The 211,423-nt window shown below is 66.1% G+C and carries 190 protein-coding genes, 5 tRNA genes and 1 pseudogene (1 of these 196 only partly in view); 108 read left to right on the top strand and 88 right to left on the bottom strand.

All coding sequences use genetic code 11. From position 1 onward, the window contains the following. Positions 1-109, bottom strand: the 5' portion of a protein-coding gene (locus tag AC1DZT_RS09910; protein WP_478006460.1) for a sugar ABC transporter permease. It extends 1,220 nt beyond the left edge of the window; 109 of the gene's 1,329 nt are visible here — the first part of the coding sequence; the start codon lies at positions 107-109; its stop codon lies beyond the left edge, outside the window. Positions 110-285: 176 nt separating this feature from the next. Further along, a complete protein-coding gene (locus AC1DZT_RS09915; RefSeq protein ID WP_478006461.1) occupies positions 286-1,311 on the bottom strand; it encodes a substrate-binding domain-containing protein in 1,026 nt (341 codons plus the stop codon). Positions 1,312-1,524: 213 nt separating this feature from the next. Here AC1DZT_RS09915 and AC1DZT_RS09920 point away from each other — a divergent pair, with 213 nt between their 5' ends. After that, positions 1,525-2,802, top strand: coding sequence for an ROK family transcriptional regulator (locus AC1DZT_RS09920; protein ID WP_478006462.1), 1,278 nt, complete (start codon positions 1,525-1,527; stop codon positions 2,800-2,802). An 86-nt stretch (positions 2,803-2,888) separates the two neighbouring features. Here AC1DZT_RS09920 and iolE read toward each other — a convergent pair whose 3' ends face one another. Next, on the bottom strand, positions 2,889-3,788 hold the full coding sequence (gene iolE / locus AC1DZT_RS09925) for a myo-inosose-2 dehydratase (RefSeq protein WP_478006463.1): 900 nt from the start codon (positions 3,786-3,788) through the stop codon (positions 2,889-2,891). Positions 3,789-4,063: 275 nt separating this feature from the next. On the opposite strand from iolE, the gene AC1DZT_RS09930 reads away from it, so the two are divergent. Further along, positions 4,064-6,373 carry a Tex family protein gene (locus AC1DZT_RS09930; protein WP_478006464.1) on the top strand — a complete coding sequence of 770 codons (2,310 nt, stop codon included), beginning with the start codon at positions 4,064-4,066 and terminating at the stop codon, positions 6,371-6,373. Positions 6,374-6,516: 143 nt separating this feature from the next. Here AC1DZT_RS09930 and tldD read toward each other — a convergent pair whose 3' ends face one another. Both tldD and AC1DZT_RS09940 read right to left on the bottom strand, forming a co-directional pair. After that, the gene (gene tldD, locus AC1DZT_RS09935; RefSeq protein ID WP_478006465.1) at positions 6,517-7,938 is read right to left on the bottom strand and encodes a metalloprotease TldD; all 1,422 of its coding nucleotides are present in this window, start codon (positions 7,936-7,938) and stop codon (positions 6,517-6,519) included. Between the two features lie 115 nt (positions 7,939-8,053). Next, positions 8,054-8,878, bottom strand: coding sequence for an alpha/beta hydrolase (locus tag AC1DZT_RS09940; RefSeq protein WP_478006466.1), 825 nt, complete (start codon positions 8,876-8,878; stop codon positions 8,054-8,056). A 197-nt stretch (positions 8,879-9,075) separates the two neighbouring features. Between AC1DZT_RS09940 and coxB the strand changes: the two genes are divergently transcribed. The 12 genes from coxB to AC1DZT_RS10000 all read left to right on the top strand — a co-directional run bounded on the left by coxB (position 9,076) and on the right by AC1DZT_RS10000 (position 19,610). After that, positions 9,076-9,930, top strand: a complete 855-nt coding sequence (gene coxB, locus AC1DZT_RS09945) for a cytochrome c oxidase subunit II (RefSeq protein ID WP_478006467.1) — start codon at positions 9,076-9,078, stop codon at positions 9,928-9,930. Between the two features lie 91 nt (positions 9,931-10,021). Continuing rightward, a complete protein-coding gene (gene cyoE, locus AC1DZT_RS09950) occupies positions 10,022-10,984 on the top strand; it encodes a heme o synthase (RefSeq protein ID WP_478006468.1) in 963 nt (320 codons plus the stop codon). Beyond that, on the top strand, positions 10,984-11,202 hold the full coding sequence (locus AC1DZT_RS09955) for a hypothetical protein (protein ID WP_478006469.1): 219 nt from the start codon (positions 10,984-10,986) through the stop codon (positions 11,200-11,202). Before cyoE ends, AC1DZT_RS09955 begins: the two co-directional genes overlap by 1 nt. Beyond that, positions 11,202-11,780: a cytochrome c oxidase assembly protein gene (locus AC1DZT_RS09960; protein ID WP_478006470.1), complete on the top strand. Its 579-nt coding sequence runs from the start codon at positions 11,202-11,204 to the stop codon at positions 11,778-11,780. Before AC1DZT_RS09955 ends, AC1DZT_RS09960 begins: the two co-directional genes overlap by 1 nt. Positions 11,781-11,807: 27 nt before the next feature. After that, entirely contained in the window at positions 11,808-12,671 is an 864-nt protein-coding gene (locus AC1DZT_RS09965; protein ID WP_478006471.1) for a cytochrome c oxidase subunit 3, read from the top strand. Between the two features lie 135 nt (positions 12,672-12,806). Next, positions 12,807-13,475 carry an SURF1 family protein gene (locus AC1DZT_RS09970; protein ID WP_478006472.1) on the top strand — a complete coding sequence of 223 codons (669 nt, stop codon included), beginning with the start codon at positions 12,807-12,809 and terminating at the stop codon, positions 13,473-13,475. Beyond that, positions 13,475-14,860, top strand: a complete 1,386-nt coding sequence (gene thrC / locus AC1DZT_RS09975; RefSeq protein WP_478006473.1) for a threonine synthase — start codon at positions 13,475-13,477, stop codon at positions 14,858-14,860. Before AC1DZT_RS09970 ends, thrC begins: the two co-directional genes overlap by 1 nt. Then, on the top strand, positions 14,857-16,116 hold the full coding sequence (locus AC1DZT_RS09980; protein ID WP_478006474.1) for a M16 family metallopeptidase: 1,260 nt from the start codon (positions 14,857-14,859) through the stop codon (positions 16,114-16,116). Before thrC ends, AC1DZT_RS09980 begins: the two co-directional genes overlap by 4 nt. After that, positions 16,116-16,700, top strand: coding sequence for a GNAT family N-acetyltransferase (locus AC1DZT_RS09985; protein WP_478006475.1), 585 nt, complete (start codon positions 16,116-16,118; stop codon positions 16,698-16,700). Before AC1DZT_RS09980 ends, AC1DZT_RS09985 begins: the two co-directional genes overlap by 1 nt. Positions 16,701-16,775: 75 nt before the next feature. Continuing rightward, the gene (locus AC1DZT_RS09990) at positions 16,776-17,318 is read left to right on the top strand and encodes a DUF1697 domain-containing protein (RefSeq protein ID WP_478006476.1); all 543 of its coding nucleotides are present in this window, start codon (positions 16,776-16,778) and stop codon (positions 17,316-17,318) included. Positions 17,319-17,354: 36 nt separating this feature from the next. Then, the gene (locus AC1DZT_RS09995) at positions 17,355-18,152 is read left to right on the top strand and encodes an MBL fold metallo-hydrolase (protein WP_478006477.1); all 798 of its coding nucleotides are present in this window, start codon (positions 17,355-17,357) and stop codon (positions 18,150-18,152) included. Between the two features lie 51 nt (positions 18,153-18,203). Continuing rightward, positions 18,204-19,610, top strand: coding sequence for an FAD-binding oxidoreductase (locus tag AC1DZT_RS10000; protein WP_478006478.1), 1,407 nt, complete (start codon positions 18,204-18,206; stop codon positions 19,608-19,610). A 269-nt stretch (positions 19,611-19,879) separates the two neighbouring features. Here the strand turns inward: AC1DZT_RS10000 and AC1DZT_RS10005 are convergent, their stop codons facing one another. From AC1DZT_RS10005 to AC1DZT_RS10025, 5 genes are all read right to left on the bottom strand, one after another. Beyond that, positions 19,880-20,254, bottom strand: coding sequence for a DoxX family protein (locus tag AC1DZT_RS10005; RefSeq protein ID WP_478006479.1), 375 nt, complete (start codon positions 20,252-20,254; stop codon positions 19,880-19,882). Positions 20,255-20,338: 84 nt separating this feature from the next. Next, complete coding sequence (locus AC1DZT_RS10010) at positions 20,339-20,887, bottom strand: adenine phosphoribosyltransferase (protein ID WP_478006480.1); 549 nt, start codon at positions 20,885-20,887, stop codon at positions 20,339-20,341. Positions 20,888-20,896: 9 nt separating this feature from the next. Continuing rightward, a complete protein-coding gene (locus tag AC1DZT_RS10015) occupies positions 20,897-21,367 on the bottom strand; it encodes a DUF2269 family protein (RefSeq protein ID WP_478006481.1) in 471 nt (156 codons plus the stop codon). Then, complete coding sequence (locus tag AC1DZT_RS10020; RefSeq protein WP_478006482.1) at positions 21,367-22,605, bottom strand: DoxX-like family protein; 1,239 nt, start codon at positions 22,603-22,605, stop codon at positions 21,367-21,369. Before AC1DZT_RS10020 ends, AC1DZT_RS10015 begins: the two co-directional genes overlap by 1 nt. Position 22,606: 1 nt before the next feature. After that, positions 22,607-23,485, bottom strand: a complete 879-nt coding sequence (locus AC1DZT_RS10025; RefSeq protein WP_478006483.1) for an S-methyl-5'-thioadenosine phosphorylase — start codon at positions 23,483-23,485, stop codon at positions 22,607-22,609. 395 nt (positions 23,486-23,880) lie between these two features. Here AC1DZT_RS10025 and AC1DZT_RS10030 point away from each other — a divergent pair, with 395 nt between their 5' ends. Beyond that, positions 23,881-24,510 carry a dimethylsulfonioproprionate lyase family protein gene (locus AC1DZT_RS10030; protein WP_478006484.1) on the top strand — a complete coding sequence of 210 codons (630 nt, stop codon included), beginning with the start codon at positions 23,881-23,883 and terminating at the stop codon, positions 24,508-24,510. A gap of 46 nt (positions 24,511-24,556) precedes the next feature. On the opposite strand, the gene AC1DZT_RS10035 is transcribed toward AC1DZT_RS10030, so the two are convergent. Both AC1DZT_RS10035 and AC1DZT_RS10040 read right to left on the bottom strand, forming a co-directional pair. Further along, a complete protein-coding gene (locus tag AC1DZT_RS10035) occupies positions 24,557-25,426 on the bottom strand; it encodes a calcium-binding protein (RefSeq protein WP_478006485.1) in 870 nt (289 codons plus the stop codon). A gap of 107 nt (positions 25,427-25,533) precedes the next feature. Next, on the bottom strand, positions 25,534-26,109 hold the full coding sequence (locus tag AC1DZT_RS10040; RefSeq protein WP_478006486.1) for a flavin reductase family protein: 576 nt from the start codon (positions 26,107-26,109) through the stop codon (positions 25,534-25,536). 220 nt (positions 26,110-26,329) lie between these two features. On the opposite strand from AC1DZT_RS10040, the gene AC1DZT_RS10045 reads away from it, so the two are divergent. The 7 genes from AC1DZT_RS10045 (at position 26,330) to AC1DZT_RS10075 (ending at position 32,936) form a co-directional block, all read left to right on the top strand. After that, the gene (locus tag AC1DZT_RS10045) at positions 26,330-26,818 is read left to right on the top strand and encodes a GNAT family N-acetyltransferase (protein ID WP_478006487.1); all 489 of its coding nucleotides are present in this window, start codon (positions 26,330-26,332) and stop codon (positions 26,816-26,818) included. 298 nt (positions 26,819-27,116) lie between these two features. After that, positions 27,117-27,863, top strand: a complete 747-nt coding sequence (locus AC1DZT_RS10050) for an EcsC family protein (RefSeq protein ID WP_478006488.1) — start codon at positions 27,117-27,119, stop codon at positions 27,861-27,863. Positions 27,864-28,000: 137 nt separating this feature from the next. Then, entirely contained in the window at positions 28,001-28,348 is a 348-nt protein-coding gene (locus tag AC1DZT_RS10055) for an ArsR/SmtB family transcription factor (RefSeq protein WP_478006489.1), read from the top strand. Continuing rightward, positions 28,338-28,814, top strand: coding sequence for an SRPBCC domain-containing protein (locus tag AC1DZT_RS10060; RefSeq protein ID WP_478006490.1), 477 nt, complete (start codon positions 28,338-28,340; stop codon positions 28,812-28,814). Before AC1DZT_RS10055 ends, AC1DZT_RS10060 begins: the two co-directional genes overlap by 11 nt. Before the next feature lie 33 nt (positions 28,815-28,847). Beyond that, positions 28,848-29,744, top strand: coding sequence for an SRPBCC domain-containing protein (locus tag AC1DZT_RS10065; protein ID WP_478006491.1), 897 nt, complete (start codon positions 28,848-28,850; stop codon positions 29,742-29,744). A gap of 54 nt (positions 29,745-29,798) precedes the next feature. Further along, positions 29,799-32,342 carry an aminopeptidase N gene (gene pepN / locus AC1DZT_RS10070; protein WP_478006492.1) on the top strand — a complete coding sequence of 848 codons (2,544 nt, stop codon included), beginning with the start codon at positions 29,799-29,801 and terminating at the stop codon, positions 32,340-32,342. Between the two features lie 63 nt (positions 32,343-32,405). Further along, positions 32,406-32,936: a hypothetical protein gene (locus tag AC1DZT_RS10075; RefSeq protein WP_478006493.1), complete on the top strand. Its 531-nt coding sequence runs from the start codon at positions 32,406-32,408 to the stop codon at positions 32,934-32,936. A 30-nt stretch (positions 32,937-32,966) separates the two neighbouring features. Here AC1DZT_RS10075 and AC1DZT_RS10080 read toward each other — a convergent pair whose 3' ends face one another. Then, positions 32,967-33,557 carry a transglycosylase SLT domain-containing protein gene (locus AC1DZT_RS10080; RefSeq protein WP_478006494.1) on the bottom strand — a complete coding sequence of 197 codons (591 nt, stop codon included), beginning with the start codon at positions 33,555-33,557 and terminating at the stop codon, positions 32,967-32,969. 187 nt (positions 33,558-33,744) lie between these two features. Here AC1DZT_RS10080 and gatB point away from each other — a divergent pair, with 187 nt between their 5' ends. Continuing rightward, on the top strand, positions 33,745-35,256 hold the full coding sequence (gene gatB / locus AC1DZT_RS10085) for an Asp-tRNA(Asn)/Glu-tRNA(Gln) amidotransferase subunit GatB (protein WP_478006495.1): 1,512 nt from the start codon (positions 33,745-33,747) through the stop codon (positions 35,254-35,256). Positions 35,257-35,315: 59 nt separating this feature from the next. Here gatB and rarD read toward each other — a convergent pair whose 3' ends face one another. Beyond that, positions 35,316-36,191 (bottom strand): EamA family transporter RarD, encoded by an 876-nt coding sequence (gene rarD / locus AC1DZT_RS10090; protein ID WP_478006496.1) that lies wholly within the window; start codon positions 36,189-36,191, stop codon positions 35,316-35,318. 64 nt (positions 36,192-36,255) lie between these two features. Continuing rightward, the gene (locus AC1DZT_RS10095; protein WP_478006497.1) at positions 36,256-37,146 is read right to left on the bottom strand and encodes a fatty acid desaturase; all 891 of its coding nucleotides are present in this window, start codon (positions 37,144-37,146) and stop codon (positions 36,256-36,258) included. Positions 37,147-37,304: 158 nt separating this feature from the next. Here AC1DZT_RS10095 and AC1DZT_RS10100 point away from each other — a divergent pair, with 158 nt between their 5' ends. Beyond that, positions 37,305-38,393, top strand: coding sequence for an NAD(P)/FAD-dependent oxidoreductase (locus tag AC1DZT_RS10100; RefSeq protein ID WP_478006498.1), 1,089 nt, complete (start codon positions 37,305-37,307; stop codon positions 38,391-38,393). A 211-nt stretch (positions 38,394-38,604) separates the two neighbouring features. On the opposite strand, the gene eno is transcribed toward AC1DZT_RS10100, so the two are convergent. The 3 genes from eno to AC1DZT_RS10115 all read right to left on the bottom strand — a co-directional run bounded on the left by eno (position 38,605) and on the right by AC1DZT_RS10115 (position 41,289). Further along, positions 38,605-39,882 carry a phosphopyruvate hydratase gene (gene eno, locus AC1DZT_RS10105; protein WP_478006499.1) on the bottom strand — a complete coding sequence of 426 codons (1,278 nt, stop codon included), beginning with the start codon at positions 39,880-39,882 and terminating at the stop codon, positions 38,605-38,607. A 79-nt stretch (positions 39,883-39,961) separates the two neighbouring features. Next, complete coding sequence (locus tag AC1DZT_RS10110) at positions 39,962-40,870, bottom strand: DMT family transporter (protein WP_478006500.1); 909 nt, start codon at positions 40,868-40,870, stop codon at positions 39,962-39,964. Next, a complete protein-coding gene (locus tag AC1DZT_RS10115) occupies positions 40,867-41,289 on the bottom strand; it encodes a Fur family transcriptional regulator (RefSeq protein WP_478006501.1) in 423 nt (140 codons plus the stop codon). Before AC1DZT_RS10115 ends, AC1DZT_RS10110 begins: the two co-directional genes overlap by 4 nt. A gap of 174 nt (positions 41,290-41,463) precedes the next feature. Here AC1DZT_RS10115 and AC1DZT_RS10120 point away from each other — a divergent pair, with 174 nt between their 5' ends. Further along, entirely contained in the window at positions 41,464-42,351 is an 888-nt protein-coding gene (locus AC1DZT_RS10120; protein ID WP_478006502.1) for a DMT family transporter, read from the top strand. Between the two features lie 394 nt (positions 42,352-42,745). Next, positions 42,746-46,438 (top strand): vitamin B12-dependent ribonucleotide reductase, encoded by a 3,693-nt coding sequence (locus tag AC1DZT_RS10125; RefSeq protein ID WP_478006649.1) that lies wholly within the window; start codon positions 42,746-42,748, stop codon positions 46,436-46,438. A 92-nt stretch (positions 46,439-46,530) separates the two neighbouring features. Here AC1DZT_RS10125 and AC1DZT_RS10130 read toward each other — a convergent pair whose 3' ends face one another. The 4 genes from AC1DZT_RS10130 to katG form a co-directional block, all read right to left on the bottom strand. After that, positions 46,531-48,474 carry an HWE histidine kinase domain-containing protein gene (locus AC1DZT_RS10130; protein ID WP_478006650.1) on the bottom strand — a complete coding sequence of 648 codons (1,944 nt, stop codon included), beginning with the start codon at positions 48,472-48,474 and terminating at the stop codon, positions 46,531-46,533. 39 nt (positions 48,475-48,513) lie between these two features. Further along, positions 48,514-49,062, bottom strand: coding sequence for a hypothetical protein (locus AC1DZT_RS10135; RefSeq protein ID WP_478006503.1), 549 nt, complete (start codon positions 49,060-49,062; stop codon positions 48,514-48,516). Next, complete coding sequence (locus AC1DZT_RS10140) at positions 49,043-49,594, bottom strand: biliverdin-producing heme oxygenase (protein ID WP_478006504.1); 552 nt, start codon at positions 49,592-49,594, stop codon at positions 49,043-49,045. Before AC1DZT_RS10140 ends, AC1DZT_RS10135 begins: the two co-directional genes overlap by 20 nt. A 298-nt stretch (positions 49,595-49,892) precedes the next feature. Continuing rightward, positions 49,893-52,112, bottom strand: coding sequence for a catalase/peroxidase HPI (gene katG, locus AC1DZT_RS10145; RefSeq protein ID WP_478006505.1), 2,220 nt, complete (start codon positions 52,110-52,112; stop codon positions 49,893-49,895). A gap of 204 nt (positions 52,113-52,316) precedes the next feature. Here katG and AC1DZT_RS10150 point away from each other — a divergent pair, with 204 nt between their 5' ends. The 8 genes from AC1DZT_RS10150 (at position 52,317) to AC1DZT_RS10185 (ending at position 62,166) form a co-directional block, all read left to right on the top strand. After that, on the top strand, positions 52,317-53,228 hold the full coding sequence (locus tag AC1DZT_RS10150) for a hydrogen peroxide-inducible genes activator (protein ID WP_478006506.1): 912 nt from the start codon (positions 52,317-52,319) through the stop codon (positions 53,226-53,228). A gap of 212 nt (positions 53,229-53,440) precedes the next feature. Further along, the gene (locus tag AC1DZT_RS10155; protein ID WP_478006507.1) at positions 53,441-54,676 is read left to right on the top strand and encodes an efflux RND transporter periplasmic adaptor subunit; all 1,236 of its coding nucleotides are present in this window, start codon (positions 53,441-53,443) and stop codon (positions 54,674-54,676) included. 4 nt (positions 54,677-54,680) lie between these two features. Then, positions 54,681-57,779: an efflux RND transporter permease subunit gene (locus AC1DZT_RS10160; protein WP_478006508.1), complete on the top strand. Its 3,099-nt coding sequence runs from the start codon at positions 54,681-54,683 to the stop codon at positions 57,777-57,779. A 2-nt stretch (positions 57,780-57,781) separates the two neighbouring features. Next, on the top strand, positions 57,782-59,122 hold the full coding sequence (locus tag AC1DZT_RS10165; protein WP_478006509.1) for an efflux transporter outer membrane subunit: 1,341 nt from the start codon (positions 57,782-57,784) through the stop codon (positions 59,120-59,122). A gap of 187 nt (positions 59,123-59,309) precedes the next feature. Then, entirely contained in the window at positions 59,310-59,900 is a 591-nt protein-coding gene (locus tag AC1DZT_RS10170) for a hypothetical protein (protein ID WP_478006510.1), read from the top strand. Further along, on the top strand, positions 59,890-60,855 hold the full coding sequence (locus tag AC1DZT_RS10175) for a ketoacyl-ACP synthase III (protein WP_478006511.1): 966 nt from the start codon (positions 59,890-59,892) through the stop codon (positions 60,853-60,855). The genes AC1DZT_RS10170 and AC1DZT_RS10175 overlap by 11 nt, the downstream gene beginning before the upstream one ends. A 1-nt stretch (position 60,856) precedes the next feature. After that, entirely contained in the window at positions 60,857-61,090 is a 234-nt protein-coding gene (locus AC1DZT_RS10180; RefSeq protein WP_478006512.1) for an acyl carrier protein, read from the top strand. Continuing rightward, positions 61,087-62,166, top strand: a complete 1,080-nt coding sequence (locus AC1DZT_RS10185; RefSeq protein WP_478006513.1) for a hypothetical protein — start codon at positions 61,087-61,089, stop codon at positions 62,164-62,166. The genes AC1DZT_RS10180 and AC1DZT_RS10185 overlap by 4 nt, the downstream gene beginning before the upstream one ends. Positions 62,167-62,209: 43 nt before the next feature. Here AC1DZT_RS10185 and AC1DZT_RS10190 read toward each other — a convergent pair whose 3' ends face one another. The 6 genes from AC1DZT_RS10190 to AC1DZT_RS10215 all read right to left on the bottom strand — a co-directional run bounded on the left by AC1DZT_RS10190 (position 62,210) and on the right by AC1DZT_RS10215 (position 69,789). Continuing rightward, complete coding sequence (locus AC1DZT_RS10190) at positions 62,210-63,052, bottom strand: NAD-dependent epimerase/dehydratase family protein (protein ID WP_478006514.1); 843 nt, start codon at positions 63,050-63,052, stop codon at positions 62,210-62,212. Positions 63,053-63,074: 22 nt separating this feature from the next. After that, positions 63,075-63,839: an HpcH/HpaI aldolase family protein gene (locus AC1DZT_RS10195; RefSeq protein ID WP_478006515.1), complete on the bottom strand. Its 765-nt coding sequence runs from the start codon at positions 63,837-63,839 to the stop codon at positions 63,075-63,077. Beyond that, positions 63,836-65,038 (bottom strand): NAD(P)/FAD-dependent oxidoreductase, encoded by a 1,203-nt coding sequence (locus AC1DZT_RS10200; RefSeq protein ID WP_478006516.1) that lies wholly within the window; start codon positions 65,036-65,038, stop codon positions 63,836-63,838. Before AC1DZT_RS10200 ends, AC1DZT_RS10195 begins: the two co-directional genes overlap by 4 nt. Beyond that, positions 65,039-66,742: a hydantoinase B/oxoprolinase family protein gene (locus tag AC1DZT_RS10205; RefSeq protein WP_478006517.1), complete on the bottom strand. Its 1,704-nt coding sequence runs from the start codon at positions 66,740-66,742 to the stop codon at positions 65,039-65,041. A gap of 1 nt (position 66,743) precedes the next feature. Continuing rightward, the gene (locus AC1DZT_RS10210) at positions 66,744-68,822 is read right to left on the bottom strand and encodes a hydantoinase/oxoprolinase family protein (protein WP_478006518.1); all 2,079 of its coding nucleotides are present in this window, start codon (positions 68,820-68,822) and stop codon (positions 66,744-66,746) included. A gap of 76 nt (positions 68,823-68,898) precedes the next feature. Next, entirely contained in the window at positions 68,899-69,789 is an 891-nt protein-coding gene (locus tag AC1DZT_RS10215; protein WP_478006519.1) for a LysR family transcriptional regulator, read from the bottom strand. 174 nt (positions 69,790-69,963) lie between these two features. On the opposite strand from AC1DZT_RS10215, the gene AC1DZT_RS10220 reads away from it, so the two are divergent. From AC1DZT_RS10220 to AC1DZT_RS10240, 5 genes are all read left to right on the top strand, one after another. After that, a complete protein-coding gene (locus AC1DZT_RS10220) occupies positions 69,964-70,881 on the top strand; it encodes a DMT family transporter (RefSeq protein WP_478006520.1) in 918 nt (305 codons plus the stop codon). Positions 70,882-71,026: 145 nt separating this feature from the next. Then, the gene (locus AC1DZT_RS10225) at positions 71,027-74,365 is read left to right on the top strand and encodes a transglutaminase family protein (RefSeq protein ID WP_478006521.1); all 3,339 of its coding nucleotides are present in this window, start codon (positions 71,027-71,029) and stop codon (positions 74,363-74,365) included. A gap of 3 nt (positions 74,366-74,368) precedes the next feature. Next, complete coding sequence (locus AC1DZT_RS10230; protein ID WP_478006522.1) at positions 74,369-77,047, top strand: circularly permuted type 2 ATP-grasp protein; 2,679 nt, start codon at positions 74,369-74,371, stop codon at positions 77,045-77,047. Beyond that, on the top strand, positions 77,047-77,943 hold the full coding sequence (locus AC1DZT_RS10235; RefSeq protein ID WP_478006523.1) for a transglutaminase family protein: 897 nt from the start codon (positions 77,047-77,049) through the stop codon (positions 77,941-77,943). The genes AC1DZT_RS10230 and AC1DZT_RS10235 overlap by 1 nt, the downstream gene beginning before the upstream one ends. A 153-nt stretch (positions 77,944-78,096) precedes the next feature. After that, on the top strand, positions 78,097-78,501 hold the full coding sequence (locus tag AC1DZT_RS10240) for a DUF4177 domain-containing protein (protein WP_478006524.1): 405 nt from the start codon (positions 78,097-78,099) through the stop codon (positions 78,499-78,501). Positions 78,502-78,514: 13 nt separating this feature from the next. Here AC1DZT_RS10240 and AC1DZT_RS10245 read toward each other — a convergent pair whose 3' ends face one another. The 5 genes from AC1DZT_RS10245 to fabI are packed head-to-tail and all read right to left on the bottom strand — an operon-like array spanning position 78,515 to position 82,137. Further along, positions 78,515-79,618, bottom strand: a complete 1,104-nt coding sequence (locus AC1DZT_RS10245; protein ID WP_478006525.1) for a pyridoxal phosphate-dependent aminotransferase — start codon at positions 79,616-79,618, stop codon at positions 78,515-78,517. 40 nt (positions 79,619-79,658) lie between these two features. Continuing rightward, the gene (locus tag AC1DZT_RS10250; RefSeq protein ID WP_478006526.1) at positions 79,659-80,165 is read right to left on the bottom strand and encodes a DUF2127 domain-containing protein; all 507 of its coding nucleotides are present in this window, start codon (positions 80,163-80,165) and stop codon (positions 79,659-79,661) included. A gap of 7 nt (positions 80,166-80,172) precedes the next feature. After that, positions 80,173-80,691, bottom strand: a complete 519-nt coding sequence (gene gpt, locus AC1DZT_RS10255; RefSeq protein WP_478006527.1) for a xanthine phosphoribosyltransferase — start codon at positions 80,689-80,691, stop codon at positions 80,173-80,175. A gap of 7 nt (positions 80,692-80,698) precedes the next feature. Then, positions 80,699-81,313 (bottom strand): LysE family translocator, encoded by a 615-nt coding sequence (locus AC1DZT_RS10260; protein ID WP_478006528.1) that lies wholly within the window; start codon positions 81,311-81,313, stop codon positions 80,699-80,701. Beyond that, on the bottom strand, positions 81,313-82,137 hold the full coding sequence (fabI, locus tag AC1DZT_RS10265) for an enoyl-ACP reductase FabI (protein WP_478006529.1): 825 nt from the start codon (positions 82,135-82,137) through the stop codon (positions 81,313-81,315). The genes AC1DZT_RS10260 and fabI overlap by 1 nt, the downstream gene beginning before the upstream one ends. 91 nt (positions 82,138-82,228) lie before the next feature. On the opposite strand from fabI, the gene pdxH reads away from it, so the two are divergent. From pdxH to tdh, 8 genes are all read left to right on the top strand, one after another. Beyond that, entirely contained in the window at positions 82,229-82,834 is a 606-nt protein-coding gene (pdxH, locus tag AC1DZT_RS10270; RefSeq protein ID WP_478006530.1) for a pyridoxamine 5'-phosphate oxidase, read from the top strand. Positions 82,835-82,969: 135 nt separating this feature from the next. After that, the gene (locus AC1DZT_RS10275) at positions 82,970-83,497 is read left to right on the top strand and encodes a cold-shock protein (protein WP_478006531.1); all 528 of its coding nucleotides are present in this window, start codon (positions 82,970-82,972) and stop codon (positions 83,495-83,497) included. Beyond that, entirely contained in the window at positions 83,470-83,964 is a 495-nt protein-coding gene (locus AC1DZT_RS10280) for a DUF192 domain-containing protein (protein ID WP_478006532.1), read from the top strand. Before AC1DZT_RS10275 ends, AC1DZT_RS10280 begins: the two co-directional genes overlap by 28 nt. A gap of 63 nt (positions 83,965-84,027) precedes the next feature. Beyond that, a tRNA-Pro gene (locus AC1DZT_RS10285) sits at positions 84,028-84,104 on the top strand. Between the two features lie 201 nt (positions 84,105-84,305). Then, a complete protein-coding gene (locus AC1DZT_RS10290; protein WP_478006533.1) occupies positions 84,306-85,733 on the top strand; it encodes a protein adenylyltransferase SelO in 1,428 nt (475 codons plus the stop codon). Between the two features lie 94 nt (positions 85,734-85,827). Next, on the top strand, positions 85,828-86,388 hold the full coding sequence (locus AC1DZT_RS10295; protein ID WP_478006534.1) for a helix-turn-helix domain-containing protein: 561 nt from the start codon (positions 85,828-85,830) through the stop codon (positions 86,386-86,388). 150 nt (positions 86,389-86,538) lie between these two features. Continuing rightward, a complete protein-coding gene (locus AC1DZT_RS10300; RefSeq protein WP_478006535.1) occupies positions 86,539-87,723 on the top strand; it encodes a glycine C-acetyltransferase in 1,185 nt (394 codons plus the stop codon). Next, positions 87,723-88,748 (top strand): L-threonine 3-dehydrogenase, encoded by a 1,026-nt coding sequence (tdh, locus tag AC1DZT_RS10305; RefSeq protein WP_478006536.1) that lies wholly within the window; start codon positions 87,723-87,725, stop codon positions 88,746-88,748. The genes AC1DZT_RS10300 and tdh overlap by 1 nt, the downstream gene beginning before the upstream one ends. 192 nt (positions 88,749-88,940) lie before the next feature. Here the strand turns inward: tdh and serS are convergent, their stop codons facing one another. Continuing rightward, positions 88,941-90,233 carry a serine--tRNA ligase gene (gene serS / locus AC1DZT_RS10310; protein WP_478006537.1) on the bottom strand — a complete coding sequence of 431 codons (1,293 nt, stop codon included), beginning with the start codon at positions 90,231-90,233 and terminating at the stop codon, positions 88,941-88,943. 253 nt (positions 90,234-90,486) lie between these two features. Between serS and AC1DZT_RS10315 the strand changes: the two genes are divergently transcribed. The 5 genes from AC1DZT_RS10315 (at position 90,487) to AC1DZT_RS10335 (ending at position 94,928) form a co-directional block, all read left to right on the top strand. Beyond that, a complete protein-coding gene (locus AC1DZT_RS10315; protein ID WP_478006538.1) occupies positions 90,487-91,326 on the top strand; it encodes a class I SAM-dependent methyltransferase in 840 nt (279 codons plus the stop codon). Between the two features lie 233 nt (positions 91,327-91,559). Beyond that, positions 91,560-91,889, top strand: a complete 330-nt coding sequence (yajC, locus tag AC1DZT_RS10320; RefSeq protein WP_478006539.1) for a preprotein translocase subunit YajC — start codon at positions 91,560-91,562, stop codon at positions 91,887-91,889. Between the two features lie 7 nt (positions 91,890-91,896). Then, positions 91,897-93,567, top strand: coding sequence for a protein translocase subunit SecD (gene secD / locus AC1DZT_RS10325; protein WP_478006540.1), 1,671 nt, complete (start codon positions 91,897-91,899; stop codon positions 93,565-93,567). Between the two features lie 10 nt (positions 93,568-93,577). Next, positions 93,578-94,558, top strand: coding sequence for a protein translocase subunit SecF (gene secF / locus AC1DZT_RS10330; RefSeq protein ID WP_478006541.1), 981 nt, complete (start codon positions 93,578-93,580; stop codon positions 94,556-94,558). A gap of 16 nt (positions 94,559-94,574) precedes the next feature. Continuing rightward, positions 94,575-94,928 carry an Mth938-like domain-containing protein gene (locus AC1DZT_RS10335; RefSeq protein WP_478006651.1) on the top strand — a complete coding sequence of 118 codons (354 nt, stop codon included), beginning with the start codon at positions 94,575-94,577 and terminating at the stop codon, positions 94,926-94,928. Between the two features lie 234 nt (positions 94,929-95,162). Here the strand turns inward: AC1DZT_RS10335 and AC1DZT_RS10340 are convergent, their stop codons facing one another. The 4 genes from AC1DZT_RS10340 to AC1DZT_RS10355 form a co-directional block, all read right to left on the bottom strand. Continuing rightward, on the bottom strand, positions 95,163-96,440 hold the full coding sequence (locus AC1DZT_RS10340) for an NAD(P)/FAD-dependent oxidoreductase (RefSeq protein WP_478006542.1): 1,278 nt from the start codon (positions 96,438-96,440) through the stop codon (positions 95,163-95,165). After that, on the bottom strand, positions 96,440-97,219 hold the full coding sequence (gene xth / locus AC1DZT_RS10345) for an exodeoxyribonuclease III (RefSeq protein ID WP_478006543.1): 780 nt from the start codon (positions 97,217-97,219) through the stop codon (positions 96,440-96,442). Before xth ends, AC1DZT_RS10340 begins: the two co-directional genes overlap by 1 nt. Before the next feature lie 32 nt (positions 97,220-97,251). After that, positions 97,252-97,962, bottom strand: coding sequence for a hypothetical protein (locus tag AC1DZT_RS10350; RefSeq protein WP_478006544.1), 711 nt, complete (start codon positions 97,960-97,962; stop codon positions 97,252-97,254). A 68-nt stretch (positions 97,963-98,030) separates the two neighbouring features. Beyond that, entirely contained in the window at positions 98,031-98,357 is a 327-nt protein-coding gene (locus tag AC1DZT_RS10355) for a HesB/IscA family protein (RefSeq protein ID WP_478006652.1), read from the bottom strand. A gap of 248 nt (positions 98,358-98,605) precedes the next feature. Here AC1DZT_RS10355 and AC1DZT_RS10360 point away from each other — a divergent pair, with 248 nt between their 5' ends. Continuing rightward, complete coding sequence (locus tag AC1DZT_RS10360; protein WP_478006545.1) at positions 98,606-99,808, top strand: deoxyguanosinetriphosphate triphosphohydrolase; 1,203 nt, start codon at positions 98,606-98,608, stop codon at positions 99,806-99,808. Positions 99,809-99,888: 80 nt separating this feature from the next. Here the strand turns inward: AC1DZT_RS10360 and AC1DZT_RS10365 are convergent, their stop codons facing one another. Both AC1DZT_RS10365 and AC1DZT_RS10370 read right to left on the bottom strand, forming a co-directional pair. Beyond that, a complete protein-coding gene (locus tag AC1DZT_RS10365) occupies positions 99,889-100,359 on the bottom strand; it encodes a disulfide bond formation protein B (protein WP_478006546.1) in 471 nt (156 codons plus the stop codon). A gap of 7 nt (positions 100,360-100,366) precedes the next feature. Beyond that, positions 100,367-101,056: a YqaA family protein gene (locus tag AC1DZT_RS10370; RefSeq protein ID WP_478006547.1), complete on the bottom strand. Its 690-nt coding sequence runs from the start codon at positions 101,054-101,056 to the stop codon at positions 100,367-100,369. Between the two features lie 37 nt (positions 101,057-101,093). On the opposite strand from AC1DZT_RS10370, the gene ypfJ reads away from it, so the two are divergent. From ypfJ to AC1DZT_RS10410, 8 genes are all read left to right on the top strand, one after another. Beyond that, positions 101,094-101,945, top strand: a complete 852-nt coding sequence (gene ypfJ / locus AC1DZT_RS10375) for a KPN_02809 family neutral zinc metallopeptidase (protein ID WP_478006548.1) — start codon at positions 101,094-101,096, stop codon at positions 101,943-101,945. Positions 101,946-102,014: 69 nt separating this feature from the next. Beyond that, positions 102,015-102,098, top strand: a tRNA-Leu gene (locus AC1DZT_RS10380). 257 nt (positions 102,099-102,355) lie between these two features. After that, positions 102,356-103,648 carry a beta-ketoacyl-ACP synthase II gene (gene fabF / locus AC1DZT_RS10385; RefSeq protein ID WP_478006549.1) on the top strand — a complete coding sequence of 431 codons (1,293 nt, stop codon included), beginning with the start codon at positions 102,356-102,358 and terminating at the stop codon, positions 103,646-103,648. 117 nt (positions 103,649-103,765) lie between these two features. Further along, a complete protein-coding gene (locus AC1DZT_RS10390; RefSeq protein WP_478006550.1) occupies positions 103,766-105,172 on the top strand; it encodes an MATE family efflux transporter in 1,407 nt (468 codons plus the stop codon). Between the two features lie 61 nt (positions 105,173-105,233). Beyond that, positions 105,234-106,205, top strand: a complete 972-nt coding sequence (locus tag AC1DZT_RS10395; protein ID WP_478006551.1) for an aldo/keto reductase — start codon at positions 105,234-105,236, stop codon at positions 106,203-106,205. Positions 106,206-106,313: 108 nt separating this feature from the next. After that, positions 106,314-106,892: a TetR/AcrR family transcriptional regulator gene (locus AC1DZT_RS10400; RefSeq protein WP_478006552.1), complete on the top strand. Its 579-nt coding sequence runs from the start codon at positions 106,314-106,316 to the stop codon at positions 106,890-106,892. A gap of 967 nt (positions 106,893-107,859) precedes the next feature. Continuing rightward, complete coding sequence (locus AC1DZT_RS10405; RefSeq protein WP_478006553.1) at positions 107,860-110,130, top strand: Hint domain-containing protein; 2,271 nt, start codon at positions 107,860-107,862, stop codon at positions 110,128-110,130. A 242-nt stretch (positions 110,131-110,372) separates the two neighbouring features. Then, entirely contained in the window at positions 110,373-114,569 is a 4,197-nt protein-coding gene (locus tag AC1DZT_RS10410) for a Hint domain-containing protein (protein ID WP_478006554.1), read from the top strand. Here AC1DZT_RS10410 and AC1DZT_RS10415 read toward each other — a convergent pair. Both AC1DZT_RS10415 and AC1DZT_RS10420 read right to left on the bottom strand, forming a co-directional pair. Beyond that, on the bottom strand, positions 114,539-115,141 hold the full coding sequence (locus AC1DZT_RS10415; protein ID WP_478006555.1) for a nucleotidyltransferase family protein: 603 nt from the start codon (positions 115,139-115,141) through the stop codon (positions 114,539-114,541). The two genes, AC1DZT_RS10410 and AC1DZT_RS10415, sit on opposite strands and share 31 nt — an antisense overlap. Positions 115,142-115,263: 122 nt before the next feature. Further along, entirely contained in the window at positions 115,264-117,684 is a 2,421-nt protein-coding gene (locus AC1DZT_RS10420) for a GcvT family protein (RefSeq protein WP_478006556.1), read from the bottom strand. Between the two features lie 273 nt (positions 117,685-117,957). On the opposite strand from AC1DZT_RS10420, the gene AC1DZT_RS10425 reads away from it, so the two are divergent. Continuing rightward, positions 117,958-119,208, top strand: coding sequence for a calcium-binding protein (locus AC1DZT_RS10425; protein WP_478006557.1), 1,251 nt, complete (start codon positions 117,958-117,960; stop codon positions 119,206-119,208). Between the two features lie 81 nt (positions 119,209-119,289). Here the strand turns inward: AC1DZT_RS10425 and AC1DZT_RS10430 are convergent, their stop codons facing one another. The 5 genes from AC1DZT_RS10430 to AC1DZT_RS10450 all read right to left on the bottom strand — a co-directional run bounded on the left by AC1DZT_RS10430 (position 119,290) and on the right by AC1DZT_RS10450 (position 124,547). Continuing rightward, positions 119,290-120,591: a branched-chain amino acid ABC transporter permease gene (locus AC1DZT_RS10430; RefSeq protein WP_478006558.1), complete on the bottom strand. Its 1,302-nt coding sequence runs from the start codon at positions 120,589-120,591 to the stop codon at positions 119,290-119,292. Position 120,592: 1 nt separating this feature from the next. Continuing rightward, positions 120,593-121,600, bottom strand: coding sequence for a branched-chain amino acid ABC transporter permease (locus AC1DZT_RS10435; RefSeq protein WP_478006559.1), 1,008 nt, complete (start codon positions 121,598-121,600; stop codon positions 120,593-120,595). Between the two features lie 3 nt (positions 121,601-121,603). Then, positions 121,604-122,314, bottom strand: a complete 711-nt coding sequence (locus AC1DZT_RS10440; protein ID WP_478006560.1) for an ABC transporter ATP-binding protein — start codon at positions 122,312-122,314, stop codon at positions 121,604-121,606. A 143-nt stretch (positions 122,315-122,457) separates the two neighbouring features. Continuing rightward, positions 122,458-123,240 carry an ABC transporter ATP-binding protein gene (locus AC1DZT_RS10445; RefSeq protein WP_478006561.1) on the bottom strand — a complete coding sequence of 261 codons (783 nt, stop codon included), beginning with the start codon at positions 123,238-123,240 and terminating at the stop codon, positions 122,458-122,460. Between the two features lie 110 nt (positions 123,241-123,350). Next, positions 123,351-124,547 carry an ABC transporter substrate-binding protein gene (locus AC1DZT_RS10450; RefSeq protein ID WP_478006562.1) on the bottom strand — a complete coding sequence of 399 codons (1,197 nt, stop codon included), beginning with the start codon at positions 124,545-124,547 and terminating at the stop codon, positions 123,351-123,353. Between the two features lie 272 nt (positions 124,548-124,819). Here AC1DZT_RS10450 and AC1DZT_RS10455 point away from each other — a divergent pair, with 272 nt between their 5' ends. Together AC1DZT_RS10455 and AC1DZT_RS10460 are read left to right on the top strand one after the other, a co-directional pair. After that, positions 124,820-125,188 (top strand): DUF4189 domain-containing protein, encoded by a 369-nt coding sequence (locus tag AC1DZT_RS10455; RefSeq protein WP_478006563.1) that lies wholly within the window; start codon positions 124,820-124,822, stop codon positions 125,186-125,188. Between the two features lie 140 nt (positions 125,189-125,328). After that, a complete protein-coding gene (locus AC1DZT_RS10460) occupies positions 125,329-125,763 on the top strand; it encodes a DUF805 domain-containing protein (RefSeq protein WP_478006564.1) in 435 nt (144 codons plus the stop codon). A 1-nt stretch (position 125,764) separates the two neighbouring features. Here the strand turns inward: AC1DZT_RS10460 and AC1DZT_RS10465 are convergent, their stop codons facing one another. Further along, positions 125,765-126,790, bottom strand: coding sequence for a GlxA family transcriptional regulator (locus AC1DZT_RS10465; protein WP_478006565.1), 1,026 nt, complete (start codon positions 126,788-126,790; stop codon positions 125,765-125,767). A gap of 232 nt (positions 126,791-127,022) precedes the next feature. Between AC1DZT_RS10465 and AC1DZT_RS10470 the strand changes: the two genes are divergently transcribed. Next, positions 127,023-128,393: a class II 3-deoxy-7-phosphoheptulonate synthase gene (locus AC1DZT_RS10470; protein ID WP_478006566.1), complete on the top strand. Its 1,371-nt coding sequence runs from the start codon at positions 127,023-127,025 to the stop codon at positions 128,391-128,393. A 106-nt stretch (positions 128,394-128,499) separates the two neighbouring features. Here the strand turns inward: AC1DZT_RS10470 and AC1DZT_RS10475 are convergent, their stop codons facing one another. Further along, entirely contained in the window at positions 128,500-129,246 is a 747-nt protein-coding gene (locus AC1DZT_RS10475) for a PAS domain-containing protein (RefSeq protein WP_478006567.1), read from the bottom strand. Positions 129,247-129,463: 217 nt separating this feature from the next. Between AC1DZT_RS10475 and AC1DZT_RS10480 the strand changes: the two genes are divergently transcribed. The 3 genes from AC1DZT_RS10480 to AC1DZT_RS10490 are packed head-to-tail and all read left to right on the top strand — an operon-like array spanning position 129,464 to position 131,531. Beyond that, positions 129,464-130,363, top strand: coding sequence for a YicC/YloC family endoribonuclease (locus AC1DZT_RS10480; RefSeq protein WP_478006568.1), 900 nt, complete (start codon positions 129,464-129,466; stop codon positions 130,361-130,363). 2 nt (positions 130,364-130,365) lie between these two features. Next, positions 130,366-131,010, top strand: coding sequence for a guanylate kinase (gene gmk / locus AC1DZT_RS10485; protein WP_478006569.1), 645 nt, complete (start codon positions 130,366-130,368; stop codon positions 131,008-131,010). After that, positions 131,007-131,531 (top strand): gamma carbonic anhydrase family protein, encoded by a 525-nt coding sequence (locus AC1DZT_RS10490; protein ID WP_478006570.1) that lies wholly within the window; start codon positions 131,007-131,009, stop codon positions 131,529-131,531. Before gmk ends, AC1DZT_RS10490 begins: the two co-directional genes overlap by 4 nt. Positions 131,532-131,610: 79 nt before the next feature. Here the strand turns inward: AC1DZT_RS10490 and AC1DZT_RS10495 are convergent, their stop codons facing one another. The 4 genes from AC1DZT_RS10495 to AC1DZT_RS10510 all read right to left on the bottom strand — a co-directional run bounded on the left by AC1DZT_RS10495 (position 131,611) and on the right by AC1DZT_RS10510 (position 133,752). Next, positions 131,611-131,772 carry a YjiS-like domain-containing protein gene (locus AC1DZT_RS10495; RefSeq protein ID WP_478006571.1) on the bottom strand — a complete coding sequence of 54 codons (162 nt, stop codon included), beginning with the start codon at positions 131,770-131,772 and terminating at the stop codon, positions 131,611-131,613. Positions 131,773-132,125: 353 nt separating this feature from the next. Then, positions 132,126-132,287, bottom strand: a complete 162-nt coding sequence (locus tag AC1DZT_RS10500; RefSeq protein WP_478006572.1) for a DUF1127 domain-containing protein — start codon at positions 132,285-132,287, stop codon at positions 132,126-132,128. Positions 132,288-132,512: 225 nt separating this feature from the next. After that, positions 132,513-133,517: a type I glyceraldehyde-3-phosphate dehydrogenase gene (gene gap / locus AC1DZT_RS10505; protein ID WP_478006573.1), complete on the bottom strand. Its 1,005-nt coding sequence runs from the start codon at positions 133,515-133,517 to the stop codon at positions 132,513-132,515. 91 nt (positions 133,518-133,608) lie between these two features. After that, positions 133,609-133,752 (bottom strand): hypothetical protein, encoded by a 144-nt coding sequence (locus tag AC1DZT_RS10510; RefSeq protein ID WP_478006574.1) that lies wholly within the window; start codon positions 133,750-133,752, stop codon positions 133,609-133,611. 118 nt (positions 133,753-133,870) lie between these two features. Between AC1DZT_RS10510 and AC1DZT_RS10515 the strand changes: the two genes are divergently transcribed. Then, positions 133,871-134,842, top strand: coding sequence for a DUF808 domain-containing protein (locus tag AC1DZT_RS10515; protein ID WP_478006575.1), 972 nt, complete (start codon positions 133,871-133,873; stop codon positions 134,840-134,842). 109 nt (positions 134,843-134,951) lie between these two features. Here the strand turns inward: AC1DZT_RS10515 and tkt are convergent, their stop codons facing one another. Further along, complete coding sequence (tkt, locus tag AC1DZT_RS10520; RefSeq protein ID WP_478006576.1) at positions 134,952-136,967, bottom strand: transketolase; 2,016 nt, start codon at positions 136,965-136,967, stop codon at positions 134,952-134,954. A 185-nt stretch (positions 136,968-137,152) separates the two neighbouring features. Here tkt and AC1DZT_RS10525 point away from each other — a divergent pair, with 185 nt between their 5' ends. From AC1DZT_RS10525 to AC1DZT_RS10535, 3 genes are read left to right on the top strand one after another with little or no spacing between them, the layout of a single operon-like run. Then, on the top strand, positions 137,153-137,710 hold the full coding sequence (locus AC1DZT_RS10525) for a hypothetical protein (RefSeq protein WP_478006577.1): 558 nt from the start codon (positions 137,153-137,155) through the stop codon (positions 137,708-137,710). After that, a complete protein-coding gene (locus AC1DZT_RS10530) occupies positions 137,697-138,059 on the top strand; it encodes a cell division protein ZapA (protein WP_478006578.1) in 363 nt (120 codons plus the stop codon). Before AC1DZT_RS10525 ends, AC1DZT_RS10530 begins: the two co-directional genes overlap by 14 nt. Beyond that, a complete protein-coding gene (locus tag AC1DZT_RS10535) occupies positions 138,056-138,442 on the top strand; it encodes a hypothetical protein (protein WP_478006579.1) in 387 nt (128 codons plus the stop codon). Before AC1DZT_RS10530 ends, AC1DZT_RS10535 begins: the two co-directional genes overlap by 4 nt. A 92-nt stretch (positions 138,443-138,534) precedes the next feature. On the opposite strand, the gene grxD is transcribed toward AC1DZT_RS10535, so the two are convergent. The 4 genes from grxD to purL all read right to left on the bottom strand — a co-directional run bounded on the left by grxD (position 138,535) and on the right by purL (position 141,700). Further along, positions 138,535-138,900, bottom strand: a complete 366-nt coding sequence (gene grxD / locus AC1DZT_RS10540) for a Grx4 family monothiol glutaredoxin (RefSeq protein ID WP_478006580.1) — start codon at positions 138,898-138,900, stop codon at positions 138,535-138,537. Positions 138,901-138,952: 52 nt separating this feature from the next. Next, entirely contained in the window at positions 138,953-139,237 is a 285-nt protein-coding gene (locus AC1DZT_RS10545; protein ID WP_478006581.1) for a hypothetical protein, read from the bottom strand. After that, the gene (locus AC1DZT_RS10550; protein WP_478006582.1) at positions 139,237-139,479 is read right to left on the bottom strand and encodes a BolA/IbaG family iron-sulfur metabolism protein; all 243 of its coding nucleotides are present in this window, start codon (positions 139,477-139,479) and stop codon (positions 139,237-139,239) included. Before AC1DZT_RS10550 ends, AC1DZT_RS10545 begins: the two co-directional genes overlap by 1 nt. A 61-nt stretch (positions 139,480-139,540) precedes the next feature. After that, a complete protein-coding gene (purL, locus tag AC1DZT_RS10555) occupies positions 139,541-141,700 on the bottom strand; it encodes a phosphoribosylformylglycinamidine synthase subunit PurL (RefSeq protein WP_478006583.1) in 2,160 nt (719 codons plus the stop codon). Positions 141,701-141,907: 207 nt separating this feature from the next. Here purL and AC1DZT_RS10560 point away from each other — a divergent pair, with 207 nt between their 5' ends. Continuing rightward, positions 141,908-142,255, top strand: a complete 348-nt coding sequence (locus tag AC1DZT_RS10560; RefSeq protein ID WP_478006584.1) for a YciI family protein — start codon at positions 141,908-141,910, stop codon at positions 142,253-142,255. 24 nt (positions 142,256-142,279) lie between these two features. Beyond that, positions 142,280-143,554: an RNA polymerase sigma factor gene (locus tag AC1DZT_RS10565; RefSeq protein ID WP_478006586.1), complete on the top strand. Its 1,275-nt coding sequence runs from the start codon at positions 142,280-142,282 to the stop codon at positions 143,552-143,554. A gap of 257 nt (positions 143,555-143,811) precedes the next feature. Here the strand turns inward: AC1DZT_RS10565 and AC1DZT_RS10570 are convergent, their stop codons facing one another. Then, on the bottom strand, positions 143,812-144,717 hold the full coding sequence (locus tag AC1DZT_RS10570; RefSeq protein ID WP_478006587.1) for a LysR family transcriptional regulator: 906 nt from the start codon (positions 144,715-144,717) through the stop codon (positions 143,812-143,814). A 201-nt stretch (positions 144,718-144,918) separates the two neighbouring features. Between AC1DZT_RS10570 and murI the strand changes: the two genes are divergently transcribed. Beyond that, positions 144,919-145,731, top strand: a complete 813-nt coding sequence (murI, locus tag AC1DZT_RS10575; RefSeq protein ID WP_478006588.1) for a glutamate racemase — start codon at positions 144,919-144,921, stop codon at positions 145,729-145,731. A gap of 48 nt (positions 145,732-145,779) precedes the next feature. Beyond that, positions 145,780-147,075 (top strand): alpha/beta fold hydrolase, encoded by a 1,296-nt coding sequence (locus tag AC1DZT_RS10580; RefSeq protein ID WP_478006589.1) that lies wholly within the window; start codon positions 145,780-145,782, stop codon positions 147,073-147,075. An 88-nt stretch (positions 147,076-147,163) separates the two neighbouring features. On the opposite strand, the gene AC1DZT_RS10585 is transcribed toward AC1DZT_RS10580, so the two are convergent. From AC1DZT_RS10585 to AC1DZT_RS10615, 7 genes are all read right to left on the bottom strand, one after another. After that, positions 147,164-147,238, bottom strand: a tRNA-Val gene (locus AC1DZT_RS10585). Positions 147,239-147,250: 12 nt separating this feature from the next. After that, positions 147,251-147,691, bottom strand: a complete 441-nt coding sequence (locus AC1DZT_RS10590; RefSeq protein ID WP_478006590.1) for an HU family DNA-binding protein — start codon at positions 147,689-147,691, stop codon at positions 147,251-147,253. Between the two features lie 197 nt (positions 147,692-147,888). Continuing rightward, a complete protein-coding gene (gene lon, locus AC1DZT_RS10595) occupies positions 147,889-150,300 on the bottom strand; it encodes an endopeptidase La (protein WP_478006591.1) in 2,412 nt (803 codons plus the stop codon). A gap of 233 nt (positions 150,301-150,533) precedes the next feature. Continuing rightward, positions 150,534-151,628, bottom strand: coding sequence for an alkene reductase (locus tag AC1DZT_RS10600; protein WP_478006592.1), 1,095 nt, complete (start codon positions 151,626-151,628; stop codon positions 150,534-150,536). Positions 151,629-151,778: 150 nt separating this feature from the next. Continuing rightward, entirely contained in the window at positions 151,779-152,339 is a 561-nt protein-coding gene (locus AC1DZT_RS10605; RefSeq protein WP_478006593.1) for a hypothetical protein, read from the bottom strand. After that, a complete protein-coding gene (gene tgt / locus AC1DZT_RS10610; RefSeq protein WP_478006594.1) occupies positions 152,336-153,466 on the bottom strand; it encodes a tRNA guanosine(34) transglycosylase Tgt in 1,131 nt (376 codons plus the stop codon). The genes AC1DZT_RS10605 and tgt overlap by 4 nt, the downstream gene beginning before the upstream one ends. Before the next feature lie 88 nt (positions 153,467-153,554). Beyond that, positions 153,555-154,292, bottom strand: coding sequence for a polysaccharide deacetylase family protein (locus tag AC1DZT_RS10615; protein WP_478006595.1), 738 nt, complete (start codon positions 154,290-154,292; stop codon positions 153,555-153,557). 172 nt (positions 154,293-154,464) lie between these two features. Here AC1DZT_RS10615 and AC1DZT_RS10620 point away from each other — a divergent pair, with 172 nt between their 5' ends. The 8 genes from AC1DZT_RS10620 to AC1DZT_RS10655 all read left to right on the top strand — a co-directional run bounded on the left by AC1DZT_RS10620 (position 154,465) and on the right by AC1DZT_RS10655 (position 161,611). Next, entirely contained in the window at positions 154,465-155,397 is a 933-nt protein-coding gene (locus tag AC1DZT_RS10620; protein ID WP_478006596.1) for a pirin family protein, read from the top strand. Positions 155,398-155,519: 122 nt separating this feature from the next. Then, a complete protein-coding gene (locus tag AC1DZT_RS10625) occupies positions 155,520-157,343 on the top strand; it encodes a calcium-binding protein (RefSeq protein WP_478006597.1) in 1,824 nt (607 codons plus the stop codon). Between the two features lie 54 nt (positions 157,344-157,397). Then, the gene (locus AC1DZT_RS10630; protein ID WP_478006598.1) at positions 157,398-158,984 is read left to right on the top strand and encodes a calcium-binding protein; all 1,587 of its coding nucleotides are present in this window, start codon (positions 157,398-157,400) and stop codon (positions 158,982-158,984) included. 114 nt (positions 158,985-159,098) lie between these two features. Continuing rightward, positions 159,099-159,794, top strand: a complete 696-nt coding sequence (locus tag AC1DZT_RS10635) for a calcium-binding protein (protein WP_478006599.1) — start codon at positions 159,099-159,101, stop codon at positions 159,792-159,794. Positions 159,795-160,123: 329 nt separating this feature from the next. Then, a tRNA-Asp gene (locus tag AC1DZT_RS10640) sits at positions 160,124-160,200 on the top strand. 66 nt (positions 160,201-160,266) lie between these two features. Then, positions 160,267-160,343: transfer RNA gene (locus AC1DZT_RS10645), tRNA-Asp, on the top strand. 353 nt (positions 160,344-160,696) lie between these two features. Then, positions 160,697-161,035, top strand: a complete 339-nt coding sequence (locus AC1DZT_RS10650) for a DUF1344 domain-containing protein (protein WP_478006600.1) — start codon at positions 160,697-160,699, stop codon at positions 161,033-161,035. Between the two features lie 306 nt (positions 161,036-161,341). Further along, positions 161,342-161,611, top strand: coding sequence for a DUF1344 domain-containing protein (locus tag AC1DZT_RS10655; RefSeq protein ID WP_478006601.1), 270 nt, complete (start codon positions 161,342-161,344; stop codon positions 161,609-161,611). 160 nt (positions 161,612-161,771) lie between these two features. Here AC1DZT_RS10655 and AC1DZT_RS10660 read toward each other — a convergent pair whose 3' ends face one another. Next, the gene (locus AC1DZT_RS10660; RefSeq protein WP_478006602.1) at positions 161,772-162,221 is read right to left on the bottom strand and encodes an N-acetyltransferase family protein; all 450 of its coding nucleotides are present in this window, start codon (positions 162,219-162,221) and stop codon (positions 161,772-161,774) included. Between the two features lies 1 nt (position 162,222). Then, positions 162,223-163,620 carry a M20/M25/M40 family metallo-hydrolase gene (locus AC1DZT_RS10665; RefSeq protein ID WP_478006603.1) on the bottom strand — a complete coding sequence of 466 codons (1,398 nt, stop codon included), beginning with the start codon at positions 163,618-163,620 and terminating at the stop codon, positions 162,223-162,225. 126 nt (positions 163,621-163,746) lie between these two features. Between AC1DZT_RS10665 and AC1DZT_RS10670 the strand changes: the two genes are divergently transcribed. The 5 genes from AC1DZT_RS10670 to AC1DZT_RS10690 all read left to right on the top strand — a co-directional run bounded on the left by AC1DZT_RS10670 (position 163,747) and on the right by AC1DZT_RS10690 (position 168,629). Then, the gene (locus tag AC1DZT_RS10670) at positions 163,747-164,181 is read left to right on the top strand and encodes a hypothetical protein (RefSeq protein ID WP_478006604.1); all 435 of its coding nucleotides are present in this window, start codon (positions 163,747-163,749) and stop codon (positions 164,179-164,181) included. A gap of 114 nt (positions 164,182-164,295) precedes the next feature. Further along, entirely contained in the window at positions 164,296-165,531 is a 1,236-nt protein-coding gene (gene hemA, locus AC1DZT_RS10675) for a 5-aminolevulinate synthase (RefSeq protein ID WP_478006605.1), read from the top strand. Positions 165,532-165,649: 118 nt separating this feature from the next. After that, on the top strand, positions 165,650-166,861 hold the full coding sequence (locus AC1DZT_RS10680; protein WP_478006606.1) for a helix-turn-helix domain-containing protein: 1,212 nt from the start codon (positions 165,650-165,652) through the stop codon (positions 166,859-166,861). Between the two features lie 134 nt (positions 166,862-166,995). Next, entirely contained in the window at positions 166,996-168,135 is a 1,140-nt protein-coding gene (gene ispG, locus AC1DZT_RS10685; protein WP_478006607.1) for a flavodoxin-dependent (E)-4-hydroxy-3-methylbut-2-enyl-diphosphate synthase, read from the top strand. Then, on the top strand, positions 168,132-168,629 hold the full coding sequence (locus tag AC1DZT_RS10690) for a cupin domain-containing protein (RefSeq protein WP_478006608.1): 498 nt from the start codon (positions 168,132-168,134) through the stop codon (positions 168,627-168,629). The genes ispG and AC1DZT_RS10690 overlap by 4 nt, the downstream gene beginning before the upstream one ends. Positions 168,630-168,884: 255 nt before the next feature. Here the strand turns inward: AC1DZT_RS10690 and AC1DZT_RS10695 are convergent, their stop codons facing one another. Beyond that, entirely contained in the window at positions 168,885-169,628 is a 744-nt protein-coding gene (locus tag AC1DZT_RS10695; RefSeq protein WP_478006609.1) for a DsbA family protein, read from the bottom strand. An 87-nt stretch (positions 169,629-169,715) separates the two neighbouring features. Here AC1DZT_RS10695 and AC1DZT_RS10700 point away from each other — a divergent pair, with 87 nt between their 5' ends. The 5 genes from AC1DZT_RS10700 to AC1DZT_RS10720 all read left to right on the top strand — a co-directional run bounded on the left by AC1DZT_RS10700 (position 169,716) and on the right by AC1DZT_RS10720 (position 176,999). Next, positions 169,716-170,858 (top strand): pyridoxal phosphate-dependent aminotransferase, encoded by a 1,143-nt coding sequence (locus AC1DZT_RS10700; RefSeq protein ID WP_478006610.1) that lies wholly within the window; start codon positions 169,716-169,718, stop codon positions 170,856-170,858. Between the two features lie 58 nt (positions 170,859-170,916). Further along, positions 170,917-172,134 carry an N-acetylmuramoyl-L-alanine amidase gene (locus AC1DZT_RS10705; RefSeq protein WP_478006611.1) on the top strand — a complete coding sequence of 406 codons (1,218 nt, stop codon included), beginning with the start codon at positions 170,917-170,919 and terminating at the stop codon, positions 172,132-172,134. Positions 172,135-172,254: 120 nt separating this feature from the next. Next, complete coding sequence (locus tag AC1DZT_RS10710) at positions 172,255-174,804, top strand: penicillin-binding protein 1A (protein WP_478006612.1); 2,550 nt, start codon at positions 172,255-172,257, stop codon at positions 174,802-174,804. A gap of 105 nt (positions 174,805-174,909) precedes the next feature. After that, positions 174,910-176,037, top strand: coding sequence for a peptide chain release factor 2 (gene prfB / locus AC1DZT_RS10715; RefSeq protein WP_478006613.1), 1,128 nt, complete (start codon positions 174,910-174,912; stop codon positions 176,035-176,037). Positions 176,038-176,231: 194 nt separating this feature from the next. Further along, positions 176,232-176,999, top strand: coding sequence for a DUF2189 domain-containing protein (locus AC1DZT_RS10720; protein ID WP_478006614.1), 768 nt, complete (start codon positions 176,232-176,234; stop codon positions 176,997-176,999). On the opposite strand, the gene AC1DZT_RS10725 is transcribed toward AC1DZT_RS10720, so the two are convergent. The 6 genes from AC1DZT_RS10725 to AC1DZT_RS10750 form a co-directional block, all read right to left on the bottom strand. Continuing rightward, a complete protein-coding gene (locus AC1DZT_RS10725; protein ID WP_478006615.1) occupies positions 176,989-178,413 on the bottom strand; it encodes an MFS transporter in 1,425 nt (474 codons plus the stop codon). The genes AC1DZT_RS10720 and AC1DZT_RS10725 overlap by 11 nt on opposite strands. Positions 178,414-178,444: 31 nt before the next feature. After that, positions 178,445-178,774, bottom strand: coding sequence for a TfoX/Sxy family protein (locus AC1DZT_RS10730; RefSeq protein ID WP_478006616.1), 330 nt, complete (start codon positions 178,772-178,774; stop codon positions 178,445-178,447). Positions 178,775-178,853: 79 nt separating this feature from the next. Beyond that, complete coding sequence (locus tag AC1DZT_RS10735; RefSeq protein WP_478006617.1) at positions 178,854-179,351, bottom strand: bactofilin family protein; 498 nt, start codon at positions 179,349-179,351, stop codon at positions 178,854-178,856. Continuing rightward, the gene (locus AC1DZT_RS10740; protein ID WP_478006618.1) at positions 179,341-180,684 is read right to left on the bottom strand and encodes a DUF5930 domain-containing protein; all 1,344 of its coding nucleotides are present in this window, start codon (positions 180,682-180,684) and stop codon (positions 179,341-179,343) included. Before AC1DZT_RS10740 ends, AC1DZT_RS10735 begins: the two co-directional genes overlap by 11 nt. A 165-nt stretch (positions 180,685-180,849) precedes the next feature. Continuing rightward, positions 180,850-181,674, bottom strand: coding sequence for a ferritin-like domain-containing protein (locus AC1DZT_RS10745; RefSeq protein ID WP_478006653.1), 825 nt, complete (start codon positions 181,672-181,674; stop codon positions 180,850-180,852). Between the two features lie 120 nt (positions 181,675-181,794). After that, positions 181,795-182,262 (bottom strand): peroxiredoxin, encoded by a 468-nt coding sequence (locus AC1DZT_RS10750; RefSeq protein WP_478006619.1) that lies wholly within the window; start codon positions 182,260-182,262, stop codon positions 181,795-181,797. A 231-nt stretch (positions 182,263-182,493) separates the two neighbouring features. On the opposite strand from AC1DZT_RS10750, the gene AC1DZT_RS10755 reads away from it, so the two are divergent. From AC1DZT_RS10755 to lpdA, 5 genes are all read left to right on the top strand, one after another. Beyond that, on the top strand, positions 182,494-186,291 hold the full coding sequence (locus AC1DZT_RS10755; protein ID WP_478006620.1) for an AsmA-like C-terminal region-containing protein: 3,798 nt from the start codon (positions 182,494-182,496) through the stop codon (positions 186,289-186,291). Then, positions 186,288-187,319 (top strand): tRNA preQ1(34) S-adenosylmethionine ribosyltransferase-isomerase QueA, encoded by a 1,032-nt coding sequence (gene queA, locus AC1DZT_RS10760; RefSeq protein WP_478006621.1) that lies wholly within the window; start codon positions 186,288-186,290, stop codon positions 187,317-187,319. The genes AC1DZT_RS10755 and queA overlap by 4 nt, the downstream gene beginning before the upstream one ends. A 120-nt stretch (positions 187,320-187,439) precedes the next feature. Then, the gene (locus AC1DZT_RS10765; protein ID WP_478006622.1) at positions 187,440-188,678 is read left to right on the top strand and encodes an MFS transporter; all 1,239 of its coding nucleotides are present in this window, start codon (positions 187,440-187,442) and stop codon (positions 188,676-188,678) included. Between the two features lie 82 nt (positions 188,679-188,760). Then, positions 188,761-189,348, top strand: a complete 588-nt coding sequence (locus tag AC1DZT_RS10770; RefSeq protein ID WP_478006623.1) for a DUF924 family protein — start codon at positions 188,761-188,763, stop codon at positions 189,346-189,348. 75 nt (positions 189,349-189,423) lie between these two features. Beyond that, positions 189,424-190,818, top strand: coding sequence for a dihydrolipoyl dehydrogenase (gene lpdA / locus AC1DZT_RS10775; protein WP_478006624.1), 1,395 nt, complete (start codon positions 189,424-189,426; stop codon positions 190,816-190,818). Between the two features lie 74 nt (positions 190,819-190,892). Here lpdA and AC1DZT_RS10780 read toward each other — a convergent pair whose 3' ends face one another. Beyond that, a complete protein-coding gene (locus tag AC1DZT_RS10780; RefSeq protein ID WP_478006625.1) occupies positions 190,893-191,396 on the bottom strand; it encodes a YciE/YciF ferroxidase family protein in 504 nt (167 codons plus the stop codon). A gap of 104 nt (positions 191,397-191,500) precedes the next feature. Here AC1DZT_RS10780 and AC1DZT_RS10785 point away from each other — a divergent pair, with 104 nt between their 5' ends. After that, complete coding sequence (locus tag AC1DZT_RS10785; RefSeq protein ID WP_478006626.1) at positions 191,501-192,667, top strand: MFS transporter; 1,167 nt, start codon at positions 191,501-191,503, stop codon at positions 192,665-192,667. Here the strand turns inward: AC1DZT_RS10785 and AC1DZT_RS10790 are convergent. Beyond that, a complete protein-coding gene (locus AC1DZT_RS10790) occupies positions 192,654-193,007 on the bottom strand; it encodes a rhodanese-like domain-containing protein (RefSeq protein WP_478006627.1) in 354 nt (117 codons plus the stop codon). The genes AC1DZT_RS10785 and AC1DZT_RS10790 overlap by 14 nt on opposite strands. 161 nt (positions 193,008-193,168) lie before the next feature. On the opposite strand from AC1DZT_RS10790, the gene uvrA reads away from it, so the two are divergent. Together uvrA and AC1DZT_RS10800 are read left to right on the top strand one after the other, a co-directional pair. Then, positions 193,169-196,030 (top strand): excinuclease ABC subunit UvrA, encoded by a 2,862-nt coding sequence (gene uvrA, locus AC1DZT_RS10795; RefSeq protein WP_478006628.1) that lies wholly within the window; start codon positions 193,169-193,171, stop codon positions 196,028-196,030. 7 nt (positions 196,031-196,037) lie between these two features. Beyond that, positions 196,038-197,027, top strand: coding sequence for an Lnb N-terminal periplasmic domain-containing protein (locus AC1DZT_RS10800; RefSeq protein WP_478006629.1), 990 nt, complete (start codon positions 196,038-196,040; stop codon positions 197,025-197,027). A gap of 18 nt (positions 197,028-197,045) precedes the next feature. On the opposite strand, the gene AC1DZT_RS10805 is transcribed toward AC1DZT_RS10800, so the two are convergent. The 3 genes from AC1DZT_RS10805 to AC1DZT_RS10815 form a co-directional block, all read right to left on the bottom strand. Beyond that, positions 197,046-197,237 carry a YgaP family membrane protein gene (locus AC1DZT_RS10805; protein WP_478006630.1) on the bottom strand — a complete coding sequence of 64 codons (192 nt, stop codon included), beginning with the start codon at positions 197,235-197,237 and terminating at the stop codon, positions 197,046-197,048. 112 nt (positions 197,238-197,349) lie between these two features. Further along, positions 197,350-198,216, bottom strand: coding sequence for a hypothetical protein (locus AC1DZT_RS10810; RefSeq protein ID WP_478006631.1), 867 nt, complete (start codon positions 198,214-198,216; stop codon positions 197,350-197,352). Between the two features lie 101 nt (positions 198,217-198,317). Then, positions 198,318-199,817 carry a CoA-acylating methylmalonate-semialdehyde dehydrogenase gene (locus tag AC1DZT_RS10815; protein WP_478006632.1) on the bottom strand — a complete coding sequence of 500 codons (1,500 nt, stop codon included), beginning with the start codon at positions 199,815-199,817 and terminating at the stop codon, positions 198,318-198,320. Positions 199,818-199,957: 140 nt separating this feature from the next. Between AC1DZT_RS10815 and AC1DZT_RS10820 the strand changes: the two genes are divergently transcribed. After that, positions 199,958-200,857 (top strand): LysR family transcriptional regulator, encoded by a 900-nt coding sequence (locus AC1DZT_RS10820; protein WP_478006654.1) that lies wholly within the window; start codon positions 199,958-199,960, stop codon positions 200,855-200,857. On the opposite strand, the gene AC1DZT_RS10825 is transcribed toward AC1DZT_RS10820, so the two are convergent. Then, on the bottom strand, positions 200,836-201,435 hold the full coding sequence (locus tag AC1DZT_RS10825) for a hypothetical protein (protein WP_478006633.1): 600 nt from the start codon (positions 201,433-201,435) through the stop codon (positions 200,836-200,838). The two genes, AC1DZT_RS10820 and AC1DZT_RS10825, sit on opposite strands and share 22 nt — an antisense overlap. A gap of 144 nt (positions 201,436-201,579) precedes the next feature. Here AC1DZT_RS10825 and AC1DZT_RS10830 point away from each other — a divergent pair, with 144 nt between their 5' ends. The 3 genes from AC1DZT_RS10830 to rnd all read left to right on the top strand — a co-directional run bounded on the left by AC1DZT_RS10830 (position 201,580) and on the right by rnd (position 203,919). After that, positions 201,580-202,014: a CBS domain-containing protein gene (locus AC1DZT_RS10830; RefSeq protein ID WP_478006634.1), complete on the top strand. Its 435-nt coding sequence runs from the start codon at positions 201,580-201,582 to the stop codon at positions 202,012-202,014. 114 nt (positions 202,015-202,128) lie between these two features. After that, on the top strand, positions 202,129-202,626 hold the full coding sequence (gene coaD, locus AC1DZT_RS10835) for a pantetheine-phosphate adenylyltransferase (protein ID WP_478006635.1): 498 nt from the start codon (positions 202,129-202,131) through the stop codon (positions 202,624-202,626). A 135-nt stretch (positions 202,627-202,761) separates the two neighbouring features. Beyond that, the gene (rnd, locus tag AC1DZT_RS10840) at positions 202,762-203,919 is read left to right on the top strand and encodes a ribonuclease D (RefSeq protein WP_478006636.1); all 1,158 of its coding nucleotides are present in this window, start codon (positions 202,762-202,764) and stop codon (positions 203,917-203,919) included. A 78-nt stretch (positions 203,920-203,997) separates the two neighbouring features. On the opposite strand, the gene AC1DZT_RS10845 is transcribed toward rnd, so the two are convergent. Then, positions 203,998-204,444 (bottom strand): hypothetical protein, encoded by a 447-nt coding sequence (locus tag AC1DZT_RS10845; RefSeq protein ID WP_478006637.1) that lies wholly within the window; start codon positions 204,442-204,444, stop codon positions 203,998-204,000. 119 nt (positions 204,445-204,563) lie between these two features. Between AC1DZT_RS10845 and AC1DZT_RS10850 the strand changes: the two genes are divergently transcribed. Beyond that, a complete protein-coding gene (locus AC1DZT_RS10850) occupies positions 204,564-204,980 on the top strand; it encodes a SufE family protein (RefSeq protein WP_478006638.1) in 417 nt (138 codons plus the stop codon). A 46-nt stretch (positions 204,981-205,026) separates the two neighbouring features. Here AC1DZT_RS10850 and AC1DZT_RS10855 read toward each other — a convergent pair whose 3' ends face one another. From AC1DZT_RS10855 to cobT, 3 genes are all read right to left on the bottom strand, one after another. Next, the gene (locus AC1DZT_RS10855) at positions 205,027-205,353 is read right to left on the bottom strand and encodes a DUF427 domain-containing protein (protein WP_478006639.1); all 327 of its coding nucleotides are present in this window, start codon (positions 205,351-205,353) and stop codon (positions 205,027-205,029) included. After that, positions 205,353-207,137: an aminopeptidase P family protein gene (locus AC1DZT_RS10860; RefSeq protein ID WP_478006640.1), complete on the bottom strand. Its 1,785-nt coding sequence runs from the start codon at positions 207,135-207,137 to the stop codon at positions 205,353-205,355. The genes AC1DZT_RS10855 and AC1DZT_RS10860 overlap by 1 nt, the downstream gene beginning before the upstream one ends. Positions 207,138-207,218: 81 nt before the next feature. Further along, entirely contained in the window at positions 207,219-209,087 is a 1,869-nt protein-coding gene (gene cobT / locus AC1DZT_RS10865) for a cobaltochelatase subunit CobT (RefSeq protein WP_478006641.1), read from the bottom strand. A gap of 195 nt (positions 209,088-209,282) precedes the next feature. On the opposite strand from cobT, the gene AC1DZT_RS10870 reads away from it, so the two are divergent. Further along, positions 209,283-209,870 carry an NADPH-dependent FMN reductase gene (locus tag AC1DZT_RS10870; protein WP_478002777.1) on the top strand — a complete coding sequence of 196 codons (588 nt, stop codon included), beginning with the start codon at positions 209,283-209,285 and terminating at the stop codon, positions 209,868-209,870. 49 nt (positions 209,871-209,919) lie between these two features. Here AC1DZT_RS10870 and AC1DZT_RS10875 read toward each other — a convergent pair whose 3' ends face one another. From AC1DZT_RS10875 to AC1DZT_RS10885, 3 genes and pseudogenes are all read right to left on the bottom strand, one after another. Then, positions 209,920-210,300 (bottom strand): hypothetical protein, encoded by a 381-nt coding sequence (locus tag AC1DZT_RS10875; protein ID WP_478006642.1) that lies wholly within the window; start codon positions 210,298-210,300, stop codon positions 209,920-209,922. Between the two features lie 235 nt (positions 210,301-210,535). Next, positions 210,536-211,051: an REP-associated tyrosine transposase gene (locus AC1DZT_RS10880; protein ID WP_478006643.1), complete on the bottom strand. Its 516-nt coding sequence runs from the start codon at positions 211,049-211,051 to the stop codon at positions 210,536-210,538. Between the two features lie 146 nt (positions 211,052-211,197). Continuing rightward, a pseudogene (locus AC1DZT_RS10885) lies at positions 211,198-211,423 on the bottom strand (IS110-like element ISHne4 family transposase); the annotation flags it as partial.

Here is a 211,423-nt window from a genome sequence, read left to right on the forward strand (position 1 = left end):
TGCCCAGAAGGCGGGTGTCGATCTCGGTGGCTTTCAGGAAACGCTGGACGGGGTGGGCATGGGTGTCGCTGGCACCCAGCGGGGTGGTCGGTCGGGTATGATCGCTCATGCGCTCATCCTCCTCTTGGTCGGACCATTGAAACGATGTATTTTCATGTGGCAGGGCATGGCATGGTGCCGCGGCGTCCTGCTTCGGGCTGCTTGTCCGGATCCCAAACCCGGATCAGCCCTGGAAAAGGCAGACCGGCGCCACCCGAAGATGGCGCCGGGGATCAGGCGCAAGCCTTACTTGCAGGCGGCCACGTCGGGCAGGGCGCCTTCGCAGGCCTCGGCCTTGGTGATGTAGCCCGCGTCGATGGCGAGGTTCAGCGTGTCCTTGGTCAGCGCGGTCGGCGTCAGCAGGATCGCGTTCATCTCGACCTTCTTCGGGCCGTCCGAGAACTTGGTCACACCGGCGATCTTGTCCATCGTGGTGCCCTCGCCCAGGGCAGCGGCGATCTCGCCGGCAGCCTTGCCAAGCGCGCGGCTGTCTTTCCAGACCGAAACGGTCTGGGTGCCACGCGCCACGCGGTTGATGGCGGCCTTGTCGCCGTCCTGACCGCCCAACGGAACCGTCAGGCCCTGCGCGGCCAGAGCGGCAGCAGCGCCACCGGCCATGCCGTCGTTCTCAGCCAGAACCGCATCGACCTTGTTGTCGTTGGCGGTGAGGATCTGCTCCATGTTCTTCTGGGCATTCTCCGGCTTCCAGCCGTCCGAGAACGACTCGCCGACGATCTTGATGTCGCCCGACTTCACCGCATCGCCGATGACCGACATCATGCCCTGCAGCAGGAAGCCGGCGTTCGGGTCGCCCGCATCGCCCTTGATGATGGCATAATTGCCCTTGGGCTGGGCCTTCATCACTTCGGTGGCGATGATCTTGCCGACGCCGATGTTGTCGAAGGTCAGATAGAAGGTGCGGTTGTCTTCGATCAGGCGGTCATAGCCGATGACCGGAATGCCTTCGGCAGCGGCCTTCTCGATGGCCGGCCCGATGGCGTCCTTGTCCCAGGCGTTGATGACCAGCACATTGGCGCCCTGCGAAATCAGCGCGTCGACGTCATTGAGCTGCTTTTCCGACGAAGACTGTGCGTCAGCGGAAATATAGGTGTCGCCCGCCGCTTCGATGGCGGCCTTGATGGCGGCTTCGTCAATTTTCCAGCGCTCTTCCTGGAACGAAGCCCAGGACACGCCGATCTTTTTGCCACCCGCGTAAGCAGCGGTGGAAAGGCTCGTTGCGGCCAGAAGTGCGACCAAAAGTACCTTACGCATTTAAATCCTCCCATGGATGCGGCCAGCGTATGGCCGTCCCCGCAGATTCGCCGGGACTGAGCGGAAATTGCCGCTAATAAATTCAGTTGTCAAAATAAAATTGATGCGCCAATCTGTGTGAGGCACGATTTCGGGCGAAATCGTTGCTGCATCGCGGCAATTATGGCAGGAAAGGTGACCGAAGGCGCTTGCTTTCGTTCGGAATGTGAATAAATGCGCAGGCCAGAGTCCGGATCATCTGAGGAGGAGCTGCGGCAGGGCTGCGGCCCGCTGATCGCGGCCTGGTCCGAACAGATGCGCCCGCTGCGCCAGCAGATCTTCGACCGGATTCGCGCCCTGGGGCTGATCGCCCGGGTGCAGCTGGCCAAGGACATCGGTGTCAGCCCCGCCACGGTGACCACGATCACCTCGGAGCTGATCGAGGCCGGCCTGATCGAGGAAGTGGCCGCCCCGCGCGAGACCGAAAGCGGCCGTGGCCGCCCGGCGGTGGCCCTGGGCGTGCGAGGGGCCGCGCATCACGTCGTGGGCATGAAGCTTTCGGACCGCGAACATACCGCCGTTGTGGTGGATTTCGCCGGCAACATGCTGGCCGATGACGTGATTGCGCGCGAGCCGGGCCCGACCACGCTGGCCGAGATGCTGGACGCGATCGAGATCCTTCTGGACCGGGTCTGCGCCAAGGCCGGGATCGGCCGCGCCGCGCTGTCGGGGATCGGCGTCGGCGTGCCCGGCTTCATCGACCATGCCGAGGGGATGGTGCACTGGTCTTCCACCCTGACCGAACGCGCCGTGCCGCTGGCCGCCGCCGCCCAGGCCCGCACCGGCCTGCCGGTCTATATCGACAATGACGCCAATATGGTGGCCCTGGCCGAGCTCTGGTTCGGCGCCGGGCGCAGCCTGCCGGATTTCGCCGTGGTGACGATCGAGCATGGCGTCGGCATGGGCTTCGTGATGAACCACCGGATCTACCGCGGCGCGCAGCGGCTGGGGCTGGAACTGGGGCACACCAAGGTGCAGCTCGACGGCGCGCTCTGCCGCTGCGGCCAGCGGGGCTGTCTCGAGGCCTATGTCGCCGACTATGCCCTGGCGCGCGAGGCGATGACGGCGCTGAACCTCAACCACCAGCAAAGCCCCTCGGTGCCGGTGCTCTTGGAGAGCCTCTACCAGCATGCCAAGGCGGGCAATGCCACGGCCCGCTCGATCTTCCGCCGGGCCGGGCGCTATCTGGCGTTGGGACTTGCCAATGTGGTCAACCTCTTCGACCCGGCGCTGATCATCCTGTCGGGCGAGCGGATGAAATACGACTACCTCTATGCCGCCGAAACCCTGGCCGAGATGCGCGACCTCGTCATCAACTCCGGCCGCCCGCAGCCGCCGATCGAGATCCACGCCTGGGGCGACCTGCTCTGGGCCCATGGCGCCGCCGCCCTGGCCCTGTCGGCGGTCAGCGAACGCGCCCTGACCGGGCAACGCGACATCGCGGCGCAATAGGGGAAGATGGGCAGATTGCCCATCCTACCGTTTACCGCAAGCGCAAGGCCTGCCTGTAGGATGGGCAATGTGCCCATCTTCCAGGGTCAGACGACCTGATAACCGGCCGCCGCCATGACGCGGTGCAGCTCCTTGTTGCCCTTGGTCGACCATTCCAGCGGCGGGGCCTTCTTCGGGTCCTGCTCGGCCTCGACCACGAACCAGCCCTCATAACCATAGGAGGCCAGCCGCTTCACGATCGCCTCGAAATCCAGCGAACCGTCGCCGGGCACGGTGAAGGCGCCCTTCACCACGGCGTCGAGGAAGCTTTCCTTGCTGCGGTCCAGCGCATTGATCACCTCCATCCGCACGTCCTTGGTATGGACATGGGTGATGCGGGCGTGGTGGTTGTCGATGGCGCGCAGGACATCGCCGCCGGCAAAGGCCAGGTGGCCGGCATCGAACAGCAGCGGGATGCCCGCGCCGGAGTGCTTCATGAAGAGGTCAAGCTCCGGTTCCGTCTCGATCACCGCGGCCATGTGGTGGTGATAGGAGAGCGGCATGCCCTGCTCGGCGCACCATTCGCCAAACTTGGTCATGTTGCGGGCATAGGTCCTGATCTGATCCTCGTCCAGCTTCGGCTTGGTCGAGAGCGGTTTGGAGCGGTCGCCCTGAACCGAGCGCGCCACTTCGCCATAGACGATGCAGGGCGCCTTGGCGGCAATGAAGAGATCCATCTGAGCGCGGATGCGGTCCTTGTTCTCCTCGATATCGCCTTCCAGCACGGTGCCAGAGAACCAGCCGCCGCAGACCGAGATGCCATATTTGGCAAGGATCGGCCCCAGCTCGTTGATATTCATCGGAAACCGCCGCCCGGTCTCCATCCCCGTATAGCCGGCGACCGAGGCCTGGCGCAGGCACTCTTCCAGGCTCACATCATCGGAGAGTTCGACCAGATCGTCGTTCCACCAGCAGATCGGGGAAATCCCCAGTTTGGCTTTTAGCATCGCATCACCTTTGGGTTTGGCTTTGGCCCGGGGTAGCGAAAACGGCGATTCTGGGCAAGGGGTTTGGAATAAATATTCCAAAATAGGCGAAAGATGTCTGTTCCATTTCATCGGTGCGCCTGAGCCCGACTGCGGAGGGTCTCACACCCTTCCGCGGCGCCGCAAACCGCTTCACGCCCCTTTGGAGTATTGGCGCAGAGAGCAAGGGGATCGGCGGGGCTTGCATCGGCGGGGGAGCGACCTATGCTCGGCAATCCCACCTTCAGGAGACCGCCATGACCGCACCGCTTCGTCCGATTGCCCAGATCATTGCCAGCGAGATCGGGGCGGCGCCGGGGCAGGTGCAGGCGGCGGTGGAGCTGTTGGACGGCGGGGCCACGGTGCCTTTCATCGCGCGTTATCGCAAGGAAGTGACCGGCGGGCTGGACGACACGCAGCTGCGCAACCTCGCGGAAAGGCTGGTCTATCTGCGCGAATTGCAGGCGCGGCGCGAGGCGATTGCCGCCTCGATCACCGAACAGGGCAAGATGACCGATGCCCTGGCCAAGGCGATTGCCGCTTCGGTGACCAAGGCCGAGCTCGAGGACCTTTACCTGCCCTACAAGCCCAAGCGCCGCACCAAGGCGATGATCGCGCGCGAGCTTGGGCTGCAGGGGCTTTACGAGGCGATCCTGGCGGACCGGGCGGCAGAGCCCGCGGCGCTGGCGGCAGCTTACGTCAAGGAAGGTGTCGCCGATGCCAAGGCCGCGCTGGAAGGCGCGCGGGATATTCTGGCCGAGGGGCTTTCGGAGGATGCGGCCCTGCTGGGCCGCCTGCGCAGCCATATGAAGCAGGTGGCGCGTCTGGTCGCCAAAGGCGTGGCGGGCAAGGAGGTCGAGGGGGCCAAATTCTCGGATTACTTCGCGCATTCCGAGGTCTGGGCCACGGCGCCCTCGCATCGGGTCCTGGCCATGCTGCGCGGTCAGAACGAGGGCTTCCTGTCTTTGGACATCGAGGTCGATCCCGAGGCGCCCAAGGGCGAAAGCCCCTGCGAGCGGGCCTGCGGGGCGGCGGCGGGGGCCTCGGGGCGCGGCCCGGGCGACGCCTGGCTGCGCGAGGCCGCGGCCTGGGCCTGGAGGATCAAGCTGCGCACCAGCCTGACGCTGGACCTGATGGGCGAGATGCGCGAGCGGGCCGAGGCCGAGGCGATCAGGGTTTTTGCGCGGAACCTGAAGGATCTGCTGCTGGCGGCTCCTGCCGGCGGCAAGGCCACGATGGGCCTCGACCCCGGCATTCGGACCGGGGTGAAGGTGGCGGTGGTCGATGCGACGGGCAAGGTTCTGGCGACTGACACGGTCTATCCCTTCCAGCCGAAGAATGAACTCCGCGCCGCCCAGGTCACCCTGGCGCGGCTGATCGGGGCGCATGGGGTCAAGCTGATCTCGATCGGCAATGGCACGGCCAGCCGCGAGACGGAAAAGCTGGTGGCCGACATGCTGGCTGTCCTGCCGGGGGAGAAGCCGGTCAAGGTGATCGTCAGCGAGGCGGGGGCCTCGGTCTATTCGGCCTCCGAGCTGGCGGCCAAGGAGTTCCCCGATCTGGACGTCTCCCTGCGCGGTGCGGTCAGCATCGCGCGGCGCCTGCAGGACCCGCTGGCGGAACTGGTCAAGATCGAGCCCAAGGCGATCGGCGTCGGGCAATATCAGCATGATGTCGACCAGAGCCGCCTTGGCCGCAGCCTGGGCGAGGTGGTCGAAGATGCGGTGAACGCCGTGGGGGTGGATCTCAACACCGCCTCGGCGCCGCTTCTGGCGCGGGTCTCGGGCCTTTCGGCGGGCCTGGCCGGGGCGATCGTGGCGCACCGCGATGCCAACGGGCCGTTCAAAAGCCGCAAGGATCTGCTGAAGGTGGCGCGGCTGGGGCCGAAGGCCTATGAACAGGCGGCGGGGTTCCTGCGCATCCAGGGCGGGGCGGAGCCGCTGGATGCCTCGTCCGTCCACCCGGAAGCCTATGACGTGGCGCGCAAGATCGTGGCGGCCTGCGGGCGCGATATCCGGGCGATCATGGGGGATAGTGCGGCGCTGGCGCGGCTGGAGCCGCGGCAATTCGTCGACGCGCGGTTTGGTCTGCCGACGGTGAAGGACATCCTGGCCGAGTTGGAAAAGCCCGGCCGCGACCCACGGCCCGAGTTCCGCACCGCGACCTTTGCCGAAGGGGTCAACGAGATCAAGGATCTGAAGCCGGGGATGCTGCTGGAAGGCACGGTGACCAATGTGGCTGCCTTCGGCGCTTTCGTCGATATCGGGGTGCATCAGGATGGTCTGGTGCATGTGAGCCAGTTGGCCGACCGCTTCGTGAAGGACCCGCATGAGGTGGTCAAGGCGGGCGATGTCGTGCAGGTCCGCGTGGTCGAGGTCGATGTGGTGAGGAAGCGCATCGCCCTGACCATGAAGAAGGACTCCGGCGAGGCGCGCGAACAGCTGCGCGAACGAGGCGCACCGCCGGCCAAGGGAAAACCGGGGCCGATGCAGGCCGCACCCAAGGCTGCGCCTGCCACCGGCGGAGCCTTCGCCGAAGCCTTGAAGGGGAAGTTCAACCGAAGCTGAGGGCAGGCGGCCGGGCGCTTCGGCTTTTGCCGGGGCGCCACGAATTTTCGACGAAAATTCGAGAGTTGCGAATTTTCTGCGAAAATTCCGGAGAGATTTTCGCAGAAAATCTGAAGCCTAAATCTTCGCAGAAGATTTGTGGCTCAACCGGCAGAGCCGCCCACGGTCAGCCCGCCGATCATCAGCGTCGGCTGACCCACGCCCACCGGCACCCATTGCCCGGCCTTGCCGCAATTGCCGATGCCGGGGTCAAGCTTCAGGTCATTGCCGATGGCGCGGATATGTTTCAGCGCGGTCGCCCCGTCGCCGATCAGCGTGGCCCCCTTCACCGGCGCGCCGATCACCCCGTTCTTCACCCGGTAGGCCTCGGTGCAGGAGAAGACGAACTTCCCGTTGGTGATATCGACCTGACCACCGCCGAAGCCGACGGCATAGATCCCGTCCTTCAAGGATGCCACGATGCTGTCCGGGCTGTCATTTCCGGCCAGCATATAGGTGTTGGTCATCCGCGGCATCGGGATATGGGCATAGCTTTCGCGCCGCCCGTTGCCGGTGGCGGCCACGCCCATCAGCCGGGCGTTCTGGCGGTCCTGCATATAGCCCACCAGCACGCCATCCTCGATCAGGACGTTCTTGCCCGAAGGCGTGCCCTCATCATCGACCGAGATCGAGCCGCGCCGGTCGGGGATCGTGCCATCGTCCAGCACCGTGACGCCCTTGGCGGCGATCTGCTGCCCCATCAGCCCGGCGAAGGCCGAGGTCTGCTTGCGGTTGAAGTCGCCTTCCAGCCCATGGCCGATCGCCTCGTGCAACAGGATGCCCGGCCAGCCTGGCCCTAGGACCACATCCATCATCCCCGCGGGCGCCGGCTCGGCCCGCAGGTTGACCAGCGCGATCCGCAAGGCCTCGCGGATCTGGGCCTGCCAGAAGGCCGGCGCCAGAAGCTGGGCCAGACCATGCCGCCCACCGCCGCCGGTGCCGCCCTGTTCGCGCTTGCCGTTCTCCTCGACCACGACCGAGACATTCATCCGCGCAATCGGCCGGATGTCGGACAGGCGCAAGCCTTCAGGGCGCAGGATCTCAACCTCCTGCAAGCCGGCGGCCAGGGTGGCCGAGACCTGGATCACCCGCGGGTCGAGCGCCCGGGCATAGGCGTCGATCTCTTTCAGGATGTCGATCTTGGCGGCGAAGACCGCATCGGCCATCGGGTCGGCATCGCTGTAAAGCTTCAGATTGGTGCCCTTGGGGGGCGGCGCCAGCACGCCGCCGCCATCGCCCACCGCCAGGCGCGTCGTCTCGGAGGCGCGCTTCATCGCACTTTCCGAGATTTCGGTGGCATGGGCATAGCCTGCGACCTCGCCCCTGACCGCGCGCAGGCCGAAACCTTCCGAGGCATCATAGCTCGCCGTCTTGATCCGGCGGTCGTCCAGCACGATGGCCTCGGACCGGCGGCGTTCAAGGAACAGCTCGCCATCATCGGCGCCCGCCGTCGCATCGCGCAGGATGCGCAGGGCGGCTGCTTCGTCGAGGTGGGTCTCAAACGGGCGGAAGGGGGCATCGGTCATGTCGGGGGGCTTTCGATAGGGTCACCCAAACCTAGGCGCTGCGGGGACAGGCTGCAAGGCGGGGTGTTTCACTTCCCCTTGGGGTCAATTCGGGGGGGGGGGCAGTTCCGGGAGGTTACTTCAGCGTGCGGATGATGAACTGCGCCTCGCGCTGCCAGACATCGCGGGCGGCGATGATCTCGTGGCCGCGGCCGGGCAGGGGGAGGAAGGTCTTGGGCTCCACCGCCGCCGCAAACAACTCCTGCCCCGAGGCATAGGGGACGACCTGATCCGCCGTGCCGTGCTGGATGAAGAGGGGGGCATGGATGGCGGCGATATGGTCGATCGACAGGAACTTGTCCTTCATCAGAAGACCGACCGGCAGATAGGGGAAGCGCCCCTTGGCCACCTCCAGCGTCGAGGCATAGGGCGCGTCGAGCACGACCGCGCCGACCGATCCCGCAGGCAGCCGGGCTGCCAGTTGCACCGCCACCCCGGTGCCGAGGGATTCGCCCACCAGCACGATCCGCCCCGGCGCCGTGCGGGCGGCGAGCCAGTCGTAGGCGGTGCGGGCATCGGAAAGGAGACCCGCCTCGCTGATCTGGCCGCCGCTGCCGCCAAAGCCGCGATAGGACAGGAACGCCGCGCCGAACCCGCGCGACTGGTAATAGGCCAGCCGCGGGGCGCGGTCGGCGATCGTGCCGGCATTGCCTTGAAAGAACAGAAGACTCGGCCGACCCGGGGCAGGGGCCGCATACCACAGGACGAGGTTCACGCCGTCCGGGGCCACCAGCCGCTCCACCGTGACGTGACGCAGGCCGACGCTGGCGGGCGCGGGGTTGTCATGGCCCGGCTGGTACTGGATCTGGCGCTGGCAGGCGTAAAGCCCGGCGAGCGAAAAGACGTAGAACAGCAGGATCATCCGCGCCAGCCGCCGCAGAATGCGCCGCGCAAACCACATCACAAATACCGAGGCCAGGGGAAATTCCTTTCGGGGGGCTTGAAACCGATGCAAAGGCAACACCTTCCGCATCACTTTCTCTTGTCGTAGCCCCTCTAATATGGTTTCAGAGGACGCAGAAACAACGGGATTCTGCCTGTCTCTCGGGCACGTCCTAAAAGGCGGCGGGACAGCCGCGCATGGAACGGGAACTGAACATGAGTCTTCTCACCCCCCTTCGCGGTCTTTCGTCTCTGGCGCTGACCCTGGGCACGGCCTCGGTGACGGCCTTGACCCTGGCCGGCGCGGCCTCGGCCGAGGCTCTGCAGGAAATCGGCGTGCCGCATCCGGCCGGAATCGGCTTCCAGCCGGCTGCGACCCCCATCGCCGTCCAGGCCCAGGGGCTGGAAAGCATGATCATGTGGATCATCGGGGCGATCACGCTCTTCGTCTGCGCGCTTCTGCTCTTCGTCATCCTGCGCTTCAATTCCAAGGCCAACCCGACCCCGGCCAAGTTCACCCACAACACGCCGATCGAAGTGGCATGGACGCTGATCCCGGTCGTGATCCTGGTCTTCATCGGCTCCTTCTCGCTGCCGGCGCTGTTCGACCAGATGGAGATTCCGAAGTCGGACCTGACCATCAAGGTCACCGGCAACCAGTGGTACTGGAACTACGCCTATCCCGAGGCCAATGTCTCCTTCGACTCCGTCAAGCTGGAGAAAGAGGACCTTGCGGCCAATGGCTACAAGGAAAGCGACTATCTTCTGGCCGTCGACAACCCGCTGGTCGTTCCGGTGAACGCCATCGTCAAGGTCGAGATGACCGGCGCCGACGTGATCCACGCCTGGGCCGTGCCGGCCTTCGCCGTGATGCACTCTGCCGTGCCGGGCCGCCTGGGCGAGACCTGGTTCAAGGCGACGCAGGAAGGCATCTACTTCGGCCAGTGCACCACGCTTTGCGGCCAGGGCCATGCCTATATGCCGATCGAAGTGAAGGTCGTCAGCCAAGAGGCCTATGACAAGTGGCTCGAAGGCGCCAAGACCGGAAATTACCAGCTGGCCTCGAACTGAGGCGCTGTACCATAACGCTGGCGAGAGGCCCCCTTCTGACGAGAGATCGTCGTGCGGGGGCCTTCGTTCTTGCAGGCTCTGAGGTGAACGCATGACCGACATCCAGTCTTTTGGCGAGCAGACGGCCGGTGACCGGGTCGAGGCGGGCGCCGCCGAGCCGGGCTTTTCCGACTTCGTGCAGCTGTTGAAGCCGCGCGTCATGTCGCTGGTCGTCTTCACCGCGCTGGTCGGCATGATCGTGGCACCCACGCAGCTGCCGCCGGTCGCGGCCTTCACCGCCATCCTGTTCATCGCCCTCGGCGCCGGCGCCTCGGGCGCTTTGAACATGTGGTGGGATGCCGATATCGACGTGGTGATGAAGCGCACCGCCAGGCGCCCGATCCCCGCGGGCCGCATCCAGCCGGGCGAGGCGCTGGGGCTGGGGGTGACCCTCTCGGTCGCCTCGGTCATCATGCTGTGGCTGGCGACCAACCTCGTCGCGGCGGCTTTGCTGGCCTTCACCATCTTCTTCTATGTCGTGGTCTATTCGATGTGGCTGAAGCGGTCGACGCCGCAGAACATCGTGATCGGCGGTGCTGCGGGGGCTTTCCCGCCGATGATCGGCTGGGCGGCGGCGACGGGTTCGGTCTCGCTCGAGGCGTGCCTGATGTTCATGCTGATCTTCATGTGGACCCCGCCGCACTTCTGGGCGCTGGCCCTCTTCATGAAGGAAGATTACGCCAGCGCCGGCGTGCCGATGCTGACCGTGACCCATGGCCGCAAGGCGACGCGCCGGCACATCATGGTCTACACGATCCTTCTGGCCCCCTTCGCGCTGGCCTTGGGCTTCACCTCGATCGGCGGGCCGGTGTATCTGGCGACAGCCGTCGTCTTGAACCTCGGCTTCCTTTACGGCGCCTGGGCGATCCTGCGCCGCGATGAGGACATGGCTTCGGCCGACAAGTACAAGGTCGAGAAGAAGGTCTTCACCTTCTCGCTCCTCTACCTCTTCCTGCATTTCGTGGCGCTCTTTGCCGAGGCGGTGCTGCATGGCCTTGGACTGGGAGCCTGGTGATGTCCTTCAAACCTGACCACGAACTGCATGGCCGCCGCCTGTCGCGCAATGTCGGCGTCGGCGTGGCGCTGGCGGCTTTCGTCATCCTCTCCTTCTTCCTGACGGTCGAGAAGGTGACCCATGGCGACCCGATGCATGCGATCCAGGGCAAGGGCGCCGTCAACCCCGACGGCACGCCGATCGTGCCCTCGAACACCCCGGTGCAGGATCTGAACTGATGTCCGAGATGACCCCCCAGAAGCGGACGGCAGCCTGGCTGGCGCTGGTGGCGCTGGTCATGGTCAGCCTGTCCTTCGTGGCCGTGCCCTTCTATTCCTGGTTCTGCAAGACCACCGGCTTTGGCGGCACGACTTCGGTCGCCAAACATGCCCCGGCAGAGCCCTTGGACCAGACGGTGAAGGTGCGCTTCGACGCCTCCAAGGACCGCGACATGCCCTGGACCTTCAAGCCCTTGCAGACCTCGATGACGCTGCGGATCGGCGAGACGGGGCTGGCCTTCTACGAGGCCTCCAACCCGACCGATCATGTCGTGGCCGGGCAGGCGAGCTACAATGTCACGCCGGATGCGGCGGGCGGCTATTTCACCAAGATCGCCTGTTTCTGCTTCACCGCGCAGATCCTGAAGCCCGGCGAGACCGTGCAGATGCCGGTGACCTTCTACGTCGACCCTGCCATCGTGAAGGACCGCGAGGGCAAATATGTCAACGAGATCACGCTGTCTTACACTTTCCACCAAATACCGCTGGATGTGGCAGAGGCGGCTCTTGCCCCTGACGCCTCCAAGCCCGTAAACTGAACCAGAAGAAACGAGGGAGCCCAAGCGATGGCAGACCACGCCCACGCCAAGAACCACGACTACCACATTCTGCCACCGTCGATCTGGCCCTTTGCGGGCGCCTTCTCGGCCTTCGTCATGCTGTTCGGCATGGTGATCTGGATGAACCACGGCTCGACGACCCGTGGCACGCCCTTCATCGGGCTGATCGGCCTGCTGGGTGTCTTGTACACCATGTATGGCTGGTGGTCTGCCGTGATCCACGAGGCCAATACCGGCGACCATACCCCGGTCGTCCGCATCGGCCTGCGCTATGGCTTCATCATGTTCATCATGTCGGAAGTCATGTTCTTTGCCGCCTGGTTCTGGACCTTCTTCAAGCACCGCATGTATCCGATGGTCCCGACCGTCGATGCGAGCGGCGCCACCGTCTGGCCGCAGTCGCCCGTCGTCGACGGCGTCTGGCCGCCGGCCGGGATCGAGATGTTCGACCCCTGGCACCTTCCGATCATCAACACGCTGATCCTGCTCTGCTCGGGCGCTGCCGCGACCTGGGCGCACCATGCGCTGGTCCATGACAACAACAACCGCCGCGACATGAAACAGGGCCTGATCCTGGCCGTGATCCTCGGCGTCATGTTCACCTTCTTCCAGGCCTACGAATATGCCCATGCCGGTTTCGGCTTTGCCGGCAACATCTACGGCGCCTCTTTCTTCATGGCGACCGGCTTCCATGGCGCGCATGTGATCATCGGCTCGATCTTCCTGCTGATCTGCCTGATCCGCACCTATCAGGGCGACTTCACCCCCGAGGCCCATATCGGCTTTGAGGCGGCGGCCTGGTACTGGCACTTCGTGGACGTGGTCTGGCTGTTCCTCTTCGCCGCCGTCTATGTCTGGGGCGCTGCCTGATCCAGCGGCGATCTGCCTGGACGCGCCGGGAGGGTTTCACACCCTCCCGGACCCTCCCGTGGGATATTTGGGGACCAATGAAGGGGGGCGCGGTTTCTGGCGCCCCCCTTTCCTTTGGAGAAGATGATGCGGCGGATGATCGGACCTTTGCTGGTGGGTGTGATCGGGGTCTTGATCCTGATCTCGCTGGGTGTCTGGCAGCTGGAGCGGCTGAGTTGGAAAGAGGCCAAGATCGCGGCGATCGAGGCGATGCTGGTGCAGACGCCGGTGACTTTGCCGCAAGTGGTGACGATGGAGGCCGACCGCTACCGCGGGGTCACGCTGACCGGGCGCTATACCGGCGAGGCGGCCTTCAAGCTGGACAGTCTGGCCGACCGCGGCCCGGGCAAGCGGGTGATCGCGGTCTTTGCCACGCCGGAGGGGCGACGCGTGCTGGTCGACCGCGGCATCTGGCTGGACGGCACGATCGCGACGCCCGGCCTGGCGCATGATGCCGTGGTGGCCGGCAACCTCGACTGGCCGCAGGAGGCCGACAGCTACACCCCGCCGCCGGATCAGAAGACCGGCCTCTGGTTTGCGCGGGACGTTGCGGCGATGGCCGCCGCCTTGCGGACCGAGCCCACACTTATTGTCGCGCGTGTGCCGACCGGTGACGGGATCATACCGGTGCCTCTGGACACTTCGGCTATTCCCAACGACCACTGGCAATATGCGATGACGTGGTTTTCCCTCGCGATCGTCTGGTTCGTGATGACAGTCTTTCTGTTGTGGCGTATCAGACAGCAAAGTTCGAAGGCGGCATGATGCGATATATCTCTACCCGGGGGACCGCTCCGGTCCTGAATTTCGGCGAAGCCATGATGACGGGGCTGGCACGGGACGGGGGGCTTTATGTGCCCCAGTCGGTGCCGGTCTTCACCAAGGCGGCCTTTGCGGCCCTGGCCGGGCGGCCCTATGAGGAAATCGCCTTCGCCGTGATGAAGCCCTTCATGGGCAATACCTTCCGCGACGACGAATTCCGCGGCCTGATCGCCAAGGCCTATGCGGGCTTCGGCCATCCGGCCCGCGCGCCGCTGAAGCAGCTGGCGCCGAACCATTTCCTGCTGGAGCTGTTCCACGGCCCGACCCTGGCCTTCAAGGACTTCGCCATGCAGCTCATCGGGCAGATGATGCAAGCGGCGCTGGCCCGCAGCGGCGAGCGGATCACCATCGTGGGTGCGACCTCGGGCGATACCGGCTCGGCCGCGATCGAGGCGTTCCGGGGCCTGGCCAATGTCGATGTCTTCATCCTCTTCCCGCATGGCCGCGTCTCCGAGGTGCAGCGCCGCCAGATGACGACGCCGACCGAATCCAATGTCCATGCCCTGGCGATGGATGGCGATTTCGACGATTGCCAGGCCCGGGTGAAGGACATGTTCAACGACTTCGCCTTCCGCGAGGATGTGCGGCTGGCCGGGGTCAACTCGATCAACTGGGCGCGGGTGCTGGCGCAGGTGGTCTATTACGTCTCCTCGGCGCTGAGCCTTGGCGCGCCGGAGCGGGCGGTCAGCTTCACCGTGCCGACCGGCAATTTCGGCGACATCTTCGCAGGCTATATCGCGCGCGCGATGGGGCTGCCGATCAAGCAGCTGGTGATCGCCACCAACCAGAACGACATCCTCGACCGCGCCCTGCGCAGCGGCATCTACGAGACGAACGGGGTGAAACCCTCGATCTCGCCCTCGATGGACATTCAGGTCTCCTCCAACTTCGAGCGCGCCCTCTTCGACGCCTATGGCCGCGACGGCGCGGCGGTGGCGGCGCTGATGGAAGAGCTGAAGACCGGCGGATTCCGGATCAGCCAGGGCGCCTTGCAGATGCTGCGCAGCACCTTCGCCTCGGGCCGCTGTTCGGAGGCCGAGACCTCGGCCACGATCAAATGGACCCAGGCCGCGACGGGCGAGCTTCTGTGCCCGCACGGTGCCGTGGGGGTGAAGGTGGCCGAGGAGCATCTGGGCGCCGCCCCGATGATCACGCTGGCCACCGCCCATCCGGCCAAGTTCCCCGATGCGGTCGAGGCGGCCTCGGGCATCCGTCCGGCGCTGCCGGCGCGGATGGCCGACCTGTTCCAGAAGCCGGAACGGGTCACAAGAGTGCCCAATGACCTTGGCGCGCTGCAATCTCTGGTCCGCGAAAGGATCGCCCTTTGACTCAACGCCTGACGACGCTCGACAATGGCCTGAGGATCGTGACCGAGGATATGCCGGGGCTGAAATCCGCCTCGGCGGGGATCTGGGTCACGGCGGGTGGAAGGCACGAGCGGCCCGAACAGAACGGCATCGCGCATTTTTTGGAACATATGGCCTTCAAGGGCACCGAGCGGCGGACCTCCTTGCAGATTGCCGAGGAGATCGAGGATGTGGGCGGCTATATCAACGCCTATACCTCGCGCGAGATGACGGCCTATTACGCCCGCGTGCTGCAGAATGACGTCGGGCTGGCGCTGGATGTGATCGGGGATATCGTTCTGAACCCGGTCTTCAACGACAGCGATATCGAGACCGAGCGCCATGTGATCCTGCAGGAAATCGGCCAGGCGCTGGACACGCCCGATGACATCGTCTTCGACTGGCTGCAGGAGGCCTCCTATCCGGGGCAAAGCTTTGGCCGCACCATCCTCGGGCCGGAGGAGCGGGTCTCGGGCTTTGGCCGCAAGGATCTGCAGGGCTTCGTGGCCGAGCGTTATGCGCCGGGCCAGATGATCCTCTCGGCGGCGGGGGCGGTGGACCATGACGCCATCGTGGCCCAGGCCCGCGCCATGTTCGGCGGCATCGCGGCGCGCGGCGAGCTTGGCTATGAGACGGCGCGCTTCGCGGGCACCGAGCGGCGCGAGGTCAAGGATCTGGAGCAGGTCCACTTCGCCCTGGCGCTGGATGCGCCGGGCTATCGCCATCCGGATGTCCATACCGCCCAGGTCTATGCCACCGCGATGGGCGGCGGCATGTCGAGCCGCCTGTTCCAGAAGATCCGCGAGGAGCGGGGCCTCTGCTATTCGATCTTCGCCCAGGCCGGGGCTTACGAAGATGCCGGGCAGATGACGATCTATGCCGGGACTTCGGAGGACGAGATCGGCGATCTGGCGACGCTCACCATCGACGAGATGAAGCGCGCCGCCGAGGACATGTCGGAGGCCGAGGTCGCCCGCGCCCGGGCCCAGATCAAGGCCGGGATGCTGATGGGGCTGGAAAGCCCGTCCTCGCGGGCCGAGCGGATCGCGCGGCTTCTGGCAATCTATGGCCGGGTGCCCGATGTCGACGAGGTCGTGGCACGGATCGATGCGGTGACCACCGCCGATGTCCGCCGCTTTGGCGAGAGCCTGTTGCAGGCCGGGACGGCCCTGGCGCTTTACGGCCCCGTGGCGGCCGCGCCGGGGCTGGAGGCCTTGCAGGAAAGGCTGCGCGCCTGATGTTTGGCCTGCACAAGAAGCCGAGGATCGAGACCGAACGGATGACGCTGCGCCTGCCGGCGCATCAGGATTACCGGCAATGGGCGGCGCTCCGGGCGATCTCGAACGACCATCTGGTGCAATGGGAGCCGGTGCGGGCGCCCGACCATCTGACCCGCAAGGCCTTTACCAACCGAGTCTATTGGGCGGGAAGGGCCGAGGTGCAGGGCACGGCGCTGGCGCTGATGCTGATCCGGCGCGAGGACAATCTGCTGATCGGGGCGATCACGCTGGACAATATCCGACGCGGCCCGGTGCAGGCGGGCACGCTCGGCTACTGGATCGGCGCGCCTTTCGCGCGGCAGGGCTATATGCGCGAGGCGATCCAGTCGGTGGTCCATTACGCCTTCCAGGTGATGGACCTGAGCCGGATCGAAGCCGCCTGCCTGCCGGAAAACGCCCCCTCGCGCGGGGTGCTGGAAAAGACCGGCTTCAAATACGAGGGCGTGGCGCAGAGCTATCTGCAGATCAACGGGCGCTGGCGCAACCATGTGCTCTACTCCAACCTGCGGCACGACCGGCGCGGCAAGACCGAGACGGGCTGAGGCGACAGGTTCTGGTAGCCGGGGGCTTTGCCCCCGGACCCCCAGGATATTTATGGACCAATGAAAGGGGCAGGGGTGGAGCCTTTGATCCTGATGCTGCGCGGGGTGAATGTCGGGGGCCGCAACCGCCTGCCGATGGAGGATTTTCGCGCTCTGCTGAAGGGTCTGGGCCTGTCGCAGGTGCAGAGTTTCATCCAGAGCGGCAATGCCGTGGCTCTCGGCATCCGAACCGGGCTGGAGGCGCGGGTCGGCGCGGCGCTGGCGGCCCATGGCATCGCGACCCCGGTCTTTGTGCTGGGGCTGGAGGAGATGGCCGCGGTCCTGGCCGCCAACCCTTTCGCGGCAGAAGGGGCGGTCGATGGCGCCAAGGTGCATATCCTGTTCCTGAAGCCCGGTGCCGTGCTGTTGCCCGGCCTCGAGGCGCTGGCGACCGCGGGCGAGCGGTTCCATCTGACGGAGGCCGCGCTTTACCTGCACACGCCGCAGGGCTTTGGCACCTCGGTCCTTGCGGCCAAGCTGGCGCGCCACCTCAAGGGCGAGGCGACGGGCCGCAACCAGCGCTCGGCCGAGGCGATCCTGGCTCTGGCCCGCTCCGTGACGCCGATGACGGGAACGTGACCGCCGCGGCGGCGCGCGTCGTGGCAGGGTTTGCCCATGCGGTGGCTTCTGGCGCTTTTCCTTCTGATGCCCTTGATGGCGCGGGCCGAGACCCCGCGCTCGGACTGCGTGGCGCTGGCCGACAGCGGGCAGGTCACCTTCGTGCGTTATGGCGCGCCCCTGCCCGAGGGCGAGGTGCGCATCCGCTACCTTGGCCATGCGATGTTTGCGCTGCAGACCCCGGGCGGGTTGATGGCGATCACCGATTACAACGGCAAGACCGGCAACCGCGACGTGGTGCCGCAGATCGTCACGATGAACAACTACCATGACACGCATTACACCGATCACCCCGACCCGCGCATCCCGGTCGTGATCCGGGGCTGGGGGCCGCCGGGCCAACCCGCCGCCATCGACCTCGACCTGGGCGAGTTGCGCATCCGCAACGTGACCTCTGACCTGCGCGGGCCCTTTGGCGAGGGCGCGCGGCAGGATGGCAATTCGATCTTCATCTTCGAGGTGGCGGGGCTGTGCCTCGTCCATCTGGGGCACCTGCATCAGATCCTCAGCCCGCAGCAGAGGGCGGCGATCGGCCGGGTCGATGTGCTGATGGTGCCGGTGGACGGCGAATATACCATGTCGCAGGCGGCGATTGCCGGGGTGACGCGGTCGCTCCACCCCCGGCTGGTCCTGCCGATGCATTGGTTCACGCCCGAGGTTCTGGCCCAATACCTCGCCGATCTGCAGCCCGATTACCCGGTCCGTAGGCCTGCCAGCGCCGAGATCACCGTCTCGCGCGCCAGTTTGCCGGCGACGCCCGAGGCGGTGGTGCTGACGCCCGCACCTTTCCCGTGATGCTTTCCCCTCCGGCCATCTGCCGTTAAGACGGGGGCAAGGAGACCTGCCATGCTCAACCCCGCCGATCCCGCCTTCCTGAATGACCTCGAGGGCCAGCTGCCGCCCGGCACCCTGCGCCCTGCCGAGCCGCGTTACCTGGAAGAGCCGCGCGGCAAGTGGAAGGGCCAGGCGGCGGCGGCGGCCTGCCCGGCCTCGACCGAGGAGGTCGCCGTGATCCTGCGCGCCTGTGGTGCGGCAAGGGTCGGCGTCGTGCCCTGGGGCGGCGGCACCGGGCTTGTCGGGGCGCAGGTGATGACCGAGGGGCCCCTGCCACTTCTGTTGTCGCTGGAGCGGATGAACCGGGTCCGCGGCGTCTACCCGCAGGAGAATGTGCTGCTGGCCGAGGCCGGGGTGATCCTCGCCGATGTCCACAAGGCGGCCGAGGCGGCGGGCCGGCTCTTCCCCTTGACGCTGGCAAGCCAGGGTTCGGCCCGGATCGGCGGCAATTTGGCCACCAATGCCGGCGGGGTCAACGTGCTGCGCTACGGCAATGCGCGCGAGCTTTGTCTCGGGCTCGAGGCGGTTCTGCCCGATGGCAGCATCTGGCACGGGCTGAAGCGGCTGAGGAAGGACAACACCGGCTATGACCTGCGCGGGTTGCTGATCGGGGCCGAGGGCACCTTGGGCGTCATCACCGCGGCCAGCCTGCGGCTGTTCCCGATCCCCAAGGCCGAGGGTGCGGCCCTGATGGTGGTGCGCGATCCCGCGGCGGCGCTGACGCTGCTGGCGCTTGCGCAGGCGCAGCTTGGCCCGGCGGTTTCGGCTTTCGAGCTGATCTCGGGCATGGGGCTGACCTTCCTGGCCGAGACCCTGCCGCAGATCCGCCAGCCCTTTGCCGAGGTGCCGGAGTGGATGGTGCTGGTCGATGTCGGCCTGTCGGAGGGCGACCCGCAAGAGGCGCTGACAACGCTCTTCGCCGCAGCCCTGGACGAGGGCCTCGTCTCGGACGGGATCATCGCGCAATCGGGCGCACAGCGCGCGAGCCTCTGGGAGCTGCGCGAGACGATCCCGCTGGCCAACCGGGCGGTGGGTTCGGTCTCGAGCCACGACATCTCGCTGCCCCTCGGCGAGATTGCCGCTTTCATCCGCGATGCCGGGCCGGAACTGGCGCGGCTTGGCGATTGGCGGATCAACTGCTTCGGCCATCTCGGCGACGGCAACCTGCATTACAACGTCTTCCCGCCCAAGGGCCTGAAGCCCGCCGCCTTCAAGGCGATGACCGGCCCGGTGCAGGATCTGGTCCATGCCATGGTCGTGGCGCGCGGCGGCTCGTTCAGCGCCGAACATGGCCTTGGCCGCCTCAAGGTGGCGGATCTGGAGCGTTACGGCGACCCCGCCAAACTTGCCGCGATGCGGGCGATCAAGGCAGCGCTCGACCCGCAGGGCATCATGAACCCCGGCGCCGTGCTGCGCTGACCCTTGCCCTTTCATCCAGACGGAAATATCCCCGGGAGGGTCTGGGAGGGCAGGCAGCCCTCCCAGCCTTTGGGAAGCAGGCCATCCTGTCAGACCGCAGCCTTCCCAAAACGCCGCACGCCCTGCCGGAGAAACCGACAGGGCGCTGGGGTGGGGTAGGTGGGTCACGTGTTGCAAGCAGCGCCCATCCGATCGGGTGAACCGGACAAGACTGGTTTATGCCGATTCGGGTTAGCAAATGGTAAACGCCCCTCGACAGGCGCCGGGCCTCAGCGCCGCGTCCAGCTCAGCGCATGGCGCCCGGGGCCGGTGCTGGCGAGGATCAGCAGGCCGCCGGCGATCGACCAGTTCTTCACCATGATCGTCACCTGCCAAGGATCGGCGCGCAGCTGCCAGTGGAAATAGCTGGTGAAGATGCAATAGCCCGCCATCACCAGCGCCCAGATCGGCACGAAAGGCCCGAAGATCAACCCAAGGCCCGCGATCAGGTCGAACACGGCCACCGGCCAGACCAGCGCCTCTGGCAGGCCGATCCCGGCCAGCATCCGCATCACCGGCGCCGGATCGGTGACCTTCTGCACCGCGCCGCCGAAGAACAGGATCGCGATCAGCATCCGGCCGATGAGATTGCCAAGGTCTTTCATGCCCCAAGGCTGACAGAGCGCCCCCCGCCCGGCAAGCCGGGGCCTCATGTCGCGCTTCACTTCCGCGTGTGGGGCGGCACAGCCTCAGATCCCGTCAAAGGCGCAAAGCGCGTGGACCTCCATGCCCATCGCCTCCAGCTTCTTACGGCCACCCAGTTCGGGCAGGTCGACCACGAAGGCGCAGCCGATGACTTGCGCGCCCAGCCGCTCGATCAGGCGGATGCCGGCCTCGGCGGTGCCGCCGGTGGCCAGCAGGTCATCGACCAGCAGGACCTTCTCGCCCGGCAGCATCGCATCGTCATGCACTTCGACCACCGCCTCGCCATATTCCAGCTTGTAAGCCTGAGAGATGGTCTGCCCCGGCAGCTTGCCCTTCTTGCGGATCGGCACGAAGCCGGTCGAAAGCTGATGCGCCACCGCCCCGCCGAGGATGAAGCCCCGCGCCTCCAGTCCCGCCACCTTGTCGATGCGCAAACCGGCATAGGGCGCCAGCAACTGGTCCACGCACATCCGAAAGCCGCGCGGATCGGCGAAAAGCGTTGTGACATCGCGGAAGAGGATGCCCTCATGCGGGAAATCCACGATGGTGCGGATGTAATCTTTCACACTCTTGGCGGCGGCGGGCTTTTGCATCGGAGGTCCTCAGATCAGGTCGGGTTTCGATACCATGAGCCAGAAGATCGCCACAAGCGCCGCAAAGGCGGGAAACCCCAGCGCCACCCAGATCCGGTAAAGGCGGCGCGCAGGCGCGGGCACCGGGCCATCGGCCGGGGCGGCGCGGCAGAGATCGCGGATGCGCAGTTGCAGATGGACGACCGGGGCCCAGGCGGCAAAGGCGATCAGGTACAGCGCATAGGCCGCCAGAAGCCAGGGCGCGGTCGGGGAGAACCCGGTCAGATGGATCAGCCAGAGCCCGGTCAGCGGCTGGATCACGCCCGCCGGCGTGGTGAAGAGCCAATCCGCCATCACCACGCCCGCAGCCGTCTGCGCGACCTGTCCCGCCGTGCCCCGCCGCATCACCCAGACCATCTGGAAGGCCGTGCCGATCCCGGTGCCGAACAGTACGGTCGAGGACAGGATATGCAGCCATTTGGCGGTGGCATAAGCGTCCATCACCGCTCCTCCGCCAGGGAGAGATGGGTCAGGATCAGGGCAAGGATCGGCAGGTTCTTCAAAAGCCCGCCGAAAGGGTCAAGCCAGAGGCCGGGGGCGAGGCGCGTCAGCCCGACCGTATAGCCACCCACCAGCGCCAACTGCGCCAGGGCGACCGCGCGCGGTCTCAGGTCGCGGAGCAGCGCCCAGGCCAGCGCCAGATCCAGCAGGCCAAAGGCGCGGGCGAGCCAGAGCGGGGCATGCACCATCGGAAAGCTCTCGGGCGGCAGCAGCAGCCCCAGAAGCCCCGAGACCAGCCAGAGCAGCGCGAGTGTCAACCGGATGAGCGGCTTGATCAGGTAAAGCCGCGCCTGCCAGAGGTCCTGCGTGCCCGCAGGCCGGGCGAGGGTGAACGCCGTCACCCCCCGCGCCGGATTGCCCGCCGCCGGATTGTCTAGGCCCGGGTGGCTCAGCACGCCCCGCGTCAACTGCGCCACGGCGGTGGCCGAGATCGGCCCGAGGCGGAGCGCATCGCCAAGCCGCCCCGCCGCCCACGCCAGAGGCAGCGGCACCCGCACCACCGGCTGATCGCGCAGCCCCAGCCAGCGGCGCAGCAGCAGGGTCAGGTCCTTCAGCGTGATCACCTCCGGCCCGCCGACCTCGTGCAGGCCGGGGGTGCCCAGAAGGGAAAGGGCGCGCGCTGCCAGATCCGCGGCATGGATCGGGTTGAACAGCTGGCGGCCGTCGCCCACGACCAGGGTGGCTAAGGGCAGGGCGGCAAAGGCGCGCAGGGCGCTCGACCCGCCATAGGAGGTGTCGGCCAGCACGAGGCCGGGGCGCAGGATGGCATGGCCCGCAAACAGCGCCTCGGATTCCCGGCGCCAGCGGGCGAAGGGTGTGTCGGCCTCGATCCCGATGGCCGAGATCAGGAGGGCGCGGGCATCGGGGCCAAGCGCCGCCAGCGCTGCGGCGGGGGCCGCGACATGGACGGCGCGGAACTGCGCCTCGGTCCCGGTCAGCAGGCCCGCGGCGTCGATCAGGTCGGCGCCCATGAGATGCGGGCGCCAGAAGGCGGGATCGTGGGTGGCGGGGTCGGTCAGGTCGGCCTTCAGCGTGGCAAAGCCCATCCGGGCCAGCCGCTCGGGCCTGCGGGCCTGGGCCAGCACCTCCACCCCCCGGGCGCGCAGGTGAAAGGCGATGTGGCGGCCGATGAAGCCATCGGCGCCGAGCAGAAGCACCCGGCTGACCGGGTGCGCCACCTTAAAGCACCCGGCCCGCCACGGCGTCGAGCCGGGCCAGAAGGTCGGGGTCACGCTTGGCCGGCGCGGTCATCAGGGCATGGGTCAGGGCGCGGTCGCAGCCGCAGGGGCAGGGCGTGGGACGCGCGGCCAGATGCTCGGGCAGGCCCGCCACCAGAGCGCGCGCCTTGTCGGCATTGGCGGTCAGGGTCGCGATGACCTGGGCCACATCGACCGCGCCATGGCCCTCGTGCCAGCAGTCGTAATCGGTGACCATGGCGACGGAGGCATAGCAGATCTCGGCCTCCCGCGCGAGTTTGGCCTCGGGCATGCCGGTCATCCCGATCACATCGGCGCCCCATTGCCGGTAAAGCCGGCTCTCGGCGCGGGTGGAAAATTGCGGCCCTTCCATCGCCAGATAGGTCGCCTCGCGGTGCAGGGTGATGCCCGCCCCTTCGGCGGCCTTGGCCACCGCCGCGCCCAGCCTTGCGCAGGTCGGATCGGCCAGCGAGACATGGGCGACGCAGCCCGGGCCGAAGAAGCTCTTCTCCCGCGCGAAGCTGCGGTCGATATATTGGTCGACCAGCACGAAATCCCCCGGCTTGTAGTCGAGCCTGAGGCTCCCCACCGCCGAGACCGCGATGATATCGGTGCAGCCGAGCCGCTTCAGCGCATCGATATTGGCGCGGTAGGGCACGGAGGTGGGCGTGTGGACATGGCCCCGCCCGTGACGCGGCAGGAAGGCCATGGCCTGACCTTTGATCCGCCCGGTCAGAACCTCGTCCGAGGGGGCGCCCCAGGGGGTGGTGACCGAGAGCCATTGCGGCTCCTCGATCTCGCCCAGCTGATAGACCCCCGAGCCGCCGATCACGCCGATCCTGGGGGTGACTTGGGGGGGCATGGCGGTCTCCTTGGGGTTGCTTGGCCCGAGGGTAGGGGAGGGCACGGCGGGAGTCTATCGCCTCTGCCCCGGTGAGGGCGGGATTTTGCGGCGGGGGTGAAGTTTTGGGCGAGGGAGTGTGAAAAGGCACGGGCTTTGCACGCGTGCAAGGTTAGGTAAGTGGTTGGTATGGCGTGGTTTTGTGAATTTTCTTCACGTTTTGTTAACCGTGGCACGGGTCCGGATCATGGTTCTTCACGCAAAGCGGCCATTGCGTTTGGCGCAACGCGCAGGCGTTTCATCTTGGCGACAGGGATGTCCACATGATCAGCGCGGCGGCGGGCGCATCAAAGCTTTGGCGTCGGGGCGGGGCATGGCCTAGGCTGGGCCTTGGCAGGCAGAGGAGGCAAGGCGGAATGGACAGGATGCTGGCTCAGGTGCGGGCGGCTTTTGCCGGGGTGGCGGCGGCGGAGCCCTTTCTGGCCGATTGGCCCGATATCGGGCCGCGGCGGGAGGTTGCGCCGGTCTCGCTGCCGGTCTGCCGCTGGCTGGAGGGGATGACGGGCTCCGGTGTGGCAGAAGGCGATGAGGCGGCGGGCGCAGGCGAAGGGGGCGCGGCCTTCGGTGCGGCGGTGGCGGGGGCGCTGGCCGCGATCCGCCAGGCGGCGCCGGGCCTGCGCTGGCAGCAGACCTATGGCGCCGCGGATTTCGGGGCGGATTTCCTGCAGGCCTATGGCTGGTGCGAGTTCATCGGGCTTCGTGGCCCGCTGGCCAGCGAGAAGATCGCCTGTGGGGTGCTGCTTCTGGGGCCGGGCGTGACCTATCCCGCCCATGCCCATGCCGCCGAAGAGGTCTATCTGCCGATCCATGGCGTGGCGGAATGGCAGCAGGGCGACCGGCCCTTTGCGCCGGTGCCGGTGGGCCAGGCCATCCACCACGCGCCCTGGGTGCCCCATGCGATGCGGGTCGGGGCAGAGCCTCTGGCGGCGCTCTACCTCTGGCGCGGCGGCGATCTGGCGGCGAAATCGGTGATCCTGGGGAAATAGGGCACGCGGGCTGACCCGCGCGCGTCGGGTCTGGATTAAGTCGGGCCTAGATGAAGGTGATCAGGCTGGCATGGGCGGCATCGACCCCCACCAGCAGGATCGTATCCCCGGCGGTCCCGTAATGCACGGTCGTGTCATGGCCCACCGTGGTCACGGTATGGGCGAGGCCGGGGGCGAGGTCGATCTTGTCCTCGGCGGTGTTGAAGCCGGTGACGCGGTCATGCCCGTCGCCCTGCACAAAGACGAAAGTGTCGAGGCCGGACCCACCCGCCATCGTGTCATCGCCGGTGCCGCCGTTCAGCCGGTCTGCATTGTTGCCGCCGGACAGCACATCCGCCCCGCTGCCGCCCAGCAGCGTGTCATTGCCGTTGCCCCCCTCCAGCGTGTCGCGGCCGAGGCCGCCGCTGGCGTAATCCTTGCCATCGCCGAGGAAGACGTGGTCATTGCCGCCCCCGGTCAGGAACCGGTCATTGCCGCTGAGGTTGACTGGAATCCCGTCGCCCGATTTCGAGGTGGAGAGCAGGATGTCCTGCCCGGCATTGCCGTGGTATGTCCAGCCGAGGCCGTAGAACAGGTTCTCCAGCGCGGCGCTGTCGGTATGGGTCAGCTCTGCCTGAATGGCGTTGCTCAGGGTCAAGGCATTCATGTGAAAGCCGGTGAGGGCGGCCACCTGTTGCCCGTTGGAGAAGGCGTCGAGTTCGGTCAGGGTGCCGCCGGTCAGATAGTAATTGCCCGCCGTGCCACCATGGGTGATCCCGGTGCCGCGCACGATGAAGCTGGCCGATCCGCCGGTCGACAGGTCCACCTCGGTCGATGTGACATGGGTGATGGTCGAAAAGAGCGTCGCCCCGTCGATGAAGCCGAAGACCTGGGCAATGCTGCTGGAGAAACCGGCGGAAAAGGTCACGGTGGGCATCAAAAACTCCCTTGGGTTTGCAAATGACTTTGGCCGAGGCTAGCCGGAGATCTGCGGTTTGCCCAGCGAATTTGCCCGGAAAGTGTCCTGCGAAGGTCCGGTCCGCGTCAGCGCGGCCGGTCGAGCGGCAGAAGCTCGGTGATGACGGCATAGTCCTTGTAGCCGAGCCTGGTCATCGGGCGCACCTTGGTCAGGTCGAAGCGGCCGTTGCTGAGGTATTCGTCGCGGATATGGACGCCGGTGACGGTGCCGATGATCAGGAAATCCGCGCCGCCTTCCAGCGCGACGACCTGCTGCAGGCGGCATTCCAGCGTGGCGGGAGAGAGGGCGACGCGCGGGCAGTCGATGGTGGTGCATTCGGCCTTCTCGACCGCGGCATGGGCGAACTCGTCCACCCCGCGCGGCAGATGGGCGGAGGTGGCGTTCATCTGGTGCCAGAGCGGTTCGCTGACCATGTTGGTGGAAAAGACGCCGGTGTCCTCGATGTTGCGCAGGGAATCCTTGCGGTCGCAGGCGAAGATGACCTGGGGCGGGGTATAGGCCACGGCGTTGAAGAAGGAATAGGGGGCGAGGTTGTCGCCGAAGGCGCCGCGGGTCGCGATCCAGCCGATCGGGCGCGGGGCGACGATGGCGTTGAAGGGCGAATGCGGCAGGCCGTGTCCGTCGGAGGGTCGGTAAAACATGGGAGCCTTTCAGGTGTTTGGCCGAAGCTTAGGCGCGGAGGGGGCAAAGCGGAAGGGGGCCTCCGGCCGGACGGGGCGGGCGATAAATCGCCACGCCTTTCCGGGCCGGGCCTTGTGCCGGCCGCGTGGCGGGAATGGGCGGCGCGAACCGATTTGATCCTGACATGTGACCATGTTACCCGCGTTTCCAGATGATTCTGTCGCGAGCCCCGGAGGCGCCTTGTACCAGCTGGAAGAAGAGACCGAGGCCGACTGGTGGGAGGTGGAGGCGCTTTACGACCTGTGCTTTTCGCCGGGGCGGACGGCCCTGTCCTCCTACCGCCTGCGCGACGGGGTGCCGACGGTGGCCGCCCTCTGCCTGATCCTGCGCGAGGATGGCGTGCTGGTGGCGGCGATCCGCTACTGGCCGGCGGAGGTGGGGGGCGAGGATGTCCTGCTCCTCGGCCCGGTCGCGGTGCACCCGACCCATCAGGGCGAGGGTCTGGGCGGGCTCTTGATGAACGAAAGCCTGACCGAGGCGCGGCGCCTTGGCTGGGAACGGGTGATGCTGGTGGGCGATGAACCCTATTACCGCCGCTTCGGCTTCAAGAAGCTGGAAGGCGTGGTGATGCCGCCGCCGACCAATCCCGACCGGGTGCTCGGCCTCGCGCTGAAGGCGGGCGCCTGGGACAAGGTGCGCGGCCAGGTGACCAAGGCCACCGGCGCCTGACCCCGCATCCAGCGGCGCGCGCCAGGGCGCGCAAGCCCTTGAGGTCGCCGGCGCGGCCAGGGCCGCTTCGGCTCCGCAAAGCCTCCGGTGGGGATATTTGCCTCGGGTGAAAGGGGGCGCTGCCGCGCTTTCCCTTGCTCTTTGCCCAAATACTCCCGCCGGAGGCGCCTTCGCCTGAGCCGGTTGGCCGCAGGCCAGAGGCGAGGACCTGGCTTGCGCCGCAGGCGCGCCTTTGGATCGGGAGGGGGCCGCGCGGGTGGGGCTTTGCCTTTGGCGGGAGGCACCCCATATTCAGGACATGACCCAGGACCTTCCCGCCCTTCCGTCGCATGACCTTGACCTTGAAGTCACCGCTCTCGCCTTCGACCAGGCGCGGCTGGAGCGGTCGCTTGTCGCGCGCAGCCGCACGCTGGGTGCCGGGATCGAGGCGCAATGGGCGCGGTTGCCCATGCGCTTGCGCTCCGAGGTCGAGGCGCAGGTCGCCCAGGCCTTGCGGGTGGGTCTCGGCATTGCCGGCAAGGCGCCGCAGCTGGGGCGCCGGGGGCATCGCTGGCTTCTCATCGCCTCGGGCGCGGCCGGGGGTGCGGTCGGGCTCGCGGGCGCCATGGCCGAGATGCCGGTGGCGCTGATCCTTTTCCTGCAGGCGATCCGGCAGGAGGCGCGGGCGGCCGGGCTGGACCCGGACCGCGAGGGCGTGCGCCTCGCCACGCTGGACATCCTGTCGCGCGGCAAGGCGGTCGGGGCCGAGGCGGCGCTGGACCCGGCCTTCATCTCGGGCCGGTTGGCGCTGGCCGGGCCGACCCTCTCGGGCTGGATCGCGCGGGCCGCGCCGCGGCTGGTGCCGGTGCTGGGTCAGCGGCTTGCGGCCTCGGCGGTGCCGGTGGTCGGGGCGCTGGGCGGGGCGGTGATGAATGCGGCCTGGCTTGACCATTACCGCAAGCTTGCCCGCATCCGCTTTCGCCTGATGGTTCTGGCCGAGCATCATGGGGCCGAGGCGGTTCTGGCGGCTTTCGCCCGGGCGCAGGGTCTGCCCAGCACACGGTGATCCGGTCTGCCGCCGGGGCGCCTCGCTGCAAGGCTGGGAGGGCTGGCGGCCCTCCCAGACCCTCCCGCGGATATTTTGTCTGGATGAAGGGGGGCGAAGGGGCTTTGCAGGGGCGGCGGATTGTGATACTTAGCGGTATGGCTAAGTATGAACCTGACCTTTCCCTGATCTTTCAGGCCCTGTCGGACCCGACGCGGCGGGCGATGCTGGCGCGGATCGGCAAAGGCGCGGTGCCGGTCGGCGATCTGGCGCGGCCCACCGGGCTCGCCCTGCCCACCGTGATGCGGCATCTCGGCGTGCTGGAGGCGGCGGCGCTGATCACCAGCGAGAAGTCCGGGCGGGTGCGCTATTGCCGGGCGGTGCCGGAAACCCTCGCCGGGGCGATGGACTGGATGGCCGAGCAGCGCGCCCTCTGGGAGGCGCGGACTGACCGGCTGGAGGATTATGTGGCGCGTCTGATGGTGGAGGGAGAGCATGAGCAATGAGATGGACCTGACCCGCGATCTGCGGGTCGAGCGGGTGATCGCAGCACCGCCGGCGCTGATCTGGCGCTGTCTGGTCGAGGCGCCGCTCCTCCGGCGCTGGTGGGTGCCCGCGCCGGTCGAGGTGGCCGATCTGGTGATCGAGCCTTTCCCCGGCGGGCGGTTCTTCACCCATATGATCCTGCCCGAGGGCGCCGAACACCGGGTCGAGATGATGGTCTTGCGCGCCGATCCGGGCGCGCGGCTGGTCTTCACCGACCTGATGACCCAGGGCTTTCGCCCCGTCGCCGAACCGATGTTCGGCTTTGCCGCCGAGATCACCCTGAACGCCACCGCGGGCGGCACCGCCTATGCCGCCACCGCCCGCCATGCCCGCGCCCCCGATGCGGCGCGCCACCGCGAGATGGGCTTTCACGACGGCTGGGGCACGGTGGCCGATCAGCTTGCCGCCCTCGCCGTCACGCTTTGACCTCGAATTTCAGACCCCAGGACGGATTGCATGATGACCCAACTTGACCCCGACCTTGACCTTGAGATCGTCCGCGACATCAAGGCGCCGCGCGCCCTGCTCTGGACCTGCTGGACCGACCCGAAGCATCTGCCGCACTGGTTTGTCCCGAAACCGCACAAGGTCGTGGCCTGCGATCTGGACCTGCGGCCCGGCGGCGCCTGCAATACGACCTTCGACGTCGACGGCACAATGATGGAGAACAACGGCGTCTATCTGGAGGTGATCCCGGGCGAAAAGCTTGTCTTCACCGACACTTATCAGGCCGGCTGGAAGCCCATGCCAGACCCCTTCATGACCGCCATCATCACCTTCGAGGACCGCGAACCCGGCGTCACCCGCTACCGCGCCGTGGTGCGGCATCGCACGAAGGAGGCCGCGGCCTCGCATGCCAAGATGGGCTTCTTCGACGGTTGGGGCACGGTCGCAGGCCAGCTTGAGGCCTATGCGCAGGAGATCGGGGCGCGGCAGATGACGATTTCGCGGATCATCAAGGCGCCGGCCGCCACGATCCTGCGCTGCTGGACCGATCCCGCGATCCTGCCCAAATGGTTCGGGCCCGAAGGCTATACCTGCACCACCAAGGAGATCGACCTGCGCGAGGGCGGCGTCTGGCGCTTTGACATGGTGGGCGAGGGCAGGACCTGGCCCAACCGCCACCGCTATCAGGTGATGCGCGAGGACCGGATCGAGTTCCTGATGGATGCCGATGCCGAGGGCGCGCCGATGGAGGTGGTCGTTGTGCTGACCCCAGAGGCGGGCGGCACGCGGATCACCCAGACCATCACCTTCCCCGATGCCGCGGGCCGCGAGGCGGCGAAAGGCTACGGGGCCGAGGCAAAGGGGCTGGAGACTTTGGGCAAATTGGCCGCCGTCGCCGAGCGGCTTTGACTTTTCAATCCCGCCTTGCGGGGCTAGCCTTGCGGCCAACAAAGGATGGCCGCGATGAATGCCGAGAACCCCAAGACCGTTTACCTGAAAGACTATCAACCCTTCAGCCATGTCATCCGGGGGGTCAGCCTGACCTTCCGGCTGGCGCCCAAGGCGACCCGGGTGCTGGCGAAGCTCGATATCGCGCCCAACCCGGCGCGGGGGGCGGGGCTTGACCTGCGGCTGGATGGCGAGGGGCTGAAGCTGATCTCGGCCGCCATCGCCGGCCGGGTGCTGGAGGTGGTACCGGACGACACCGGGCTGACCCTGCCTGCAGCATTGCTGCCCGAGGGCGATTTCACGCTGGAAACCGAGGTCGAGATCGCGCCGGAAGGGAATTTCGCGCTGGAAGGCCTTTACATGTCGAACGGCATGTATTGCACCCAATGCGAGGCGCAGGGCTTTCGCCACATCACCTTCTACCCCGACCGCCCCGATGTGATGGCGCCCTTCAAGGTGCGGATCGAGGCCGATCTGCCGGTGCTTCTGTCCAACGGCAACCCGGTCGGCAGTGGTCCGGGCTGGGCGGAATGGGACGATCCCTGGCCGAAACCGGCCTATCTTTTCGCGCTGGTCGCGGGCGATCTGGTGGCGCATCCCGACCGCTTCACCACCATGTCGGGGCGGGATGTGGAGTTGAACATCTATGTCCGCAAGGGCGACGAGACGCGCTGCGCCTATGCGATGGACAGCCTGATCCGCTCGATGAAATGGGATGAAGAGGTTTACGGCCGCGAATACGACTTGGACATTTTCAACATTGTGGCGGTCGATGACTTCAATATGGGGGCTATGGAGAACAAGGGGTTGAATATTTTCAACTCCAAGCTGGTTCTGGCGAGCCCTGAGACGGCCACGGACGACGATTACAACCGCATCGAGGGCGTGATCGCGCATGAGTATTTCCACAACTGGACCGGCAACAGGATCACCTGCCGCGACTGGTTCCAGCTGTGCCTGAAAGAGGGGCTGACGGTCTTTCGTGACCAGCAGTTCACCGGCGACATGCGCAGCCAGCCTGTGAAGCGGATCGAAGACGTGCTGACGCTCCGCGCCCGCCAGTTCCGCGAGGATGGTGGCCCCCTGGCCCATGCCGTCCGCCCGGAAAGCTTTGTCGAGATCAACAATTTCTACACCGCCACGGTCTATGAAAAGGGCGCGGAAGTCATCGGGATGCTGAAGCTGCTGGTGGGGGAAGCGGGCTATGCCAAGGCGCTGGACCTCTACTTCACCCGCCACGACGGCCATGCCGCGACGATCGAGGATTGGCTCAAGGTCTTCGAGGATGCGACGGGCCGCGATCTGACCCAGTTCAAGCGCTGGTATTCCCAGGCCGGAACGCCGCGTGTGGCGGTGGCCGAAGAGTGGCTGGCCGACAGCGGCACCTTCCGCCTGCGGCTCAGCCAGACCAACCCGCCGACGCCCGGCCAGCCGGAAAAGGAGGCCAAGGTCATTCCGGTGGCGGTGGGCCTCCTCAACCCCAATGGCGACGAGGTGGTGCCGACGACGGTGCTGGAACTGACCGAAGCCGTGCAAAGCTTTGAATTCACCGGGCTCGCCAGCCGTCCCACAGCCTCGATCCTGCGCGGCTTCTCGGCGCCGGTGGTGCTGGAACGCGAGGTGCCGGCCGAGGAGCGCGCCTTCCTTCTGGCGCATGACACCGACAGCTTCAACCGCTGGGAGGCGGGGCGTTCGCTGGCCAAGGAGGTGCTGATGGGCAAGGCCGCGCCGGGGCTGTTGCTCGACGGGCTGGCGCGGGTGGCGCTGGACGAGAGCCTCGATCCGGCCTTCCGGGCGCTGACGCTGCGGATGCCGACCGATGACGACATGGCGGCGACGCTGGCGGCGGCGGGTGCGGTGCCCGACCCCGAGGCCATCCGCGCGGCGCGGCGCGGGCTGCACAAGGCCCTGGCCGAGACGCTGGCGCCGAGCCTTGCCGCCCTCGCGGCCCCGGTCGGCGGCGCCTTCAGCCCCGATGCGGGCCAGGCGGGGGCGCGGGCCTTGCGGCTGGCGGCTTTGGGCCTGCAGGCGCGGCTGGATCTGGCGCCGGTGGTGGCGGCCAACCGGGCTTCCACCAACATGACCGAAGAGATCGGCACACTGGCCATCCTGCTCGACAATGGCGCGGGAGAGGCCGAGGTCGCCGGTTTCGAGGCGCGCTGGAAGGCCGAGCGTCTGGTGATGGACAAGTGGTTCGGATTGCAGATCCTCTGCGCCGCCCCCGATCAGGCGGCCGCGGTCACCGAAAGGCTGACCCAGCATCCGCTTTTCGACTGGAAGAACCCCAACCGCTTCCGCTCGGTCATCGGCGCCCTGTCGGGCAATCATGCCGGCTTCCACCACGCCTCGGGCGCGGGCTACCGGCTGCTCGCGGACTGGCTGATCAAACTGGACCCGCTCAACCCGCAGACCGCGGCGCGGATGTCGACGGCCTTCGAGACCTGGCCGCGCTACGACGCGGACCGCCAGGCGCTCATCAAGGCCGAACTGGCCCGGATCGCCGCCACCCCCGGCCTCAGCCGCGATCTGGGCGAGATGGTCGGGCGCATGGCGGGATAAACCTGCGGTTGACCGAATGGCCCGGCCCTGACTAGGCTGGGCCAAAGATCGATGGAGATTTCGGTGCCGTTCATTTTGGGTGTGTTGGCTGCTGCTGCGGCCGTGTATTTCTGGCTCAACCGGGCGCGCAACGCGGCCCATATGGCCGATGATATGGCCAATATGGCGCAGGATGTCATGGGCGCCGCCCGCCGCTTTGGCTTTCGCCGCAGGGCCAATGTGCATCCGGTGGACTCGCTCGACGATGCCAATGTCGCGGTGGCGGCGCTTGCCATCGGCTTTCTGGAACTGGGCGGCCTGCCGCGCGCCGAACAGCTGGACGCGCTGACCATCAGCCTGCAGGCGCGGCTGGGGCAAAGCCATGGCCAGGCCAAAGAGGCGCTGGTTCTGGGCCGCTGGCTGGTGGGCGAATGTGGCGGCCCGCAGCCTGCGATTGACCGTCTGGCGCGGCGCTTGTGGCGGATGAAGGCGATGGATGCCTTCGAGCCTTTGATACTGGTATGGAAGGACGTGATGGCCGGTGGCGACGGCAGCTGGAGCCCGCGTCAGAAAGAAGCGCTTGAGGCCATCAAGCGGGTTTTTCGCGTCACCTGACCGCAGGGCCCATCGCCGGCGTGCCGCGGATCACGGCTGGCAATAGGCCTGGCTGCGGGTCCAGGAGGCGATGGCGGCGCGGTTGCGGGCCGAGGACCAGGGGCCCCAGTCGCGGGCGATGCCGCGGTTGCCTTTGCCGGCGACCATGTTGTCGCGCGCGACATGCGGGGCCACGATATCCACCGCGCAGGAGAGGTTGGCCGAGCCGTCCTTCAGCCCGGCGGCCGAATTGGCATCGCAGCCGTAAAGCCGCGCGGTCGGGACCGAGATCTGCATCAGGCCGACATAGCGGCCCTTGCCGCCCACCGCCGCCTGGTTGAAGCCGCTTTCGTACTTGGCCGTGGCCGAGAGCAAGCCCACCCAGAAGGCGCGGCGTTCGTCCACCGAGGCGCTTTCGTAGCCCGGGCAATAGACCTCGATATCGGCGGGCACGGTGCCGGTCAGTTCGGAATCATGTGCCGCCACCTGAACGAGCGCGTCCTTGGTCCAGTTGGACGCGTGGGGAAGGTGATCCCAGCGCATCGCGGGCAAGGGGGCCGGAATCTTCTTGGCATTCGCCTCGATCGGAGCCGAGAGAAGGGCCAGGGAAAGCGCCAGCAGGGTCAGGGGAATGCGTCTCATTGGTCCGTTGGGCTGCCGTCGCGGTGCGTGCGACCTGAGGCTTTTGCAGGTGCGAATCGGATTCGCCAACCTTGCGGTTCCCGGCCCCCTTGATTCTCGGCAGGTTTCCGCCGCCATTGGCCCTTGAACCGCTGGCCGCCGAACCCTAAAAGGTCCCTTCAACCGCGCCGGATTTCTGGAGGCTTCGATGCTCGACCTGACCTATACCACCCCTGCGCCCAAGGTGATTGCCGGGGCGAAATCGGATTGGGAGCTGGTGATCGGGATGGAAATCCACGCTCAGGTCGCCTCCAATTCCAAGCTGTTTTCCGGCGCCTCGACCCAGGTGGGCGCCGAGCCCAATGCCAATGTCGCCTTCGTGGATGCCGCGATGCCGGGGATGCTGCCGGTGATCAACGAGTTCTGCGTCGAACAGGCGGTGCGGTCCGGCCTGGGCCTGAAGGCGAAGATCAACCTGCGCTCGGCCTTCGACCGCAAGAACTATTTCTACCCCGACCTGCCGCAGGGCTATCAGATTTCCCAGCTGTACCACCCCATCGTGGGCGAGGGCGAAGTGCTGGTCGAAATGGGCCCCGGCGTCGCCCGTCTGGTGCGGATCGAGCGCATCCACCTGGAGCAGGACGCCGGGAAAAGCATCCATGACATGGACCCCGCCATGTCCTTCGTCGATTTCAACCGCACCGGCGTCGCCCTGATGGAGATCGTCAGCCGTCCCGACATCCGCGGGCCGGAGGAGGCTGCGGCCTATGTGTCCAAGCTGCGGCAGATCCTGCGCTACTTGGGCACCTGTGATGGCAATATGCAGAACGGCAATTTGCGCGCCGACGTCAACGTCTCGATCTGCAAGCCCGGCCAGTATGAGAAATACCAGGCGACGCAGGATTTCAGCCACCTCGGCACGCGCTGCGAGATCAAGAACATGAACTCGCTGCGGTTCATCCAGCAGGCCATCGACTACGAGGCCCGCCGTCAGATCGCCATCGTCGAGGATGGCGGCACGGTCCTGCAGGAGACCCGGCTGTACGACCCCGACAAGGGCGAGACGCGCTCGATGCGGTCCAAGGAAGAGGCGCATGATTACCGCTACTTCCCGGACCCCGACCTGCTGCCCTTGGAGATCGAGCAGGCCTGGGTCGACGACATCGCCGCCACCATGCCGGAACTGCCCGATGCCAAGAAGGCCCGCTTCATGGCCGACTTCGGCTTGACCGATTACGACGCCAATGTGCTGACCGCCGAACTGGACTCGGGTGCTTTCTTCGAGGCGGTGGCCAAGGGGCGCGATGGCAAGATCGCGGCCAACTGGGTGATCAACGAGCTGTTCGGGCGGCTCAACAAGGAAGGCAAGAGCATCGCGGAAACCCCGGTTTCGGCAGGACAATTGGGCGGTGTGCTGGATCTGATCGGCTCGGGCGAAATCTCGGGCAAGATGGCCAAGGACCTGTTCGAGATCCTGTGGACCGAAGGCGGCGATCCGGCGGAGCAGGCGGCCAAGCATGGCATGAAGCAGGTCACCGACATGGGCGCCATCGAGGCGGCGCTGGATGCGCTGATCGCGGGCAACCCCGATCAGGTGGCGAAAGCCAAGGTCAATGCCAAGCTGGCGGGCTGGTTCACCGGGCAGGTGTTGAAAGCCACCGGGGGCAAGGCCAATCCGGCGGTGGTCAACGCGCTGGTGGCGCAGAAGCTCGGGCTTTAGGGCCGGCGCTTCAGGGCTGACGTTTCACAGGAAGCCCGGCGCGCTCGCGTCGGGCTTTTTCAGCTGCGCTTGAAGAAGGACGAGGTGTAAAGCGCCAGCGCCGCCCAGATCATCGGGAAGGCGATCATCTGCGCCACACCGAAGCCTTCGTGGAAGACCAGAATGGCGATCAGCAGGATCATCGTGGGTGCGATATACTGCATGATGCCGATGGTCGACAGCCGCAAGCCCTTGGCACCATTGGCGTAAAGCATCAGGGGCACCGCGGTGACAAAGCCGCTGCAGGCCAGAAGCACGGTGTCGGACATGGTGGCGCCAAAGTGGTTCTGCCCATGGGCCGCCAGCCAGATCATGTAGCCGAGCGCGATGGGCGTCAGGATCATGATCTCGAGCAGGAAGCCCTGGTTGGCGCCGATCGGCAGGCGGCGCTTGAGATAGGCGTAAAAGCCCCAGGTCACGGTGAGGGTGAGCGAGATCAAGGGCAGCTTGCCCGCCTCGATGGTCAGAAGTGCGACGGCTGCAGCGGCCAGACCCACGGCAACCCATTGCCGCGGCGTCATCTTCTCGCCCAGCAGGGTGGCGCCGAGGAAGACCGAGAAGAGCGGGTTGATGTAATAGCCAAGGGCGGTGTCGAGCGCGTGGCCGGCGCCGATGGCCCAGACATAGATCCCCCAGTTGACCGAAATCAGCGCCGCGGTGGCAGCTCCCATGGCCAGCATCCGCGGCTGCTTCAGCAGGGCCAGGATGCCGCCCAGCTCGCCGCGGAACAGAAGGACGAGGGCGGCGATCGGCAGGCTCCAGACCACGCGGTGGGCGATGACCTCGGTCGGCAGGATATGGGCCACGGCCTTCATGTAAAACGGCAGGAAACCCCAAAGCAGATAGGCTGAAAGGGCGAAGGCAAAGCCGCGGGGCGTGTCGGAGTTCTGGGTCATGGCGGCGGTTTAGCCGACGGCGCCGGGGCGCACCAATCCAATCTTGTAAGGATACAGGGCGCCGCTACCGCAGGCGGCGCGCCAGATAGCCGCGGGTGAAGCGGGCATAGCCTGCGGCGGTCACCTTCAGGTGGCTGCGGATCTCCTGATGCAGGGCGGGCAGCTGGTGGAAGGGCACGGCGGGGTAGGCGTGATGCTCGACATGGTAGGGCATGTTCCAGGCCACAAAGCGCACGATCCGGTTGGTGAAGGTGGTGCGGGTATTCTCCAGCATATTGGCGACGAAGGGGCAGTCGCCATGTTCGGCCAGAAGGTAGAGCCGCAGGAAGGGCTGGCCGAGGAGGACCGGCAGCACCCAGAGCCACAGGAGCAGCGGCGTGAAGACCAGGCTGAGCGCGGCGAGGGCGTAAAGCGCCAGCATGATGCGCGCCTCGCGCTTGATCCGGGGCATTGCGTTGGCGGGCAGGTAGGGCGCCGCGACGCGGCCAAGGGCCAGGTTGAAGGTCAGCTTCGCTTCGGCGGTCCAGTAGGGCAGGCCCGAGACATGCCAGACCCAGGGCCAGAGGCCCTGCGGCTTTGCGCCCTCCAGCTCGGGGTCCTGGCCGGGCAGGTTGGTGAAGCGGTGATGGGCGAGGTGGAAGTAGCGGAACCACTCGAATGGCAGGATCAGCACCAGCCCGCAGGCGCGGCCCACCCAATCGTTGAGGCGCGCATCGGCAAAGGGCGTGCGGTGGGTCGCCTCATGTTCCAGCGTGAAGAGAAAGACCAGAAGAATGCCCTGCGCCACCAGAGCCAGCGGCCAGAGCGGGGTCCAGAGGATCATGGCGGAGGTGAGGGCAATCGCCGCCAGATGCCCCGCCAGATGCCAGAGCCCGCGCGCGGTGGAGGCGCGGGTCAGGCTCTCGCGCAGGGCGGGCGGCAGGCTGGCGATCAGGGATTTGTGGTCATGCTCCATGGGCGGAGGTTAGCCACGCGCGGACCCCGGCTGCAAGGCCTGTCGCGGCAGAGCGCCGATCCGGGGATTTCCGGCGAAAGCAAAGGATTGCCGGGCGGGGTTGATCTGCTATCTGAGAGGTGCCGCGTGAAGGCGCATCCTTTGGGGGTTTGGGGTTCATGGAACATTGTCTGATCATCGGCGCCGGGCTGACCGGGGCTGCGCTGGCCTATGAGCTGAGCCTTGGCGGGGCACGGGTCACCGTGCTGGAGGCGGGGATGCAGGCGGCGTCGCAGGCCTCGGGGCGGTCCTTCGGCTGGATCAACGCAAGCTTTGCGCTGAACGCCGCGCATCACGCACTGCGGGTGGAGGGGATCGCGGCGCATCACCGGCTGGAGGTGCGGCTGGCCAACCAGATGCCGGAACCCCTGTGGGACTGGCCCGGCTGCCTCTGGTGGGAGAAGGAGGGCGCGGCGCTGGATGCGATGGCCGAGGGGCTGCTGGCGCAGGGCTATGAGACTCAGGTCCTGGACCGCGCGGAGGTGGCGCAGCGCGAGCCGGCGCTGGCCGCACCGCCCGAGCGGGCGCTGTTCTTCCCGCAGGAGGGCGCGGTGGACCCGGCGGGCCTGACGCGGGTCCTGCTCGCGGCCGCGGCGGCGCGCGGGGCAGAGGTCTATTTCGGGCTGGGCGCCAGCGCGCTGGTCGAAACCGGCGGCGTCGTCACCGGCGCCCTGACGGCGGGCGGGGTGATCGCGGCGGATCAGGTGATCGTCGCGGCGGGGACCGGGGCGGCGGCGCTGTTGGCCGGGGTGGGCCGGGTGCTGCCGATGCTGCCGCGACCGGGGATGATCCTGACCACCCAACCGGTGCCGCGCATTCTGCACCATGTGCTGGGCATGCCGGGCCAGGATCTGCGCCAGGACCGGATGGGCCGCCTGATCATGCCGCTCGCCACCAACCACCAAGCCGACCCGACCGAGACCGCGCCGGAAGATCCGCAGGCCCTGGTGGCGGAAAGCCTCGCCCGGTTGAACGGGCTCTTCACCGGCAAGAGCTTTGCCGCCGAGCAGGTGGCCCTGGCCTGGCGCCCGGTGCCGGGCGACGGGCTGCCGGCGGTGGGCCGCGTGGCACCCGGGCTCTGGCTTGCCGTCATGCATTCCGGCATCACCCTGGCCCCGGTCGTGGCCGAGCTTCTGACGTCGGAGATCCTCGGCGGGCAGGCGGCGCCCCTGCTTGCCAGCTTTGCGCCGGGGCGGTTCTGGGCCTGACACCGGGTGCCTCTGCCCGGCGCCGGGGGGCTTCGCGCCCCCCGGACCCCCCGCGGAGTATTTTCAAAGGAGCAAGGGAAAGCGGGGCCCCCCATTTGCTCCTTTGCAAATACTCCCGCCGGAGGCTCTTGGGTTGGGCCGGGGCGGGCGGGTGAAATGAAAAACGGCGCGCTTTGGGGGCGCGCCGTTTGACCTTGGGCAGGGGCTGCGATCAGGCCTTCAGGATCGAGCGGCCGGCATAGGTGCCGATGTCGCCCAGCATTTCGTCGATGCGGATCAGCTGGTTGTACTTGGCCAGACGGTCCGAGCGCGACAGCGAGCCGGTCTTGATCTGGCCGCAGTTGGTGGCGACGGCGAGGTCGGCGATCGTGCTGTCCTCGGTCTCGCCCGAGCGGTGGCTCATCACGTTGGTATAGCCGGCGCGGTGGGCCATATCGACGGCGGAGAGCGTCTCGGTCAGGGAGCCGATCTGGTTGACCTTCACCAGCATCGAATTGGCGCAGCCCTGCTTGATGCCCATTTCCAGGCGCTTGGGGTTGGTCACGAAGAGGTCATCGCCGACCAGCTGGACCTTCTTGCCAAGCGTGTCGGTCAAGAGCTTCCAGCCCGCCCAGTCATCCTCGGAACAGCCGTCCTCGATCGAGATGATCGGGTAGTCGGCGGCGAGGCCAGCGAGGAAGGCCACGTTCTCTTCGATGGTCAGCGACTTGCCTTCGCCCTTCATCTCGTAGCGGCCGCCCTTGAAATACTCGGTCGCGGCGCAGTCGAGGGCGAGGTAGATGTCCTCACCCGGGCGGTAGCCGGCCTTTTCGATGGATTTCAGAATGAAATCAAGCGCCACGCGGGCGGAGCTGAGGTTCGGCGCGAAGCCGCCCTCGTCGCCGATCCCGGTGTTGTGGCCGGCGGCCTGCAGCTCTTTCTTCAGGGTGTGGAAGACTTCCGAGCCCATGCGGATCGCCTCGCGGACATTGTCCGCGCCGACCGGCATGATCATGAATTCCTGGATGTCGATCGGGTTGTCGGCATGTTCGCCGCCGTTGATGATGTTCATCATCGGGACCGGCAGCACACGGGCCGAGGTGCCGCCGATGTAGCGGTACAGCGGCTGGCCGGTGAATTCGGCGGCGGCCTTGGCCACGGCGAGCGAGACGCCGAGGATGGCATTCGCGCCGAGGCGGCCCTTGTTCGGGGTGCCGTCCAGCTCGATCATGGTGAGGTCGATGCCGACCTGTTCGGTCGCATCAAAGCCGATGATGGCTTCGGCCAGCTCGCCATTGACGGCCTCGACCGCCTCCAGCACGCCCTTGCCCATGTAGCGCGACTTGTCGCCGTCGCGGCGCTCCACCGCCTCATGCGCGCCCGTCGAGGCGCCCGAGGGGACGGCAGCGCGGCCCATCGCGCCGCTTTCAAGGATCACATCCACCTCGACGGTGGGGTTGCCGCGGCTGTCAAGGATCTCGCGGGCGTGAATGTCGACGATCGTGCTCATGGATATCTCCGATGGCGGAAGGGTGCTCTCCCGACCTCCTTTAGCTGGGCTTTGCCATCAGGGAAAGTCTTCTGGCGCCTCAGGCCGCATTTCGCCGCTGCTGTGCGGCACGGGCACGTTCGCGGGCGAAGGAGTAGAGGCCGGAGCCGATGATGACGGCGGCGCCGACCAGGGTCAGAAGGTCGGGCACCTCGGCGAAGACGAGGACGCCGATGGCGATGCCGAAGACGAGGCGGGTGTAGCGGAAGGGGGCCACGACCGAAACTTCGCCAGTCCTACTGGCGGCGGTGATCGCCCAGTAACCGGTCGTGCCGAAGACCACGGTGCCGACCAGCATCAGCGCCTGCATCGGTTCGGGCATCACCGGCGTCTCAAACGCCATCATGCCGAGGCCCATCAGCGTGACCGAGGCGACCCCCCAGGCCGAGACCTGGGTGGTTGAAACCTCTGCCGGGATGGCGCGCGAGGCGAGGTCGCGCAGTCCAAGCCCCGCCACCGTGACCAGAACCCACAAAGCCTCGGGGCGAAATCCGTCGAGGCCGGGCTTGATCACCAGAAGCACGCCGGCGAAGCCCACGGAAATCGCCGTCCAGCGCCGCCAGCCGACCTTTTCCCCCATGAAGAGCGCCGCCCCCATCGTCACCGCCAAGGGCATCGCCTGCAGCACCGCCGAGACGGTGGCGAGCGGGATCGCCGCCAGCGCCGAGATGAAGGCGAAGGTGCCCACCATCTCGCCAAGATTGCGCGCCACGACCCAGGGGTGAAAGACGGCGGGGCTGACGGTGCGCTTGCCCTCGGCGCGGGCGAGGCCGCTGAAGAAGACCCAGGAGAAGATGCAGGTCACGAAGAGGATTTCGCCCGTCGGCAGGCCGCGGGCGGCAAGCTTGAGGAACATGTCCTCGGCCGAGAACAGCGCCATCGAGCCGGCCATCAACCCGATGCCGCGCAGGTTATGCCGGGAACCGGCCGAGGAATTGACGGCTTTCATGCAGGATCGGCGTCCTTGCGGACCGGCACGCCCAAAAGCTCCAGCCGGTGGCCGATCAGCCGATAGCCGAGGCGGGCGGCGATCTTTTCCTGCAGGGCCTCGATCTCGGGGTCGACGAATTCGATGACCTGACCGGAGTTCACGTCGATCAGGTGGTCGTGATGGTCGCGCTCGGCGTCTTCATAGCGGGCGCGGCCGTCGCCGAACTCCAGCCGGTCGAGGATGCCGGCCTCTTCGAAGAGCTTCACCGTGCGGTAGACGGTGGCGAGCGAGATGCGCGGGTCGAGTTTCGCGGCGCGCTGGTGCAGCTCTTCGACATCGGGGTGATCCTCGGCCTCGCCCACGACGCGGGCCACGACGCGGCGCTGTTCGGTCATGCGCAGGCCGCGGCTTTCACAACGGGCAATGATGTCGGCCATGACGCTGCCTTTCCGATGGGGCGGGGTTGCGGCGGCTTTAGTGGAAAGCGGCCCTGCCTGCCAGTGGCTTGATGGCGCAGGCGCGCGTTCGGGCAGGTTTTGCCGGATGCGGATTGCCGGTTGACCCTGCTGCGGGGGCCGGAAAGGGTGGCGCCACAGCAAGGGAGAGTCGCGATGCGCAAGGACAGGATGGACGGCATTGGCATTGCGGCGCTTCTGGGTGTGGCCCTGGTGCTGGCCTTCAACCAGATCGTGATCAAGCTGGTCAGCCACGGGCTGCAGCCGGTCTTCATGGCGGGGCTGCGTTCGGCGCTGGCGGTGGTCTTCGTTGGCGGCTGGCTCTGGTATCGCGGGCTGCTCGGGCGGGTGCGGCTTTCCGACCTCGGGCCGGGCCTCTTGATCGGGGTGATCTTCGCGGTGGAGTTCCTGGGGTTGTTCGTGGCGCTGGACCTGACCACGGTCGGGCATGCCTCGCTCATCATGTATTCGATGCCGCTGTGGATGGGAATTCTGGGCCATTTCTTCCTGCCGGGCGAGCGGGCGACGCGGGTCAAGGCGCTGGGCCTGGCGCTGGCCTTCGCGGGCACCGGCTGGGCGATTTCGGCGCGGGGCGGGGCCAATGCGGGGCAGGTAAGCTGGCTGGGGGATTTCTGTGCGCTTCTGGGCGCCTGGGGCTGGGCGGGCACGGCCTTTGTCGCGCGCAAGTCGCGGCTGCGGCTGGCGGGACCGGAGGCGCAGCTGTTCTGGATGGTACTCGTCTCGGCCCCGGTGCTGCTGATCGCTTCGCCCTTCTTCGGCCCGCTGATCCGCGACGTGACGCCCATGGACTGGGTCTGGCTGGTGCTGCAGGCGCTTGTCGTCGTCTCGGGCGGGTTTGTCACATGGCTGTGGCTTTTGTCGGTCTATCCTGCCTCGACCGTGGCCTCGTTTTCCTTCCTGACACCGATCCTTGCGATCCTGCTCGGGCATCTGGTCTTTGGTGAGTCGCTGTCCCTGACGCTTCTTGCCGCGGCGGTGCTGGTCTCTGGGGGCATCATCCTGATCAACCGCAGGGCAGGGTGAGGGCGCAGAATCAAGCCCGACCCGTTGTGGTGCAAACTTGTCCCCGGCGCCAAACGCGGCGCCTGCTTGGGAAATAGGCCCCCTGTCCCCAGAGCCGGGAATTTCATCCACGGGTTTGTCCACAGGAAGAGGCCCTCGTGCAAAAGCGCCACAGTTAGACGGGGTCTTGGCGTCAAGCACAAAATATAGCGCGAATGCGCAATAAATCCGTTGCTGCATCCCAGATCTTGCGGCAGTTTGTGGAGGTCGAGGCCAAGCCGGGAAACAGGCGGCGCCGCGACGGGGACAGGTTCAAAACGAAAAACCTCTGACAGGGGAACGCGCCCGGGACTGGGCGTGATCGGTTCTGTTGTGCCGTCCCCCTGGCGTTGAAAAACAAGGAGTGATGGGGCAGATGAAGATCGAGCGGAAATTTACTTCGGCAGACACCGGCGCCTATGGGGCCATGTCCTTCCAGCTGACCACCTCGGAGATCCGCAATCCCGATGGCAAGATCGTCTTCCGCAACGATGCGGTCGAGGTCCCCGAGGGCTGGAGCCAGGTCGCGGCCGACGTGCTCGCCCAGAAGTATTTCCGCAAGGCCGGCATCCCCGCCGTCACCAAGCGCGTGCCCGAAAAGGGCGTTCCGCGCTTCCTTGAACGCCATGTCCCCGATCAGGAGGCGCTGGAGCAGCTGCCCGCCGAAAAGCGCTATGTCGGCGAGACCTCGGCCAAGCAGGTCTTCGACCGTCTGGTCGGCGCCTGGACCTATTGGGGCTGGAAGGGCGGCTATTTCACCACCGAGGCCGATGCCAAGGCCTATTACGACGAGATGCGCTTCATGCTGGCGCGTCAGATGGGCGCGCCGAACTCGCCCCAGTGGTTCAACACCGGGCTGCACTGGGCCTACGGCATCGACGGCCCGAGCCAGGGCCACTATTACGTCGATTACAAGACCGGCAAGCTGACCAAATCGGACAGCGCCTATGAACATCCCCAGCCGCATGCCTGCTTCATCCAGTCGGTCCGCGATGATCTGGTCGGCGATGGCGGCATCATGGACCTTTGGGTCCGCGAGGCGCGTCTTTTCAAATACGGTTCGGGCACCGGCACCAACTTCTCCTCCCTCCGCGGGGAAGGGGAGAAGCTGTCGGGCGGCGGCAAATCCTCGGGCCTGATGGGATTCCTCAAGATCGGCGACCGGGCGGCGGGGGCGATCAAGTCGGGCGGCACCACGCGGCGCGCGGCCAAGATGGTGATCTGCGACATGGATCACCCCGATGTCGAAGCCTTCATCAACTGGAAGGTGATCGAGGAGCAGAAGGTGGCCTCGCTGGTCGCAGGCTCCAAGGCGCATGAGGCGCGGCTGAACGAGATCTTCGCGGCGATCCGCCAGTGGGATGGTTCGTCCGAGGATTCGGTGGACCCGGTCAAGAACCCGGCCCTGAAGGCGGCGATCAAGGCGGCCAAGAAGGCGATGATCCCCGACACCTATACCTTCCGCATCCTGCAATATGCGAAGCAAGGCTTCACCAGCATCGAATTCCCGACCTACGACACCGACTGGGATTCCGAGGCCTATATGACGGTTTCGGGCCAGAACTCGAACAACTCGGTCCGCGTCACCGATGCCTTCCTGAAGGCGGTCAAGGACGACCAACCCTGGGAGCTGATCCGCCGCACCGATGGCAAGGTCGCCAAGACCGTCTCGGCGCGCGAGCTGTGGGACCAGATCGGCCATGCCGCCTGGGCCTGCGCCGATCCCGGCATCCAGTTCCACGACACGGTCAACGCCTGGCACACCTGCCCGGAAGATGGCCCGATCCGGGGGTCCAACCCCTGCTCGGAATACATGTTCCTTGACGATACGGCCTGCAACCTCGCCTCGATGAACCTCTTGACCTTCCAGAAGAACGCCAAGTTCGATGCGGAAGCCTATATCCATGCCTGCCGTCTCTGGACGATCACGCTGGAAATCTCGGTGATGATGGCGCAGTTCCCGTCCAAGGAAATCGCGCAGCTGTCCTATGACTTCCGCACGCTGGGCCTTGGCTATGCCAATATCGGCGGCCTGTTGATGAACATGGGCCTTGGCTATGACTCCAAGGAAGGCCGCGCACTTTGCGGTGCCTTGACCGCGCTGATGACCGGGATCGCCTATGCCACCTCGGCCGAGATGGCCAAGGAACTGGGCGCCTTCCCCTCCTATGGCCGCAACGCCGCCCATATGCTGCGGGTGATCCGCAACCACCGCGCTGCCGCCCATGGGACTGGCGCTTACGAGGGGCTGAACGTCGATCCGGTCACCCTGGATCACCGCAACTGCCCCGACCAGACCCTGGTCGCCCTGGCGAAATCCGCCTGGGACGAGGCCTTGGCCCTGGGCGAGGTCAACGGCTTCCGCAACGCGCAGACCACGGTCATCGCGCCGACCGGCACCATCGGTCTGGTGATGGACTGCGACACCACCGGGATCGAGCCCGACTTCGCGCTGGTCAAGTTCAAGAAACTGGCCGGGGGCGGTTACTTCAAGATCATCAACCAGTCGGTGCCGGGTGCCTTGGAAACCCTCGGCTACCCCTCGCACCAGATCGCCGAGATGGTGGCCTATGCGGTGGGCCACGGCTCCATCGCGCAGGCGCCGGCGATCAACACCACCTCTCTCATCGGCCATGGCTTTGGTCCGCGCGAGCTGGAGAAGATCGAAGCCGCGCTGCCGACCGCCTTCGACATCCGCTTCGTCTTCAACCAGTGGACGCTGGGCGAGGATTTCTGCAAGGGCACGCTCGGCATCCCCGCCGACAAGCTGCTGGACCCGTCGTTTGACCTGCTGCGCCACCTCGGCTTCACCAAGGCGCAGATCGACGCCTGCAACGACCATGTCTGCGGCACCATGACGCTGGAAGGCGCGCCGTTCCTGAAGCCGCACCATTACAACGTCTTCGACTGCGCCAATCCCTGCGGCAAGAAGGGCAAGCGCTATCTGAGCGTTGACAGCCATATCTACATGATGGCGGCGGCGCAGAGCTTCATCTCGGGCGCGATTTCCAAGACGATCAACATGCCCAATTCGGCTTCCATCGCCGAGACGCTGGCGGCTTACGAGCTGTCGCACAGCCTCGGCATCAAGGCCAACGCGCTTTACCGCGACGGGTCCAAGCTGTCGCAACCGCTCGCCTCGGCGCTGATCGAGGATGACGAAGAGGCCGAGGAAGTGCTCGCCTCCGGTTCGGCGCAGGAAAAGGCCGCGGTTCTGGCCGAGAAGATCGTCGAGAAGATCATCATCAAGGAAGTCATCCGCACCAACCGCGAGAAGCTGCCGGAACGCCGCAAGGGCTATACCCAGAAGGCCATCGTCGGCGGCCACAAGGTTTACCTGCGCACCGGCGAATATGGCGACGGGCGGCTGGGCGAGATCTTCATCGACATGCACAAGGAAGGTGCGGGCTTCCGCGCCATGATGAACAACTTCGCCATCGCGATCTCGGTCGGCCTGCAATACGGCGTGCCGCTGGAGGAATATGTCGAGGCCTTCACCTTCACTCGCTTTGAACCGGCGGGCATGGTGCAGGGCAATGACAGCGTGAAGAACGCCACTTCGATCCTGGATTATATCTTCCGGGAACTGGCGATCTCCTACCTCGACCGCACCGATCTGGCGCATGTCAAACCCACCGGCCACAGCTTCGACGATCTGGGTCGCGGCGATGACGAGGGCAAGCGCAACATTGCGGAAGTGTCCGAGCAGGCCGCCAATCGCGGGCTGGAGGTGATCAAGCAGATCTCCTCGACCGGATACCTTCGCAAGCGCGTGCCGCAGGAACTGGTGGTGCTGCAGGGCGGCATGGGGATGACCGGCTTTTCCGGCATGGGGCTTGGCGATGGCGCCTCGGCGCTGGACCTGCTGATCCCCGAGACGCGGATGGCCTCGGGTGGCGGGTCCAGCACGGCGCTGGCCTCTGGCACGGTGGGCATCGACCAGCGGGTCAAGGCCAAGATGCAGGGCTATGAGGGCGATCCCTGTGGCGAATGCGGCAACTACACGCTGGTGCGCAACGGCACCTGCATGAAGTGCAACACCTGCGGCGGAACCAGCGGCTGTAGCTGAGGCGGGGCCTCTGGCCGCTGCAACAGGCGAAAAAAACCGGCGCGGATCACTCCGCGCCGGTTTTTTACTTGCTGGCCGGGCCCGTACTCGGCTCAGACGCTGATCAACTGGGTCAGGGCGGCTTGCAGGGCCTCGGTGGAATAGGGTTTGCGGACCACGGGCACCTTGCGCAGCGGTTCGGGGATCATCACGCTGTCGCCATAGCCGGTGGCAAAGACGAAGGGCACCTCGCGGCGCAACAGCTCCTGCGCCACCTCGAGCGAGGTCGAGCCGGAACCGAGGTTGAAGTCGAGCACCGCCAGATCCGGCGTCTTGGCCGCGATCCGCTTCATCGCCTCGGCCGCGGTGGCCACCGTGGTCAGATCGCGCGCGCCAAGGCCGCGCAGCATCTCTTCGGCATCCAGCGCGATCACCAGCTGATCTTCGACCAGCAGGATGGATTTGCTTTCAAAGTCGACGGGCGTCTCGGACATGGGGGTCATGTGGGGCGTCACTTTATGCTTGGCGATATGGGTGCTGATGAATTTGGCGGGAATGGTGATATGGGCCTCGGCGCCGCCCGGCGCATAGGTGATCTCGCTGGTGCCCTGCAGGTCGTAAGGCACGCTGCGGGTGAGCAGGATCGAGCCGAAGCCCGAGCGTTCCGGGGTCTTGACCGGCGGGCCATTGCTTTCGCGCCAGCTGAGCGCGCAGTCGCCATTGGCGAGGCGTTCGAAGCTGATATCCAGCCGCCCGGTCCGGGTGGAGAGGCTGCCGTATTTGGCGGCATTGGTCGCCAGTTCATGCACGACCAGCGCCATGACCGAATAGGCCTGGGCATCAAGGCCCAGATCCTCGCCGGTCAGGACGATCTGTTCGCTGCGATAGGGCGACAGCTCTGCCGAAAGCAGCTGCACCAGGCTGCCGCCGCCATCGGCGCGCACGATCTGGTCATGGGCATGCGACAGGGCCTGAATCCGCCCCTTGAGGACCTGGACATAGGCCTCCAGAGTCTCACCCTCGGCGGTGGGATGGCCGATCAGCGACTTGATCAGGGCGAGGATGTTCTTGACGCGGTGGTTCAGCTCGTCATGCAGGACGCGCTGGCGCACCTCGGCCTTCTTGCGTTCGCTGGCCAGCACCTCGTTGTGGCGCAGGATCACCTCGCGCAGGCCCAGCAGGATCGCATCGGCGACGTTGCGTTGATCCTCGCTCCATTCGTCGGACTGGCCCTCGACCGTCTCTTTCCAGATCGCAAAGCTCTTGCGCGGGGTCAGCCGGTCGCCCAGCGGGCCGGTCTCATAGGTCTTGGTCGGATCGCCGCCCCATTCCAGCGTCTGGACCTTTTCCTTGCGGAAGTAGAAGAGAAAATCCTTCGGCACCACCGACAGCGGGATCGAGAGCATGCCGGCCGCCGCGGCCGCGAAGGCGCGGGCCCCGGGCAGTTCGGCGGGCAGGGAATGGGTCGCATGGATGCGGGGCGTGCCGCCGGCCACGGCAAGCGCGGTGAGGTCGGCAAGCGCCTCGGGCGGCGGCGTGGCGCCCTTGCCCGACCAGCTGCCATTGATCCAGAGGCCGATGCCGTCGCAGGGGATCAGCCCGGCCAGATCGTCCAGATGGTCGCGCAGGAAGCTTTCGGCATCGGCCTGGGCGGACATATGCGCCAGAAGGCTGTCCAGCGCGCTGCGGGTGCGCAGCGTCGTTTCGGCCCGGCGGCGGTGGTGCAGCGCGGTGAGGTGCAGCGAGAGGAAATCGGTATATATCTCTGCCGCCACCCTTTGCGCCTGGGTCAGGGTCTTGCGGCTGTAATGGTGGCAGGCGACCATGCCCCAAAGCTCGCCCCCCACGATGACCGACAGCGACATCGAGGCGCCGACCCCCATGTTGCGCAGATATTCCAGATGGATCGGCGAGACCGAGCGCAGATGGGCATAGGACAGGTCCAGCCTTTGGCCTTCGGCGTCCACCTCGGGCAGGATCGGGCTGAAGGGGCCCTGGGCATCGGCGATCACCCGGATCGTGTTGCGCAGGTAGAGCGCGCGGGCCTGCTGGGGGATGTCGGCGGCGGGAAAATGCTGGCCGAGGAAGGATTCAAGCTAGGGCCGCTTGGCCTCGCCGATCACCTTGCCCGAGCCGTCGGGCGCGAACTGGTAGAGCATGACCCGGTCATAGCCGAAAAGCGTCTGCAGATAGAGCGGCATCCGCTTGGCCAGCGTGGGCACCTCGGTCAGCAGCAGGGTCCGCTCGATCAGCGCGCGCACCATGTCGAGCGCCGATCCCGCGTCATCGGGGCCGACCGGTTCGAACTCCATGATCCGGTTGTCCTGATGCATGTGGACGGCCACATCGAAGGCGCCCTTGCCGTTGATGTCGGCGATCCGGACCAGGCCGGGGCGGCGGGCGTTGGTGGATTTCGACACGGCATTCATCAGATCATGCGCCACGGTGCCGCCCAGAAGCCCGTGGACCTCTTGCCCGAGCGGGGCTGCGGACAGGCCCAGCATCGCCGCCGCATTGGCCGAACAGCGCACCACGACGCGGCCATCGCGCCCGGCCACCAGCATGCAGCCATGGTCCTGAATCCGCCCCGGCGTGTGGATCGGCTCGCGGTCGCAGTTGGTCAGATTAACGCTCGAATTCGGCACAGGCGGCCTCCCCGGCAGAAATGGCGATGTCGAAGATCTGGCCCGCACCGGCAATGGCCGCGTTCAGATCAAAGGGTTCTACCCTGTCGAGGAAGCCCAGGAAAGCCGCCCAGCGGTCGGGCGACCCTGTCTGAAGGGACAGGTGCCGCGCGCCAAAGCCCGCGTCAAAGCCAAGCGCCAGCGCGTCCTTGCGCAGCACCGCCGCGCCAAGCGCCGAACCTTCCAGCACATAAAGCGCGCCGATCGTGGCGGAAGGGTTGGTCAGGGCAGGGCGGGGCAGCGGGGCCGGGCAGGCCTCCACCGCCAGATCGCGGCAATCGAGCGTGAGGGGCGCCACGAGGTCGAGCGGCAGAAGGCCTGTGTCCAGATAGGCCGGGGCGGTCAGTGCGGGTTCAACGGCGGTGCGGAAGGACAGCGTGCTTTGCAGATAGGCCAGATAGCTGCGGCGATCGGTGAAACGCCCGATCAGGGCGTCGAGCAGGCGGTGCTTTTCGTTCGTGGCGGCTCGCAGGCCTCGCCGTCTGTCGTTCAAGTTTCACCACCTAATGTCACTGCCAGACCTTGCCCCGCGCTAACCGGGGACAAAAGCAGCCGTCTGTTGTCGTTGTAGTCCAAGCCTGAACCGATGCGCGAAGCCGCATGAGGGAAAAACCAAGAAGCCCGCCTCCGGTTCCATAGCTCATTAAACTTTTATCCGTCTGTCGATTCGCTCCGCTCCGCCTGAAATTCTTTCCGGATGGTAAATGCGTGACCGCGCTGCCGCGGTCCAAAAAGGAACCGGGCGCGGCTGGGGTCAGCCGCGCCCGGTGGAATCAGGGTCGCAAGGGTCCTCAGACGAGGTCGGTGCGCCCGGCGTTCATCACCTTGGTCCAGGCGGCGACGAAGTCACCGACGAAGCGGCCCTCGGCGTCGTCGCAGGCATAGACCTCGGCAATCGCGCGCAGTTGCGAGTTCGAGCCGAAGACGAGGTCGGCGCGGGTGCCGGTCCATTTCACCGCACCGGTGGCGCGGTCGCGGCCCTCGAAGACTTGGGTCGAGCCGTCGACCGGGGTCCAGACCGTGCCCATGTCGACCAGGTTGACGAAGAAGTCATTGGTCAGGCTGCCGGGACGGCTGGTGAAGACGCCATGCTTGGTCTGGCCATGGTTGGTGTCCAGCACGCGCAGGCCACCGACCAGCGCGGTCATCTCGGGCGCGCTCAGCGTCAGAAGCTGGGCACGGTCGATCAGCAGCTCTTCGGCGGAGACCGAGTATTCCTTCTTGAGATAGTTGCGGAAGCCATCGGCCACCGGTTCCATCGCAGCAAATGAATGCGCGTCGGTCTGTTCCTGGGTCGCATCGGTGCGGCCCGGGACGAAGGGCACCGTCACGTCATGGCCGGCGGCCTTGGCTGCGGCCTCGATCGCGGCGGAACCGCCCAGAACGATCAGATCGGCCAACGAGACCTTCTTCGGGCCCGAGCCGTTGTAGCCGGCCTGAATGCCACCCAGAATGGCCAGAACCTTGGTCAGTTGGGCGGGCTGGTTGGCCTCCCAATCCTTTTGCGGGGCCAGACGGATGCGGGCGCCATTGGCCCCGCCGCGCTTGTCCGAACCCCGGAAGGTCGAGGCCGAGGCCCAGGCGGTGGAGACCAGCTCCGAGATCGTGAGGCCCGAGCCGAGGATCGTGGCCTTCAGCGCTTCGATGTCGCCCGCCTCGATCAGGGGCGCGTCGACCGGGGGAACCGGGTCCTGCCAGATCAGATCCTCTGCCGGGACAAGCGGGCCGAGGTACAGGACTTTCGGCCCCATGTCGCGGTGGGTCAGCTTGAACCAGGCGCGGGCGAAGGCATCGGCGAAGGCCGCCGGGTCTTCCAGGAAGCGGCGTGCGATCGGGCCATAGATCGGGTCGAACTTCATCGCCATATCCGCCGTCGTCATCATCGGCGGATGCTTCAGCGAGGGGTCATGCGCATCGACCACCAGATCTTCCGGCTCGCAGTTGACGGGGTGCCATTGCTTGGCGCCCGCCGGGCTGCGGCCCAGAGCCCAGTCGTATTTGAAGAGCACTTTCAGGTAGCCGAGGTCCCAGGTGGTGGGATTGGGCTTCCAGGCGCCTTCGATGCCCGAACCGGTGGTGTGGATGCCGATGCCGGTGCCGAAGGCGTTCTTCCAGCCAAGGCCCATCTGTTCGATGCCCGCCGCTTCCGGCTCGCGCCCGACGAGGGCCGGATCGCCCGCGCCATGCGCCTTGCCGAAGGTATGGCCGCCGGCGGTCAGCGCCACGGTCTCTTCATCGTTCATCGCCATCCGGGCAAAGGTCTCGCGGATGTCGCGGCCCGAGGCGACCGGGTCGGGGTTGCCGTCCGGGCCTTCGGGGTTGACGTAGATCAGGCCCATCTGCACGGCGGCCAGCGGGTCTTCCAGATCGCGGTCGCCGGAATAGCGGCTGTCGGGCTTGTCCGAGGTGGCCAGCCATTCGGTCTCGCCGCCCCAGTAGATGTCCTCCTCCGGTTCCCAGACGTCGGTGCGCCCGCCGCCGAAGCCGAAGGTCTTGAAGCCCATCGATTCCATCGCGGCATTGCCGGCCAGGATGATCAGGTCGGCCCAGGACAGCGCCGCGCCATACTTGCGCTTGATCGGCCAGAGCAGGCGGCGCGCCTTGTCGAGGTTGACGTTATCCGGCCAGGAGTTCAGCGGCGCAAAACGTTGGGTGCCATGACCCGCACCACCGCGGCCGTCGCCGGTCCGGTAGGTCCCGGCCGAGTGCCAGGCCATGCGGACGAACAGCGGGCCGTAATGGCCCCAGTCGGCCGGCCACCAGGGCTGCGACTGGGTCATCAGGGCGTAAAGATCCTGACGGACGGCTTCCAGATCAAGCGCCTTGAAGGCCTCGGCATAGTCGAAAGCCTCGCCCATCGGATTGCCGCGGACATTATTCTGGTGCAAAACCTTGAGGTTAAGCTGGTTCGGCCACCAATCGCGGTTGGAGCGTGCCCCAAAGGTCGCCTGTTTGGCTGTGCCGTGCAGAACCGGGCATTTCGTGCCGCTGGCTGAATCGTTTCCGTCCATCTTGGTCTCCCATCATCTGGTTTTTGCCGGGACCCCGAATCGCGCCGGGGCCGGCTTTTGGGTGTTTGGCCGCGTAAAACAAGCCGGTCCGGTTGGGGGATTCCGGCCTTCGACCTTCCGCCCCGCCCCATGTTGCCAAGACCCTATCAAACCGCGGCGATTGGTATAAGTTGTATTTTCTGATTGTAACGATAAGGTACAGTTATGAGCAACCTGACGCTGAAACAGCTGCGCTACTTCGAGGCACTGGCGGCGCAGGGGCATTTCGGGCGCGCGGCAGAGACCTGCGCCATCTCGCAGCCGGCTTTGTCGATGCAGATCAAGGAGCTTGAAGAGATCCTGCGCACCGAGCTGTTCGAGCGGGGGGCGCGGCAGGTCCGGCTGACCGGCTTTGGCGAGGCCTTCGCGATCCGGGCGCGCGGCATCCTGCGCGCGGTGGACGAGCTGGAGGATCTGGCCCGCGCCGCGCAGGACCAGCTGGTGGGACGCCTACGGATCGGCGTCATCCCGACGATTGCGCCCTATCTTCTGCCGACGATCATCGCCAACCTGACCCGCAGCCATGCCGAACTCGACATCCATGTCCGCGAATCGCTGACCTCGAAGCTTTTGCTGGAACTGGCGGCGGGGCGGCTTGACACCGCCATCGTGGCGCTGCCAGTCTCGGAACCCTCGCTGACCGAGACGGCGCTGTTTTCCGAGGATTTCGTGCTGGTCCGCCCGGCCGAGGATGCCTGCAAGCCGGTGCCCAACCGCGAGATGCTGCGCGAGATGCGGCTTTTGCTTCTGGAGGAGGGGCATTGCTTTCGCGATCAGGCCCTGTCCTTCTGCAGCATGAGCACTGCCCAGCCGCGCGAGATGATGGACGGCTCCTCGCTGACGACGCTGGTGCAGATGGTCGGCGCCGGCATCGGCGTGACGCTGATCCCCGAGATGGCGGTGGCGGTGGAAACCCGTTCGGCGAAGGTCTCGGTCGCGCGGTTCAAGGGCACCCAGCCCTCGCGCAGCATCGGGATGATCTGGCGCAAGTCCAGCCCGCTGGTCAAACAGCTGACCCAGATCGCCGAAGTGGTCCGCCGCTCGGCCGAGGCTTTGCAGCAGACCCAGGCGCTTTAGCCGCCACTGGACGGGGCGGTGCTTTTTTTCGATACTTGCCTCGACTTCCGCGACGGAAATCCCAGATCGTCGCGTAGAATGCTGCAAGTGCACAAGCTTGCCCGCAGAGCCTTTGCGCCCGGCCGCCTTTTGGCTCTGCCATGCGGGGGGGCACGGCAGGCGAGGGCCCGGGTCAGCCGGGGTGAGCTAGAACCGGGAAGGTATGGAAAGTGATGAAGGATCTTTGGCGCGCGGCGCGGGTGGCCAATCTTCTGGCCGGGGTGGTCGCGGTCCTGATGGCCGGGGGGCCGGCGCTGGCGCAGACCCCGCCGGGCGGGGCGGGCGGGCCGGCCACGGTGGGTGTGCTTGCGATGCATCCGCAGAAAGTGCCGCAGGTCTTCACCCTGCCGGGACGGGCGATCGCCTATGAACAGGTCGGCATAAGGCCCCGGGTCGGCGGTGTGATCACCAAGATCCTTTACGAGCCGGGCAAGAAACTCGCCGTCGGCACGCCGCTGTTCCAGCTTGACGATGCCAGCTACCGCGCCGCCGTCCTGTCGGCCGAGGCGGCGCTGGCCAAGGCGCAGGCGGCCTTGCCGGTGGCGCAGGCCGCCAATGACCGGGCGATCAAGCTGCTGGGTTCGGGCTACAGCCAGGCCGAGGTCGAAGGCTATGCTGCCGCCCTGGCCGAGGCGCAGGCCGATGTGCAGGCCGCGCAATCCACCCTCGACTACGCCCGCACCGAACTGTCCTGGACCACGGTGGCCAGCCCGATCGAGGGCGTGGCCGAGGTGGCCAGCGTCTCGGTCGGCGACCTCGTCTCGGCGGGGCAGGCCGATGCGCTGACCACGGTCACACGGCTTGACCCGATCGACGTGGTGATGCTGGAAACCAGCGCCCGGATGCTGACCATCCGCGGCGAGATCCGCGACGGCACGATCAGCCGCAACCAGGAGCTGACCGCCAACCTGACGCTGGAAAACGGCGAGACCTACAAGGGCAAGGGCACGCTCGTGGCCCCCAGCGCCTCGGTCTCGACCACGACGGGCAGCGTCGACATCCGCTTCCGCTTTGAAAACCCCCTGGCTGAGATCCTGCCCGGCATGTTCGTGCGCGGCTCGGTCGAGCTCGGGACGATCGAAGCCTTCCTCGTGCCGCAGCGCGCCGCGACCCGGGCGCCCGATGGCAGCCTGACGGCTTTCGTGGTCGGCGCCGACAACAAGGCCGCGCAGGTGACCCTGACCGGCAATGGCAGCTATCAGAACGCCTGGATCGTGACGTCGGGCCTGAAGGACGGCGATCAGCTGGTGCTGGACGGGCTGAAGACGATGCGCGCGGGCATGGCGCTTAAACCGGTGCCGGCCAGCCTCGATGCCGATGGGCTGGTGAAGGATGATGCGGCGGCGGCCTCTGCCGCCCCCGCCGCCACGCCGCCCGCCGATGCGGCGCCCAAGAAGGCGGCGGATTGAGCCCATGGCGCATTTTTTCATTCACCGCCCGGTCTTTGCCTGGGTTCTGGCCATCGTGGTCATGCTGGGCGGGGCCTTCGGGCTGACCAGCCTGCCCATCTCGCAATATCCCAATATCGCGCCCACCACGGTGCGGGTTTCGGCCACCTATACCGGCGCTTCGGCCGAAACGGTGGAAAACTCGGTCACGACGATCCTGGAAAACGGGCTGACCGGGCTGGACGGGCTGACCTACATGACCTCGACCTCGTCCGAGGGCAGCGCCAGCATCTCCCTGACCTTCGACGACACGGTCAACCCCGATCTGGCGCAGGTCCAGGTGCAGAACAAGCTGCAGCTGGTGCAATCCTCGTTGCCGCAGACGGTGCAGACGGCGGGGATCAGGGTGACGCGCTCGACCTCCTCGATCCTGATGGTCGGGGCGGTGATCGCGGACAATGGCGCCTATAGCTCGGTCCAGCTTGGCGATATCCTGTCCAACACGATCCAGGACCCGGTGACCCGCACCGAGGGCGTCGGCTCGATCAACAGCTTCGGCACGCTTTACGCGATGCGGATCTGGCTCGATCCGGTCAAGCTGATGAAATACCAGCTGACCGCCACCGATGTGACGACCGCGGTGGCAGCGCAGAACACCAATGTGACGGTCGGCGCGCTCGGCTCCTTGCCCGCGACGCAGGGCCAGCAGCTGAACGTGACCCTGAGCGCGCAGTCGCAGCTTTCCAGTGTGGGCGAGTTCGAGAAGATCCTGCTCAAGACCAATGTCGACGGTTCCGCGGTCTTTCTGGGCGACGTGGCAAGGGTCGAGATCGCCGAGCGCGATTTCGGCACCGTGTCGCGCTACAACGGTCAGGCGGCGGCGGGCTTTGGCGTCAACCTTGCCACCGGGGCCAATGCGGTCGACACCGCCGCCGCCGTGCGTGCGACGATTGCCAAGCTGAGCTCCGCCCTGCCGGCCGGGGTCAGCGTGGTCTTCCCCTATGACACCTCGCCCTTCGTCGAGGAATCGATCACCCAAGTCTACCACACCCTGGCCGAGGCGATTGCCCTGGTCTTCCTCGTGCTTCTGGTCTTCCTGCAAAGCTGGCGCGCCACGGTGATCCCGACCATCGCCGTGCCCATCGTGCTTCTGGGCACCTTCGGCATCCTGTCGCTGTTCGGCATGTCGATCAACACGCTGACCATGTTCGCGCTGGTGCTGGCAATCGGCCTTCTGGTCGATGACGCCATCGTCGTCGTCGAAAACGTCGAGCGGGTGATGAAGGAAGAGGGGCTCGGCCCGGTCGAGGCCACCGAGAAGAGCATGAGCGAGATTTCCAGCGCCCTTGTCGGCATCGTGCTGGTCCTTTCGGCGGTGTTCCTGCCGATGGCCTTGATGAGCGGCTCGACCGGGGTGATCTACCGGCAATTCTCGGTCACCATCATCTCGGCCATGGGGCTGTCGCTGCTGGTCGCGCTGATCCTGACCCCGGCGATGTGCGCCTCGCTCTTGCGGCCCGGCGGGCATGAGCCGCGCTTTGCCCCGGCGCGCTGGTTCAACCGCGGCCTCGGCGGGCTGACCACCGGGTACGTCGGCACGGTCGGGCGCTTCGTGCGGCGGCCTTTGCGGATGCTGGTGGTGCTGGCGGCGGTGATCGGCGGGCTGGCGCTGGTCTATGACCGGCTGCCGACCTCCTTCCTGCCGCAGGAGGATCAGGGCGTGCTGATGGCGATGGTCCAGCTGCCCGAGGGCGCGACCCAGGTCCAGACCAAGGAAGCCGTGGCGCAGATCGAGCAGTTCTTCCTCAAGGACGAGGCCAAGACCGTCAAATCGGTCTTCGGGGTCCTGGGCTTCAGCTTTGGCGGCAGCGGGCAGAACAGCGCGATGCTCTTCATCCGGCTGAAGGATTACAGCGAGCGTCCGGGTCTGGATGCCGCGAGCCTGGCCCTGCGCGCCAACATGCATTTTGCCAGCAACCGGATGGGGCAGGTCTTCTTCCTGCAGCCACCGGCTATCCAGGGCATGGGCACCTCCTCGGGCTTCACGATGGAGCTGATCGACCAGTCGGGCAACGGCACCCAGGCCCTGGTCGATGCCGCCAACACGCTGGTCGCCAATGCCAAGGCCGATGGGCGGGTGACCGGCCTGCGCGGCAATGACGACGCGAAGAAGCCCGCGCTGAAGCTGAACATCGACGCCCAGAAGGCCGAGGCTTTCGGGCTGACGCTGTCGGATGTGAATTCGATGCTTTCGACCATCTTTTCCGGGCGTTACGTCAATGACTTCACCCTGAATGGCAAGTTGCGCAACGTGGTCGTCCAGGGCGATGCGCCCTACCGGATGCAGCCGCAGGACGTGGGCGACTGGTATGCCCGCAATGCCAGTGGCGAGATGGTGCCCTTCGATGCCTTCATGACGCAAAGCTGGGAACAGGTCTCGCCGCAGCTGCTGCGCTATGGCGGCACGCGGGCCCTGGAGATTTCCGGCTCTCCGGCGCCGGGGGTCAGTTCGGGCACCGCGATGGAGGCGATGGAGGAGATGGTGGCGGCCCTGCCGGGCGGTTATGGCGCGGCCTGGACGGGGCTGTCCTATCAGGAACGGCTCGCCGGCAACCAGGAGCCTTTGCTCTACAGCCTCTCCGCCATCATCGTCTTCCTCTGCCTTGCGGCGCTGTATGAAAGCTGGGCGGTGCCCTTCGCGGTCATGCTGGCGGTGCCGATCGGGGTTCTGGGGGCGCTGGTCGCGGCCAAGGTCTTCGGCCAGTCCAACGATGTCTATTTCAAGGTCGGGTTGCTGACGACCATCGGCCTTGCCGCGCGCAACGCGATCCTGATCGTCGAATTCGCGCAGGAGCAGCACAAGAAAGGCATGGACCTGGCCGAGGCGATCAAGATCGCCGCCCGCCAGCGTCTGCGGCCGATCCTGATGACCTCGCTGGCCTTCATGCTGGGCATCCTGCCTCTGGCGATTGCTACCGGGGCCGGGGCTGCGGCGCAACGCTCGATCGGGATCGGTATGCTGGGGGGGATCACCTTCTCGGCCCTGTTCGGGCTGCTGATGATCCCGTCGTTCTACGTCGCCGTCCTGCGGTTGACCCAATTCAAGAAAACGAAGAAAGCCTGAACATGCAGCCGATCCTCCTGACAGCCCTCTTCGCGCTGGGCGCCTGTGCCGCGGTCGGACCGAACTTCCAAAGCCCGCAGATCGCCCTGCCGGGGCAGTTTGCCGGGTCCGGTGCGGCAGCCAATCCCCTGCAGCGCCAAAGCCAGTGGTGGCAGTCCTACCACGATGCCACCCTCTCGGCCCTGATCGAGCGGGGCTTGCGGCAGAGCCTGGATGTGCAGCTGGCGATGGAGCGGGTGCGGGCGGCCCAGGCCACCCTGCGCACCACCGGGGTCAATGCCGCGCTGGACGGGACCTATACCGTGACCCCGCAGCGGCAGGGCACCGAGGGCGCCGGCGCGCAAGGCGCCAGCCCCCAGACCCTGAACGCCGGGCTGGTGCTGGACCTCTTCGGCGGGTTGCGCCGGGCGCGCGAGGGCGCCGGCGCCGGGCTCACCGGGGCCGAGGCCGATGTCGGCACGGCGCGGCTGGCCTGGCTTGCCGATCTGATCTCGACCTATGGCAATGCCCGTTTCAACCAGACCGCCCTTGCCCTGACCCGCCAGACCATCGCGACGCGGCAGAAGACGGTCGAGATCACCCGCCACCAGTTCGAGGCCGGATCGGCCACCGATTACCAGATGGCCCAGGCCCAGGCGCTTCTGGACACCGCCCGCGCCGACCTGCCGAATTACGAGGCGCGCTTCAACGCCAATGTCTTTGCCATAGCCACCCTGCTGGACGAGCCTGCCGCCCCCTTGATGGCGCAGATGCAGAAGGGCGCGCGCCAGCTGCGCAGCCCGGGCAGCAGCGCCACCGGGGTTCCTGCCGATCTGGTGCGCAACCGCCCCGACATCCGCAGCGCCGAGGCCGCCCTGCATCAGGCGGTGGCGGCGGTCGGCGTGGCCGAGGCCGACCTTTACCCCTCGGTCACCCTGACCGGGACGCTTGCCCGCACCGGCAGCGCCGCCAGCTGGAGCTTCGGGCCGAAGATTGCCCTGCCGCTGCTGAACCAGGGCCTGTTGTCGGCGACGCGGGACGCCAAGATCTCCGCCGCGCGGCAGGCCGAGCTTTCGTGGCGCAGCGCGGTGATGAATGCGGTGGAACAGGTGCAGGTCGCCAAATCCAACTTCGGCAATTATGGCCGCAGGCAGGCCGCCCTGGCCCAGGCCGCAAGCAATTACGACCGGGCGCTGGCCCTCGCCCAGCAGAACTACGAGGCGGGGGCGATCTCGCTTCTCGATCTGCTGGACACCGACCGCTCCGCGGCGGCGGCCCGGCTTTCGGCGGCCTCGGCGGCCAATGACACGGCGCTGGAATGGGCGGTGCTGCAGATTGCCCTCGGATCGGGCATCCAGCCCTGACCGTGCCATCCCGACACCGGCGGAAATCCGCAAATCTGAACGAAAACTGTCTAAAATACCGCCGCATTTGCAGCAAAAGCGGCGGTCTTTCCTGCCGCAGTTGCAAAATTGGCGGTTGCATCGCAGATTGTGTCCTGAGAAGACGGTGATATAGCTTTAGAAATTGAGCGGGGCGGAGCATCAATCCATGGCCGAACTCTGGTTCCACGATTTCGATTTCCGCGGTGCCCGGCCCTATATCCACAGCGCGAGCATCTGCAACTATCTGCAGGGCCACTTCGGCGCGATCACCGATCTGGACATCACCTTCAAGGTCTGGATGGCGGCACGGGTGCTGTTCTGGACCGGCGGGGCCGCGGATGGCACCTCGCCCGATGGCCGCGCCGCCAAGGGCAATTTCCGCTGCATCGCCCCCGATGGCCATGAGATCGCAGGATTTTTTGCCGATGATCCGGATCATCCGACCCAGACCCGCGTGCCCTATGACGAAGACGGGCTGGTGGCGACCGCCACGGTTGATGCAGGTCTGCTGGACTGCCCGCGGGGCGAGGCGGGGTCCTTCACGGACCGGATGATCGCGGCCAACAAGCTTTTGATCAACCGGATGCTGAACCCCGGCGTAAAGCTGATCGCGGCGCGGCTGAAGCTGGACCGTTTCCCGCCGGATGACAGCGCCTTCCAGCTCAGGCTCGACAGCCATCTCGGCACCCGCATTTTCAAATCCTCGCTCCTGTGCGACGGACAAAAGACCGGAGAGATCGTCTATTATGGCCAATGACCTTGCGCCCGAAGCGGCCAGACTGAACCCGTTCGGCATCACGGCCATCGGGACCTATGTGCCCACCGACCGCATTTCGAACGACACGCGGATCGGGCGTTTCGACTATGACCCCGAGGCGCTGAAATCCAAGATCGGCATCCTGGCCACCGCCCGCAAGGCGGCAGGGGAGGAGACCTCCGACCTCTGCGTCAAGGCGGTCGAGGACCTCGCCGCCCGCATCGGGGCCGAGGCCCTCAGCCTTGCGACCCTCGATCTGGTCGTGGTCGTCACCCAGCATCCCGATGGCTTCGGCCTGCCGCATACCTCCTCGATCGTGCATGGCAAGCTCGGCCTGCCGCTGCAGTGCTTTGCCTTCGACATCTCGCTGGGCTGTTCGGGGTTTGTCGCGGCGCTGGCCTCGGTTTCGGGGCATCTGATGATGACGGGGGGCAAGAGGGCGCTGATCCTGACCGCCGATCCCTATTCGAAATCCATCGACGAAGACGACAAGAACACCGCGATGATCTTCGGCGATGCCGCCGCCGCCGTGCTGATCGAGCCGGGCGGCAGCTGGCGGATCGGCGCCTTCGACCTTGGCACCAAGGCCAGCCTCGCGCTCGAACGTGACGCGGGCGGCATCCTGCGGATGAACGGGCGTTCCGTCTTCGACTTCTGCGCGCTGAACGTGCCGGGCAGCGTGAAGCGGACGCTGGAGCGCAACGGCCTGACGCTGGATCAGGTCGATGCCTTCGCGCTGCATCCCGGTTCGAAATTCATCGTCGATACGGTCGCCAAGCGCATCGGCATCGGCGCCCCGGCCGAGCTGAGCTGCGCGGCCTACGGCAACCCGGTTTCCTCTTCCATCCCGCTCATTCTGGCCGATCTCGACCGCGCCGCGGCCCGCACCGTTCTGGTGTCGGGGTTTGGCGTCGGGCTGGGCTGGGCCACAACCATCCTTCATTCGGAGAAATGACATGTCTGTAGAACAAACCATCCGCGACCTGATCTCGGCCAATGTGGCGCGCTTTGACGGCAACGCGGTCAAGGCCGACGGGCTTTTGATCGATTCCGGGCTGGATTCGCTGGATATCGCCACCGTGCTGCTGGAAGTGCAGGAAGCCTTCGACATCGTCCTGCCCGAGGGCCGCGAGGACGAATATGACACGCTGGCCAAGCTGACCGCCTTCGTGGAGGCTGCCAAGGCATGATCCGACCGCCGGTTTTGCAGGCGCGGCCCGACGAGATCGCGGCGCCGCCGGATTGGCTTGTCGCGATCCAGGAGGCGCAGCGCGCCGTGCAGGAAGACAATGCCGGCCTCTGGCGCGCGGCTTTGGACCGTCTGAACGAGGTCTGGGCCACCCACCGCGGCGCGCTTGGCCGCGGGGCGCGGCACATGTGGCTTTACCGCTCACTTCTGACCTACAAGCTGACCGGCCAGTATGAGCCGGCCTTTCAGCAGCTGCCCGGCGCCCAGGTCCAGATCTGGGAGCTGGAGGCGCAATGGCCCGATCTGTCCTACCAGAAGGCCTTCCTCGCGGCGGCCATCACCCAGTTCGGCCCGCGCCCCGGCTTCAAGATGTTCGAGAACGTCTTCGCGGCTGTCGATCCGGCGGTGAAATCAGATTTCTTCGACGACCCGGATGCCGATTTCCAGATCCACCGCCGCCCCGGCGCCACGCTGACGATCCTCGGGTTTTCCGGCCTCAATCAACGCTTTGCCGGGCTTGGCTGGAATTCCTTCGACCGGACCGTCGCGTTGCCGCTGAACGCCAACCTCATCGTGGTGCGGGATTTCCACCGCAGGCTTTACCTTGCGGGCGTGGAGTCGATGGGCGATTACGCAGCGACGGTGGCGCAGATCAAAGAGGCTCTGGCCGAGTTTCGCGACACCCGCATCGTGGCGGCAGGCGGCTCGGGCGGGGTGTTCGGCGCGATCAACATCTCCTGCGACCTCGACATCCGCCGCATCGTGGCCTTTGGCGGCCCGACCTCACTGGAACTCGGCGAGGGCAACGAAGACCGGCAGGTCTATCGCAAGATCGCCGACGAGGCCGCCGAGGGTCTCTACAGCCGGCCCGACCTGGTCCAGCGGGTCAATGCCTCGCCGATCGAGCGGATCGATTTCTTCGTGGCCGGCGGGCATGAGTTCGACTTTGCCCAGATGCAGAACCTGGCCGCGGCCTGTCCCTGCGTCGTGCCGCATGTCTACGAGAACTGGTCCGAACATGTGGTGACCGATCTGGCGATTGCCGATGGCACCATTCTCGAGGCCTTCGCCGCCTGACGCTTCTGCGGTCCGGGGAGCCCGGGCCGCAGGTTCAGGCCTTTCAGGTCTTTTTCGTGTCATTCACGATGTTCATCTGCGCCAGACCGCTTTCCCCCAGATCCACCGCCGCATAGGCGCCGCCATGGCGCATCTGGGCGAGGTCGGTGGTGTCGGGCCGCGGCGCCTCGGCGAGGATATTTTCGGCAAAAACCTCGGCATTGTCGCGCGGCCGGTAGCCGAGGAAGCTAGCCTTCGCATTGTCCACCGGCACCCGGTCGTTGTTTGACACCCCATAGACCACGCTGAAGCCGGTGGTGGGCGTGTCGATGGCGCGGGTGACCAGCTGGATCAGGTCGTCATAGCTGAGCCAGGTGCCAAGCGCGCGGGCCGAGGTGACCTGGGCGCAGGACAGGATGCGCAGATGCACCGATTCCAGCCCGCGCTTTTCCCAGTACATCCGGCCCAGATCCTCGGCAAAGCACTTGGCCAGACCATAGAAGGTGTCGGGGCGGTGCGGTACATCGGTGCCGATGAACTCGGCCCTTGGATACATGCCGACCGCGTGGATCGAGGAGGCATAGACGACACGGCGCAACCCGTGCTGATGCGCGGCCTCCCAGACGTTATAGGCGCCGATGAAATTGGGGCCGAGCAGGGTCTCGAACGGGGCCTCGTCCGCGATGGCGCCGAAATGCACCACCATCTCGGCCCCTTCCAGAAGCGCGTGGATCGCCGCCTTGTCGGCCAGATCGGCCTGCACATAGCGCTCGCCGGGGTAAAGCGTGCCGATCTCGGGGGCGAGGTCGGAGGAGACCAGCTCCTCGGCCATCGCGGCCAGAGGCTCGCGCAGGTAAGACCCCAGACGGCCCGCGGCCCCGGTCAGCACCAGTCGTTTCAGTTTCATCGCGCGCTCCGGGGTTCAGGGGTCAGGCCTTCATCTCGCCCAGCAGCGCATCCACACCGCGCGACAGGATCGAGGCGTCGATGCCGCAGGCGACGAAGGTGAAGCCCTCGTCCAGCAGGCGGCGGGCCAGTTTGGTGTCGGCGACGAGCGTGCCGACCGGAATGCCCTCGGCCATCAGGCGCTTGGCCACCGGCATGATGAACTCCCAGATGTCGGGATGGGTCGGCTGGCCGAGGATGCCCATATCGGCGCCGATATCGGCCGGGCCGAAGAAGACGCCGTCACAGCCCTGCACCGCAGCGATCTGCGAGGCGAGGCCCACGGCGGCGCGGGTTTCGACCTGCAAAAGCACGGCCAGCTCGCCTTCGGACTTGCTGAAGTAATCCGTCACCCGGCCGAACTTGTTGGCCCGCGTGGAGTAGGACACACCCCTGATGCCGTTCGGCGGATAGCGGGTAGACCGGACCGCCTTTTCCGCCTCTTCCACCGATTGCACCATCGGGAACAGCAAGCCCTGCGCGCCGATATCCAGAAGCCGCTTGACCAGCACCGGGTCGTTCCATTCCGGCCGCACCAGCGCCGTGGTCGGATAGGCGGCGAAGGCCTGCAACTGGCCGAGGACCGAGGTCAGATCGTTGGGCGAATGCTCCATGTCGATCATCGCCCAGTCAAAGCCGGCACCCGCCACGATCTCGGCCGCGAAGGGCGAGGCGAGGCCGACCCAGACGCCCAGTTGAGGTGTGCCGGCGCGGATCGCGGCGAGGAAGGGGTTGGGGGCGACGTTCATATGATGGCACCTTCGATGAGGGGACGGTTTTCCGCGATGCGTTCAAAGCGGAAGGGCGACAGGTCGAGGCTGCGGAACGCGCCATAGGTGATCCATTCCGCCGTGCCGCGCCCCATCGCCGGGGACTGCTGCAGCCCATGGCCGGAAAAGCCGTTGAGGAACAGGAAGTTGGTGACCTCGGGGTGCGGCCCCACGATCGCGTTTTGATCCAGCGTGTTGTAATCGTAATGCCCGGCCCATTCGCGCAGGACCTTGATCGCCTCGAACTGCGGGATGCGGGTGGCGAGGATCGGCCAGACATGATCCTGCCAGAGGCTGTGATCCATGGTGAAATCGTCGAAAGCCACCGCCGGGTCATGGTCGGCATGGGCGCCGACCAGATAGGTCGTGTCGCTGTCGGTGCGGAAATGCACGCCCGAAGGGTCGATGGTCAGGGGCAGGTCTCGGTCCAGCGGCTTTTCCGCCGCGAAGATCCAGGAGTAGCGCTTGCGCGGCTCGATCGGGATCACGATCCCCGCCATCGCCGCCACCTTGGCCCCCCGCGTGCCGGAGGAATTGACCACCTGCCCGCAAGAGACGACCTCGCCCGTCGCAAGGGTCACGCTTTCGATGCGGTCTCCCTTGCGGGTCAGGCCGACCACCTCGTTGGTGATATATTCGACGCCACGCGCCCGGGCCTGCCGGCGGAACCAGTCGAACATCGTGTAGCCGTCGAAATAGCCCTCGTCCTTGGTGTTGATGCTGCCCAGAACCAGATCGCCGACCTCGTAGAAAGGATAGGCTTCCTTGATCTGGTCCGGCGTCAAGATCCGCGTCTCGGCCCCTTCGGCGACCTGCACCTTCTGCTGGGCGCGAAGGACGGCGGCAAAGCCTTCGTCGGCGGCCATGTACATGTAACCGAAATTGCGGATCTTCAGCTTCGGCGCCTCGCCGCCCATGTATTTCGGCAGGTTCTGCGAAAACTCCGCCCCGAATTGCGAGATGCGGACGTTCAGCGCCGTGGAATACTGCTGCCGGATCGAGGAGTTCGACAGCGAGGTTGCGGCAAATTCATAGGACTGGTCGCGTTCGACCACCAGGACCCTGCCGGTGAAGTCGCTGTTTTCGGTCAGAAACCACGCGGTGGACGACCCGGTGATCGCCCCCCCGATGATGATCACATCATAGCTGGCATGTTTGGGCGCATCCTTGGCCGCCATTCAGAAACTCTCCCCTTTGCGCGCGGCGGACAGGACCGCGGCAATCGCGTCTTCGGTCATGGCGTAGGTCTCGCGCGCTGTCTTCTCGGTGATATAGCCCAAGGCCAGATCGCGGCGGATCGACGCCCCGTCACGCTCTGCCACGGCACCGTAACCAGCACCGCCGGGGAATTCCATCAGGACCTTGACGCCGTGGGGCACGAATTGGCGGCCCTTGCCCTGCATCGCCGTGCCATTGTCGCGGGCGATGGTGGTCGGCGCCCCGGCAAGCCCGCCACGGCGGCCGCGCGCCGGGTGATGCACCCGGTCGAACATGGCGGAGATGTCGAATTCGTGGCCCTCGCGCGCGCCGACCTCCATCACCTGACCGAGGCCGCCGCGGTATTTGCCCGGCCCGCCGGAATCGGGGCGCAGCTCCTTGCGCCAGATGATGACCGGGCCGGTCTGTTCGGTGGCCTCGACCGGCATGGTCATCACCCCCGAGGGGAAGGCGGTGGCGCTCATCCCGTCGAGGGTGGGCCGCGCGCCGGAACCGCCGGAGTTGAAGGTCAGGACCTCGGCCCGGACCGCATCGGCCGGGGCGGTTGCATCGGTGCGGGGGCGGAGGGAGACCTGAAAGTTGCAGAGACACCCGGCGCCCTCGGCCGGCACGGTCGCGGGCAGGATCTTGTCCAGGGCGTCATAGATCGTGTCGGGGACCATATGGCCAATCACATGGCGCAGCGCGACCGGGGCGGGGTGGAGGGCGTTGACGATGGAATTGACGGGTGCCGTGATCCGGAACGGCTCCAGCGAGGCCGCGTTATTCGGAATCTCGGGTGCTATCGCGCATTTGAGCGCGTAGCAGGCATAGGCCTTGGTATAGACGAGGGGGACGTTAATACCCTTTTTATCAAGGCCCGAGGTCCCCTCCCAATCGCACATCACATGGTCGCCGTTGAAGGAGACCTTCACCTTCAGATCAATCGGCCGGTCATAGCCGTCGATCGTCATGGCGCCGTCCGCGCAAACCCGGGGCAGGGCTGCGATGCGGGCCAGCGTCGCCGCACGCGAGTTGGTCAGGATGAAATCGGAGATCCCGTCGAGGTCGTCGAGGGCAAATTCCACCATCATGTCGGTCAGCCTGCGGTGGCCGATGCCGTTGCAGGTGGCCAGGGCATAGATGTCGCCGACCAGCTGATCCGGCTCGCGCACGTTGGAGCGGATCAGGCGGATCAGGGTGGCATCGACCTCTCCGCAGTCCATCAGCTTCATTGCCGGGATATGGATGCCCTCTTCATAGACCGAATTCGCATCGGCGCCAAAGCCGCGCCCGCCGACATCGACGACATGGGCGGTGCAGGCGAAGAAGCCGGCGAGACGTCCCTTGTGGAAGGACGGCGTGCAGACGGTGAAGTCGTGCAGGTGCCCGGTGCCCTCCCAGGGGTCGTTGGTGATATAGACATCGCCCTCGTGGATATTGTCGCGCCCGATGCGGCGGATGAAATGGGGGACAGCATCGGCCATCGCGTTGACATGGCCCGGCGTGCCGGTGACGGCCTGGGCCAGCATCTCGCCGCCCGCGTTGTAGACGCCCGCAGAAAGGTCGCCCGCCTCGCGGACCGAGGTGGAAAAGGCGGTGCGGACCAGCGCCTGGGCCTGTTCCTCGACGACCGAGATCAAGCGGTTCCACATGACCTGATGGACGACTTTGGAGCGCTGCATCTCAGGCCTCCTGCAGGGTGATGTCGAGGGTGCGATCCGCCAGCATCCGCGCCTGGCGGGAGGCGGGCAGGATCACGGTGGTCTCCGCCTCGGTCACGATGGCGGGGCCGAGGATGCGATCTCCCGGGGCGAAGGCAGCGCGGTCATGAATGCCCGCGCTGTGAAGGCTCCCCCTTGCGGCATCGAACAGCGGGCGCTGGCCGGTCTCGGCCAGAAGCTGACCTGGGGGCGGCGGCGGCGCCTGCGGGACGGGCGGGGTCTGGGTCGAGGCGTTGACCGACCAGACGGTGATTTCCACCTCCATCCCCGCGACCGTCCGGCCGAAGAGGGCGGCGTAATCGGCCTCGAACCGGGCGAGGAAGGTGGCGGGATCGGCCTTGGCGGCCTCTTCCGGGGTCAGGGGCACGGGGATTTCCCAGCCCTGGCCCTTGTAGCGCATATAGACCTTGTGATCGGCCCTGATCGGCGCCGTGGCATCGCAGGAACGCACGAAGCGGGTGGCCTCTTCCTCCATCTCGGCAAAGAGGGCGCGGACCTGGGCGGGGTCGAAACTGCCCGCCTTCATGAAGACCGAACGGTTGGCTTCAAAGCTGAAGGGGGCGCGCAGGAAGCCTATGGCGGAGCCGACGCCCGCGCCCTCCGGCACCAGGCAGCGGGCGACGCCAAGTTTCTCACAGAGGCGGGCGGCGTGGAGGGGGGCTGCGCCGCCGAAGGCGATCATCGTGTATTCGGCCAGATCCTCGCCATTTTCCACCGCATGGACGCGGGCCGCATTGGCCATGTTCTCGTCCACGACTTCGGCAAGGCCCCAGGCGGCCTCCAGCGTGGGCATCTGCAGGCGCTGGCCCAGATGCGTATCCAGCGCCGCGATGGAAGCCGAAGGGTCAAGCGGGATCGTGCCGCCGGCGAACTGGGCCGGGTCGAGCTTGCCGAGGATCAGGTCGGCATCGGTGACGGCGGGGCTTGTGCCGCCGCGGCCATAGCAGGCGGGGCCGGGCTCGGACCCTGCACTTTCCGGCCCGACGCGGATCTGGTTCATCGCATCGACCCGTGCGAGCGAACCGCCGCCCGCCCCGATCTCCACCATGTCGATCACCGGGATCGAGATCGGCATGCCGGAGCCTTTCTTGAAGCGGTAGGTGCGGGCGACCTCGAAGACCCTTGCGGTCTTGGGCGTCTGGTTGCGGATCAGGCAGATCTTGGCGGTGGTGCCGCCCATGTCGAAGGACAGGACCTTGTCGAGCCCATGCCTTGCCGCGATGTCGGCGGCAAAGACCGCGCCACCCGCCGGGCCGCTTTCCACCAGCCGCACCGGAAACTCCGCCGCACTTTCGAGCGAGATGATCCCGCCGCCCGAATGCATCAGGAACACCGGACATTCCGCCCCCTCGGCCTTCAGGCGCTGGGCGAGGCGGTCGAGATAGCTTTTCATCAAGGGCTTGATATAGGCGTTGGCAATCGTGGTGTTGAAGCGTTCGTATTCCCGCATCTGCGGCGAGACCTGCGAGGAGAGCGAGACCATGACCCCGGGCAGCCTTTCGGCCAGAACCTCGGCCACCAGCCGCTCATGCGCGTCGTTGACGTAGGAATGCAAAAGCCCCACGGCGATGCTGTCATAGGCGGCCTCGCGCAGGGACTCGGCCAGGGTCTCCACCTCGGCGCGGGCGATGGGGATCAGCACGTCGCCCCGCGCGCCGATGCGTTCGGAGACCACATAACGGCGGTTCCTCGGTAGCAGCGGCTCGGGCAGGGTCAGGTTAAGGTCGTATTGTTCAAAGCGGCTTTCGGTCCGCATCTCGATCACGTCGCGGAAACCCTGCGTGGTGATGAGGGCGGTCCTCGCGCCGCGCCGCTCGATCAATGCGTTGGTGGCAAGGGTGGTGCCGTGGATGATCTGGGTGATGAGACCCGGCGCGACCCCGGCCTTGGCGCAGACGCGGTGCATGCCCTCGACAATGGCATCCTCGGGCGCGGCATAGGTGGTCAGGACCTTGGCCGAGTACCTGTCGGCGCCGATTTCCAGCACCACATCGGTGAAAGTGCCGCCGATATCCACGCCAAGCCGGGCCAGATGCGCCATGAGGGGTCTCCTGTTTCCACGGGCAGGCTAGACCAGCGCGGGCATCAGGAAAAATCGTTTCTTTCTATCGCAAGGATCAGGATTTCGTATCCTCGGGCGGGAAGAGCCTCTGCGCCAGAAGGGCGGCCTCGGTGACATAGGGCGGGGCGGGGTCGGCCTCGTGGCGGGCGTAAAAGCGCAGGGCATCGGGGGCCCAGGGGTAGTCGAGCTGCCGCAGCGCGCCCGAGGCGAGCGCCGGCGCCACCAGGACATGCGGCAGGCAGGCGAGGCCGAGCCGGTCCAGCGCCATCTGCAGACAGGCCGCCATGTTCGAGGAGGGCACCAGCCGGGCCTTGGCCAGCGGGCGGAAGTGATCCTCCAACTGGCGGAAGGGCAGCGTGCCGCGGGCATGGATCAGGATCGGATGGCCGGCAAGGTCGTCCGCGGTGAGGGGACCCGCGGGCAGGCCCAGATCCGGCGCCGCGACCCAGACATAGGGCGATTGGCCCAAGGGCAGGCTGGCGCGGGTCTCGCGCTCGAAAGGGCTGTTGTGGAAGGCCAGATCCAACTCGCGGTCAAACAGCGCCTTGGCGAGGTTGGCCGACAGATCCACCGTCAGTTCGACCGTGATATTGGCAAAGCGCGCCTTCATCTCGACGAGGAAGGCCCGCAGCCATGTATGGGCGACGATCTCGGACACGCCAAGGCGGAGCGTGTCGCGAAAGAGGCTGTCATCGCCGGCGGCGGCGACGAGATTGTCGAGTGCGGCCAGAACCTTGCGCGCCTCGGGCAGCAGCGCCTTGCCCTTGGGCGTCAGGCGGACCGAGCCTGCGTCCCGCTCCATCAGGGTGACGCCAAGCTGCGCCTCGAACTGGGCGATCCGGTTGGAGATATTGGGCTGGGTGGTGTGAAGCCGCTCTGCCGCGCGGCGAAAGCTGCCAAGCTCGGCCACCCGCACGAAGGCTTCGACATGTTTGAGGTTGAGCATCGCGCCTCCCTTTGGCCCCTTGCATAGGGCGAAAGGGCGGGGCGGGGAAGGCGGCGCGGCCCGGGTTGCGTCTTGTGCAAGGCGGCTTGCCGGTCTTGTCGGTTTAACCTGCCTGACATTCAGACGATATGACAGGCAAGGGAGCGGATCGCCGCTTCCCGCCAAGGACCTGCCATGCCCCAAGTGACCTATTCCGCCGCCCAGAGCCGTCCGACCCAAGGCGCGCTACTGATGGCGGTTGCCGTGCTGGTCTTTGCCTGCATGGATGCGACGAACAAGCATCTCGGCATGGCCTATAGCGCGGTTCTGGTGGTTTCGGTGCGTTATATCGGCAATCTGCTCTGGATGCTGGCGGTCTTCGGGCCGAAGCAGGGCCGCGCGCTCTGGCGGGTGCAGCGGCGCGGGCTGGTGCTGTTGCGCGGGGCTTGCCTTGCCGCGGCCTCGATCTTCGGCGTCTTGGCTTTCCAGCGCCTGCCGGTGGCCGAGGCGATTGCGGTGATCTTCCTCGCCCCCTTCGCCGTGATGCTGCTGGCCGGGCCGCTGTTGAGCGAAAAGATCGGGCCGGTGCATTGGCTTGCGGCGCTGGCGGGCTTTGTCGGCGTCTTGCTGATCGTGCGGCCGGGCAGCGGGCTGGACCCGGTGGGCGTGCTGTTTGCGATGCTGACGGCGGCGGTGAGCGTCGGTTACAACATGCTGTCACGCTCCTTGGCCCGCAGCGAGACGACGCTGGCCCTGATGTTCTGGACCGCCTTCGTCGGCGCCTTCGCCTTTGGCGCGGCCTTGCCCTTCTTCTGGCCCAAGTCCTTGCCGGGCGGGCTGGATCTGGGGCTGTTCCTCGTGCTTGGGGGCATGTCCACCGTGGGGCATCTTCTGTTCACCCAGGCCTGCCGGATCGCCCCGGCCTCGGTCATCGCCCCGGTGAACTATCTGCAGCTTTTCTGGGGTGCCATCCTCGGCTGGCTGGTCTTCGACCATGTGCCCGATCCGATCGGTCTGGTCGGCATGGCGCTGATCGCGCTCGGCGGGGTTTCGGCGACGATCTGGCCGATGATCGCCCCGCGCCCGCTGGTGCGGCCCGAGGTTCAGGCCTGACCGGCGCCCAATTCGCAGGCGAACCCCCTTCGTCTGCCCAAAATTCGGGCGAAATTGGATTTGCTTCCCGCCAAGCTTAACGCTTCCCCATGCTGCCGTCCGGTGCCATGGTAGGAGGAGGCCGATTGGTTCCGGCGGAGGTTACATGTCGATCAAGGCGTCCATCTATCACCTGACCCATTACAAGTATGACCGACCGGTCATTCTGGGGCCGCAAGTCATCCGCCTGCGGCCCGCGCCGCACAGCCGGACCAAGGTGATCTCGCACAGCCTCAAGGTCTCGCCCGAAAAGCATTTCGTGAACCACCAGCAGGACCCGTTCGGCAACTGGATGGCGCGCTTCGTCTTTCCCGAGCCTGTGACCGAGTTCAAGATCGAGGTCGATCTCGTCGCCGACATGACGGTCTACAACCCCTTCGATTTCTTCGTCGAGGATTACGCCGAATACTGGCCCTTCGAATATGCCAGCGACCTGACCGAGGATCTGGCGATCTACCGCAAGGGCGAGCCGGTGGGTCCGGCGCTGGAAGGGTTCCTCAAAACCGTGCCGCGCGCCAAGATGCGCACCACGGATTTCGTCGTGATGCTGAATGCCGCCGTCTCGGGCAAGGTCGCCTATACGATCCGGATGGAGCCGGGCGTCCAGACCCCGGAGGAGACGCTGACCATCGGCAGCGGCTCCTGCCGCGACAGTTCCTGGCTTCTGGTCCAGGCTTTGCGCCATTTCGGCTTCGCCGCGCGCTTCGTCTCGGGCTATCTGATCCAGCTGAAGCCGGATCTGAAGGCGCTCGACGGCCCCTCGGGGACCGAGGTCGATTTCACCGACCTCCATGCCTGGGTCGAGGTCTATATCCCCGGCGCGGGCTGGATCGGGCTGGACCCGACCTCGGGACTGCTGGCCGGGGAAAGCCATATCCCCTTGGCCGCGACGCCGCATTACCGGTCGGCCGCGCCGATCTCGGGGCTGGCGAGCTTTGCCGAGGTCGATTTCAATTTCGACATGAAGGTGGCCCGCGTCGCCGAACACCCGCGCATCACCAAGCCCTTCTCGGACGAAAGCTGGACCGCGCTGGACGCCCTCGGCAAGAAGGTCGATGCGGCGCTGGCCGCAGCCGATGTGCGGCTGACCATGGGCGGCGAGCCGACCTTCGTGTCGATCGACGATTATCAGGGGGCGGAATGGAACACCGCCGCTGTCGGCCCCACCAAGCGCTCGCTGGCTGACCAGTTGATCCGCCGCCTGCGCACCCGTTTCGCCCCCGGCGGATTCCTGCATTACGGTCAGGGCAAGTGGTATCCGGGCGAGACCCTGCCGCGCTGGACCTTCTCACTCTACTGGCGCAATGACGGCCAGCCGATCTGGCAGAACCCCGACCTGATCGCCGAAGAGGGCGCGAAAACCGGGGTCACGCCGCTGGATGCGCAAGAGCTTCTGCGCGAGATCGCGGCCGAACTGGAGGTCGGCGAAGAGCATATCATCGCCGCCTACGAGGACACCGCCGAATGGCTGGTCAAAGAGGCGAACCTGCCCGCCAACGTGACCCCGGCCAATTCCGAACTGAAGGACCCCGAGGCGCGGCATCGCCTGTCGACCGTCTTCAACCGCGGCCTGTCGGAGCCTTCCGGCTTCGTTCTGCCGATCCAAAGCTGGCAGGGCCGCGCCTTCGGGCGGCGCTGGCGGTCCGAGAAGTGGCGGCTGCGGCGCGGCTACATGTTCCTCGTGCCCGGCGACAGCCCGGTCGGCTACCGCCTGCCGCTCGACAGCCTGCCGTGGATTCCGGCCTCCTCCTACCCCTATATCAACCCGATGGACCCGACGATCGAGCGCGCCCCCCTGCCGCCGGTCGCCCCCTTGGACCCCACCCGCAAGAGTGCTCCCGCCGAAAACCTGGTGGCCAGCTTCGTCGCCAATTCCCCGCAAGGCGAGCGCATCCAGCAGGGCAGCCCGGTGATGGAGGTCGACGGCTATATCCGCACTGCGCTTTCCGTCGAGCCACGCGACGGGCGGCTTTGCGTCTTCATGCCGCCGGTGGTCAGCCTGGAGGATTACCTCGACCTTCTGCAGGCCGCCGAGGCTGCGGCCAAGCGGCTGGGCCTGCCGGTCCATATCGAGGGCTATGCCCCGCCGCAGGACCCGCGCCTGAACGTGATCCGCGTCGCCCCCGATCCGGGTGTGATCGAGGTCAACATCCACCCGGCCAAGACCTGGGAGGATTGCGTTTCGATCACCACCGGGGTCTATGAGGATGCCCGCCAGACCCGTCTGGGCGCCGACAAGTTCATGATCGACGGCAAACATGCCGGCACCGGCGGCGGCAACCATGTGGTGGTGGGCGGCTCGACCACCAATGACAGCCCCTTCCTGCGCAGGCCCGATGTGCTGGCCAGCCTGATCCTGCACTGGAACCGCCACCCCTCGCTGTCCTACCTCTTCTCGGGTCTCTTCATCGGGCCGACCTCCCAGGCCCCGCGGATGGACGAGGCGCGCCATGACGCGCTGTACGAGATGGAGATTGCGCTGAGCCAGATCCCGGCGCCGGGCATGGGCATCCAGCCCTTGCCCTGGCTGGTGGACCGGCTGTTGCGCAACATGCTGACCGACTCGACCGGCAACACCCACCGCTCGGAAATCTGCATCGACAAGCTTTATTCCCCCGATGGCCCGACCGGCCGTCTGGGCCTGGTCGAGTTCCGCGGCTTCGAGATGCCGCCGGATGCGCGGATGAGTCTGGCGCAGCAACTCCTCCTGCGCGCGCTGATCGTGCGGTTCTGGAATGCGCCGATCACTGGCGAGATGACCCGCTGGGGCACCGCGCTGCACGACCGCTTCATGCTGCCGCATTACGTCTGGCAGGATTTCCGCGACGTGCTGGCCGATCTGCGCACCCATGGCTATCCGATGCAGGAAGACTGGTTCGAGGCCCAGGCCGAGTTCCGCTTCCCCTTCTGCGGCGAGGTCACCTACGAGGGCGTCAAGCTGGAGCTGAAACAGGCGCTGGAGCCCTGGCATGTGCTGGGCGAAACCGGGGCCCTGGGCGGCACGGTGCGCTATACCGACAGCTCGACCGAGCGGTTGCAGGTCAAGCTGACCGGCGGCAATCCGGGGCGCTATACCGTCACCTGCAACGGGCGGGCGCTGCCCATGGCCCATGTCGGCGGCGGCGAGGCGGTGGCGGGCCTGCGCTACAAGGCCTGGCAACCGGCGACGGCGATGCATCCGGTCTTGCGCGTCGATGCGCCCCTGACCTTCGACATCTACGACACCTGGACGCAAAGGGCGCTCGGCGGTTGCACCTATCACGTCGCCCATCCGGGCGGGCGCAACTACGACACCTTCCCGGTCAACGGCAACGAGGCCGAAGCACGGCGCCTGTCGCGCTTCCAGCCCTTCGGGCATACGGCGGGTTTCTATACACCACCCACCGAACGCATCTCGCCCGAATTCCCGATGACGCTTGACCTCCGCCGCCCCATCGGGCTCTAACCGATGAGCCCCGAGGAACGCGATCTGCCTTCCAGCTCTGCCGAACCCGCCTTGGGTCCGGCAGAGGCAGAGATCGCACCGGGGCCAGAGGAACAGGCTGGGGACAGGGCTTTGGACGAGGCGAGCGAAGAGGAAGCCCGGGAGGAGGAGGCCGAAGCCGAACTGGCTCAGGCCGAACTGGTGCGGGCAGAACAGGTGCAGGCCGAACAGGGCGGTGGCGGGCGCAGCCCTGACGCCGACCTGGCTGAAGCTCTGGCCTCGCAGCGCAGCCCCACGCCGCAGGAGGCGGGGGCAGAGGCCAAACCCGCCGCTGCCGCGCCCGCAAGGCCCGCGCCCGAACCCTATGCCCCCTTGCCCGCCGTGCCCGACGAGATGGTCGGCCCTGACGGCAAGCTGCGCCCGCTCTGGCGCGATTTCGCCACCGCCTTCGCCGCCCTCTCGCCCGAGGATATCGTCCGCCGCACCACGCGGGCCGAACAATACCTGCGCGACAGTGGCGTGTTCTACCGCCAGTACGGCGGCGGCGAATCGGTCGAACGGCCCTGGCCGCTTTCGCCGATCCCGGTGCTGATCGCCGAGGCCGACTGGGCCGAGCTTGGCCCCGGCCTGATCCAGCGCGCCGAACTGCTCGAGGCGCTGATGGAGGATCTCTACGGCGAGAACCGGATGGTCGAGGGCGGCCATCTGCCCCCCTCGCTGGTCGCCTCCAACCCGGAATGGCTGCGCCCGATGGTCGGCATCCGGCCGCAATCGGGGCATTACCTGCATTTCCTCGCCTTCGAGATCGGGCGCGGCCCGGATGGCAACTGGTGGGTGCTGGCCGACCGCACCCAGGCGCCCTCGGGGGCGGGCTATGCGCTGGAAAACCGCGTCGCCACCTCGCGCGCCTTCAACGAGCTTTATGCCCAGGGCCATGTCCACCGCGTCGCGGGATTCTTCCGCGATTTCCGCGATGCGCTGCTGGGGATGCGGCAGGACCGCGATGCCCGGGCGGCGATCCTGACCCCGGGGCCGCTGAACGAGACCTATTACGAGCACGCCTATATCGCGCGCTACCTCGGCATCACGCTGGTGCAGGGCGAAGATCTGGTGGTCGACGAAGACCGCCTGATGGTGCGCACCGTCTCGGGCCTGAGGCCGGTCGATGTGCTGTGGCGCAGGCTCGATGGCGATTACGCCGACCCGGTGGAGCTGAACGCCGCCTCGCGGCTGGGGACGCCGGGCATGGTCTCGGCGCTGCGGGCGGGCGGGCTGACCATGGTCAACGCGCTCGGCTCGGGCATCCTGGAGACCCGGGCCATGATGGCCTTCCTGCCCAAGCTTGCGCCACGGCTGATCGGGGCGCCGCTGGCCCTGCCCAATATCGCGACCTGGTGGTGCGGCGGGGCGGCAGAGCGGGCCGATGTGCTGGCGTCGCCGCGCCGCATGGTGCTGAGCCCGGCCCTGGCCACCGGGCTGCCCTTCGATCTGCACGAGGATATCACCCGGGCCGCCGACCTCAGCCCCAAGGCGCTCGCTGCCCTGCTGGCGGCGCAGGGCCGCGATCTGGTGGCGCAGGAGGCGGTGACCCTTTCGACCACGCCGACCCTCGTCGATGGCAAGCTTGCGCCGCGCCCGATGACCCTGCGGGTCTTTCTGGCCCGCACGCCCGAGGGCTGGCAGGTCATGCCCGGCGGTTTCGCCCGCATCGGCGCCACCCCCGACCCGACCGCCATCGCGATGCAGCGCGGCGGCTCGGCGGCGGATGTCTGGATCGTCTCGCCCAGCGAGGTGCCCTCCGTCTCGATGGTGCCGACGACGGCCGGGCCGTTCAAGCGGATGGGGCCGGGGGCCTTGCCCTCGCGCGCGGCGGACAACCTCTTCTGGCTGGGCCGCTATATCGAGCGGACCGAGGTCCTGGTCCGCCTGCTGCGCGCCCGCAACATCCGCCTGGCCGAGGTCGGCGCCGGCGCCGCACCGGTGCTGGCCGCGATGGCGCCCCTGTTCAAATCGCGCGGGGTCGATCCGACGCCCGGCATCCCGCCCGGCCTTCTTGACGCGCTGGCCTCGGCCATTGGCAGCGCGGGGCAGGTGCGCGACCGCTTCTCGCCCGATGCCTGGCAGGCGCTGGTCGATATCAACAAGACCGCCCGGCGGATGACCCTGCAGGTCACGGCGGGCGACGATGCGGCGCGGGCGCTGTCGGCGCTGTTGCGCAAGCTCGCCGGGATCACCGGTCTTGTGCATGAAAACATGTACCGCTTCATGGGCTGGCGCTTCCTGACCATCGGCCGCCTGCATGAACGCGCGATGAGCATGACCGAGATCCTCGCCATCCTCGCCGATGAAAAGGCGGTGCCGGGGGCGCTGGATGTCGCGATCGAGCTGGGCGATTCCGTCCTGACCCACCGCCGCCGCTTTACCATGGCGACCAGCCGGGTGACGGTGATCGACCTTCTGGCGCTGGACCCGCAGAACCCGCGCTCGGTCCGCCACCAGATCGAGGCTTTGGGCGAACAGATCCGGATGCTGCCCGATGCGGTCGATAACGGCGTGCTGTCGCCCTTGGCCCGCGCCATCCTGCGCTGCGAGACCGACCTTGCCACCCAGGCGCCCGAGACGATGACGACCTCGGCGCTCTGGTCCTTCCGCGGCCAGGTCGCCACCCTGTCCAACCTGATCACAGAGGCCTATCTGCGCTGATGCAATATGACCTGCGCCTGGTGATCCGCTACGAATTCGACCGGCCGACCGGGGCGGGGCGCCAGCTTCTGCGCATCCAGCCGGCCGAGATGCCGGGCCTGCAGAACCTTCTGGCCTGCGACACGGTGATCAAGCCGGAACCCTCCGAACGGCGCGAGTTCACCGACTTTTTCGGCACCAAGGTGCTGGAAGTGGTGATGGCGCCCGGCCTGCGCACTTGCGAGATCGCGATGAAGGCGCGCGTGGTCCGTCTGCCTCTGGGCGAGGAACTGGACATGTCGCCGCCGCTCGACCGCCTCTGCGAAGAGCTGGAGGAGGTCACCGACCTTGGCCCCGCCTCGCCGCACCATTTCCTGACCACCTCGCCGCGGATCACGCTGGACCCCGGGATTGCCGCTTTCGCCCGCGAGGCGGTCAAGGGCGCCGAAACCGCCCGCGCCGCGATTGCGGCCTTCGGCACCGCGATCCACGACCACATGACCTTCGATTCCAAGGCCACCGAGGTCGACACCCCGCCCGCCGAGGCCTTTGCCCTGAAACGCGGGGTCTGCCAGGATTTCGCGCAGATCATGATCTCGGGCCTGCGCAGCCTCGGGATTCCGGCGGCCTATGTCGGGGGCTTTCTGCGCACCCTGCCGCCGCCGGGCAAGCCGCGGCTCGAAGGCGCCGATGCGATGCATGCCTGGGTCCGCGCCTGGGCCGGGGCCGAGGCGGGCTGGCTTGACCATGATCCGACCAATGATTGCTTTGCCGACACCGATCACATTGCCGTGGGTCACGGCCGCGACTACGGCGATGTGGCCCCGGTCACCGGCGCCTTGCGGATGGATGGCGGCCAGAAGGGCAGCCATGCCGTCGATCTGATCGAACGTCCGGTCACAAGGGCCCGGAAGTAAAGGCTTTTGTCTTTTGCGTCGGGGCTTCGGCGGGCTTTGACGCATTCCCGCCGCACCCCGGCACAGAAGCGCAGGCCCCCACTTGGCCTTGGCCCCGGAATCTCTTAATTATGACGCGATTGCCCGCAAGGCGGGTCTGGTTTCGAGGATTTCATGCAGAGTTACGAATACCGGGTCGTGCCCGCACCGCGGAAGGGCGAAAAGGCCCGAGGCCTCAAGACGGTCGAGGAGCGGTTCGCCCATGTGCTGACCGGGTTGATGAACAAGATGGGGCAGGAGGGCTGGGAGTATCAGCGCTCGGACGCCTTGCCCTGCGAGGAACGGGTCGGGCTGACCGGGTCGAAGACCACGTTCCAGAACGTGCTGGTCTTCCGCCGCCCGCTGCCCGAAACGCTTTGCGAAGAAGTGGCGACCACCGCGCTGAACCAGCAGCAGCGCCTTCTGACGGCAGAGCCTGCGCCGGCGCCGGTCACGGCGCCCGTGCTTGGGGCTGCGGTCCATCCGGTGGGCGCCGCCCCGGCGCTCGGGCCGGCCAATCCCGACATGGTGGCCGACTGATCCTGCGCGGCCCTCAGCCCAGATCGGCGAGGGCCAGCGGCAGGGCGCTTTCCAGGGCGGCAAAGCCCGAAGCATCGCCAAGGCTGATCCGGATGCAGCGGTCCAAGGGCGCGATCCCCGGCATCCGCACGAAGATGTCGCGCGCCAGCAGCGCCTGCATCAGGGCGCGGGCATGGGCGCCGTCGCGACCGCAATCCATCGTGACGAAATTGGTGGCCGAGGGCAGGGGGAGAAGCCCGTTCGCCCTTGCGATCCGCCCCAAGGTCTCGCGCCCGGCCTCGGCCCAGTGCCGCACCGCCGCCAGATGCGCGGGATCGGCCAGCGCCCCCATGCCGCCGGCCTGTGCCAACCGTCCGACGCCGAAATGGTTGCGCACCTTGTCGAAGGCCTGCGCGAGGTCCGGCGCCGCCAGCGCATAGCCCAGCCGCAGCCCCGCCATGCCATGCGCCTTGGAGAAGGTGCGAAAGCGGATCACCCTCGGGTCATCAGCCGCCACCTCCAGCGCGGTACCGGGCGGGGCAAGTTCGACATAGGCCTCGTCCAGCGCCAGAAGGCAGCCCTCGGGCAGGCCCTCGACCATCGCCGCGATGGTGGCGCCGGGGTGGTGGCTGCCCATCGGGTTGTCGGGGTTGGCGAGGTAGATCAGCCGCGCCCCGGTCTGCCGGGCAAGGGCCAGAAGCGCCTCGGGGTGCTCGAAATCGCCCTTGTAGGGCGCGCGGTGCAAGGTGCCGCCAAAGCCTGCGACATGGAAGTTGAAGGTCGGATAGGCCCCGGCGGAGGTCACGACCGCATCGCCCGGCCCGATCATCAGCCGGACCAAGAGGCCCAGAAGCCCGTCGATGCCTTCGCCCACCACGACATGGGCTGGCGTGACGCCATGATGGCGGGCGATGGCGGCCTTGAGGTCATGGCATTCGGGGTCGCCATACATCCAGACCTCGGCCGCCGCGTCGCGCATCGCCTGCACGGCAAGGGGCGAGGGGCCGAAGAGGCTTTCATTGGCGCCGAGCCTTGCGGTGAAGGGGCGGCCGCGCTGACGCTCCTGCGTCTCGGGGCCGACGAAGGGCACGGTGGCGGGCAGGCTTTGCGCCAGTGGGGTCAGGATCGGGGTTTTCATGCGCCCGAATTGACCCGCTTTGGCGGGGCAATTCAAGGCCTCAGCCGGGGTGCGCCTGACTTTTGATCAGCTTCAGCACGCCCCATTCGCGGTAGACCAGCACGATCATGATCGTATCGAGGCAGGAGAGCGCGAGGAAGGCCAGCGAGCCGTGGCTGAGGAACTCGGTCATCTGGTAGACGACGAAGCCCGCCAGCAGCACCATGGCCCCGGGATAGGCCCAGAGGATGCGCCGCGCCAGCATGATCACCATGGCAAACTTGATCGCGCCATGCGCCAGCAGGTAGAAGGCATAGAAATGCTGCACCTGGATCGGAAAGGCCTGGGTCAGATGCTGCACCCATTGCGCCATGTCGGCATCGGGCTGCTGGGTCAGGTTGTGCCGGGTCAGCCAGCCGACGAAGTTGATGATCGTCATGTTCGGCGTCAGCAGAAGCCCGAGGCCGCCGAGGCTTTCGCCCGCGGCGAAAAGACCCTTCAGCACCAGACTGGCCTCGAACAGCCAATGCAGCCACTTGCCCAGCCGACTGGCCGGATTGATCAGCATGTCATCCTCAGTCCTGACCGCGGTAGGGCTGGACATATTGCAAGGCCATGTCCCAGGGAAAGAATATCCAGGTATCCTGTGACACTTCCGTGATATAGCTGTCGACCATCGGCTTGCCCTTGGGCTTGGCATAGACCGTGGCGAAATGCGCCTTGGGGTAAAGCTTGCGGACCAGCTCCAGCGTCTTGCCCGAATCCACCAGGTCGTCGACGATCAGGATGCCGGTGCCGTCGCCCATCAGGTCGGCCTGCGGCGCCTTGGTCACCACCGCCTCGCTGCGCTGATCGGCTGCGCCGCCGCCGGAATGATAGGATTTGACCGAGATCGTATCGACGACGCGGATATCCAGCTCGCGGCTGACGATCATCGCGGGCACGAGGCCGCCGCGGGTGATGCCGACCACGGCGCGCCAAGCCCCGCCGTCCGGCCCCTTGCCATCCAGACGCCAGGCCAGCGCCCGTGCATCGCGGTGGATCTGGTCCCAGCTGACGTGGAAACCCTTTTCATGCGGCAGACGGTCGGTCATGGCATCCTCAGGAAGAAGCGGCGATCTTGAGCCCGAGCAGGGCGAGCAGTCCCCCCAGAACCCGGTCGATCACGGATTTGAGGCTGATATAAGCGTGCCGGGCACGGTTGAAAGAGAAAATCCGCGCGACCGTCACATTCCACAGCGTTTCATTGAGGAATACAACCGCAAGAAGCGCCAGAAAGACCCAGGTCGGCGTGCCCTGCGGCACGGTGCCAAGGAAAATGGCAGAGAAGAGAACGGCCGGCTTGGGGTTCGACAGCTGAGTCCAAAGCCCGAGCCGGAAGGCCGCCAGCGCGCCGCGCGGCGTCACCGCCTCACCGGCCGAGATCGGCTGGTCGGCATCGCGCCAGAGACCCCAGGCCATCCACAGAAGATAGGCCGCCCCGAAAAGCCGCATCGCCCACAACAGGGCAGGGGCCGCCTGAAACACCAGGGCCAGGCCGAACAGCGCGGCCGAGGCCCAGATCACCCCGCCGACCCCGATGCCAAGCGCCACGAAGATGCCGGCGCGCAGCCCCTCGGTCAGGCCGATGCGGGCCGACATCAGCACGGCAGGGCCGGGGCTGATGGCCGCCATCAGGTGCATCAGGGCGACGGACAGAAAGGCCGCAAGGGTCATCAGGCGTCCTTCCGCCCATTGGCCGCGTCAATGTCCGGCGCATCGACCGCCTTCATGCCGACGACATGGTAGCCCGCATCGACATGCAGATTCTCGCCCGTGGTGCCGCTGCCCAGGTCCGACAGCAGGTAGAGCGCGGCCTTGCCGACCTCCTCCTGATCGACGTTGCGGCGGAGCGGCGAGTTCAGCTCGTTCCATTTCATGATATAGCGGAAATCGCCGATGCCCGAGGCCGCGAGGGTCTTGATCGGTCCGGCCGAGATCGCATTGACCCGGATGCCGTCCTTGCCGAGATCCTCGGCCAGGTACTTGACCGAAGCCTCCAGCGCGGCCTTGGCGACACCCATCACATTATAGTGCGGCATGACCTTCTCGGCGCCGTAATAGGTCAGCGTCAGCAGGCTGCCGCCATCCGCCATCATCGCCGCCGCACGCCGCGACACCGAGGTGAAGGAATAGACCGAGATATCCATCGTCATGGCGAAATTCGCCTTGGACGTATCGACATAGCGCCCGCGCAGCTCGTTCTTGTCGGAAAAGCCGATGGCATGGACGAGGAAGTCGAGCTTGCCCCATTTCTCGGCCAGGCGCGCGAAAAGCGCGTCGATCGAGGCCTCGTCCGAGACATCGCATTCCACCATCTCGGACATGCCGATCGAGGCGATCAGGGGATCGACCCGCTTCTTCAAAGCCTCGCCCTGATATGAGAACGCCATCTCCGCGCCGTGATCGGCCAGAGTCTTGGCGATGCCCCAGGCAATGGATTTGTCGTTGGCAAGGCCCATGATGAGGCCCCGCTTACCTGCCATAAGTCCAGTTGACATTCGGTCTTCCCCAGCCACCTATCCGCTTGGGCCCGGTGTAGGCGAAAGGCGCGGCTGCATCAAGGGCGGGGCTTGCGGTCAGGAGGGACGGATGACGGACAGAACGGGCATTTTTGCGGGGGATGACCCCTTTGTCCTGGCGAAAGCCTGGCTGGCCGAGGCGGAAGCCACCGAAGTCAACGACCCGAACGCCATTGCGCTGGCCACGGTCGATGCCTCGGGACTGCCCAATGTGCGCATGGTGCTTTTGAAGGACATCGAGGCGGCGGCCTTCGTCTTCTACACCAATTACGGGTCGAAAAAGGCGCAGGAGATCGAGGCTTCCGGCACGGCGGCTTTCGTGATGCACTGGAAATCGCTGCGCCGCCAGATCCGGGTGAGGGGCACCGTCACCCGCGAAGAGGGCACGCAGGCCGATGCCTATTACGCCTCGCGCAGCCTGAAATCGCGGCTCGGCGCCTGGGCCAGCGACCAGTCGCAGCCCCTGGCCTCGCGCGCCGCGCTGATGGCCGAGGTGGCCAAGGTCACCCTGGCCCAGGGCCCGAACCCCAAACGCCCGCCCTTCTGGGGCGGCTTCCGCATCACCCCGGTCGAGATCGAGTTCTGGGCCGACGGCGCCTTCCGCCTGCACGACCGTTTCCGCTGGACCCGGGCGGACTCAACCGCCGCGTGGACCGTCGAAAGGCTCAACCCGTAATTCGGCGCTTTGATGAGCGGCCAGGTGACGTTAACGTAAGACTTGCCTGTTTTCTCATCTTTGCCTCTTGCATGTTCGTTTTTGTTCGTTGCATGCATTTGCGTGCGAGACTTACACCGGAAAAAACCGTTGCCCATGGAAGACGAAGACAAGACACCCCTGATCCTTCAGGGCCTGGTGAAATGGTTCGATCCCGGCAAGGGATTCGGCTTCATCGTGTCTGGGGAAGGCGGCAGCGACATCCTGTTGCATGCCAATGTACTGCGCAATTTCGGGCAAAGCTCGGTGTCGGACGGCTCGTCGATCAAGGTCCGGGTGCAGAGGACCGCGCGCGGCCAGCAGGCGGTCGAGGTGCTGGAAATCGCGCCGCCGCCGGGGCTGCAGCTGAACCTGACCGAGCAGGAAGGCACCGCCGCCGAGGATTACGCCGACTTGCCGCTTGAACCGGCCCGCGTGAAGTGGTTCGACAAGGACAAGGGATTCGGCTTTGCCAATGTCTTCGGCCGGCCGGAAGATGTCTTTGTCCATGTCGAGGTGCTGCGCGTCTCGGGCTTTGCCGATCTTCAGGCGGGCGAGGCGGTCTGCCTGAGGATCGTCGAGGGCAAGAGGGGCCGGATGGCCGTACAGGTGGTGTCATGGGAAAGCTCTTCGCGGCGCGAGTGAGTTTCGGCCTTCTGGGCCTGGCCGCGGGGTTCTTTGCCGCGCTTCCGGCCTTTGCCGCCTGCGCCCCGGATGTGGTGGAACTGCGCTGGAAGGGCGGCCAGGCGCGCTTCACCGTCGATGTGGCCGATACCGAGGCCGAGCGCGCCAAGGGACTGATGTTTCGCGACCATATGTCGGCCTCGGCCGGGATGCTCTTCGTCTATGCCGTGCCCGAACATGCCTATTTCTGGATGAAGAACACGCTCATTCCGCTCGACATGGTCTTTGCCGATGCGACGGGGCGGGTGATCACGGTGCATTCCAACGCGGTGCCGGGTGACCTCACCCCGATCGACGGCGGCGAGGGTGTGACCTATGTGCTTGAGATCAATGGCGGATTGGCCGCACGGATGGGGATCGTGCCGGGGGCCGAGATGCGGGCCGCCGAGATCGACCAGACCATGGCGGGCTGGACCTGCGCAAACTAGGTGCCACGGGCGCCAGCGAAAGCTTTTCAATCGCGCAAAACCCGGCTAGGAAGCCTGAAGGTACGGAGTGTAGCGCAGTCAGGTAGCGCGCCTGCTTTGGGAGCAGGATGTCGGGGGTTCGAATCCCTTCACTCCGACCATTTCCCTTCTCCTGCAGGTTGCCCGGCGCCAGGGCCGCAATGAATTGCGGTCCTGGCGCCGGGCGGGGGCAGCCGCGATGAATCGCGGCTGGGCGGGCGCGCCTGTGGTCGGCACCGAGGCGAGACCTCTGCCCGGCATCGGCGGGCCGGGCTTGCAGCCATCCCCGCTTGCGCCCATATCTGGACCCCAAGGAGACCGACATGGCCCTGACCTTCGACCATTCCTATGCCCGCGATCTGCCCGGCACCTATCTGCGCGAGGCACCCGCGACCGCCCCCATGCCGGCGATCGTGGTGCTGAACGAAGCGCTGGCCCTAAGCCTCGGTCTCGATCCCTCGGAACTGGCCGCCCATCCGGCCTGGCTCGCCGGGGGCGAGGTGCCGCCGGGTGCCGAGCCGATCACCCAGGCCTATGCCGGCCACCAGTTTGGCGGATTCTCGCCGCAGCTCGGCGATGGCCGGGCCCACCTGCTGGGCGAATTGACCACGCCGCGCGGCCGCTTCGATCTGCAGCTGAAGGGCTCGGGCCGCACCTCGTTTTCGCGCGGTGGCGATGGCAAGGCGGCGCTGGGGCCGATGCTGCGCGAATACCTGATCTCCGAGGCGATGGCGGCGCTTGGCGTGCCCACCACAAGGTCGCTGGCCGTCACCGCCACCGGCGAGCGGATCCGCCGCGACACCGGCCTCGTGCCCGGCGCGGTGCTGGCCCGGATCGCGGCCAGCCATATTCGCGTCGGCACCTTCCAGTTCTTTGCTGCTCGTGACGATCTGCCGAAGTTGAAGGCATTGACCGCCTATACCATCGCCCGCCATTACCCCCATCTCGCCCCCGATGACGCGCTCGGCCTCTTCGATGAGGTCACCGCAAGGCAGGTGGCGCTCATCGCGCAATGGATGGGGCTTGGCTTCATCCATGGCGTGATGAACACCGACAACATGGCGCTTTCGGGCGAGACGATCGACTACGGCCCCTGCGCCTTCATGGAGGCCTATGCCCCGGGCACGGTCTTCTCCTCGATCGACCGGCAGGGGCTTTATGCCTATGCCAACCAGCCGCAGATCATGGCCTGGAACCTCTCCCGCTTGGCCGAGGCGCTGCTGCCCCTCATCGACCCGAACGAAACCCGCGCGGTCGAGATCGCCAATGCGCGCCTCGACGCCATCGCCCCCGCCTATCGCAAGGCCTGGGAGGCGGTGATGCGCGGCAAGCTGGCCTTGAACGGCGAGGACCCCGGCGACGGCGCCCTGGCGGAGGCTTTCCTGCAGGCGATCACCGGCGCCGACTGGACGCTGAGCTTTCGCCGCCTCGCCGATGCTGCCGAGGGGCGGGAAGGCGCGCTCCTCTCCCTCCTCCCCGATCCGGCGCGGATGATTGCCTGGCTGCCGGAGTGGCGCGCCCGTCTGGCCCCCGATGCGCCCAAGGTCCTGCGCGCCGCCAATCCCGTCGTGATCCCGCGCAACCACAAGGTCGAAGAGGCCCTGGCCGCCGCGACCGATGGCGACCTCGGCCCGTTCCACGCGCTTCTGGCGGCCATCCAGAGCCCCTTTGCCCCCGAAACCGGACGCGAGGCTTTCAGCCTTCCCGCGCCCTCGGGCTTCGGACCCTATGTCACCTTCTGCGGCACCTGAGGTTTTCATCCAGACGAAAATATCCCCGCCGGAGGCGGCTTCGCCCGATGCAGGGCGTTGACGGCGGGGCGGGGCTTGGCGTCATATGCCGGCCATGAACCCGCGCTCCGACATCCACGACCGCCTTGCCGCCTCCTTGCGCGAAGCCCGCAAGGCGCGCGGCCTCAGCCTTGATGCGGTGGCGAAGCTTTCCGGCGTCAGCCGCTCCATGGTCAGCCAGATCGAGCGCGGCGAATCCTCGCCCACGGTGGCGACGCTGTGGAACCTGACCCAGGCGCTGCAGGTCGATTTCGCGGGCCTCCTCGAAGGCCGCCCCTCGCCTGGCATCGAAGTGATCCGCGCCGAGGCCGCCCCCGTCATCGGGGGCCGCGGCCGTGACCTCGTGATCCGCATCCTTTCCCCCGCCGAGGCGGTGGGCGAGCATGAGGTCTATGACCTGGCCTTCGGTCCCGGCGGCGATCTGGTCAGCGACCCGCATTCGCCGGGCTGCCGTGAGCATCTGACCGTGATCGAAGGCCATCTGCGGGTGCTGAGCGGCGAGGAGGAAAGCCACCTCGGCCCCGGCGACACCGCCCGTTACCCCGCCGACCGCCCCCATGCGATCCATGCGCTGGGTGGCGCGGCGCGGGCCATTCTGATCGTGCAGGACAGCTGACCCGGCCGGGGGATTTTGCATCCCCCGGACCCCCTGCAGGATATTTGGATCTGGATGAAAAGGGAGTCCGCTTTGGCGGATACGATTCCGTTATATTGACATGCACTGCCCTTTCCGCGATTATTCCGCTAAACCGGAGGAGATTCCGCAATGCCAGACGCCTTCCTGACCCATCTGAAAGCGACCCTCGCGGGGATCGAGGCCGAGGGCCTGATGAAGCGCGAGCGGCTGATCGAGGGGCCGCAAGGCGCCCGCGTGCGCATCGCCGGGCGCGAGATGCTGAACCTTTGTGCCAATAATTACCTTGGGTTGGCCGACGATCCTCGCCTGATTTCTGCGGCCAGGGCGGCGATGGACAGCCACGGCTACGGCATGGCCTCGGTCCGCTTCATCTGTGGCACGCAGGATCTGCACCGGCAGCTGGAAACCCGGCTGGCGGGCTTCCTCGGCACCGAGGATTCGATCCTGTTTGCCGCCTGTTTCGACGCCAATGGTGCGGTCTTCGAGCCCTTGATGGGCGAGGCCGATGCGATCATCTCCGACAGCCTCAACCATGCCTCGATCATCGACGGCATCCGCCTGTCGAAGGCAAAGCGCTTCCGCTTCCAGAACAACGACATGGAGGATCTGGAGCGCCAGCTGAAGGCCGCCCGCGACGGTGGCGCGCGGTTTATCCTGGTGGCGACGGATGGCGTCTTTTCGATGGACGGTACCTTCGCCGATCTGGGGGCTGTGACCAAGCTTGCGGCGCAATATGGCGCGCTGACCATGGTGGATGATTGCCATGCGACCGGCTTTGTCGGTCCGCAGGGCAGGGGCACGCCGGCACGGGCCGGGGTCAAGGTGGATATCCTCACCGGCACCTTTGGCAAGGCTTTGGGCGGCGCGCTTGGCGGCTATATCGCCGGGCCGCAGCCGGTGATCGACCTTCTGCGCCAGCGGGCGCGGCCCTATCTCTTCTCCAACGCTTTGCCGCCTGCCGTGGTGGCGGCAGCGCTGGCGGCGCTGGACATCGTCGAGGGTGCCGATGATCTGCGCGCTCGCCTGACCGAAAACGCGCAATACTGGCGCGCGGGGCTGGAGGCTGCGGGCTTCCGCCTGCTGCCGGGCAGCCATCCGATCGTGCCGGTGATGATCGGCGAGGCACCCCTGGCGCAGGACTTTGCCAAGGCGCTGGATGCGCGCGGGGTCATGGTCTCGGCCTTCTTCTTTCCGGTGGTGCCGCGCGGATTGGCGCGGATCAGGACGCAGATGAATGCCGCGCTGACGCGGGCGGATCTCGACTTCGGACTTGAGGCTTTTGCGGCGGCGGGCCGCGCTGTGGGGGTGCTCTGATGAAGGCGCTGGTCAAATCCAAGGCTGAGATCGGGCTCTGGTCCGAAGAGCGCCCGGTGCCCGAGATCGGGCCGGAGGATGTGCTGATCAAGGTGAAGAAAACCGGGATCTGCGGCACCGATATCCATATCTGGAACTGGGACGAATGGGCGGCCAGGACCGTGCCGGTGGGTCTGGTGACCGGGCACGAGTTCGCGGGCGAGATCGTGGCCAAGGGCGCTTTGGTCGAGGGGCTGGCGATCGGCCAGCGCTGCTCGGGCGAGGGGCATCTGATCGGCAAGCTGTCGCGGCAAAGCCGGGCCGGGCGTTTCCACCTCGACCCCGCGACGCGCGGCATCGGGGTGAACGAGCCGGGCGCCTTCGCCGAATACCTGCGCCTGCCGGCCTTCAACGTGGTGCCCCTGCCGGATGCGATCGACGATGACATCGGTGCGATCCTCGACCCGCTCGGCAACGCGGTCCACACCGCGCTCAGCTTCGATCTGGTGGGCGAGGATGTGCTGATCACCGGTGCCGGGCCGATCGGCATCATGGCGGCGGCGGTGGCGCGGCATGTCGGCGCGCGGCATGTGGTGATCACGGATGTGAACCCGGCGCGGCTGGAACTGGCGGCGCAAGTGGCCGATGTGACGCCGGTCAACGTGGCCAAGGAAGACCTGCGCGAGGTGCAAAGCCGCCTCAAGATGGCGCAGGGCTTTGATATCGGGATGGAGATGTCGGGCAACCAGCAGGCGCTGGACCAGATGATCGAAAGCCTGGTGATGGGGGGCAAGATCGCGATGCTCGGCATCCCGCCCGGCAAATCACCGGTGGACTGGAGCCGGATCGTCTTCAAGGCCATCACCATCAAGGGCGTCTATGGCCGCGAGATTTTCGAGACCTGGTACAAGATGATCGCGATGCTGGAAAACGGCCTCGACGTCCGCAAGGTCATCACCCACCGCTTCAAGGCGGCGGATTTCGTGACCGGTTTCGAGACGATGCGGTCGGGCCTGTCCGGCAAGGTCGTGCTGGACTGGACCTGATCCAAAGGCGCGCCTGCGGCGCAAGTCTTGTCCTCGCCTCTGGCCTGCGGCCAACCGGCTCAGGTGTGCCTCCGGCGGGAGTATTTGGGCAAAGAGCAAGGGGTAAGGCCCGCTCTTTCGCTTCATCCAGAAGCAAATATCCTCGGGGGGTGAAGCCGCAGGCGAGGGGGGCAGACAGCCCCCCTTTCTGGTTCAGGACAGGGCGCCGTCGGCCGTGATCCGGGTCTTGCCGCCGAGGTAGGGGTGCAGAGCCTGGGGCAGGTCGACCGAGCCGTCTTCCTGCTGGCCGTTCTCCAGCACCGCGATCAGGCAGCGGCCGACAGCGAGGCCGGAGCCGTTGAGCGTCGCCAGATACTCCGGCTTGCCGCCTGCGGTGGGGCGGAAGCGGGCGTTCATCCGGCGGGCCTGGAAGGCGCCGCAGGTCGAGACCGAGGAGATCTCGCGGTATTTCTGCTGGCCGGGCAGCCAGACCTCGAGGTCATGGGTCTTCTGCGCGCCAAAGCCCATGTCGCCGGTGCAAAGGACGATGGTGCGGTAGGGCAGGCCGAGCTTTTCGAGGATCGCCTGCGCGCAGGTGGTCATGCGGTCGTGTTCGGCCAGCGCGGTGTCGGGGGTGCAGATCGTCACCATCTCGACCTTTTCGAACTGGTGCTGGCGCAGCATGCCCGTGGTGTCCTTGCCCGAAGACCCCGCCTCGGAGCGGAAGCACTGGGTATGGGCGGTCATCCGGATCGGGAGTTGCGCCTCATCAAGGATCTCGCCCGAGACGGTGTTGGTCAGGGTGACTTCCGAGGTCGGGATCAGCCACCAGCCGTTGGTGGTCTGGTAGCTGTCCTCGGCGAATTTGGGCAGCTGGTTGGTGCCGTACATCGCCTCTTCCTTCACGAGGACCGGGGTCCAGGTTTCCTGCAGGCCGTGCTCTTCGACATGGGTGTCGAGCATCAGCTGGGACAGGGCGCGGTGGACGCGGATGACGGCGCCTTTGAGGACGACGAAGCGGCTGCCGGAAAGTTTGGCGGCGGTTTCGAAATCCATGCCGGGTTTGACACCGGGAATGTCGAAATGCTCCTTCGGGGTGAAGTCGAAGTTGCGCGGGTTGCCCCAGCGGTGGATCTCGACGTTGTCGGCCTCGTCGCGGCCTTCCGGCACCTCGTCGAGGGGGAGGTTCGGGATGCCCATGAGCATGTCGCGCAGGCGGGTGTCTTCGGCGGCGGCCTCTTCGGTCAGGCGCTGGATCTCGGCCTTCTTTTCGGCCACGAGGCCGCGCAGGCGTTCGAATTCGGCGTTGTCGCCGCGGGCCTTGGCGGCGCCGACCTCTTTGGAGGCGCGGTTCTGCTCGGCGGTCGCGGTCTCGGCCGCGAGGATCTTGGCGCGGCGGGCCTCGTCCAGGGCGAGGATCTCGGACGAGAGGCCGGACAGTCCGCGACGCGACAGGGCCGCGTCGAAGGCGGCGGGGTTTTCACGGATGGCGCGGATGTCGTGCATTTTCAGGGCCTCTGGGTTCAGGACGTGGGCGGGGTTATGCCTGATTTGCGCTTTCAGGGAAAGGGTGTGAAATCGCGGGATTTCACGCGTGCAATCTTTGGTAACGCTCGGATAAATAGTGATAATCCAAAATTCGTTAACCTTTGATTAGGTTTTTCCCCCCGGCCCCCGCATCCCGCACCTTGCCGAATTTGCTTGGTCCGCCGGGGGCGCAGGCGCATGATGGCGGCGGATCAGCGGGGAGGGCGTCAGCGTGGAATCTGGGTCGGGTCGGGCGACGGATACGGTCTTTGCCGGGGCGATCCCCGAGCTTTACAACAGGCTGATGGTGCCGATGCTCTTCACCCCCTATGCCGAGGAGGTGGCGCGGCGGGTGGCGGCCCTGCACCCCTCGGCGGTCTTGGAGACGGCGGCGGGCAGCGGTGTGGTGCCGCGGGCGCTGGCCCCGCTTCTGGGGCCGGGGGCGCGTTATCTGGTCACCGACCTCAACCCCGCGATGCTGGAGGTGGCGCGCAGCCTGCAACCTGCCGATGCGCGGCTTGTCTGGCAGGCGGCGGATGCCCTCGCGCTGGCCGAGCCGGATGCCGCCTTCGACGTGGTGATCTGCCAGTTCGGCGCGATGTTCTTTCCCAGCAAGATCAAGGGCTTTGCCGAGGCGCTGCGTGTCCTGCGGCCGGGCGGAAGCCTCGTGATGACGGTCTGGGGCCCGGTTTCGCACAATATCATCACCGAGGGGGTGCTGGAGGCCTTGGCCGCGATCTTCCCCGAAAGCCCGCCGGATTTCATCGCGCGGGTGCCGCATGGCTACCATGACGCGGCTGTGATCGGCGATGATCTGCGGGCGGCGGGCTTCGATGCGATCGAGGTCGAGACGGTGGACCGCATCTCCACCGCGCCGGATGCGATGGCTGCGGCCACGGCGATCTGTCAGGGCACGCCGATGCGCCCCGAGATCGAGGCCCGTGCGCCGGGTCGTCTGGGCCCGGTGACGGCAGAGGTTGCCGAGGCTTTGGAGCGCCGCTTTGGCCCGGGGCCGATCGCGCGGCCGATGCAGGCGCTGATCGTGACGGCGCGGCGGCCTGCGGCGGGCTGAACCGCGCCTTCGCCCGTCAAAAATGGCTGCAACAGCGGGGCAGGGCGATCCTGCCGCTCACCAGACCTTGCCTTGCGCATCCTGATGCCCATCTGTAGGGTGCCGCCAATTTCCGGGGTGGGCCGCTGCCCCGGAGCCATTGGGCTTGCCTGACGCCTGGCCGAGATTTCGGCCCCGGCGCGGGTGGCTTTGACAAGAGACTGGCCCTGATGGCCTGACCGAAAGGACGACCGATGTTCGTGACTGCCGCTTATGCTCAGACTGCGGGTGCCGCTGGCGCCGGCTCTGCGATTTCCTCCTTCCTGCCCCTCATCCTGATCTTCGGGATCATGTATTTCCTGCTGATCCGTCCGCAGCAGAAGAAGATGAAGGACCTCAAGGCGATGATCGAGAGCGTGCGGCGCGGCGATGAAGTGCTGACCGGCGGCGGCATCGTGGGCAAGGTGACCAAGGTGGGCGACGACGGCTTCGTCGAGGTCGAGATTGCGCAAGGCGTCAAGGTCAAGGTGGCCAAGCACACGATCACGCAAGTGATGTCCAAGACCGAACCTGCGGCCTCTTGAGAGCGACATGCAACTGACCACTCCCCTCTGGAAGCGCCTCTTGATCTGGGCGGTCGTTCTGATCGGCCTGATCATGGCGGCACCGAACCTGTTTTACAGCCGGGTTGAAACCCATAACGACGCGCTGACCGCCATTGCGAAAGCGGGCGGGACTGCCACGGCAGAACAGCAGGCGGCGGTGGATCAGTGGCCCTCCTGGGCGCCCTCGGCGCTCGTCAACCTCGGCCTCGATCTGCGCGGCGGCGCGCATTTGCTGGCCGAGGTCAAGCTGGCCGATGTCTATAAACAGCGTCTGGACGCCTTCTGGCCCGATGCCCGCGATGCCCTGAAGGACATCCGCGACGTGACCGGCCCGGTCAAGCGCCAGCCTTCGCCGGATGGCACGCTGCGCATCGCCATCACCAATGCCGATGGCGTGCAGGCGGCGGTGGCCAAGATCCAGGGCCTGACCTCGAACGTGGTCAGCCTGACCGGGGCGGGGCAGAAGGACATGAATGTCACGGCCGATGGCCAGGACATCGTCATCACCCTGTCGGATGCCGAAAAGGCCGCGACCGACAACCGCACCATGCAGCAATCGCTGGAAATCATCCGCCGCCGGGTTGACGCCGCGGGCACGCGCGAACCCTCGATCCAGCGTCAGGGCGCTGACCGCATCCTGATCGAAGTGCCGGGCGTCGGCTCTGCCGAGGAGCTGAAGGCGATCATCGGCACCACGGCGAAGCTGACCTTCAACACGGTGGTGGGCCAGACGGCGGACAAGACCGCCAATCCCGGCCCGGGCAACCTTTTGCTGCCCGCGTCGGACCGGCCGGGGCTTTACTACATCGTCGAGGAACTTCCGGTCGTGACCGGCGACAACCTGGTTGATGCGCAGCCCTCTTTCGACCAGAACGGCCGGCCCGCCGTCAGCTTCCGCTTCGACACCACCGGCGCGCGCAAGTTCGGCGAATATACCGGGGCGCATATCAACGAGCCCTTCGCCATCGTGCTGGACAAGCAGGTGATCTCGGCGCCGACCATCCAGACCGCGATCACCGGCGGTTCGGGTATCATCACAGGAAGCTTCACGGTCGAGAATGCGACGAGCCTTGCGGTTCTGCTGCGCGCCGGGGCCTTGCCCGCCGCGATGACCTTCCTCGAAGAGCGCACCGTGGGCCCGGAACTCGGCCAGGATTCGATCGACGCCGGCAAGATCGCCGCCGTGGTCGGCATGTGCGCCGTCGGTCTCTTCATGCTGGCGAGCTATGGTATCTTCGGCCTGATCGCCAATATCGCGCTGGTGCTGAACATGGGCGTGATCTTCGGCATCCTGTCGATGATCGGCGGCACGCTGACCCTGCCGGGGATCGCGGGCCTCGTGCTGACGATCGGCACCGCGGTCGATGCCAACGTGTTGGTCTATGAGCGCATCCGCGAGGAGCTGCGCCATGCCAAGACCGCCGTCCGCGCCATCGAGATCGGTTATGAGCGCGCCATGTCGGCCATCGTCGATGCCAACGTGACGACACTGATCACCGCCATCGTGCTTTATTTCTTCGGCGCGGGTCCGGTGCGCGGCTTTGCCGTGGCGCTGGGCATCGGCATCGTGACCTCGGTCTTCACCGCGCTCTTCGTGACGCGGCTGATCATCCAGGCCTGGTACAACTGGCGCAAGCCCAAGACCCTGATCGTGTGAGGATATAACCATGGCCTGGCGTCTCAGACTCGCTCCCGAACACACCAATCTCGACTTCTTCAAGCACCAGTGGCTGACCTTTGGCGGCTCGATGTTCCTGATGGTCCTGTCCTTTGTCGCCTGGGGCGTCATGGGGCTGAACTTCGGCATCGACTTCAAGGGCGGCACCACGCTGCGCACGGATTCGACCACGGTGATCGATACCGCGCTCTACCGCTCGACCCTCGACAAGCTGGGGCTGGGCGATGTGGCGATCAACGAGGTCTTCGACCCCTCCTTCCGCGCCGACCAGCATGTCGCCGCGATCCGGCTTTCGGCCCCCAAGGGCCAGGAGCAGATCAGCGACGAGGGGCTGAAATCGGTGCAGGCGGCGCTGACCGCGATGGACCCGAACCTGAAGATCGTCTCGATGGAGACGGTGGGGCCGAAGGTCTCCTCCGAACTGGTCTGGTCCTCGATCAAGGCGCTGGCGGCCACCTCCTTCGGCATCCTGGCCTATATCTGGCTGCGCTTCGAATGGCAGTTCGCGCTGGGTGGCGTGCTGGCGCTGCTGCATGACGTCTTCATCACGGTGGGGATTTTCGCGGTCTTCCAGATCAAGTTCGATCTGACCATCGTGGCGGCGCTGCTGACCATCCTGGGCTATTCGATCAACGACACCGTGGTGGTCTTCGACCGGCTTCGGGAAAACCTGATCAAGTACAAGACGATGCCCCTGAAAGAAGTGATGAACCTTTCGGTCAACGAGACGCTGACCCGGACGCTCGCCACCTCGCTGACCACGCTGCTGGCGGTGGGCTCGATGCTGGCGCTGGGCGGCGACGTGATCCGCGGCTTCTCCTTCGCGATCTTTGTGGGTATTCTGCTCGGCACCTATTCCTCGGTCTTCGTGGCCAAGAACCTGGTGCTGTTCCTCGGGCTCGACCGGTCGGACAAGCCCAAGAACACCGGCAAGGGCGCGGACCACGAATTCGCCAATATCGACGCCTGAGGCTGCCATGGTCGACATCCGCTTCACCGAGATCAGCTATGGCGCGGCGCTGGCCATCGAGGGCTATGGGCCGGGCTTCTTCCGGGTCGGCACCCATCTGATCCGCGGCGCTTGCCTTGTGACGCCCTGGGACACGCGGCCCTGGGACGGATTGTCTGATTGGGCGACGCCCTTGACGCTGAAGGACCGGATCGACGTGCTGATCCTCGGCACCGGGGCCGAGATCGCCCATGCGCCGGCGGATTTCCGTGCCGCGCTGGAGGAGGCGGGGATCGGGGTCGAGGTGATGAACTCGCCTGCCGCGGCGCGGACCTATAACGTGCTTCTGGGCGAAGGGCGTCGGGTGGCGGTCTGTCTGATTCCGGTGTGATATTGGTGTGACGTCGGTCTGGGGCGTCGGGGCTTGCCGGGGGTGGCCCGCTTCTCAGGCTCCCCAGGGGAGCCATCGGCGCGGGCCGGGAGGGGCCAGCCCCTCCTCACCGCCCCGCCGGAAGGGCTGTCTGCCCTTCCGGACCTTCCCGAGGATATTTGTCTCTGGATGAAGCCGCAAAGCGCGGTTGGCCGGTAGGATGGGCAATTTGCCCATCTTTGGGGGCTGCTGGGGTCAGGAGGACCGGCGTTCGCGCCATTTGTCCTGGGCCTGCAGCGACCAATAGGTCAGTTGGGCCACGGCGAGGCCGATCTTGCCGCCCGCCCAGTCGAGGCCCCAGGGCGCGAAATGGCGGATCCGGTCGGTTTCGTCGAGGATCGCCTCGGCCATGACCTTGCCGGCCACGGCGGTGGTGTTCAGCCCGTGGCCGCCGAAGGCGGTGATGTGCCAGACATTCGGTTGCATCTCGCCGATCTGCGGCATCAGGTGGCGGGCATAGGCCATCAGGCCCGACCAGGCGAGTTCGGTCTTCAGGGGTTCCAGCTGCGGATAGACCTCGAGCATCGATGCGCGCAGTTCGCGGGCGACGCCTTCTTCCGAGGCCGGGCTCGTGGTGATCCGGCCGCCCCAGAGGAGCCTGCGGCCGCCGTCGACGAGGCGGTAGTAATCCGAGGCGCGGCGGTCATCGAGCAGCGCGGCCCGGGTCCTGATCGTCGCGGCGAGGAGGTCGGGCGCCGCCTCGGTCAGCATCATATAGGTGGAAATCGGCAGCATCGCCCGTTTGAGGCGCGGGATCAGGCTGCCGGTATAGCCCCCGGTCGCAAAGACGGCGCGGCGGGCGGTGACCGAGCCGGAAGGCGTGCGGATGAACTGGTCCGGCCCGAAGCTGGCACTCATCGCCGGGCTGCGTTCGAAGACCTTGCCGCCGAGGCGCTCGATCTCGCGCGCGAGCGCCCTCAGGTAGTTCAGCGGATGGATGTGGAAGGCGCGCGGGTCTTCCAGCCCGTGCAGGTAGCGTCTGGTCGCCAGACGCTCTTGCAGGGCGCCGCGGTCGAGGTAGGTGAGCGGGTAGTCGTAGTCGCGCGCGAAGGCGGCGGCATGGGCCTTGAGGTCCCCCGCCTGATCGAAGCGGCGCATGTAGAGGAGGCCCGGCACCGGATCGGCCCCGGTGATGCCGAGGCTCGTGATGTTGTGGCGCAGCCGCTCCACCCCTTCGATCGACAAGCGGTGCAATTCACGGGCCTTTTCCGGGCCGACCTTGGCCGCGATCGCCGCCTCGCCACAGGCGAAGGCGGGCGAGACGATGCCGCCATTGCGCCCCGAGGCGCCGAAGCCGATCGATTCGCTTTCCAGCACCGTGACGCTGACCCCGGCCCGCGCCAGCTCCAGCGCGGTGGTCAGGCCGGCGAGGCCGCCACCGATGATCACCGTATCGCTGCTATGGGGTCCGTCGAGCACCGGGCGCTCGCTGCGGTCCTCACGCGTCCGGGCGTACCAGGTTTGCGGATACATCAGGCGTCCAGCTCGATCCAGGCCGGCACATGGTCCGAGGGCTTGTCGCGCCCGCGCACCGCCTTGTCGATGCCGGCTTCCACCAGCAGATCGGCCGCCTGGGGCGACAGGAGGAGGTGGTCGATCCGGATGCCGTTGTTACGCTCCCAGGCGCCGCGCTGGAAATCCCAGAAGGTATAGGTGCCGGGGTTCGGGTTGCGGGCGCGGATCGCATCGGTCAGGCCGAGGTTCAAAAGCCGCTGATAGGCCTCGCGCGTTTTCGGCAGGTAAAGCGCATCCTCCAGCCAGTCCTTGGGATTGGCGGCATCCTCGGCTTGCGGGATCACGTTGTAGTCGCCGCAGAGGACCAGGGGCTCTTCGAGCTTCAGAAGTTCCTGCGTGCGCGCCCGCATCCGGCCCATCCAGGCCAGCTTGTAGTCGTATTTCGGCCCCGGCGCCGGGTTGCCGTTGGGCAGGTAGAGGCCGCAGACCCGGACCGGGCGGCGGCCCATCACGGTGGCCTCGATCCAGCGGGCGTGTTCGTCGGCCTCGTCGCCGGGCAGCCGGCGGGTGACATCCTCGAGCGGCAGTTTCGACAGGATCGCCACGCCGTTGAAGGCCTTCATGCCATGGGTTTCGACCGCATAGCCGAGGCTTTCGAAGGCCTCGCGCGGGAAGGCCTCGTCGACGGACTTGATCTCTTGCAGGCAGACGACATCGGGATTGGCCTCGCGCAGCCAGTCGAGAAGGGCCTCGGTGCGGGCCTTGATGCCGTTGATGTTGAAGGTGGCGATTTTCATGGGGTCTCTCCGGTTGACCCCTTGGTAGCGGGTCAGGCCGGGCTTGTCACCCGGGCGGCGCGGAGCCAAAGCGCATCGAGTGCGTCGATGGCCGCCACATCGAAGCGGGCGGCCTCCTCCCAATAGCGGCCGGAGGGGACGTGGTAGTCAAGTTCGGCCTCGCGGGTGAGGGCTTCTGCGGCAAGGGCCATGTCATAGGCGGGCGGCTTCTGGGGCAGGGCATCGCGGGTGGCGCGCGGGAAGACGAGGCGCGAGGGGCCGGTGGAGAGGTTGACCATGGCGCAGCCCGCCCTGGCGGCAAGGATCATCAGGCGGGCGGATTTCGCCTCGAGGCTGCGCAGGGTGATGTCGGCGCGCAAGGGGTCGGGGGTGCCGGTGCCGTAGAAATGGGTCGGGCCGGTGGCGGGATAGTGCATGTCGCAGCCGAAGACGGCGATCACCCGGGGCTTCAGCGCGGCGAGGATCCAGTAGGCGGTGGTGAAGGCCATGGTGCCGCCGGCATAGACGAAACCGCCGAAGGCATTCTGGGCGGGGACGAAATCCTCCTGCAGGATCAGGCGCTGGTGCGGGCCGGGCAGCGGGCGGCGGTCTTCGGGAAAGTCCCAGGGGCAGACCAGATCATCCCAGTCCTCGCGCAGGCGCCAGGCGTTGTTAATCGCAACAACCCGGTCAAATGGCGGACGCGGCCAGTCGCACGCCAAGGTGGCATTGGGCGCCGAGCCCAGCATCAGGATGATCGACATGGAACCTCCGGTCTATCGGCGCAACCTAGCCCGGCTGGCGCGAAAGACCAGAGCAGAGATGCGCCGGATCAGAGGGAGAACGACGTGCCGCAGCCGCAGGAGGACACCGCGTTGGGGTTCTCGATCACGAAGCGCGCGCCGATCAGTTCGGCGGTGAAGTCGATCGTCGCGTTCGACAGATAGGGCAGGGACACGCTGTCGACCAGAACCCGCTGGCCATCCTTTTCCAGCACGAGGTCATCGGCCGCGGGATCGTCCAGCTTGATGTCGTATTGAAAGCCCGAACAGCCGCCACCCTCGACCGCGACGCGCAAGGCCTTGGCCTCGCCGGTCAGGCTGGCGATTTCGGCCAGGCGGGCAAAGGCACGGTCAGTGACGCGGGGGGGCAGGGTCAGGCTCATGGCGGGTCTCCTTGGTCTTTGAAGATAGGCCTGATGCTGCCGGTGTTCAAGCACCGGACCCGCGCCACCTTCCCCCCACTCATCCTCCCCCCCCGGCCCCCCCCTTCATTGGTCCATAAATATCCCACGGGGGGTGCGGGGGGTGTGAAACCCCCCGCTCTTCTCCCCGGCCGGCCACGGGCGCTTCGGGCTGGCCTCTGGCGCAGGTCCTTGTATGATAGGGAAAAGCTTGATGAGGACCGATGCTCGCGCCATTTGCCTGCCACCCCGACCGCTCCCGTGGGCGGCTGCATGAGGAAAGCCTGTCCTCCTTCCGCTCGCCGTTTCAGCGCGACCGGGACCGGATCATCCATTCCAGCGCCTTTCGCCGGTTGAAGCACAAGACCCAGGTCTTCGTCGAACATGAGGGCGATTACTACCGCACCCGGCTGACCCATACGATCGAGGTGGCGCAGGTGGCGCGGACGATCTCGGGGGTTCTGGGCCTCAACACCGATCTGGCCGAGGCGGTGGCCCTGGCGCATGACCTTGGCCACACGCCCTTTGGCCATACCGGCGAGGATGCGATGGAGCGGTTGATGGCGCCCTATGGCGGCTTTGACCACAATGCCCAGGCCCTGCGCATCGTCACGCGGCTGGAACGGCATTATGCCGATTTCGACGGGCTCAACCTGACCTGGGAAACCCTCGAAGGCATCGCCAAGCACAATGGCCCGGTCACCGGCCCCAATGCCGACAAGAAGCACGGCCATGGCGAAGAGGGCGCTGCCTTGCCCTATGCCCTGGCCGAGGTGAATGCCGCCTGGGATCTGGAACTGGACACCCATGCCAGCGCCGAGGCGCAGGTGGCGGCCATCGCCGATGACGTGGCCTATTCGCACCACGATTTGCACGACGGGCTGCGCTCGGGTCTTTTCACCGAAGAGGATCTGATGGAGCTGCCGGTCACCGGCCCGGCCTTCGAAGAGGTCGACCGGCTGTATCCGGGCCTGGAGAAGATGCGCCGGCGGCACGAGGCTTTGCGCCGGGTCTTCGGCCGCATGGTCGAGGATGTGATCGCCGTGGCGCAGAACCGCCTTGCCGCGGCGCGGCCGCAGTCGGTGGAAGAGATCCGCGCCATGGGCACCACGGTGATCCGCTTCTCCAAGCCGCTCTACCAGGAGCTGAAGGTGATCCGCTCTTTCCTGTTCCACCGGATGTACCGGGCGCCCTCGGTCATGAAGGAGCGGGCGCGGGTCACCAAGGTGGTGGATGGCCTCTTCCCGCTGTTCCTCGCCGAGCCGCAGCTGCTGCCAGACGAGTGGCAGCCCGATGTCGTGGCGGCACAGGGGGAAACCGAGCTGGCCCGCATCGTCTGCGATTATGTCGCGGGGATGACGGACCGATTTGCTCTGCAGGAAGGCGCGCGGTTGCTGGGCGGCGGGTTTTTCGGGAGTCCGCTATAGCGGCTTAGCTCGCTCTGCTTGGCTGACCCCGGGGCGCTGCCCCGGGCCCCGGGATATTTATGGACCAATGAAAACGCGGGTCAGGATTTGCGGAAGGCCATCAGCCAGAGGGCGACGAGGGCGAGGGAGAGGAGCATGTTCCAGCTGGCCATCGAGAGGCCGAACATCTCCCAGGCGACCTGATCGCATTTGACCACGGGCGAGGCCTGGATCTGCGCCAGAAGGTCCTTGGCCGAGATGCCGGAGATCGAGCCCGAAGTGCAGGTCGTGGGGCCTTCCCACCAGTGACGCTCGACCCCGGTGTGATAGGCGCCGATCGCGGCGGTGGTCAGGGCGGCGGCGGCGCCGGCCAGGGGCAGCAGCCGGGCGAGAAGGCGGCCCGGGATCAGCAGGGCCAGCAGGCCGATCACGATGGCCACGCCATGCGGATAGCGCTGTTGCAGGCAAAGGTGGCAGGGCGCTAGACCGCCGATGTACTGGAAGGCGAAAGCGCCGGCGAGGGCTGCGACCGAGCCGCCGGCGGCGATAAGGATCAGAAGGTTACGCGACATCGGGGCCTCACAGGAAGTGCTTCGCCAGATAGACGGCCAGCCCCGCCACGATCACGATCAGCGCCGCCAAGGCAAGCCTTCTGCGGATCACGTCTGCGATAGCTTCGCCATAGCGCGACAGGGCCCAGCCGAGGACGAAGAACTTCACCCCGCGCGCCAGCACGGCGGCCAGAATGAAAAGCCAGAGGTTGAAGCTGATCGCCCCGGCGAGGATCGTCACCACCTTCATCGGCGGCAGATGGGCCGCGCCCGAGGTGATCAGGAGCAACAGGATCGTGCCGGTGCCGGTCTGGGCCTTCAGCGCCTCGAAGGCGGGCATCGAGTGCCAGAAGTTCAGGATCGGCGCCGCGACGAGGTCGAAGAGGAAATGGCCGATCATCCAGCCGAAGACCCCGCCCAGCACCGAAGCCACCGCCGCGATCAGCGCATAGCGCATCGCCCGCTCGGGCCGGGCCAGGCACATCGGCAGGAAGATCACCTCGGCGGGGACGGGAAAGACCGAGCTTTCCACGAAGGCCACGGCGCCCAGCACCGCCTCGGCGCGGGGCGAGCGGGCCTCGGCCAGCAGGCGTTGGGTCAGGCGTTCGAACATCGGCGTCTCCGGGTTGCCCCGGCTTTGGCGGGTTTGCGCCGCAAGGTCAAGGCTTTGGTCGCTGATCACGCGCTGCGTGATGTCAGGGCTTGAGAAGTGGGCCACGCACGCTAGAGTCCTTGGGAAGAAAGCGGAGGTTGGCATGGAATGGCGCGGTCGGCGGCAAAGCGGTAATATCGAGGATCGCCGCGGCCTGGGCGGGGGCGGGATCGGGCGTGGTGGCGTCGGCCTTGGCGGCGGTGTTGGGCTGCTGGCCATCGTCGTGGTCGGCTGGTTCTTCGGCATCGACCTCACGCCCTTGCTGAACGGCACCACCGGGGTGACCACCTCGACCTCGGCGCCGCCCGACCCGAACGCCAGCGAGTTCGTCGGCGTCACCCTCGCCGATACCGAGGAGGTCTGGGCCAAGGTCTTTCAGGAGCAGGTGGGGCAGCCCTACCACCCCTCGACCCTGGTGCTTTACTCCGGCATCACCCAGTCGCCCTGCGGCGATGCCTCGGGATCGACCGGGCCCTTCTATTGCCCCGGCGACAAGAAGATCTACCTCGACACCGATTTCTTCACCACGCTGAGCCAGGACCTTGGCGCCAAGGGCGATTTCGCCATGGCCTATGTGGTGGCGCATGAGGTCGGCCACCATGTGCAGGACGAGCTGGGCATCCTCTCCAAGGCCAACAAGATCCGCGCCCAGGTGGGCCAGGTGCAAAGCAACGACATCTCGGTCCGCATCGAGCTGCAGGCCGATTGCCTGGCCGGGATCTGGGGCCGCGACGCCGAGGCGCAGTTCGGCTCCATCGAGCCGGGCGATTTCCAGGAGGCGGTCAATGCCGCCCGCCAGATCGGCGACGACACCTTGCAGCGCAACGCAGGCCAGGCGCCGATGCCCGACAGTTTCACCCATGGCACCTCGGCGCAGCGCTCCAAATGGTTCCAGATCGGGTTGAAGTCGGGCCAAATCACCGCCTGCGATACATTTTCGCCGCAGAACCCCTGAGATTCCGCGACCCTCCCCCCCGCCGGGGCGTTGACGCGGCGGGGCGGGGGAATTAAACCCCCTGACTGTGCGGGCGTGGCGGAATGGTAGACGCGACAGACTCAAACTCTGTTACTGCAAGGTGTGTCGGTTCGAGTCCGACCGCCCGCACCAGGTAATCTTCAGATCCAGGATGCTGCCGGACCGGATCCCGTTTTGCCGGCGCGCCGCATCGCACCCCTGACCTTTCCCCATCAAAGCTGAACGTCCCACATCGGAATCGTGCCGCGCGGCATCTTGCCTCACGGCAGGCCTGCCGCCCGAAAGCCCATTGAAGTTGCGGCCTGTCGTCCATATAGATTACTATAGTCATCTAAATTGAGGCGAGCCCCCGGCAATCGCGACAGCGGGGCGGGGCGGGAGGAGCGGCGATGCGGCGGATTGTGATCACGGGTATGGGGGCGGTCAGCCCGCTGGCATCGGGGGTCGAGGCCAGTTGGGCGCGGCTTCTGGCCGGGGCCTCGGGCATCCGGCGGCTGGCGGACACGGTGGTGGGCGATCTGCCCTGCAAGGTCGGCGGCGTGGTGCCCTCGCGGGCGGAGGACCCGCTGGCCGGGTTCGACCCGGACGCCGTGGTGCCATCGAACGAGCAGCGCCGGATGGACCGTTTCATCCAGTTCGGCCTTGTCGCCGCCGATGAGGCGATCACCCAGGCCGGCTGGGCCCCTGCCACCCAACGCGAACGCGAACGCACGGCGACCATCGTCGCCTCGGGCATCGGCGGCTTTCCGGCGATCGTGCAGGCGGTACGCACGGTGGACCAGAAGGGCGTGCGGCGGCTGTCGCCCTTCACGGTGCCCTCGTTCTTGGTGAACCTCGCCGCCGGGCAGATTTCGATCCGGCACGGCTTTGAAGGGCCGATCGGCGCGCCTGTCACTGCCTGTGCGGCGGGCGTGCAGGCGATCGGCGATGCGGCCCGGCTGATCCGCGCCGACGAGGCGGATATCGCGCTGTGTGGCGGGGTGGAGGCCTGCATCGATGCCGTCAGCCTCGGCGGCTTTGCGGCGGCGCGGGCGCTGTCCACCGGCTTCAACGACACGCCACACCGCGCCTCGCGGCCCTTCGATGCCGGGCGCGATGGCTTCGTGATGGGTGAGGGCGCCGGGTTGATCGTGATCGAGGCCTTGGACCATGCCCTCGCGCGTGGCGCGGTGCCCTTGGCCGAACTGGTCGGCTATGGCACCACGGCGGATGCCTATCACATCACCTCGGGCCGCGAGGATGGCGGCGGCGCGCGGCGCGCGATGGAAATTGCGATGGCCCAGGCCGGGATCACCCCCGGCGATATCCAGCATCTGAACGCCCATGCCACCTCGACCCCGGTCGGTGACCGGGGCGAGATCGCGGCGATCAAGGCGCTGTTCGGCACGCAAGGCGGTCTTGCCGTCAGTGCGACCAAATCGGCGACCGGGCACCTTCTGGGCGCTGCGGGCGGGCTGGAGGCGATCTTCACCCTTCTGGCGCTGCGCGATCAGATCGCGCCGCCGACGCTCAACCTGGAAAACCCCGATCCGGCGGGGCAGGGCATCGACTTCGTGGCCGGGACGGCAAGGCCGATGGCGATGGAGCATGCCATCTCGAACGGGTTCGGCTTTGGCGGCGTCAATGCCAGCGTCCTGTTCCGGCGCTGGAGCGGGGCTGCCGCCGGGGGGCAGAATAGCTGAGGCGGCGGCGCGGCCCAGCTGACCACCGGGCGCTACACGGTCGTGGGCTCCGGGCAAATCCGGGCCTGAGACAGCAAGGGACATCACATGACGGCGATCACGGGGAGCGGAGGGCGGATGAGCGATATCACGGCGAGGGACATAGATCAGGCAGGGGCCGATCCGGTGCCCGCGCGCGCCACCTTGGACCAGCGGACCCGGCGGATGCTGGAGGAGCCGGTCCTGCCGCTTTTGCTGCGGATGGCCTGGCCCAATGTGCTGATCATGCTGGCCCAGGCCTCGACCGGGCTGATCGAGACCTGGTGGGTGGCCAAGCTTGGCACCGATGCGCTGGCGGGCATGGCCCTGGTCTTTCCGGCGGTGATGCTGATGACGATGATCTCGGCCGGGGCGATCGGCGGGGGCATCTCCTCGGCGGTGGCGCGGGCGCTGGGGGGCGGCAGGCGGCAGGAGGCCGATGCCCTCGTGCTGAACGCGGTGGCGATCAACCTCCTGCTCGGGCTTGGTTTTTCCGCGCTGTTCCTTTTGTTCGGCGCGCCGATCTACCGCGCGCTCGGGGGAGAGGGGGCAGAGCTGCAGGCGGCTTTGAGCTATTCCAACACGGTCTTTGCGGGCTGCGTCTTCATCTGGCTGTCCAACGGATTGGCCAGTGTGATCCGCGGCACGGGCAATATGCTGTTTCCGGCGCTGGTCACCTGCCTTGGCATCCTTTTCCTGATCCCGATCTCGCCGCTTCTGATCTTCGGCTACGGACCGCTGCCCGCCCTGGGCGTTGCCGGCGGCGGCGTGGCGCTTCTGGCCTATTATGTCGCGGCCACGCTGGCGATGGGCTGGCATATCCTTGCCGGGCGCAACGCGGCGCGCTTTGCCTGGGCGCGGCTGGACCGGGGGCTGATCCTTGGCATCCTGCGGGTCGGCGGCATTTCGGCGGTGAACTCGATCCAGACCAATGCCACCATCGCCGGCGCCACGGCGCTGGTCGCCTCGGTCGCCGGGATCGAGGCGGTGGCGGGCTTTGGCACCGGCGCGCGGCTGGAATATCTGCTGATCCCGCTGGTCTTCGGCATCGGCGCGCCGCTGGTGGCGCTGGTGGGCACCAATATCGGCGCCGGTCAGCGCGACCGCGCCTTGCAGATCGCGCTGACCGGGGCGGCGATGGCCTTTGGCGTGACCGAGGTGATCGGCCTCTCCGCCGCCATTTGGCCCGAGGCCTGGCTCGCCCTCTTCAGCGCCGATCCCGCGATGATCGCGGCTGGCAGCGGATATCTGCGGGTGGTCGGGCCCTGTTACGGCTTCTTCGGCCTCAGCATGGCGCTTTACTTCGCGTCGCAAGGCGCGGGGCGGCTGTTCTGGCCGCTGCTGGCGGGGTCCTTGCGGCTGGTCATCGCCCTCGCCGGGGGCTGGCTGGCGCTGTGGCTGACCGGTTCGCTGGCGGCGCTGTTTGCCGCATTGGCGCTGGGGCTGGTGGTGGCGGGGGGGACGGTCTTCCTCGCCGTGCGCGCGGGCGCCTGGTTTCGCGGATGACCCGCGGGTGACCCGCGGACTTGGCACGAACTCTTCTTCTGACGACAGGAAAGGACAGGGCATGAAGCTCAAGACATTCGGAAGGACCGGGCTCAGGATCTCGGAACTGGCGCTGGGCACGGCGAATTTCGGCACCGGCTGGGGCCATGGCGCGGAGGGTGGCGAAAGCGAGGCCATCTTCAACGCCTATGCCGAGGCGGGTGGCAATTTCATCGACACGGCCGACATCTACCAGTTCGGCCAGTCCGAGGAGCAGGTGGGCGCCCTGCTGCAGGGCCGGCGCGAAGACTTCATCCTGTCGAGCAAGTTCACCAATGGCGCAGCCCCGGGCGCGGGCCCCCTGGTCACCGGCAACAGCCGCAAGGCGATGGTCGCCTCGCTGGAGTCGAGCCTGAGGCGGCTCAAGACCGACCGGATCGACATTTACTGGGTGCATCATCCCGATGGCATCACGCCCTCGGAAGAGATCCTGCGCGGGTTCGACGATCTGGCCCGGGCCGGCAAGATCCTTTACGCGGGCCTGTCCAACTTTCCGGCCTGGCGGCTGGCGCGCGCCGCGACCCTGGCCGAGATGTCCCGCAGCCTGCCGATCGCTGCGGCGCAGTTCGAACACAGCCTCGTCCACCGCGAGCCCGAGGCCGACCTCTTCCCCGCCGCCGAGGCGCTGGGTCTGGGCGTGGTGACCTGGTCGCCGCTGGGCGGGGGGATGCTGACCGGCAAATACCGCCAGGGCGAGAAGGGCCGCGCCGAGGCTCTGGGCGGCAGGGTCTTTCAGGCGGAGAACACGGCGCAGCGCAGCGCGGTGCTGGATCTGGTGCTGGAGATCGCGGGCGAGCTGGGTGCCACCCCCGACCAGGTGGCCATCGCCTGGGCCTGCACGCGGATCGCCATCCCGATCATCGGGCCGCGCACCCTGGCCCAGGCGCAAAGCAACATGGCGGCGCTGTCGGTCGGGCTGACGGCCGAACAGATCGCCCGCCTGAACGCGGTGAGCCAGCTGGCCGAACCGGCGAGCGCCGTTTCGGTGGCATGACGAGGGGGGCGGGTCGGGGCCTCTCCCTGACCCGCGCCCGACGCTTGTATCTTGCGGGCGTTCGTCACATGTAAGACCGTCAACTCCATCCATCCGCAGGAGGGACCTGTGCGCGTTTCCAAAGAGCAGGCGGCCCGGAACCGGGAACGTGTCGTCGAGGTCGCAGGGCAGCTGTTTCGCGCCCATGGCTTTGACGGGGTGGGCATCGACGCCGTCATGGCCGAGGCCGGGCTGACGCATGGCGGCTTCTACAAGAGCTTCGGTTCCAAGGACGATCTGATCGCCGAGGCCTGCGCCGATGCCGGTGCCCGCTCGGTCGAGCGCTGGATCGGGATCACCGCCGATGCCGCCGACCCGCTGGCCGAACATGTGACGCGCTATCTTTCGACCTCGCACCTCAAGGACAGCCGGGATGGCTGCGTCTATGCCGCGCTGGCCGCCGATGCCGGGCGGCGCGACGGCAAGGTGCGGGGCGCCTTCACCACGGGCCTGCGCGCCTTTGCCGCCCATGTCGCCAGCCTGATGCCGGGCAGCGCCGAGGCGCGGCGGCGCAAGTCCCTCGCCGCGGTGGCCACGATGATCGGCGCCCTGGCCATGGCGCGGGCGACCGATGACGCGGATTTCGCCGAAGAGATCCTCGCCGCCGCCCGCACCGCGGTCTTGGGGCCGGACCGCGGCAAGGCCTGACAGGCGGCGCGGGGCAGGCGAGCCGGCCTTTTCACATTGCGGCTGAACTGTGGCGCGGGTCCGGACACGGGGCCGGGGCGCCCGGGGTGATTCGGTTAAATCCAGCCGGGCCAATGCGTTAACCTTCAAAAATACGTCATATTTGGCGAAATTGATGCCCATTTGGCAACACAGGCCCGGCGCCCCGGCCTCGGCCGGGTGAATATGGGCAGAAATGCGGCGGCAATCTGCGGTCATGGTTAAGATTGTGTTTTGTTTCCGTTTCGGAAACGCTCGCCGCTCTGGCCGGGAATTTCGGTCGAAAATCGGGCAAAAACTCAGCGAAACTCCCGAAAACCCGGCATCCCTGCCGCGCCAGTGTTTCCAGAGACTCGACAGAGCGCTGGCTTTGGGCGCGGTCCCTGGCGGTCTCTGTGCCAGCATTAGGGTTAAAACTGGGCGCAAGGACCAGATCTTGCCATCTTTTCACTTTTCGTAAGGCCTAACGGCGGGTATTCAGAAAGGGTCCTAGTTTAAAGGACAAAGGCCGTGGGGGCGGTCTGTAAGTGGTGTTGCACGAGGTTGTGCGGGATCAGGGTTAAGGCGTTACACGCATAGGGGTTCTGCGCCCCGGTGCTCGAAAGCGGAACAAGCGCTTTTGACAGGTATGCCGATCCTCTCCGCGCAAGGCCCATCACGACAGTCCGGCGTCTGGCTCGGCCCCTTGGGGCCGTTGAGCCGGATCTGCCGCGTGGCACATCCGGTTCAGCCAGGATCGATGGGATGTCGCGTCGTTGGACGCGCCATTCCGGAACATCGGAACGAGGGGATGGCCCCTCAGGTTGGCGACGGAGTGAGAGATGTTTGAGCACGATCAACTTTGCGACAGGGCGGCGCGCGGTGCTGCCCGGCGGCGTGAGGTCGATGGGGCCAGCATCCCGGTCTTTGTCCCGTCCATCCACGCAACGCGGTTTTGAGGGGATCTGTCATGTCGCTGACCTATTTTTACACCAATTTCTGGGGCCAAACCTGCACGGTCCAGTCCGACTGCGTGACGTTGCACAGCAATGGCTGCTGGTATGACAATGATGGTCACCAGTGCTATCCGCATCCGGATGGCATCGTCGAGGGCACGGCCGGGAACGATCTGATCGACTACAATTACACGGGCGACCCCGAAGGCGACAAGATCGACCACAACGACCAGATCCTGTCCGGCGCGGCCAAGAATGACGACCTCGTCTATGCCTATGGCGGCAACGACACGGTTCTGGCCGGCGAGGGCAATGACAAGGTCTATGGCGGCACCGGCAATGACAGCCTGAACGGCGGCAACGGCAACGACACGCTCTATGGCGACGAGGGCAATGACGTGCTGACCGGTGCGGCGGGCACCAACTTCTCTTACGGCGGGGCGGGCGATGACCGCTTTGTCGGCGGCGCGGGCGCGGATTCCTTCTTCGGCGGCACCGATCAGGACAATATCGACTACAGCAACTCGGCCTCGGGCGTCACGGTCAACCTGACCACCGGCGTCCTGTCGGGCGGCGATGCGGCCAATGACCATGTCGGCGGCGATGTCGATGGCGTCATCGGCTCGGCCTATGGCGACAGCCTGACCGGCTTTGACCAGCAGGGCACCGCGGCGGGTGACATCTACACCAACCAGTTCTACGGCAATGGCGGCAACGACACGATCTCGGGCATGGGCGGCAACGACCAGCTTTATGGCGGCGCGGATCAGGACCTGATCTATGGCGGCACCGGCGATGATACCGTGGACGGCGGCACCGGCAATGACACGCTCTATGGCGATGCCGGCAATGACAAGATCACCGGCGGCGACGGGCGTGACCTGGTCTATGGCGGCGACGGCAATGACGTGATCGACACTTCCTCGGGTCTCGCGGGGGAACGTCCCGACATCGCCTATCCCGGCCTCTACAGCGCCGACAGCGATGTGAACAACGACAAGGACACCGTCTTTGGTGGGGCCGGCGACGACACGATCAAGACCGGCGACGATGCCGACAGCATCCATGGCGACGACGGCAACGACAGCATCGACGGCGGCGTCGACAATGACACGATCTTCGGCGACGCCGGCAATGACACGATCGTCGGCGGCGAAGGCGCTGACCAGATCGATGGCGGCGCGGGCAATGACCTGATCTACGGCGGCTATGGCCCCGGCGTGCCGGATGCGGTCAATATCCCCGATGCGAGTGACCTTGCGCCGAACAACGGCCTCGATCTGATCCACGGCGGCGACGGCAGCGACACCGTCTTCGGCATGGACGACAAGGACACGATCTATGGCGACGCCGGCAATGACGAGCTGCATGGCGGCATCGACGACGACAAGCTTTATGGCGGCGACGGCAATGACCAGGTCTTCGGCGACGAGGGCAATGACACGCTCTACTCCGACGCCGGCAACGACAGCCTTTACGGCGGCGACGACCGCGACAGCTTCTTCGGCGGCAATGCCGGCGACTCGGTCGATGGCGGCGAGGGTGGCGACGACCATGACACGCTGGACCTGACCGGCGCGGGGCCCTTCCACATCGTCTACGACCCGACGAACCCGGAAAACGGCACGGTCAACTTCCTCGACCCGACCGACCACCACATCACCGGCTCGATGACCTTCAAGAACATCGAGAATGTCATCCCCTGCTTCACCCCCGGCACGCTGATCGCGACGCCGCGTGGCGAAGTGCCGGTGGAGAGCCTTCGGATCGGCGACCGGATCATCACCCGCGACAACGGCATGCAGGAAATCCGCTGGATGGGCCGCCGCGATCTGGCCTGGGGCGATCTGACCGCCGCACCGCATCTGAAGCCGGTGCTGGTCCGCCAGGGCAGCCTCGGCAACGGTCTGCCGGAGCGCGACATGATGGTTTCGCCCAACCACCGCCTGCTGGTCGCCAATGACCGCACCGCGCTGTACTTCGACGAGCATGAAGTGCTGGTCGCGGCCAAGCATCTTCTGTCCTCGCAAGGGGTGCATTCGGTGGATGCGGCCGGGGTGTCCTACATCCACTTCATGTGCGACCGCCACGAGGTCGTCCTGTCGAACGGCGCCTGGACCGAGACCTTCCAGCCCGGCGACATGACGCTGAAGGGCATGGGCAATGCCCAACGCTCGGAAATCTTTGACCTTTTCCCGGAACTCAAGACCGAAGTCGGCCTTGAAAGCTACACCTCTGCCCGCAAGACGCTGAAGCGGCACGAGGCGGCGCTTTTGGTGCGGTAACGAGTTAAGCAGTTATGCAGCCGGTCGGGGATTGCCCCGGCCAAGGGGAAGGGGGGCGCAAGCCCCCCTTTTTCATGCCCGCCAAAGGCGCGTCAGAGCGGGCGAATTGTGGCATCCCGCACCGCCCCGCCACCAAAGCGCCACAGCTTTGCCCGATCTCCCGCCAAGTCCTCAACTTTGAAACATAATTTAGGAGAATTCTCCGGTTATGCGGGCGTGAATGACTCGAAAGCGGTGCAGCGATGGCGACTTATGGCGGAACAACGGGCAATGACTCCACGACCGGAGGCAGCGGTTCCGACAACATCAGCGGCGGCACGGGCAATGACAGCCTGTACGGCGCGGGCGGCAACGACAACCTGTTCGGCGGGGCCGACAATGACCAGCTTTTCGGCGGCAGCGGCAACGATTCCCTCGATGGCGGCACCGGCAACGACACGCTGGACGGCGGCACCGGCAATGACACGCTGACCGGCGGCGACGGCGATGACCGCTTTGTCCTGACCGGCACCTTCGGCACGGATACGATGACCGGCGGCGAGGCGGCAGAGACCTCGGGCGATGTGGTGGATGCAAGCGCGCTGACCACGGGCGTGACGGTCAACCTGACCGGGTCGGAAGCCGGCACCATCAGCGATGGCACCTCGACCGCCAGCTTCAGCCAGATCGAGGATTTTGTCCTGACCGGGCAGGCCGACAGCTTCAACGGCACCAATGCCACCCTGGCCGCCAATGTTGATGGCGGCGCGGGCAATGACACGCTGATCGGCGGCGCGGGGGCCGATACGCTGATGGGCGGCGCGGGGTCGGACAGCATCTCCTCCGGCGCGGGCAATGACCTCGTCTATGACGAGGGTGCCACGGCCGGTTCGGGCAGCGGCGCCGATACCGTGGATCTGGGCGCGGGCGATGACACCTATATCGGCACCGGGTCGGGCGCGACCGACAATGACCTGATCTATGGCGGCAGCGGCAATGACGCGATCACCACCGCGGGCGGGATCGACACGGTCTATGGCGGCGACGGCAATGATGTCATCACCGCGGGCAATGACACGCTGGCCAGCAATGGCGATGCGCTTTACGGCGATGCCGGCAACGACCGGCTGATCGGCGGCAATACCAATGACACGCTGGACGGCGGCACCGGGGCGGATTCGCTGTCGGGCAATGGCGGCAATGACGTGATCTATGGCGGCGAGGCCTCTTCGGTCGGCGCGACCTTCATCCTGAACGGCGGCTTCAGCAGCGGCTCGGCCAACTGGTCGGGCAATGACATCGAGATCAACCCCGAAAGCTCTTATTTCGGCGGCGGCTCCTCCGGCAATGCGGTCAGCGAGATCGACGGCAATTCCGGCCAGACCACGGTCCTGCAGCAAAGCTTCTCGGTCGCCGGGGCACAGACCGCCCAGCTGACCTTCCGCGGCTCGGTCCGCACTGCGGGCACCGTCGGCACCGATGGCTTCCGGGTCGATGTGCTGGATTCCACCGGCACGGTCGTCTCGACCATGACGGTCTATCCGCCGTCGAACAGCAGCTGGACGAATTACTCGCTCAACATCGCCTTTCCCGGCGCGGGCACCTATACGCTGCGCTTCACCGAGCTGGGCAACAACGACAGCCTCGGCGCGCTGCTGGACGATGTGCAGATCACCGCGACCTCAGCCGTGGCCGATGCCGGGGCGGATACGCTGTCGGGGGGCGACGGCAATGACACGCTCTATGGCGGCGGCGGCCTCGACAGCCTGAGCGGCGATGCCGGCAATGACCTGCTGTACGGCGGCACCGGCAATGACTCGCTGTATGGCGGGACCGAGAATGACACGCTGTCGGGCGATGCGGGCAATGACCTGCTCTATGGCGGTGACGGCAACGACAGCCTGTCGGGCGGCGCCGACAATGACACGCTTTACGGCGATGCCGGCGACGACAGCCTGAGCGGCGATGCCGGCAACGACGCGCTTTATGGCGGCACCGGCAATGACTCGCTGTACGGCGGGACCGAGAACGACACGCTGTCGGGCGACGCGGGCAACGACCTGCTTTACGGCGGCACCGGCAACGACAGCCTCTCGGGCGGTGCGGACAATGACACGCTCTACGGCGATGCCGGCGATGACACGCTGTCGGGCGATGCGGGCAATGACCTGCTTTACGGCGGCGACGGCAATGACAGCGTCGGCGGCGGTGACGGGGCCGACACGGTCTATGGCGATGCTGGCGACGACAGCCTGACCGGAGATGCCGGGGCGGATTCGCTCTTCGGCGGCACGGGCAATGACGCGCTTTATGGTGGCAGCGAGAACGACACGCTCTCGGGCGATGCCGGAAATGACCTGCTCTACGGCGGAGACGGCAACGACAGCGTCGGCGGTGGGGACAACAACGACACGGTCTATGGCGACGCTGGCGACGACAGTCTGACGGGGGATGCCGGTGCGGACTCGCTGTTCGGCGGCACGGGCAATGACGCGCTTTATGGCGGCAGCGAGAACGACACGCTGTCGGGCGATGCGGGCAATGACTTGCTCTATGGCGGCGATGGCAACGACAGCGTCGGCGGTGGCGACAACAACGACGCGGTCTATGGCGACGCCGGCGACGACAGTCTGACCGGGGATGCCGGGGCGGACTCGCTTTTCGGCGGAACGGGCAACGACGCGCTTTATGGCGGGACCGAGAACGACACCCTGTCGGGCGATGCTGGCAATGACGTCCTCTATGGCGGGGACGGCAATGACAGTGTTGGTGGTGGCGACAACAGCGACACTGTCTACGGCGATGCCGGCGATGACAGCCTGACCGGAGACGCCGGGGCGGATTCGCTGTTCGGCGGCACGGCCAATGACGCGCTTTATGGTGGCAGCGAGAATGACACGCTGTCGGGTGACGCGGGCAATGACCTGCTCTTTGGCGGCGTCGGCAATGACGCGCTTTATGGTGGCAGCGAGAACGACACGCTCTCGGGCGATGCGGGCAATGATCTCCTCTATGGCGGGGATGGCAATGACAGCCTCGGCGGTGGGGACAACAACGACACGGTCTATGGTGATGCTGGCGACGACAGCCTGACGGGGGATGCCGGGGCGGATTCGCTCTTCGGCGGTATCGGCAACGACGCGCTTTACGGCGGCAGCGAGAACGATACGCTCTCAGGCGATGCGGGCAATGACCTGCTCTATGGCGGCGACGGCAATGACAGTCTGGGCGGCGGCGATGGGGCCGACACGGTCTATGGTGACGCCGGGGACGACAGTCTGACGGGGGATGCCGGGGCGGATTCGCTCTTTGGTGGCACCGGCAACGACGCGCTGTATGGCGGCAGCGAGAATGACACGCTCTCGGGCGATGCGGGCAATGACGCGCTTTATGGCGGGCAGGGCAGTGATGTCCTGGCGGGGGGCGACGGCAATGACCAGCTCGACGGCGGTACCGAGGACGATACGCTTTATGGCGGCGCAGGCGATGACACGCTGACCGGCGGCGCTGGCAATGACGCGCTTTACGGGGGCGACGGCAATGACCTGCTTTATGGCGCCTCGGGCTCTGATGGGCTGTTCGGCGGGGCGGGCGACGACACGATCTATGGCAGCAGCGCCGATGAGACCTTTGCGGCCGAGGCGGGCAATGACCATCTTTATGGCGGCGACGGCAACGACACCTTCCTTGGCGCCAGCGGCGACACGGTGGATGGCGGCGCGGGCTTCAACGACCTGCTGGATCTGTCGGCCTATGGCTGGGCCCATACCAACATCATCTACGACCCGCTGAACCATCAGAACGGCACGGTGCAGTTCCTCGATGCCCAGGGCCATGTCACCGGCACGATGAGCTTTTCCAACATCGAGAAGGTCCTGCCCTGCTTCACCCCCGGCACGCTGATCCTGACCGATCGCGGCGAGGTCGCGGTCGAGGCGCTGCAGCCCGGTGACCTTGTGGCGACGCTGGACCACGGGATGCAGCCCTTGCGCTGGGTCGGCAGACGGGTGCTGTCGCTGGCCGATCTGATCGTGCAGCCGCGGCTGCGCCCGGTGCGGATCGGCGCCGGTGCGCTGGGCGCGGGCCTGCCGCGGCAGGACATGATGGTCTCGCCCCAGCACCGGATGCTGGTCGAGGGCGGCCGGGCCGAGATGCTGTTCGGCGAGGCCGAGGTTCTGGTCGCGGCCACCCATCTGACCGCCTTGCCCGGGGTCGAGACGGTCTTCCCCTATGGCGTCACCTATATCCACCTGCTCTTCGAGGCGCATGAACTGGTGCAGGCCGATGGCACTTGGACCGAAAGCTTCCAGCCCGCCGACCGGATGCTGGAAAACATGGATGCCGAACAGCGCGCCGAGGTCGAGGCGCTGTTCCCGGAGATGTCAGCCAATCCGCAAGGTTTCCCCGCCGCGCGGCCGACCTTGAAGGCTCATGAAGTGCGGGTGCTCTTGGCCGAGTGAGCCCAGGCCGCCCAGGCCTCGGGCGTATCAAGGTCGGTCAGGGCGTTTTCGCCGGGCAGGGCGATCAGGCGCAAGCGGTCGCGATGCGCCTGCAGGATCGACCGCGCGCCCTCGTCGCCGGTGAGGGTGGCGAAGGCGGGCAGAAGGTCGGGCGGGAAGATCACCGGATGGCCTTGCGTGCCAGAGGCCGTGGTCGCGCGCAGGATCGCCTCGGGCGACTGTGTGGCGGCATCGATCATCCGGCGCAGGTCCTCAGCGGTCAGGTCCGGCATGTCGGCGGGCAGGACCATCAAGGCGCCCTTGGCCGCCGCAGCCGCGGTGACCAGCGAGGCGGAAAGGCCTGCGCTGGCATTTACCACCTCCAGCACCGTCACCGGCAGATCGGCGATCACCTGCCGCCGCGCCTCATCTTCGGGGCGCAGGGTGATCAGGACATTGCGGTTTGCCGCCAGCGCCATCCGCGCGGTGCGGCGCAAAAGCGGCTCGCCGGCGATGGTCAGAAGGAGCTTGTCCTGCCCCCGCATGCGGGAAGAGGCGCCAGCGGCCGGGATCAGGATCGTCAGGTCTGACATGGCATCGCCCTTTTCCGGGCGGAGGAGCGGGGGGTTTCACACCCCCCGCCACTCCGCGGTTTCTTCGCCCCTGCGGGGCAAACCGCTCCGCACCAGTGGGATATTTATGGACCAATGAAAGATCAGGCGCGCATGCGGCCGCCATCGTCCCAGAGGGGGGCGAGGTGGACGCGGGCGGGGCGGCGTTCTCCCAGGATCTCGACTTCGAGTTCCAGGCCGTCTTGCACGCGGTCGGCGGGGATGAAGCCCTGGGCGACAGATTTGCCGGTCCAGTGGCTGTAGCCGCCCGAGGTGCACCAGCCGACCACGGCGCCGTCCAGCCAGATCGGCTCCCAGGCCACCACATCGGCGTCAGAGACATCGACCACGATCGAGACCAGCTTGCGCGAGGGGCCCTTGGCCTTTTCGGCGAGGGTGGGGGCCTTGCCGATCCATTCCACCGGCTTGTTCCAGGCGATGAAACGGTCGAGGCCGGTTTCCGCCGGGGTATAGTCGGGCGAGAATTCGCGACCCCAGGAGCCGAACCATTTGTCCAGACGCAGGCTCATCATGGCGCGCATCCCGAAGGCGCGGATGCCGAGGTCGGCGCCTGCGGCCATCAGCGTGTCCCACAACTGGCGGACCGACATGTGGTCGCAGAAGATCTCATAGCCGAGATCGGCGGTGTAGCTGACGCGCTGGACGATGCAATTGGCCATGCCGACGGTCATTTTCCGCACGTCCATGAACTTGAAGGCCTCGGCCGAGACATCCGCGCGGGTGACGCGGGCCAGAAGTTCACGCGCTTTCGGGCCGGCGATGGTAAAGCCGGAGCGGCTGTCGGAGATATTGTCGACCCGGACCCCCTCCATCGCGTTCTGCTCGAACCAGCGCGAATGCCAGCCTTGGGCGCCGTAGCTGGCGGTGACCTGGAATTCGGTTTCCGACAGGCAGGAGACGGTGAAATCGCCGATGATCTTGCCGGAATGGGCCAGCATCGGGGTCAGCGACAGGCGGCCCGGCTTCGGGATGCGGCCGGCCATGATCTTGTCAAGCCAGGCGCGGGCATTCGGCCCGGTGACGGAATATTTGCCGAAGTTCTGCAACTCGTTGATGCCCACGCCCTCGCGGACGGCAAAGACCTCTTGCCGTGTCGCCTCCCAGGCATTGGAGCGTTTGAAGGTCGGCTCTTCATAGCGCGGCTCGCCGGGCAGGGCGTAGTAGTTCGGCACTTCCAGCCCGTATTGCTGGCCCCAGACGGCGTTCATCTCGTCGAAGACCTGATACATCGGCGTGGTGCGGAAGGGGCGGGCGGCGGGGCGTTCCTCGTTCGGGTAGCCGACCGAGAAGCGCATCTGGTAGTTCTCGATCACCTTGGGCACGGTATAGCCCGGCGAGGTCCAGTTGCCGAAGCGCGCGACGTCAAAGCCGCGCGGGTCGCGCTCGACCTCGCCCTCTATCATCCATTGCGCGAGCGCGAGACCCATGCCGCCGCCCTGGGAGAAGCCGGCCATGACGGCGCAGGCGCTCCAGTAGTTCTTCAGGCCCGGCACCGGGCCGATCAGCGGGTTGCCATCGGGGGCGAAGGTAAAGGGGCCGTGAATGACGCGCTTGACGCCGGAGCGTTCCAGGACCGGCACGCGGCGATAGGCGAAGTTGACCGAGTCTTCGATCTTGTCGAATTGCTCGTTCAGAAGCTCGTGGCCGAAGTTCCACGGCGTGCCGTCGACGCTCCAGGGCTCGCAGGGCTTTTCATAGAAGCCGATGCACATGCCGCGGCCTTCCTGACGCAGGTAGAATTCGCCGCCCGGGTCCATGACATGGGGGAACTCGCGGCCGGTCTTCAGGATATCCATGATCTCGGGGATATCGTCGGTGACGATATACTGGTGCGCCATCGGCAGAAGCGGCAGGTAGACGCCGGCCATGGCGCCGACCTCGCGGGCCCAGAGGCCGCCGGCATTGACCAGATGTTCACAGGTGATGGTGCCCTTTTCGGTCACGACCTCCCAACCATCCTTGGTCGGGTTGGTTTCCAAGACGCGGTTGTGCAGGATGATCTCGGCCCCGCCCATCCGGGCCGCCTTGGCATAGGCATGGGTGGTGCCCGAAGGGTCGAGGTGGCCATCCAGCGGGTCGTAAAGCCCGCCGAGGATGCCCTTGGTGTTCACGAGGCCATCGGTCAGCTTGTGGATTTCCTCGGGCGTCAGGATCTCGGTATCGAGCCCCATGTAGCGGTGCTTGGCGCGTTCGGCCTTCAGCTGTTCAAAGCGCGCCACATTGTCGGCCAGGGTCACGCCGCCGACATGGTGGAGGCCGCAGGACATGCCGGTGATCGCCTCCAGCTCCTTGTAGAGGCGGATCGTATAGCCCTGCAGCGCCGCCATGTTGGTGTCGCCGTTGATCGTGTGAAAGCCGCCCGCCGCGTGCCAGGTCGAGCCGGAGGTCAGATCCGACCGCTCGATCAGGGTGACATCGGACCAGCCAAGCTTGGTCAGGTGATAGAGGACCGAGCAGCCGACGACGCCACCGCCGATGACCACCACGCGGGTATGGGATTTCATGATCTGTCCTTCAAGACTGGGTTGGCGCCAGAAAACACCTCAAACGGCGGCGCGTCACGTCAAAAGGCGACATTTGACGTCGCAGACAGGATGGAGTGGCCTTGGGCCGCGCCGGGCAGGGCGGAATGCCTCGGGCTGGGGCCTTGCGCGCGGGCAGAGGGCGCCGGGGCCGCGCCGGGCCTGTTAAGCTTATGTTAAGCTTCGGTTTACCTTTCTCCGTCTAAGATCGCCCTAAGGATTGGTTAACCATGTGGTGCAGCAAACGGGGCTTCGATGTCGACAGTCAAATATTACGACGGGAATCTGGGATTTTACGGTTATGACCAATTGGCGAGCTACACGGTGGCCTCGCGCAGCGCGACAAGCACGGTGCTGGACTGGAACACCGGCCTCGGCACTCTGGACCCGACGCATTTTGCGGCCCATGTGACGCTGACCTACAGCGGCTATACCAGTTACGTCGTCGAAGACGGGCCGGATGCCGGGCAGACGCGGGTGACCGGCGGCGCGCTGACCGAGGTGAGCTATACCGATGCCGCGGGCAACATGCTTCTGGACATCGCCAACCTGTCGGTGCGGCTGCCGGTCTTCATGGCCACGCTGGCGCGGGGCGATTCCTTCGGGGCCTGGCAGATGATCGTGCAGAGCGGGGCCACGATCACCGGCTCCAGCTCGGCGGCGGGGCCGGGGCATGCGGGGACCGGCGACGTGATCGACACGATGGTCGGCAATGACACGGTGATGGCGCTGGGCGGTGACGATTTCGTCAAGGACCGCGGCGGCGCCGACAGCTATGCGGGCGGCACCGGTTTCGACACGCTGGCCTATGACGGCTGGAATTTCACGCCCTGGGCGGCCACGGTCGGCCTTTACGTCGATCAGCTGCGCGGCACGGTGCGCGGGCCGGATGGGATGGTCGACACGATCTCGGGCTTCGAGGATATCACCGGCACCTTCCTCAACGACACGATGAAAGGCAATGCGGCGGCCAACAAGTTCGAGGGCGGCGCCGCCAATGACAATTTCGACGGCAGGGGCGGGCGCGATACGGTGTCTTACGCCCGCGATGCAGAATGGGGCGGCACCGATGGCATCCGGGTCAATCTGGCGGCGGGCACGGTGCGCGACGGGTTCGGCACGCTCGACAAGGTGGCGAATGTCGAAAGCATCATCGGCACGGCGGTCCGCGACACCTTCTTCGACAACGGCGCCGACAATTTCTTCGACGGCGGCGGCGGCAATGACACGATGCATTTCGGCAATGGCAACGACACCGGCCATGGCGGCAGCGGGGCCGATACCTTCATCTTCGACGGCAATTTCAGCGACGACGCGATCGACGATTTCGACTCGGGCGAGGGCGACAAGATCCGGATCAGTCTCGCCACCAATTTCCTGCAGTTCAGCATGACCAACATCATCACCGATGACGGGCCGGCCGTGCTGGTCAGCTTCGGCTTCAACAGCATCACCATCCTGGGCCATACGGTGGCCGAGATGCACGCCTCTGACTTCCTGTTCTGAGGTGCGTCCGGGATGGATGAACCGGGGCCGGTGGTTGCATCCCCACCGGCCCCGGATGTCGCTTGGCCGAGGGGACGGCCGCTAGGTCTCGGGCAACAGGCCCCGCGGGCTGAAGCGCAGCACCAGAAGCAGCGCCACCCCCAGCGTCAGAAGGCGCAGCTGCGAGGCGAGGTCGAGGAGATGGCTCTTCACCGCGCCCTCGGCCATGCCCGAGGTGATCAGCCCCATCAGAAGCGGCCCGGCGCTGTCGACGATCAGCCAGAGCCAGCCGACCAGCAGCCCGCCCAGGACCGAGCCCCAGTTGTTGCCCGACCCGCCGAGGATCACCATGATCCAGACGAGGAAGGTAAAGCGCAGCGGGCTGTATTCGCCCGGCACCAGCTGGCCCTGCAGCGAGACATACATCGCCCCCGACAGGCCGACGACCGCCGAGCCGAGGATGAAGATCATCAGATGCTGGCGTTTGACATCCTTGCCCATCGCCTCGGCTGCGACCTCATTGTCGCGGATCGCCCGGATCATCCGGCCCCAGGGCGAGTTCAACGCGCGCTGCAGAAGCCACATCAGCACCGCCAGGATGATCGCGAACATGATGATGTAGATGCCCTTGACCGCAATCGAGGAGGTGGTCACCGGGTTCAGCCCCCATTTGGCGCAGAAGGCCAGAAAGCCAGCGTCGGCCTGCATGTTGACCTCGTAGGGCACCGGCCAGGGGCGCGGCAGGCCGGTGAAGTTCTTCACCCCGCGCGCCATCCAGTCCTCGGACTTGATCGCGGTGACGATGATCTCGGCGATGCCGAGGGTGGCGATGGCGAGGTAATCCTCGCGCAGGCCGAGGGCGATCTTGCCGATGGCCCAGGCCGCCACGGCGGCGAAAAGTGCGCCCACCGGCCAGGCCCAGATCGAGTTCAGGCCGAAGCCGCCGATATTGCCATAGGTCGCAGGGTCATTCGCCTCGATCGCAGAGACGGCGGGGTCGAAGATCGCGCGGTAGAGGAAGAAGCCGCCGATCAGGATCACCGCCACCACGACACCGCGAAGCCGCCCCTTCGGCATCAGCTTCCAGGCCGCCACGGCCGCGGCGATCACCGCCACGCCGACGCCAAGGCCGAAGAGCAGCCGCCCGCCCCCCGCCGCAAAGGCCGCCGGCACCGGCGCGCCCGAGACGAAGACGACCGCCAGCCCTCCCAGCGCGACCGAGCCGACGATGCCGGTCGAAAAGAGCCCGGCATAGCCCCATTGCATGTTCACCCCGAGCGCCATGATCGCCGACAGAAGCCCGAGGATCAGGATGTTCAGGCTGACGTTCCACGACATGCCAAGCCCGGTCAGGATGTAAAGCCCGGCCACGGCGGCAAAGAGAAGGGCGGCACGGTTTGTCATGTCATTTCCCCTTGTTGAACAGCCCGTTGGGCATGAACAACAGCACGATGATGAGGATCGAGAAGCTGACCGCGAATTTGTAATCCGTGGACAGAAGCTGCATCAGGCTGTCGGGCGCGAGGCTGGCGGGCAGAAGATAGGTCAACACCTTCTTCCAGGCATAGGTCACCACGATCTCGGAAAAGGCGACGAGGAAGCCCCCCGCCACGGCACCCTTGGGCGAGCCGAGCCCGCCCACCACGGCCGCCGCAAAGATCGGCAGCAAGAGCTGGAAGTAGATGAAGGGCCGGAAGCTTTTGTCCAGACCGTAGAGCGTGCCCGCGATCACGGCCAGCGCCGCGGCGATCACCCAGGTCACCTGCACCACCCGGTCGGGGTTGATCCCCGAGAGGAGCGCCAGATCCTCGTTGTCGGAAAAGGCCCGCATCGACTTGCCGGTGCGGGTCTTCTGCAGGAACCAGAAGAGCGCCGCCATGGTCAGGAAGGCGGTGATCAGGGTGATCACCGTGGTGCCCTTGATCGACAGGCCCTCGGCCAGCCCCGTCCAGTCCTTGAACTGCGGGGCCGAGACCAGGAACCGGCCGCCATCGGCAAAGTTCTGCTCCTCGGTGCCGATGATCATCCGGACGAGGCCGTTCATCACGAACATGACCCCGGCCGAGACGATGACGAGGATGATCGGCTTGGCCTTCTGCCGGCGGTAGAAGCGATAGACGACGCGGTCGGTGCCCAGAAGGAAGGCCGCGGTGACCAGAATGCCGATCGGCATGGCCAGAAGGGCGGTGGGAAGCGGCGCGATCGAGATGCCGAGGCTCTGGAACAGCCAGGTGAAGAGGATCACCACCATGGTGCCGAAGGCCATCGTGTCGCCCCAGGCAAAGTTCGAGAAGCGCAGGATGCCGAAGATCAGCGTGACGCCAAGCGCCCCCACGGCAAGCTGCGCGCCGTAAGCGGCGGCGGGCAGGATGACATAGTTCAGAAAGACCACGAGCGCGTTGAGGAAATCCATGGCTCAGCCCCCCAGGAACGTGCGGCGGACGTCCGGGTCGGCCAGAAGGGCCTCGCCGGTGTCGGTGTAGCGGTTGGCGCCCTGGACGAGGACATAGCCCTTGTCGGCGATGTTCAGCGCTTGGCGGGCGTTCTGTTCGACCATCAGGATCGAGATGCCAGTGCGGGCGACCTCGATGATGCGGTCGAAAAGTTCGTCCATCACGATGGGCGAGACGCCGGCGGTGGGCTCATCCAGCATCAGGACCTGCGGCTGGGTCATCAGGGCGCGACCGACGGCGACCTGCTGGCGCTGGCCGCCCGAGAGCTCGCCCGCCGGCTGCAGGCGCTTGGTCTTCAGGATCGGGAAGAGGTGATAGACCTGCTCCAGCGTGCCCTTGATGTCGTCGCGGCGGAGGTAAGCGCCCATTTCGAGGTTCTCTTCGACCGTCATCGAGGTGAAGATGTTGTGGGTCTGCGGCACGAAGGCCATGCCCCTGGCGACGCGGTCCTGCGGCGAAAGCTTCGTGATATCCTCGCCGTTGAGCCGGACCTGGCCGCCGCGCAGGGAGAGCATGCCGAAGACCGCCTTCATCGCGGTGGATTTGCCGGCGCCATTGGGGCCGACGATCACCGCGATCTGGCCTTTCTCGACCGCGATGGTGCAGGCGTGCAGGATGTCGGTGGCGCCATAGCCGCCGGTCATCGCATCGCCGATCAGGAAGGGCTCAGCCATGCGACACCTCTGCGGTGGCGGGCCGGGTCACGAATTTTCTGCGAAAATTCCGGTCCCGAATTTTCGTACGAAAATTCGCCTTCCCAATTTTCGCAGAAAATTGGCTTCTTTCAGGATTTTCGCAGAAAATCCGTGCGACGCAGTCAGCCATGGGCCACCACCTTGTTCTTCAATCCGGTGCCCAGATAGGCCTCGATCACCCGCTCGTCGTTCTTGACCTCGTCCACCGTGCCCTTGGCCAGGACCTTGCCCTCGGCCATCACGATCACCGGATCACAAAGCCGGGCGATGAAATCCATGTCATGTTCGATGACGCAGAAGGTATAGCCGCGCTCCTTGTTCAGGCGCACGATGGCATCGCCGATGGTGTTGAGCAGGGTGCGGTTCACCCCGGCGCCGACCTCATCCAGAAACACCACCTTGGCATCGACCATCATGGTGCGGCCCAGTTCCACCAGCTTCTTCTGCCCGCCCGAGATATTGCCCGCCTTCTCATCCGCGATATGCGAGATGGTCAGGAAATCCAGCACCTCGTCGGCCTTCTTGCGCAGCGCGGCCTCTTCCCGGGCGATCAGCCCGCGGCGGAACCAGGTGTTCCACAGCCGCTCTCCGACCTGGTTGGCCGGCACCATCATCAAGTTTTCCCGCACCGTCATCGAGGAAAACTCATGCGCGATCTGGAAGGTGCGCAAGAGGCCCTTGGCGAAAAGCTGATGCGGGGCGAGGCCGGTGATATCCTCGCCATCCATGATCACCCGGCCCGAGGTCGGGGCGAGGCGACCGGCGATGACGTTGAACAGCGTGGTCTTGCCCGCGCCATTCGGCCCGATCAGGCCGGTGATCGACCCTGTGGCAATTTCCAGCGAGGCGCCGTCCACGGCGCGAAAGGCCCCGAAGTGCCTGTGTAGATCCTCGACGACGATCATGTGTTCCCCTGTTCCCAAGCGGCCCTTAGGGGCTCTCTGGGTCGTGCTTTACAGTGGCAACGGCCCGGGGGACAGGCCCCGGGCCGCGCAGGTTCTCGTTCAGCTCTGGCTCAACGGTACTTCACGGTGACGAACTTGCCGTCCTCGATCTTGAACTCCTTGTAGCGCCCAGCGCTTTCGCCCGGCCCGATCAGGGTCACGCCCGAGGCGCCGTCATAGTCGATCGGCTTGCCGGCGGCGATCAGCTCCAGCGCCTTGCCCAGCTCGCCGGGCAGGATCTTGGTGCCCGAACCATCGGCGGGGCCGTTGGCGATTTCCATGATCTTGTCCTTGTAGACCTTGGGATCGGAGGAGCCGGCCGCGTTCATCGCCAGCATGATCAGCGCCGCCGCGTCATAGCTTTCCATCGTATAGGGCGAGGTCGCCTCGTAGGCGGGCGAGTTCTTCGCGCCCATCTCCTTCAGGATCGCCGCACCGGGGCTGTCGGATTCCGGCACCTGGCCATAGGAACCGTCGATCGACTTGCCGAAGTTGTCGGTCAGCGAGGTGGAGACCATGCCGCCCGGCAGTTCGAAGGTCGAGAAGGCCCCGGTGTCGAGCGCCGCCCGGATGATGCCCTTGCCGCCCTGGTCGACATAGCCCGCCACGACGAGGATATCGCCGCCCGCCGCCGCCAGCGAGGCGACCTCGGCCGAGAAGTCGGATTTGGCGTCGTCATGCGGGATGTCGATGGTGACCTTGCCGCCGAGCTTTTCGAAGGAGGCCGCAATGGCTTCGGCCAGGCCCTTGCCATAATCGCTGTTGGAATAGGTCATGGCGATCGACTTCACGCCATGTTCCTGCAGGATGTCGGCGGCCACTTCGCCTTCGCGGGCGTCCGAGGGGGCGGTGCGGAAGAAGAGGCCGTCATCCTCGGCGGTCGAGAGAGCAGGCGAGGTCGCCGAGGGCGAGATCATCACGATGCCGTTCGGACGCGCGACCTTCTGCAGGATGGCGCCGGTCACACCCGAGCAGTCGCCGCCGATGATGCCCTTGACGCCGTCCGAGGTCACCATCTTTTCGGCCGCGGCCACCGCCACGTCAGAGCCGGTGCAGGTCGTATCGCCGGTCACGTCCGAGAAAGCGAATTTCGATTTGCCCGAATCGTTGACCTCTTTGATCGCGGCTTCGGCAGCGTTCTTCATATGGCCGGTCAGCGATTCAATCGGACCGGTGAAGCCGAAGAGCACGCCGAGTTTCACGTCTTCCGCCGAGGCGCCACCGGCGCAAAGCGCAACAGCAGCCGAGGCGAGCAACAGTTTTTTCATTTTTATCTCCCTGATTGGATCTTGATCCTGAGCGGAGCCTAGTGTGGCCCGATTGAAAAGAAAAGCACCTTGGGAGCCGCCTGAAACCGGCAAAGCCCCGGGTTTTGCCCCGCCGGATCCAAGGCTTTTGCCGTGGCGCGCGGACCTGCGTTGCAAAGCGGCGTCACCTTGGGGGGCGAATTTCGGGGCAGGCCTTGACGATGCGGGGGGACACCGCCACCTTCATGTGTACGAACCCGCGCCCAATGGCCGGGGGGCTTGAGAGGACTGACATGTCTTACCGCTATGCTGTTGCGTTGATCACCGCTCTGGCTTTGCCTGCGATGGCCACTTCCGCCGCAGCCGGAAGCCTGTTCGGCGCGATCGCCTTTTCGCCCTCCACCGGCAAGGTCGGCGGCGGCTGGAATTTCGCGACGAAGGGCGAGGCCTCGAGCGAGGCCAACAGCCAGTGTGGCGTGGGCGACTGCGAGGCGGTCGTGGTGTTTCCCAATTGCGGGGCTGTGGCGGTCGGTGACGGCTATGGCATGGGCTTTTCGGCCGACAAGTCGGTGGCCAAGGCGGAAGAAACCGCGCTGGCCAATTGCTCGGGCTATACCTCCAACTGCAATATCGTGCAGTCCTTCTGCAACGAAGGCTCGTAATAGGCGCGCAGGCCTCTGGAAAGATGGGCAATATTGCCCATCCTACCGGATAAGTTGCGCGGGGGGCTGATCGGAATTGGACGCGGACCGGGGCGCCGCACTAGGCTTTGCGCGTGACATTGCCATGCGAGGGGCCGCCCATGACGTTCGCCGAAGCCATCAAATCCGTTTATACCGCACAGATTTTTCCCGGCCGCGCGACACGGTCGGAATTCTGGTATTGGATGCTCTATCAATTCGTCACGATCGGGGTGGCGCAAAGCATCATCGGCATCTGGGCCGTTGGTTTGGGGCCCAGCGTGGGAGCGCAGACGACGTCAGCGCTGACCGTCCTATTGCAGATGGGACCGCTCCTGATCCTCGCCTTGCTGGTCAACGTCTTCATGGTGATCAATATGATCCCGGGTCTTGCCGTGATCGTGCGCCGCCTGCACGATCTGGACCGGTCGGGCTGGTGGCTTCTGATCGGTTGCGTCCCCGCGATGGGCGCCATCATCCTGATCATCTGGTTCGCCAGCGAGGGCACGCCGGGCGCCAATCGGTTCGGCCCGGCGCCGGTCGCCGCGGCGGGGTAAGTCAGATCGACAACCGCCCCGCCATCGGCAGGGGCGGGGTGCCTTGCGTTCCACGCTCGCGGTAGGGCGTGGTGTTGTAATGGCTGCGGTAGCATTTGGAGAAATGCGAGGGGCTGGCAAAGCCGCAGGCGAGCGCCACGTTGATCACCGACATATCGGTCTGCATCAGAAGGTTGCGCGCCTTCTGCAGGCGCAGTTCCATGTAGTAGCGCTTGGGTGAGCGGTTGAGGTAACGGCGGAACAGGCGTTCGAGCTGGCGGGTCGACATGCCGACTTCCTCGGCCAGATCGGCGGGCGACATCGGGTCTTCGATATTGCCTTCCATCATCTGGATGACTTGGGAAAGCTTCGGATGCCGGACGCCGATCCGCGTCGGGATCGACAGGCGCTGGGTGTCCTGGTCGGTGCGCGGCGTCGAATAGATCAGTTGGTCGGCCACGGTATTGGCGACATCCTCGCCATGATCGCCCGCGATCACCTTCAGCATCAGGTCGAGCGAGGAGGTGCCGCCCGCCGTGCTCCAGCGGTTGCCATCCATCACGAAGACCGATTTCGTCAGGTTCACATCCTCGAACTCTTCCAGAAAGCCGTCCTGGTTTTCCCAGTGGATCGTCGCTTTCTTGCCGTCGAGCAGCCCGGCCTTGGCCAGCGCATAGGCCCCGGTGCAGAGGCCGCCGATCGTGGCACCGCGCCGCGCCTCGCGCCGCAGCCAGTTCAGCACGGCCTTGGTCGTGCCCTTCTGCACGTCGATCCCGCCGCAAACCAGCAGCAGATCCTCGCGGTCGATATCCTCCAGCCCCATGTCCAGCTTGAAGGCGGTGCCGTTGGAGCAGGTGGCGATCTCGCCGCCCTCACCGGCCAGCGCCCAGGTATAGACCTTGTCGCCCACCACGCGGTTGGCAATCCGCAAAGGCTCGATCGCCGAAGCGAAGGCGAGCATGGTGAATTTGTCGAGAAGCAGGAACACAAAGCGGCGGGGCGCCTCGGATTTCGAGGTTTGCGTGGCTTTGCGCGGCGGCGTGGACATGTTGCGACCTGATGTGTCGTTATTGGCGCAAGGAAACAGGAAAGTGTTCCGTCCGCAAGGGGGGATCGGGGAAATCCGCCCGGAATCCTGTGTCGATACAAGGCCTCCGAGAAGGCCCCCGAAGTGGCCCCTTACTGGCCCTCTGCCGCGCCGGTGAAAAGACGCCTTTCGCCCTTTGCTTTCCGTGCCGATTTCCTTATATCGCGGGGGAATTGTGACGGAGGAACAAGCCATGACCAAAGGCTGGACAAAATCGGACTGGCGCGCGAAGCCGCGGGTGCAGATGCCTGACTATCCCGACCAGGCGGGATTGAAGAGCGTCGAGGCGCAGCTGGCCAAGTATCCGCCTCTGGTTTTTGCAGGCGAGGCCCGCAAGCTGAAGAAGCAGCTGGCGCTGGCCGCCGAGGGCAAGGCCTTCCTTCTGCAGGGCGGTGACTGCGCCGAGAGCTTCTCGGAATTCGCGGCCGACAACATCCGCGACACCTTCCGCGTCATGCTGCAGATGGCCGTGGTCCTGACCTATGGCGCCAAGGTGCCGGTGGTGAAGGTGGGCCGGATGGCCGGCCAGTTCGCCAAGCCGCGCTCGGCGGGGACGGAAGTCGTGGGCGGGGTGGAGCTGCCCTCCTACCGCGGCGACATCATCAACGGGTTTGACTTCGACGCAGCCTCCCGCGTGCCCGATGCCAACCGGATGCTGCAGGCCTATACCCAGTCGGCGGCGACGCTGAACCTTCTGCGCGCCTTCTCGACCGGCGGTTTCGCCGATATCCACCGCGTCCATGCCTGGACCCTGGGCTTTGCCGAACATGACAAGGCCGAGCGTTACCGGACCCTGTCGAACCACATCTCGGACGCTTTGGACTTCATGAACGCCGCCGGGATCGACTCGGATTCGGCGCCGTCGCTGGCGACCGTGGATTTCTACACCAGCCACGAGGCGCTGCTTCTGGAATATGAAGAGGCTTTGTGCCGGATCGATTCCATCACCGGCCAGCCGGTGGCAGGCTCGGGTCACATGATCTGGATCGGCGACCGCACCCGTCAGCCCGACGGCGCGCATGTCGAATTCTGCCGTGGCGTGCTGAACCCGATCGGGCTGAAGTGCGGCCCCTCGACCACGGCCGAGGATCTGAAGGTGCTGATGGCCAAGCTGAACCCGGGCAACGAGCCGGGCCGCCTGACCCTGATCGCGCGCTTTGGCGCCGGCAAGGTCGGCGATCACCTGCCGCGCCTGATCAAGGCGGTGCAGCAGGAAGGCGCCAATGTGCTGTGGTCCTGCGACCCGATGCATGGCAACACGATCAAGGCGGCTTCGGGCTACAAGACCCGGCCCTTCGAATCGGTGCTGCGCGAAGTGCGCGAGTTCTTCGACATCCACAAGGCCGAGGGCACGATCCCCGGCGGCGTGCATTTCGAGATGACCGGCCAGGACGTGACCGAATGCACCGGCGGGTTGCGCGCCGTGTCGGACGAGGATCTGTCGAGCCGCTACCACACCGCCTGCGACCCGCGTCTGAACGCGAGCCAGGCGCTGGAACTGGCCTTCCTCGTCTCCGAGGAGCTGTCCTCGCGCCGCGACGTGCAGCGCCGGATCGCCCTGTAAGGTCTGCGCCATCGCTTCAAGATCAAAAGGCCCCGCGTTTTGCGGGGCCTTTTCATTCATCCCCGTTCTGGGGAAGCTTCCCGGGCCATCGGGGGGCCAATGGCGCTCAGTCGCGGGAATAGACCAGGCGGAGGTTCGGCTTGCCGCGCGGCGGGCGCGGGGCGAATTCGGCCGGCGCTTCGGAGAATCCAGTCTTCTGCGCGACCTCGGCCAGGGCCGGGGGGATTTCGCGCAAGGGCGGCAGGTCGGGCAGGCGGCGCTCCAGATCGGGGCGGGTGGTGGCGCGGCGCTGCGGGGCGGTGCGCCGTTCGATCACCTCGCTCATCAGGCCGGCGATCGCAAAGCGGCGCGGGGCGCGGCCGAGGGCGCCGTCCATCGCAAGGCAGCCAAGGGCCAGGTCCGTCTCGCCGCGCATCCCCGTCAGGGGCAGCACGATCATCCGCCCTTCCAGCGAGGGCCGGCCGATGCCACGCTCGGCCTCGAGCCAAAGCTCCAGCACGGCGGGGCCGGAGAAGACGCCTTCCAGCCCATCGGCCAGCCGGTTGCGGGCGGTGGGTTCAAAGAGGGCCGACATCGGCATGCCGCGCACATCCATCCCCATCAGGTCATGGAGCTGCATCCCCGCGATGCGGAAGCGCCCGATGCCCGGGGCCACGCGTTCCAGAAGGAAGGTGTTTTCCAGCGCCCCGGCAATGCCGCGCGGGTCGATCCGGTCGCGCTCGGGCAGGGCGCCGCCTTCGCGCAGACCCTCCCAATAGGCGCGCACCTCGGCCAGCATCGCGAAGGGCGTGCCACCCCGGCCGCCATTGGAAGCCCCGGATTTGCCGCCACGTCCGAGAAAAGACAATGCCATCTGATCCTCACCGCGGTTTCCCGTCCGGCGCCCTGTCTGTTGCCTCCGCATCCGGACTTGCGCCCCTTGACCGAAGGTGGGTTAATCTTGCAGCAACTTGGGTTACTGATGTCTTAACATACACCGTTCGATTGGGATTTGGCGGATAATCTCGACAAATGGTAAACATCTGCACGCCTGGGTTGCGAGATCCGGCGGGCGGAAACGGGAGAGCAGAATGACCATCTCGATGACAGGCTTTGCGGCGCGCAAGGGGCAGGGCATGGGCTACAGCTGGTCATGGGACCTGCGTTCGGTCAATGGCAAGGGGCTGGATCTGCGCCTGCGGGTGCCGGATTGGGTCGAGGGGCTGGAGCTGGCCCTCAGGGGTGAACTGGCCAAGGCGCTTGGCCGCGGCAATGTGGCGCTGGCCTTGAAGGTGCAGCGCGAGGGCGCGGGCGAGGGGGCCGACGGGCTGCGCCTGAACCATCCGGCGCTGCAGGCGGCGCTGGCCGCGCTGCGCGAGGTCGAGGATCAGGCGATGCAGATCGGCGTCACGCTGGGCCAGGCCACCGCCTCGGATGTGCTGGCGCTGCGCGGCGTGCTGGATGCCACGGCGGTCGAGGTCGACACGGCGGCGCTGCGCGGCGCGATCCTGGCCGACCTGCCGGCGTTGATCGCCGATTTCAACACGATGCGTGCGGCGGAAGGCGCGGCGCTGAACGGTGTGATCTCGGCCCAGATCGACCGGATCGACGCGCTGGTCAGTGATGCGAAGGAGGCCGCCGCCGCCCGGCAGGGCGAAGCCTCCGCCGCGCTGGCCGAGGGCGTGGCCCGCATCCTCGCCCAGACCGATGCCGTCGACCCCGCCCGCCTCGCGCAGGAAATGGCGATCCTCGCGATGAAGAACGACATCACCGAAGAGATCGACCGCCTGACCGCCCATGTCGCCGCCGCCCGCAGCCTTCTGGCCGAGGCGGGGCCGGTCGGCCGCAAGTTCGACTTTCTGGTGCAGGAGTTCCTGCGGGAGGCCAACACCCTGTGTTCCAAGGCGCAGTCCATCGCCCTGACCCGCATCGGGCTTGACCTCAAGACCGTGATAGACCAGATGCGCGAGCAGGTGCAAAACGTGGAATGATGATGGCCAAGACCTTTCTCCGCCGGGGGCTTCTGCTGATCCTGTCCTCGCCCTCGGGGGCCGGAAAATCGACCCTGTCGCGCCGCCTGATGGCCTGGGACGAGACGCTGCGCTTCTCGGTCTCGGCCACCACGCGCAGCCCGCGCCCGGGCGAGGTGGATGGCCGCGAATATTACTTCAAATCCCGCCCCGAGTTCGAAGCGATGGTACAGGACGGCCAGATGCTGGAACATGCCGAGGTCTTCGGCAATTTCTACGGCAGCCCGCGCGGTCCGGTCGAACAGGCGATGAAAGAGGGGCGCGACACGCTCTTCGACATCGACTGGCAGGGCGGCCAGCAGATCAAGCAGGCGATGCGCGACGATGTCGTCTCGGTCTTCATCCTGCCGCCCTCGATCGCCGAGCTGGAAAGCCGGTTGCGCGGCCGCGGTCAGGACAGCGAAGAGGTGATCACCGCCCGCATGGCGAAAAGCCAGTCCGAGATCAGCCACTGGGCCGAATACGACTATGTGATCGTAAATTCGGATCTGGACCAGGCTTTCAATGACTTGGTAACCGTTCTCAAGGCAGAACGTCTGAGACGGGATCGGCAGCCGCAACTCGCCGATTTCGTGCGCGACCTCAACCAGGAGTTTTCGGCGCGATGAAATACAGTCTGGACGGCGTGGCCCCCGAGGTCGGGATGAATGCCTGGATCGCCCCTTCGGCGGATGTGATCGGCAAGGTGGTGCTGGAGGATGAGGCCAGCATCTGGTTCGGGGCGGTGCTGCGCGGCGACAACGAGATGATCTGGGTCGGCCAGGGCTCCAACATCCAGGAAAACGCGGTGCTGCACACCGACATGGGCTATCCCCTGCTGATCGGCGCCAATTGCACCATCGGCCACAAGGCGATGCTGCATGGCTGCACGATCGGCGAGGGCAGCCTGATCGGCATGGGGGCGACGGTGCTGAACGGCGCCAAGATCGGCAAGGGCTGCCTGATCGGCGCCTGCGCCCTGATCACCGAAGGAAAAGAGATCCCGGACGGCTCGCTTGTCATGGGGGCGCCGGGCAAGGTGGTCCGCACACTGGACGCCGAGGCGCAGGAGAGGCTCCTCGCCTCTGCCGAGCGCTACCGCGAGAATGCCAAGCGCTTCCGCGAGGGTCTGAAGTCGATCCGCAAGTAGGCGGACATGAAAAAGGGGCCGCGGGGCCCCTTTGGTCGGTCAAGGTCTGTGCGGGCCCTCGGGCGTTGCGCTGGGGCTGTCAGCCCCAGACGGCCTCACGCGCGATGCGGGCGGCGTCGCCCGGGTAGATGCCCAGATCCAGCGCCTCGGCGGGCGACAGGCGGGCGATCTCGTCGCGGGTCCGGCGGTACAGCGCATGTTGGGCGGCATAGGCGCGGTAGTTGGCATAAAGCTTTTTCATCATCGTTCTCCTGATGGTCGGGACGATCCCGACCGCTGGGGCATTCGGCCCCGGTGTCATCTTGGTCATCTCGGGGGCGGGCGACCTTTCCGGCCGCGGACTTTTTCCCCTTTGCGCGGGAGGACCCTTTGGCCTTCCCTTTGCATGGATCAGATATGGGATGCGCGTTAGCGCAAACAACTGTCCCTGCTGCGATGCGGCAATGCGTTTGGTGCATAGGTCGCGCGCTGGTGCCGTATCTTTTACGCTGTGGCACCCTTGCGGCGCGGCTCCGGCAAAAGGGGCCAAAGGGCCCCCGTGCCTGTCATGGCAAACCGCTGCGGGCCGAGGTCTTCTGCCTCAGGCCCCGGATATCAGCCCCAGACGGCCTTGCGGGCGATCTTTTCGGCGTCGCAGGGGAAAATCCCCAGATCAATCGCCTCGGCTTTCGACAGGCCAGCGATCTCGTCGCGGGTCTGGCGATAGCGGGCGTGTTGTTCGGCATAGGCGCGGTAATTGGCGAGAAGCTTTTTCATCTTGGTCAGTCCTTGTCTTGCGGTGGTGGGCCCGGTTGGCTTTCCCCTGCCGCTTCCTCCCCAATATGGAGGAAATGATTGCGCAAACAACGGCCATTGCTGCGGTGCGGCATTGCGCCTGCCGCATAGCTAGGGCGAATTAAGCATAACTAAATCAATCTGAATGAAATAAAGGGCGCCCGAAGGCGCCCCCACTTCCGCATGCAAACCTTTGACAGAAAGGGCTTAAATCAGCTTGCCCATCGCCACGGCGGTATCCGACATCCGGTTGGAGAAGCCCCACTCGTTGTCGTACCAGCTGAGGATCCGCACCATCGTGCCATCCAGAACCTTGGTCTGGTCCATGTGGAAGATCGAGGAATGCGGGTCATGGTTGAAGTCGACCGAGACATTGGGCTGCTCGGTGAAGCCGAGGATACCTTTCAGCGGGCCGGTGGTTGCTGCGGCGCGGATCGCCTCGTTGACCTCGGCGACACTGGTGGATTTCTTGGCCTCGAAGACGAAATCGACGACCGAGACATTCGGCGTCGGCACGCGGATCGCCACGCCATCCAGCTTGCCCTTCAGCTCCGGCAGGACCAGGCCCACGGCCTTGGCAGCCCCGGTCGAGGTCGGGATCATGCTTAGCGCCGCGGCGCGGGCGCGGTAGAGGTCCTTGTGCATCGTGTCCAGCGTCGGCTGGTCGCCGGTGTAGGAGTGGATCGTGGTCATGAAGCCCTTCACGATGCCGATGGAATCGTTCAGCACCTTGGCGACGGGCGACAGGCAGTTGGTGGTGCAGGAGGCGTTGGAGACGACGAGGTCTTCCTTGGTCAGCGTGCCGTGGTTCACACCGAAGACGATGGTCTTGTCGGCACCATCGCCGGGGGCCGAGATCAGCACGCGCTTGGCGCCGGTCGACAGATGCGCCTGGACCTTGTCTTTCGAGGTGAAGATGCCGGTGCATTCCATGATGATGTCGACATCACCCCAGGGCAGCTCGGCCGGGTTACGGATCGCGGTGACCTTCATCGGGCCACGGCCCACGTCGATCGTGTCGGCGGTGGTGGTGACGGGATGGGGGAAGCGGCCATGGACCGAATCGAAGCGCAACAGGTGGGCATTGGTTTCCACCGGGCCGAGGTCATTGATGGCGACGACTTCGATATCGGTGCGGCCCGATTCCAGAATGGCACGCAGCACATTGCGCCCGATGCGGCCGAAACCATTGATGGCGACTTTGACGGTCATGACGAACTCCTGAGCAGAGGATGAAAGCGAAAGATGGGCCTAGGCGGTAAATTCGCCAGAATTGATCTGGATTCAACCGCTGATTTCGACGTTAGCGCCAGAACTGCAGGTATTCTTGCAGGCGGATGATCTCCTCGATCAAAAACAGCGTGATGCGCGACTGGTTCAGGGTCACGTCGGCGAGGATCGCAAGCACGATCAGCCCTGCCGTGATCAGATAGCCATGGTCCTTCACCGCGATCTCCTGTTTTGCGGGCAAGGCCTACGCGATTGGGCAAACAAGTCAAGTCAGGTGCTTTGCAAGGCCGCCTTCCACCCCTAGATAGGCGTCAGGGACATGAAGGGCAGGGCGGATGAGCGGACTTCTGGCGTTGTTGGACGATGTGGCAGCGATTGCCAAGGTGGCGGCGGCCTCGGTGGATGATATCGCCGGGGCGGCGGCCAAGGCGGGGGCCAAGGCCGCCGGCGTGGTGATCGACGACACGGCCGTGACGCCGACCTATGCGACGGGCTTTGCCGCCGAGCGCGAATTGCCGATCATCTGGCGCATCGCCAAGGGCTCGCTGAAGAACAAGCTGATCATCCTTCTGCCAGTGGCGCTGTTGCTGTCGGCCTTCCTGCCCGGCGCGGTGGTGCCACTTTTGACGATCGGTGGCGCCTATCTGTGCTTTGAGGGCGCCGAGAAGGTCTTTCACCACCTCTCGCCCCATGCCGATGCCGAGGTCGAAGAAGATTTCGCCGATCCCGACCCTTCCCATCTGGAGGAGGTCAAGGTCGCCGGTGCCGTGAAGACCGATTTCATCCTCTCGGCCGAGATCATGACGATCGCCCTCGGCGCCATCCCCGAGGGCAGTTTCTGGATGGAGGCCGTCACCCTCGCCATCGTCGGCATCGGCATCACGGCGCTGGTCTATGGCTCGGTCGGGCTGATCGTGAAGATGGATGACATCGGGCTTTACCTCGCGCGCAAGGGCCGCCTTGCCGTGACCCGTGCCCTGGGGCGCGGTCTGGTGGCGGGGATGCCGCCCTTCCTGACCTTCCTTGCCAGCCTCGGCACGGCGGCGATGCTCTGGGTCGGCGGTTCGATGGTGGTGCATGGCGCCGAGGTCTTCGGCTTTGCCGCCCCCGCCCATGCCTTCGAGGACTGGTCGGAAGCGGTGGCCCATGCCGCCCCCATGGCGCAGGGCTTCGTCGGCTGGGCGGTCAAGGCGGTGCTGGATGGCATCGTCGGCCTCGCCCTCGGGCTGGCGCTGATCCCGCTGGCGACGCGGGTCATCGAACCCCTCGCCGCCCGCTTCACCAAAAAGCAGAACGCCGCGGCCTGAGCCCCGGCGTTCCTTTTCATTCAGACCCAAATATCCTTGGGGTGCGGAGCAGTTTGCTGCGCAGCAGCGAAGAAACTGCGGAGCGGGGGGGCGAGCCCCCCCGCTTTCCTCAGAGCAGGGTTTTCACCAGGGCCACGGTATCTTCGGCCGTGATGCCGAATTCCTTGTAAAGCCGGTCGATCGGGGCCGAAGCGCCAAAGCTCTTCATGCCGATGAAGCCCGACTTGGCCTCGCGGCCCCGCTCGCCCAGAAGCCAGCGGTCCCAGCTTTGGCGCACGCCCGCCTCGATGGCCACGCGCACGGTGCCCGGGGGCAGAACGCGCTTGCGGTAGGCCTCGTCCTGGGCCGCGAAGAGCTCCATGCAGGGCATCGAGACAACGCGGGTGCCGATGCCCTCGGCCTCCAGCGCGTCGCGTGCCTTCAGGGCGATCTCGACCTCGGAGCCGGTCGCCATCAGGATGACCTGACGTTTGGCCGTAGCCTCGGCCAGCACATAGGCGCCCTTGGCGGTCAGGTTGGCATTGCTGTGGGTCAGGCGCACGGTCGGCAGGTTCTGCCGGCTCAGCGCCAGAACCGAGGGCGTGGACTTGGACGACAGCGCGAGTTCCCAGGCTTCCGCGGTTTCCACGAGGTCGGCGGGGCGGAAGACATGGGTGTTCGGCGTGGCGCGCGAAATCGCCAGATGTTCCACCGGCTGGTGGGTCGGGCCGTCTTCGCCAAGGCCGATCGAGTCATGCGTCATCACATAGACCACCGGCACGCCCATCAGCGCCGACAGGCGCATCGAGGGGCGGGCATAATCGGTGAAGCACATGAAGGTGCCGCCGTAAGGCCGCACGCCGCCATGCAGCACCATGCCGTTCATCGCGGCGGCCATGCCATGTTCGCGGATGCCGTAATAGACATAGCGGCCCTTGCGGTCCTCGGGCGAGAAGACGCCCAGATCCGGGGTCTTGGTGTTGTTCGACCCGGTCAGGTCGGCCGAGCCGCCGATGGTTTCGAACATCACCGGGTTGACCGCGGTCAGCACCTTTTCGCTGGCCGCCCGGGTGGCCAGCTTCGGCTTGGCCTCGACGGCGGCCTTCTTGACCTCGTTGATCGCCTTGCGCAGGCCCTTCGGGGCGTCGAGCGCGAAGATCCGCTCCAGCAGGTCACGGCGGCCTTGCGGCAGGCCGGCCACCACGCCCTGCCAGGCGGCATGGGCCTCGGCGCCGCGGGTGCCGAAGGCCTCCCACTGGGCCTTGATATCCGCCGGGATGACGAAGGGGGCGGCGGTCCAGCCATAGGCGGCCTTGGTGTCGGCCATGAGTTTGGGATCGGTCAGCGCCCCGTGGCCCTTGGAGGTGTCCTGCGCCGAAGAGCCAAGCGCGATATGGGTCTTGCAGGCGATGAAGGACGGCCCGCCCGAAGTCTTGGCCGCGGTCATCGCGCGGTCGATGTCGACCGGGTCATGGCCGTCACATTCGAAGACATTCCAGCCCGAGGCGGCAAAGCGCGCCTTCTGGTCGGTCACATCGGCGATGGACACCTTGCCGTCGATGGTGATGCCGTTGTTGTCCCAGAGGACGATCAGGTTTTCCAGCTTCTGCTTGCCGGCCAGCGCCAGGGCTTCCTGGCTGACACCTTCCATCAGGCAGCCGTCGCCGGCGATCACCCAGGTGCGGTGGTTCATCACGCGGGCGCCCAGACGGGCGCGCAGATTGGCCTCGGCAATGGCGAACCCGACCGAATTGGCGATGCCCTGACCCAGAGGGCCCGTGGTCGTCTCGATCCCGGCCGCATGGCCATATTCCGGGTGGCCCGCGGTGCGCATGCCCCACTGGCGGAAACCCTTGATCTGCTCGATCGTGATGTCTTCATAGCCGGTCAGGTACATCAGCGCGTAAAGCAGCATCGAGCCGTGGCCCGCCGAGAGGATGAACCGGTCACGGTCCGGCCAGCGCGGCGCCTTGGGGTCGAATTTCAGATGCTTTTCAAACAGCACCGTCGCCACATCGGCCATGCCCATCGGCATGCCGGAATGGCCGGAATTGGCGGCAGCCACCGCATCCAGCGTCAGGGTCCGGATGGCGGCAGCGCGCATCCAATGCTCGGGGTGGCGGGCGCGCAGGGTTTCGATATCCACTTGAGTGTCCTGTAACTGTGAAAGGGGCAGGCCGGGGAATGGGCCGTCAATAACACCTAGGATGGCAAGATCAAGCACCGGCTGCGCAGGGAGCGGGGCATTTGCGCCAAGATCGGCCTTGACGGCGGGGCGTCCGGCTCCGAAAGCTAGGGCATAGCAGCCGAATGGGGAAACCAGGGGCAAAAATGGTTGAATTCGCCGAACTGGAACAACGCATCATCGCCGCACTTGCGCGGATCGGGGCAGGGGTGGAAGGGCTGGCCAAGGCTTCCGCCACACTCCAGAGCGCGCCTGAAACGGCGCCGGACATGGCCGCGCACCCCGCATTGGACGCCGGTCTAAGCGACGAAATCATCCATCTGCAGGCCGCGCTCGAGGCCGAACGCGAGGCCCGCCGCAGCGCCGAGGCGGCGCGGGATGACGCCGAAGCAGCCCTTGCCGCAGGCCCGGGGCCGGATCTTGGCGCCGAAGTCGCCCGCCTGACCCGCCAGCTCGATGCCCAGGGGCTCGACACCCAGCGCCTGCGCTCCTCGGTCGCACAGCTGCGCGAGGAGCTGCGCCGCCTGCGCGAGGCCTCCGAGGCCGGGGTCACCGACGCTCCCCTGATCAACCGGGCCCTGCAGGCCGAACTGGAAGCCCTGCGCGCCGTGCGCGCCTCGGAGACGACCGAGATGGCCGATATCCTGGCCGCCCTCGGCCCGCTGATCGACGCAGAGGAGGCCCGGACCCATGCCGGACATTGAAATCACCATCGGCGCGCGCAAGTTCTTCGTGACCTGCCGCGCGGGCGAGGAGCATTTCCTCACCACCGCCGCCAAGATGCTGGACGACGAGGCGACCCCGCTGCAGGCCCAGATGGGCCGCCTGCCCGAGGCGCGGATGCTGCTGATGGCGGGTCTGATGCTGGCCGACCGCACCGCCAGCGTCGAGGACGAATTGCGCCAGGCCCGGTTGAAGATTGCGGAACTTGAACAGCAGCCGCGCGTTGCGGCAGAGGCGGGAGCGCTCCCGCAGTCTATCACCGACGCCATGGCCAATCTGGCCGCCCAGGCCGAAAGCCTGGCCGCTTCGATCGAGGAACGCATGACATGACTCAAGCCAATTCATTGAGCCGCAAGGCGAAATTCGGCACCGGCGCCGCGGCGCTTTTGGCGCTGAGCTTTGTTGCGGGCTGCGTGACCCCGCCGCCGCCCCCCACGCCCGCCGCCGACATGCCCGGACGGGTGGTCAATTACAGCTGCAGCACGGGCGGCGCCTTGAGCGTGACCTACGGCAATGGCACGGCCATGCTGCCGGGGCCGGAAAACCTGCTTCTGGAAGAGGGCGGCGCGGGTCAGCGCTACTCCTGGCCCTCGGACGGCACGCACCACGTCTGGGTGCTGGACGCGAACGGCACCGGCACGCTCTTGTTGAAGGACGGCGCCAAGGGCGGTGCGGAGTCCGTGGTCAAGTCGGGCTGCAAGGCCAAGGCCTGAAAAAAGAAAGGGCGGGGGGGCTCGCCCCCCCGCACCCCCGAGGATATTTGTGTCTGAATGAAGAGGGCCGTGGCTCCGGCGCTTTCTTTCGATCAGGCTTCCTGATTGGCTTCGCGGATCTTGGCGGCGGCTTCCTTGTTGAAGGCCACGCCATTCGCCTCGAAGAGCTGGTCCAGCTCGCCCGAGAGGGTCATCTCGGTGACGATGTCGCAGCCGCCGACGAATTCGCCCTTGACGTAAAGCTGCGGGATCGTCGGCCAGTCGGAGAAGTCCTTGATCCCCTGACGGATTTCCGGGTCTGCCAGAACGTTCACATCGGCGAATTCGACGCCCATGTAGTTCAGGACGCCGGCGACGCGGGAAGAGAACCCGCATTGCGGCATCATCTTGGTGCCCTTCATGAACAGAACGACGTCGTTCTTTTCCACGGTGTCTTTGATCGTATCGAGTGCGCTCATCTCTGTCTTCCTTTCACGGGTCGAACCCGTTGCTGCGCCTGGCGCTTCTAACCTATTCCCGACCTGACTGCTCAGGTGTCTTGTTCTCAGGTTCCAACGACCTGCTGACCCAACCCGCGATGCCCCGATGATAGCCGAGCCCAGCTGTCCGGACGGCGAAGCGCTGGGGATCAATTGCTTCCGTGCCCAATAAGGGTTTGCCGTTGCGATCAATCAACCCCTTGCCATCGCGGATGTTGTTCACATCCCGGTTCACCCAATTCGTCAGCATGACCACCGCGAAGCAGAGGCCCATTATGCCGAAGAGGGCAAAGGTCCCGTGCAGCATCCACTCCATCACTCGGGTGCCTTGGTCGTCAGGGCCAGCGCGTGAAGCTCGCCATGCGCGCCGTCCATCTTGCCCTTCAGGCTGGCATAGACCGCGCGCTGTTGCTGGACGCGGTTCATGCCCTTGAAGCTGTCGTCGATCACCTCGGCCGCCCAGTGGTTGCCGTCGCCCGCAAGGTCGGTGATCGTGATCCTGGCCGCCGGAAAGGTGGCGCGGATCAGGGCTTCGATATCCTCGGCCTGCATCGGCATATGTCGTCTCCTTGGCTTTCCCCTACAGATTTAGGCCGCATGGCCCACCTCTGCAAGAAGATCACGCCACGGCTTTTGCAAAGGCACTGCGATAGAGCGCAGAAAGCTCGGCCAGGGGCGCGCTGTCTGCCCCGAATTTCACCACGGTGCCGCCAAAGCTGCCGACCTTGGCCGTGGGCACGCCGGCTTCGGCGGCGCGGGCCAGAAGTTTCGACGCCTTGCCGGCGGGCAGGGCGACCAGATAGCGCGCCTGATCCTCGCCAAAGAGGCTCGCCACGTCGGAGGTGTCCAGCGCCACGCCCAGACCCGCCGCATCGGCCATCTCGAAGGCCGCCAGCGCCAGGCCACCGTCCGACAGGTCGGTGCAGGCGTGGAAGGCGCGGCCATTGGCGCGGATGAAGCTGCCATGGGCCTTTTCGGCCACCAGATCGACCGGCGGCGCATCGCCCTCTTCCAGACCGAAGGCCTCGGCCAGCAGGGCCGATTGACCCAGGTGGCCCGCGGTGGTGCCGATCAGCACCGCCACGTCGCCCTCTTGCGCCAGACCGCCGATCAGGTTGGCGGCGTCGGCGAGGATGCCCACAGCACCAATGGTCGGGGTCGGCAGGATGCCCTTGCCGTCGGTCTCGTTATAAAGCGAGACGTTGCCCGAGACGATCGGCATGTCCAAGGCGATGCAGGCCTCGCCGATGCCTTTGAGGGAGCCTACCAGCTGGCCCATGATCTCGGGCTTTTCCGGGTTGCCGAAATTCAGGTTGTCGGTCGTGGCGAGCGGCAGGGCCCCCACGGCGGAAAGGTTGCGGTAAGCCTCGGCCACGGCCTGCTTGCCGCCCTCCTTCGGGTTGGCCTTCACATAGCGCGGGGTCACGTCCGAGGTGAAGGCGAGGGCCTTCTTCGTGCCATGCACGCGGACGACGCCCGCACCCATGCCGGGGCGGCGGATCGTGTCGGCCAGAACCTGGCTGTCGTACTGCTCCCAGACCCAGGCCTTGTGGGCATAGGAAGGCGCGCCGATCAGCGCCTTCAGCCCGGCAATCGCACCAATCGCGGGATGGGCGGGGGTGGCGCCGGCGGCGGGGGTTTCCACCCAGGGCCGGTCGTATTCGGGGGCCGAGGAGGAGAGTTTCGACAGCGGCAGATCGGCTTTCACCTCATTGCCATGCAGGATCAGGAAGCGGTCCTCGGCAATCGTCTCGCCGACGATGGCGAAATCGAGGTCCCATTTAACGAAGATCGCCCGCGCCACGGCCTCAAGCTCGGGCTTGAGCACCATGAGCATCCGCTCCTGGCTTTCCGACAGCATCATCTCGTAGGCGGTCATGTTGGTTTCGCGCTGCGGCACGTCATCCAGTTGCAGCTTGATGCCGAGGCCGCCCTTATCGCCCATCTCCACCGCCGAACAGGTCAGGCCCGCGGCCCCCATGTCCTGAATGGAGATCACCGCGCCCGAGGCCATCAGTTCAAGGCAGGCCTCCAGCAGGCGCTTTTCGGTGAAGGGGTCGCCGACCTGCACGGTCGGGCGCTTTTCCTCGATCGAGGCGTCAAATTCGGAGGAGGCCATCGTGGCGCCGCCGACGCCGTCACGCCCGGTCTTGGCACCGAGGTAGACCACCGGCATGCCGACACCCGAGGCGACCGAGTAGAAGATCTTGTCGGAATCGGCCAGGCCCGCCGCAAAGGCGTTCACCAGGCAGTTGCCGTTGTAGGACTTGTGGAAGCGCACTTCGCCGCCGACCGTCGGCACGCCGAAGGCATTGCCATAGCCGCCGACACCCTCGACCACGCCCTTGACGATATGCGAGGTCTTGGGATGCGAGGGCAGGCCGAAGCTGAGAGAGTTCATCGCCGCGATCGGCCGCGCGCCCATCGTGAAGACATCGCGCAGGATGCCGCCGACGCCGGTGGCAGCGCCCTGATAGGGCTCGATGTAGGACGGGTGGTTGTGGCTTTCCATCTTGAAGATGACGGCCTGGCCATCGCCGATGTCGACCACGCCGGCATTCTCGCCCGGCCCGCAGATCACCTGGGGCCCGGTGGTCGGCAGCGTGCGCAGCCATTTCTTCGACGATTTGTAAGAGCAATGCTCGTTCCACATCGCCGAGAAGATGCCAAGCTCGGTGAAGCTCGGCTCGCGGCCGATGATGCCCAGCAGGCGTTCGTATTCGTCGGGCTTCAACCCGTGGCTGGCAATCAGTTCCGGTGTGATCATCGGCTCGGCCATGGCGGTCTCCTGAAGCGGGGTTGGGGCCTCTTAGAACAAGCGGGGGGGCAGGAAAAGGGGGGGTGGACCGCGCGCCGGACCGGGGCAAAGTTTTTTTGCCCATGCATGTCGAATCCGGGGCAGGATTGGCGTCCTTGAGGGGCGAGACGGAAGAAGGCCCTTTCCGCCGGACCGCGCCTGCCCAAACCCTCAGCAAAGGACATGACGATGAAATACCTTGCCCTGATCTACGCCGACCCCGCCAAATCTCCGTCGCGCGACACGCCGGAGTTCGCCAAGATGCTGGCCGATTACACGGCGCTCACCACGCAGATGAAGGCCGATGGCGTCTTCGTCGCGGGGGACGGGCTGAAGCCGGTCGAAACCGCCACCTCGGTCCGCCTGCGCGGCGGCAAGGTCGAAACCATGGACGGCCCCTTTGCCGAAACGAAGGAGCATCTGGGCGGCTATTACCTGATCGACGTGCCCGATCTGGACCGCGCGCTGGCCTATGCGGCAAAGATCCCAAGCGCCGCCTTCGGCACCATCGAGGTGCGCCCGCTGATGACCTATTGAGGGCCCCTTGACCCGGACGCCGCGATGATCCCCCCCGATCCCGCCCTTTCGGCCCTTCTGGCGCAGACCCTGCGGCTGGACCGGGGGCGGATCATCGCAGCCCTTATCGCGCGCCTCGGCGATTTCCAACTGGCCGAGGATGCCTTGCAGGAGGCGAGTGCGGCGGCGCTTCTCCATTGGGGGCGCAGCGGGCCGCCGGAGCGGCCTCTCGCCTGGTTGATCCGCGTGGCCTTCCGCAAGGCGATCGACCGACTGCGGCGGGCGCGGCGCGACGAGGCCCAGGCCGCGGCCCACGCCCTTCTGGCGCGGGACGAGGCGGAAGAGGAGGAGGAGATGATGCAAGGCCTGTCCGACGACCGCCTGCGCCTGATCTTCACCTGTTGCCACCCGGCGCTGGCGCCCAAATCCCGCGTCGCCCTGACCCTGCGCACCATCGCAGGGCTGCCCACCGCCGAAATCGCCCGCGCCTTTCTGGACAGCGAACCCGCGATGGCGCAGCGCCTGACCCGCGCCAAGACCAAGCTGCGCGAGGCCGGGGTGCGCTTTGCCGTGCCGGGGCCGGAGGATTGGCCGGCGCGGCTGGAGTCGGTGCTGACCGTGATCTACCTGATCTTCAACGCCGGTTATACGGCGGGGCCGGCCACCGAAGGCCCCGATTCCGCCCGCGATCTTTGTGCCGAGGCGATCTTTCTGGCCCGGCTGGTGACCGGCATGCAGCCCGATCTGGCCCCCGATCTGGCTGAAGCGGAAGGCTGTCTGGCCCTGATGCTGCTGACCCATGCCCGCAGCCCGGCGCGCCGGGCAGGGGGGGTGACGGTGCCGCTGGCCGATCAGGACCGCCGTCTGTGGGACCGGCAAGCGCAGGACGAGGGGCTGGCGCTTCTCTCTCGGGCGATGGCGCGGGCGCGTCCCGGACCCTATCAGATCAAGGCTGCGATCAGCGCCTGCCATCTGGGCGAGGCGCCCGACTGGCCGCAGATCGCGGCGCTTTATGCCGCCCTGGAAAGCCATGAGCCGACCCCGGTGGTGCAGCTCAACCATGCCGTGGCGCTGGCCGAAACCGGGGCGCTCGCTGCCGCGCTGGAGAGGCTGTTCCGCCTTGGACCGGCCTTGCAGGACTATCAACCCTATCACGCGGCACTCGCGGCGCTGCTGACGCGGGCAGAATCGTTCGCCGCCGCCCGCCGCGCCTTTGACCGCGCCATCGCGCTTTCGGCCTCTTCCTCGGACGCCGCATATTTGGCCAAACGCCGGGATTCCCTGCCCTCTGGCGGGCAAATACCGGAAAAATCACGATAAACCAAAAAAAAGGCCGAGCTTTCGCTCGGCCAAGTCCAACAGGGAGGTATGAGGTGGTAAGAGCGAACTCGATTACCGCCTCGTGGACTTACTTAGGTCTCCGGTGGGCGAGCGGCAATGTCAAAGATGCTGCTGTTGCAGCAATCCCGCCATGCATTTTTTGCATGGCTGTTTTTGTGCTTATCTTCAGGAAATCAGAGCGGGAGTTCCGGTCGCCGGCGCGCTGCCGCGCGCAGCCCTGAACCCGCTCGGCGCGGTCAGGCCGTGGGCGCTTCCTGCTGGCGCTGGCGATAGGCCATGATCTCTTCGATCACGAAATCGCGGAAGGCCGCGACGCGCTTGGAGTGGCGCAGCTCTTCGGGATAGGCCAGGAACACCGGCACTTCATCGCTTTCCACATCGGGCAGCACGCGGACGAGGTGGGGGAATTCCTCGGTGATGTAATCGGGCAGCACGCCGATGCCGAGGTGATTGAGCACGCCCTGCAGCACGCCGAAGTAGTTGTTCACCGTCAAGGTCGAGGGGATGTCATGGCTCATCAGCTCGGCCACCAGCAGGGCGCCCGCGGCCACCTGGGCGGTGCCGGCATGCTGGCTGATCAGGCGGTGCGAGGTCATCTCGTCGACCGAGGTCGGGGTGCCGTGTTTTTCGAGGTATTCCGGCGAGGCGTAAAGCCGCATCCGGATCTGCATCAGCCGCTTGCGGATCAGGTCGGCCTGGGTCGGCTCCTTCATCCGGATCGCGACATCGGCCTCGCGCATCGGCAGGTCGAGGACGCGCTCTTCCAGCATCAGGTCGATCTTCAGGGCCGGGTATTTGGCGTAAAGCTTGGCCAGGCGCGGCGCCAGCCACATCGTGCCGAAGCCGGTGGTCGTGGTCACGCGCAATTCGCCGAAAACCTCGTCCTCGCTGTCGCGGATGCGGGCGGCGGCGGCTTCGAGGCGGCGGACCATCTGGCTGGTGGCGTCAAACAGCAGCTCGCCTTGTTCGGTCAGGATCAGGCCGCGGGCGTGGCGGTGGAACAGGGTGACGGACAGCGATTCCTCCAGCGCGCGGATCTGGCGGCTGACGGCGGATTGGCTGAGGTGCAAGACGTCGCCCGCATGGGTCAGGGAGCCCTTGTCGGCCACCGCGTGAAATATGCGCAGCTTGTCCCAGTCCATCACAATCGGTCTCTCCCCAAATCAGACGCTAGCATGGCCGCTTCTCTGGCCCAAGAAGTTCCGGCTGTAAACCGCCTTGGCCGCGCGATGTGTGCTTTCCCGGTGCCGCTTCAGCCCCGCGCTTCCCTCTGGCTGCGGCACGGGCTATTCTTTGCCCAAGCGTCGGCGCAAAGGCGCAAGAACCGGGCAAAGGGGCAAAAGATGGCAGTGGGCATATTCGATTCCGGTCTGGGCGGTTTGACGGTCCTCGATGCGGTCAGCCGCAGGTTGCCCGAGGTGCCCTTCGTCTATTTCGGCGACAATGCCCATGCGCCTTACGGCGTGCGCAGCCATGACGACATCTACAACCTGACCGTCGCCGCGACCGAGCGGCTGTGGGCCGAGGGCTGCGACCTCGTCATCCTCGCCTGCAACACCGCCTCGGCCGCAGCGCTGAAGCGTATGCAGGAAACCTGGGTGCCCTCGGACAAGCGCGTGCTGGGGGTCTTCGTCCCCCTGATCGAGGCTTTGACCGAACGGCAATGGGGCGACAACTCGCCCCCGCGCGAGGTGGCGGTCAAGCATGTGGCGCTTTTCGCCACCCCCGCCACCGTCGCCAGCCGCGCCTTCCAGCGCGAACTGGCCTTCCGCGCCATCGGCGTCGATGTCGAGGCGCAGCCCTGCGGCGGCGTGGTCGATGCGATCGAGCAGGGCGACGAGATCCTGGCCGAGGCGCTGGTCCGCTCTCATGTCGAGGCGCTCAAGCGCCGGATGCCGCAGCCCGAGGCGGCGGTGCTGGGCTGCACCCATTACCCCCTGATGGCCGCGGCCTTCCAGGAGGCGCTGGGGCCCGAGGTCAAGGTCTATTCCCAGGCCAATCTGGTCGCCGAAAGCCTGGCCGATTACCTGCAGCGCCGGCCGGAGTTTCTGGGCGCGGGGCGGGAATCGAAATTCCTCACCACGGGCGATCCGAAGAACGTCTCCAGCAAGGCCACGCAATTCCTGCGCCGCAAGATCACCTTCGAAGCGGCCTGAGGCCTGCGATCCGCCAGGCCTCCCCCCTCCAAACTCAGCCGAGGCCCGATGTCCACCATAGCCCTGTCCGAATACACCATCCCCGGCATGCATATCCGCGAGCACAGCCTGCCGGTGCCGCTCGACTGGGACCGGCCCGGGGGCGAGGTCCTGCAGGTCTTCGCCCGCGAGGTCGTCGATCCGGCGCGCCGCGGTGAGGATCTGCCGGTTCTGGCCTATCTGCAGGGCGGGCCGGGCGGCAAATCGCCCCGGCCCCAGGGCGGAGGTCCGGCCTGGCTGCAGCAGGCGCTGCTGACCCACCGGGTGCTTCTGATCGACCAGCGCGGCACCGGGCGCTCTTCGCGGATCGAGGGGGCGCAGATGGCGCGGTTCGCCTCGGGGCGGGAGGGGGCGGATTATCTCAGCCATTTCCGCGCCGACAGCATCGTGCGTGACTGCGAACATCTGCGCAAAACCCTCTACGGCGGCGCGGAATGGGAGACGCTGGGCCAAAGCTATGGCGGGTTTTTGACCCTGACCTATCTGTCGCTGGCGCCCGAGGGGTTGAAGGCATGCTATGTCACCGGCGGTTTGGCGGGGCTGGAGGCCGGGGCGGAGGAGATCTACCAGCGCACCTATCCAAGGGTCGCCGCCAAGACCCGCGCCTATTATGCCCGCTTTCCCCATGATGCCGCCACCGTCGCCCGCATCGCCGATCTTCTGGACTCAGAGGACATCCGCCTGCCCGATGGCGACCGTCTGACCCTGCAACGCTTTCAAAGCCTCGGGCTGGATCTGGGCATGTCGACCGGGGCGGAAAGCCTGCACTGGCTGGTGGACGAGGCCTTCGCCGCCGGGCCGGAGCGGTTGAGCGACAGCTTCCTTGCCGCCGTGATGGCGCGCACGAATTATGCCGAGAATCCGCTCTTCATGGTGCTGCAGGAAAGCATCTATGGCCAGAACGGCGCCGCCACCGCCTGGGCGGCGGAGCGGGTGCGCGCCAGTTTCCCCGATTTCGCCCCGACCCACCGCCCGCTGCTTTTCACCGGCGAGATGATGTACCCCTGGATGCTGTCGGAAATCCGCGCCCTGCGCCCCTTTGCCGAGGCGTCCGAGGCGCTGGCCGCGCGGCCCTTCGCGGGGCGGCTCTATGATCCCGAACGTCTGGTGCAAAACCAGGTGCCGGTCGCGGCGGCGGTCTATTTCGATGACATGTATGTCGATGCCGGCCTGTCGCTGGCGACGGCCGACAAAGTGGGCAATTTGCGCGCCTGGGTGACCAATGAGTACGAACACGACGGGCTGCGCAAGGATGCGGGCGTGCTGAAACGCCTGATGGAGATGGTCGCCCGCGACATCGCCTGACCCCTGCCAGGCAGGGAGCATGCAAGCCCCTGAAAAACCAATGACTTCGGCGACCCCGCAGGGCCACCGAAGTCATTGGTGAGGATAATGGTGGGCGATAACGGATTTGAACCGCTGACATCTTCGATGTGAACGAAGCGCTCTACCGCTGAGCTAATCGCCCGATGGCGGCTACTTAGCCTTGATCGGAACCCTCTGCAAGAGTGTCTTTTTCATCCATCGCATCGGAATCTTCATCGGCGGCCTTGGCCTTGCCGCCCGGCTCGCCCTGACGCAGCTTCAGGGTCATGACCGGGCTCGCCTCGGTGGCCTTGCGCGCGACGCGCAGATGGCCAAGACCGGGCAGGCTCAAGGGCTCGCCACGGGCGAGAACGGCGCCCATTTCGACCAGCGCGGCCTCGACGATGGTTTTGACATCCTTGCGCTTGCCGCCCGAGGCTTCGGTCACCCGGTCGATCAGAGCCTTCAGCCGCAGGCCGACGGTCGCCTTGGCGGCGCCGGCTTCGGCGCCGGCCTCTGCCGAGACCGCGGGCTTGGGTTTGGCTGCGGCTGCGGCTTTCGCGCCGGTCTTGCCGGCGGCTTTGGGCGTCTTTGCAGGGGTCGCTTTGGTGGCCATGATCTGGGGTCCGGTGCTGCAGGTGAATTTGACGCGAACCTAGCCCCTTATTCCGCGCTTGCAAACAGCGCAGTGCAAAGAAACCGGGGGCGCGGGCCCGCGATGCCGCATCCTTGAACGGTTTGCGGACCGGCGGGGCAGGGCAAGAAAAAAGGCGCCCCGAAGGGCGCCTTTCACTGGGGTCAGGGACGTGCGGCTCAGTGCGCCGTGGTCGCCTGGGGCGCCTCGTCGCGCAGGGCCTGGCGGGCGGCTGCGGCGGCCTCTTCGGCCGCCTCATCCCATTCCACCGGAACCGGTTCGCGCACGAGGGCGATCTTCAGCACATCGCGCACATGGGTCACGGGGATGATCGTCAGCCCCTTCTTCACATTCTCCGGAATATCCACCAGGTCCTTGGCGTTTTCTTCCGGGATCAGCACGGTCGTCATGCCGGCCCTGAGGGCGGCCAGCAGCTTCTCCTTCAAGCCGCCGATCGGCAGCGCGTTGCCGCGCAGCGTCACCTCACCCGTCATCGCCACGTCCTTGCGGACCGGGATGCCGGTGATCACCGAGACGATCGAGGTCACCATGGCCAGGCCGGCCGAGGGACCATCCTTTGGCGTCGCCCCTTCCGGGACGTGGACGTGGATGTCCATCGTCTCGAACTTCGGCGGCTTCACGCCCAGCTGCGGGCTGACCGAGCGGACATAGGAACTTGCCGCCTCGATCGATTCCTTCATGACGTCGCCCAGTTTCCCGGTCGTCTTCATGCGGCCCTTGCCGGGCAGTTTCAGCGCTTCGATCTGCAGGATTTCCCCGCCGACCGAGGTCCAGGCCAGACCCGTCACCACGCCGACCTGATCTTCCTTCTCGGCCAGGCCGTGGCGGAAGCGTTGGACGCCGAGATATTCCTCGACCTTGGCCTCATCGACATGGACCGAGGTGGTCTTGCCCTTGAGGATGTCGGTGATCGCCTTGCGGCTCAGCTTGGCGATCTCACGCTCCAGGTTCCGCACGCCGGCTTCCCGGGTGTAGTAGCGGATCGTGTGGGTCAGGGCTTCGTCGGTGACGTCGAACTCGGTTTTCTTCAGACCATTGGCCTTGATCTGCTTGGGCAGAAGGTGGCCCTTCGCGATTTCCAGCTTTTCATCCTCGGTATAGCCCGAGAGGGAGATGATCTCCATCCGGTCCAGCAGAGGTCCGGGCATGTTGTACGAGTTGGCCGTGGTGATGAACATCACGTTGGACAGATCGTATTCCACTTCCAGATAGTGGTCGGTGAAGGTGGCGTTTTGTTCCGGGTCCAGCACCTCCAGCATCGCCGAGGCGGGGTCGCCACGGAAATCCTGGCCCATCTTGTCGATTTCGTCGAGCAGGATCAGCGGGTTGGTCGTCTTCGCCTTCTTCAGCGCCTGAATGATCTTGCCGGGCATCGAGCCGATATAGGTCCGGCGGTGGCCGCGGATCTCGGATTCGTCGCGCACCCCACCCAGAGAGATCCGGATGAACTCACGCCCCGTCGCCTTGGCCACGGACCGCCCCAGCGAGGTCTTGCCCACGCCCGGAGGACCGACGAGGCACAGGATCGGCCCCTTCAGCTTGGTCGAACGCGCCTGCACGGCGAGGTATTCGACGATCCGCTCCTTGACCTTTTCCAGACCGTAGTGATCCAGATCCAGCACTTTCTGGGCCTCGATCAGGTCTTTCTTGACGCGGCTCTTGGTGCCCCACGGAACCGACAACAGCCAGTCGAGGTAGTTGCGCACCACCGTCGCCTCTGCGCTCATCGGCGACATCGACTTCAGCTTCTTCAACTCGGCCTCGGCCTTCTCGCGGGCTTCCTTGGAGAACTTGGTGTTGGCCACCCGTTCTTCCAGCTCGCCCAGCTCGTTCTGGCCGTCTTCGCCATCGCCGAGTTCCTTCTGAATGGCCTTCATCTGCTCATTCAGGTAGTACTCGCGCTGGGTCTTCTCCATCTGGGTCTTCACCCGGGACTTGATCTTCTTCTCGACCTGCAGGACCGACATTTCGCCCTGCATGTGACCGAAGATCTTCTCCAGCCGCTCGGCCACGTCGAGCGTCTCCAGGATCTCCTGCTTGAGGCTGACTTCCGCGCCGAGGTGACCGGCCACGAGGTCGGCCAGACGGGCCGGTTCATGGGTGTCGGCCACGGCTTGCAGGGCCTCTTCGGGGATGTTCTTCTTGATCTTGGCGTAGCGCTCGAACTCGTCCGTCACCGAACGCAGCATGGCTTCGGCAGCGGTCTTGTCGCCGGGCACTTCGGTCAGCCGTTCGGCGCGGGCCTCGAAGAAATTCGGGTTCTCGACGAATTCGGTGATCTTGACGCGGCCCTTGCCTTCGACCAGCACCTTGACGGTGCCATCGGGAAGCTTGAGCAATTGCAACACGTTGGCGAGCACGCCGACGCGGTAGATGCCATCCGTGCCCGGGTCGTCGACCGAAGGGTCGATCTGGCTGGACAAAAGGATCTGCTTGTCATCCGCCATGACTTCTTCCAGCGCGCGGACCGATTTTTCGCGGCCGACGAACAGCGGGACGATCATGTGCGGGAACACCACGATGTCGCGCAGCGGCAACACGGGGTAGCTTTGTGACAACTTGTCCGTCATCTTGTTTCCTTTCTGGCAGGAAGGCCGGGGTCCCGTGCTTCGGCAACCATAGGGGCCTCCCCCTCTTCGAACTCTATATCTGGTGGTCGTCCTTACGGCTTTCAACCACGCGAACAACACATTCTGAGAGCCTGCGCCTTGCCGCAAAAATCTTCAAGCGGCCTTTGCAGAAAAGCTGAGAGATGTGACTTCCTCCCGCGCAAGGCGCACGCGGGAGGGTTTGGGGGTCCGGCTCAGGCCGCGACTTGGGCCAGGGTCGGGTAGTCGGTATAGCCCTCGGCGCCGCCGCCGTAGAGGTTGGCGGTGGGCAGCGGGTTCAGGGGCGCATCCAGGGCCAGACGCTCGGCCAGGTCCGGGTTGGAGATGTAGAGCTTGCCGAAGGCCACGAGGTCGACCTTGCCACCGGCCACCGCCGCAACCGCCGCGGCGCGGTCATAGCCGTTGTTGGCCATGTAGACGCCGTTGAAGCGGTCGCGCAGGGTTTCCAGCGCGCCCGCGGGCCAGTCGCGCGCCCCGCCGGTCTGGCCTTCGACCATGTGGAGGAAGGCCACGCCCGCCGCATTCAGCACGTCGATAGCGGCCGAGAAGGTCGCCACCGTGTCGCTGTCCAGGCCAACATTGTTGGCGTTGGAGAAGGGGCTGAGCCGCACGCCCACCCGGTCCGCGCCCAGAACGCCCGCCACGGCGGAAACCACCTCGGCGAGGAAGCGCACCCGGTTGGAGATCGAGCCGCCGTATGCGTCGGTCCGCTTGTTGGAGGTGTCGCGCAGGAACTGGTCGATCAGATAGCCATTGGCGGCATGGATCTCGACCCCGTCAAAGCCCGCGTCCCGGGCATTCTCGGCGGCCTTGCGGTAGTCATCGACCACGCGGGCGATCTCTTCGGTGTCCAGTGCGCGGGGCACCGAGGTTTCGACAAAGCCCTTGCCGTCGAAGGTCTTGGAGAAGGCGCCGATGGCGGATGGTGCCACCGGGGCCACGCCGCCCTTTTGCAGCGAGGTATGGCTGACCCGGCCGACATGCCAGATCTGGGCGACGATCTTGCCGCCCTTGTCATGCACGGCCTTGGTGACCTTCTTCCAGCCCTCGACCTGAGCGGCGCTGTAGATCCCCGGGGTCCAGGCATAGCCCTTGCCCTCGGGCGAAATCTGGGTGCCTTCGGTGATCAACAGGCCGGCGCCGGCGCGTTGCGCGTAATATTCGGCATGCAGCTCGTAGGGGGTGTCATCCTCGGGCTTGGCGCGGTTGCGCGTCAGCGGGGCCATGACGACACGGTTCTTCAGCGACAGCGCGCCGACCGTGAGGGGGGTGAAGAGGGTCTCGGTCATCGGTAGCATCCTTTTCGGGGAAGTCAGGGGCGGCAACAGCGCGCCCGAAAGGCGATGGATGACACCTAGGGACGATCCGCGCCGGTGCAAGGCGCGGCTGCGACTTACAGCACAGGGCTGACCTGCGATATTTGCATGGCTCGGGGGCCGTCAGGGCGCGCGGCTGAGGTCGAAAACCGCCCGCGCCGCCTGACCGCCACCCGCGCCCTGAACGACAAGGGCCATCCTGTCCTTCGACAGGGCAAAGACCCACAGCGTCGCACTCGCGCCGCCGTCCATCGGCACCTTGGCAAGGAATTGCGGCAAGCTCGCAGGGTCACAGGGCAGGCCCGTCGCCTCGACCTCGGGGGCAAGCAGTTCGGCCGCCATCAGCGGCGATTCCCCCGGCAGGGCGAAATCCGGCCGCGTCTGCAGCGAGACCACGCTGTAGGGCATGAGGGTCACGGCAGGAAACAGCGTATCCTCGGCCAGAGTCAGGCTCCGCCCGTCCGAGGTGAAGATGGCCGTCTCCGGCTCCTCCTGCGCGGGCAGGGGCTGCACCTTGCCGTCCTCCATCTCGATCAGCCCGCTGCGGAACACCGCCTGCCAGCTGCCCGCCAGATCCTCGGCCACGGCCGTCCGCGCAGCACCGGTCAGGCCGCAGTAATCGGCGGGGGTGGCCGGGGTGGTCAGAAGCACCGTGGCGAACAAGGCAGCGAGGCTTGTCCTCATAGCGGCTCGATATCCCCCTTGGCGCGGTTCTCGTGGAACTCGGCGACGAAGGCCGACAGCCGCCCCGCCGCGATGGCATCGCGCAGGCCCTGCATCAGCTCCTGGTAGTAATGCAGGTTGTGCCAGGTCATCAGCATCGAGGCGATGATCTCTTCCGCCTTGAAGACATGGTGCAGATAAGCGCGGGAGTAGTTGCGGCAGCAGGGGCAGGTGCAGTCGGCATCCACCGGGCGCGGGTCGTCCTGGTGGCGGGCGTTCTTGATGGTGACAGGCCCGCGCCGCGTCCACAGCTGACCGGTGCGGCCGGAGCGGCTGGGCAAAACGCAGTCCATCATGTCGACGCCGCGTTCGACAGCACCCACGATGTCATCGGGCTTGCCGACCCCCATCAGATAGCGCGGCTTGTCCTCTGGCAGCATGCCGGGCGCGTAGTCGAGGACGCCGAACATCGCTTCCTGCCCCTCGCCGACCGCAAGGCCGCCGATCGCATAGCCGTCAAAGCCGATGCCGCGCAGCGCCTCGGCGCTTTCGCCGCGCAGGTCCTTGTTGACGCCGCCCTGCTGGATGCCGAACAGGGCATGGCCCGGCCGGTCGCCAAAGGCATCGCGCGAGCGTTTCGCCCAGCGCATCGACATCCGCATCGATTTCGCCACCACCTCATCCGTCGCGGGCAGGGCGGGACATTCGTCAAAGCACATCACGATGTCGGAGCCGAGAAGCTTCTGGATCTCCATGCTGCGCTCGGGGCTGAGCATGTGTTTCGAGCCGTCGATGTGGGAGGAGAATTTCACCCCCTCCTCGGTCAGCTTGCGCAGGGCGGCGAGGCTCATCACCTGGAACCCGCCCGAGTCGGTCAGGATCGGGCGGTTCCAGTTCATGAACTTGTGCAAGCCGCCAAGCCGGGCGATCCGCTCGGCGGTTGGGCGCAGCATCAGATGATAGGTGTTGCCCAGGAGGATATCCGCCCCGGTCGCGCGCACGCTTTCGGGCAGCATCGCCTTGACCGTGGCCGCGGTTCCGACCGGCATGAAGGCGGGGGTGCGGATCTCGCCCCGCGGGGTCTGGATCACCCCGGTGCGGGCGCGGCCATCTCTGGCGTTGATCTGGAATGCGAAACGTTCGGCCATGGGGACCCTCCATCAGCCTGCCCTTCTGCGTCAGAAGGGGCAAAAAGCCAAGAGGGGCCAAAAGCCGGGAGCCTTTTGCGGCAGGGGCTCAGCGCCGAGTGGTCTCGGCCAGGGGGGCGGGGATGGCGTCCTCGAGCCTTACGAAGACCACGCCCTTGGCCTGCAAGGCCGCGATGCCCGCCGCCACGCCGGCCCCTGCCGCTCGGGTCGGCTGGTTGATATGGGCGATGATCACATCGCCGTCCCGGGCTTGGCCAAAGCGCCGTGTCGCCTCGGCGGCGGAGACGCTGGCCCCGCTGTCGCCGTTGAGCGAATAGCCCGCGACCTGAAGCCCGAGGCCGCGGATCTCGGCCATGGCCGAGCTGTCGTATTTCGCCGTCGCACCGCGGAACCACGCGGGCGCCGGGCCACCTGCCGCGGTGATCTGATCCGCGCCGCCCTTCACCTCGGCCAGAACGGCCGCGGGCGAGCCTGCGGCCTTCAGGCCATAGACCCGGGTCGGGTAATCGACGGCGGGGATATGGCGGGCGCCGTGATCCTCGATCTCGAAAAGGTCGGGGTGGGCCTTCATTTCGGCAAAGGCCTCCGCATTGCGCGCCAGCCACTTGCCCGAGACGAAGACCGTGGCGGGGATGGATTTCTGCTCCAGAAGGTCGAGGATGCGGTGATCGACCCTACCGTCGCAGGCGTCGAAGGTCAGGGCGACGCGGGTCTCTCCCCCGGCGCTGGCGGGCAGGTGCAGGCTCGGCTCCACCAGCCGGGGCAGATCTGCCGCCGCGGCGGGCCAGGCCAATCCCATCATCACCGCCAGAACTGAAAGTCGCATCGCATGTCTCCTGCTTTGGCGCCGTCTTACGACCGCTGGCGCAGGCTTTCCAATCAACTGGCCGTGCGGGTGGATGGCCCCCAAGCGCAGGCGCAAACAGACAATGTGCGAAATCCGTGACGCGCATCCGGCGGCAGGACACTATATAAGATGCGCAAAGAAGGAGATTGAGATGAGCTGGAACCCCGCCCTTGACCATGTTCTTCCGCTTGGCGATGCGGTCGATGCAATCGAAACCGTGATCATCCCCCGCGTCCATGACCTCGGCGGGTTCGAGGTGCGCCGCGCCTTGCCCTCCAAGGCGCGCCAGATGGTCGGCCCCTTCATCTTCTTCGACCAGATGGGCCCGGCCGAGTTTCTGACCGGCAAGGGCGTCGATGTCCGCCCGCATCCCCATATCGGGCTGGCCACCGTGACCTATCTGCTGAAGGGCGCGATGCACCACCGCGATTCGCTGGGCACCGACGCCTGGATCACCCCGGGGGCGGTCAACCTGATGACGGCGGGCAAGGGGATCACCCATTCCGAACGGATGGACGGGCCGGGTCGCCAGGCGCCGCAAAGCCTGTTCGGGTTGCAGACCTGGCTTGCCCTGCCCAAGGACCGCGAGGATGATCCGGCCTCCTTCCTGCACGCCCCCGCCGAGGAGCTTCCGGTGCTGGAGGGCGAGGGCAAGCTGGTGCGCCTGATCCTGGGCGAGGCCTGGGGCGCCAAGGCCGCCGTCGCCACCCCGTCCGAGACGCTTTACGCCGATGTGACCCTTGCCGCCGGGGCGACGCTGCCCTTGCCCGACAACCACGAGGACCGCGGCATCTATATCCTGCAAGGCGAGGTGACGGTGGGCGGCGTGACCCATCAGGCGGGCGAGATGCTGATCTTCCGCCCCGGCGACCGGATCGGCATTACGGCAGGCGCGCTCGGCGCCCATGTCATGCTGCTGGGCGGCGCGACGATGGACGGGCCGCGCCACATCTGGTGGAACTTCGTCGCCTCCTCGCAGGAACGGATCGAGGCCGCCAAACAGGCCTGGCGCGAGGGCGACTGGGAACACGGCCGCTTCCAGCTGCCGCCCAGCGACAATGCCGAGTTCATCCCGGCGCCATAAGGCCAACGCCTTGAGGCGAAAGCCTTGAGGCCAACGCCGCAATTCATCTTTGACTGGTTGCCGCCGCACCTGTAGCCTTTGCCTTCATGTACAAATCCCGCGTAACCGGTGTGGAGTGAAACATGAACATCACGGGCGACGAGAACGGACCAACCGCCGACCGGCTGTCCGGGGGCAGCGCCGCGGATGTGATCGCCGGTCTGGACATGGCGGACTCGCTGTTCGGGGGTGGCGGTGCGGACACCCTCTACGGCGATGACGGCTCGGACGATCTTTATGGCGGACTTGGCGTCGATCTGCTGCTGGGCGGGAATGACAGTGACATGCTGTTTGGCGGCGGCGGTATCGATGCGCTTTATGGTGGCTTGGCCAACGACAAGCTGACCGGTGGCGACGGCAATGACGCGCTGGAGGGCGACGAGGGCGATGACAGCCTTTATGGCGGCGCTGGCGCCGACGGGTTGGTCGGTGGTGATGGCAATGACCAGATCTTCGGTGGCCTTGGCCGCGATGTGATCGGCGGCGGCCTGGGCGCCGACGTGATTTTTGGCGGTGCCGCAAACGACGTGATCGGCGGGGACGATGGCGACGACAGCTGCGACGGCGGCACCGGCGATGACAGCATCGTCGGCGGTCGGGGCAATGACACGCTGCTCGGGCAGGACGGCCGCGACGAACTGACCGCGCAGGCCGGCAATGACAGCCTCGATGGCGGGGCGGGCGATGACGGGCTTTTCGGCGATGCCGGCAACGACAAGGTTTCGGGCGGTGAGGGCAACGATCAGGTCTATGGCAACCTTGGCCGTGACTCGCTTTATGGCAATGCGGGCGACGATTTGATCTTCGGTCACGAGATGATCGAGAACCCGCTCTTCAAGGACGACCGCGCCAAGGATTTCCTGTTCGGCGGCTTGGGCAACGATTCGATGGCGGGGGATCTGGGGGCGGATATCCTCGCGGGCGGCGATGGCAACGACCTCTTGTTCGGCCATTATGTGAACTGGGTGCCCGGCGCGCTTGTGCCCACCGACGATGGCGGTTCTGACACGCTTTATGGCGGCGACGGCAATGATACGCTGACGGCCGATTACGGCGACGACCTGATGAACGGCGGCGCGGGCGACGACATGGCCGACTATTCCAAGGCCACGGAAATCCTTGTGATCGATCTGCGGCTCAGCACGGCGCAAGAGGTCCGCCCGGGCGAGCTGGATACCCTGATCAGCATCGAAGATGTTCTGGGCGGCAAGGCCGACGATCTGATTATGGGCAATGCTTCGGGCAACGGGATCGACGGAAAGGGCGGCGACGACAGGCTGTATGGCTATGAGGGCAATGACGCCCTGATCGGCAGCGCGGGCAATGACCGGCTCGAGGGCGGGCTGGACGATGACTTCCTCAGCGGTGGCGATGGGCGCGACTGGGCCAGCTACAAGGAAAGTACGGCGGCCGTCGCCGTGAACCTTGCCCTGACGTCACGACAGGACACCAAGGGCGCTGGCCTTGACCAGATCATCGGCTGCGAGAATCTCGAGGGTGGGTCCGGCAATGACACCCTCCTGGGCGACAGCGCCGCCAACGAGATCACCGGCCGTGGTGGCAGAAATCAGATCGTCGGGGGCCATGGCGCAGATACGCTGCGGGTGAACGGCGGCGAGGATGACTTCATCTATACCGAGGTTGCGGATTCTACTCTGGGTGCAACCGACGTGATCTATGGGTTCAAACATGTCATCTCAAAAATCGACCTGTCCTTCATCGACGCCAATGTACTGGTCGATGGCGATCAGGAGTTCACCTTTGTCGGCAATGGCGCGCTGGGACTGGGGAAACTCAGCTATTCGGCCGGATTGCTGCTGGGGGATGTGAATGGCGATGGGGCGGCGGATATCGCGATCAAGCTGAACGCGGTTCTGTCCATGACGGATGCTGACTTCGTGCTTTGACCGGTCAAATTTTCCTGCATATCCTGTCGCCATATTTGTGGCGTGGAGATTGCAATGATCATTTACGGCGACAAGGACGGCAAGAAGAACGATCTTTTGAACGGCGGCAGTGCCGGCGACTATATCTACGGCGGATTTCTCAACGACACGATCTATGGCGGCGGCGGCGCGGACACGATCCTCGGCGGGCCGGGCGATGACCGGGCCGAGGGCGGCGCGGGCCTCGACGACATCTCGGGCGGCGACGGGGCGGACAAGCTTTACGGCGGCGATGGCTTTGACGCCCTGCGCGGCGATGCCGGCAACGACAGCCTGGAAGGCGGCAACGGCGGCGGCGACCTCAGCGGCGGCGATGGCGACGACCGGATCGCGGGCGGCGACGGGGTGGATGGCATCTCGGGCGACGCCGGCAACGATTTTCTCGTCGGCCTCGGCGGCATGGACATCATCGGCGGCGGCACGGGCGACGACAGCATCTATGGCGGCGAGGGTGATGACGTCCTGACCGGCGACGAGGGGATGAACCAGCTTTACGGCGGCACCGGCAACGACCAGATGATCGGCGGCGACGCGACCGACACGCTGGAGGGCGGCGCGGGCAACGATTCGATCTCGGCGCTGGCCGGCGATGACCGCGTGCTGGGCGGCGACGGCAATGACATGATCCTGCTTTTCGAGGGCAACGACACCGCGCATGGCGATGCCGGCTATGACAATATCTACGGCGATGCCGGGATGGATGTGCTGTACGGCGGCGACGGCAATGACCTGCTGTCGGGCCATGCCTATATCGAGAATCCCGACGCGCCCGACGACCTGGCCAAGGACATGGTCTTCGGCGACCATGGCGACGACACGATCCAGGGCAATGGCGGGGCCGATTTCCTTTCGGGCGGGCAGGGGCGCGACGTGCTCTGGGGCCATTACATCGCCGGTCTGCCGGGCAGGTTCGTACCAGCCGACGACAATGCCGCCGACACGCTTTATGGCGGCTATGGCGCTGACACGCTGCATGGCGGCGGCGGGGCGGACAAGCTTTACGGCGGCAGCGGCAATGACCTGCTCTACGGCGGCAAGGGCGATGACCTGATCCAGGGCGGTCAGGGCAAGAACACCGTGAGCTACGCCGATATCTCTGCCGCCGTGCGGGTCGATCTGTCCTTCATCGGCTCGCAGGACACCAAGGGCGCCGGCACCGACACGATCTTCAACTGCATCAACCTGATCGGCGGCCGCGGCAATGACACGCTCTTTGGCGATGACCTCGGCAATGCGATCAGCGGCGGTTCCGGCAAGGACCGCATCTTCGGCGACCGCGGGGCCGACCGGCTGACCGGCGGGCTGGGGGCCGATATCTTCGTCTTCGGCAATATCGACCAGTCCAATGCCACCACGACCGACACGATCACCGATTTCAACCAGAGCCAGGGCGACAAGATCGACCTGCGCAGCTTTGACGCCGACAGCACGACCGACGGCTTCCAGCACTTCACCTTCGCCGCCGACGGGGTTCTGGGCCTCGGCAAGATCGCTGTGGCGGGGGACGAGATCCTCGGCGATGTCACCGGCGACGGCGTGGCCGATTTCGTGGTGAAGCTCTTGAACGGTGCCACGCTGGGTGCCGGGGATTTCCTGCTCTGACAGGCGTGAAATCCCCTGCAAGACTGGCCTTTCAGCGCGCTTGACAGGCTTGCCGACCCCGTGAACTCTGCCCGTTAACGACCGTCCGGTCGTTTTCAAAGGGAGGGGATTGTCATGGCACAGGTCACTTGGGGCGCAGCCCTGGGATTTAGAGGCAAAGTTACGGATTTCATTGATTTCAGCGCGCTGTCGCCGGTCTCGGCCGGAAGCACGTCCTTCACGCTGGTCGACAACAGCGGTGGCGACGGTCTGACGGTTTTCGGCACCGATTTCACCTATTCCTTCTCCGGGGTCACCGGCGGCACGGTCTCCGGGGTCACGCTGTTCAACGGGGCGCACGCGCCGCTGATCACGGTCACCGGCCTGTCGCTGACCGCCACCAGCATCTACGACGCCTTCAACACCTCGGGCGGGCTGGCCGTGGAATCGCTTCTGATGGCGGGGGCGGACAGCGTCACCGGCAGCACCAAGGGCGACTATATCTTCTCGGGGGCGGGCGCCGACACGATCAAGGGCGGCGCCGGGTCGGATTATATCCTGGGCGAGAAGGGCAATGACGTGCTCTGGGGCGGGCTTGGTGCGGATACCTTCCGCTTCCGTGCCGGCGATGGCACCGACCGCATCAAGGACTTCCACGACGACAACCTGGCCAGCGACGACCGTATCGCGATCTCTCAGGCGCTTTACAGCCATATGGTCGCCACCGACACCGCGACCGGGGTGAAGCTCGATTTCGGCACGGCGGGCAAGATTCTCGTCGACAACTGGCATGTGGCCGACCTCGACATCGGGGATTTCACCCTGCTTTGAGCGCTTCGGGCGGGCTGTGCGGCGGCTTTGAGGGCCGATGCCGCACAGCCCGTGCCCGGGATTGTAACAATCCGCCGGCCGATTGTTACGAAGACCCGGCCCGAGCGCCGGAAAAAGCCCGCCCGATCGGGCCTTCCGCGCCGGTTTCGTGATCGACAGCCGGGCCCCTGGCCGCAAATCCCGCCCCCGCCCGCAAGGCGCATCCGCGCCCCCGCCGCCCGCCCGCAAAACTTGCGCCGGCTTTTGGCGAAAATCGTGGCGAGGCCGCTTGACGCCGCCCACGGGCTTCCGTAATACCCCGACACGTTCGGGCGGGCCCGGATGGCTAAGCGGTGGTAGCTCAGTTGGTTAGAGTACCGGCCTGTCACGCCGGGGGTCGCGGGTTCGAGCCCCGTCCACCGCGCCAGCCTTCCCCGCCCGCCCCGAACGTGAAGCGTTCAATCGCAAGTGCGAACGTGAGTGTGACAAAAGCGCGGTGGTAGCTCAGTTGGTTAGAGTACCGGCCTGTCACGCCGGGGGTCGCGGGTTCGAGCCCCGTCCACCGCGCCACACATTCCCAGCCAAGAGGCCCTCCCTGACCGGAGGGCTTTTTGCTTTTCAGCCCCCCCGATCCGCTTCGAACCGCCCCGGATCGCCTGCGCGGGCAGGGCGCGGATCACGCGGGCCAGACCCCGATCACCGACCGGTAACGCCTTGGTGAAACACCGCTTTTCACGCCGCCTCACCAGATGGTGAGCCCGGCTTACCCGATGTAACACGGCGCGGTAGACCAGTTCTCGCAAGGCCGGAAGCTGCTGGGCGATCGCAAGACAGGATCGTGGACACAGCAGGTTCAGAGCGTCTTGTGCGAAATTTGGCGAGGTGCTGCAGAGTGCAGGCCTCCAGCCAGCGGAGAAACTGAAATGCGTTCGAAATTCCTTCCCCTCGTCGTTATTGCTGGCATGACCTTCGGCGGCGCTGCCTTTGCGGGAACGACCGCGACCACGGCCACCGCTCCGGCCGCCACCGCTGCGACCACCACCAAGGCGACCAAGGCTTCGATGCCGATGACCGTCAAGGACGTCTCCGGCACGATCAAGAAGATCAACACCAAGGCCGGCTATGTCGTCCTGTCGAACGGCATCAAATACCACCTGCCCAAGGGCTTCTCGCTGACCGAGTTCAAGGTCGGCCAGAAGGTCTCGGTCTCTTACGAGATGAAGGGCAAGCTGCACGAAGCCACCGCGATGAAAGCGGCCTGATTTCGCGTCAGACCCAGGGTTGAAGACGGGGGCCGCAACGGCCCCCGTTTGCATTTTCCACGTCCGGTTTCACATGAGCCTTGATTCGTAACGCATTGGTGAAGCACAACTATTCAACACCATTCACCAGACGGTGAGACCCCCTTCGCAAGTCCGAAATCCCCGGTTATGCCTTTCCTCACAAGACCAGAGTCAGCCGGGCGACCCGCAAGGGTTGCCGACCCGACCGACCCGGAGCGTCTTGCACAATCCTGTGGGAGCAAGCCCCGCAACCGGGCGCTCTCCCCCCCGAATGGAGTATCTGACATGCGTTCGAATGTCCTCGTCCCGGTCCTGTCCGCCGCCATCGCCGCCAGCCTGGCACTGGGCGGCGCCGCCTTTGCCGCCGCCACCACGACCTCGGGCACGATCAAGTCGATCGACACCAAGGCGATGACCGTGACCCTGTCCAATGGCATGACCTATCACCTGCCCGCAGGGTTCAAGCTGGCCGGGTTCAAGGCCGGCGAAAAGGTCAGCGTGACCTCGGAAACCAAGAACGGCCTGCACGAGGCCACCATCCTGAAGGCCGAATGAGCCCTGTCTCCTGAAGCCGAAACGGGGGCCCCACCGCGGGCCCCCGTTTTCGTCTGCCGTCCAAGGACTGTCGCCTTGGGGAGGTCCGGGAGGGGCTGCAAAAGCCCCTCCGGCAGGGTGGTTCGGAGGGGCTGGCCCCTCCGATCTCCCCCGCCCAAGGCTAAAGCGTCAGCCGGTAGCGGATATGCCCGTCGCTCGGCACGATGCTGTCATAAAGCCTGCGCGCCGTCGCATTGCCCTCGTTGGTGTTCCAGTAAAGCCGGTGCCACCCCCGCGCCCGGGCGAGTTCCATCAGATCCTCGATCAGCGCCCGCCCCAGCCCCTGGCCCCGCGCCAGCGGCGAGACGAAGAGATCCTCCAGATAGCAGTCATCCCCCATCACCCAGGTCGAGGGGTGATGCTGGTGGATGGCAAAGCCCAGAACCTCACCGCCGACCTCGGCCAGCCGCATCTTCATCGGGCTTGTCGCATCCATCAGCCGTGCCCAGGTGCTGGCTGTGATCGCGGGGTCAAGTGCCGTCTCGTAATAGTCGAGAAAGCCCTGCCACAGCCCGCGCCAGGCCGCCTCATCCCCGGGGCCAGCGTCCCGGATCACCAGATCCTGCGCCATCTCAGGCCAGCTTCGCCAGGACACGCGCCCAGGAGCGGATGCCCTTGTGGAAGCTTTCCAGGTCATATTTCTCGTTCGGCGAATGGATCTGGTCGTCGTCCTTGCCAAAGCCCATCAGGATCGCATCCATCCCGAGATAGGTCTTGAAATAGCCCGCCACCGGGATCGACCCGCCCGAGCCGATGAAGGCTGCGGGCATGTTCCATTCCTCGGTCAGGGCGGTGCGCGCGGCGGCAAAGGCCGGGTGGCCGATCTCCATCACCGAAGCCGGGGAATTGCCGTGGCCCTTCCACTCGATCCGGCAATCGGCCGGCAATTGCGCCTCGGCCCAGGCGCGGAAAGCTTCACGCAGCTTGTCGGGGTTCTGCTGGCCGACGAGCCGGAACGAGACCTTGGCATGCGCCTCGCCCGGCAGCACGGTCTTGAACCCGTCGCCGGTATAGCCGCCCCAGATGCCGTTGATCTCGGCCGTGGGCCGCGACCAGAGCTTTTCCAGGGGCGTGCGGTCCTGTTCGCCCGCAGGCACCGAAAGCCCCACATCGCCCAGAAAGCGGGTGTGGTCGAAGGACAGGTTCTGCCACTGGCTGCGCAATTCGTCCGACAGTTCCGGCACGCCGTCATAAAAGCCCGGCACCTGCACCCGGCCTTCGCTGTCATGCAGCCCGGCGAGGATCTTCGTCAGCACGGTGATCGGGTTCTGCGCCAGACCGCCATACATGCCGGAATGCAGGTCACGGTTGGCGGCATGAAGCGTCAACTCCTCGCCAAGAAGGCCGCGCAGCATGGTGGTGATCGCCGGCGCCCGGCTTTCAAAGAGGCCGGTGTCGCAGATCAGCGCCACATCGGCCTTCAGCTCCGCCGCATTCTCTTTCAGGAAAGGGATCAGCGAGGGCGAGCCGGATTCCTCCTCCCCCTCCAGGAAGATCGTCAGCTTGCCGGGCAGGGTGCCATGCACGGCCTTCCAGGCGCGGCAGGCCTCGATGAAGGTCATCAGCTGCCCCTTGTCATCCGACGAGCCGCGACCGCGCAGGACGCGCCCCTTGGGCGTCTCCTCGATCGCCGGGTCGAAGGGGTCGCGGGTCCAGAGCGACAGGGGGTCGACCGGCTGCACGTCATAGTGGCCGTAGAACAGAAGATGCGTGCTGTCTGCCGTGCCGGCGCTTTCGCCGCCATGCGCCACCACCATCGGATGGCCGGGCGTCGGGCGCGAGGAGGCCGTGAAGCCCAGCCCCTCCAGATCGCGCACCAGCCAGTCGGCGGCGCGGGCGCAATCGGGCTTGAAGGCCGGGTCGGTCGAGATCGAGGGGATTCGCAAAAGATCCATCAACCGGTCCAGCGCCTCGGGCAAGGTCGCGTCGATAAGGTCCAGAACGGGGGCCAGATTCGGGGTGGCGGTCATCGCAATCTCCATCAATTGATCGGCGGGGCGGAGCCTAGCAGGCGTGAGGGGACTGTCCAGACCGGGATTTTCACGTTAAGGCACGGCAAAGTTCTGCGGATGCATAGTGCTGCAAAGGAGTGTCAGATGGTGAAAGTATTTGGACGTGGCCTGATCGGGGCCGTCGTGGCCGGCGCAACGCTGGCCAGCGCAACCCTGGCCAGCGCGGTCTGGGCGGGCGATGTGCCGACCGAGGTCAACACCCTGCAAGGCGCCAAGGTCACCCTGCATGTCTATCCCTTCCTGAAACCCGATGAATTGAAGACCCTGCGTCTGGTGGCGACCAATTCCCAGGCGCTGGCGCTTTTCGTGCCGGGCGACAAGTCGCATTACTCGGCCATGGCGCTGGCACCCGATGACGGCTTCATGAAGGATGGCGCCCCGGTCAATACCGCGATTGCCCTCAGCGATTTCACCGATCCGGCCAGCGCCTCGGCGGCTGCCAAGAAGGCCTGTGATGACAAACGCGGCAAAAAAGGCAAAGCTTGCGTCATCGTGCTGGAGGTCGGCCCGGCCTCCTGAGCCGAATTTCCGGGCGGCGAGGCAAAATGCCACCTGTAAAATCCGGTTCCTTTGAGGCAAATCAAGGGAACCGTAAGGATTTCGCCGCAGAGTACCGGCGAATTGGAGACCGACATGACCGCCCAGAACACCTATGATGCCGCGCTGGATGCTGCCCTGAACCGTTTGCACGATGAGGGCCGCTACCGCACCTTCATCGACATCGAACGTGACAAGGGCCGTTTCCCCCATGCCACCTGGCACCGCCCCGATGGCTCGACGCGCGATATCACGGTCTGGTGCGGCAATGATTACCTCGGCATGGGCCAGCATCCCGAAGTGCTGGCCGCGATGCACGAGGCGCTGGATGTCTCGGGCGCAGGCTCGGGCGGGACGCGCAACATCTCTGGCACCACGGTCTGGCACAAGCGGCTCGAGGCGGAACTGGCCGATCTGCATGGCAAGGAAGCGGCCCTGGTCTTCACCTCGGCCTATGTCGCCAATGATGCGACGCTGTCTACCCTGCGGGCGATCTTTCCCGGCCTGATCATCTATTCCGACGCGCTGAACCACAACTCGATGATCGAGGGCATCCGGCGTGGCGGTGGCGAAAAGCGGATCTTCCGCCACAACGACATGGCCCACCTGCGCAGCCTTCTGGCGGCGGATGATCGCAAGGCGCCCAAGCTGATCGCCTTCGAATCGATCTACTCGATGGACGGCGATTTCGGCCCGATCAAGGAGATCTGCGATCTGGCCGAAGAGTTCGGCGCGCTGACCTATATCGACGAGGTCCATGCCGTCGGCATGTATGGTCCGCGCGGGGCCGGCGTGGCCGAACGCGATGGCCAGATGCAGCGGATCGACATCATCAATGCGACCCTTGCGAAGGCCTACGGCGTCTTCGGCGGCTACATTGCTGCAAGCGCGAAAATGGTCGATGCGGTGCGCTCCTATGCGCCCGGATTCATCTTCACCACCTCGCTGCCGCCCGCCGTTGCGGCCGGTGCCGCGACCTCGGTCCGCATCCTGAAAACTGCCCAATATTTGCGCGACAGCCAGCAGCTGAATGCAAGAATCCTCAAGATGCGGCTGAAGGGTCTGGGCCTGCCGATCATCGACTGCGGTACGCATATTGTGCCCGTCCATGTCGGCAACCCCATCCATTGCAAGATGCTGTCGGACATGCTGTTGGAAGACCACGGCATCTATGTGCAGCCGATCAACTACCCCACCGTGCCGCGCGGCACGGAAAGACTGCGTTTTACCCCCTCTCCGGTGCATGACGCGGCCCAGATCGACCATCTGGTGCAGGCGATGGACAGGCTCTGGGGCCACTGTGCGCTGAATCGCGCGCAGGCCTCGGCCTGAGGACTCTCGCATATGCAAAAGGGCTTGCCCTGTGCTAGCCTTTACGGAATACGAACCGCCATGAGTCGAACCTTAATGCGACTCAGGAATGATACGGGGCAGTGATGGGACAGGGCGCATGATCGGGCGGAAATTCCGCACACCGACGCCGGAGTCGGAAGGTCCAAAGGGCTTTGACGACTTCGAGTTGCGGCTTGGCGACCTCATGCGGGGCGAGCGCGCCACGCTGGGCAAGTCGCTTCTGGACGTGCAGCGCGAGCTGAAGATCAAGGCGTCCTATATCGCCGCGATCGAGAATGCCGATGTCTCCGCCTTTGAAACGCCGGGCTTTGTGGCCGGTCATGTCCGCTCCTATGCCCGCTATCTGGGGATGGAGCCGGACGAGGCTTTTGCCCGTTTCTGCCGCGAGGCGAATTTCGAAGTCGCGCATGGCATGTCGGCTGCGGCCTCGGGCCAGATGATCAAGGCCGCCCGCAACCGCGTGGCGCCGGAAAATCGCGATCCCTTCGTGCATGCCAGCTTCGTCCCGCAGGGCGAAAGCGTGTTTTCCCGGGTCGAGCCCGGCGCCATCGGCTCTTTCGCTGTGCTGATCGCGCTGATCGGCGCGTTGGGCTATGGCGGCTGGTCGGTCCTGCAAGAGGTGCAACGCGTCCAGCTGGCCCCGGTGAACGAGGCGCCCTCCGTGGTGGCCGAGATCGACCCCCTGGGCAATGTCAAAGGCGTGGCTCCGCTGGTGCGTTCGGCCCCGGCGCAGGTGGCGGATGCCTCCTCCGGTGCTGCGGCCGATCTTCTGTCGCGCCCCGAGGCCTTGAATGTGCCGGTCATGACACCGCGCGATGGCCCGATCGCCGCGATCAACCCCAATGTCGCCGCCGAAGTGCCGGCCCAGTCCACCGTGGATCAGGCGGTGGCGCAGGCCGTGGCCGCGGAATCGCCGGTCCAGGTCGTGGCGGCTTCGGCCCCTGGGGTCGAGATCCTTGCTGTCCGCCCCTCGTGGGTGCGGGTCTCGGCGGTGGATGGCACCGTGCTGTTCGAGAAGATCCTCGATGCGGGTGAGCGCTATACCGTGCCGCAACTGGCCAAGGCGCCGGTGCTGCGGGCGGGCAACTCGGGCTCGGTCTATTTCTCGGTCAACGGCAAGACCTATGGTCCGGCCTCGCCCGGCTCGAATGTGATCAAGAACCTGGCGCTGGATGCGGCCTCCCTGACCTCGAATTTCCAAGTGGCGGACCAGACGGGCGATTCCGATCTGGCGCATTTCGTCAATGTGGCCGAGGCGACGCAGGTCACCCCGGTGGCCGACAGCACGGGCCAGGCCCCGCAAAACTGACCGCAAGCGAGTGGCAGGTCTGGTCGGGCGACAGGCCCGGCCGCATCGCAGGTCTGTGATCGGCCGGGCTTCTGCCGTTGCAGGCCCCGCGCGCCCGGCCTATCACTGCGGGCACGCGAACCTGAGGACAAGCCATGACCCACAATCCGATCCGCCCCTGGCGCAACATCGAACGCCGTGTCAGCCGCCAGATCCGGGTCGGCAAGGTGCTGGTCGGCGGCGACGCGCCGATCTCGGTGCAGACCATGACCAACACGATCACCTCGGACGTCAAGGCGACGCTGGAACAGGTGCAGCGCTGTGCCGTGGCCGGGGCCGACATCGTCCGCATCTCGACCCCGGATGAGGAATCGACCGCCGCGCTGAAGCATATTGTCGCCGAAAGCCCGGTGCCGATCGTGGCGGACATCCATTTCCACTACAAACGCGCGATCGAGGCCGCCGAGGCCGGCGCCGCCTGCCTGCGCATCAACCCCGGCAACATCGGCGATGCCAGGCGCGTGGCCGAGGTGGTCAAGGCCGCCAAGGACCACGGCTGCTCGATCCGGATCGGGGTGAATGCCGGCTCGCTGGAGCGGCACCTCCTGGAGAAATATGGCGAACCTTGCCCGGATGCGATGGTGGAATCGGGCCTCGACCATATCAAGTTGTTGCAGGACAACGATTTTCACGAATTCAAGATCTCGGTGAAAGCCTCCGATGTCTTCATGGCGGCGGCGGCTTATCAGCAGCTGGCCACGGTGACCGATGCGCCGATCCACCTTGGCATCACCGAGGCGGGCGGGCTGGTCTCGGGCACGGTGAAATCGGCGATCGGTCTGGGCAACCTGCTCTGGTCCGGCATCGGCGACACGATCCGCGTCAGCCTCTCGGCCGATCCGGTGGAAGAGGTGAAGGTCGGGTTCGAGATCCTCAAGAGCCTCGGTCTGCGGCACCGGGGTGTCACGATCATCTCCTGCCCCTCCTGCGCGAGGCAGGGCTTCGACGTGATCAAGACGGTCTCGGCGCTGGAAGAGCGGCTGGCGCATATCACCACGTCGATGAGCCTGTCGATCATCGGCTGCGTGGTGAACGGCCCGGGCGAGGCCTTGATGACCGACATCGGCTTTACCGGCGGCGGGGCGGGCAAGGGCATGGTCTACCTTGCGGGCAAGCAGGACCACACGATGGGCAATGACCGAATGGTCGATCACATCGTTGATCTGGTTGAGAAAAAGGCCGCCGAACTGGAGGCCGTCGCGGCACTTGAAAACAGCGCCGAGCCCGTGGCATGACCGACCGCCCGAAAGAGATCGTCCATTGGACCGAGATCGAAAATCCCTTGGCCTTCCAGCACCGCGACCGCGATGAGCCGATGAGCCACGGCGCCGCCTTCGGCCAGCATTTCGGCCTGCAACGCCTTGGCATCCATCACGAACGCCTGCTGCCGGGCCGCCGCACCTCGCTCCCCCACGCCGAAAGCGCCGAGGAGGAATTCGTCTATGTCATCTCCGGCACGCCCGATGTCTGGCTTGACGGTCATCTGCACCGGCTTGCGCCGGGCGACGGCGTGGGCTTCCCGGCCGGCACCGGCCTTGCCCATACCTTTATCAACAACACCGAAGCGGATGTGGAACTTCTTGTGGTGGGCGAGGCTTCCAAGCCGGAAAACCGCATCGTCTATCCCCTGAACCGCGAGCGCAGGCCGCTGCTGGCCGACTGGTGGGAAGATGCACCTGCCCGGCCCCTCGGCCCGCACGACGGCCAAAGCGACAAACAGCGCGGTTGAAGCGGGGCCACGTCCGGCGGTGGGGCGCAGAGCCCCCCGATTCCCGCCCGTCCTGCAGATTGGTTAACGCCCCCAAAATCTTCCGCGCGTAGAGACGCAAGGAAGACAGAAGGAAGACGAAAGGAAGACAGCGCCTTTTGCGGTCAGTTCCCCGGTAAATCCAGCGCCCGCAACAGCTTGCGCGCCTTTCCTGATCTGCCGCATGACGGGACCGTTCAAGACCGCCCCGCCCGAATTTCAGATCAAACTCGCGCCTCAGCCGGCGCGTTCCTGATCGACGATCTCTTTCATGCCCGCCTCCGGCAAATAGCCGCGCAGCATCTTGGTGTCGATGACGAAGGTCGGCGTCCCCGTGATGTTCAGCTTCTGCGCCAGGGCGTGGTTCTCTTCGATCACGCCGGTGACCTCGCTGCTGTCCATCTTGGCCAGGATGGGCGCGGGGTCATAGCCCAGCGTCTTGGCGAGCCGGCCCAGCGTTTCCGAGTCCGGCGTGCCGCGCAGGCTGATCAGCGCGTCATGCACCGATTTGTAGGCCTGGTCGCCATGCAAGAGCTTCACCGCGATGGCGAATTTCGACGAGGTCAGCGAATCCTCGCCGAGGATCGGGAACTCCTTGACGACAAAGCGGATATTGCCGTCGTTCTTCACCAGATCCTCGACCTCGGAATAGGCCTTGCGGCAATAGGTGCAGCGGTAGTCCATGAATTCGACGACGGTGACATTGCCCTCCGGATTGCCGCCAACCCAGCTCGCCGTGTCCTTGAAGATGGCGTCGGCATTGTCCGACAGCATCTTGCTATCGGCCTGCGCCGCCGCCTGATCCTGCCGGTTTTGCAGGACCTGCATCGCCTCCATGATCACTTCGGGATTGTCGATCAGATATTGCCGCACCTCGGCCCGGAAGGCATCGCGTTCGGCTGGGGTCATCTCGCCCAGGCCGCCGGCCAGAGCGGGCAGGGCGGCAAGCGACAGGCAAAGGGCAAGGGCAATACGGCGCATGACGGACCTTTGAAGGGCGCGGATCGGAAGGCTGCTTGACGCCAGCCGCCCGCGCGGGAACATGGGGCGTCAGAATGGGGCAGGTGGATGAAGAGATCAAGTCGCGGGCAGGTGGATGCCTTCATTGTGATGGATGTGGTCGAAGCCGCCCGCAAGGCCGAGGAGGCCGGCCGCCATATCATCCATATGGAGGTGGGCCAGCCCGGCACCGGCGCGCCGCAAGGGGCCAATGCCGCCGTGGCCCGCGCCCTGGAACAGCCGCTCGGCTATACCGTCACGCTCGGCCTGCCTGACCTGCGCGCCGGGATCGCCCGGCTTTACCAGCGCTGGTATGGCGTCGATCTCGACCCGGCGCGGGTTGTGGTCACCTCGGGCTCTTCGGGGGCCTTCCTTCTGGCCTTCACCGCGCTTTTCGATGGGGGCGACCGGGTGGGTCTGGGCGAGCCGGGATATCCCTCCTACCGCCAGATCCTGCGCGCGCTGGACCTGGTGCCGGTGGGCATCCAATCCCGGGCCGAGAACCGCCTGCAGCCGGTGCCGGAGGATCTGGCGGGGCTGGACCTGCAGGGCCTGATCATCGCCTCGCCCGGCAATCCTTCGGGCACCATGCTCGACAAGGCGGCGCTGTCCGCCCTGATGCAGGTCTGTGCGGCGCGCGGCATCAGCTTTGTCTCGGACGAAATCTACCACGGGCTGCATTACGGCGACCGGGCCGTCTCGGTGCTGGAAATCAGCGACGCGGCCTATGTGATCAACTCCTTCTCGAAATATTTCGCGATGACCGGCTGGCGGATCGGCTGGATGGTGGTGCCCGAGGATCACATCCGCACCGTCGAGCGCCTGGCGCAGAACCTCTTCATCTGCGCGCCGCATGTGGCGCAGGTGGCGGCACTCGCGGCGCTCGACTGCGTGGACGAGATGGAGACCAACCGCGCCATCTATGCCGAGAACCGCCGCCTGATGCTGGAGGGCCTGCCCAAGGCCGGCTTCACCAGCTTTGCACCGCCGGATGGGGCCTTCTACATCTATGCTGATGTGAGCCGGCATACGCAGGATTCGCTGGCCTTCTCGGCCGAGCTTCTGCGCGAGGCGGGGGTGGCGGTGACGCCCGGCCTCGATTTCGACCCGCGGCGCGGCGGGCAGACCTTGCGGTTTTCCTATGCGCGGGCCACGGCGGATATCGTGGAGGGCCTGGCGCGCCTGCAGGCCTATATGGCGCAGCGGCGGTGAATGTGGCGGAGGCCGGGGGTTTCACACCCCCGGACCCCCGTGGGATATTTTCGTCTGGATGAAAGGGTTAAGGGTGGGGTTCTGGGTTCGGCTTGCGGTTCTGGTGACCGGGTTGCTTCTGGGCGTCGGTCTGTCTGGTCTTCAGGCGCAGCAATTGTCGGCGCTGGCGCGGCTGGATCCCAAGGCCAGCCACCTTGCCGATGCGGCGGGCGGGGTGGAACTGGTCCTGGGCCTGAGCCAGCCTGTGCCCTGGCGGGTGCGGGTGCTGGACGGGCCGCCGCGGCTGATCATGGATTTCCGCGAGGTCGACTGGTCGGGGCTGGATGCCATGCCGCAGAAATCCGCGCTGATCGCCGGTTTGCGCGCCGGAGAGTTCCGGCCCGGCTGGTCGCGGCTGGTGCTGGACCTCAAGCGCCCGATGCTGGTGGCCGAGGCGGGCATGGAGACCAAGGCGGCGACCGCCATTCACCTGAAGCTCACCCCGGCGAGCGAGGCCGCCTTTGCCGCCAAGGCGGCGGAGCCCGAGCCCGAGGGTTGGGCTTTGCCCAAGCCCGCGCCGCTGGTGCCGGTGCCCAAGCGCGGCTCGGGGCCGCTGATCGTGGTCCTCGACCCCGGCCATGGCGGCATCGACCCCGGGGCAGAGCGCGATGGCCAGACCGAGGCCAAGTTGATGATGGTCTTTGCCCGCGAACTGAAGGAGGTGCTTCTGCGCGACGGCGGCTTCAAGGTGATCCTGACCCGCGAGGATGACAGTTTCGTCCCCCTCGAACAGCGGATCTCGATCGCGCATATGGCCGGGGCGCAGGTGTTTCTGGCCCTCCACGCCGATGCCCTGGCCGAGGGCGAGGCGGTGGGGGCCACGGTCTATACCCTGGCCGATGAGGCGACCGACAAGGCCTCGGCCACGCTGGCCGAGCGGCACAACCGTGACGACCTTCTGGCGGGCATCGACCTCAGCCAGCAGGATGACGTGGTGGCGACCGTCCTAATGGACATGGCCCGGGCCGAGACTCAGCCGCGCACCGCCCGGCTGGCCGATGCGCTGGTGGAGGCGATCAGCGCCGCCAAGATCCGGATGCACCGCCATCCGCATCAGGAGGCCTCTTTCGCGGTGCTGAAATCGGCCGATATCCCTTCGGTCCTGCTCGAGGTCGGCTTCCTTTCGTCGGAAAGCGATCTGGAGCATCTTCTGGACCCGCAATGGCGCCAGACCATGGCGCGGGCGATCCGCGACGGGTTGAAGGCCTGGGCCGCGGCGGATGCGGCCTCTCCCTAGGGCCGCACCAACGCCCATAGGCGGCTTTGTTCCGGCAATCTGCGCCGGGCCTTGGCATTCTTTTGACCTTGCTGGCGCTAAGCCTATATAGGGACGGCCAGCTAAGAGAGGGCATCGCGCGTGCTTCGGTTTATCGTGTCATTCTTCGGGGCCATCTTTTCGATGGTCACGCTGGGTCTATTGTTCGCAGCCCTCACGGTTGGCGGCATTTTCTACATGTATTCCCGCGACTTGCCGAGCCACGAGAGCCTCGCGCAATATGCGCCGCCGACGATCAGCCGGATTTACTCGGCCGAAGGCCAGCTGATGGACGAATTCGCGACCGAGCGGCGACTCTTCGTGCCGATCGCCGATATTCCCGATCTTGTGAAGCAGGCCTTCATCTCGGCCGAGGACAAGCACTTCTACACCCATGCCGGCTATGACGTGCAGGGGATGCTCGCGGCGGGTCTGGAGGCGATCCGCTCGCGCGGGCAGAACGCGCGCGGCGCTTCGACCATCACGCAGCAGGTGACCAAGAACTTCCTACTGTCGGGCGACCGCACCGTGGCACGCAAGATCAAGGAAATCATCCTGGCCACGCGGCTGGAACAGACCCTGTCCAAGGACCGCATCCTGGAGCTTTACCTCAACGAGATCTTCCTCGGGCAGAACTCCTACGGGGTGGCCGCGGCGGCGCAGACCTATTTCAACAAAACCCTGAACGAGCTGACCCCGGCCGAGGCCGCGACCCTTGGCGCCATGCCGAAAGAGCCGAGCAAGTTCCACCCGGTGCGCGACCATGACAAGCTGGTCGCCCGGCGGAACTATGTGCTGAACGAGATGGAGCAGAACGGCTATCTCGACCAGGCCACCGCCGAGGCCGCCAAGGCCGAACCCCTGCGCACCGTGCAGGGCGGCGAGATCCCGGCCTACCGCGATGTGCTGCCGCCGCGCGACTATTTCACCGACGAGATCCGCCGCCAGCTTTCGGGCACCTTCGGCGAGGATGAGTTCTTCTCCGGTGGCCTCTCGATCCGCGCCACCGAAGACCCCGAGATGCAGAAGCTGGCCGCCAAGGCCCTGCGCGACGGGCTGGAAAGCTATGACCGCAACCAGGGCGTCTGGCGCGGCACCGGCAAGGTCCTGCCGCCGGAAAGCCTGACCGCAGAGACCTGGCGCAGCGCGCTGGCTGGCGTCGGCGGGCTGCCGCGCGATGTCGAGGGCTGGCATGCCGCCGTGGTGCTGGATGTCGGCGACAAGACCGCCACCGTCGGCATCGAGGGCGTCGATGGCTCGGGCGAGATCCCGGCCAAGGACGTGACCTGGGCCCGCAAGCGCCTGCCGGATGGCACGCTGGCGCCCAAGGCCAAGGTGCCCGGCGATCTGGTCAAGGTCGGTGATGTCGTCATGGTGCGCGCCGTGATGGCCAAGGACGGCACCTTCGACCGCTGGTCGCTGCGCCAGGTGCCCGAGGTGCAGGGCGGCTTCATGGCGATGGATGTGAACACCGGCCGCGTCATGGCGATGCAGGGCGGCTTCTCTTACGAAGACTCGGTCTTCAACCGCGCGACGCAGGCTGCGCGTCAGCCGGGGTCGAGCTTCAAGCCCTTCGTCTATGCCGCAGCGCTCGATTCCGGCTTCACCCCGGCGACGATGGTGGTGGACGCTCCGATCACGGTGGACACGCCGCAGGGCCTCTGGACGCCGAAGAACAGCCACGACAAGTTCTATGGCCCGACGCCCCTGCGCACCGGGATCGAGCAGAGCCGCAACCTGATGACGGTGCGGATCGCCCAGGACATCGGCATGGACACGGTCGCAAGCTATGCCGAACGCTTCGGCGCCTATGACCACCTGCAACCCCTGCTGGCCAATGCCTTGGGCAGCCAGGAGACCACGCTTTTCAAGATGACCGCCGCCTATGCGATGTTCGCCAATGGTGGTGAGCGGGTGGAGCCGACCCTCGTCGACCGGGTGCAGGACCGCTACGGCAAGACGATCTACCGCCACGATGCCCGCACCTGCACCGACTGCAGCGCCGATGATCTGCCCTCCGGCATGGGGCTGGACATCACCTCCAACCGCGAGCGGGTGATGAATGCGATCACCGCCTATCAGCTGACCTCGATGATGCAGGGCGTGATCCAGCGCGGCACGGCGACCGGCGTGAAGCTGCCGGTGCCGGTGGCGGGCAAGACCGGGACCACCAACGACGCCAAGGATGTCTGGTTCATCGGCTTCACCTCCAATGTCGTGGCGGGCTGCTACATGGGCTTTGACAACCCGCGCAGCATGGGGCCGCGCGCCTTTGGCGGCACGCTTTGTGTGCCGATCTTCCAGGCCTTCATGAAGGAGGCCGTCAAACGCTTTGGCGGCACCGCGTTCAAAGTGCCGCCGGGCGGCCATTTCCTCAACATCGACCGCTATACCGGCGCCCAGCTGCCCGATGGCGCCTCTGGCCCCAATGTGCAGGCGGAATATTTCCGCGATGGCGAAGAGCCGGTCTTCGGCATGGGCGCCTTGGTCGATGGCGGCTTCGGCATGGGGCAGGATCTGCCGCTCTTTGCCGCGGGCGAGACGGACCAGTCGGATTCCACCGCCACCACCGTCACCAACGGCAAGGGCGAGACGACGACGGTTCAGAAGAAGGCCACCTTCGGCAGCGTCAGCTCCGGCGGGCTTTATTGACCCGGCAAGATGGGCAAATTGCCCATCCTACCTTGTCCCGCCCGCCTTCTGCGGCTAAATCCCGCCCTCAGGCTGAAGAGCCCCATCTGATAAGGGAAATCCTCCATGCGCGCCGAAACCCAGAACCATGTTGAAGCGATCAAGAAGTCGCTGACGCTTTTGGGCCAGCGGATGGATGTGGAGACCGCGCCGCATCGCCTGGAAGAATTCAACGCGATGATCGAGGCGCCGGATCTGTGGAACGATCCCGCCAAGGCGCAGAAGCTGATGCGCGAGCGTCAGGCGCTGATCGATGCGCAATCGACCTTCGACATGATCACTAACGGTCTGCGCGACAATGTCGAGCTGATCGAACTGGGCGAGATGGAGGGCGATGCCGAGATCGTCACCGAGGCCGAGGCCGCCCTGAAGGATCTGGTCGAACTTTCCGCCCAGAAAGAGCTGGAGGCCCTGCTGGATGGCGAGGCCGATGGCAATGACACTTTCCTCGAAATCAACGCCGGGGCAGGTGGGACGGAAAGCTGCGACTGGGCCTCGATGCTGTCGCGGATGTATGTCCGCTGGGCCGAGAAGAAGGGCTACACGGTCGAGATGCAGTCCGAGACCCCGGGCGAAGAGGCCGGCATCCGTTCGGTCAGCTACAAGATCAGCGGCAAGAATGCCTATGGCTGGCTGAAGTCCGAGGCGGGGGTGCATCGTCTGGTCCGCATCAGCCCCTACGATTCGGCGGCGCGGCGGCATACCTCGTTCAGCTCGGTCTGGGTCTATCCGGTGGTCGATGACAATATCGAGATCGAGGTGCAGGACAAGGATATCCGCATCGACACCTACCGCTCCTCGGGCGCTGGTGGCCAGCACGTCAACAAGACCGACTCGGCGGTGCGGATCACGCACTTTCCTTCCGGCATCGTGGTGACCTCGAGCCTGAAATCGCAGCACCAGAACCGCGATATCGCGATGCAGGCGCTGAAGTCGCGGCTGTACCAGCAGGAGCTGGACAAGCGGAACGCGGCGATTCTGGAGGCGCATGAATCGAAGGGCGAGGCGGGGTGGGGCAACCAGATCCGGTCTTACGTTCTGCAGCCCTATCAGATGGTCAAGGATCTGCGGACCGGGGTCGAGACCTCGGACACCCAAGGTGTGCTTGACGGCGATCTGGACCGCTTCATGGCGGCGACCCTCGCGATGGACGTCTCGGGCAAGAGCCGGGCGGATGCCAACGCCGAGGATTGAGGCTGACCTGCCGGGGATTGCACGCGTGCAATCTTTGGCAAGGGCTTGAAAAATTAGGGTTTTCCAAATTTTGTTAGGCTTTCGTTAACCCCAATGCCGGGCCTGCAAGCCTCTTGCCCAAAATGCCGCCTTTGCCGATGATCCCTTCAGCCGCGCCAGCAGGGGCGGCTAAGGGGTTGGGAGGCCCTGGGAGGATGGCGGAGGATGTGGCGGCGGCTTCGGTGCGCGTGCTGGAGGCGGATGTCTCCGATCTGCGGGCGGCGCTGGCGGCGGGGTGGGGGGATTTCCGGCGGGCGCCGCTTTACGGGCTGGCCTTCGCGGCGGTCTATGTGCTGGGCGGCTGGGTGATCTGGGGCGCGCTGACCCTGAAGGGGCAGCTTTGGTGGACCATCCCGGCCTCGGCGGGGTTTCCGATCCTTGGGCCCTTCGTGGCCTGCGGGCTTTACGAGGTCTCGCGCCGGATCGAGGCGGGCGAGGCGCTCAGCCCCGGCGCGGTCTTCGGCGTGATCCTGCGGCAGAAGGACCGGCAGATCCCCTCGATGGCGGCGGTGATCGTGATCTTCTTCCTGTTCTGGAATTTCCTCAGCCACATGATCTTTGCGCTGTTCCTTGGCACGGCGACGATGACGGATGTCACAAGCTCACTGGCGATCTTTGCCACGCCGGCGGGGATGGCGATGCTGGCGGTGGGCACGGTGATCGGCGCCGGGTTTTCGCTGCTGCTGTTCGCGATCTCGGTCGTCAGCCTGCCGCTGCTTCTGGACCGCGAGGTGGATTTCGTCACCGCGATGATCACCTCGGTGCAGACCGTCGCCGCAAGCCCGCTGGTCATGCTCGCCTGGGGCGGGCTGATCGCGGTGGCGCTGTTTGCCGCCATGCTGCCGGGGTTTCTGGGGCTGTGTCTGGTGCTGCCGCTCTTCGGCCATGCCTCCTGGCATCTTTACCGCCGGCTTATCGCCTGAGCACGCCCCAGGCCGAGACCGCCGCCGCCGCCAGCGCCATCAGGCAGGAGACCAGCGCCACATGGCCGAAGGCCAGCCCGGTCGCCGCGTGGTGCAAGGCGCTGCCGCCGGTGACGCCGAAGCCGGGCATCTCGGCACGCACGGGGCCATAGGACAGGGCCGCGACCTTGCCCATCAGCGCCACGGCGATCAGCCCGCCAGCCCGTGCCGTGGCATTGTTGATCCCCGAGGCGGTGCCCTGTTCGGTTTCCGGCGCATGGGCCATGATGGCGGCGGTCAGGGGCGCCACGACCAGCGCGATGCCGATCCCGGTGATGCCGCTGAAGGGCATGATATGGCGCCAGAAATCACCCTCCGGCGCGAAATGCGCCATCAGCCCATAGGCCAGCGCCACCAGAAGGCAGCCCACCGTCATCGGCCAGCCCGGCCCGATCCGGTCTGACAGGCGCCCGGCGCGGGCGGAAAACAGCGCCACACAGACCGAGACGGGCAGGAAGGCCGCCGTCACGCCGATGGGTTCGATGCCCCAGGCGGAAATCGCCGTCATCGGCAGGTAGAAATTCACCCCGTTCAGGCCGAGGTAGAGCAGAAGCGTCGCGAGGTTGGCCGCGGCAAAGCTGCGGTTGCGAAAGAGGCTCAGCCGGATCATCGGGGCGGGGCTGGTCGCCTCCACCCAGAGGAAGGCGATTGCGGCCAGAACGCCGATCGCGGCGGCGGGCAGGGCGAGCGACGCCCCCTCGGTCAGCGCGGCGGAAAAGGCGCCAAGGCACAGCGTCGCCAAGGCCGCCCCCGGCACATCGACCCGCGTGCCCGGTCGCCCGGCATCCGGCCGTGCATGGCGCGCCAGCAGCCAGAGCGCGGCCAGCCCGAGCGGCAGGTTCAGCGCGAAGATCATCCGCCACGATTCGCCCCCCGCCATGGTCAGCAACAGCCCGCCGAGGATCGGCCCCCCCGCCGTGGTGGCGGTCGAGGCTGCGGCCCAGAGCCCGAGCGCGCGGCCCCGGTCCTCCTTGGCATAGGCGCGCGATACCAGGGTCATCGACCCCGGCACCATGAAGGCAGCACCGATCCCCTGCAGGACCCGGGCCGCGATCATCAGCTCCATCGACGGGGCCAGCGCGCAGAGAAGCGAGCTTGCGACGAAGGCGATGATCCCGCCCTGGAACACCCGCACCACGCCGAAGCGGTCCGACATGGCGCCGCCGACGAGGATCAGCGACGAAAGCGCCAGAAGATAGCCGCCCTGCACCCATTGCGCCGCGACAAGCGAGCCGCCGAGGCTCGCCCGGATCGAGGGCAGGGCGATGGCGGTCACCGACGAATCGATGAAGCCCATGGCCGAGGCGAGGACGGCGGCGGCCAGAAGAAAGCCGGGTTTGCTGCGGGCGATGGGAAGCGGCATGGGAGGCGACATGCCTCACCCTCGGCCAGCGCGGAGGACGCGTCTAAGCTTTCCGCGACCTCTTTTTGGCGGCTTCAGGCGGCAGCGTGCGATTGAAGGCGAGGGCGAGGTCGATCCAGGCGGGCAGATCGGCGGCAGGCGTGTCCTCGGTCAGGACCCAGCCCTTCATCTCGCGCGCGCCCATGACCATCGGCGTGGCGCCGAGCGCCAGCGCCTGTGGCATGGCATCGGGGCCGACACGGACGATGAGGCCGGTGGCGCGGTGGGTGCCGATCAGAAGGTTGCCGTTCAGCATGAAACAGGTGCCCGCGAACATGCGCCGCGGCTCGGCGCCGAGCGGGGTGAGCAGGCGGGTCAGCTCTTCCAGCAGCATGGCGTCCTCTCCCGGTGAAAACGGCCCCCAATGCAAACGGGCACCCAAAGGGGTGCCCGTCCGGTCGGTTTGAAAGGTCTCAGACCCCTTCGGCGGCGCTGGCCACCGGCGGCGGCAGGGCGGTGCGGCCCGTGGCCAGGGGGTCCTCCTGGCGCTGGACCGAGCCTTCGAAATGGGCACCCGATTCGATGGCGATGGTCTTGTGGATGATGTCGCCCTCGACCCGGGCGGAAGAGGTCAGGCGGACCTTCAGGCCGCGCACCCGGCCGATGACGCGGCCATTGACCACGATATCGTCAGCGACGATCTCGCCGCGGATCGTGGCGCTTTCGCCGACGGTCAGCAGGTGGGCGCGGATATCGCCCTCGACCGTGCCTTCGACCTGGATATCGCCCGAGGTCTTGAGGTTGCCCACCACCGTCAGATCGGCAGAGAGAATCGAGGGGCCGGATTTGCCCTTGGGCGCGGAAGGCGCGTAGTCCATCGTCGGTTTTGTCACAGGGGCCTCCGGGGCCTTGGGTTTGTCGCTCTCGCCAGCCTTGGGACCGGGTTCGTTGATGCGGCTCTTAGAAAACATCTTTCGCTGCCCTTATGAAGGTCATCGGATTTACGGCGGTGCCGCTAAGTCGGACCTCGTAGTGAAGGTGAGTGCCGGTGGACCGGCCTGAATTGCCCATATCACCGATCTTTTCGCCGCGCGATACCTTTTGACCGACATTCACGCCGATCTGCGACAAGTGGCCGTAGCGGGTCTCGATGCCGAAGGCGTGCTGGATCTTGATCAGGCGGCCATAGCCGTTTTCCCAGCCGGCATAGGTGACGGTGCCATCGGCGGTGGCATAGATCGGCGTGCCATAGTCACCGGCCAGATCCTGGCCCTCGTGCATCCGGGCCGATCCGTTGATCGGATCGTTGCGCCCGCCAAAGCCCGAGGTGAAGCGCACCGCATTGTGGACCGGCATGCCCAGAGGCACCCGGAAGGCCGCGATCCGGTACATGTTGAGCGTATCGAGCCCTTCCAGAATCGCATTGGCCCGCGTTTCGTCCGGGCTGCCGTTCAGGCCCATGGTCGAGAGCGAGATCGGCGACAGCGGCCCGCCCTGGCCGGAATAGCCCGACTTGACCGCGGAGATCAGATCGTCGGGGTTCAGACCCGCCGCCTTGAACATCTTGTCCAAAGGCTCGACCGAGACGGTCAGCGCCTCTTCCAGCTTGCCGAAGATCACGGCATTGCGCGCCTCGAGCTGGGATTTCTGCTTGGCCACGGCGGCGGTGCGGGCCTGTTCGGCCAGGACATCGGCGGCCTCGGCGTCACGGTCCTTGGCGGTATCGGTCAGGGCCGAGGACATGATGTCCAGCGTGGCCGCGATGTCCTGCGCCTGGCCGAGGTCGGTATGCGCGGTCTCGCCCGCCTGCTGGTCCAGCGCGACCTTGGCCTGCCGCGCCTCGCTGCGCGCCTCGTCCCTTTCGCGGATCGTGCGGCGCAGGGTGTTCTGGATCACGTCGATCCCGGTCTCCAGCTCGCGCAGCCGGGTTTCCGAGCCGAGGAGCCGCTCCTGCATCGCCGAAACCTCGGCCAGCGCCACGTTGAAGCGCTGCTGCGCCCCCGCCGCCTCGGAAACCCGCAGGTCGCGGTCATCCGACAAGCTGTTCAGCCGCTGTTCGAAGAGCGCGGTCTGGCGTTGCACCTGGTCGCGCGTCGAGCCGGCGCTGAGGACATCCATCAAGAGGATCGTCGTGGCCACCAGCATCCAGCCGAGGGCCAGGACCCCGACCGTCACGCTGACCGCCTGGGTGATCGGGCGCAGCCGGACAAAGCGCGTGGTCGTGTCGGATTTCAGAAAAAGCCGCTGTTCCGGGAACCAGGGTTCCAGCCAGAGGTTGATGCGGTAGGAAAGCCGGGTCAGCACATGCGGTCTTTCTGGAAAATGACAGGAAACCCGCCCTGAACGCAGGCCTTGGCCCTGCATCCGGAACGGGTGTCGCAGTTGATTAGCCAGCGCTCCGGCGCCTCGCAATCTCTTTGCCGCAAAGGGTGCGGGGCTTCGCGGGAATCCGCCGTTTGCCCAGTGGTTTCAGGCGGGCGGCGTCTCCGCGTCGGCGTCCCCCGGCAGATCCTCGGTCAGCGGCCAGTAGAAGTCGGGCGGAATCCCGGCCTCGGCCCGCTTCTCCTCGTTGAAGGGTGGCTTCAAGAGTCCGTGGAAATAGCGGCGGACGAGGTCGTGGAAGGCCTCTTTCGGGTCCAGCCCGTCGCGGCCGCACAGCCAGTTGAACCATTTGGAGCCATAAGCGACATGGGCGACCTCCTCGGCATAGATCACCTCCAGCGCCGCCAGCGCCTGCGCCTCGCCCGCCTTGGCAAAGAGCGCGATCATCCCGGGCGAGACATCGAGGCCGCGCGCCTCCAGCACCATGGGCACCACGGCAAGGCGGCCCATGAAGTCTTCCGCCGTGTCCTCGGCGGCGCGCCACATGCCGGCATGGGCGGGCAGGGCGCCGTAATGGCTGCCAAGCGCCTCCAGACAATCGCAGATCAGGTTGAAATGCTTGGCCTCGTCATCGGCGGCCTTCACCCAGTCGTCGTAAAAGCCCAGGGGCATCGGCAGATGGCCAAAGCGCGCGATCATGTCCCAGTGCAGATCGACGGCGTTCAGCTCGATATGGGCCAGCGAATGCAGCATGGCGATCCGCCCCGCAGGGCTGCCCGGCCGGCGCCGCGGCACATCGCGCGGCGACAGAAGTTCGGGCCTTTCCGGCCGCGAAGGCTGCAGGGGCGGCTCCGCCCGGCCGATGGGCAGGGGAGAGCCCGCCGCCCGCGCCGCAAACCAGCGCGCCGCATGGACCCGCCCAAGCGCCGCCTTGGCCCGCCCCTCGCCCGTGGTCAAAACCTCTACCGCCATCTCCGCCAAAGTCAGCTGACTCACCTGCCACCCCCTTTCTCCGTTTTCATTGGTCCATAAATATCCCACGGGGGGTCCGGGGGGTGTGAAACCCCCCGGCTCCGCAGGTGCAGGACTGCGCTAACCCTTCACGAAGTCCAGCACCTCAGCCGCATGGCCCTTGACCTTGTCCACCTTCCAGATCTTGCCGATCCTGCCGTCGCCCTCGATCAGGAAGGTCTTGCGCAGCACGCCCTGCACCAGCTTGCCGAAGAAGAGCTTCTCGCCAAAGGCGTCCCAATCCTCCATCATGCGGCCATCCTTGTCGGACAGAAGCGGCAGGGTCAGGCCCATCTTGGCTGCGAATTTCTCGTGTTTGGCGACGGAATCCTTGCTCACGCCCAGAACCACCACGCCGGCTGCGGCAAATTCGGCGGCGAGGCTGTTGAAATCCATCACCTCGTTGGTGCAGGTCGGCGTACCATCGGCGCCATAGGCGAAGAGGACCACGCGGCTGGGCCGCAGAGCAGAGAGGGTGACGGATTGGCCGCCATCGCGGCTCAGGGTGAAATCGGGGGCCATCTGGCCCTCGGCAACGTCGGGTTTCATGCGCGGCTCCTTGCCTTTTGATCGACCGGTCCTTGGCGATCTAGTTGCCTTCCGGCAAAGATAAAGGCAACCGCTGACAAGACCCGGATCTTGCGGACCAACCCGGCCTTCGGGCAGGAGTGTTCTGGCAACATCCGGCAGAGGGCCCCGCGCCGGGGCCGGAACAGGCAAGAGGCAGGCATGGCAGGGGCAAGGCAGGGCGGGAGGGGAGGAGAGCGCTCCAGGACTGCCGTGGTCGAACCCGTGGTCGCCCCCTTGGAGGGCGCCCGCGCCCTGACATCGGCAGAGCCCTCGCCCGGCCTTCTGACCCTGCGCGCCGAGGACCGCCTGCCGCATGCCCTGAACCCCGCGCCGGGTGGCGGAGCGGCGGGGCAGGCGGCGGCTGACGGCGCGGCCGAGGCCGGCGTCAAGACGGCTGCCGGAGACGCCCGGACCTCGCGGGCCGATCGGCGCCGGGGCTGGCGCGGGAGCCGCGCCGGGCAGCGGCGGCGCTTTTCGGGCCTCGGCGGGCGGCTCTTCCTTCTGGTCTTCCTCTTCGGCCTCGCGGCGCTGGCGCTGGAATATGTCGGCAAGCCGGTCAAGATGCCGGTCTGGGTCGTGGCCGAGGTCGAGGCGCGGCTGAACCGGGCGCTGGCGGGCGCCCTGCCGGATGGCGCGCTGTCGGTCGGCGGGATCGAGATGACGCTGGGCGACGACTGGGTGCCGCGCTTCCTGATGGATGACCTGCGCCTGTTGCAGCCCGGTGGCCGCACCCTCCTGGCCCTGCCCGAGACCTATCTGAGCCTTGACCCCGCCGGCCTCTTGCAGGGGCAGCTGCGCGCCCGCAGCCTGCGCATCGTCGGCGCCCGCATTGCGATCCACCGCGACCGCGACGGACATTTCGACATCGCACTCGGCGGCGGGCAGGGGCCGCGGATCGACACGCTGGCCGCGCTGTTCGCGACCTTCGACCGCGCTTTCGCCCTGCCGGCCCTGACCCATCTGCGCGGCGTCGAGGTCGAGGCGCTGTCGCTCTCGCTCACCGACCAGCGCGCCGGCAAGACCTGGGAGGTCGGCGACGGCCACCTCTCGATCGAGAACCGCCCGGCGGAGCTTGCGGCGCAGCTGAGCATGTCGCTGGTCGCCGGCGGCAGCGCGCCGGCCCATGCGGTCTTCACGGCGGTGGCGGCCAAGGGCACCGGCTCGGCTCGGATCTCGGCCCAGGTCGACCGGGTGGCGGCGGTGGATCTGGCTGCGCAGACCCCGCTTCTCAGCTGGCTCGGCGTGCTCGATGCGCCGATCTCGGGGCGGATCGCGGCCACGATCGACACCAAGGGCATCGAGGCGCTGGACGGCAGCCTCGACATCGCGGCGGGGGCGCTGAAACCCTCGGCCAAGACCACGCCCATCGCCTTCGACAAGGCAAGCCTCAGCCTCGGCTACGATTCCGCCGCGGGCCGGATCATCCTGAACGAGCTGACGGTGCAGAGCCGCACCCTGCGCCTGACCAGCAAGGGCCAGTCCTACCTGGTGGACGAGCAGGGCAAGACCATCACCGGCGCGCTGTCGGGCCGGCGCCCGGCGGCCTTTCTGGGCCAGATCCAGGTGGCGGGCCTGTCGATCGACCCGGCGGGGCTTTTCGCCGCACCGGTGCAGTTCAGCCAGGGCTCCGCCGATCTGCGGCTGCGGCTTGACCCTTTCGCCATCGACATCGGCCAGGTTTCCCTCACCGACGGGGGCGAGCATCTGGCGGCCTCGGGCCAGGTCGCGGCGGACGAGGGCGGCTGGCGCGTCGGGGTCGATCTGACGCTGAACCAGATCTCGCGCGACCGGCTTCTGTCGCTCTGGCCGCTGCAACTGGTGCCGGGCACGCGGTCCTGGGTCGCCAACAACATCCGCAACGCCGATCTCTCGGACCTGCATGCCGCCCTGCGCATCGCCCCGGGGACCGAGCCGCGCACCGAATTGTCCTATGATTTCAAGGATGCCGATCTGAGCTTCATGGCCAAGATGCCGCCGGTCAAGGGTGCGGATGGCTATGCGACGATCCAGGGCAAGACCTATACGCAGGTCGTCTCGCATGGCGAGGTGACGCCGCCCGAAGGCGGGCCGATCGACGTGTCGGGCACGGTCTTTGCGGTGCCCGACATCACCGCCATGCCGGCGGTGGCCCATATCGACCTGCATATGAGCGGGGCGCTGACCGCGACCCTGTCGCTGCTGGATCAGCCGCCCTTCTTCTATCTGCAGAAGGCCGGGCAGCCGGTCGATCTGGGCAGCGGTCCGACCGTGGTGTCGGCGCAGATCACCCTGCCGCTGATCCCGCGGGTCATGCCCTGGGATGTCGATTTCAAGGTGGCGGCGCAGGTCAGCGATTTCACCTCGGAGAAGGTCGTGAAGGGCCATGTCGTCACGGCCCCAATCCTGCGCGTCGCGGCGAGCCCGAAGGGCATGACCATCGCGGGGCAGGGGCTTCTGGGCAAGGTGCCTTTCGATGTGACCCTGCAGCAGGATTTCCCCGTCCAGCTGCCCCCGGCAGAGGGCGAGCCGGATCATCTGACCCCGGCCTCGGCCACCGCAGAGCCGCCCGGGCCGCGCCTGCCGGAGGCCTTGAATGACCCCACCGCCAATACCCCGGTGCCTGCCCCCGGTGCCTTGCCTTTGCCCGGCACGCTGGCCCTGGCAGCACCCCTGGTGGTGCCCAAGGTCGCCGACCTGCCCCCAGCTGCCGCGGCCTCTGCCGCCGTGCCGCCGGCGCGGATGACGGGCAGGGTGACGCTGTCGCAGGATGCGGTGTCCGAGTTCGGGCTTGGCCTGCCGGCGGGCATGGTCACGGGGCAGGCCCAGGCCGAGGTCAGCCTGCAGCTGGCCAAGGGCGTGCCGGGGCAGCTGCGCCTCAGCTCCGATCTGGCGGGCATGACGCTGGCCATTCCCGACCTTGGCTGGCGCAAGGCGCCCGAGGCGACCGGGCGGCTGGAGACCGAGATCCGCCTTGGCACCCCGCCGCAGATCACGCGGCTGGATCTGACCGGCGCGGGGCTTGCCGCGCAGGGCCGCGTCACGCTCAACGCCAAGGGCGGGCTGGATGTGGCGCAGTTCGACAAGGTCACGATGGGCGGCTGGCTGAATGGCGCGGTCTCGATCACCGGGCGCGGACCTGCGAGCCCGGTGGCCCTCGCCGTGACCTCGGGCAGCATCGATCTGCGCAAGTTCCCGCAGAACCGGTCGAGCGGGGGCAGCTCCTCGGGCAGCCCGCTGTCGATCTCCTTGCAGTCCCTGCGGGTGACGGAGGGCATCCGGATCACCGGCTTTGCGGGGGATTTCTCGTTGAAGGGCGGCTTCAACGGCACCTTCTCCGGCGCGGTCAATGGTTCGGCCCCGGTCACCGGAACGGCGGTGCCGACGCGCTATGGCACGGCGGTGCGCATCCTCTCCCCTGATGCCGGGCTGACCATGCAGGCGGCGGGGATGTTCTCCTCGGCGCATGGCGGCGATCTGGACATGACGCTGGTGCCGCGCCCGAAGAGCGGGGAATATGACGGCCAGGCCACGATCCGGCGCTTTCGGGTGAAATACGGTTCGGTCATGGCGGATCTTCTGTCGGCGATCTCTGTCATCGGCCTTCTGGACCAGCTGGCCGGCGATGGCATCGTCTTCGAACATGCCGAGGCGCAATTCCTGATCACGCCCACTGCGATCGACATCCAGAAAGGCTCGGCCATCGGCGCCTCGATGGGGGTTTCGGTCGAGGGGCTGTACCATTCCGACAGCGGCCTGCTGGACCTGCGCGGCGTGGTCTCGCCGATCTACATGCTCAACGGCATCGGCTCGATCCTGACCCGCAAGGGCGAGGGGCTGTTCGGCTTTGCCTACCGGCTGACCGGCGATGCCGACAAGCCGGATGTGTCGGTCAACCCCCTGTCGATCCTGACGCCGGGCATGTTCCGCGACCTGTTCCGCGCCCCGGCCTCGACCCTGACGCCCCCGGTGCCGCCGCCGCCGGGCACCCAAACGGCGGCGCCTGCCGCCCCGAACCGAGGCGACAAATGAAGCTGTCCGATTTCGATTTCGACCTGCCCGAAGAGCTGATCGCCACCCGCCCGGCCAAACCGCGCAGCGCCGCCCGCCTGCTTCTGGCCGAGGGCGATGCCCTGCGCGATCTGCATGTGCGCGATCTGGTGGAGGTCTTTCGCCCCGGCGACCGGCTGATCCTGAACAACACCCGCGTCATCCCCGCCCGCCTCTTCGGCACCCGCCAGCGTGGCGCGGCCGTGGCCAAGGTCGAGATCACCCTGCTGGAGCCCCTGGCCAAGGGCTGGCGCGCGCTGGCCAAGCCTTTGCGCAAGGTCCAGGTCGGCGAGGTGATCCGCTTTTCCGAGACGCTCTCGGCCGAGGTTCTGGCCAAAGGCGAGACCGACCTCGTGCTGGGATTCAACCTGACCGGCCCCGATTTCGACGCGGCCCTGGCCGAGGCCGGGCAGATGCCGCTGCCGCCCTATATTGCGGCGAAACGCCCGGCGGATGCGCAGGACATGACCGATTACCAGACCGTCTTCGCCCGCCATCTGGGCGCCGTGGCCGCCCCGACCGCCAGCCTGCATTTCGAGCCCTGGCTGCTGGAAGCCCTCGCCGCCAGGGGCGTCGCTTTCACCGAAGTCACCCTGCATGTCGGCGCAGGCACCTTCCTGCCGGTCAAGGTCGAGGATGTGACCACCCACAAGATGCATGCCGAATGGGGCGAGGTGACGCCGGAAGCCGCCGCCGAGATCAATGCGACCAAGGCGGCGGGCGGGCGGGTGATCCCGGTCGGCACCACGGCGCTGCGCCTGATCGAAAGCGCCGCAGCCTCCGGCCGGGTCGAACCCTGGCGCGGGGCGACCGATATCTTCATCTATCCGGGCTACAAGTTCCGGGTGACCGATGCCCTGATGACCAATTTCCACCTGCCGAAGTCGACGCTGCTGATGCTGGTCTCGGCCCTGATGGGGGTCGAGCGGATGCGCGCGGTCTATGCCCATGCGGTGGGGGAGGGCTACCGCTTCTTCTCTTACGGCGATTCGTCCCTGCTGATCCCCTGAGCCGCCGATGGCGGGCAGCGCCGCCATCCTGTCGGAAATTCTTACCTCATTAACCAAGCCTCTGCTAAGGTCCGCGGACTTGTATCCGCCGGTAGCCACCGCGCCCTGAGGGAGAGCTTGATGCTGAGAGTCCTTGCCCAATCCTGGCCCCTGTTGCTGGGCGTCATGTTCCTGATGGTGGGCAATGGTGTGCAGGGCACCCTTCTGGGGGTGCGCGGCGCGATGGAGAAATTCTCCACCTTCGAACTGTCGATCGTGATGTCGGCCTATTTCGTGGGCTTCCTCGGCGGCTCGCGTCTCGCGCCGACGATGATCCGGCGGGTCGGCCATGTGCGGGTCTTCTCGGCGCTCGGCTCGCTGATCTCGGCGGTGCTGATTCTCTACCCCCTGGTGCTGGACTGGACGGCCTGGGCGGTGCTGCGCGTTCTGATCGGCTTCTGCTTTTCGGGGATCTATGTCACCTCGGAAAGCTGGCTGAACAACACGGCCACGAACGAGACGCGGGGCCAGGCGCTGTCGGCCTATATGATCGTGCAGATGCTGGGCATCATCGCAAGCCAGGGCCTGCTGGCGATGGGCGATCCGGCGGGCTTCGGGTTGTTCATCATCCCCTCGGTCCTCGTCTCGCTGGCCTTCACGCCGCTGCTTCTGGCCGCGACCCCGGCGCCGACCTTCAACGATGCCAAGAGGATGAGCTTCCGGCGGCTTTTCGCGATCTCGCCGCTCGGCTGCGTGGGGATGCTGCTGACCGGGGGGATCTATGCCGGCATGTTCGGCATGGCCTCGGTCTGGGGGGCGATGGCGGGGCTGAGCTTTGGTCAGATCGCGGCCTTCGGCGCGGCGCTTTATGTCGGCGGGCTGGTGCTGCAATATCCGATCGGCTGGGCCTCGGACCATATCGACCGGCGGGCGCTGATCCTGTGGCTGTCGGTGGTGGGGGCGCTGGTGATGGCGGTGGCCACCGCGATGACCTTGCCCTTCGTGCTGATCCTGGTGGTCGCGGTCCTCCTCGGCGGGATCATCAACCCGCTTTATTCGCTGCTGATCGCCCATACCAACGACTTCCTGTCGAAAGAGGACATGCCCGGCGCCTCAGCCGGGATGATCTTCCTCAACGGGTTCGGCGCGATCTTCGGGCCGCTGGTGACCGGCTGGTTCATGTCCAAGATCGGCGGGGCGGGGTATTTCCTGTTCCTCGCCCTCCTTTTCGTGGCGCTGGCCGTCTATGCCGGCTGGCGGATGAGCCGGCGCGCCGGCCCCTCGGAAGTCGGCGGCTATGCCGGGCTTTCGCCCTCGGCCGGGTCTGTCGCCGTTCATGCCGTGATGGAAAACGACCCGCGGCGCAGCCGGGCGGGGTGACGGCCCTGCGCCCGCCGATGGTAGCCTTCTGATTGCACAGCCGGGGTGAACCTGTCAGGTTGGCGGTAACAGGAGGACGCAGATGGATAATCCGGTGGACGTTCTGGACTTCTGGCTTGGCCGGGTCGGGCCCGAGGGCTGGTATGCCGGGGGCGAGGCTCTGGATGGTCTGTGCCGCGACGGCTTTGTCGAGCTGTGGCAGGCGGCGCGCGACGGCGGGCTGGACCATTGGGTCGAAGGCACCGTGGCGACGCTGGCCTTCCTGATCCTGACCGACCAGCTGCCGCGCAACATGTTCCGCGGCACGGCCGACGCCTTTGCCACCGATCCCCTCGCCCTTGCCGCCGCCCGCCGCGCGCTGGAGGAGGGTTGGGACCTTGGCGCCCCCGAACCCGAGCGGCAGTTCTTCTACATGCCCTTCGAACATGCCGAGGATGCGGCGGATCAGGCTCTGTCGGTCGAACTGATGGCGGAACGGATGCCCTCGGACCCCGAGATGCTGCTCCACGCCCGCGCCCATCAGGAGATCATCGCCCGCTTCGGCCGCTTTCCCACGCGCAACATAGCCCTCGGCCGCGAGACGACACCGCAAGAGGCCGCCTTTATGGCCGAGGGCGGCTATGGTGCCATGGTCAATGCCCTGCGTGCCAGTCATGCAAAACCTGCATAGGGCTACGGCAAGGCAAGTATTGCTGGCCTTTGCCAGATAGTTTAATGCCAAACTACTTTTTCACGGGAGGAAAAGATGGCTGCCCAAACCTTCGACGTCGTTGTAATCGGGTCCGGTCCTGGAGGCTATGTGGCGGCGATCCGTGCCGCCCAGCTGGGCCAGAAGGTCGCGATTGTGGAGCGCGAGAACCTCGGGGGCATCTGCCTCAACTGGGGCTGCATCCCGACCAAGGCGCTGTTGCGCTCGGCCGAGGTGTTCCACCTGATGCACCGGGCCAAGGAATTCGGCCTGGCAGTGACCGGGGCGAGCTATGACCTCGACGCCGTGGTCGCCCGCTCGCGCGGGGTGGCCAAGCAATTGTCGGGCGGCATCGGCCACCTGATGAAGAAGAACAAGATCACCGTGGTCATGGGCACGGCGACGCTGGGCAAGGCGGGGCTTGTGACGGTGAAGACCGACAAGGGCAGCGAGGAGCTGACCGGCAAGGCGATCATCCTCGCCACCGGCGCCCGCGCCCGCGAGCTTCCGGGGCTGGAGGCGGATGGCGATCTGGTCTGGACCTATCGCCACGCGCTGCAACCAAAACGGATGCCGAAAAAGCTGCTGGTCATCGGCTCTGGCGCCATCGGCATCGAATTTGCCAGCTTCTTCAACACGCTGGGCGCCGATACCACCGTGGTCGAGGTGATGGACCGCGTTCTGCCGGTGGAAGACGCGGAAATCTCCGCCTTTGCCAAAAAGGCCTTCGTCAAGCAGGGGATGAAGATCCTCGAAAAGACCACGGTCAAGAAGCTGGACCGTTCGCCCGGCAAGGTTGTCGCCCATCTGGAAGATGCCAAGGGCACGACCACGATGGAATTTGACACCGTGATCTCGGCCGTGGGCATCGTCGGCAATGTCGAAAACCTGGGGCTGGAGGCTTTGGGCGTCAAGATCGACCGCACCCATGTGGTGACGGATGAATATTGCCGCACCGGGGTGCCGGGGCTTTATGCCATCGGCGACATCGCCGGCGCGCCCTGGCTTGCCCACAAGGCCAGCCATGAGGGCGTCATGGTGGCCGAGCTGATCGCCGGCGGCCATCCGCATCCGATCAAGCCGGGCTCGATCGCCGGCTGCACCTATTGCTCGCCGCAGGTGGCCTCGGTCGGCATGACCGAAGCCAAGGCCAAGGAGGCCGGCTATACGGTCAAGGTCGGGCATTTCCCCTTCATCGGCAATGGCAAGGCGATTGCGCTGGGCGAGGCCGAGGGCATGGTCAAGACCGTCTTCGATGCCAAGACCGGCGAGCTTCTGGGTGCCCATATGGTCGGCGCCGAAGTGACCGAGCTGATCCAGGGCTATGTGATCGGCCGCACGCTCGAGACGACGGAAGAGGATCTGATGAACACCGTCTTCCCGCATCCGACCCTGTCGGAGATGATGCACGAGGCGGTGCTGGACGCCTATGGCCGCGCGCTGCACTTCTAGGGCAGGGCCAGCGCAGAAATGAAAATGGCGGGGGCCGCAAAGCGCGGCCCCCGCCATTTCTTTGACCCGTAGCCTCAGGCAGCGGCTTTTTGCGCGTGACGGTTGATGCCGGCATCCGCCATCGCGGTCAGCGCGTCATCGGTCTTGTATTCCTCGTCCAGCGTCGTCTGCAGCAGGGCAGCCGCCTCTTTCATGCCCAGCACGGTCGCCCAGCGGTGCAGCGTGCCGTAACGGGTGATCTCGTAATGTTCGACCGCCTGGGCCGAGGAGATCAGGCCCGCGTCCAGCGCCGCGGTGCCGGTGAATTCCGCGATGATGTCTTCGGCCTCGCTCACGATGCCTTCGATGGCATCGCAGGTCTTGCCGCGCGCCGGTTTGCCCATCAGCTCGAAGATCTGCTGAAGGCGCTCGATATGGCCTTCGGTCTCGCCACGGTGCTTTTCGAAGCCCGCGCGCAGATCGTCGGATTGCGCCGCTTTCATCATCCGCGGCAGCGCCTTGTAGATCTTGCGCTCGGCATAGTAGACGTCTTTCAACGTGTCGAGAAACAGGTCTTCCAGGGTTTTCGATTTGGCCATGATATTCCTCATAGGGGTTGGACCATGGTCGCCATCCTTGACGCCACTGGCGAGATAACCGCCGCCGAGGCCAACCAGTTCCCCTTTACGCCAAGGAATGCCCGATGCGCCCGGTTCTGATCATCCTCTCCCTGTGGTGCGCGGGGCTGGGGGCTGCGGCGCAGTTCGGCAAGATCTCGGTCGCCTATGCGGCGCTGGGGGCGGCCTATCCGGCCGAGGCGGGGGTGGCGATCGGGCTGATGGTGTCGATCGTCGGCATGGTCGGGCTGGTCTTCGGCACCACGGCGGGGCTGGTGGTGGCGCGGGTCGGGGCGCGGCGGGCGATCCTTGGGGCGCTGGTGCTCGGGGCCGCCGTCTCGGGCGTCGAGAGCTTTCTGCCGCCCTATCCGGTGATGATGCTGGCCCGCGTGCTGGAGGGGGTCTCGCATCTGGCCATCGTCGTGGTCGGGCCGACGGCGATTGCGGCGGCAGCCCCGCCGGCACGGCAGGGCGCGGCGCTGACCCTGTGGTCCAGCTTTTTCGCGGTGACCTATGCGGTCCTGGCCTGGATCGGGCCGGGGATCCTGGCCGATTGGGGGATTGCGGGGCTGTTCCGCCTTCATGCGCTGTGGCTTCTGGCCTGCGCCCTGGCGCTTTGGACGCTGATGGAGGCCGATGTCCGCTGGACCGTCCCCGAGGTTGGCGCGGGCCTACTGGCGCAGCATGGCGAGATCTACCGCTCTCCCTTCATCGCGGCGCCGGCGACGGGGTTTGTCTGCTACACCATCACCTATGTCGCCGTGCTGACGCTGATGCCGCGGGCGATGGGGGACTGGGGCGGGCTGGTCGCGGTGGCGATGCCCTTGGCCTCGATCGGGGTGAGCCTGACGCTTGGGGTCTGGCTTCTGGCCCATGTCGCGGCGGTGCGACTGGTGGCGGGGGGATTCGCGCTGGCGTCGCTGGCGGGCGTGGCGCTTTGGCTGTTCTGGGGGCAGGGGATTGCGCCGGTGGTGGCGGCGCTGGTGCTGGCGGCGGCGCTTGGCATCGTGCAGGGCGCGAGCTTTGCCTCGCTGCCGCAGCTGAACGCCTCGGCGCGGGACCGGGCGCGCGGGGCGGGGGCGATTGCGCAGCTTGGTAATCTCGGCACCGTCACCGGCACGCCGATGCTGGCCTTTCTGATGCAGAAGGCCGGGATCGGCGGCCTTGCCCTGTTCCTGATCGGGTTCTCCGGGCTTGGCCTGCTGATCGTCGAGCTTCAGGCGCGGCGCAGGGCTGCGGTCAGACCCTTGTGACCTCGGCCCCGGCCTGAACGAGGCCGGCAAACCCGCCGAGGTTCACCGCGTCGTGGCCGAACTGTTCCAGCACCTGCTGCGCCATGGCCGAGCGCCCGCCCGCAGCACAGAAAACCCCGATCGGCTTGCCCGCAAGCCTCGCGTCATAATCCGGCGCCTTGGGATCGGCGCGCAGCGGGACCAGCGCCAACGGGATATGCAAGGCCCCCTGCACCGTGCCGGAGGCCTTCAGCTCGTCGCCTTCGCGAACATCGAGCAGGACAACCTCGCCAGCGGCGGCCTGAGCCAGAACCTCGGGCAGGGACAGGGGCTTTGCGCCGGGCGGTGGAAATGTGGACATGGGGCACCTCTTTTGCTGCGCCTCATATATTCTGAAATATGAATTTGTAAAGCATCGCAATGAGATTTCGCACTTCCGTTATGCGTTCATTATTTGTTCACTTTTTCGGGTTGGAATAGCGCCGATTCCACCCTATCTTCGGCGAGATTGTGAGGTGGGCCATGGCAGAGCAGAAGTTCATCGAGGTGCGCGGCGCGCGCGAGCACAACCTCAAGAATGTCGACGTCGATATTCCGCGCGACCAGTTCGTCGTGATCACCGGCCTGTCAGGCTCGGGGAAGTCTTCGCTGGCCTTCGACACGATCTATGCCGAGGGGCAGCGCCGCTATGTCGAAAGCCTGTCGGCCTATGCGCGGCAGTTCCTCGACATGGCGGGCAAGCCGGATGTCGACCATATCTCGGGGCTTTCCCCGGCGATTTCGATCGAACAGAAGACCACCTCGAAGAACCCGCGCTCCACCGTCGGCACGGTGACCGAGATCTACGACTATCTTCGCCTGCTGTTTGCCCGGGTCGGCGTGCCCTATTCGCCCGCCACCGGCCTGCCGATCACCGCGATGCAGGTGCAGGACATGGTCGATGCCGTGATGGCGATGGAGGAGGGCAGCCGCGCCTATCTGCTGGCGCCGATCATCCGCGACCGGAAGGGTGAATATAAGAAGGAATTTCTGGAGCTTCGCAAGCAGGGCTTCCAGCGCGTCAAGGTCGACGGCACCTTCCACGACCTGGAGGAACCGCCGGTGCTGGACAAGAAGCTGCGCCATGACATCGACGTGGTGGTGGACCGGATCGTCGTGCGTGACGGGCTTCAGACCCGGCTGGCCGACAGTTTCCGCACCGCGCTGAACCTCGCCGATGGCATCGCGGTGATCGAGACAGCCCCGGCTGAGGGCGAGGGCCAGCGCATCACCTATTCCGAGAAATTCGCCTGTCCGGTCAGCGGTTTCACCATCGCCGAGATCGAGCCGCGGCTCTTTTCCTTCAACGCGCCCTTCGGTGCCTGCCCGGTCTGCGACGGCCTCGGGATGGAGCTGTTCTTTGACGAGCGCCTGGTGGTGCCCGACCAGAGCCTGACCCTGACGCAAGGCGCCATCGCGCCCTGGGCCAAGTCGAAAAGCCCCTATTTCACCCAGACCATCGATGCGATGGCCAAGCACTATGGCTTTGACAAGAAAAAGAAATGGAAGGACCTGCCGGAGAATGTGAAGGAGGTCTTCCTGCGCGGCTCGGGCGGCGAGGAGATCGAGTTCCGCTATGACGAGGCGGGGCGGATCTACACGGTCAAGCGGGTCTTCGAAGGCGTCATCCCGAACATGGAGCGGCGGTACAAGGAGACCGACAGCTCCTGGAGCCGCGAGGAGATGGAGCGCTATCAGAACAACCGGCCCTGCGGCACCTGCCACGGTTACCGGCTGCGGCCCGAGGCTCTGGCGGTCAAGATCGACGGGCTGCATGCCGGCCAGGTCGTGCAAATGTCGATCCGCGAGGCGCATGCCTGGATCGGCCAGGTACCGGGGAAGCTGACCAACCAGCAGAATGAAATCGCCCGGGCGATCCTGAAGGAAATCCGCGAACGTCTTGGATTCCTTGTGAATGTCGGCCTCGACTATCTGACGATGAGCCGCAATGCCGGCACGCTTTCGGGCGGCGAAAGCCAGCGCATCCGGCTGGCAAGCCAGATCGGTTCCGGCCTGACCGGCGTGCTTTATGTGCTGGACGAGCCGTCGATCGGCCTCCACCAGCGCGACAATGACCGATTGCTCACCACGCTGAAGAACCTGCGCGATGCGGGCAATACGGTCTTGGTCGTGGAACATGACGAGGATGCGATCCGCGAGGCGGATTATGTCTTCGACATGGGGCCGGGGGCGGGGGTGCATGGCGGGCAGGTGATCTCTCGCGGCACCCCGTCGGAGATTGCCGCCGATCCGGCGAGTGTCACCGGGCAGTATCTGTCGGGGCAAAGGTCGATCCCGGTCTCGAAAACCCGGCGCAAGGGCAATGGCAAGAAGCTGACCGTGGTCGGCGCCACCGGCAACAACCTCAAGGACATGACGGCGGAGTTTCCGCTGGGCATGTTCGTCTGCGTGACCGGGGTGTCGGGTGGCGGCAAGTCGACGCTGACCATCGAGACCCTGTTCAAGACCGCCGCGATGCGGCTGAACGGCGCGCACGAGACCCCGGCGCCTTGCGAGACGATCCGCGGCTTTGAACACCTCGACAAGGTGATCGACATCGACCAGCGCGCCATCGGCCGCACGCCGCGGTCGAACCCCGCGACCTATACCGGCGCCTTCACCCCGATCCGCGACTGGTTCGCGGGACTTCCGGAGGCCAAGGCGCGGGGCTATCAGTCGGGCCGCTTCTCCTTCAACGTCAAGGGCGGGCGCTGCGAGGCGTGCCAGGGTGACGGCGTCATCAAGATCGAGATGCACTTCCTGCCCGATGTCTATGTGACCTGCGAGACCTGCAAGGGCCACCGCTACAATCGCGAGACTTTGGAAATCAAGTTCAAGAACAAGAGTATCGCCGATGTTCTTGACATGACATGTGAAGACGCCGCCCAGTTCTTCCAGGCGGTTCCGGCGATCCGCGAGAAGATGGATGCGCTCTGCGAAGTGGGTCTGGGCTATATCAAGGTCGGCCAGCAGGCGACCACCCTGTCAGGGGGCGAGGCGCAGCGGGTGAAGCTTTCCAAGGAACTCAGCCGCCGCGCCACCGGCAAGACGCTCTATATCCTCGACGAGCCGACCACCGGCCTGCATTTCGAGGATGTGCGCAAATTGCTGGAGGTGCTGCATTCCCTGGTGGATCAGGGCAATACGGTCGTGGTGATCGAGCATAACCTCGATGTCATCAAGACCGCCGACTGGATCATCGACATCGGCCCGGAGGGCGGCGATGGCGGTGGGCAGATCGTGGCCACCGGCACGCCGGAGCAGGTCGCCAAGGTCGAGGCGAGCCATACCGGGCGTTATCTGAAGCCGATGCTCGCCACCGCCAAGCGTCTGGCGGCCGAATGACGGCAGCATGATCTTCTTTATGCGGATCTTGGGCCTCGTCTTCGGGGCCCTGGCGGCGGGTCTGACCCTGTTCTGGTTCTGGCTCGCGATCGGGGTGCATCTGCAGGGGGCGGTGAAGTTCGGTGCCTTGGCGGCACTCGCCCTTGCCGCCTGTGCCGCGCTGGCCTGCCTCGTGCGGCGGCGGGCCCTGCCGATTTGGCTTCTGACGGCCTCTGGTCTGGCCATAGCCTCTGTCTGGTGGGCCTTCTTGCCTGCCACCAATGACCGGCCCTGGGCCGCGGAACTGGCCCATGTCGGCACGGGCGAAATCAGCGGTGCCCAGGTCACCCTGCACAACGTGCGCAACTTCGCCTGGATCACCACCGAAGAGGGCCTCTCTTCGTGGGAGACTCGGGCGGTCGATGCCGATTCCATCACCTCGGTCGATCTTTTGACCTCGGTCTGGAGCAGCCCGCTCATCGCCCATGTGATGATCAGCTTCGGCTTTGCCGATGGGCAGCATGTCGTCTTCTCGAACGAAATCCGCCGCACGCAAGATCAGGTCTACTCGACGCTTGGCGGTTTCGTGCGCGAGTTCACCCTGATCCAGATCATCGCTGACGAAAGGGATGTGATCCACCTGCGCACCGATCTGCGCGGCGAGACGGTCTCGCTCTTCCCGCTTCAGCTGACCCCCGAGGCGCGCAAGGCGCTTTTCCTCGGTTTCGTCAATTTCGGCAATGACCTCGCGGCAAATCCCCGGTGGTACAACACGCTGTTCGCGAATTGCACCACGATGCCCTACCGGATCGTGCAGGGCCTCGGCGGGCACCTGCCGCCGGACTGGCGCATTCTGGCTTCGGGGTATTTGCCGCAGTATCTTTACGATCAGGGCTATATCCGCCCCGACCTGACGGTGGCAGAGGTCGTGAAGCGCGCCCGCCTGCCCAAATCAGGTCCCGTGCCGCCCGACGGCATCGCCTATTCCCGCAACCTCCGGGCGGCTTGGGCGCAGTGAACGGGCCGCATCAGCCGCTCAGGTCTTGAGGCCGAGCACGGTATAGAGCGGGCAGGTCCGCAAGACCGCCGTCATCAGGGGCAGGATGCCGATCAGCTTGGCGTAATGCCAGAAACCGCTGCCCTGATCCAAGAAGAACCACAGCAGAAGCGCTGCACCGATGACGATGCGCAGGATGCGGTCTGCGGTGCCGATATTGGTGGTGAACATCTGTGTCTCTCCAAGCTTAATGCTGAGAGAGACATAGCAGGTCCGGCGTGCAATGCCTTGATCCAGATCAGACCCCGCGGCTGCGGGGCCTGATGGGTCAACGTGGCAGGCCTTACTGGATCAGGCGGCCGACCTCGCCATATTGCTGCTCGACGATGCCGGTGTCGGGGGCGACGCGGTAGAGCATGTCGCCCGAGCGGGCATAGATCGAATTGTCGGGCACGCCCTGGACCGGCGGGCGCAGGATCACATCATAGCCGCTCGGCAGGCGCTGGCCGATCTGGTAGGGGTCGTAGGGGACCCCGTTGCGCACCTGACCGGGCGGGATGCAGGGCGGGTTCTTCTTGGCGAGGCCGGGCGGGCAATTGGCATAGGTCGTGTCGTGCCAGCCCCAGTTCCAGTCGTCCACCGGGCCGACATTCTGCGTCACGTTCCCGGTCAGCAGGTCGATCAGGTAGAGGAAGGAGCCGTAGCGCACCAGGTTCGAGTTCGGCCAGGACGGATAGCGCGTGGGATCGAACATCACCACATAGCCCTCGGGCAGGGTATGGCCGACGCGGTAGGGCTGGTAATAGATATCGTCATCGTCGTGACGCGACCAATGGTTCGGGTCATAGACATAGGTCCAGCCGGGCTTGTGATGCGGACGGCGCGTGTCACCCTCCGCATAGTTCCGGATGTCGTCTTCCTTGTAAGTCTGGTTGCGGAAGGCATCGATCGGACTGGCGTATCTGTTCGACGCGTGGCCATCGTTGTCGTGGTCATCCTTGCCGTGCTTGCTTTGGCCGCGGTTGTCCTTGCCGTGGTTGTCCTGGCCATGGCTGTTGCAGCCGTGGCCTTTCTTGCCGGATCCACAGTTGTCGCCCTGCGAATGCCCGGATTTGCCGTGGTCGTTGCCATGGCCCTTGCCGTCGGCATTGGCCGTTCCTGCGAGCAAGAGCCCGGCAAGCGCCCCGGCCATGAGGGTGAAGTGTTTCATGTTTTGCTCCAATCGAATCGGGAACGTTTCGGACGGCCCCATCACCCGGGCAAACGCGCGGGTGATGGGATAGGTTCCCTTTAGGATCAGATCCAGCGCGATCAGTCCATCTGCTTGAAGTTTAGGCTCGCCCCTTCCTTGATGCCCGAGGGCCAGCGCGAGGTGATGGTCTTGGTCCGCGTGTAGAAGCGGAAAGCGTCCGGCCCGTGCTGGTTCAAATCGCCGAAGGCGGATTTCTTCCAGCCGCCGAAGGTGTGATAGGCCAGCGGCACCGGGATCGGTACGTTGATGCCGATCATGCCGACATTGACCCGGTTGGCGAAGTCGCGCGCCGTGTCGCCGTCACGGGTGTAGATCGCGGTGCCGTTGCCGTATTCGTGGTCCATCGCCATCTTCAGCGCCTCTTCATAGGTCTTGGCGCGGACGGTGGAGAGGACCGGCCCGAAGATCTCCTTCCGGTAGATCTCCATATCGGTGGTGACATGGTCGAAGAGATGCGGGCCGACGAAGAAGCCGTCCTCATAGCCCTGCAGCTTGAAGTCGCGGCCATCGACGACGAGTTTGGCGCCAGCGGCCACGCCAGATTCGATCAGGCGCAGGATATTGGCCTTGGCGGCAGCGGTGACCACGGGGCCGTAATCGACGTCATTGCCGCCGGTGTAGGGGCCGACCTTCAGCTTTTCGATCCGCGGCACCAGCTTGGCGATCAGGCGGTCTGCCGTCTCGTCGCCCACCGGCACCGCGACCGAGATCGCCATGCAGCGTTCGCCTGCAGCCCCGTAACCGGCACCGACCAGCGCATCGGCGGCCTGGTCGAGGTCGGCGTCGGGCATGATGATCATGTGGTTCTTCGCACCGCCGAAGCACTGGACGCGTTTGCCGTTCGCCGTGCCGCGCGCGTAGATATACTCGGCAATCGGGGTCGAGCCCACGAAGCCGATCCCGGCGATCTGCTCGTTGTCGAGGATCGCATCGACCGAGACCTTGTCGCCGTTGATCACCTGCAAGACGCCGTCGGGAAGGCCAGCTTCCTTCATCAGCTCGGCCAGCATCAGGGGGACCGAGGGGTCACGCTCGGAGGGTTTGAGGATGAAGGCATTGCCGCAGGCCAAGGCCGGGCCCATTTTCCACATCGGGATCATGGCGGGGAAGTTGAAGGGCGTGATGCCCGCGGCCACGCCGATCGGCTGGCGCATCGAATACATGTCGATGCCGGGGCCGGCGCTGTCGGTGAACTCACCCTTCAGAAGATGCGGCGCGCCGATGCAGAATTCCATCACTTCCAGCCCGCGCTGGATGTCGCCCTTGGCGTCGGGCACGGTCTTGCCATGTTCGGAGGAGAGGGCGACAGCCAGCTTTTCCATGTCGCGGTTGAGGAGACGGACGAATTCCATCATCACGCGCGCCCGGCGCTGCGGGTTGGTGGCGCCCCATTTGACCTGGGCCTTGGCGGCATCGGCGGTGGCGGCGTCGAGCTCGGCCTTGGTGGCCAGCGCCACGCGGGCCTGCACTTCACCGGTGGCGGGGTTGAAGACATCGGCGAACTTGCCCGAGGTGCCGGGAACATGCTTGCCGTTGATCCAGTGACCGATTTCTTTCATCGCTTCCTCCGCGGATACATTCAGTGTTGGCGTCACTTTAGTCTTGCGGAAATGCGGAGGGAAGAGGCAAGATTTCAAACGGGTTTTGCGAAAATGCAAGGATGATGGGCAGATTGCCCATCCTACCGGGAGAGGTGGCGATGGATTGGGACGATTTGCGCATCTTTCTGGCGGTGGCGCGGACGGAAAGCCTGTCGGCGGCGGGGCGGGGGTTGAAGATCGACCCGGCCACCGTGGGCCGCCGCATCGCGCGGCTGGAGGATGCGATGGGTCTGCGGCTTTTCGCCAAGGGGCCGCAGGGCTATGCGCTGAGCGATGAGGGGGCGCGGCTCCTCAGCCATGCCGAGCGCGCCGAGGCGGCGGTGGAGGGGGCGGCGGAGGCTTTGAAAGGGCCGGAAGGGCTGACCGGGCAGATCCGGATCGGCGCGCCGGATGGCTGTGCGAATTACCTGCTGCCGCAGGTTCTGACCCGGATCTGTGACGCCAATCCGGGGCTGGAGGTGCAGATCGTGGCGCTGCCGCGCGTCTTCAACCTGTCGAAACGCGAGGCCGATATGGCGGTCGGCGTCTCACGGCCCGAGGCGGGACGGCTGACGGTGCAGAAGCTGACCGATTACCGCCTGCATCTGGCCGCCTCGCGCGACTATCTGGCGCGGCATCCGCCGATCCAGAGGCCGCAGGACCTCGCCCGGCACCGTTTCGTCGGCTATATCCCCGATCTGATCTTCGACAAGGAGCTGGATTATCTGGCGGAGATCGGGGTGCAGGCGCCGCCTTTGGCCTCGAACTCCGTCTCGGTGCAGCTGAATTTCCTGCGCCATGGCGCGGGGTTGGGCGTCGTGCATGACTTTGCCCTGCCGGTGGCGCCGGAACTGACGCGGGTTCTGGCCGATCAGATCAGCCTGAAACGCGCCTTCTGGCTGATCCGCCATGCCGATGACGGAAGGGTGGAACGGCTCAACCGCTTTGCCACCCTGCTGACGGCGGAGGTGCGGGCCGAGATGGCCCGGCTCGAGGCCTATTCGGTGCAGGACGGGTAGGGCGCCTTCTCGCCCGGGACCCTGTCGCAGATCCTGACCTTGGCGAGGGCTGCGAGCCTTGGCGACCAGACGGCGCCCTCTGGCGGCAGGGGCGTGGCGCTGGCCGGGCCATGGGCGGCCCATTGCAGGGTGTAAATCTCCTCCGCGCCCTGCAGGACCAGCACGACCATGGATTCGGACTGCCCCTCGTAGCTGCCGCAGCTGAGGTAGCCGGCGAAGACCGCCTTGGCGCCTTTGACGGCGGGCAGGGGCAGGGCCTTGCTGGCGAAGCTTTCGGGGCAGGCGGCCTGATAGCCCTCCGCCAGGTGCCCCGCCACATCCTCTACCCTGGCCCGCGCGGCAAGCCCCCTGGCGCCGGTCAGGGTGATGAGCTGGCTCCACCTCTCGACGCTTTCGCCCTTGGGGGCGAGTTCCAGGATATAGGAGCGGTCCTGGCTGTCTTCGTACCCCGGCTGAAAGGGCGCGGGCACCGGCAGGGCGACGAGCTGGCCGTAGATCGGGCTGACCAGCGTCACCGGTGCGGCCTGCGCGGACGCGGGCAACAGCAGCAGCGGGAGAAGCGCGAAGGAAAGGCGCATGGCATGGCTCCGCAAGGGTTGAAGGGCTTCGGCATCCATGGGTCTTGGCTGGCATATTTGTACTATTATTTCAATATATTCCAGAGAACTTGACAGAATCTTACCCAGCGGGCAGCTTGATAAGGACAGGAAAGGGAGGCGCCTATGCTTGTCAGTCATATCCTCAAATCGAAATCGGACGACGGGGTCGTGACCCTGCAACCCGGCACCACCGTGGCCAAGCTGGCCGAGGTACTGTCGGAGCGGCGGATCGGCGCCATCGTGATCTCGCAGGACGGGCGGGTGGTGCAGGGCATCGTCTCGGAACGCGATGTGGTGCGCGAGCTGGGGCGGCGCGGGCCGGCCTGTCTGACCGATGCGGTCGAAAGCCTGATGACGGCCAAGGTCACGACCTGCGGCCGTTCCGACAGCGCCGACCAGGTTCTGGCGGTGATGACCGAGGGGCGCTTTCGCCATCTGCCGGTGGTGGAGGCGGGCCAGATGGTCGGCCTCATCTCGATCGGCGACGTGGTCAAGGCGCGGCTGGCCGAGCTTGCCATGGAAAACAGCGCCTTGGAGGGGATGATCAAGGGCTTCTGACCCGGCCTGGGACAGGGATCGCTGCGGGCGCCGGCGGGGCGCCCGTGACGCTTTGTCCCTTGCGTCCGGCGTCAAGCTATTGTTGCCTGTGCGGATCAGCTTGGCGGAGGCCCTATGCGCATCGGACTTTATCCCGGCACGTTCGACCCGGTGACCTTGGGTCATCTGGACATCATCCAGCGTGCCATGGCCCTCGTCGACCGTCTGGTGATCGGCGTCGCCATCAACCGCGACAAGGCACCGCTCTTCGGGCTGGAAGAGCGGGTCGCCATGGTCGAGGAGGAGTGCCGCGAAATCTCCTCCCGGATCGGCGGCGAGATCGTCGTGCATCCGTTCGAGAACCTGCTGATCGATTGCGCCCGCGATGTGGGGGCGGGGATCATCATCCGCGGCCTGCGCGCCGTGGCGGATTTTGAGTATGAATTCCAGATGGTTGGCATGAACCGCGCGATGGATTCCTCCATCGAGACGGTCTTCATGATGGCCGATGCGCGCCGACAGGCCATCGCCTCGAAACTGGTGAAGGAGATTTGCCGGCTGGGCGGCGATGTCTCGAAATTCGTCCCCCCCGCGGTGGATGTGGCCCTGACCCGGCGGCTGCGGCGCAAGTAGCCGCGGGGGCGCCGGGCCCTGTATCCGTTGATAAAATCCAGGCCCTCCCCTTTCCATTCGGCGGGGCTTTGCCTATAGCGGAAAGGGCGGGACAAACCCGCAAGCCGGCATGCCGGCCCCAGGGAAAGCCATATCATGCGCACGATTACCACGACCGAAGACCTTGCCGCCTTTTGTGCCGCCGCCAAGACGCAGGACTATGTCACCATCGACACCGAGTTTCTGCGCGAGCGCACCTTCTGGTCCAAGCTGTGCCTGATCCAGATGGCTTTGCCGGGCAAGGACGGCGAAGCGGTGCTGGTCGACCCGATCGAGGGCGCCGACATGTCGCTGGAGCCGCTTTACGACCTCTTCCGCCACACCGCCACCGTGAAGGTCTTCCACGCCGCTAGGCAGGATCTGGAGATTTTCTTCGTCGAGGGCAATGTCTTCCCGGTGCCGCTGTTCGACACCCAGGTCGCGGCGATGGTCTGCGGCTTTGGCGAGCAGGTCGGCTACGAGACGCTGGTCAAGAAGATCGCCAAAGCCGATCTCGACAAGACCTCGCGCTTCACCGACTGGTCGCGCCGCCCGCTGACCCAGGCCCAGGCCGAATATGCGATCGCCGATGTGACGCATCTGCGCCAGATCTACGAATTCCTCGCCGCCCAGATCGCCAAGAACAACCGGCAATCCTGGGTCGCCGAAGAACTTGGCATCCTCCTCGACCCCGAAACCTATACCACGCGGCCGGAAGAGGCCTGGATGCGGGTCAAGACGCGCACCACCTCGGGGCGGTTTCTGGCCGTGGTCAAGGAGCTGGCGCGCTTTCGCGAGACCTATTGCCAGACCCACAACATCCCCCGCGCCCGGGTGATGAAGGATGACGCGCTGCTGGAACTCGCCTCGACCCGGCCCACAAGCCATGAGGAATTGGGCCGCTCGCGCCTGCTGATGCGCGAGGGGCGCAAGCCCGAGATCGCCGATGGCATCATCGCCGCCGTCAAGGCGGGGATGGAGATGAAGCCGGAAGACCTGCCGCGCCCCGATGTCAGCCGCGAGCAGTTGCAGGTCAACCCGGCGCTGGCCGACCTGTTGCGCGTGCTGTTGAAGGCCAAGTCCGAGGGCTTGGGCGTGGCGGCGCGGCTGATCGCCTCCTCCGCCGATCTGGATGCGATTGCGGCGGGACAGCGCGATGTGCCGACCCTGACCGGCTGGCGCGCCGAGGCCTTTGGCGACGATGCCTTGCGGCTGTGCCGGGGCGAGATCGCCCTTTCGGCCAAGGGCAGCGAAGTGCGGGTGGTGCGGCTGTAAGCGCCCTCCGCCGATGGCAAGATCAAAGGAAAAGCCCGGCACGAGGTGCCGGGCTTTTCCTTTGGATCGGGGGCAGGCTCAGCGGCGTGCGGTCAGCGCGTTCCTGGCCCCGCGCACCTCGATCGAGGTGATCGATTGCAGGGTGAAGTCGGTGACATTGCCGGCCACGGTGACCTCGCGCGAGGGCTGGGTGCCGGCGGGATAGGGCTTCGGCGGCGGGGCGATGCGGAATTCGAAGACCAGCTTGCCCTTCTCGTCGACCGGCAGGGCCACGAGCGAGGCGCTCCAGTAGCCTTGGGTCGGCGGCAGGCCGGTGGCGCGGACGATGACGCCGCCGGGATAGGGCTCGACCTTGACGGTCAGGACCTGATCGACCAAGCCCCGGCTGTCCACGACGTTGCCGACCTCGACCACCGGCTGGGCCGCGGGCCTTTTGCCGAACCAGTTGAACGGGTTCAGTTTCGATTGGCCGCAGCCGCCGAGAGCCAGACCGAGTACCGTCATCAAGACCAAAGCGCGTTTCATGGCTGCCCCCTGTTACACCTCCGTTGGGTATCGCAAGCGGCGGGATTTGAAAAGCTGCAGCTTTGCCCCGGCTTTACCTTTCGGCGTCGCGGGGCTAGGTCTGGGCCAAGGAGAACCCGATGGCCACGCAAGCTTTTGAAGACCTCGCAGATACTTTCGAATTCCTCGGGGACTGGGAAGAGCGCTATCGCCATGTGATCGAGCTTGGCAAGGCCATGCCGGCGCTGGACGACACCTTCAAGGTGCCCGCGCTGAAGGTGCAGGGCTGTGCGAGCCAGGTCTGGCTCAGGCCGCAGATCAGCGCTGGCACTTTCGATTTCCAGGGTGATTCTGACGCGATGATCGTGCGCGGCCTGATCGCCGTCCTGCACAATCTTTACGCCGGATTGCCCCTGGCCGAGGTGCTGAAGGTCGATGCCGCGGCCGAACTGGCGCGGCTCGGGCTGAACGACCATCTGTCGGCGCAACGCTCGAACGGCCTCCGCGCGATGGTGGAGCGCATCCGCAAGGTCGCGGGCGAGGCTTTGGCGGCCTGATTTTGGCTGGTTAGATGGGCAGATTGCCCATCCTACGGGTGCCCGATTACAGGCGTTCGACGCGGACCGAGGGGTAGAAGGCCAGATAGCCGGCGATGCTTTCCATCGCCTCGATCGGGCGTTCATAGGTCCAGACCGCATTCTGCAGCCCGGCGACCGAGAAATAGCTCGCCTGTCCCTTCCAGGGGCAGGTGGTGGCATGGTCGGTCGCGGTGAAAAGCGTCATGTCCATATCGGCGCGCGGCAGGTAGAGGACCGGGTCATGGCCCGCCTCATCGAGCAGCAGCGCCGCGGCGGTCTCTCCCAGGACCGTGTCGCCGACGCTGACGCGGTAGCGGCCCGGGGCGGGTGTGACGTGAATTGGCAGTCCCATCAGAGCACCTCACAAGCGGTTTTGGCCCAGGCGAGCGCCTCGGGCGACAGGCGGGGGCCGAGTTTGGCCAGAACCTCGGCGTGGTAAGCGTTGAGCCAGGCGCGTTCGCCCGGGGCCAGGGCTTGCGTCAGGATCAGGCGGCGGTCGAAGGGGACGAAGGTCAGGGTCTCGAAGGCCAGCTGGTCGCGATTGTCGCCGATCTTGGCCGCCTCTTCCACCACGATCAGGTTTTCCAGGCGGATGCCGAAGGCGCCCTCGCGGTAATAGCCCGGTTCGTTGGACAGGATCATGCCCGGCTCGAAAGGCACTTCGTTGATGCGTGACAGGCGCTGCGGACCTTCGTGGACCGAAAGGAAGGCGCCGACGCCGTGGCCGGTGCCATGGTCGAAGTCCTGCCCCGCCATCCAGAGCGGCGCGCGGGCGAGGGGGTCGAGGTCGCGCCCGGCCAGCCCTCGCGGCCAGCGCGCCCGGCTGATCGCGATCATGCCTTGCAGCACGCGGGTGTAACAGGCCCGCGCCTCATCCCCCGGGTCGCCGACGGCGATGGTGCGGGTGATGTCGGTGGTGCCGTCGAGATATTGCGCGCCGGAATCGACCAGCAGCAGCTCGTTCGCGCCGATGCTGCGGTTGCTTTCCTCGGTCACGCGGTAATGCATGATGGCGCCGTTCGGCCCCGCGCCGCTGATCGTGTCGAAGGAGATGTCGTGCAGCGCATTGGTCGCGCGGCGGAAGCCTTCGAGGGCGGTGACCACGTCGATCTCGGTCAGCCCGCCCTTCGGGGCCTGCGCGTCGACCCAGGTGAGGAATTCGACCATGGCGGCGCCGTCGCGCAGGTGGGCGATGCGCATCCCCTCGATCTCGGCGGCGTTCTTGCGGGCCTTGGGCAGGCGGCAGGGGTCGTCGCCCCAGACCACATCCTTGACCAGTTGCGAGATGGCGAGCGGGGCCGTGGTCTTGTCGACCCGCACCTTGCCGGTCAGGCTTTCGAGGGCGGGGATGAAGGCCGCGGGCGGCTGGAGGGTGACATCCGGGCCAAGGTCGGCCAGAACCTCCGGCCCGATCTTGGCAGGATCGGTGAAGAGCGTGACCTTGCCATCGGCCTGCAGGATCGCAAAGCCCTGCAGGATCGGGTTCTTCGGCACATCGGCGCCGCGGATGTTCAAGAGCCAGCAGAGCGAATCCGGCAGGGTCAGGACAGCGGCATCCTGGCCGAGGCTGCGCAGTTCGGCACCGAGGCGCGCGCGTTTGGCGGCCGAGCTTTCGCCGGCAAATTCGACCGGATGGCTGAAGGCCTTGCCGCAGGGCGCCGCGGGCTGGTCGGGCCAGATCGCATCGACGAGGTTCTCGGTCGGGCGCAGGCTGACCTTGCTGCCCGACAGCGCCGCTTCGATCCGCGCGATCTCGTCTGCGGTGTGGAGCCAGGGGTCAAAGCCGAGGACTCCCTCTGCCAGATGCTCGGCGATCCAGGGGCCGGGCTTGACCTCGGGCCAAGGGACGGGGGTGAAATGGGCGAGGTCGACCTGGCCCTTGACCTGGGTGCGGTAGCGCCCGTCGATGAAGACGCCCGCGACATCGGGCAGCACGATGCAGAACCCGGCCGAGCCGGTGAAGCCGGTCAGCCATTGCAGGCGTTCGTCACGGGCCGCGACATATTCACCCTGATGCGCATCGGCGCGGGGGATGATGAAGCCCTTCAGGCCTGCACTTTCGAGTTTGGCGCGCAGGGCGGCGAGGCGCCCGGGGCCCTGGGCGGGCGAGGCATGGCTGTCAAAGGTCTGAAACATATCCGTCTTCCCCGCGCACGATTTTTCTGCGAAAAATCGGTTCTGTCCTGCACCCTGATTTTTCGCAGAAAAATCGTGGCCTTATCCTGCCTTGCGCCCCTTGAAGGCGCGTTCGCGCTTCTTCGCATCCACCTCGAACAGGCTCGCCAGCTGCTCGGTCATCGCCCCCGCCAGCTGTTCGGCATCGGTGATCGTCACGGCGCGCTGGTAGTAGCGGGTCACGTCATGGCCGATGCCGATGGCGATGAGTTCCACCGCCTTGCGCCGTTCCACCATCGCGATCACGTCGCGCAGGTGTTTTTCGAGGAAGTTCGCCGGGTTGACCGAAAGGGTGGAATCATCCACCGGCGCGCCGTCCGAGATCACCATCAGGATCTTGCGCGCCTCGGGCCGGGCCAGCATCCGGCGGTGCGCCCATTCCAGCGCCTCGCCGTCGATGTTTTCCTTGAGGAGCCCCTCTTTCATCATCAGCCCGAGGTTCGGCCTGACCCGCCGCCAGGGCGCATCCGCCCCCTTGTAGATGATGTGGCGCAGATCGTTGAGCCGCCCCGGGCCGGGGGGGCGCCCGCTCGCCAGCCATTTCTCGCGGCTCTGGCCGCCCTTCCAGGCGCGGGTGGTGAAGCCGAGGATCTCGACCTTCACCGCGCTGCGCTCCAGTGTTCGCGCCAGCACATCGGCGCAGATCGCCGCGATCGAGATCGGGCGGCCGCGCATCGAGCCGGAATTGTCCAGAAGCATCGTCACGCAGGTGTCGCGGAACTCGGTGTCCTTTTCCTGCTTGAAGGACAGGGGAGTCGTCGGGTTGGCCACGACCCGCGCCAGACGGCCGGCATCCAGCGTACCCTCTTCCAGATCGAACAGCCAGGACCGGTTCTGCTGCGCCTGCAGGCGGCGCTGCAGCTTGTTGGCCAGGCGCGAGACGGCGCCCTTCAGGGGCTCCAGCTGCTGGTCGAGATAGGCGCGCAGGCGTTCCAGTTCGGCCGGTTCGGCCAGATCCTCGGCCTTGACCTCTTCGTCGAACTCGGTGGTATAGGCATTATAAAGCGGGTCCGCCGCCGAATGCGGGGCAGGGGGTGGCGGCTCCAGCGGGGCCTCGCCATCGGGCAGCTCGGCCTCTTCGCCCTGGTCGAGGTCGGAGGTCTCCTCCATCGTCACCTCGGCCTGGGACTGGTCGGGCTCGTCCTCCTGGCTCTGTTCGGGCGAGGCTTCGGATTCCTCGCTCTCCTCCTGTTCGGCGCCGGCCTCTTCGGGGTTCTCGTCACGCTCTTCGTCGCCGGAATCGTCCTGCGGGTCGTCCTGGTCGGGGTCATCGCCCAGCTGGTCACCATAGCCGAGGTCCGAGATCACCTTGCGCGACAGGCGGGCAAAGGCGGACTGGTCTTCGAGCACCTCGGCGATATTGGTCAGCGTGCCTGCGGCCTGATCCTCGATGAAGCCGCGCCACAGGTCCATGATGTTCTGCGCACCCTTGGGCAGGTCGCGCCCGGTGGCGAGGTGGCGGACGAGGTAGCCCGCCGCCACCGGCAGCGGCGCTTCGGAGGCGGCGGTGATCTGGGAATAACCCTTGCGATCGGCCTCATGTGCGATCTTGGCGTCGATGTTGGTGGCGGTCCCCGGCATGGCGCGGGCGCCCACCGCCTCGCAGCGCGCGGTCTCCATCGCGTCGAAAATCTCTTTGGCGAGCGGCCCGGTCGGCGCGTATTTCGCGGCCACCTTGTCATTGTGATAGCGCCGCTTCAGGGCAAAGGCATCCGCCGTTCCGCGCGCCAGCAGGACCTCGTCCCGCGTCATCCGGCGCGAGACCTGCGGCAGCCGCACGCCTTCCTTGTTCATCCCCGCCGGATCGACCGAGTAGGTCACCGTCATCTCGGGATCATCGGCCATCGTGCGCGTCGCATCGGCGAGCGCCTTCTTGAAGGGATCAGCGGGGTTGTCGAGCGGTTTTGTCATGGCCGCAATCTGGCACCCAATGGCGGCAGGAGCAAGGTGGGGAAGTGCCCGCCAAGGCGGCATCGCGCCGAAATTTCCACCGGCACATACGTGCAATACCGCACAGCATTGGCGCGTTATCAGTGAATTGTGATAGACATGCACCAAGGCCTAACTTGACGCATCGCATAGCAACGCTCTTCAAGGAAGATCACCATGACCAAACCGAAAATCGCCCTCATCATCGGCTCCACCCGCCCGACCCGTTTCGCCGATATCCCGGCGCAATGGATGCTGGCCCAGGCGCAGGCCCGCGAAGACATGACCGTCGAACTGGTCGACCTGCGCGACTTCGACCTGCCCTTGTTCAACGAAATGGCCTCCAACCTCTGGATGCCCTCTTCGGACGCCCGTGCCGTGGCCTGGCAGAAGAAGATCGGTGAATATGACGGCTATATCTTCGTCGTGGCCGAGTACAACCGCTCGATCACCGGCGCGTTGAAGAACGCGATGGACCAGGCTTACGTCGAATGGGGCCACAAGCCGATGACCGCGATCGCCTATGGTTCGGTCGGCGGCACCCGCGCGCTGGAGCATCTGCGCAACATCGCGGTCGAGCTGCAGATGGTCCCGACCCGCAATGCCGTTCACCTCGGCATGGGCGATTTCTTCAAGGTTCACCCGGGTATGGGTGGGTCCGGCAAGATGTCTGATGTCGAAGCCAACCTGCTGCCGGCGGTCAAATCCTCGCTGGACGATCTGGTCTGGTGGGCCAAGGCCACGATGGCTGCCCGCGCTGCCTGATCCGGGTCTGCACATGTTCGGGAAAGGGGGCGGGGTTCCGCCCCCTTTTTCATTGGCTGAGGAGCAGCGCCGTGCAGCGGGCGATCTGGCTTTCAGCCCGCGCCGCGGCCCAGGGGGTCTTGCGGGTGAAATGCGCGGCGGCGAGCAATTCAGCCTCGGCCACCTTGGCCTGCAGGCGCAGATCCATCGAGGCGACTTCGCTGCCCGGAACCTCGGCCGCGGCGAGGAGATCGGCCATCTGGTCGCGCAGATGTTCGGTGGCCTCGGAGGCGGGATCGCCGATCAGCCACTGAAACTCCATCAGCGCCGAAAGCCGCCCGGTGCAGGTGGCGAAAAGCCTGGCCGGGTTTGGGTCGGGCAGGGTCTGGGCACAAACCGGACCTTCCGGCGCAAGCAGCGTCAGTGACAGGCCGAGACAGCTGATCAGCATTTTGCCCATGCGGCAATGATCGCGCCAAATCGGTTTACATATCGTGAGTCTACCGCGCCTCTGCATGGCGCACCACCTGTCTAGATGGTCAGATTGCCCATCCTACTGGTTAGGCGGGTGATGGGGGCTGCGGGGGCCGGAATCGGGACGGGGGGCTTGCGCGGAGGATGCCCTATGGAAGATGGGCAGATTGCCCATCCTACCACCTGGCGCGGCGCCCTGGGTTATTGCCGCGTCAGATCAAGGCGTGGTGCGGGGGATGGGTGGCGCGGATGGGCGGCGGCACGGCGCGGGTCTTGTTGAAGCTGGAATAGGGCCAGAGCTCTGGCGCGCTGACGAGGCCATGTTTGACCGGGTTGAGCCGGCAATGGTCCAGCGCCTGGCGGAAGTCCATCTCGTCCCGGATCGCGTGTTCGTAGAAGCGGCGCTGCCAGATGCCACGCTCGCGCTTGGCTTCGAGGCTGGGGCGGAGCCGATCCCGGTTGGGGATCGCATGGGAGAACAGCGCCTTGATCCGCCGCCAGCGTTCGGAATACCAGACGCCGCCCTCGGGCTCCGTCCAGACCGCGTGGAGGTGATCGGGCAGCACGACCATGGCATGGCAGGTCACCGGGTAATCGCGCAGGGTGCGGGCATAGGCGTAGCGCAGGCTCTCGATATGGTCGGTGAGCAGGGTGGCGCCACGATCCTCCAGCCTGACGGTGAAGAAATAGGTGGCACCCGGGATGAGGAGGCGGCGATACTGGGTCATGCCCGCAGTGTCGGGCAGATTGGTTAAGTATGGGTTTAAGGCGGCGCCCCTTGCCGGCCCCGGAGGGTTTCACACCCTCCGGACCTCCGGTGGAGTAAAGGCGCAGAGGGCAAAGGGCGGCATGGCCGGTTGGTAGCAACTGTCTTTCAGGCTTTGGTTTGGGCGTAGTCTTTGCCTGTTTTGACCATTGCGTTGAGAATTGTCAGGAGTTTTCTTGCGCAGGCGATGATTGCGACCTTTGTCGGTTTTCCGGCAGCGGCGAGTCTTGCTCTGAAGGCCTTGATGTTCGGATCGTGGCGCGAGGCGATGAAGCCGGCCAGGTAGAGGCTGCGTCTGATGGCGGGTCGCCCGCCCCAGATGTGGCGCCTTCCG

The organism is Rhodobacter sp. P1_C2, from assembly GCF_056406375.1.

What these genes read in the sequence shown, in the direction of transcription:
- AC1DZT_RS10260 (WP_478006528.1), bottom strand. Translation starts at nt 81,313, where the DNA reads ATGACCCTTGCGGCCTTTCTGTCCGTCGCCCTGATGCACCTGATGGCG.
- AC1DZT_RS10295 (WP_478006534.1), top strand. Translation starts at nt 85,828, where the DNA reads ATGAACCCGCGCTCCGACATCCACGACCGCCTTGCCGCCTCCTTGCGC.
- rnd (WP_478006636.1), top strand. Translation starts at nt 202,762, where the DNA reads ATGCGCACGATTACCACGACCGAAGACCTTGCCGCCTTTTGTGCCGCC.
- AC1DZT_RS10665 (WP_478006603.1), bottom strand. Translation starts at nt 163,620, where the DNA reads ATGACCGCCACCCCGAATCTGGCCCCCGTTCTGGACCTTATCGACGCG.
- cyoE (WP_478006468.1), top strand. Translation starts at nt 10,022, where the DNA reads ATGACCGACATCCAGTCTTTTGGCGAGCAGACGGCCGGTGACCGGGTC.
- AC1DZT_RS10490 (WP_478006570.1), top strand. Translation starts at nt 131,007, where the DNA reads ATGAAATACAGTCTGGACGGCGTGGCCCCCGAGGTCGGGATGAATGCC.
- AC1DZT_RS10450 (WP_478006562.1), bottom strand. Translation starts at nt 124,547, where the DNA reads ATGAAAAAACTGTTGCTCGCCTCGGCTGCTGTTGCGCTTTGCGCCGGT.
- AC1DZT_RS10360 (WP_478006545.1), top strand. Translation starts at nt 98,606, where the DNA reads ATGCTCGCGCCATTTGCCTGCCACCCCGACCGCTCCCGTGGGCGGCTG.
- AC1DZT_RS10035 (WP_478006485.1), bottom strand. Translation starts at nt 25,426, where the DNA reads ATGCCCACCGTGACCTTTTCCGCCGGTTTCTCCAGCAGCATTGCCCAG.
- hemA (WP_478006605.1), top strand. Translation starts at nt 164,296, where the DNA reads ATGACCGCCCAGAACACCTATGATGCCGCGCTGGATGCTGCCCTGAAC.
- AC1DZT_RS10180 (WP_478006512.1), top strand. Translation starts at nt 60,857, where the DNA reads ATGTCTGTAGAACAAACCATCCGCGACCTGATCTCGGCCAATGTGGCG.
- AC1DZT_RS10175 (WP_478006511.1), top strand. Translation starts at nt 59,890, where the DNA reads ATGGCCAATGACCTTGCGCCCGAAGCGGCCAGACTGAACCCGTTCGGC.
- AC1DZT_RS10210 (WP_478006518.1), bottom strand. Translation starts at nt 68,822, where the DNA reads ATGGCGCATCTGGCCCGGCTTGGCGTGGATATCGGCGGCACTTTCACC.
- AC1DZT_RS10525 (WP_478006577.1), top strand. Translation starts at nt 137,153, where the DNA reads ATGGTTGAATTCGCCGAACTGGAACAACGCATCATCGCCGCACTTGCG.
- tdh (WP_478006536.1), top strand. Translation starts at nt 87,723, where the DNA reads ATGAAGGCGCTGGTCAAATCCAAGGCTGAGATCGGGCTCTGGTCCGAA.
- AC1DZT_RS10280 (WP_478006532.1), top strand. Translation starts at nt 83,470, where the DNA reads ATGGGAAAGCTCTTCGCGGCGCGAGTGAGTTTCGGCCTTCTGGGCCTG.
- secD (WP_478006540.1), top strand. Translation starts at nt 91,897, where the DNA reads ATGCAACTGACCACTCCCCTCTGGAAGCGCCTCTTGATCTGGGCGGTC.
- AC1DZT_RS10190 (WP_478006514.1), bottom strand. Translation starts at nt 63,052, where the DNA reads ATGAAACTGAAACGACTGGTGCTGACCGGGGCCGCGGGCCGTCTGGGG.
- AC1DZT_RS10620 (WP_478006596.1), top strand. Translation starts at nt 154,465, where the DNA reads ATGAGCTGGAACCCCGCCCTTGACCATGTTCTTCCGCTTGGCGATGCG.
- AC1DZT_RS10050 (WP_478006488.1), top strand. Translation starts at nt 27,117, where the DNA reads ATGACCCAGGACCTTCCCGCCCTTCCGTCGCATGACCTTGACCTTGAA.
- AC1DZT_RS10625 (WP_478006597.1), top strand. Translation starts at nt 155,520, where the DNA reads ATGAACATCACGGGCGACGAGAACGGACCAACCGCCGACCGGCTGTCC.
- AC1DZT_RS10780 (WP_478006625.1), bottom strand. Translation starts at nt 191,396, where the DNA reads ATGGCCAAATCGAAAACCCTGGAAGACCTGTTTCTCGACACGTTGAAA.
- purL (WP_478006583.1), bottom strand. Translation starts at nt 141,700, where the DNA reads ATGGCCGAGCCGATGATCACACCGGAACTGATTGCCAGCCACGGGTTG.
- AC1DZT_RS10635 (WP_478006599.1), top strand. Translation starts at nt 159,099, where the DNA reads ATGGCACAGGTCACTTGGGGCGCAGCCCTGGGATTTAGAGGCAAAGTT.
- AC1DZT_RS10000 (WP_478006478.1), top strand. Translation starts at nt 18,204, where the DNA reads ATGCTCAACCCCGCCGATCCCGCCTTCCTGAATGACCTCGAGGGCCAG.
- tgt (WP_478006594.1), bottom strand. Translation starts at nt 153,466, where the DNA reads ATGGCCGAACGTTTCGCATTCCAGATCAACGCCAGAGATGGCCGCGCC.
- pdxH (WP_478006530.1), top strand. Translation starts at nt 82,229, where the DNA reads ATGACGGACAGAACGGGCATTTTTGCGGGGGATGACCCCTTTGTCCTG.
- AC1DZT_RS09940 (WP_478006466.1), bottom strand. Translation starts at nt 8,878, where the DNA reads ATGTGGTTTGCGCGGCGCATTCTGCGGCGGCTGGCGCGGATGATCCTG.
- AC1DZT_RS10205 (WP_478006517.1), bottom strand. Translation starts at nt 66,742, where the DNA reads ATGCAGCGCTCCAAAGTCGTCCATCAGGTCATGTGGAACCGCTTGATC.
- coaD (WP_478006635.1), top strand. Translation starts at nt 202,129, where the DNA reads ATGCGCATCGGACTTTATCCCGGCACGTTCGACCCGGTGACCTTGGGT.
- AC1DZT_RS10415 (WP_478006555.1), bottom strand. Translation starts at nt 115,141, where the DNA reads ATGTCAGACCTGACGATCCTGATCCCGGCCGCTGGCGCCTCTTCCCGC.
- AC1DZT_RS10235 (WP_478006523.1), top strand. Translation starts at nt 77,047, where the DNA reads ATGCAATATGACCTGCGCCTGGTGATCCGCTACGAATTCGACCGGCCG.
- AC1DZT_RS10165 (WP_478006509.1), top strand. Translation starts at nt 57,782, where the DNA reads ATGCAGCCGATCCTCCTGACAGCCCTCTTCGCGCTGGGCGCCTGTGCC.
- AC1DZT_RS10735 (WP_478006617.1), bottom strand. Translation starts at nt 179,351, where the DNA reads ATGTTTTCTAAGAGCCGCATCAACGAACCCGGTCCCAAGGCTGGCGAG.
- AC1DZT_RS10060 (WP_478006490.1), top strand. Translation starts at nt 28,338, where the DNA reads ATGAGCAATGAGATGGACCTGACCCGCGATCTGCGGGTCGAGCGGGTG.
- AC1DZT_RS10615 (WP_478006595.1), bottom strand. Translation starts at nt 154,292, where the DNA reads ATGCGACTTTCAGTTCTGGCGGTGATGATGGGATTGGCCTGGCCCGCC.
- AC1DZT_RS10455 (WP_478006563.1), top strand. Translation starts at nt 124,820, where the DNA reads ATGTCTTACCGCTATGCTGTTGCGTTGATCACCGCTCTGGCTTTGCCT.
- AC1DZT_RS10515 (WP_478006575.1), top strand. Translation starts at nt 133,871, where the DNA reads ATGAGCGGACTTCTGGCGTTGTTGGACGATGTGGCAGCGATTGCCAAG.
- AC1DZT_RS10805 (WP_478006630.1), bottom strand. Translation starts at nt 197,237, where the DNA reads ATGTTCACCACCAATATCGGCACCGCAGACCGCATCCTGCGCATCGTC.
- AC1DZT_RS10545 (WP_478006581.1), bottom strand. Translation starts at nt 139,237, where the DNA reads ATGGAGTGGATGCTGCACGGGACCTTTGCCCTCTTCGGCATAATGGGC.
- lpdA (WP_478006624.1), top strand. Translation starts at nt 189,424, where the DNA reads ATGGCTGCCCAAACCTTCGACGTCGTTGTAATCGGGTCCGGTCCTGGA.
- AC1DZT_RS10015 (WP_478006481.1), bottom strand. Translation starts at nt 21,367, where the DNA reads ATGGACGCTTATGCCACCGCCAAATGGCTGCATATCCTGTCCTCGACC.
- AC1DZT_RS10880 (WP_478006643.1), bottom strand. Translation starts at nt 211,051, where the DNA reads ATGACCCAGTATCGCCGCCTCCTCATCCCGGGTGCCACCTATTTCTTC.
- queA (WP_478006621.1), top strand. Translation starts at nt 186,288, where the DNA reads ATGAAGCTGTCCGATTTCGATTTCGACCTGCCCGAAGAGCTGATCGCC.
- AC1DZT_RS09930 (WP_478006464.1), top strand. Translation starts at nt 4,064, where the DNA reads ATGACCGCACCGCTTCGTCCGATTGCCCAGATCATTGCCAGCGAGATC.
- AC1DZT_RS10195 (WP_478006515.1), bottom strand. Translation starts at nt 63,839, where the DNA reads ATGAACGTCGCCCCCAACCCCTTCCTCGCCGCGATCCGCGCCGGCACA.
- AC1DZT_RS10605 (WP_478006593.1), bottom strand. Translation starts at nt 152,339, where the DNA reads ATGAGGACAAGCCTCGCTGCCTTGTTCGCCACGGTGCTTCTGACCACC.
- AC1DZT_RS10220 (WP_478006520.1), top strand. Translation starts at nt 69,964, where the DNA reads ATGCCCCAAGTGACCTATTCCGCCGCCCAGAGCCGTCCGACCCAAGGC.
- grxD (WP_478006580.1), bottom strand. Translation starts at nt 138,900, where the DNA reads ATGAGCGCACTCGATACGATCAAAGACACCGTGGAAAAGAACGACGTC.
- lon (WP_478006591.1), bottom strand. Translation starts at nt 150,300, where the DNA reads ATGACGGACAAGTTGTCACAAAGCTACCCCGTGTTGCCGCTGCGCGAC.
- iolE (WP_478006463.1), bottom strand. Translation starts at nt 3,788, where the DNA reads ATGCTAAAAGCCAAACTGGGGATTTCCCCGATCTGCTGGTGGAACGAC.
- AC1DZT_RS10845 (WP_478006637.1), bottom strand. Translation starts at nt 204,444, where the DNA reads ATGAAACGCGCTTTGGTCTTGATGACGGTACTCGGTCTGGCTCTCGGC.
- secF (WP_478006541.1), top strand. Translation starts at nt 93,578, where the DNA reads ATGGCCTGGCGTCTCAGACTCGCTCCCGAACACACCAATCTCGACTTC.
- AC1DZT_RS10405 (WP_478006553.1), top strand. Translation starts at nt 107,860, where the DNA reads ATGTCGCTGACCTATTTTTACACCAATTTCTGGGGCCAAACCTGCACG.
- AC1DZT_RS10420 (WP_478006556.1), bottom strand. Translation starts at nt 117,684, where the DNA reads ATGAAATCCCATACCCGCGTGGTGGTCATCGGCGGTGGCGTCGTCGGC.
- AC1DZT_RS10120 (WP_478006502.1), top strand. Translation starts at nt 41,464, where the DNA reads ATGCGCAAGGACAGGATGGACGGCATTGGCATTGCGGCGCTTCTGGGT.
- AC1DZT_RS10240 (WP_478006524.1), top strand. Translation starts at nt 78,097, where the DNA reads ATGCAGAGTTACGAATACCGGGTCGTGCCCGCACCGCGGAAGGGCGAA.
- ypfJ (WP_478006548.1), top strand. Translation starts at nt 101,094, where the DNA reads ATGGAATGGCGCGGTCGGCGGCAAAGCGGTAATATCGAGGATCGCCGC.
- AC1DZT_RS10065 (WP_478006491.1), top strand. Translation starts at nt 28,848, where the DNA reads ATGACCCAACTTGACCCCGACCTTGACCTTGAGATCGTCCGCGACATC.
- AC1DZT_RS10535 (WP_478006579.1), top strand. Translation starts at nt 138,056, where the DNA reads ATGACTCAAGCCAATTCATTGAGCCGCAAGGCGAAATTCGGCACCGGC.
- AC1DZT_RS10110 (WP_478006500.1), bottom strand. Translation starts at nt 40,870, where the DNA reads ATGAAAGCCGTCAATTCCTCGGCCGGTTCCCGGCATAACCTGCGCGGC.
- fabF (WP_478006549.1), top strand. Translation starts at nt 102,356, where the DNA reads ATGCGGCGGATTGTGATCACGGGTATGGGGGCGGTCAGCCCGCTGGCA.
- AC1DZT_RS10725 (WP_478006615.1), bottom strand. Translation starts at nt 178,413, where the DNA reads ATGTCGCCTCCCATGCCGCTTCCCATCGCCCGCAGCAAACCCGGCTTT.
- gap (WP_478006573.1), bottom strand. Translation starts at nt 133,517, where the DNA reads ATGACCGTCAAAGTCGCCATCAATGGTTTCGGCCGCATCGGGCGCAAT.
- AC1DZT_RS09960 (WP_478006470.1), top strand. Translation starts at nt 11,202, where the DNA reads ATGTCCGAGATGACCCCCCAGAAGCGGACGGCAGCCTGGCTGGCGCTG.
- AC1DZT_RS10150 (WP_478006506.1), top strand. Translation starts at nt 52,317, where the DNA reads ATGAGCAACCTGACGCTGAAACAGCTGCGCTACTTCGAGGCACTGGCG.
- uvrA (WP_478006628.1), top strand. Translation starts at nt 193,169, where the DNA reads ATGGCAGAGCAGAAGTTCATCGAGGTGCGCGGCGCGCGCGAGCACAAC.
- AC1DZT_RS10460 (WP_478006564.1), top strand. Translation starts at nt 125,329, where the DNA reads ATGACGTTCGCCGAAGCCATCAAATCCGTTTATACCGCACAGATTTTT.
- AC1DZT_RS10200 (WP_478006516.1), bottom strand. Translation starts at nt 65,038, where the DNA reads ATGGCGGCCAAGGATGCGCCCAAACATGCCAGCTATGATGTGATCATC.
- AC1DZT_RS09955 (WP_478006469.1), top strand. Translation starts at nt 10,984, where the DNA reads ATGTCCTTCAAACCTGACCACGAACTGCATGGCCGCCGCCTGTCGCGC.
- AC1DZT_RS10185 (WP_478006513.1), top strand. Translation starts at nt 61,087, where the DNA reads ATGATCCGACCGCCGGTTTTGCAGGCGCGGCCCGACGAGATCGCGGCG.
- AC1DZT_RS10005 (WP_478006479.1), bottom strand. Translation starts at nt 20,254, where the DNA reads ATGAAAGACCTTGGCAATCTCATCGGCCGGATGCTGATCGCGATCCTG.
- AC1DZT_RS10225 (WP_478006521.1), top strand. Translation starts at nt 71,027, where the DNA reads ATGTCGATCAAGGCGTCCATCTATCACCTGACCCATTACAAGTATGAC.
- AC1DZT_RS10300 (WP_478006535.1), top strand. Translation starts at nt 86,539, where the DNA reads ATGCCAGACGCCTTCCTGACCCATCTGAAAGCGACCCTCGCGGGGATC.
- katG (WP_478006505.1), bottom strand. Translation starts at nt 52,112, where the DNA reads ATGGACGGAAACGATTCAGCCAGCGGCACGAAATGCCCGGTTCTGCAC.
- AC1DZT_RS10115 (WP_478006501.1), bottom strand. Translation starts at nt 41,289, where the DNA reads ATGGCCGACATCATTGCCCGTTGTGAAAGCCGCGGCCTGCGCATGACC.
- AC1DZT_RS10230 (WP_478006522.1), top strand. Translation starts at nt 74,369, where the DNA reads ATGAGCCCCGAGGAACGCGATCTGCCTTCCAGCTCTGCCGAACCCGCC.
- AC1DZT_RS10565 (WP_478006586.1), top strand. Translation starts at nt 142,280, where the DNA reads ATGATCCCCCCCGATCCCGCCCTTTCGGCCCTTCTGGCGCAGACCCTG.
- AC1DZT_RS10830 (WP_478006634.1), top strand. Translation starts at nt 201,580, where the DNA reads ATGCTTGTCAGTCATATCCTCAAATCGAAATCGGACGACGGGGTCGTG.
- AC1DZT_RS10025 (WP_478006483.1), bottom strand. Translation starts at nt 23,485, where the DNA reads ATGCCCCCCCAAGTCACCCCCAGGATCGGCGTGATCGGCGGCTCGGGG.
- AC1DZT_RS10875 (WP_478006642.1), bottom strand. Translation starts at nt 210,300, where the DNA reads ATGCTGATCAGCTGTCTCGGCCTGTCACTGACGCTGCTTGCGCCGGAA.
- AC1DZT_RS10500 (WP_478006572.1), bottom strand. Translation starts at nt 132,287, where the DNA reads ATGAAAAAGCTTCTCGCCAATTACCGCGCCTATGCCGAACAACACGCC.
- AC1DZT_RS09920 (WP_478006462.1), top strand. Translation starts at nt 1,525, where the DNA reads ATGCGCAGGCCAGAGTCCGGATCATCTGAGGAGGAGCTGCGGCAGGGC.
- AC1DZT_RS10040 (WP_478006486.1), bottom strand. Translation starts at nt 26,109, where the DNA reads ATGTTTTACCGACCCTCCGACGGACACGGCCTGCCGCATTCGCCCTTC.
- yajC (WP_478006539.1), top strand. Translation starts at nt 91,560, where the DNA reads ATGTTCGTGACTGCCGCTTATGCTCAGACTGCGGGTGCCGCTGGCGCC.
- AC1DZT_RS10160 (WP_478006508.1), top strand. Translation starts at nt 54,681, where the DNA reads ATGGCGCATTTTTTCATTCACCGCCCGGTCTTTGCCTGGGTTCTGGCC.
- AC1DZT_RS10720 (WP_478006614.1), top strand. Translation starts at nt 176,232, where the DNA reads ATGGCGGAGGATGTGGCGGCGGCTTCGGTGCGCGTGCTGGAGGCGGAT.
- gmk (WP_478006569.1), top strand. Translation starts at nt 130,366, where the DNA reads ATGGCCAAGACCTTTCTCCGCCGGGGGCTTCTGCTGATCCTGTCCTCG.
- AC1DZT_RS10475 (WP_478006567.1), bottom strand. Translation starts at nt 129,246, where the DNA reads ATGGCATTGTCTTTTCTCGGACGTGGCGGCAAATCCGGGGCTTCCAAT.
- AC1DZT_RS10010 (WP_478006480.1), bottom strand. Translation starts at nt 20,887, where the DNA reads ATGCAAAAGCCCGCCGCCGCCAAGAGTGTGAAAGATTACATCCGCACC.
- AC1DZT_RS10825 (WP_478006633.1), bottom strand. Translation starts at nt 201,435, where the DNA reads ATGCGCCTTTCCTTCGCGCTTCTCCCGCTGCTGCTGTTGCCCGCGTCC.
- AC1DZT_RS10810 (WP_478006631.1), bottom strand. Translation starts at nt 198,216, where the DNA reads ATGAAACACTTCACCCTCATGGCCGGGGCGCTTGCCGGGCTCTTGCTC.
- AC1DZT_RS10550 (WP_478006582.1), bottom strand. Translation starts at nt 139,479, where the DNA reads ATGCCGATGCAGGCCGAGGATATCGAAGCCCTGATCCGCGCCACCTTT.
- AC1DZT_RS10690 (WP_478006608.1), top strand. Translation starts at nt 168,132, where the DNA reads ATGACCGACCGCCCGAAAGAGATCGTCCATTGGACCGAGATCGAAAAT.
- AC1DZT_RS10750 (WP_478006619.1), bottom strand. Translation starts at nt 182,262, where the DNA reads ATGAAACCCGACGTTGCCGAGGGCCAGATGGCCCCCGATTTCACCCTG.
- AC1DZT_RS10530 (WP_478006578.1), top strand. Translation starts at nt 137,697, where the DNA reads ATGCCGGACATTGAAATCACCATCGGCGCGCGCAAGTTCTTCGTGACC.
- AC1DZT_RS10395 (WP_478006551.1), top strand. Translation starts at nt 105,234, where the DNA reads ATGAAGCTCAAGACATTCGGAAGGACCGGGCTCAGGATCTCGGAACTG.
- AC1DZT_RS10245 (WP_478006525.1), bottom strand. Translation starts at nt 79,618, where the DNA reads ATGAAAACCCCGATCCTGACCCCACTGGCGCAAAGCCTGCCCGCCACC.
- AC1DZT_RS10155 (WP_478006507.1), top strand. Translation starts at nt 53,441, where the DNA reads ATGAAGGATCTTTGGCGCGCGGCGCGGGTGGCCAATCTTCTGGCCGGG.
- gpt (WP_478006527.1), bottom strand. Translation starts at nt 80,691, where the DNA reads ATGACCGACCGTCTGCCGCATGAAAAGGGTTTCCACGTCAGCTGGGAC.
- AC1DZT_RS10275 (WP_478006531.1), top strand. Translation starts at nt 82,970, where the DNA reads ATGGAAGACGAAGACAAGACACCCCTGATCCTTCAGGGCCTGGTGAAA.
- AC1DZT_RS10870 (WP_478002777.1), top strand. Translation starts at nt 209,283, where the DNA reads ATGACCAAACCGAAAATCGCCCTCATCATCGGCTCCACCCGCCCGACC.
- AC1DZT_RS10680 (WP_478006606.1), top strand. Translation starts at nt 165,650, where the DNA reads ATGATCGGGCGGAAATTCCGCACACCGACGCCGGAGTCGGAAGGTCCA.
- murI (WP_478006588.1), top strand. Translation starts at nt 144,919, where the DNA reads ATGGCAGTGGGCATATTCGATTCCGGTCTGGGCGGTTTGACGGTCCTC.
- AC1DZT_RS10670 (WP_478006604.1), top strand. Translation starts at nt 163,747, where the DNA reads ATGGTGAAAGTATTTGGACGTGGCCTGATCGGGGCCGTCGTGGCCGGC.
- thrC (WP_478006473.1), top strand. Translation starts at nt 13,475, where the DNA reads ATGCGATATATCTCTACCCGGGGGACCGCTCCGGTCCTGAATTTCGGC.
- tldD (WP_478006465.1), bottom strand. Translation starts at nt 7,938, where the DNA reads ATGACCGATGCCCCCTTCCGCCCGTTTGAGACCCACCTCGACGAAGCA.
- AC1DZT_RS09985 (WP_478006475.1), top strand. Translation starts at nt 16,116, where the DNA reads ATGTTTGGCCTGCACAAGAAGCCGAGGATCGAGACCGAACGGATGACG.
- AC1DZT_RS10700 (WP_478006610.1), top strand. Translation starts at nt 169,716, where the DNA reads ATGAAGAGATCAAGTCGCGGGCAGGTGGATGCCTTCATTGTGATGGAT.
- AC1DZT_RS09995 (WP_478006477.1), top strand. Translation starts at nt 17,355, where the DNA reads ATGCGGTGGCTTCTGGCGCTTTTCCTTCTGATGCCCTTGATGGCGCGG.
- AC1DZT_RS10630 (WP_478006598.1), top strand. Translation starts at nt 157,398, where the DNA reads ATGATCATTTACGGCGACAAGGACGGCAAGAAGAACGATCTTTTGAAC.
- AC1DZT_RS10425 (WP_478006557.1), top strand. Translation starts at nt 117,958, where the DNA reads ATGTCGACAGTCAAATATTACGACGGGAATCTGGGATTTTACGGTTAT.
- eno (WP_478006499.1), bottom strand. Translation starts at nt 39,882, where the DNA reads ATGAGCACGATCGTCGACATTCACGCCCGCGAGATCCTTGACAGCCGC.
- coxB (WP_478006467.1), top strand. Translation starts at nt 9,076, where the DNA reads ATGAGTCTTCTCACCCCCCTTCGCGGTCTTTCGTCTCTGGCGCTGACC.
- AC1DZT_RS10745 (WP_478006653.1), bottom strand. Translation starts at nt 181,674, where the DNA reads ATGGCGGTAGAGGTTTTGACCACGGGCGAGGGGCGGGCCAAGGCGGCG.
- AC1DZT_RS10445 (WP_478006561.1), bottom strand. Translation starts at nt 123,240, where the DNA reads ATGATCGTCGTCGAGGATCTACACAGGCACTTCGGGGCCTTTCGCGCC.
- AC1DZT_RS10290 (WP_478006533.1), top strand. Translation starts at nt 84,306, where the DNA reads ATGGCCCTGACCTTCGACCATTCCTATGCCCGCGATCTGCCCGGCACC.
- AC1DZT_RS10695 (WP_478006609.1), bottom strand. Translation starts at nt 169,628, where the DNA reads ATGCGCCGTATTGCCCTTGCCCTTTGCCTGTCGCTTGCCGCCCTGCCC.
- AC1DZT_RS10855 (WP_478006639.1), bottom strand. Translation starts at nt 205,353, where the DNA reads ATGGGACTGCCAATTCACGTCACACCCGCCCCGGGCCGCTACCGCGTC.
- prfB (WP_478006613.1), top strand. Translation starts at nt 174,910, where the DNA reads ATGCGCGCCGAAACCCAGAACCATGTTGAAGCGATCAAGAAGTCGCTG.
- AC1DZT_RS09915 (WP_478006461.1), bottom strand. Translation starts at nt 1,311, where the DNA reads ATGCGTAAGGTACTTTTGGTCGCACTTCTGGCCGCAACGAGCCTTTCC.
- rarD (WP_478006496.1), bottom strand. Translation starts at nt 36,191, where the DNA reads ATGACCCAGAACTCCGACACGCCCCGCGGCTTTGCCTTCGCCCTTTCA.
- AC1DZT_RS10600 (WP_478006592.1), bottom strand. Translation starts at nt 151,628, where the DNA reads ATGACCGAGACCCTCTTCACCCCCCTCACGGTCGGCGCGCTGTCGCTG.
- AC1DZT_RS10055 (WP_478006489.1), top strand. Translation starts at nt 28,001, where the DNA reads ATGGCTAAGTATGAACCTGACCTTTCCCTGATCTTTCAGGCCCTGTCG.
- AC1DZT_RS10480 (WP_478006568.1), top strand. Translation starts at nt 129,464, where the DNA reads ATGACCATCTCGATGACAGGCTTTGCGGCGCGCAAGGGGCAGGGCATG.
- AC1DZT_RS10390 (WP_478006550.1), top strand. Translation starts at nt 103,766, where the DNA reads ATGAGCGATATCACGGCGAGGGACATAGATCAGGCAGGGGCCGATCCG.
- AC1DZT_RS10430 (WP_478006558.1), bottom strand. Translation starts at nt 120,591, where the DNA reads ATGACAAACCGTGCCGCCCTTCTCTTTGCCGCCGTGGCCGGGCTTTAC.
- AC1DZT_RS10095 (WP_478006497.1), bottom strand. Translation starts at nt 37,146, where the DNA reads ATGGAGCATGACCACAAATCCCTGATCGCCAGCCTGCCGCCCGCCCTG.
- AC1DZT_RS10080 (WP_478006494.1), bottom strand. Translation starts at nt 33,557, where the DNA reads ATGAGACGCATTCCCCTGACCCTGCTGGCGCTTTCCCTGGCCCTTCTC.
- AC1DZT_RS09970 (WP_478006472.1), top strand. Translation starts at nt 12,807, where the DNA reads ATGATCGGACCTTTGCTGGTGGGTGTGATCGGGGTCTTGATCCTGATC.
- AC1DZT_RS10365 (WP_478006546.1), bottom strand. Translation starts at nt 100,359, where the DNA reads ATGTCGCGTAACCTTCTGATCCTTATCGCCGCCGGCGGCTCGGTCGCA.
- serS (WP_478006537.1), bottom strand. Translation starts at nt 90,233, where the DNA reads ATGCACGACATCCGCGCCATCCGTGAAAACCCCGCCGCCTTCGACGCG.
- AC1DZT_RS10655 (WP_478006601.1), top strand. Translation starts at nt 161,342, where the DNA reads ATGCGTTCGAATGTCCTCGTCCCGGTCCTGTCCGCCGCCATCGCCGCC.
- AC1DZT_RS10820 (WP_478006654.1), top strand. Translation starts at nt 199,958, where the DNA reads ATGGATTGGGACGATTTGCGCATCTTTCTGGCGGTGGCGCGGACGGAA.
- AC1DZT_RS10495 (WP_478006571.1), bottom strand. Translation starts at nt 131,772, where the DNA reads ATGAAAAAGCTTTATGCCAACTACCGCGCCTATGCCGCCCAACATGCG.
- AC1DZT_RS10765 (WP_478006622.1), top strand. Translation starts at nt 187,440, where the DNA reads ATGCTGAGAGTCCTTGCCCAATCCTGGCCCCTGTTGCTGGGCGTCATG.
- AC1DZT_RS10440 (WP_478006560.1), bottom strand. Translation starts at nt 122,314, where the DNA reads ATGGCTGAGCCCTTCCTGATCGGCGATGCGATGACCGGCGGCTATGGC.
- AC1DZT_RS10340 (WP_478006542.1), bottom strand. Translation starts at nt 96,440, where the DNA reads ATGTATCCGCAAACCTGGTACGCCCGGACGCGTGAGGACCGCAGCGAG.
- AC1DZT_RS09965 (WP_478006471.1), top strand. Translation starts at nt 11,808, where the DNA reads ATGGCAGACCACGCCCACGCCAAGAACCACGACTACCACATTCTGCCA.
- AC1DZT_RS10215 (WP_478006519.1), bottom strand. Translation starts at nt 69,789, where the DNA reads ATGCTCAACCTCAAACATGTCGAAGCCTTCGTGCGGGTGGCCGAGCTT.
- AC1DZT_RS10770 (WP_478006623.1), top strand. Translation starts at nt 188,761, where the DNA reads ATGGATAATCCGGTGGACGTTCTGGACTTCTGGCTTGGCCGGGTCGGG.
- AC1DZT_RS10170 (WP_478006510.1), top strand. Translation starts at nt 59,310, where the DNA reads ATGGCCGAACTCTGGTTCCACGATTTCGATTTCCGCGGTGCCCGGCCC.
- pepN (WP_478006492.1), top strand. Translation starts at nt 29,799, where the DNA reads ATGAATGCCGAGAACCCCAAGACCGTTTACCTGAAAGACTATCAACCC.
- AC1DZT_RS10100 (WP_478006498.1), top strand. Translation starts at nt 37,305, where the DNA reads ATGGAACATTGTCTGATCATCGGCGCCGGGCTGACCGGGGCTGCGCTG.
- AC1DZT_RS10030 (WP_478006484.1), top strand. Translation starts at nt 23,881, where the DNA reads ATGGACAGGATGCTGGCTCAGGTGCGGGCGGCTTTTGCCGGGGTGGCG.
- AC1DZT_RS10590 (WP_478006590.1), bottom strand. Translation starts at nt 147,691, where the DNA reads ATGGCCACCAAAGCGACCCCTGCAAAGACGCCCAAAGCCGCCGGCAAG.
- AC1DZT_RS10860 (WP_478006640.1), bottom strand. Translation starts at nt 207,137, where the DNA reads ATGTTTCAGACCTTTGACAGCCATGCCTCGCCCGCCCAGGGCCCCGGG.
- AC1DZT_RS10790 (WP_478006627.1), bottom strand. Translation starts at nt 193,007, where the DNA reads ATGTCCACATTTCCACCGCCCGGCGCAAAGCCCCTGTCCCTGCCCGAG.
- AC1DZT_RS10730 (WP_478006616.1), bottom strand. Translation starts at nt 178,774, where the DNA reads ATGCTGCTGGAAGAGCTGACCCGCCTGCTCACCCCGCTCGGCGCCGAG.
- fabI (WP_478006529.1), bottom strand. Translation starts at nt 82,137, where the DNA reads ATGTCAACTGGACTTATGGCAGGTAAGCGGGGCCTCATCATGGGCCTT.
- AC1DZT_RS10470 (WP_478006566.1), top strand. Translation starts at nt 127,023, where the DNA reads ATGACCAAAGGCTGGACAAAATCGGACTGGCGCGCGAAGCCGCGGGTG.
- AC1DZT_RS10785 (WP_478006626.1), top strand. Translation starts at nt 191,501, where the DNA reads ATGCGCCCGGTTCTGATCATCCTCTCCCTGTGGTGCGCGGGGCTGGGG.
- AC1DZT_RS10350 (WP_478006544.1), bottom strand. Translation starts at nt 97,962, where the DNA reads ATGTCGATCATCCTGATGCTGGGCTCGGCGCCCAATGCCACCTTGGCG.
- AC1DZT_RS10580 (WP_478006589.1), top strand. Translation starts at nt 145,780, where the DNA reads ATGTCCACCATAGCCCTGTCCGAATACACCATCCCCGGCATGCATATC.
- AC1DZT_RS10850 (WP_478006638.1), top strand. Translation starts at nt 204,564, where the DNA reads ATGGCCACGCAAGCTTTTGAAGACCTCGCAGATACTTTCGAATTCCTC.
- AC1DZT_RS10800 (WP_478006629.1), top strand. Translation starts at nt 196,038, where the DNA reads ATGATCTTCTTTATGCGGATCTTGGGCCTCGTCTTCGGGGCCCTGGCG.
- AC1DZT_RS10465 (WP_478006565.1), bottom strand. Translation starts at nt 126,790, where the DNA reads ATGTCCACGCCGCCGCGCAAAGCCACGCAAACCTCGAAATCCGAGGCG.
- AC1DZT_RS10435 (WP_478006559.1), bottom strand. Translation starts at nt 121,600, where the DNA reads ATGGATTTCCTCAACGCGCTCGTGGTCTTTCTGAACTATGTCATCCTG.
- AC1DZT_RS10705 (WP_478006611.1), top strand. Translation starts at nt 170,917, where the DNA reads ATGAAAGGGTTAAGGGTGGGGTTCTGGGTTCGGCTTGCGGTTCTGGTG.
- AC1DZT_RS10650 (WP_478006600.1), top strand. Translation starts at nt 160,697, where the DNA reads ATGCGTTCGAAATTCCTTCCCCTCGTCGTTATTGCTGGCATGACCTTC.
- gatB (WP_478006495.1), top strand. Translation starts at nt 33,745, where the DNA reads ATGCTCGACCTGACCTATACCACCCCTGCGCCCAAGGTGATTGCCGGG.
- AC1DZT_RS10660 (WP_478006602.1), bottom strand. Translation starts at nt 162,221, where the DNA reads ATGGCGCAGGATCTGGTGATCCGGGACGCTGGCCCCGGGGATGAGGCG.
- AC1DZT_RS10125 (WP_478006649.1), top strand. Translation starts at nt 42,746, where the DNA reads ATGAAGATCGAGCGGAAATTTACTTCGGCAGACACCGGCGCCTATGGG.
- AC1DZT_RS10815 (WP_478006632.1), bottom strand. Translation starts at nt 199,817, where the DNA reads ATGAAAGAAATCGGTCACTGGATCAACGGCAAGCATGTTCCCGGCACC.
- ispG (WP_478006607.1), top strand. Translation starts at nt 166,996, where the DNA reads ATGACCCACAATCCGATCCGCCCCTGGCGCAACATCGAACGCCGTGTC.
- AC1DZT_RS10250 (WP_478006526.1), bottom strand. Translation starts at nt 80,165, where the DNA reads ATGCTGATCAATCCGGCCAGTCGGCTGGGCAAGTGGCTGCATTGGCTG.
- xth (WP_478006543.1), bottom strand. Translation starts at nt 97,219, where the DNA reads ATGAAAATCGCCACCTTCAACATCAACGGCATCAAGGCCCGCACCGAG.
- AC1DZT_RS10410 (WP_478006554.1), top strand. Translation starts at nt 110,373, where the DNA reads ATGGCGACTTATGGCGGAACAACGGGCAATGACTCCACGACCGGAGGC.
- AC1DZT_RS10570 (WP_478006587.1), bottom strand. Translation starts at nt 144,717, where the DNA reads ATGGACTGGGACAAGCTGCGCATATTTCACGCGGTGGCCGACAAGGGC.
- cobT (WP_478006641.1), bottom strand. Translation starts at nt 209,087, where the DNA reads ATGACAAAACCGCTCGACAACCCCGCTGATCCCTTCAAGAAGGCGCTC.
- AC1DZT_RS10560 (WP_478006584.1), top strand. Translation starts at nt 141,908, where the DNA reads ATGAAATACCTTGCCCTGATCTACGCCGACCCCGCCAAATCTCCGTCG.